The 229,406-nt window shown below is 65.5% G+C and carries 213 protein-coding genes, 7 tRNA genes and 1 pseudogene (2 of these 221 only partly in view); 142 read left to right on the top strand and 79 right to left on the bottom strand.

The window, feature by feature from the left end; genetic code table 11:
- The 8 genes from AC3WS4_RS14675 to AC3WS4_RS14640 all read left to right on the top strand — a co-directional run.
- Positions 1-552: the 3' portion of an isoaspartyl peptidase/L-asparaginase family protein gene (locus AC3WS4_RS14675; protein WP_492739517.1), read on the top strand. The gene continues 432 nt to the left of window position 1, outside the view; only the last 552 of its 984 coding nucleotides appear in the window; its start codon lies beyond the left edge, outside the window; the stop codon is at positions 550-552.
- 511 nt (positions 553-1,063) lie between these two features.
- The gene (locus tag AC3WS4_RS14670) at positions 1,064-3,976 is read left to right on the top strand and encodes a TonB-dependent receptor plug domain-containing protein (RefSeq protein ID WP_492739778.1); all 2,913 of its coding nucleotides are present in this window, start codon (positions 1,064-1,066) and stop codon (positions 3,974-3,976) included.
- Positions 3,976-4,917 carry an alpha/beta hydrolase family protein gene (locus AC3WS4_RS14665; RefSeq protein WP_492739518.1) on the top strand — a complete coding sequence of 314 codons (942 nt, stop codon included), beginning with the start codon at positions 3,976-3,978 and terminating at the stop codon, positions 4,915-4,917. Before AC3WS4_RS14670 ends, AC3WS4_RS14665 begins: the two co-directional genes overlap by 1 nt.
- A 162-nt stretch (positions 4,918-5,079) precedes the next feature.
- Positions 5,080-6,384 carry a dicarboxylate/amino acid:cation symporter gene (locus tag AC3WS4_RS14660; protein ID WP_492739519.1) on the top strand — a complete coding sequence of 435 codons (1,305 nt, stop codon included), beginning with the start codon at positions 5,080-5,082 and terminating at the stop codon, positions 6,382-6,384.
- 33 nt (positions 6,385-6,417) lie between these two features.
- Positions 6,418-7,695 (top strand): M20/M25/M40 family metallo-hydrolase, encoded by a 1,278-nt coding sequence (locus AC3WS4_RS14655; RefSeq protein WP_492739520.1) that lies wholly within the window; start codon positions 6,418-6,420, stop codon positions 7,693-7,695.
- Positions 7,695-9,125 (top strand): CapA family protein, encoded by a 1,431-nt coding sequence (locus tag AC3WS4_RS14650; RefSeq protein WP_492739521.1) that lies wholly within the window; start codon positions 7,695-7,697, stop codon positions 9,123-9,125. The genes AC3WS4_RS14655 and AC3WS4_RS14650 overlap by 1 nt, the downstream gene beginning before the upstream one ends.
- Before the next feature lie 34 nt (positions 9,126-9,159).
- Entirely contained in the window at positions 9,160-10,290 is a 1,131-nt protein-coding gene (locus AC3WS4_RS14645; protein ID WP_492739522.1) for an alanine racemase, read from the top strand.
- 9 nt (positions 10,291-10,299) lie between these two features.
- Entirely contained in the window at positions 10,300-11,298 is a 999-nt protein-coding gene (locus tag AC3WS4_RS14640; protein ID WP_492739523.1) for a threonine ammonia-lyase, read from the top strand.
- A gap of 185 nt (positions 11,299-11,483) precedes the next feature.
- On the opposite strand, the gene AC3WS4_RS14635 is transcribed toward AC3WS4_RS14640, so the two are convergent.
- The 5 genes from AC3WS4_RS14635 to AC3WS4_RS14615 are packed head-to-tail and all read right to left on the bottom strand — an operon-like array spanning position 11,484 to position 18,369.
- Positions 11,484-12,917, bottom strand: coding sequence for an aldehyde dehydrogenase family protein (locus AC3WS4_RS14635; RefSeq protein ID WP_492739524.1), 1,434 nt, complete (start codon positions 12,915-12,917; stop codon positions 11,484-11,486).
- 12 nt (positions 12,918-12,929) lie between these two features.
- The gene (locus AC3WS4_RS14630) at positions 12,930-14,042 is read right to left on the bottom strand and encodes an NAD(P)-dependent alcohol dehydrogenase (protein ID WP_492739525.1); all 1,113 of its coding nucleotides are present in this window, start codon (positions 14,040-14,042) and stop codon (positions 12,930-12,932) included.
- Between the two features lie 12 nt (positions 14,043-14,054).
- Positions 14,055-14,939, bottom strand: a complete 885-nt coding sequence (locus tag AC3WS4_RS14625) for a helix-turn-helix domain-containing protein (RefSeq protein ID WP_492739526.1) — start codon at positions 14,937-14,939, stop codon at positions 14,055-14,057.
- Positions 14,936-16,147, bottom strand: a complete 1,212-nt coding sequence (locus AC3WS4_RS14620) for a cytochrome P450 (protein ID WP_492739527.1) — start codon at positions 16,145-16,147, stop codon at positions 14,936-14,938. Before AC3WS4_RS14620 ends, AC3WS4_RS14625 begins: the two co-directional genes overlap by 4 nt.
- Before the next feature lie 2 nt (positions 16,148-16,149).
- Complete coding sequence (locus AC3WS4_RS14615) at positions 16,150-18,369, bottom strand: TonB-dependent receptor (protein ID WP_492739528.1); 2,220 nt, start codon at positions 18,367-18,369, stop codon at positions 16,150-16,152.
- A 317-nt stretch (positions 18,370-18,686) separates the two neighbouring features.
- Between AC3WS4_RS14615 and AC3WS4_RS14610 the strand changes: the two genes are divergently transcribed.
- The 4 genes from AC3WS4_RS14610 (at position 18,687) to AC3WS4_RS14595 (ending at position 25,297) form a co-directional block, all read left to right on the top strand.
- Positions 18,687-22,181, top strand: coding sequence for an autotransporter domain-containing protein (locus AC3WS4_RS14610; protein ID WP_492739529.1), 3,495 nt, complete (start codon positions 18,687-18,689; stop codon positions 22,179-22,181).
- An 80-nt stretch (positions 22,182-22,261) separates the two neighbouring features.
- The gene (locus tag AC3WS4_RS14605; RefSeq protein WP_492742854.1) at positions 22,262-23,323 is read left to right on the top strand and encodes a helix-turn-helix transcriptional regulator; all 1,062 of its coding nucleotides are present in this window, start codon (positions 22,262-22,264) and stop codon (positions 23,321-23,323) included.
- 135 nt (positions 23,324-23,458) lie between these two features.
- On the top strand, positions 23,459-24,772 hold the full coding sequence (locus AC3WS4_RS14600) for a tetratricopeptide repeat protein (RefSeq protein ID WP_492739531.1): 1,314 nt from the start codon (positions 23,459-23,461) through the stop codon (positions 24,770-24,772).
- Between the two features lie 51 nt (positions 24,773-24,823).
- Positions 24,824-25,297, top strand: coding sequence for a hypothetical protein (locus tag AC3WS4_RS14595; RefSeq protein WP_492742852.1), 474 nt, complete (start codon positions 24,824-24,826; stop codon positions 25,295-25,297).
- A gap of 3 nt (positions 25,298-25,300) precedes the next feature.
- On the opposite strand, the gene hutC is transcribed toward AC3WS4_RS14595, so the two are convergent.
- Together hutC and AC3WS4_RS14585 are read right to left on the bottom strand one after the other, a co-directional pair.
- Positions 25,301-25,960: a histidine utilization transcriptional repressor HutC gene (hutC, locus tag AC3WS4_RS14590; protein ID WP_492739533.1), complete on the bottom strand. Its 660-nt coding sequence runs from the start codon at positions 25,958-25,960 to the stop codon at positions 25,301-25,303.
- On the bottom strand, positions 25,957-27,306 hold the full coding sequence (locus tag AC3WS4_RS14585) for a formimidoylglutamate deiminase (protein ID WP_492739534.1): 1,350 nt from the start codon (positions 27,304-27,306) through the stop codon (positions 25,957-25,959). Before AC3WS4_RS14585 ends, hutC begins: the two co-directional genes overlap by 4 nt.
- A 66-nt stretch (positions 27,307-27,372) precedes the next feature.
- Between AC3WS4_RS14585 and hutI the strand changes: the two genes are divergently transcribed.
- From hutI to AC3WS4_RS14545, 8 genes are all read left to right on the top strand, one after another.
- A complete protein-coding gene (hutI, locus tag AC3WS4_RS14580; RefSeq protein ID WP_492739535.1) occupies positions 27,373-28,560 on the top strand; it encodes an imidazolonepropionase in 1,188 nt (395 codons plus the stop codon).
- A complete protein-coding gene (gene hutH, locus AC3WS4_RS14575; protein ID WP_492739536.1) occupies positions 28,551-30,071 on the top strand; it encodes a histidine ammonia-lyase in 1,521 nt (506 codons plus the stop codon). Before hutI ends, hutH begins: the two co-directional genes overlap by 10 nt.
- Entirely contained in the window at positions 30,068-30,871 is an 804-nt protein-coding gene (gene hutG / locus AC3WS4_RS14570) for an N-formylglutamate deformylase (protein WP_492739537.1), read from the top strand. Before hutH ends, hutG begins: the two co-directional genes overlap by 4 nt.
- Positions 30,868-32,529 (top strand): urocanate hydratase, encoded by a 1,662-nt coding sequence (gene hutU, locus AC3WS4_RS14565; protein ID WP_492739538.1) that lies wholly within the window; start codon positions 30,868-30,870, stop codon positions 32,527-32,529. Before hutG ends, hutU begins: the two co-directional genes overlap by 4 nt.
- Positions 32,530-32,636: 107 nt before the next feature.
- Positions 32,637-33,278 carry a PepSY-associated TM helix domain-containing protein gene (locus tag AC3WS4_RS14560; protein WP_492739539.1) on the top strand — a complete coding sequence of 214 codons (642 nt, stop codon included), beginning with the start codon at positions 32,637-32,639 and terminating at the stop codon, positions 33,276-33,278.
- Between the two features lie 11 nt (positions 33,279-33,289).
- On the top strand, positions 33,290-33,814 hold the full coding sequence (locus AC3WS4_RS14555; RefSeq protein ID WP_187139805.1) for a DUF2271 domain-containing protein: 525 nt from the start codon (positions 33,290-33,292) through the stop codon (positions 33,812-33,814).
- Between the two features lie 20 nt (positions 33,815-33,834).
- Positions 33,835-34,674 (top strand): DUF4198 domain-containing protein, encoded by an 840-nt coding sequence (locus AC3WS4_RS14550; protein WP_492739540.1) that lies wholly within the window; start codon positions 33,835-33,837, stop codon positions 34,672-34,674.
- A 92-nt stretch (positions 34,675-34,766) separates the two neighbouring features.
- Complete coding sequence (locus tag AC3WS4_RS14545) at positions 34,767-35,630, top strand: FAD:protein FMN transferase (RefSeq protein ID WP_492739541.1); 864 nt, start codon at positions 34,767-34,769, stop codon at positions 35,628-35,630.
- On the opposite strand, the gene AC3WS4_RS14540 is transcribed toward AC3WS4_RS14545, so the two are convergent.
- From AC3WS4_RS14540 to AC3WS4_RS14520, 5 genes are all read right to left on the bottom strand, one after another.
- The gene (locus tag AC3WS4_RS14540; protein WP_492739542.1) at positions 35,627-36,310 is read right to left on the bottom strand and encodes a Fe2+-dependent dioxygenase; all 684 of its coding nucleotides are present in this window, start codon (positions 36,308-36,310) and stop codon (positions 35,627-35,629) included. The genes AC3WS4_RS14545 and AC3WS4_RS14540 overlap by 4 nt on opposite strands.
- A gap of 70 nt (positions 36,311-36,380) precedes the next feature.
- A complete protein-coding gene (locus tag AC3WS4_RS14535; protein WP_492739543.1) occupies positions 36,381-37,145 on the bottom strand; it encodes a tetratricopeptide repeat protein in 765 nt (254 codons plus the stop codon).
- A 9-nt stretch (positions 37,146-37,154) separates the two neighbouring features.
- Positions 37,155-39,578 (bottom strand): TonB-dependent receptor, encoded by a 2,424-nt coding sequence (locus tag AC3WS4_RS14530; protein ID WP_492742850.1) that lies wholly within the window; start codon positions 39,576-39,578, stop codon positions 37,155-37,157.
- Between the two features lie 191 nt (positions 39,579-39,769).
- On the bottom strand, positions 39,770-40,516 hold the full coding sequence (locus AC3WS4_RS14525) for an energy transducer TonB (protein WP_492739545.1): 747 nt from the start codon (positions 40,514-40,516) through the stop codon (positions 39,770-39,772).
- 19 nt (positions 40,517-40,535) lie between these two features.
- Positions 40,536-41,405, bottom strand: a complete 870-nt coding sequence (locus tag AC3WS4_RS14520) for an alpha/beta fold hydrolase (protein ID WP_492739546.1) — start codon at positions 41,403-41,405, stop codon at positions 40,536-40,538.
- Positions 41,406-41,502: 97 nt separating this feature from the next.
- Between AC3WS4_RS14520 and AC3WS4_RS14515 the strand changes: the two genes are divergently transcribed.
- Positions 41,503-42,294: an SDR family oxidoreductase gene (locus tag AC3WS4_RS14515; RefSeq protein ID WP_056351238.1), complete on the top strand. Its 792-nt coding sequence runs from the start codon at positions 41,503-41,505 to the stop codon at positions 42,292-42,294.
- A gap of 60 nt (positions 42,295-42,354) precedes the next feature.
- Here the strand turns inward: AC3WS4_RS14515 and AC3WS4_RS14510 are convergent.
- Positions 42,355-42,429: transfer RNA gene (locus tag AC3WS4_RS14510), tRNA-Val, on the bottom strand.
- A 71-nt stretch (positions 42,430-42,500) separates the two neighbouring features.
- The gene (cpdR, locus tag AC3WS4_RS14505) at positions 42,501-42,878 is read right to left on the bottom strand and encodes a cell cycle two-component system response regulator CpdR (RefSeq protein ID WP_056351240.1); all 378 of its coding nucleotides are present in this window, start codon (positions 42,876-42,878) and stop codon (positions 42,501-42,503) included.
- Positions 42,879-43,016: 138 nt separating this feature from the next.
- Between cpdR and AC3WS4_RS14500 the strand changes: the two genes are divergently transcribed.
- The gene (locus AC3WS4_RS14500) at positions 43,017-43,895 is read left to right on the top strand and encodes an N-formylglutamate amidohydrolase (protein ID WP_492739779.1); all 879 of its coding nucleotides are present in this window, start codon (positions 43,017-43,019) and stop codon (positions 43,893-43,895) included.
- A gap of 183 nt (positions 43,896-44,078) precedes the next feature.
- On the opposite strand, the gene AC3WS4_RS14495 is transcribed toward AC3WS4_RS14500, so the two are convergent.
- Positions 44,079-44,155, bottom strand: a tRNA-Pro gene (locus tag AC3WS4_RS14495).
- A 109-nt stretch (positions 44,156-44,264) separates the two neighbouring features.
- Positions 44,265-44,693 (bottom strand): JAB domain-containing protein, encoded by a 429-nt coding sequence (locus AC3WS4_RS14490; protein WP_492739547.1) that lies wholly within the window; start codon positions 44,691-44,693, stop codon positions 44,265-44,267.
- Between the two features lie 103 nt (positions 44,694-44,796).
- Here AC3WS4_RS14490 and thyA point away from each other — a divergent pair, with 103 nt between their 5' ends.
- The 4 genes from thyA (at position 44,797) to AC3WS4_RS14470 (ending at position 49,470) form a co-directional block, all read left to right on the top strand.
- The gene (gene thyA, locus AC3WS4_RS14485) at positions 44,797-45,756 is read left to right on the top strand and encodes a thymidylate synthase (protein ID WP_492739548.1); all 960 of its coding nucleotides are present in this window, start codon (positions 44,797-44,799) and stop codon (positions 45,754-45,756) included.
- Between the two features lie 93 nt (positions 45,757-45,849).
- Positions 45,850-47,145: a thiamine pyrophosphate-dependent enzyme gene (locus AC3WS4_RS14480; RefSeq protein WP_056351246.1), complete on the top strand. Its 1,296-nt coding sequence runs from the start codon at positions 45,850-45,852 to the stop codon at positions 47,143-47,145.
- A 32-nt stretch (positions 47,146-47,177) separates the two neighbouring features.
- On the top strand, positions 47,178-48,182 hold the full coding sequence (locus AC3WS4_RS14475; RefSeq protein WP_492742849.1) for an alpha-ketoacid dehydrogenase subunit beta: 1,005 nt from the start codon (positions 47,178-47,180) through the stop codon (positions 48,180-48,182).
- Between the two features lie 4 nt (positions 48,183-48,186).
- Complete coding sequence (locus AC3WS4_RS14470) at positions 48,187-49,470, top strand: dihydrolipoamide acetyltransferase family protein (RefSeq protein ID WP_492739550.1); 1,284 nt, start codon at positions 48,187-48,189, stop codon at positions 49,468-49,470.
- 102 nt (positions 49,471-49,572) lie between these two features.
- Here the strand turns inward: AC3WS4_RS14470 and AC3WS4_RS14465 are convergent, their stop codons facing one another.
- From AC3WS4_RS14465 to AC3WS4_RS14450, 4 genes are all read right to left on the bottom strand, one after another.
- Complete coding sequence (locus tag AC3WS4_RS14465) at positions 49,573-54,672, bottom strand: hypothetical protein (protein ID WP_492739551.1); 5,100 nt, start codon at positions 54,670-54,672, stop codon at positions 49,573-49,575.
- Between the two features lie 70 nt (positions 54,673-54,742).
- Positions 54,743-55,798, bottom strand: a complete 1,056-nt coding sequence (locus AC3WS4_RS14460; RefSeq protein WP_492739552.1) for a hypothetical protein — start codon at positions 55,796-55,798, stop codon at positions 54,743-54,745.
- 74 nt (positions 55,799-55,872) lie between these two features.
- A complete protein-coding gene (locus AC3WS4_RS14455; protein WP_492739553.1) occupies positions 55,873-56,337 on the bottom strand; it encodes a hypothetical protein in 465 nt (154 codons plus the stop codon).
- 11 nt (positions 56,338-56,348) lie between these two features.
- Positions 56,349-57,353, bottom strand: coding sequence for a DUF11 domain-containing protein (locus AC3WS4_RS14450; protein ID WP_056351257.1), 1,005 nt, complete (start codon positions 57,351-57,353; stop codon positions 56,349-56,351).
- 237 nt (positions 57,354-57,590) lie between these two features.
- Between AC3WS4_RS14450 and AC3WS4_RS14445 the strand changes: the two genes are divergently transcribed.
- Positions 57,591-58,748, top strand: coding sequence for an AI-2E family transporter (locus tag AC3WS4_RS14445; protein WP_056352283.1), 1,158 nt, complete (start codon positions 57,591-57,593; stop codon positions 58,746-58,748).
- Between the two features lie 43 nt (positions 58,749-58,791).
- Positions 58,792-58,868, top strand: a tRNA-Asp gene (locus AC3WS4_RS14440).
- Positions 58,869-58,976: 108 nt separating this feature from the next.
- On the opposite strand, the pseudogene AC3WS4_RS14435 reads toward AC3WS4_RS14440, so the two are convergent.
- From AC3WS4_RS14435 to AC3WS4_RS14420, 4 genes and pseudogenes are all read right to left on the bottom strand, one after another.
- Positions 58,977-59,195: pseudogene (locus tag AC3WS4_RS14435) on the bottom strand (DUF2842 domain-containing protein); the annotation flags it as partial.
- Positions 59,192-59,785 carry a 5-formyltetrahydrofolate cyclo-ligase gene (locus AC3WS4_RS14430; RefSeq protein WP_492739555.1) on the bottom strand — a complete coding sequence of 198 codons (594 nt, stop codon included), beginning with the start codon at positions 59,783-59,785 and terminating at the stop codon, positions 59,192-59,194. The pseudogene AC3WS4_RS14435 and the gene AC3WS4_RS14430, both read right to left, overlap by 4 nt.
- A 220-nt stretch (positions 59,786-60,005) precedes the next feature.
- Entirely contained in the window at positions 60,006-60,494 is a 489-nt protein-coding gene (locus AC3WS4_RS14425; protein WP_492739556.1) for a cell division protein ZapA, read from the bottom strand.
- Positions 60,487-60,702 (bottom strand): hypothetical protein, encoded by a 216-nt coding sequence (locus AC3WS4_RS14420; protein WP_056351262.1) that lies wholly within the window; start codon positions 60,700-60,702, stop codon positions 60,487-60,489. The genes AC3WS4_RS14425 and AC3WS4_RS14420 overlap by 8 nt, the downstream gene beginning before the upstream one ends.
- 137 nt (positions 60,703-60,839) lie before the next feature.
- On the opposite strand from AC3WS4_RS14420, the gene tkt reads away from it, so the two are divergent.
- From tkt to AC3WS4_RS14395, 5 genes are all read left to right on the top strand, one after another.
- Positions 60,840-62,807 (top strand): transketolase, encoded by a 1,968-nt coding sequence (gene tkt / locus AC3WS4_RS14415; RefSeq protein WP_492739557.1) that lies wholly within the window; start codon positions 60,840-60,842, stop codon positions 62,805-62,807.
- 36 nt (positions 62,808-62,843) lie between these two features.
- The gene (gap, locus tag AC3WS4_RS14410) at positions 62,844-63,851 is read left to right on the top strand and encodes a type I glyceraldehyde-3-phosphate dehydrogenase (protein WP_056351266.1); all 1,008 of its coding nucleotides are present in this window, start codon (positions 62,844-62,846) and stop codon (positions 63,849-63,851) included.
- A gap of 17 nt (positions 63,852-63,868) precedes the next feature.
- Positions 63,869-65,065 (top strand): phosphoglycerate kinase, encoded by a 1,197-nt coding sequence (locus tag AC3WS4_RS14405; RefSeq protein ID WP_492739558.1) that lies wholly within the window; start codon positions 63,869-63,871, stop codon positions 65,063-65,065.
- Between the two features lie 100 nt (positions 65,066-65,165).
- The gene (locus AC3WS4_RS14400) at positions 65,166-66,035 is read left to right on the top strand and encodes a fructose bisphosphate aldolase (RefSeq protein ID WP_492739781.1); all 870 of its coding nucleotides are present in this window, start codon (positions 65,166-65,168) and stop codon (positions 66,033-66,035) included.
- A 4-nt stretch (positions 66,036-66,039) separates the two neighbouring features.
- A complete protein-coding gene (locus tag AC3WS4_RS14395) occupies positions 66,040-66,696 on the top strand; it encodes an O-methyltransferase (RefSeq protein ID WP_492739784.1) in 657 nt (218 codons plus the stop codon).
- Positions 66,697-66,809: 113 nt separating this feature from the next.
- Here AC3WS4_RS14395 and AC3WS4_RS14390 read toward each other — a convergent pair whose 3' ends face one another.
- On the bottom strand, positions 66,810-67,202 hold the full coding sequence (locus tag AC3WS4_RS14390) for a hypothetical protein (RefSeq protein ID WP_262407995.1): 393 nt from the start codon (positions 67,200-67,202) through the stop codon (positions 66,810-66,812).
- A gap of 35 nt (positions 67,203-67,237) precedes the next feature.
- Here AC3WS4_RS14390 and thiE point away from each other — a divergent pair, with 35 nt between their 5' ends.
- Together thiE and AC3WS4_RS14380 are read left to right on the top strand one after the other, a co-directional pair.
- Positions 67,238-67,873: a thiamine phosphate synthase gene (gene thiE, locus AC3WS4_RS14385; RefSeq protein WP_492739559.1), complete on the top strand. Its 636-nt coding sequence runs from the start codon at positions 67,238-67,240 to the stop codon at positions 67,871-67,873.
- A complete protein-coding gene (locus AC3WS4_RS14380; protein ID WP_492742847.1) occupies positions 67,870-68,394 on the top strand; it encodes a M23 family metallopeptidase in 525 nt (174 codons plus the stop codon). The genes thiE and AC3WS4_RS14380 overlap by 4 nt, the downstream gene beginning before the upstream one ends.
- Before the next feature lie 4 nt (positions 68,395-68,398).
- Here the strand turns inward: AC3WS4_RS14380 and AC3WS4_RS14375 are convergent, their stop codons facing one another.
- Positions 68,399-68,575: a hypothetical protein gene (locus tag AC3WS4_RS14375; protein WP_492739561.1), complete on the bottom strand. Its 177-nt coding sequence runs from the start codon at positions 68,573-68,575 to the stop codon at positions 68,399-68,401.
- A 157-nt stretch (positions 68,576-68,732) separates the two neighbouring features.
- Here AC3WS4_RS14375 and AC3WS4_RS14370 point away from each other — a divergent pair, with 157 nt between their 5' ends.
- The 3 genes from AC3WS4_RS14370 (at position 68,733) to AC3WS4_RS14360 (ending at position 72,321) form a co-directional block, all read left to right on the top strand.
- Positions 68,733-70,706: an OPT family oligopeptide transporter gene (locus AC3WS4_RS14370; protein WP_492739562.1), complete on the top strand. Its 1,974-nt coding sequence runs from the start codon at positions 68,733-68,735 to the stop codon at positions 70,704-70,706.
- Between the two features lie 112 nt (positions 70,707-70,818).
- Positions 70,819-71,382: an elongation factor P gene (efp, locus tag AC3WS4_RS14365; protein ID WP_056351280.1), complete on the top strand. Its 564-nt coding sequence runs from the start codon at positions 70,819-70,821 to the stop codon at positions 71,380-71,382.
- A gap of 120 nt (positions 71,383-71,502) precedes the next feature.
- Positions 71,503-72,321, top strand: coding sequence for an inositol monophosphatase family protein (locus tag AC3WS4_RS14360; protein ID WP_056351281.1), 819 nt, complete (start codon positions 71,503-71,505; stop codon positions 72,319-72,321).
- Positions 72,322-72,337: 16 nt separating this feature from the next.
- Here the strand turns inward: AC3WS4_RS14360 and AC3WS4_RS14355 are convergent, their stop codons facing one another.
- Both AC3WS4_RS14355 and AC3WS4_RS14350 read right to left on the bottom strand, forming a co-directional pair.
- Positions 72,338-73,324, bottom strand: a complete 987-nt coding sequence (locus tag AC3WS4_RS14355) for an acyl-CoA thioester hydrolase/BAAT C-terminal domain-containing protein (RefSeq protein WP_492739563.1) — start codon at positions 73,322-73,324, stop codon at positions 72,338-72,340.
- Between the two features lie 145 nt (positions 73,325-73,469).
- Positions 73,470-73,949 (bottom strand): YbjN domain-containing protein, encoded by a 480-nt coding sequence (locus AC3WS4_RS14350; protein WP_492739564.1) that lies wholly within the window; start codon positions 73,947-73,949, stop codon positions 73,470-73,472.
- A 211-nt stretch (positions 73,950-74,160) separates the two neighbouring features.
- On the opposite strand from AC3WS4_RS14350, the gene AC3WS4_RS14345 reads away from it, so the two are divergent.
- From AC3WS4_RS14345 to AC3WS4_RS14230, 24 genes are read left to right on the top strand one after another with little or no spacing between them, the layout of a single operon-like run.
- Positions 74,161-74,535 carry an NADH-quinone oxidoreductase subunit A gene (locus tag AC3WS4_RS14345; RefSeq protein ID WP_056351288.1) on the top strand — a complete coding sequence of 125 codons (375 nt, stop codon included), beginning with the start codon at positions 74,161-74,163 and terminating at the stop codon, positions 74,533-74,535.
- Positions 74,532-75,086, top strand: a complete 555-nt coding sequence (locus AC3WS4_RS14340) for a NuoB/complex I 20 kDa subunit family protein (RefSeq protein WP_156377814.1) — start codon at positions 74,532-74,534, stop codon at positions 75,084-75,086. The genes AC3WS4_RS14345 and AC3WS4_RS14340 overlap by 4 nt, the downstream gene beginning before the upstream one ends.
- Positions 75,086-76,000, top strand: a complete 915-nt coding sequence (locus AC3WS4_RS14335) for an NADH-quinone oxidoreductase subunit C (RefSeq protein ID WP_492739565.1) — start codon at positions 75,086-75,088, stop codon at positions 75,998-76,000. Before AC3WS4_RS14340 ends, AC3WS4_RS14335 begins: the two co-directional genes overlap by 1 nt.
- A gap of 35 nt (positions 76,001-76,035) precedes the next feature.
- Positions 76,036-77,253 carry an NADH-quinone oxidoreductase subunit D gene (locus tag AC3WS4_RS14330; RefSeq protein WP_492739786.1) on the top strand — a complete coding sequence of 406 codons (1,218 nt, stop codon included), beginning with the start codon at positions 76,036-76,038 and terminating at the stop codon, positions 77,251-77,253.
- A gap of 23 nt (positions 77,254-77,276) precedes the next feature.
- Positions 77,277-77,582 (top strand): nuclear transport factor 2 family protein, encoded by a 306-nt coding sequence (locus tag AC3WS4_RS14325; protein ID WP_056352291.1) that lies wholly within the window; start codon positions 77,277-77,279, stop codon positions 77,580-77,582.
- On the top strand, positions 77,582-78,250 hold the full coding sequence (locus AC3WS4_RS14320; RefSeq protein ID WP_492739566.1) for a complex I 24 kDa subunit family protein: 669 nt from the start codon (positions 77,582-77,584) through the stop codon (positions 78,248-78,250). Before AC3WS4_RS14325 ends, AC3WS4_RS14320 begins: the two co-directional genes overlap by 1 nt.
- Positions 78,250-78,426, top strand: a complete 177-nt coding sequence (locus AC3WS4_RS14315) for a hypothetical protein (RefSeq protein ID WP_492739567.1) — start codon at positions 78,250-78,252, stop codon at positions 78,424-78,426. The genes AC3WS4_RS14320 and AC3WS4_RS14315 overlap by 1 nt, the downstream gene beginning before the upstream one ends.
- Entirely contained in the window at positions 78,426-79,715 is a 1,290-nt protein-coding gene (gene nuoF, locus AC3WS4_RS14310) for an NADH-quinone oxidoreductase subunit NuoF (RefSeq protein ID WP_187140210.1), read from the top strand. Before AC3WS4_RS14315 ends, nuoF begins: the two co-directional genes overlap by 1 nt.
- A complete protein-coding gene (locus tag AC3WS4_RS14305) occupies positions 79,712-80,416 on the top strand; it encodes a hypothetical protein (RefSeq protein ID WP_492739568.1) in 705 nt (234 codons plus the stop codon). The genes nuoF and AC3WS4_RS14305 overlap by 4 nt, the downstream gene beginning before the upstream one ends.
- Positions 80,413-81,063 (top strand): hypothetical protein, encoded by a 651-nt coding sequence (locus AC3WS4_RS14300; protein WP_492739569.1) that lies wholly within the window; start codon positions 80,413-80,415, stop codon positions 81,061-81,063. Before AC3WS4_RS14305 ends, AC3WS4_RS14300 begins: the two co-directional genes overlap by 4 nt.
- 3 nt (positions 81,064-81,066) lie before the next feature.
- Positions 81,067-83,079, top strand: a complete 2,013-nt coding sequence (gene nuoG, locus AC3WS4_RS14295) for an NADH-quinone oxidoreductase subunit NuoG (RefSeq protein WP_492739570.1) — start codon at positions 81,067-81,069, stop codon at positions 83,077-83,079.
- Positions 83,076-83,213 (top strand): hypothetical protein, encoded by a 138-nt coding sequence (locus AC3WS4_RS14290; RefSeq protein ID WP_431591200.1) that lies wholly within the window; start codon positions 83,076-83,078, stop codon positions 83,211-83,213. The genes nuoG and AC3WS4_RS14290 overlap by 4 nt, the downstream gene beginning before the upstream one ends.
- A 53-nt stretch (positions 83,214-83,266) precedes the next feature.
- A complete protein-coding gene (nuoH, locus tag AC3WS4_RS14285) occupies positions 83,267-84,307 on the top strand; it encodes an NADH-quinone oxidoreductase subunit NuoH (RefSeq protein WP_492739788.1) in 1,041 nt (346 codons plus the stop codon).
- Entirely contained in the window at positions 84,304-84,834 is a 531-nt protein-coding gene (locus AC3WS4_RS14280) for a hypothetical protein (protein ID WP_492739571.1), read from the top strand. The genes nuoH and AC3WS4_RS14280 overlap by 4 nt, the downstream gene beginning before the upstream one ends.
- A complete protein-coding gene (gene nuoI / locus AC3WS4_RS14275; protein ID WP_492739572.1) occupies positions 84,831-85,316 on the top strand; it encodes an NADH-quinone oxidoreductase subunit NuoI in 486 nt (161 codons plus the stop codon). The genes AC3WS4_RS14280 and nuoI overlap by 4 nt, the downstream gene beginning before the upstream one ends.
- Positions 85,317-85,328: 12 nt before the next feature.
- Positions 85,329-85,940, top strand: coding sequence for an NADH-quinone oxidoreductase subunit J (locus tag AC3WS4_RS14270; RefSeq protein ID WP_492739573.1), 612 nt, complete (start codon positions 85,329-85,331; stop codon positions 85,938-85,940).
- Positions 85,937-86,242 (top strand): NADH-quinone oxidoreductase subunit NuoK, encoded by a 306-nt coding sequence (nuoK, locus tag AC3WS4_RS14265; RefSeq protein ID WP_053554267.1) that lies wholly within the window; start codon positions 85,937-85,939, stop codon positions 86,240-86,242. The genes AC3WS4_RS14270 and nuoK overlap by 4 nt, the downstream gene beginning before the upstream one ends.
- Before the next feature lie 4 nt (positions 86,243-86,246).
- On the top strand, positions 86,247-88,292 hold the full coding sequence (gene nuoL / locus AC3WS4_RS14260; protein WP_492739574.1) for an NADH-quinone oxidoreductase subunit L: 2,046 nt from the start codon (positions 86,247-86,249) through the stop codon (positions 88,290-88,292).
- Positions 88,289-89,851 (top strand): NADH-quinone oxidoreductase subunit M, encoded by a 1,563-nt coding sequence (locus AC3WS4_RS14255; protein WP_492739575.1) that lies wholly within the window; start codon positions 88,289-88,291, stop codon positions 89,849-89,851. The genes nuoL and AC3WS4_RS14255 overlap by 4 nt, the downstream gene beginning before the upstream one ends.
- Positions 89,848-91,278, top strand: coding sequence for an NADH-quinone oxidoreductase subunit NuoN (nuoN, locus tag AC3WS4_RS14250; RefSeq protein ID WP_056351314.1), 1,431 nt, complete (start codon positions 89,848-89,850; stop codon positions 91,276-91,278). Before AC3WS4_RS14255 ends, nuoN begins: the two co-directional genes overlap by 4 nt.
- The gene (locus tag AC3WS4_RS14245) at positions 91,200-92,003 is read left to right on the top strand and encodes a biotin--[acetyl-CoA-carboxylase] ligase (RefSeq protein WP_492739576.1); all 804 of its coding nucleotides are present in this window, start codon (positions 91,200-91,202) and stop codon (positions 92,001-92,003) included. Before nuoN ends, AC3WS4_RS14245 begins: the two co-directional genes overlap by 79 nt.
- A 2-nt stretch (positions 92,004-92,005) precedes the next feature.
- Entirely contained in the window at positions 92,006-92,788 is a 783-nt protein-coding gene (locus tag AC3WS4_RS14240; RefSeq protein WP_056351317.1) for a type III pantothenate kinase, read from the top strand.
- On the top strand, positions 92,785-94,419 hold the full coding sequence (locus AC3WS4_RS14235; protein WP_492739577.1) for a ribonuclease J: 1,635 nt from the start codon (positions 92,785-92,787) through the stop codon (positions 94,417-94,419). Before AC3WS4_RS14240 ends, AC3WS4_RS14235 begins: the two co-directional genes overlap by 4 nt.
- An 11-nt stretch (positions 94,420-94,430) precedes the next feature.
- On the top strand, positions 94,431-94,691 hold the full coding sequence (locus AC3WS4_RS14230) for a DUF1467 family protein (protein WP_187140200.1): 261 nt from the start codon (positions 94,431-94,433) through the stop codon (positions 94,689-94,691).
- A 95-nt stretch (positions 94,692-94,786) separates the two neighbouring features.
- Here the strand turns inward: AC3WS4_RS14230 and AC3WS4_RS14225 are convergent, their stop codons facing one another.
- Positions 94,787-97,120 (bottom strand): hypothetical protein, encoded by a 2,334-nt coding sequence (locus tag AC3WS4_RS14225; protein ID WP_492742845.1) that lies wholly within the window; start codon positions 97,118-97,120, stop codon positions 94,787-94,789.
- A gap of 95 nt (positions 97,121-97,215) precedes the next feature.
- Between AC3WS4_RS14225 and AC3WS4_RS14220 the strand changes: the two genes are divergently transcribed.
- Together AC3WS4_RS14220 and AC3WS4_RS14215 are read left to right on the top strand one after the other, a co-directional pair.
- The gene (locus AC3WS4_RS14220; protein WP_056351331.1) at positions 97,216-97,512 is read left to right on the top strand and encodes a hypothetical protein; all 297 of its coding nucleotides are present in this window, start codon (positions 97,216-97,218) and stop codon (positions 97,510-97,512) included.
- A 168-nt stretch (positions 97,513-97,680) separates the two neighbouring features.
- Positions 97,681-99,003, top strand: a complete 1,323-nt coding sequence (locus AC3WS4_RS14215; protein ID WP_187140198.1) for a tetratricopeptide repeat protein — start codon at positions 97,681-97,683, stop codon at positions 99,001-99,003.
- A gap of 75 nt (positions 99,004-99,078) precedes the next feature.
- On the opposite strand, the gene AC3WS4_RS14210 is transcribed toward AC3WS4_RS14215, so the two are convergent.
- On the bottom strand, positions 99,079-99,552 hold the full coding sequence (locus tag AC3WS4_RS14210; protein ID WP_056351336.1) for an Lrp/AsnC family transcriptional regulator: 474 nt from the start codon (positions 99,550-99,552) through the stop codon (positions 99,079-99,081).
- 167 nt (positions 99,553-99,719) lie between these two features.
- Between AC3WS4_RS14210 and AC3WS4_RS14205 the strand changes: the two genes are divergently transcribed.
- From AC3WS4_RS14205 to AC3WS4_RS14140, 14 genes are all read left to right on the top strand, one after another.
- Positions 99,720-101,393 carry a histidine kinase dimerization/phospho-acceptor domain-containing protein gene (locus tag AC3WS4_RS14205; RefSeq protein WP_492739579.1) on the top strand — a complete coding sequence of 558 codons (1,674 nt, stop codon included), beginning with the start codon at positions 99,720-99,722 and terminating at the stop codon, positions 101,391-101,393.
- A gap of 119 nt (positions 101,394-101,512) precedes the next feature.
- Positions 101,513-102,430, top strand: a complete 918-nt coding sequence (locus AC3WS4_RS14200; protein WP_492742844.1) for a polysaccharide deacetylase family protein — start codon at positions 101,513-101,515, stop codon at positions 102,428-102,430.
- A 67-nt stretch (positions 102,431-102,497) separates the two neighbouring features.
- A tRNA-Ile gene (locus AC3WS4_RS14195) sits at positions 102,498-102,572 on the top strand.
- 34 nt (positions 102,573-102,606) lie between these two features.
- Positions 102,607-102,840: a hypothetical protein gene (locus AC3WS4_RS14190; protein WP_492739581.1), complete on the top strand. Its 234-nt coding sequence runs from the start codon at positions 102,607-102,609 to the stop codon at positions 102,838-102,840.
- A gap of 68 nt (positions 102,841-102,908) precedes the next feature.
- Entirely contained in the window at positions 102,909-104,384 is a 1,476-nt protein-coding gene (locus tag AC3WS4_RS14185) for a M20 family peptidase (protein ID WP_492739582.1), read from the top strand.
- A gap of 61 nt (positions 104,385-104,445) precedes the next feature.
- Positions 104,446-104,522: transfer RNA gene (locus AC3WS4_RS14180), tRNA-Pro, on the top strand.
- Between the two features lie 807 nt (positions 104,523-105,329).
- Positions 105,330-105,917 (top strand): hypothetical protein, encoded by a 588-nt coding sequence (locus AC3WS4_RS14175; RefSeq protein ID WP_492739583.1) that lies wholly within the window; start codon positions 105,330-105,332, stop codon positions 105,915-105,917.
- Positions 105,918-106,014: 97 nt separating this feature from the next.
- Positions 106,015-106,641 (top strand): hypothetical protein, encoded by a 627-nt coding sequence (locus tag AC3WS4_RS14170; RefSeq protein WP_492739584.1) that lies wholly within the window; start codon positions 106,015-106,017, stop codon positions 106,639-106,641.
- Positions 106,642-106,732: 91 nt separating this feature from the next.
- Complete coding sequence (locus AC3WS4_RS14165) at positions 106,733-107,263, top strand: hypothetical protein (RefSeq protein ID WP_492739585.1); 531 nt, start codon at positions 106,733-106,735, stop codon at positions 107,261-107,263.
- Positions 107,264-107,289: 26 nt separating this feature from the next.
- Positions 107,290-107,862: a hypothetical protein gene (locus tag AC3WS4_RS14160; protein WP_492739586.1), complete on the top strand. Its 573-nt coding sequence runs from the start codon at positions 107,290-107,292 to the stop codon at positions 107,860-107,862.
- Between the two features lie 49 nt (positions 107,863-107,911).
- Positions 107,912-108,511, top strand: coding sequence for a hypothetical protein (locus tag AC3WS4_RS14155; RefSeq protein ID WP_056351356.1), 600 nt, complete (start codon positions 107,912-107,914; stop codon positions 108,509-108,511).
- Between the two features lie 200 nt (positions 108,512-108,711).
- Positions 108,712-109,398 carry a fimbrial biogenesis chaperone gene (locus AC3WS4_RS14150; protein WP_492739587.1) on the top strand — a complete coding sequence of 229 codons (687 nt, stop codon included), beginning with the start codon at positions 108,712-108,714 and terminating at the stop codon, positions 109,396-109,398.
- Between the two features lie 241 nt (positions 109,399-109,639).
- Positions 109,640-112,096, top strand: coding sequence for a fimbria/pilus outer membrane usher protein (locus AC3WS4_RS14145; protein WP_492739588.1), 2,457 nt, complete (start codon positions 109,640-109,642; stop codon positions 112,094-112,096).
- Between the two features lie 5 nt (positions 112,097-112,101).
- Entirely contained in the window at positions 112,102-113,016 is a 915-nt protein-coding gene (locus tag AC3WS4_RS14140; protein ID WP_492739589.1) for a hypothetical protein, read from the top strand.
- 22 nt (positions 113,017-113,038) lie between these two features.
- Here AC3WS4_RS14140 and AC3WS4_RS14135 read toward each other — a convergent pair whose 3' ends face one another.
- On the bottom strand, positions 113,039-113,461 hold the full coding sequence (locus AC3WS4_RS14135; RefSeq protein ID WP_492739590.1) for a hypothetical protein: 423 nt from the start codon (positions 113,459-113,461) through the stop codon (positions 113,039-113,041).
- Positions 113,462-113,855: 394 nt separating this feature from the next.
- Between AC3WS4_RS14135 and AC3WS4_RS14130 the strand changes: the two genes are divergently transcribed.
- Positions 113,856-115,490: a tetratricopeptide repeat protein gene (locus tag AC3WS4_RS14130; RefSeq protein ID WP_492739591.1), complete on the top strand. Its 1,635-nt coding sequence runs from the start codon at positions 113,856-113,858 to the stop codon at positions 115,488-115,490.
- A gap of 260 nt (positions 115,491-115,750) precedes the next feature.
- On the top strand, positions 115,751-117,508 hold the full coding sequence (locus AC3WS4_RS14125; RefSeq protein ID WP_492739592.1) for a hypothetical protein: 1,758 nt from the start codon (positions 115,751-115,753) through the stop codon (positions 117,506-117,508).
- A gap of 79 nt (positions 117,509-117,587) precedes the next feature.
- Here AC3WS4_RS14125 and AC3WS4_RS14120 read toward each other — a convergent pair whose 3' ends face one another.
- Both AC3WS4_RS14120 and AC3WS4_RS14115 read right to left on the bottom strand, forming a co-directional pair.
- Positions 117,588-117,839, bottom strand: a complete 252-nt coding sequence (locus AC3WS4_RS14120; RefSeq protein ID WP_492742842.1) for a hypothetical protein — start codon at positions 117,837-117,839, stop codon at positions 117,588-117,590.
- A gap of 204 nt (positions 117,840-118,043) precedes the next feature.
- The gene (locus AC3WS4_RS14115; RefSeq protein ID WP_492739593.1) at positions 118,044-119,456 is read right to left on the bottom strand and encodes a M28 family peptidase; all 1,413 of its coding nucleotides are present in this window, start codon (positions 119,454-119,456) and stop codon (positions 118,044-118,046) included.
- Positions 119,457-119,586: 130 nt separating this feature from the next.
- On the opposite strand from AC3WS4_RS14115, the gene ettA reads away from it, so the two are divergent.
- Both ettA and AC3WS4_RS14105 read left to right on the top strand, forming a co-directional pair.
- The gene (ettA, locus tag AC3WS4_RS14110) at positions 119,587-121,266 is read left to right on the top strand and encodes an energy-dependent translational throttle protein EttA (RefSeq protein ID WP_056351379.1); all 1,680 of its coding nucleotides are present in this window, start codon (positions 119,587-119,589) and stop codon (positions 121,264-121,266) included.
- Positions 121,267-121,343: 77 nt separating this feature from the next.
- Positions 121,344-121,721, top strand: a complete 378-nt coding sequence (locus tag AC3WS4_RS14105) for a PaaI family thioesterase (RefSeq protein WP_492742840.1) — start codon at positions 121,344-121,346, stop codon at positions 121,719-121,721.
- Positions 121,722-121,818: 97 nt separating this feature from the next.
- On the opposite strand, the gene AC3WS4_RS14100 is transcribed toward AC3WS4_RS14105, so the two are convergent.
- The 4 genes from AC3WS4_RS14100 to AC3WS4_RS14085 all read right to left on the bottom strand — a co-directional run bounded on the left by AC3WS4_RS14100 (position 121,819) and on the right by AC3WS4_RS14085 (position 125,286).
- The gene (locus tag AC3WS4_RS14100; RefSeq protein ID WP_492739594.1) at positions 121,819-122,523 is read right to left on the bottom strand and encodes a DUF899 family protein; all 705 of its coding nucleotides are present in this window, start codon (positions 122,521-122,523) and stop codon (positions 121,819-121,821) included.
- 132 nt (positions 122,524-122,655) lie between these two features.
- Positions 122,656-123,987: a chloride channel protein gene (locus AC3WS4_RS14095; protein ID WP_492739595.1), complete on the bottom strand. Its 1,332-nt coding sequence runs from the start codon at positions 123,985-123,987 to the stop codon at positions 122,656-122,658.
- 70 nt (positions 123,988-124,057) lie between these two features.
- Complete coding sequence (locus AC3WS4_RS14090; protein WP_492739596.1) at positions 124,058-124,633, bottom strand: hypothetical protein; 576 nt, start codon at positions 124,631-124,633, stop codon at positions 124,058-124,060.
- A 14-nt stretch (positions 124,634-124,647) separates the two neighbouring features.
- On the bottom strand, positions 124,648-125,286 hold the full coding sequence (locus tag AC3WS4_RS14085; protein ID WP_492739597.1) for a carbonic anhydrase: 639 nt from the start codon (positions 125,284-125,286) through the stop codon (positions 124,648-124,650).
- A gap of 62 nt (positions 125,287-125,348) precedes the next feature.
- On the opposite strand from AC3WS4_RS14085, the gene lipA reads away from it, so the two are divergent.
- The 3 genes from lipA to AC3WS4_RS14070 all read left to right on the top strand — a co-directional run bounded on the left by lipA (position 125,349) and on the right by AC3WS4_RS14070 (position 128,105).
- The gene (gene lipA, locus AC3WS4_RS14080; RefSeq protein ID WP_492739598.1) at positions 125,349-126,278 is read left to right on the top strand and encodes a lipoyl synthase; all 930 of its coding nucleotides are present in this window, start codon (positions 125,349-125,351) and stop codon (positions 126,276-126,278) included.
- 8 nt (positions 126,279-126,286) lie between these two features.
- Positions 126,287-126,727: a type II toxin-antitoxin system RatA family toxin gene (locus AC3WS4_RS14075; RefSeq protein WP_492739599.1), complete on the top strand. Its 441-nt coding sequence runs from the start codon at positions 126,287-126,289 to the stop codon at positions 126,725-126,727.
- A 160-nt stretch (positions 126,728-126,887) separates the two neighbouring features.
- Positions 126,888-128,105, top strand: coding sequence for an adenylate/guanylate cyclase domain-containing protein (locus tag AC3WS4_RS14070; RefSeq protein WP_492739600.1), 1,218 nt, complete (start codon positions 126,888-126,890; stop codon positions 128,103-128,105).
- 80 nt (positions 128,106-128,185) lie between these two features.
- On the opposite strand, the gene AC3WS4_RS14065 is transcribed toward AC3WS4_RS14070, so the two are convergent.
- Genes AC3WS4_RS14065 through AC3WS4_RS14055 form a run of 3 tightly spaced genes read right to left on the bottom strand, consistent with a single transcriptional unit; the run spans position 128,186 to position 130,563 of the window.
- Positions 128,186-128,752 carry a CinA family protein gene (locus AC3WS4_RS14065; protein WP_492739601.1) on the bottom strand — a complete coding sequence of 189 codons (567 nt, stop codon included), beginning with the start codon at positions 128,750-128,752 and terminating at the stop codon, positions 128,186-128,188.
- A gap of 52 nt (positions 128,753-128,804) precedes the next feature.
- Complete coding sequence (locus AC3WS4_RS14060; RefSeq protein WP_492739602.1) at positions 128,805-129,344, bottom strand: hypothetical protein; 540 nt, start codon at positions 129,342-129,344, stop codon at positions 128,805-128,807.
- Positions 129,345-129,375: 31 nt separating this feature from the next.
- Positions 129,376-130,563, bottom strand: coding sequence for a bifunctional 2-C-methyl-D-erythritol 4-phosphate cytidylyltransferase/2-C-methyl-D-erythritol 2,4-cyclodiphosphate synthase (locus AC3WS4_RS14055; protein WP_492739603.1), 1,188 nt, complete (start codon positions 130,561-130,563; stop codon positions 129,376-129,378).
- Between the two features lie 94 nt (positions 130,564-130,657).
- On the opposite strand from AC3WS4_RS14055, the gene dusB reads away from it, so the two are divergent.
- From dusB to hflX, 10 genes are all read left to right on the top strand, one after another.
- Positions 130,658-131,656, top strand: coding sequence for a tRNA dihydrouridine synthase DusB (gene dusB, locus AC3WS4_RS14050; protein WP_492739604.1), 999 nt, complete (start codon positions 130,658-130,660; stop codon positions 131,654-131,656).
- Complete coding sequence (locus AC3WS4_RS14045) at positions 131,653-132,744, top strand: two-component system sensor histidine kinase NtrB (protein WP_492739605.1); 1,092 nt, start codon at positions 131,653-131,655, stop codon at positions 132,742-132,744. Before dusB ends, AC3WS4_RS14045 begins: the two co-directional genes overlap by 4 nt.
- Positions 132,741-134,159, top strand: a complete 1,419-nt coding sequence (locus AC3WS4_RS14040) for a sigma 54-interacting transcriptional regulator (protein ID WP_492739606.1) — start codon at positions 132,741-132,743, stop codon at positions 134,157-134,159. The genes AC3WS4_RS14045 and AC3WS4_RS14040 overlap by 4 nt, the downstream gene beginning before the upstream one ends.
- A 69-nt stretch (positions 134,160-134,228) precedes the next feature.
- Positions 134,229-134,651, top strand: a complete 423-nt coding sequence (gene arr, locus AC3WS4_RS14035) for an NAD(+)--rifampin ADP-ribosyltransferase (RefSeq protein WP_492739607.1) — start codon at positions 134,229-134,231, stop codon at positions 134,649-134,651.
- 142 nt (positions 134,652-134,793) lie between these two features.
- Positions 134,794-135,225 (top strand): GFA family protein, encoded by a 432-nt coding sequence (locus tag AC3WS4_RS14030; protein ID WP_492739608.1) that lies wholly within the window; start codon positions 134,794-134,796, stop codon positions 135,223-135,225.
- Positions 135,226-135,290: 65 nt separating this feature from the next.
- Positions 135,291-135,791: a hypothetical protein gene (locus AC3WS4_RS14025; protein ID WP_492739609.1), complete on the top strand. Its 501-nt coding sequence runs from the start codon at positions 135,291-135,293 to the stop codon at positions 135,789-135,791.
- Between the two features lie 227 nt (positions 135,792-136,018).
- Positions 136,019-138,310: a sensor histidine kinase gene (locus AC3WS4_RS14020; RefSeq protein WP_492739610.1), complete on the top strand. Its 2,292-nt coding sequence runs from the start codon at positions 136,019-136,021 to the stop codon at positions 138,308-138,310.
- Positions 138,300-139,679, top strand: coding sequence for a nitrogen assimilation response regulator NtrX (gene ntrX / locus AC3WS4_RS14015; RefSeq protein ID WP_187140160.1), 1,380 nt, complete (start codon positions 138,300-138,302; stop codon positions 139,677-139,679). The genes AC3WS4_RS14020 and ntrX overlap by 11 nt, the downstream gene beginning before the upstream one ends.
- 122 nt (positions 139,680-139,801) lie before the next feature.
- Entirely contained in the window at positions 139,802-140,293 is a 492-nt protein-coding gene (gene hfq / locus AC3WS4_RS14010) for an RNA chaperone Hfq (protein ID WP_056351428.1), read from the top strand.
- Between the two features lie 8 nt (positions 140,294-140,301).
- Positions 140,302-141,648, top strand: a complete 1,347-nt coding sequence (gene hflX / locus AC3WS4_RS14005; RefSeq protein WP_492739611.1) for a GTPase HflX — start codon at positions 140,302-140,304, stop codon at positions 141,646-141,648.
- Here hflX and mazG read toward each other — a convergent pair.
- The 11 genes from mazG to AC3WS4_RS13950 form a co-directional block, all read right to left on the bottom strand.
- On the bottom strand, positions 141,626-142,351 hold the full coding sequence (gene mazG / locus AC3WS4_RS14000) for a nucleoside triphosphate pyrophosphohydrolase (protein ID WP_492742837.1): 726 nt from the start codon (positions 142,349-142,351) through the stop codon (positions 141,626-141,628). The two genes, hflX and mazG, sit on opposite strands and share 23 nt — an antisense overlap.
- 113 nt (positions 142,352-142,464) lie before the next feature.
- A complete protein-coding gene (locus AC3WS4_RS13995; RefSeq protein WP_492739613.1) occupies positions 142,465-142,950 on the bottom strand; it encodes a protein-tyrosine phosphatase family protein in 486 nt (161 codons plus the stop codon).
- Positions 142,951-142,975: 25 nt separating this feature from the next.
- On the bottom strand, positions 142,976-143,149 hold the full coding sequence (locus AC3WS4_RS13990) for a hypothetical protein (RefSeq protein WP_492739798.1): 174 nt from the start codon (positions 143,147-143,149) through the stop codon (positions 142,976-142,978).
- Positions 143,146-143,910: an MBL fold metallo-hydrolase gene (locus AC3WS4_RS13985; RefSeq protein WP_187140157.1), complete on the bottom strand. Its 765-nt coding sequence runs from the start codon at positions 143,908-143,910 to the stop codon at positions 143,146-143,148. The genes AC3WS4_RS13990 and AC3WS4_RS13985 overlap by 4 nt, the downstream gene beginning before the upstream one ends.
- A gap of 27 nt (positions 143,911-143,937) precedes the next feature.
- Entirely contained in the window at positions 143,938-144,714 is a 777-nt protein-coding gene (locus tag AC3WS4_RS13980) for a TatD family hydrolase (protein ID WP_492739614.1), read from the bottom strand.
- Positions 144,714-146,309: a methionine--tRNA ligase gene (metG, locus tag AC3WS4_RS13975; RefSeq protein ID WP_492739615.1), complete on the bottom strand. Its 1,596-nt coding sequence runs from the start codon at positions 146,307-146,309 to the stop codon at positions 144,714-144,716. The genes AC3WS4_RS13980 and metG overlap by 1 nt, the downstream gene beginning before the upstream one ends.
- 53 nt (positions 146,310-146,362) lie before the next feature.
- Positions 146,363-147,346 carry a DNA polymerase III subunit delta' gene (locus tag AC3WS4_RS13970; protein ID WP_492739616.1) on the bottom strand — a complete coding sequence of 328 codons (984 nt, stop codon included), beginning with the start codon at positions 147,344-147,346 and terminating at the stop codon, positions 146,363-146,365.
- Positions 147,337-147,960 carry a dTMP kinase gene (tmk, locus tag AC3WS4_RS13965; RefSeq protein WP_492739617.1) on the bottom strand — a complete coding sequence of 208 codons (624 nt, stop codon included), beginning with the start codon at positions 147,958-147,960 and terminating at the stop codon, positions 147,337-147,339. The genes AC3WS4_RS13970 and tmk overlap by 10 nt, the downstream gene beginning before the upstream one ends.
- Positions 147,957-149,159, bottom strand: a complete 1,203-nt coding sequence (locus AC3WS4_RS13960) for a D-alanyl-D-alanine carboxypeptidase family protein (protein WP_492739618.1) — start codon at positions 149,157-149,159, stop codon at positions 147,957-147,959. Before AC3WS4_RS13960 ends, tmk begins: the two co-directional genes overlap by 4 nt.
- Before the next feature lie 51 nt (positions 149,160-149,210).
- Entirely contained in the window at positions 149,211-150,194 is a 984-nt protein-coding gene (locus tag AC3WS4_RS13955) for a septal ring lytic transglycosylase RlpA family protein (protein WP_492739619.1), read from the bottom strand.
- Positions 150,178-151,242, bottom strand: a complete 1,065-nt coding sequence (locus tag AC3WS4_RS13950; protein WP_492739620.1) for a lytic murein transglycosylase — start codon at positions 151,240-151,242, stop codon at positions 150,178-150,180. Before AC3WS4_RS13950 ends, AC3WS4_RS13955 begins: the two co-directional genes overlap by 17 nt.
- Positions 151,243-151,522: 280 nt before the next feature.
- On the opposite strand from AC3WS4_RS13950, the gene AC3WS4_RS13945 reads away from it, so the two are divergent.
- A tRNA-Ser gene (locus tag AC3WS4_RS13945) sits at positions 151,523-151,609 on the top strand.
- Positions 151,610-151,636: 27 nt separating this feature from the next.
- Here the strand turns inward: AC3WS4_RS13945 and AC3WS4_RS13940 are convergent.
- The 17 genes from AC3WS4_RS13940 to gmd form a co-directional block, all read right to left on the bottom strand.
- A complete protein-coding gene (locus tag AC3WS4_RS13940; protein ID WP_492739621.1) occupies positions 151,637-151,999 on the bottom strand; it encodes a hypothetical protein in 363 nt (120 codons plus the stop codon).
- The gene (locus AC3WS4_RS13935) at positions 151,996-152,646 is read right to left on the bottom strand and encodes an HNH endonuclease (RefSeq protein WP_492739622.1); all 651 of its coding nucleotides are present in this window, start codon (positions 152,644-152,646) and stop codon (positions 151,996-151,998) included. The genes AC3WS4_RS13940 and AC3WS4_RS13935 overlap by 4 nt, the downstream gene beginning before the upstream one ends.
- 296 nt (positions 152,647-152,942) lie before the next feature.
- Positions 152,943-153,926: a CDF family Co(II)/Ni(II) efflux transporter DmeF gene (gene dmeF, locus AC3WS4_RS13930; protein WP_492739623.1), complete on the bottom strand. Its 984-nt coding sequence runs from the start codon at positions 153,924-153,926 to the stop codon at positions 152,943-152,945.
- 10 nt (positions 153,927-153,936) lie between these two features.
- Entirely contained in the window at positions 153,937-154,212 is a 276-nt protein-coding gene (locus AC3WS4_RS13925) for a metal/formaldehyde-sensitive transcriptional repressor (protein WP_056351476.1), read from the bottom strand.
- 49 nt (positions 154,213-154,261) lie between these two features.
- The gene (locus AC3WS4_RS13920) at positions 154,262-154,591 is read right to left on the bottom strand and encodes an SMR family transporter (protein ID WP_492739624.1); all 330 of its coding nucleotides are present in this window, start codon (positions 154,589-154,591) and stop codon (positions 154,262-154,264) included.
- A 22-nt stretch (positions 154,592-154,613) separates the two neighbouring features.
- On the bottom strand, positions 154,614-155,186 hold the full coding sequence (locus tag AC3WS4_RS13915) for a TMEM165/GDT1 family protein (RefSeq protein ID WP_492739625.1): 573 nt from the start codon (positions 155,184-155,186) through the stop codon (positions 154,614-154,616).
- 176 nt (positions 155,187-155,362) lie between these two features.
- The gene (locus tag AC3WS4_RS13910) at positions 155,363-155,593 is read right to left on the bottom strand and encodes a hypothetical protein (protein WP_056351484.1); all 231 of its coding nucleotides are present in this window, start codon (positions 155,591-155,593) and stop codon (positions 155,363-155,365) included.
- Positions 155,593-159,822, bottom strand: coding sequence for a translocation/assembly module TamB domain-containing protein (locus tag AC3WS4_RS13905; RefSeq protein ID WP_492739626.1), 4,230 nt, complete (start codon positions 159,820-159,822; stop codon positions 155,593-155,595). Before AC3WS4_RS13905 ends, AC3WS4_RS13910 begins: the two co-directional genes overlap by 1 nt.
- Entirely contained in the window at positions 159,822-162,197 is a 2,376-nt protein-coding gene (locus AC3WS4_RS13900; protein WP_492739627.1) for an autotransporter assembly complex protein TamA, read from the bottom strand. Before AC3WS4_RS13900 ends, AC3WS4_RS13905 begins: the two co-directional genes overlap by 1 nt.
- 200 nt (positions 162,198-162,397) lie before the next feature.
- Positions 162,398-163,561: a glycosyltransferase gene (locus AC3WS4_RS13895; RefSeq protein ID WP_492739628.1), complete on the bottom strand. Its 1,164-nt coding sequence runs from the start codon at positions 163,559-163,561 to the stop codon at positions 162,398-162,400.
- Positions 163,558-164,475 (bottom strand): NAD-dependent epimerase/dehydratase family protein, encoded by a 918-nt coding sequence (locus AC3WS4_RS13890; RefSeq protein WP_492739629.1) that lies wholly within the window; start codon positions 164,473-164,475, stop codon positions 163,558-163,560. The genes AC3WS4_RS13895 and AC3WS4_RS13890 overlap by 4 nt, the downstream gene beginning before the upstream one ends.
- Entirely contained in the window at positions 164,468-164,917 is a 450-nt protein-coding gene (locus AC3WS4_RS13885; RefSeq protein WP_492739630.1) for a dTDP-4-dehydrorhamnose 3,5-epimerase family protein, read from the bottom strand. Before AC3WS4_RS13885 ends, AC3WS4_RS13890 begins: the two co-directional genes overlap by 8 nt.
- Before the next feature lie 20 nt (positions 164,918-164,937).
- Positions 164,938-166,050 carry a CDP-glucose 4,6-dehydratase gene (gene rfbG / locus AC3WS4_RS13880; protein WP_492739631.1) on the bottom strand — a complete coding sequence of 371 codons (1,113 nt, stop codon included), beginning with the start codon at positions 166,048-166,050 and terminating at the stop codon, positions 164,938-164,940.
- Between the two features lie 8 nt (positions 166,051-166,058).
- Complete coding sequence (gene rfbF, locus AC3WS4_RS13875) at positions 166,059-166,844, bottom strand: glucose-1-phosphate cytidylyltransferase (RefSeq protein WP_492739632.1); 786 nt, start codon at positions 166,842-166,844, stop codon at positions 166,059-166,061.
- Positions 166,845-166,965: 121 nt separating this feature from the next.
- Complete coding sequence (locus AC3WS4_RS13870) at positions 166,966-168,429, bottom strand: protein adenylyltransferase SelO (RefSeq protein WP_492739633.1); 1,464 nt, start codon at positions 168,427-168,429, stop codon at positions 166,966-166,968.
- A gap of 59 nt (positions 168,430-168,488) precedes the next feature.
- A complete protein-coding gene (gene fcl, locus AC3WS4_RS13865) occupies positions 168,489-169,430 on the bottom strand; it encodes a GDP-L-fucose synthase (protein ID WP_492739634.1) in 942 nt (313 codons plus the stop codon).
- Positions 169,423-170,466 (bottom strand): GDP-mannose 4,6-dehydratase, encoded by a 1,044-nt coding sequence (gene gmd / locus AC3WS4_RS13860; protein WP_443028063.1) that lies wholly within the window; start codon positions 170,464-170,466, stop codon positions 169,423-169,425. Before gmd ends, fcl begins: the two co-directional genes overlap by 8 nt.
- Before the next feature lie 226 nt (positions 170,467-170,692).
- Between gmd and AC3WS4_RS13855 the strand changes: the two genes are divergently transcribed.
- From AC3WS4_RS13855 to AC3WS4_RS13705, 31 genes are all read left to right on the top strand, one after another.
- Complete coding sequence (locus AC3WS4_RS13855) at positions 170,693-171,688, top strand: SDR family NAD(P)-dependent oxidoreductase (RefSeq protein ID WP_187140136.1); 996 nt, start codon at positions 170,693-170,695, stop codon at positions 171,686-171,688.
- A gap of 55 nt (positions 171,689-171,743) precedes the next feature.
- On the top strand, positions 171,744-173,012 hold the full coding sequence (locus AC3WS4_RS13850; RefSeq protein WP_492739635.1) for a nucleotide sugar dehydrogenase: 1,269 nt from the start codon (positions 171,744-171,746) through the stop codon (positions 173,010-173,012).
- Positions 173,013-173,083: 71 nt separating this feature from the next.
- Positions 173,084-174,490 (top strand): O-antigen ligase family protein, encoded by a 1,407-nt coding sequence (locus AC3WS4_RS13845; protein WP_492739636.1) that lies wholly within the window; start codon positions 173,084-173,086, stop codon positions 174,488-174,490.
- A 97-nt stretch (positions 174,491-174,587) separates the two neighbouring features.
- Positions 174,588-175,298: a polysaccharide biosynthesis/export family protein gene (locus AC3WS4_RS13840; protein ID WP_056351531.1), complete on the top strand. Its 711-nt coding sequence runs from the start codon at positions 174,588-174,590 to the stop codon at positions 175,296-175,298.
- A 26-nt stretch (positions 175,299-175,324) separates the two neighbouring features.
- The gene (locus tag AC3WS4_RS13835) at positions 175,325-177,547 is read left to right on the top strand and encodes a GumC family protein (RefSeq protein WP_056351533.1); all 2,223 of its coding nucleotides are present in this window, start codon (positions 175,325-175,327) and stop codon (positions 177,545-177,547) included.
- The gene (locus tag AC3WS4_RS13830) at positions 177,540-178,799 is read left to right on the top strand and encodes a tetratricopeptide repeat protein (protein WP_187669026.1); all 1,260 of its coding nucleotides are present in this window, start codon (positions 177,540-177,542) and stop codon (positions 178,797-178,799) included. The genes AC3WS4_RS13835 and AC3WS4_RS13830 overlap by 8 nt, the downstream gene beginning before the upstream one ends.
- A gap of 31 nt (positions 178,800-178,830) precedes the next feature.
- On the top strand, positions 178,831-179,691 hold the full coding sequence (locus AC3WS4_RS13825) for an FkbM family methyltransferase (protein WP_492739637.1): 861 nt from the start codon (positions 178,831-178,833) through the stop codon (positions 179,689-179,691).
- Positions 179,692-179,711: 20 nt separating this feature from the next.
- Complete coding sequence (locus AC3WS4_RS13820; RefSeq protein WP_492739638.1) at positions 179,712-180,845, top strand: glycosyltransferase; 1,134 nt, start codon at positions 179,712-179,714, stop codon at positions 180,843-180,845.
- Complete coding sequence (locus AC3WS4_RS13815) at positions 180,842-181,858, top strand: CgeB family protein (RefSeq protein ID WP_492739639.1); 1,017 nt, start codon at positions 180,842-180,844, stop codon at positions 181,856-181,858. Before AC3WS4_RS13820 ends, AC3WS4_RS13815 begins: the two co-directional genes overlap by 4 nt.
- Positions 181,855-182,907, top strand: coding sequence for a glycosyltransferase family 4 protein (locus AC3WS4_RS13810; RefSeq protein WP_492739640.1), 1,053 nt, complete (start codon positions 181,855-181,857; stop codon positions 182,905-182,907). Before AC3WS4_RS13815 ends, AC3WS4_RS13810 begins: the two co-directional genes overlap by 4 nt.
- A complete protein-coding gene (locus tag AC3WS4_RS13805) occupies positions 182,908-183,846 on the top strand; it encodes an acyltransferase family protein (protein WP_492739641.1) in 939 nt (312 codons plus the stop codon).
- Between the two features lie 67 nt (positions 183,847-183,913).
- Positions 183,914-185,317 carry a hypothetical protein gene (locus AC3WS4_RS13800; protein ID WP_056351557.1) on the top strand — a complete coding sequence of 468 codons (1,404 nt, stop codon included), beginning with the start codon at positions 183,914-183,916 and terminating at the stop codon, positions 185,315-185,317.
- Positions 185,314-186,408 carry a glycosyltransferase gene (locus tag AC3WS4_RS13795; protein WP_492739642.1) on the top strand — a complete coding sequence of 365 codons (1,095 nt, stop codon included), beginning with the start codon at positions 185,314-185,316 and terminating at the stop codon, positions 186,406-186,408. The genes AC3WS4_RS13800 and AC3WS4_RS13795 overlap by 4 nt, the downstream gene beginning before the upstream one ends.
- 14 nt (positions 186,409-186,422) lie before the next feature.
- The gene (locus AC3WS4_RS13790; RefSeq protein ID WP_492739643.1) at positions 186,423-187,196 is read left to right on the top strand and encodes a glycosyltransferase family 2 protein; all 774 of its coding nucleotides are present in this window, start codon (positions 186,423-186,425) and stop codon (positions 187,194-187,196) included.
- Complete coding sequence (locus tag AC3WS4_RS13785; protein WP_492739644.1) at positions 187,196-188,140, top strand: NAD-dependent epimerase/dehydratase family protein; 945 nt, start codon at positions 187,196-187,198, stop codon at positions 188,138-188,140. The genes AC3WS4_RS13790 and AC3WS4_RS13785 overlap by 1 nt, the downstream gene beginning before the upstream one ends.
- Positions 188,137-189,120, top strand: coding sequence for an MraY family glycosyltransferase (locus AC3WS4_RS13780; protein WP_492739645.1), 984 nt, complete (start codon positions 188,137-188,139; stop codon positions 189,118-189,120). Before AC3WS4_RS13785 ends, AC3WS4_RS13780 begins: the two co-directional genes overlap by 4 nt.
- Positions 189,121-189,201: 81 nt before the next feature.
- Positions 189,202-190,263 (top strand): Gfo/Idh/MocA family protein, encoded by a 1,062-nt coding sequence (locus AC3WS4_RS13775; RefSeq protein ID WP_492739646.1) that lies wholly within the window; start codon positions 189,202-189,204, stop codon positions 190,261-190,263.
- Entirely contained in the window at positions 190,263-190,826 is a 564-nt protein-coding gene (locus AC3WS4_RS13770) for an acyltransferase (RefSeq protein WP_492739647.1), read from the top strand. The genes AC3WS4_RS13775 and AC3WS4_RS13770 overlap by 1 nt, the downstream gene beginning before the upstream one ends.
- Positions 190,823-191,938, top strand: coding sequence for a DegT/DnrJ/EryC1/StrS family aminotransferase (locus AC3WS4_RS13765; RefSeq protein ID WP_492739648.1), 1,116 nt, complete (start codon positions 190,823-190,825; stop codon positions 191,936-191,938). Before AC3WS4_RS13770 ends, AC3WS4_RS13765 begins: the two co-directional genes overlap by 4 nt.
- Positions 191,939-191,946: 8 nt before the next feature.
- Entirely contained in the window at positions 191,947-192,639 is a 693-nt protein-coding gene (locus AC3WS4_RS13760; protein ID WP_492739649.1) for an acyltransferase, read from the top strand.
- Complete coding sequence (locus AC3WS4_RS13755) at positions 192,636-193,220, top strand: acyltransferase (protein WP_492739650.1); 585 nt, start codon at positions 192,636-192,638, stop codon at positions 193,218-193,220. Before AC3WS4_RS13760 ends, AC3WS4_RS13755 begins: the two co-directional genes overlap by 4 nt.
- A 5-nt stretch (positions 193,221-193,225) precedes the next feature.
- Positions 193,226-195,055, top strand: a complete 1,830-nt coding sequence (asnB, locus tag AC3WS4_RS13750; protein WP_492742833.1) for an asparagine synthase (glutamine-hydrolyzing) — start codon at positions 193,226-193,228, stop codon at positions 195,053-195,055.
- On the top strand, positions 195,052-195,663 hold the full coding sequence (gene hisH, locus AC3WS4_RS13745; protein WP_492739652.1) for an imidazole glycerol phosphate synthase subunit HisH: 612 nt from the start codon (positions 195,052-195,054) through the stop codon (positions 195,661-195,663). Before asnB ends, hisH begins: the two co-directional genes overlap by 4 nt.
- A 118-nt stretch (positions 195,664-195,781) precedes the next feature.
- Positions 195,782-197,092 (top strand): lipopolysaccharide biosynthesis protein, encoded by a 1,311-nt coding sequence (locus AC3WS4_RS13740; RefSeq protein ID WP_162248629.1) that lies wholly within the window; start codon positions 195,782-195,784, stop codon positions 197,090-197,092.
- Between the two features lie 82 nt (positions 197,093-197,174).
- Positions 197,175-197,885 (top strand): acyltransferase, encoded by a 711-nt coding sequence (locus AC3WS4_RS13735; protein ID WP_056351597.1) that lies wholly within the window; start codon positions 197,175-197,177, stop codon positions 197,883-197,885.
- A gap of 4 nt (positions 197,886-197,889) precedes the next feature.
- On the top strand, positions 197,890-199,017 hold the full coding sequence (locus AC3WS4_RS13730; RefSeq protein ID WP_492739653.1) for a glycosyltransferase family protein: 1,128 nt from the start codon (positions 197,890-197,892) through the stop codon (positions 199,015-199,017).
- A 4-nt stretch (positions 199,018-199,021) separates the two neighbouring features.
- A complete protein-coding gene (locus tag AC3WS4_RS13725) occupies positions 199,022-199,843 on the top strand; it encodes a sulfotransferase family protein (protein WP_492739654.1) in 822 nt (273 codons plus the stop codon).
- Between the two features lie 10 nt (positions 199,844-199,853).
- Positions 199,854-200,633, top strand: a complete 780-nt coding sequence (locus AC3WS4_RS13720) for a HisA/HisF-related TIM barrel protein (protein ID WP_492739655.1) — start codon at positions 199,854-199,856, stop codon at positions 200,631-200,633.
- The gene (locus tag AC3WS4_RS13715; RefSeq protein WP_492739656.1) at positions 200,630-201,787 is read left to right on the top strand and encodes an N-acetyl sugar amidotransferase; all 1,158 of its coding nucleotides are present in this window, start codon (positions 200,630-200,632) and stop codon (positions 201,785-201,787) included. The genes AC3WS4_RS13720 and AC3WS4_RS13715 overlap by 4 nt, the downstream gene beginning before the upstream one ends.
- A complete protein-coding gene (locus AC3WS4_RS13710; RefSeq protein ID WP_187140116.1) occupies positions 201,787-202,914 on the top strand; it encodes a glycosyltransferase family protein in 1,128 nt (375 codons plus the stop codon). Before AC3WS4_RS13715 ends, AC3WS4_RS13710 begins: the two co-directional genes overlap by 1 nt.
- Before the next feature lie 13 nt (positions 202,915-202,927).
- The gene (locus tag AC3WS4_RS13705) at positions 202,928-203,794 is read left to right on the top strand and encodes an FkbM family methyltransferase (RefSeq protein ID WP_492739657.1); all 867 of its coding nucleotides are present in this window, start codon (positions 202,928-202,930) and stop codon (positions 203,792-203,794) included.
- 7 nt (positions 203,795-203,801) lie between these two features.
- Here the strand turns inward: AC3WS4_RS13705 and AC3WS4_RS13700 are convergent, their stop codons facing one another.
- The 3 genes from AC3WS4_RS13700 to AC3WS4_RS13690 all read right to left on the bottom strand — a co-directional run bounded on the left by AC3WS4_RS13700 (position 203,802) and on the right by AC3WS4_RS13690 (position 207,496).
- Positions 203,802-204,587: a class I SAM-dependent methyltransferase gene (locus AC3WS4_RS13700; RefSeq protein WP_492739658.1), complete on the bottom strand. Its 786-nt coding sequence runs from the start codon at positions 204,585-204,587 to the stop codon at positions 203,802-203,804.
- A 75-nt stretch (positions 204,588-204,662) separates the two neighbouring features.
- Positions 204,663-206,627 carry a polysaccharide biosynthesis protein gene (locus tag AC3WS4_RS13695; RefSeq protein ID WP_492739659.1) on the bottom strand — a complete coding sequence of 655 codons (1,965 nt, stop codon included), beginning with the start codon at positions 206,625-206,627 and terminating at the stop codon, positions 204,663-204,665.
- A complete protein-coding gene (locus tag AC3WS4_RS13690; RefSeq protein ID WP_492739660.1) occupies positions 206,624-207,496 on the bottom strand; it encodes a metallophosphoesterase in 873 nt (290 codons plus the stop codon). Before AC3WS4_RS13690 ends, AC3WS4_RS13695 begins: the two co-directional genes overlap by 4 nt.
- 133 nt (positions 207,497-207,629) lie before the next feature.
- Between AC3WS4_RS13690 and wecB the strand changes: the two genes are divergently transcribed.
- From wecB to AC3WS4_RS13635, 11 genes are all read left to right on the top strand, one after another.
- Positions 207,630-208,745, top strand: coding sequence for a non-hydrolyzing UDP-N-acetylglucosamine 2-epimerase (wecB, locus tag AC3WS4_RS13685; RefSeq protein ID WP_492739661.1), 1,116 nt, complete (start codon positions 207,630-207,632; stop codon positions 208,743-208,745).
- Complete coding sequence (gene wecC / locus AC3WS4_RS13680; RefSeq protein ID WP_492739662.1) at positions 208,735-210,030, top strand: UDP-N-acetyl-D-mannosamine dehydrogenase; 1,296 nt, start codon at positions 208,735-208,737, stop codon at positions 210,028-210,030. Before wecB ends, wecC begins: the two co-directional genes overlap by 11 nt.
- A gap of 191 nt (positions 210,031-210,221) precedes the next feature.
- On the top strand, positions 210,222-210,788 hold the full coding sequence (gene hslV / locus AC3WS4_RS13675) for an ATP-dependent protease subunit HslV (protein WP_492739663.1): 567 nt from the start codon (positions 210,222-210,224) through the stop codon (positions 210,786-210,788).
- A 17-nt stretch (positions 210,789-210,805) separates the two neighbouring features.
- Positions 210,806-211,900, top strand: coding sequence for an FAD-dependent oxidoreductase (locus tag AC3WS4_RS13670; RefSeq protein ID WP_492742831.1), 1,095 nt, complete (start codon positions 210,806-210,808; stop codon positions 211,898-211,900).
- Positions 211,901-211,961: 61 nt separating this feature from the next.
- The gene (gene hslU / locus AC3WS4_RS13665; protein ID WP_492739665.1) at positions 211,962-213,263 is read left to right on the top strand and encodes an ATP-dependent protease ATPase subunit HslU; all 1,302 of its coding nucleotides are present in this window, start codon (positions 211,962-211,964) and stop codon (positions 213,261-213,263) included.
- A gap of 142 nt (positions 213,264-213,405) precedes the next feature.
- The gene (locus AC3WS4_RS13660; protein ID WP_056351634.1) at positions 213,406-214,260 is read left to right on the top strand and encodes a helix-turn-helix domain-containing protein; all 855 of its coding nucleotides are present in this window, start codon (positions 213,406-213,408) and stop codon (positions 214,258-214,260) included.
- A gap of 123 nt (positions 214,261-214,383) precedes the next feature.
- Positions 214,384-215,343, top strand: a complete 960-nt coding sequence (locus AC3WS4_RS13655) for a tetratricopeptide repeat protein (protein ID WP_492739666.1) — start codon at positions 214,384-214,386, stop codon at positions 215,341-215,343.
- A complete protein-coding gene (gene tilS / locus AC3WS4_RS13650; RefSeq protein WP_492742830.1) occupies positions 215,309-216,295 on the top strand; it encodes a tRNA lysidine(34) synthetase TilS in 987 nt (328 codons plus the stop codon). The genes AC3WS4_RS13655 and tilS overlap by 35 nt, the downstream gene beginning before the upstream one ends.
- 86 nt (positions 216,296-216,381) lie before the next feature.
- The gene (gene ftsH / locus AC3WS4_RS13645; RefSeq protein WP_056351640.1) at positions 216,382-218,325 is read left to right on the top strand and encodes an ATP-dependent zinc metalloprotease FtsH; all 1,944 of its coding nucleotides are present in this window, start codon (positions 216,382-216,384) and stop codon (positions 218,323-218,325) included.
- A 24-nt stretch (positions 218,326-218,349) separates the two neighbouring features.
- A complete protein-coding gene (locus AC3WS4_RS13640; RefSeq protein ID WP_492739669.1) occupies positions 218,350-218,841 on the top strand; it encodes a hypothetical protein in 492 nt (163 codons plus the stop codon).
- A 9-nt stretch (positions 218,842-218,850) separates the two neighbouring features.
- Positions 218,851-219,456, top strand: a complete 606-nt coding sequence (locus tag AC3WS4_RS13635) for a DUF3800 domain-containing protein (RefSeq protein WP_492739670.1) — start codon at positions 218,851-218,853, stop codon at positions 219,454-219,456.
- 5 nt (positions 219,457-219,461) lie between these two features.
- On the opposite strand, the gene AC3WS4_RS13630 is transcribed toward AC3WS4_RS13635, so the two are convergent.
- On the bottom strand, positions 219,462-220,031 hold the full coding sequence (locus AC3WS4_RS13630) for a hypothetical protein (protein ID WP_492739672.1): 570 nt from the start codon (positions 220,029-220,031) through the stop codon (positions 219,462-219,464).
- Between the two features lie 128 nt (positions 220,032-220,159).
- Positions 220,160-220,504 carry a DNA-directed RNA polymerase subunit omega gene (gene rpoZ, locus AC3WS4_RS13625; protein WP_056351653.1) on the bottom strand — a complete coding sequence of 115 codons (345 nt, stop codon included), beginning with the start codon at positions 220,502-220,504 and terminating at the stop codon, positions 220,160-220,162.
- 134 nt (positions 220,505-220,638) lie between these two features.
- Here rpoZ and AC3WS4_RS13620 point away from each other — a divergent pair, with 134 nt between their 5' ends.
- Positions 220,639-221,835, top strand: coding sequence for a phospholipase D-like domain-containing protein (locus tag AC3WS4_RS13620; RefSeq protein ID WP_492739673.1), 1,197 nt, complete (start codon positions 220,639-220,641; stop codon positions 221,833-221,835).
- A gap of 3 nt (positions 221,836-221,838) precedes the next feature.
- Here the strand turns inward: AC3WS4_RS13620 and AC3WS4_RS13615 are convergent, their stop codons facing one another.
- On the bottom strand, positions 221,839-222,477 hold the full coding sequence (locus AC3WS4_RS13615; protein WP_156377828.1) for a class I SAM-dependent methyltransferase: 639 nt from the start codon (positions 222,475-222,477) through the stop codon (positions 221,839-221,841).
- A 169-nt stretch (positions 222,478-222,646) separates the two neighbouring features.
- On the opposite strand from AC3WS4_RS13615, the gene AC3WS4_RS13610 reads away from it, so the two are divergent.
- A complete protein-coding gene (locus AC3WS4_RS13610) occupies positions 222,647-223,960 on the top strand; it encodes an MFS transporter (protein WP_492739675.1) in 1,314 nt (437 codons plus the stop codon).
- 33 nt (positions 223,961-223,993) lie between these two features.
- Here the strand turns inward: AC3WS4_RS13610 and AC3WS4_RS13605 are convergent, their stop codons facing one another.
- Positions 223,994-226,315 carry a CDC48 family AAA ATPase gene (locus AC3WS4_RS13605; RefSeq protein ID WP_492739677.1) on the bottom strand — a complete coding sequence of 774 codons (2,322 nt, stop codon included), beginning with the start codon at positions 226,313-226,315 and terminating at the stop codon, positions 223,994-223,996.
- A 160-nt stretch (positions 226,316-226,475) separates the two neighbouring features.
- Here AC3WS4_RS13605 and AC3WS4_RS13600 point away from each other — a divergent pair, with 160 nt between their 5' ends.
- A complete protein-coding gene (locus AC3WS4_RS13600; RefSeq protein ID WP_056351661.1) occupies positions 226,476-227,354 on the top strand; it encodes a LysR substrate-binding domain-containing protein in 879 nt (292 codons plus the stop codon).
- Between the two features lie 4 nt (positions 227,355-227,358).
- Here AC3WS4_RS13600 and AC3WS4_RS13595 read toward each other — a convergent pair whose 3' ends face one another.
- Both AC3WS4_RS13595 and AC3WS4_RS13590 read right to left on the bottom strand, forming a co-directional pair.
- The gene (locus AC3WS4_RS13595; RefSeq protein WP_187141396.1) at positions 227,359-228,441 is read right to left on the bottom strand and encodes an AI-2E family transporter; all 1,083 of its coding nucleotides are present in this window, start codon (positions 228,439-228,441) and stop codon (positions 227,359-227,361) included.
- A gap of 93 nt (positions 228,442-228,534) precedes the next feature.
- Positions 228,535-228,609, bottom strand: a tRNA-Thr gene (locus AC3WS4_RS13590).
- Positions 228,610-228,726: 117 nt separating this feature from the next.
- On the opposite strand from AC3WS4_RS13590, the gene AC3WS4_RS13585 reads away from it, so the two are divergent.
- Positions 228,727-228,855 (top strand): hypothetical protein, encoded by a 129-nt coding sequence (locus AC3WS4_RS13585; RefSeq protein WP_492739679.1) that lies wholly within the window; start codon positions 228,727-228,729, stop codon positions 228,853-228,855.
- Here AC3WS4_RS13585 and AC3WS4_RS13580 read toward each other — a convergent pair.
- Both AC3WS4_RS13580 and AC3WS4_RS13575 read right to left on the bottom strand, forming a co-directional pair.
- Positions 228,845-229,159: a DUF1905 domain-containing protein gene (locus tag AC3WS4_RS13580; protein ID WP_492739680.1), complete on the bottom strand. Its 315-nt coding sequence runs from the start codon at positions 229,157-229,159 to the stop codon at positions 228,845-228,847. The two genes, AC3WS4_RS13585 and AC3WS4_RS13580, sit on opposite strands and share 11 nt — an antisense overlap.
- A 5-nt stretch (positions 229,160-229,164) precedes the next feature.
- A protein-coding gene (locus tag AC3WS4_RS13575) for a peptidylprolyl isomerase (protein WP_492739681.1) crosses the window boundary here: on the bottom strand, positions 229,165-229,406 show its end. The gene runs 691 nt beyond the window's last position; 242 of the gene's 933 nt are visible here — the last part of the coding sequence; its start codon lies off the right edge, out of view; its stop codon occupies positions 229,165-229,167.

Raw genomic sequence — 229,406 nt, 5'->3', positions numbered from 1 at the left:
GAAGGAGCCGACCGTTTCTCGATCGAGCAGGGATTGCCGCAAGTCGATCCTTCCTGGTTCGCGACCCCCGAGCGTCGTAAGCAGCTCGAACGGATGAAGGCTGACAAATTGAGCTGGTACGACGTCGACCTGAAATTCGGAACCGTCGGCGCCGTCGCGATCGATGCCGACGGCAATGTCGCGGCGGCGACGTCGACGGGCGGACGAACCGGAAAGCGCTGGGGACGCATCGGCGACGCTCCGGTGATCGGCGCCGGAACCTATGCCGACAACCGCGCTTGTGCGGTCTCCGCAACGGGGGCGGGCGAATATTTCATCCGCGTCGGCGCGGCGCACGAGATTTGCGCGCGTGTCCGCATGAAAGGCGAGACGCCAAAACAAGCCGCGGATGCCGTCATGGCCGAGATCGGGCAATTGGGCGGCACCGGCGGGGTGATCGTCACCGGACCCGGCGGAGCGGCGGACTGGTCTTTCAACACGCCCGGCATGTCGCGCGGCAGCGCCAGCAGTACGGGCGAACGCAAGGTGGCCCTCTACGGCGACGAGGACTGAACGCTTCCAGGCGCGGACAGTCGCCTGGAAGCCTGTGTCATCGAACGAAATAGCTGGCATTGCGCCAAGATATTTGCTGGCGGCGGAGCGTGGATATGCTCTTGCCGACGGACGGCGTCGGCGACCTATTACCTATTCCCCTCAGGCATATACCGACGTGGTCAAGCGGCTGCCGATCATCTGTGCATGGCACCGGGCATTGCCGTCATTCCGCCGAATCGGGAGAGAAATCCTGGGTCGCTGCCGGCGTCTGACTCAAAATCCATAGAAAATTTCTATAGGTAGGGGAAGCCTTGATATTGGCCTTGTTTCCCTTCGCCGGTTCAACTGTCCTCCTCGGTCGGGCTGGTCTGCCTGATCGACCGAGGCTGCTTTATGCTGCGACGGCTGTCGGTCGGCTAATGCCCGCCGGACCCGCTGATACGCACCAAAAGCCGGAAGGAGAAGCGACGAGCGGCTTTGCGCCCCGGTCTTCTTCTTCCTGTTCAAGGAGGAACGCCACTTGTTGGTCGTGAAAAAAAAGGGGGTCGAGATGGTGAGTTTCAGGAAATCTTTTGCGGTCGCGTTGCTGACGATGGTGTCGAGCACCGCGATGGCGCAGGATCTGACGTCGGGCACAGCGGCCGAAGGCGAGGCCGTGGCCGACGGTGAAAGCATCGTCGTCACCGGCACGCGCATCAAGCAGGATGGTTTTTCGGCGACGGTGCCGATCAATATTTTGGGTGCGGAAGAACTGGAAGCATCGGGCAAGACCGACCTTGGGCAGATCCTTGCCGAAATGCCGGGCGTCAACCTCGTCGACACCACCGTCGGGCAGCCGAACGGGACCATCCAGAACGCCGGCACCAGCACGGTCGCGTTGCGCGGCCTGTCGAGTTCGCGCACGCTGACGCTGATCAACGGCCGCCGCACGGTCGCCAATGCCGCGAACCGCAGCGTGGTCAGCCTGAACACCATTCCCGTCGATTTCGTCGAGCGCGTGGATGTCATCACCGGCGCCGCATCGGCGGTCTATGGATCGGACGCGATCGCGGGCGTCGTCAACGTCATCACTGAATCCAAGCTCGAAGGCCTGCGTCTGCGCGGTCGCATCGGGTCTGCACTGACCGGCGGCGGCGGGGCTGAGGAGGCGATGGTCGCTGCCACTTTCGGCGCCAAATTCGCCGACGGCCGCGGCTATTTCGCGATCAGCGGCAGCTGGGACGACGATGGCGGCCTGCTCGCGCGCGACCGCCTTGCCCGCGCGACCAAGAACTGGACTTTCGCTTCGGGCACCAACACGATCAGCGACCCCGCGCTGAGCACCGATACGCCGGGCGGACGCTTTCGCGGCGGCGCCTTTTTCTATGACGACGCTGGCACGCTGCGCACGGGATTTGTGACCAATCGCGACGGCTATAACGATCGCTTCGATGACACGCTGCGCCTGCCGCGCACCGTGATGGCGCTGGCCGGCAAAGCGAGTTTCGAAGTGTCGGAGGCGTTTGTCCCCTATGTCGAGGTGCAATTCTCCGACCTCGACACCTTCTACACCCGCGCGCCCTATGGCTATCGCGATTCGAGCACGGTGTTCCTTCGCGACGAGATCGGCGTTCCGCTTCCGGGCCTGCCGACCTTCGCGATCGGGCGCATCTCGCGCGACAATCCCTTCGTTCCGACCGAAATCCGCGCCGGGGCTCCGGCCAGCGGCATCGATTGGCGGCGGCGCTTCGACGAACTGGGCAATCGCGACACGATCAGCGATCGCGACACGCTGCGCGTCTGGGGTGGCGTCCGCGGCAAGCTGGGCGGCGACTGGACCTATGACGCAACCTATTCCTATGGCACCTTCGATCAGGTCCAGACGCGACTGAACAACATCAACCTGCAGAATCTGAAATATGCGCTCGATGCCGAGCGTCTGGCGAGCGGCGTGATCCAGTGTCGCGATGCCACCGCGCGCGCTGCCGGCTGCGTTCCGATCAACATCTTCGGCGTCGGGACGATCACGCCGGAGGCGGCGAATTACATCCGCCATGATTCGACATTCTACACCAAGCTGCGTCAGGACGTGTTCCAGGCCTTTGCCACCGGTTCGATCTTCGAGCTTCCGGCGGGCAAGGTGCAGCTTGCGCTCGGCGGTGAATATCGCCGTGAAAAGGGCACGTCGGGCAGCGATGCGCAGACGCTTGCGGTCATCTCGAACGTCGCGGCGGTTCCGAGCTTCAGCGGCAGCTTCAACGTCAAGGAAGCCTTTGCCGAACTTTCGGTCCCGCTGCTCAGCGGCAAGCCGTTCTTCGAGGAACTGAAGGTCGATTTCGCGGGCCGCGTGTCCGACTATAGCCAGAAGAACGTCGGCACGGTGTACAGCTATCATGCAGGCGCCGACTGGATGCCCGTGGAAGGGCTGCGTTTCCGTACCCAATATGGCACGGCGCAGCGCGCGCCCAGCCTTCCCGAACTTTATTCGCCGCCGCGCGACGACACCGACACGGTGGTCGACATCTGTTCGGGCATCACGGCAACGACCGCCGGCACGGTTGCCGGCAATTGCCGCCTGAACCCGGGTATCGCGGCAACGATCGCCTCGAACGGCGTGTTCACCCAGTCCTCCACCTCGATCCAGTCGCCCAATATGGGCAGCCTGGCTCTGCGTGAGGAAAAAGGCACGACCTTCACGCTGGGCACGGTGATCTCGCCGCGCGCGCTGCCGGGGCTCAACCTGTCGGTCGATTATTACAACATCAAGGTGACCAACGCGATCTCGGCGCTGGATAACGAGATTTTGCTGCGTCAGTGCTATTCGGACGCGACGAATTTCGCCGGCAACGAGTTCTGCCAGTCGGTGATCCGCGGGGCCGACGGCCAGATCCTGCAGATCAACCAGGTGCCGCAGAACCTCGATCGCATCTCGACCTCGGGCATCGATACGTCGTTCGCCTATCGGCTGCCGCTGGAAGGGGTCGGTGTCGCCGGCGACCTGCGTTTCGATTTCAACTGGACGCATGTGATCAAGAAGGAAACCCAGTATCAGGGGATCAACGGCACCGAAATTTCCAATACCAGGGGGCAGATTTCGTCGCCGACCGACGTTGTCCGCGCCCGGATCGGGTACACGAACAAGCTGTGGAACATCGACTGGCGCGTGCGTTACATCGGGCCGATGGTGTCGTCGAACGATCGTGTGGCGGCGGCCGAAGCGGCCGGGTTCGCCAATCCGCTGTACCTCTATTATGGCGCTTATTGGCGGCACGACATCGGGGCGAGCATCCGGCCCGAATTCGGTGGTGGCAAGTGGCGCCTGTCGGTGGGCATCACCAACCTGTTCGACAAGACCGGGCCGAATGTGCCCGAAGGTGCGACGCCCTTTGACGACAATGGCTATATCCTCGACTATGGTGTTGTCGGACGCTCGGGCTTCGCGTCGATCGAGGTGAAGTTCTGATGCGCTGGCGGAAGGCGTCGGCGCGGGCCATCGGTCTGGCGATGCTGGTCCTGGCCGTGGCGGGAGGGACCATCGGCTCCACCGCCCTGGCCCGGGCGGCGGCCCCCGCCAAGGCGGCGAAGGACAAGGCGCCGGCCTTGCCGGACCTCAAACCCGGTGCGGGGAGCTTCCTTTTTTCCGGCTGGGCCGGAAAACCGCTCCGCGTTCATTATTACAGGCCCGACAAGGTGACCGAGACAACGCGCATCCTGTTCGTCATCCATGGTGCCGGGCGCAATGCCGACGGTTACCGCGACGCGTGGATCCCCTACGCCAATGAGGGGCAGTATATCGTCCTGACTCCCGAATATTCGAAGGAGGATTTTCCGACTTCGCTGACCTATAATGTCGGGCACATCGTCGACGAGGCCGGCAATCCGCGGCCGCGCGAACAATGGTCGTTCGCGTCGATCGAACCGATGTTCGATGCTGTTCGCAAGGCGACGGGCACCAAGGTGCCGCGATATGCGATCTATGGCCACTCGGCTGGGGGGCAGTTCGTGCATCGTTTCGTCGAACTGTGGCCCGACGCCCGCTACAGCCGGGCGGTCGCCGCTAACGCCGGCTGGTACACGATGCCCGATCTGGCGATCCAATATCCCTATGGTCTGAAGGGTGCACTCACCGACGCCGCCGGGTTGAAAGCGACACTGGAAAAACCGCTGACGATCCTGCTTGGCACAGCGGACACCGACCCCAATCATCACCAGCTTTCGCGGACGCCTGAAGCGATGACGCAGGGCGTCCACCGGCTGGCGCGCGGCGAATTCTTCCATGCCTATGGCCGCAAGGTGGCGCATGAACTGGGCGCCAAATTCGCATGGAAGCTCGATTACGCGCCGAACATTGCACATAGCAATACGGGCATGAGCCAATACGCGCAGAAGCTGGTCTGGGAATAACCCTACCCAACAGGGTGGTCGAGTACAGGTGGTCGTGGCGTCCCTATTGCGGGCCGGTCGCGTCCGGCCGCCTGCTGCCCGCACAATGCGGTTGCGTCCGAACCTTGCGCCGCCCCGCATCCGGTAAAGCGGTAAACTTCACTCCCGTCATGGAGAATCGACGTGGCAAAGCGCCTGACGCTTTACATCTTTATCGGCCTCGCGCTCGGTTTGCTGGTCGGCTGGGCGATCAACGCCGCAATGGCGGACGGCACCGTGGCGACGCAGGAGCGGCTTGCGACGATCGCTGGCCATTTCTCTGTCGTCAGCACGTTGTTCCTGCGGTTGATCAAGATGATCATCGCACCGCTGGTATTCGCCACTCTGGTGTCGGGGATCATCCATATGGCCGATACCTCGGCGCTCGGGCGGATCGGAGGGCGGGCGCTGGCCTGGTTCATCGGCGCGAGTTTCATTTCGCTCCTGCTCGGCCTAGTGCTTGTCAACATCTTCAAGCCGGGCGTCGGCCTCGAACTCGATTTGCCTACCGCGACCGGATCGACCAGCCTCGCCACCGCTGATTTCAGCATCGCCAAATTCGTCACCCATCTGGTGCCGACATCGATGTTCGACGCGATGGCGAACAACGAGATATTGCAGATTGTCGTCCTGTCGCTGTTCGTCGGCGTCGGTATTACCAGCCTTGGCAGCGGCGGCCAACGGCTTGCGGGGCTGGTCGAGGAAATGGTCGCGGTGATGCTCAAGATCACCGAATATGTCATGCGCGTCGCTCCGATCGCCGTCTTCGCGGCGGTTGCCGCCGCGGTGATCGAGCGCGGCTTCGGCATCGTCGTGACCTTCGGTTACTTCATTGGTGTCTTCTATCTGGGGCTGGCCCTCCTGTGGGTTGTCCTTCTTTCCGCCGCATGGATATTGCTGCGCGCAAACCCGATCGTGCTGCTGCGCAACATTCGTGAGCCAATTCTGCTCGCCTTTTCGACCGCTTCGTCGGAAGCCGCCTTTCCGCGCACGCTCGAAGCCCTCGACAGGGGCGGCGTGCCGCGGCGGATTTCCAGCTTCGTGTTGCCGCTCGGCTATTCGTTCAATCTCGACGGGTCGATGATGTACATGGCCTTTGCGATCATGTTCATCGCCCAGGCCTATGGCGTCGAGATGGATTTGTGGCAGCAGTTCACGGTGCTGCTGATCCTGATGGTGACATCAAAGGGTGTGGCGGGTGTGCCGCGCGCCAGTCTGGTCGTCGTGGCGGCGACATTGTCGTTCGTGAACCTGCCCGAAGCCGGATTGTTGCTCATCCTCGCGATCGATCATTTTCTCGACATGGGCCGCACCGCGACCAATGTCGTCGGCAACGCGGTGGCCTGCACCGCGGTCGCGCGCTGGGAGGGCGTCCTCGGCGTTGAAGAGGAACCCGAACCGGCCGCATTGGCGCTTGAAATCGAGACCACCCCGGTCTCCAAAGTCTGAATGGCTTTTCCCCAATTCGCGAAAGGAATTTTTATGCGTAACATGGTGTTGCTGACCCTGGGCGCGGCCCTGATGGCAGCCTCCCCCGCGCAGGCCGCCCCCAAGGCGAAGCCCGAGGCCGTGCTGAAGACCAAGGGGTATGAATCAGCGATCAAGATCCTCGACCGCGACCATGACCGGATGATCGAAGAGATCATCAAGCTTACGGAAATTCCGGCGCCGCCGTTCAAGGAGGCCGCGCGCGCCGCCGCCTATGCCGAAATGCTGAAGGACGCGGGACTCCAGGACGTCGAGATCGACGAAGAGGGCAATGCGATGGGCGTCTATCGCGGCACCGGTCCCGCCGGCGGCCCGGCGGTGATGATCGCCGCGCATCTCGACACCGTCTTTCCCGAGGGCACGCCGATCAAGGTTCGCCGCGACGGGACGCGCCTCTATGCCCCCGGCATCGGCGACGACACGCGCAGCCTGGCCGTGCTGCTCGCCTATGCGCGCGCGATGAAGGAGGCGGGCATCAAGGTGAAGCAGGACATCGTCTTCGTCGGCAATGTCGGCGAGGAAGGGCCGGGCGACCTGCGCGGCGTCCGCTACCTGCTGACCAAGGGCAAGTATAAGGACCGGGTGAAGGCCTTCTTCTCGATGGACGGGACCGATGCGTCGCGGATCGTCAACGGCGGTGTCGGATCGCGGCGCTATCGCATCACCTACAAGGGGCCGGGCGGGCACAGCTATGGCGCGTTCGGACTGGTCAACCCGATGGCGGCGATGAGCCAGACGGTGGTCGACTTCTACAAGATCCCCGTTCCGGCCAAGCCCAAGACCACCTATGCCGCCAGCGTCACCGGCGGCGGCACCTCGGTCAATTCGATCCCGAACGAAGTGTTCATGGAATTCGATATGCGGTCGGAAAACCCCGCTGAACTCGCCAAGCTCGAACAGGCGTTCCTCGCCGTCGTCAAGAACAGCGTCGACGGCGAGAATGCAGCTCGGTCGGTCAAGGAAGGACCGGTTACCGCCGACGTCAAGCTGATCGGCGACCGTCCGGCGGGCGAGACCGCCGCGACGCAGCAGATCGTCCGCAATGCGGATGCGATCATCCGCGCCAAGGGGCTGGAACCGCGACCCTCCTTCTCCTCGACCGACTCGAACATTCCGATGAGCCTCGGCATCCCGGCGGTGACGATCGGGTCGGGCGGACAGGGCGGCCGTGCGCACTCGCTCGATGAATGGATCGACGTCGAAAAGACCAAGAGCCTGCACGGCGCCACCGTCGGTCTCGGCATCCTGCTCGCCACCGCAGGCGTCCAATAATGGGCACCCGGCCGCGCTACCTCCGCGCCTCGCGGATCGCCGGGACGGTCGCGGCCGGGTTCGCTCTCGCGCTCGCGCTGACGCTGTCGGCGCAGGAAAAGCTCGAAACGGCGCCGGTGCCGACAGTGCCGATCGCCGACGGCTTCACCATCGCGGGTGCGGGAGACCTCATCTACCTGCGCCCGATGCTGCCGACGATCGAAGCGCGGAGCCCCGATCTGCTGCGCCTGCTGCGCGGTGCCGACGTCACCTTCGGTAATTTCGAGACGAGCGTCATCGACCTGACCGATACCAAGGCGGTGCCGCAGGCGGAATCGGGCGGCACCTGGATGCACGCCGATCCCGGCGTTCCCGCCGATGTGCGCGCCATGGGCTTTACCATCGTCAGCCATGCCAACAATCATGCCACCGACTGGGGCGTCGAGGGGATGGACGAGACGGGGCGCCATCTGACCGCGGCAAAGCTGGTCTGGGGCGGAACCGGCAAGACGATGGCGGCAGCGCGCGCACCGCGCTACCTGGACACTGCCAAGGGCCGTGTCGCGATCGTCTCGGCCACTTCGACCTTCACGCCGATCTCGGTCGCCGCCAATCCGGTCGGCAGCGTTCCCGGCAGACCCGGGGTCAACAGCCTGCGCACGCGCCGCTCGACGGTCGTGTCGGCCGGCGAACTGGAGATGCTGGCGGGCCTCGCCGCGCGCTCCGAACTGCGCAGTGACGGGCGCAAGGACGACGGCGTCATGTTGATGGGCAGCCACTACAAGGCCGGTCCGCCACGGGAGGGGAAGCTGGCCTTCAGTTATCGCGTCAACCAGCGCGATGTCGACGAGAATCTGCTGTCGGTCCGGCAGGCGAAACAGAACGGCAATTTCGTCATCTTCTCGGTCCATAATCACGAACCGTCGAACGCTTCGCAGGAACCGGCGGATTTCGCGATCCAGCTTGCGCATGATGTGATCGACGCGGGCGCCGACGTCTATATGGGCCACGGCCCGCATCAGCTTCGCGGCATCGAAATCTACAAAGGGCGGCCGATATTCTATTCGCTCGGTAACTTTGCGATGATGAACAATTCGCTCGACGAAATTCCCGACGACATGTTCCAACAATATGGCGTCGCGCCCGGCGCGGCGACGGTTCCCGAATTGTTGCAAGCCCGCAACACGCGATCTTTCTCGGACCCCAATCTGTATGAATCGGTGATCGCGACCAGCCGCTACGTCGGCGGGCAGGTCGTCGAAATCAGGCTTTACCCGATCGATCTGGGCGTCGACGTGCGCGGCGCGGGCAAGGGCGTTCCTGCAATGGCATCGCCCGCGCGGGCACAGGCGATCCTCGAGCGGCTACAGCGGTTGTCGGCGCCGTTCGGAACGACGATCAGCATCGAAAAAAATGTCGGAATCATCCGGCCGGTCGAGGGGCGCCGATAGCCATCGACGGCGACACATTCAGGTGCAGGATATCATGACACTTCAGGACTTGCAGACACCCTGCCTCCTTCTCGACGAAGCGAAGCTGCGGCGCAATGTTGCCGGGATGCAGGACCATCTCGCGCGGCTGGGGGTGGCCTTCCGTCCGCATCTGAAGACCGCCAAATCGCGCGACGTCGCGCAGGTCGCGATGACGTCATCGACGGGACCCGCGATGGTCTCGACGCTGCGCGAGGCCGAATATTTCGCCGAAGGCGGCGTGACGGACATGATCTATGGCGTCGGGATCGTGCCTGCCAAGCTTGGGCGTGTCACGGCGATCCGCGGCAGGGGAGTGGATCTGGCGGTCATTCTGGACAGCATCGACCAGGCGGAGGCTGTCGTCCACCATGCGCGCGCCAGCGGAGACCGGATTCCCGCGCTGATCGAGATCGACGGCGACGGCCACCGATCGGGCGTTGCGCCCGGCGACGCCGCGACGCTCGTCGAAATCGGGCGCGTGCTGGCGGATGGCGCCGAATTGCGCGGCGTTCTCATCCATGCGGGCGGCAGCTATGCGCTCGATGACCCCGATGCGCTCGCGGCCGCGGCCGAAGCCGAGCGCTTCGCGGCGGTCTCCGCCGCCGATATCTTGCGCGCTGCCGGCCTGCCTTGCCCGGTCGTCAGTGTCGGCTCGACGCCGACCGCGCGTTTCGCCCGCGATCTCGCTGGTGTGACCGATGTGCGGGCCGGCGTGTTCATGTTCGGCGATCTTTATCAGGCCGGCGTCGGCTCGGTCGGCATCGACGACATCGCTTTGTCGGTGCTCTGCAGCGTGATCGGACATCAACCTGCGAAGGGCCGGATTCTCGTCGATGCTGGTTGGATGGCGATGTCGCGCGACCGCGGGACGTCAGGCCAGGCTATCGACCAGGGCTATGGTCTGGTGTGCGACGTGGCCGGGGTCGTCTTTGACGACCTGATCATGATCGACGCCAATCAGGAGCATGGCGTCATCGCCCTGCGTCCGGGATCGACGGCCGTATTGCCCGACCTTCCGGTCGGTGCGCAGCTCCGCATCCTGCCGAACCATGCATGCGCGACCGGGGCGCAATATGATCGCTATCATGTGCTGGACGGCGACGGTCAGGTGACCGCGATCTGGCCCCGGATCAACGGCTGGTAGGAACAGGATATGACCGATCGCCAGCTTGCTATTTCCGCCGCAGATGTCCGCGCGGCGGCTCTGCTGATCGCGGGCAAGGTGGTGCGCACGCCCTTGCTGGAATTTCCGTCGCTGAACGAGCGCGCCGGACGCCGTGTCCTCGTGAAGTTCGAGGGCGCGCAATATGCCGGCTCGTTCAAGTTTCGCGGGGCCTATAATCGTTTGGCGCGTTTGACCGGGGAAGAACGAGCGGCCGGCGTTGTCGCCTGGTCTTCGGGCAACCATGCCCAGGGCGTGGCTGCGGCCGCCCGGCTTCTGGGAATAGGGGCCTCGATCGTGATGCCGTCGGATGCTCCGGCCATCAAGGTCAGGAACACCAGAGCCTTCGGCGCCGAGATCATCTTCTATGACCGTGCCACCGAATCCCGGGAGGATATCGCCACAGCGCTCTCGGACGAACGTGGGGCCGTTCTGGTGCCGTCTTACGACGATCCGTTCGTCATGGCGGGGCAGGGCACGATCGGCCTCGAACTGGTCGAGCAGTCGCGGCAGGCCGGAGCGGAACTGTCACAGGTGCTCGTCGCCTGTGGTGGCGGCGGGCTGGTGGCGGGGATCGCCACGGCCATGAAGGACGCGCTGCCCGATCTCCAGATGTTCAGTGTCGAGCCTTGCGCCTTCGACGACACGGCACGATCGCTCGACAGCGGGCGCCGCGAAACGGTGGCGACGGGAGCTGCATCGATCTGCGACGCGTTGCTCGCTCCGACGCCGGGCCGCCTGACATTCCCGGTCAATCGCCGCCTGCTTTCTGGCGGGCTCAGCGTGAGCGATGACGAGGTGAAGGCGACGATGCGCTACGGCTTCGAGGAATTGAAGCTCGTCATGGAACCAGGCGGGGCGGTTGCGCTTGCGGCACTGCTGCACGGCCGCGCGCCGATGTCCGACTTGCCGGTTGCGGTCGTTGTGTCGGGATCCAATGTCGATCCCGCGCTTTATGCCCATATCCTGGATGAGGGGGCCGGGGCATGAACTCCATGGCGCACCCCCGTGGTGGTAAGCAGCGGCGGGAGGTCTGCGAAATTCTATTTCGGGTGCAGGAAGTCGCAATCATGAGGCTGCGGCCAAGACTGCCCAAACGGGCTGTCGCGAACGAAGGTGCCTGCTGACGCGAGCATGGGATACTCCGTGCGCTGCTTCGACGCCTTGATTTGTGCTTATGCCGGAACGCTGCGGGATTTTCGCCGGACGATCGTCTGGGCGTTGGTATATTCCAGCAGGCCCTCCAGCCCGCCCTCGACGCCGACCCCCGACTGTTTCATGCCGCCGAACGCCGCGGTCGGCGACAGATGCTGGGTCTCGTTGACCCACACGGTACCGCTGGCGATGCGCTCGGCGATGGCGAACGCCTTGTCCTCGTCATGGCCCCATACCGATCCGCCGAGGCCGTAATCACTCGCATTGGCGCGCGCGACGACATCATCATAATCGTCGAATTTGATCAGCGGCAGCACCGGGCCGAACTGCTCTTCCTGGACGATGCGGCTGTCCTCCGGCGGATTGTCGAGGATGGTGACTGGGATGAAATAGCCGGGCACCTCGGCCGCCTCGCCGCCAACAAGAAATGTATAGCCCTTGTCCTTCGCGTCCGCGATCAGGTCGAGCACGCGGCGGTATTGCGGTTCGTTGTTGATCGGGCCGATCTGGGTGCCCTGTTCGGACCCGTCGCCGACCTTCACCGTCTTCGCATAGGCGACGAGCGCGTCGCGGAGCGGTTCGTAGATATCCTTGTGCACATACATGCGCTTGGTCGCGATGCAGATCTGGCCATTGTTACGGAACGCCGCCCAGAACAACTCCTCGGCGACCTTTTCGACGTCGATGTCGGGCATGACGATCGCGGCGTCGTTGCCGCCGAGTTCGAGCGTCACGCGCTTGAGCGTCGGCGCGGCCGATTCCATCACACGGCGGCCGGTCGCGGTCGAACCGGTGAAGCTGATCTTGTCGAAGCCGGGATGGCTCGTCATCCACGGGCCGAGCGCGTCGCCGCCGGTGACGATGTTGAGGACGCCGGGCGGCAGCAGGTCCTTGACCAGTTCGCCGAATTTCAGCGTCGCGAGCGGGGTGAAGGGCGAGGGCTTGAGGACCATCACATTGCCCGCGAGCAACGCCGGTCCGACCTTGAACATTGCGAGGATCATCGGGAAATTCCACGGCGCGATCGCGCCGACGACGCCGAGCGGGACGTGGCGGGTCTCGCTGTAGCGCTCGTCGCTGTCTTCGTTGACCGTCACCGGCAGGTCGAGCGCCGTCGCGCCCATCAACCAGTAACCGGCACCCATGATTTCGCCTTCGGCCTCGGCATGCGGCTTGCCCTGTTCGGCGGTGAGCAGGCGCTTGAAGGCGTCGATGTTCGCGAGCACCGCCTGTCCCATCGCGTTGAGCGCTGCCTTGCGTTCGGCGATCGGCGTCGCGGCCCAGCCGGGGAAGGCGGCGCGCGCGGCATCGATGGCGCGGTCGAGGTCGCCCTGGCTCGCATCGGGGGCGCTGCCGATCACCTGTTCGGTCGCGGGGTTGATGACGTCGAAGCGGGCGCTGCCGGCTTCGAGCTTGCCACCGATCAGCATCGCATAGTCGCGGTCGAAATCCATATCGGGTCTCCTTCAGGGAATCAGCACGACCTTGATGCACTCGCCGCGCGCTTGCGCCGCGAGCGCCTCGTTGATCTCGGCCAACGGGAAGGTCTTGATCAGTCGGTCGAAGGGAAAGCGCCCCGCTGCATGATGCGCGATCAGTTCGGGGATGAAGGTCTGCGGGTCGCTGTCGCCCTCGATGATTCCGATTATGCGGTGGCCGGGGGTCATCAGCGCGGCGATATTGACGCTGATCGCGGCGTCGGGCTTCGACGGCACCCCGACCAGACCGATCGCGCCATGGCTGCCGAGCGCGGCGAGGCCGGCTTCGATGACGGGGACGACGCCGCTGGTGTCGAAGGCGAAGTCGAGCCCGGCGGGGACGATCGCGCGCAAGGCTTCGGCATGGTCGCCCGCTTCGGTCGGGTCGATGACATGCGTTGCGCCAAGATCCTGCGCGATGGCGCGCCGTGCCGCGATCGGCTCGACGAGGATGATCGTAGAACAGCCCTGGATCACCGCCCCCATCACCGCGGCAAGGCCGACCGGGCCGCCACCGAAGATCGCGATGCTCGATCCCGCGGGGCAGGCGAGCGAGTTCATCACCCCGCCGGCGCCGGTCTGGAAACCGCAGCCGAGCGGCCCGAGCAGTTCGAGTGCGACCTTCGACGTATCAACCTTCACGACGTTGCGCGCGCGGGTGACGGTAAGCGCCGAGAAGGACGACTGGCCGAAGAAGTGTGAGGTCACACGCTCGTCGTCTTTGGAATAAGCGGTCGATCCGTCGTCGAGGCGCATGCCGGCATAGTTCAGCGGCACGAAGCTCTGGCAATAGCTCGGCAGATGTTCGTCGCAGCGCGGGCAGGCGCCGCAGCTCGAAAAGCCGACGACAACCTCGTCGCCGACGGCAAGGCCCTCGACGCCTTCGCCGATCGCCTCGATCACGCCCGCGCCTTCATGGCCGAGGACGCCGGGCAATGCGAAGGGCGCGAACTGGTCGCGGAAGATCAGGTCGGTGTGACACAGGCCGACGCCCGCAATGCGGACGCGGACCTCGCCCGCGCGGGGCGCTTCGACCTCGATGGCTTCGATCGAGAAGGGGCCGCCGGGTTCGCGCACCACGGCCGCTTGCGCCTGTGTCATCATCGTCTCCGTCTAGTCGAGTCGCCGCGCTTCCTGCTGGCGATAGTCGCTGGGCGCCATGCCGAACCAGGCGCGAAAGGCGCGGCTGAAATGGCTCTGGCTGGTGAACCCGGTCGCCTCCGACAGGGCGGCGAGGCTGAGGTCGGTCTGGACGAGCATCTGTTGCGCACGATCGAGCCGTGCCTTCATCACATATTGGTGCGGCGAGATGCCCGTCGCCTTCTTGAACAACCGGCAGAAGTGCGACGGCGTGACCCCGGCGACGGCCGCCATCGCCTCAAGGCTATGCTCCTCGGCCGGGTTGGCGAGCACCGCGTTCATGATCTTGTGGAGCCGATAGGCCGAGAAATCGGACACCGGAATCTCGGTCGGGTTGCCGTGTGCGGGCGGGCCCGAGAGGATGTGAGCCTTGAGCGCATTCACCATCGCCGCGACATAGGCGGTGCGCTCGTCCGCCTGCGGTGCATAAAGTTCGGAAAGGATCTGGCGCGTCAGCGCGACCCCGAGCGGGTCGGCGAAGGCAAAGCGCAGCTTGTTGAACTGGTCGGCATAGGGTTGCCCGGCGAGGACATCGGACGACATCGAAAGCGTCACGACGTCAAGTTCGCCGTCGACCAGCCAGCCGGTCGGCATGCCCGCTGGAACGATCGTCGCGCAGCCGGGGATTGAACTCGAGGTCGTCCAGCCGTCGCGGTCCCATGTCTTGACCTGCGGCTTGCCCGCGACATGCACGGTAAAGATCGGCTGGGGCAGTGCGGGCAGGGTGTAGCTGCCGACAAACTGGCGCCAGCGACAGAGCGACCAGCCATCGCCGATCGACCCCATCTCCACGTCTGGCGCGCGGCCGAGAACGTCGCAGATGATGTCCTTATTGTCCCAGACGTTCTCGTGTTTCACGCTGTCAGCCTGACCTCGAGCCGCTTGAAGCCGTTGATGAAGTTCGATCGCACCCGGCTCGGCTCTCCGATGATCTCTATCCGCCGAACATGGCGCGCCATCGTGGCAAAGGCGAGTCGCAATTGCATCTCGGCCAGCCGCGAGCCGACACAGACGTGCGTGCCCGCGCCGAACGCGAGATGCTGGCGGATCGGGCGTGTGATGTCGAAGGCGTCTGGATCGACGAAGATCGACGGATCGCGATTGCCGCTGGGGTAGAAGACGACGACCTTTTCGCCCTTGCGGATCGCCTGCCCGCCAAGCTCGGTATCGCGCGTCGCGGTGCGGCGCATGTGGATGACCGGGCTCGCGTAGCGGACCATTTCCTTGACCGCATTCGGCAGCAACGCGGGGTCGGCGCGGATCGCATCCCACTGATCGGGGTTGTTGGCAAAGGCGATCAGGCTGTGGTTGATCGAATTGCGCGTCGTTTCGTTGCCGCCGACGAGCGCGAGGATCAGGTTGCCGACGAAGTCGCCGAGCGGGACGGGTTCGCCGTGGATTTCGGTATTGGCCAGCAGCGATGCGATGTCGGGGCCGGGGTTGGCGCGGCGTTCGTCGAACAAGGCGGTGGCGAACCGGATAAACTCGCCCATCACCGCCTGCATGGCTTCGGGCGACTGGCGGAAATCGGGGTCGTCCTCGCCGACGAAGGCGTCGGTCCAGCGGTGGAGGTCGTGCCAGGTCTCGGCGGGCACCCCGAGCAACTCGGCGAGGGTAAGCAGCGGCAGCGGCACGGTGAGGAGCGGCAATATGTCGACGGCCTCATCCAGCGGTACCTCGGCGAACAATCGCTCGACCCGTTCGGCGATCCGCGCCTCGATCCCTTCGAGCCGCCCCGGCGACAGCGCGGGCATCACGAACTTGCGATACTGCGTGTGCGTCGGCGGGTCGCGCGAGATGAAGGGGATGCCGATCGCGGATTCCCCGGCGCCGGTCAGCCCGACCTCATTCTCGTTGAAGATGCGGTGCCCGCCATTCTCGTGCGCTGAAGAAAAGAGATCGGCTTGCCGCGACACTGTGACGATATCGTCGAACCCCAGCACCGCCCAGAACCCAGCACCGTCGCTTTCGGGGTTCCAGTGGACCGAGCCCGCTTCGCGCAGCGCCGCGAGCTCGGCATAGGGCATGCCGCCGACGTAAAGATCGGGGTCCTTGAGATCGGTCATCGTCAGAAGCTGTAGCGGAGGCTGACGCCGTAAGTGCGCGGCGCGCTCGGCACGAGGAAGTTATACGGGAAGCCCGCGCCGCGCAGGTCGAGGCCATAGCCATAGGTCTTGCGTTCGAAGATGTTGTTCGCAAACGCGCGGATCGTCAGCGCGTCGTTGCTCCAGCTGAGCGATGCATTGACCTTGGCATTGGCGCCTTGCTGGAGTTCACTGTTCACCTGCGGCGTGCCGGGCGCGTCGATTTCGTTGAACGGCGAGAAATATTGCCGGCTCGAATAGGCGATATTCGGCGCGAAGGTGATCGTGCCGCCCGCGACCTCGACGACGTCCCATTCGACGCCGAGCTGCGCGGTGAGCTTGGGCGCGAAGGGCAACTCATTGCCCGACAGGTCCGCACCCTGCAGCGTCAGTTCCTTATATTTCGAGTGCAGCCAGCCGAGCGACGCATCGACGCGGAAGCCATCGACCGGACGCAGCGTCGTTTCGACCTCGAAGCCATAGACCTCCGACGACGGCGCGTTGACGAGGAAGGAGACCGGGCCGGCGCGCGTGTCCTGCAGCTGCTGGTTCGAATAATCATAATAGAAGGCCGAGGCGGCGTAGGTCAGCAGGCGGCCGCCGGCGCGGCCCTTGATCCCGATTTCATAAGCGTTGACGCGCTCGGGCTCGATATAGCCGATCCCCGCGGACGAGGTGTAGCCGCCGCCATTGACCGCACCCGCGCGATAGCCGCGGTTATAGCTCGCATAGACCAGCGGGCCGTCGTCGAAGCTGTAGCTGAGCGCGATACGGCCGGTCAGCGCATTGTTCGTGTCGGCGAGCGCGAAGCGCGCATCGGGATCATAGGCGCAAGTGCCCGCGACGCCGGCGCAAGGGACGGTCGTCGCGATCAGGGTCTGCGGATCGTCGACCCCGCCGACGAACAGATAGGCGAAGGCGTCGTCGTAGCGCGACTTGTCCTTGGTATAGCGCGCGCCGACCGTCAGCACGAGGCGGTCGGCGAGGTCGATGTCGGCCTGCCCGAACACCGCATAGCTTTTGCGCACCTGCCGATAATGCTGGAAGAAGCCGCCCGCCGGGGGCAGCGGCAGGTTGAACGTGTTGTCGGTGATATTGCGGTCCCAGCCGTAAAAGAGTCCGCCGACGAAATTGATCCCGTCGCCTTCATAGTTGGCGCGCAGTTCCTGGCTGAACTGGCGGTAACGCGAGCGCCAGTTGATATCGAGGATGTCGAGCGGCGATCCGTCGGCCGCTTGCTGCAGATCCTGCTTGCCGCCGTCGTAGCTGGTAATCGAGGTCAGGCTTAGCGTGTCGCTGAGTTCGAGCGCGATATTGGCCGAGAAGCCCCAGGCGTCGGTGTTGTTGTCGCCGATGCGGTTCTCGTTGGTCTGGAAGAAGCCGAGCCCGGCGCGGAAGGGCTGGAGTCCATGGACGGCGGCCTGCGTGCCGCGGTCGCGGCCGGCATAGGCGCGCAGCACGATGTCCAGCGTCTCGGTGGGTTTGACGCGAAGCGATGCGCGACCCTGCAGCGTGTCGACCGAGGCGGCATCGCGCCCGCCGGGGAAGACATTACGGATCTGCCCGTCGCCCTTGGCGTAGTTCACCGCGAGCCGCAGTCCGGCGACATCCTCGGCCAGCGTCGCCTCGGCGGCGCCCTGTGCGGTGAAGGTGTCGAAATTGGCGTAGCCGACCTGCAGATAACCGTTGGTGCCCGACAGGTCGGGCTTTTTGGTGATGAAGTTGATCGCGCCGCCGGTGGTATTGCGCCCGAACAGAGTCCCCTGTGGTCCGCGCAGCACCTCGATGCGGTCGAGGTCGAACAGGCCCATGCCGTGGCTGGTGCGCGGCGCCAGATAGACGTCGTTGAGATAGACGCCGACCGGCGAGGCCTGGTTGCTGTTATATTCGTTCGCGACCCCGATTCCGCGCAGCGAGAAGTTGGGCTGGGTGTTGCCATAAGGGCTGTTGATCTGAAGATTGGGAACGGCGCTGCCGAGCTGCGCCGAATTGGTGATGCCGCGGTCGGCGAGCGTGTCGCCGCCAAGCGCGGTGACCGCGAGCGGCACGTCGAGCAAAGATTGTTCGCGGCGCTGCGCGGTGACGACGATATCGCCGTCGCTCGTCGTCTCTTCGGCGGGCGGCGCGTCCTGCGCCATTGCGAATGTCGATGTCGAAACCGCGAGCGCCGCCATCAAAGTGCGCGTCAGTGCGATGCGTGCCATTGTCCTTACTCCCTTGTGCATTGGGGCTATTGTGAGCCTCCATTGCGATCAGGATTAGGCCACCGGGCCGGCCTTGGCTTTAGCGCGACTTGCAACTGGTTTTGACATTTCTTGCGCTGGGCGGCGAGGCGCTCGCAGCGTTCTGGCGCGATCGCGGGTCGGTGACGGCGGCGTCGCAACAAGTCTCCGCGCGTTGCAACAAGTTGCAACTTGGTCCTCGGCGACGCGACGCGGCAGAGGATTTCCCGATCGGACGGGATTTCACATGAACCCCAAGACCGGTCAGTCCTGACTTTCAGCCTTGGGGTTTCCGTCCGATGACCATCACCAATTTCTCCGCCGTTCGCCGGCGCACCCAGATGCGCGCCGCGCTCCTGTCCGCCACCGCGGGCTTCGCGGCGTTGAACGCGTCGCCCGCATGGGCCGAATGCGTCGTCCAGCCGGGCGGCACCGCGGTCTGTTCGGGTGAGAATACCAACGAGCAGAGCGTCGGAAACGGCGGGACGATTACCGTTACCACCGCGCCCGGTTTTGAGATCGACAGCCCTGGCAACGGCCTCGTCATTTCCGGTCCTGGATCGCTCACTTATAACGATGCCAATGCCTCGACCATCATCGGCCGCGGACGCGACGGGATTGCGGTCGGCAATGGCGGCGGCGCCTCGCGCATCGAAATCCGCACCGCGGGCGACGTGACTGGCGGCGGACGCGCGGGGATCATCACCAACAACGCGGGCACCGGCGGGGTGCTGGTCGAGGCGACGGGCACGGTGACGGGTGCGACCACCGGCATCACCGTCGTCGCGCTGCCCGGCAGCAATGGCGACATCGACGTCCTCTCGAACAATGCCGCAGGCGGCAACTCGGGCATCGGGGTCGAGAACCGGGGCGGCAGCGGCGCGATCCGCATCACCTCGACGGGCACGGCGAGCGCGACCGGCAGCGAGGGCTTCGCGATCGTCGGCTTTCACAGTGTGCAGGGCGCGGGCAGCGACGTCGTCATCGAGGCAAACAATGTCGGCGGTGTCGGCGGTGGTATCAACGTCAACAATTTCGGCACCGGCTCGACGAGCATCACGGTCAACGGCACGCTCGACGTGACCGGTCGGCAGGGTATCACGCTCGGCAATAGCGCTTCGGCGAAGGATATCGTCGTCACCACGCGCGGCGCCGTGACTTCGGGCGCGACCGCCATCGCGATCAGCAATCAGGGGAGCGGACGTACTATCGTGACCGCTGAGGGCCGGTTGCTGAGCAACAATGTTCGGCCGCAGGACGCCGAGGTCAGCGGCAACGGCATGAACATCACCACCGGCGGAGGCGCCGGCGATGTGATCGCAAATGTGGCGGGAGTAGAGGGTCGCGCGGGCATATTGATCCGCAACGGCGGGATTGGCTCGACGTCGCTGACCGCAACCGGGCTGGTACGCGGGCGTGAGGGACGCGGCGTGGAAATCACCGCCGCGGCGTCGGCGGGCGACATCGTGGTCCAGCTTGCCGCGGTCGAGGGGGCGACCGACGGCATCTTCATCAACCCGCCGGGCGATGGCGACGTCGACCTGACGGTGACCGGGCCGGTGGTTGCCGGACGCGACGGGGTGCGCATCGAACGGCCGACGGGAACCACCGGCGACACGCGCGTCGTGGTGGGTGATGTCACCGGCGCGCAAAGCGGCGTCGTCTTGCTGACGCAGGGGACCGGTACAACCAGCCTCGTGTCGACCGGCACGCTGACCGGCGCCGCTGGCGACGGTCTGTTCGTCAGCGGCTCGGGGCCGATCATGCTCGACGTCAACAATGCCTCGGGCGACGAATTTGGCGTGTCGATCCTGACGGGTGGCACGGGCGGGGGTGGCGGTGACGGCGGCGGGAGTCTGGACCTGCTGCGCGCCGCCGACAGCCGTATCGCGGCGATAAATGCGGACGCGGGCGACGGCACGACGCTGATCACCCGCGGCACGGTCGAGGGCGGCATTGCCGCGATCGATGCGGTCACCGAAAGCGGGCTGGCGTTCGGCCTGACCAACGATGGGACGATCCGCAACCGCTCTGGCGCTTCAAGTGACCTCGCGATCCAGGCGGCGGGCGGGCCGGTCGATATCCTCAACAACGGCACCCTGCTCGGCACGATCCGGCTTGACGCCGGGATCGTCGCGCCCGAACCCGAGCCCGAGCCGGAACCCGAGGATCCCGGTGAGCAAACCCGTGGCCGTTCGGCGCGCGGCGCCTTCGTCATCGCCGAAGTGCCCGATATCGAGGCGAGCCATCGCTTCACCAACGCCGGCAGCTGGAACAGCATCGGCGGGATCAATGTCTTTGGCGGCGTCGACGATGTGCTCGTCAATGTCGCCGGCGGGCGCCTGATCGGCGGCACCGCGGCGGCGACCGCCGAGACGACGACCTATTCGGGTCTCGAAACGCTGACCAACCAGGGCATCATCACCATGGTCGATGGCGGCATCGGCGATGTCGTCCGGACCGGCGGCGACGCGAGCTTCGCGGCGGGATCTCTGCTCGCGGTCGATGCCGGCGGTAGCGGATCGGACCGCTTTATCGCGGACGGCGCCACGACCATCGCGGCGGGCGCGCGGCTTCAGGTCAGCAACCCGCAGCCGGCGGTGCTCGGCACGCGATACACGGTGCTTGAATCGGCGGGCGGGGTGACCGGCAGCTTCACCTTCGCTGACCAGTTGCTCTCGAACTTCCTCGGCTATCGCCAGGGCCGCACCGCGACGACGATCTTTGTCGAACTCGCCAAGCTGCGCGCTTTCGCGGCGGCGGTTATCACGCCGAACCAGATCGCGGTCGGCACCGCGCTCGACGGGCAGGCGGCGACCGATCCGCTGGCCGCGGCGGCGCTGTTGCTGCCCAGCGATGCGGCGGCGCAGGCGGCGTTCGACGGCCTGTCCGGCGAAATCCACCCGAGCGTCCGCACCGCGATGATCGAGGAAAGCCGCCTGCCGCGTAACGCGGTGCTCGAGCGGCTCGACGGCCGGAACGGCGGGGCCGTCTGGGGGCAGCTGTTCGGCAATTGGGGCGACAGCGACGGCGCCAACGGCACTGCCGACCTCGACCGCGAGACGATCGGCGGCGTGCTTGGCGCGGATTTCGCTATCGGCGACAGCGCGATGATCGGTGTAGCGGGATCCTATCTCGAAACCGACGTCGATGCCCGTGCGCGCAGCAGCAGCGCCAAGCTCAAGAGCTGGCACGTGCTGGGCTATGCCGGGGTGCAGTTCGGCGGCGCGGCGCTCAAGGTCGGCGGCGGCTATGCCTCGGCCAGCATCGACACCGACCGCGCCGTCGCTTTCCCCGGCATCGGCCAGCGCCTTGTCGCCGGTTATGACGGTTCGGTCGTCCACGGCTTTGCCGACCTCGGCTATCGCCTGCCGCTCGGCGGCGGCCATGTTGAACCCTTTGCCCAGATCGTCGCGGTTCGCGCCGATACCGATGCTTTCGCCGAAACCGGCGGGAGCGCGGCGGTTGCGGGCGCCAAGAGTGACGAGAATGCGACCCTCTCGACGCTTGGCGCCCGCTTCTCGACCGCGACGTCGGGGGTCTTCTCGGTCGGCGGTACGGTAGGATGGCAGCATGGGTTCGGCGACCTGACCCCGGCGACCTCGATGCGTTTCGCGACCGGACCCGGCTTCACGGTCATCGGCACGCCGCGCTCGCGCGATGCTGGCGTCGCGACGATCGACGCGCGGCTTCGCCTGAGTGAGGGGGCGCTGATCACCGTCAGCTATGACGGTGTGATCGGGTCGGCAGGGCAGGATCACAGCATCAAGGCTGGGCTGCGGATCGCCTTCTGACTCCGGCCCGGTCCCCGTCTGGCGGCGGGGACCGGGTTTGGATTGCGCGAGTCCTTGTGACGCGCCATAGCCAAACCACCGTGTTTCCAGTCGAATCCATCTATGATGCCGCCACCGACGAGCGGATGTTTCCCGATCTGCTGCGGCGGATCGGTGATCATTTTGGCGCGCAGGCGGGGTTCCTCGGCTGGATGGGCGGCACCCGCACCGCGGGTTTCCAGGCCGAATATGGCAACGACCCCGCTTTCCTGAAAAGCTATGTCGAAACCTATGCGGCGCTCGATATCCTGCGCCCGGCGTTGATGGAGACGCCCGAGGGGGAACCGCGACCCGCTTATCCGCTGCTGCAATCGGCCGAGGTACGCGAGAGCCGCTTCTACCGCGAATATATCGCGCCGCAGCACATCGTCGACAATCTCGCGGTCAATCTGATCAAGCGCGACGACATGTTCGCGACGATCGCGATCCTGCGGACCGGCGATGTCGCGCCCTTTTCGGTAGAGGACGTGGCCACCATGCGTGGGCTGGTGCCGCATCTGCGCCGCGCGGTGATCCTGTCGAGCCACCGCATCCGTCAGGCCGACCTGATGGCGGCGTATCGCGAGGCGGCACAGGGTGCGCGCGATGGATTGGTGTTGCTCGGTGACGACGGACAGATTCTCGACCTCGGACCCGAAATCGAACGGATGACCGGCTTCGCGTCGATCGAGGCGGCGCGCCGGTCGGCGTTCGCACGGGCGCTCGCGCGCGCTGCTGACGCAGGAACGCCCATCCTGCGCGAATTCGACTTCGGCAACCGCAAGCTTCGGCTGCTACTCGCTTCGCAGCCACTCTCGCGCAACCGCTACGGCGACGTCAGCGAAGGCGGCGGCGCCGCGCATGCGGTCAGCGTGACCGAAGTCGATCGCCGCTGGGGCTTTGCTTATGGCGCGATGGCGGAGGCGCACGGGCTGACCGGCGGCGAGGCGAGGGTGCTCGAAGATGTGCTGACCAACGGCGAGATGATCGGAACGGCGCAGCGGCTGGGCGTCGCGCGCGCCACCGCACGCAGCCATCTCCACAAAATCTATGCCAAGACGGGCACCTCGGGTTTTCCCGACCTCTGCCTGTTCGCGCACCGCTTCATCGTCGCCGCGCGCTGACATCTAAACAGATGGTGGATGCCGGCCCCGGCCGCGCATGATAGCCCCGCCCGATCCTTGGCGTCCGCCAGCGCAGGAAGGGATGGGTGGCATCATGATCTCGTTCGGGGCGCTCCCGTGCAGCGCGGCCCACCGATGACGGCGGGTAGCAAGGTCTTGCCCGATCGCATCGACGGCTGGAAATCGATCGGAGCGCATTTCGGGCGCGACCGGACGACCGCGATCCGCTGGGCACGCGAACGCGATCTGCCGGTCCATCGTATCCCGGGCGGCAAGACCGCGACCGTCTATGCGCTCCGCCAAGAGCTCGATCTGTGGGCCCAGGGAGGAACAAGCGAGCCCGCGCTTGCGGCGCCGCCTCGCCGCCGCTGGAAAGCGATCGCGGCCGCGCTGGTCGGACTCGGCGTCATCGGCGGGGGTTGGTTCGCGGTGCCGTGGGTCGTGCCGTCGGCGCCTGCGGAAACCAGGACGGCGCTCGCGCTGCCCGGCGATCCGGCGGTCGCCGATTTGTTCCTGAAAGGCCGCGACCTGCTCGCCGATCGCGAGGCGGCGGCGATCGAAAAGGCGATCGACCTGCTGCGCGACGTGACGCGCCGCGACCCCGGCTATGGCCCGGGCTACGCCGCGCTGGCAGAGGCGCTGTTGCTGTCGCGCGAATTCGGCACGCGCAGCGACCGGCAGGCCTTCCCCGAAGCCCGAGCCGCGGCGGGCGACGCGCTGCGTCTGTCGCCGTCGCAGGCGTCGGCGCATCGCGTCAACGGCTTCATCGCTTATTGGCGCGACCGCGATTTCCCCGCCGCGCGCCGCTATTTCGAAAAAGCGATCGCGCTCGCGCCTGGCGACGCCGGCGGCCATTTCTGGTTCGGTAACATTCTCGCCGATCATGGCGAGAGTGCCGAGGCGCTGACCCATTTGCGGCAGGCGCAGACGATGATGCCCGGATCGGTGCCGATTCAGACCGACCTCGCCTGGGCCTTGTGGTCGGCGGGTGAGCGCGACGAGGCCGTGGCGACGCTCAACGACCTTGCACGCCGTCACCCCGATTTTGCGGTGATCCACGATTGCCTCGCCGTGATCCATCTCGCCGACGGCGATTATCCCGCCTATGTCCGGGCGCAGGCGCAGGTCGCCGAGCTTCGCCAGAACGACACGCTGCGCTTGCGCACGACGGCGCTTTCGCAGGCCTTGAGCGCCGGGTCAGGCAGCGCGCAAAAATTGCTGCTCGAATATGCCCAAGCCGATTTGGCGAGCGGCGAAAGCCGGACCGCGGCATGGACCGCCTTCGTGGCATCGGCCGCCCGCGACCGCGCCAGCCTGCTCGCCGTTCTTCGCGCGGCCGAGGCGCGGCACGAAAAATGGGGCGATGCCGGCCTGATCCGTGCGATGCGGAGCAAATGGGCAGGGGACGCGCAGGTCGAAACCCTTCTGATCCGGCTGGGCGCCGGATAATTTTCTTGGCCTCGGCTTCGCCGCGCGCTTAGCTTCGGTCGGTCGGGGCAGATGGTCCTGCGGGCAAGCGGGGCGACGATGCGCTATTTTCTCGATACCGAGTTCAACGGCTTTTGCGGCGAGCTGATTTCGATCGCGCTTGTGCCCGAGGATGCTGGCCTGCCGCCTTTCTATGAGGCGATCTCGGTCGAGGATCCGACCCCTTGGGTGCGCGATAATGCGCTTCCCGTGCTCGAAACCCGCCCGCGCAGCCGCAAGGAGGTGACCGACCTGTTCGCCGCCTATCTGATGGACGATCCGGCGCCGCTGCTCGTCGCCGACTGGCCCGAGGATATCGCGCTCGCGGCGCGGCTGCTCATTACCGGGCCGGGCTATATGAAGCCGGTGCGCAGCCTGCGCTTCGAGCTTGTCGATCCCGACATCATCGGGCCGATGGTTCCGAGCGCGGTGCCGCACAATGCCTATTATGACGCGGTCGCGTTGCGGACGACGATGCTGGCGTGGGAAGCGCGGATGGCGGGCTAACGCTCAGCCGAGGCTGGGTTCGAAATGGGCGACCATGTCGAACATATCGCCACGAAACACCTGCCGCACCGTCGTGACCGCGGCATCGCCGCGCCAGGTGCTGCGTTCGAGGATCAGGCAGGCGGTGTGTTCGGCGATGCCCAGCGCGCGTGCCTCTTCGGCTGAGGCCCCCGCCGCCTGGATGCGATGCCGCGCCGAGGTCCAGGGGATATGCGCGAGCAACCAGGTTCCGGGCGCCACATCGTCGAAGCTTTCGGTTGCCGCGTCGGGCACCGTCTCGATTGCGATCGAGCGGGTTTCGAACGCGAGGGCCGTGTCGCCTTCATGATGCAGACCCTCGATCAGAAGCTCCGAACCCATTCTCTTCCGCGATAGAAGCTGCCAGCGATAGACATGGCCGCGCGCTTCGATCAGTTGTGCGAGGTCGGGGACTTCGAGCACCGCCGAATGGACATGCTGGTCGGCGACGAACGAGCCCGCCTTGCGCCGCCGTTCGATCAGGCCTGCACGGTGCAGGGCCGCCATCGCCTTGCTGACCGTGGCGCGCGAACAGCCGTGCAGCGCCGCGAGATCATGCTCGGACAGCAGGCGGTCGCCGGGGCGCAGTGCTCCCGAGCGGATATCGCCCTCGATCGCGGCGCGGATGCGGGCGTCGAAACTCATGCGAGCAGCGCGGCGACCACGCCGCGATAGCGCGCGGCGATCGCGTTGCGGGCGACATGGCGCCCACCCTCGACCCATTTTTGTCCGGCGCGCCAGACGCAGTCGATCATGTTGCCGCGCGCCGCGAAGACCCAGCGATCGAGGATCGTCCGAGCATCGGCGCCCGCGAAGACCGGATCGGCGGCGGCGAGGGTGAAGAGATCGGCGGGCTGTCCGGCGGCGAGGCCGGTGCCCGATCCCGTCGCACGGGCGCCACCCGCGAGCGCTTCGCCGAACAGACGCTCGCCGATCGACGGCACCGCCTCGTTGCCGAGCATCGCGCGGCGGCGGTCGCGGAGCCGCTGGCTATATTCGAGCGCGCGAAGTTCGCCCGCCGCGTCGATCAATATGTTGGAGTCGGTGCCGATGCCGATATGCCCGCCCGCCGCCAGATAGCGGGTCGCGGGAAAAATGCCGTCGCCGAGGTTCGCCTCGGTCACCGGACACAGGCCCGCCACCGCACCGCTCGCCGCGAGGCGGTCGCATTCGTCGTCGGTCAGATGCGTGGCGTGAACGAGGCACCAGCGCGCATCGACATCGGCATGGTTGAGCAGCCATTCGACGGGGCGCTGGCCGCTCCATGCGATCGACGCTTCGACCTCGCGCAGCTGTTCGGCGGCGTGGATATGGATTGGGCCGTCGTCGGCGAGCGGCAGGATCGCCGCCAATTCTTCGGCGGTCACCGCGCGCAGCGAATGCGGCGCGATGCCGAACCCGGCATCGGCGGGTAGCTTGGCGCGGCTCGCTTCGACGAGCGTGGCGAAATTGTCGACATCGGACAGAAACCGTCGCTGGCCCGGCGCGGGCGGGGCGCCGCCGAAATCACCATGGGCATAGAAGACGGGGAGGAGGGTGAGGCCGATACCGCTCTCGTCCGCCGCCGCAACCACCGCGCCCGCGGTTTCGGCAGGGTCGGCGTAGCGTCGCCCGTCCGCATCGTTGTGGAGGTAATGGAACTCGGCGACGCGGGTGAAACCGCTTTCCATCATCTCGACAAAGGCCAGCGCGTTGATCGCCGCGATGCTGTCGGGGGTGAGCCGGTCGAGAAAGCGGTACATGATCTCGCGCCAGCTCCAGAAATCATCGTCGGGCGCCCCGCGAAATTCGGAGAGGCCGGCCATGCCGCGCTGGAAGCCATGGCAGTGGAGGTTGGCGAGGCCGGGGAGGGCGACGGCGTGGCGTTCGTCACCGGGCTGCGCCGCGACGCCGGTCGCGACGGCGACGATGCGTCCCGCATCGACCGCGATGCGCACGTCCGGCGCCCAGCCATCGGGCAGCAGAGCCTGTTCGAACCAGAGTGATGTCATCGCCATGCTCCCTCATGTTGGATTATTATGTCTAGACATAATGGCGATGGCGAGCAAGAATGAACTATGGATCGACTCTGGACCAATGCCCGAATCGCGACGCTGACCGGCGACGGTCTGGGGCTGATCGAGCGGGGCGCGATTGCTGTCCGCGACGGACGGATCGCCTGGGTCGGCGACGCCGGGGATGCGCCTAACGCGGTGGACATCGTCGATTGCGAAGGGCGGCTGATCACTCCGGGGCTGATCGATTGTCACACGCACCTGGTCCACGGCGGCAGCCGCGCCAATGAATGGGCGATGCGCCTCGAAGGCGCGACCTACGAGGAAATCGCGCGCGCGGGCGGCGGCATCGTATCGACGATGCGCGCGACGCGGGCGATGGACGGGGCGGCGCTGGTCGAGAGCGCCCTGCCGCGGCTCGACGCACTGATCGCCGAGGGGGTGACGACGATCGAGATCAAGTCGGGCTATGGCCTCACCCTCGACGATGAGATCAAGATGCTGCGCGCGGCGCGGGCGCTGAGCAAGGTGCGGGACGTCCGAGTCGCCGCGACCTTGCTCGCGGCGCACGCGGTGCCGCCTGAGTATAAGGGCAACGCGGACGCCTATGTCGACCTGGTCTGCGAGCAGATCATTCCGGGATCGGTCGGACTGGCCGATGCGGTCGATGGCTTCTGCGAAGGTATCGGCTTTTCGCCCGAGCAGATCGCGCGTGTATTCGACGCCGCGCAAGCCGCAGGCCTGCCGGTCAAACTCCATGCCGAACAATTGTCGCACCTCGCGGGCGCCAGCCTCGCCGCCTCCTATCGCGCGCTTTCGGCCGATCATCTTGAGCATATCGACGAAGCCGATATTGCGGCGATGGCCGGTGCGGGAACCGTCGCAGTGCTGTTGCCCGGCGCCTATTATTTCATGCGCGAGACCCGGAAACCACCGGTCGCTGGGCTGCGCGACGCTGGGGTGCCGATCGCGCTCGCCACCGACTGCAACCCCGGCACCTCGCCGACGACCTCGCTGTTGCTGATGCTCAACATGGGCGCCACCTTGTTCGGCCTGTCGGTTGGCGAATGTCTGCGCGCGGTGACAATCAACGCCGCCAGGGCGCTCGGCTTGCAACGCGAAATCGGCACGCTCGAATCCGGCAAGGCCGCCGACCTCGCGATCTGGAATATCACCGAACCCGCCGAGCTCGTTTACCGCATCGGCTTCAACCCGCTTCACGCACGTATCAAGGACGGACAATGCAACTGAACCCCGGATCGGTCAGCTTCGCTGAATGGCGCGAGGTCTATCAGGGCGGACCCGTTCGCCTGTCGCCCGATTGCCGTCCTGCCATCGCCGAAAGCGCCGCCTCGGTCGAACGCATCCTCGCGCGCGGCGAAGCCGTTTATGGGATCAACACCGGTTTCGGCAAACTCGCGGCCGTCCGCATCGAGAGCGCCGACCTCGAAACGCTCCAGCGCAATATCGTGCTCAGTCACGCCGCCGGTGTCGGCGCGCCGATGCCGGTGCCGATCGCGCGGTTGATGATGGCGCTCAAGCTTGCCAGCCTCGCGCGCGGCGCGTCGGGTGTGCGTCCGGCAACGATCGCGATGCTCGAGGCGATGCTTGAAAAGGACCTGATCCCGGTCGTCCCCGCGCAGGGCTCGGTCGGCGCCTCGGGCGACCTGGCGCCGCTGTCGCATATGGCGGCGGCGATGATCGGAGAGGGCGAAATCTTCGTTGATGGCGCACGCGTTCCGGCCGCTGTGGCGCTCGCCGATGTCGGACTCGATCCGCTGGTCCTCGGTCCCAAGGAAGGCCTTGCGCTCCTCAACGGCACGCAATTCTCGACCGCCTATGCGCTGGCGGGATTGTTCGAGGCCGAGCGACTGTACCGCAGCGCGCTCGTCACCGGAATCCTCTCGACCGAGGCCGCCAAGGGATCGGACACGCCCTTCGATCCACGCATCCACGCGCTGCGCGGGCATCGCGGGCAGATCGAGACCGCCGAGGCGCTCGCCGCGCTGATGGAGGGTTCCGAAATCCGCGCGAGCCATATCCACGGCGACGTTCGTGTGCAGGACCCCTATTGCCTGCGTTGCCAGCCGCAGGTGATGGGCGCGGTGCTCGACCTGTTGCGGCAGGCGGCGACGACCTTGCTCATCGAAGCGAACGGCGTATCGGACAATCCGCTCATCTTCCCCGATACCGACGAAGCGCTGTCGGGCGGCAATTTTCACGCCGAACCTGTCGCCTTCGCCGCCGACATGATCGCGCTGGCGCTGTGCGAGATCGGCAGCCTGTCCGAACGGCGCACCGCGATGCTTGTCGATCCCGCACTTTCGGGGCTGCCCGCCTTCCTCGTCGCGAGGCCCGGTCTCAATTCGGGCTTCATGATCCCGCAGGTCACCGCGGCGGCTTTGGTGTCCGAGAACAAGCAGCGCGCCTATCCGGCAAGTGTCGATTCGATCCCGACCTCGGCGAACCAGGAGGATCATGTGTCGATGGCGGCGCACGGTGCGCGGCGGCTGATCGAGATGGCGGCGAATGTCGACGCGGTGCTGGCGATCGAATTGCTTGCGGCGGGGCAGGGGTGCGATTTCCACGGCGGCCTGAAATCGAGCGTCGCCGTCGAGCGCGTTCGCGCCGCGCTGCGCGCCGAAGTGCCGACGCTCGACGAAGATCGCCATATGGCGCCTGACATCGCGTCGGCGCAGGAGATGGTCCGCACCGGCAAGCTCGTCGATCTCGTCGGGGACCTGCCCGGCCTCGTCGTATGAGATGGCTGCGCGTCGAGCGCGGCGACGCGCCGCTCGTGATCGCCTTCCCGCACGGCGGCACCGATCTCGCGGGCTTCGACGACCAGTTCGTTTCGCCTTGGCACGCGCAGATCGACACCGACTGGTGGATTGCCGATCTCTACGCCTTCGCCGCCGACCTCGGCGCGACCCTGATCGCGACCGATGTTTCCCGCAGCGTGATCGACATGAACCGCGATCCGTCGGGCGCGTCGCTCTATCCGGGGCAGGCGACCACCGAGCTGTGCCCGACGACCACCTTTGACGGCGAGCCGCTCTACCGCTTCGGTCAACCGGACGAAGCCGAGATCATGCAGCGGCTCAACCTCTATCACCGCCCCTATCATGAGACGCTGGCCGCCGAACTCGAGCGGTTGAGAGCGGCGCATGGCCGGGTCGTCCTCTACGACGCGCATTCGATCCGCAGCCATGTCCCGCGCCTGTTCGACGGCGAGCTGCCGCAGTTCAACATCGGCACCAACGGCGGCGCGGCTTGCGCCCCCGAACTCGAGACCGTCGTCGCCAATATCTGCGCCGCGAGCGGCCACAGCCATGTCGTCAACGGGCGCTTCAAGGGCGGCTGGACGACGCGCCACTATGGCCGACCGGACGACGGCGTGCATGCGATCCAGATGGAGCTGGCGCAGCGCGGCTATATGGCCGAGCCCGATGCAATCACGCCCGTCAACTGGCCATCACCGCTCGACCCCGGCCCCGCGATCCGGCCCGTGCTGGAGCAAGTGATCGCCGCAACCCTCGATTTTGCGAAAGGACGTTCATGACCCGTCTCGACAACAGCCGCGTGATCCGCCCGGCGACCGGCCCCGAGATCAGCGCCAAGAGCTGGCTCACCGAGGCGCCGCTGCGCATGCTGATGAACAATCTCCATCCCGATGTCGCCGAGGCACCGCACGAGCTCGTCGTCTATGGCGGTATCGGCCGCGCCGCGCGCGACTGGGAAAGCTATGACCGGATCGTCGAGGCATTGCGTCGCCTGAACGACGACGAGACGCTGCTTATCCAGTCGGGCAAGCCCGTCGGCGTGTTTCGCACCCACGAAAATGCCCCGCGTGTGCTGCTCGCCAATTCGAACCTCGTCCCCGAATGGGCGAATTGGGAGCATTTCCACGAGCTCGATAAAAAGGGCCTGATGATGTACGGCCAGATGACCGCCGGCAGCTGGATCTACATCGGCAGCCAGGGCATCGTGCAGGGCACCTACGAAACCTTCGTCGAGATGGGCCGCCAGCATTATGGCGGCAGTCTCGAGGGCCGCTGGCTGCTCACCGCCGGGCTTGGCGGCATGGGCGGCGCGCAGCCGCTCGCTGCAGTGATGGCGGGCGCGTCCTGCCTCGCGATCGAATGCCAGCCGAGCCGCATCGAGATGCGCCTGCGCACCGGCTATCTCGACAAGCAGGCGGCGAGCATCGACGAGGCGATCGCGATGATCGAGGCAGCCCATGCCGAGGGCAAGCCGGTCTCGGTGGGCCTGCTCGGCAACGCCGCTGAAATCCTGCCCGAAATGGTCCGCCGCGACATCCGCCCCGACCTGCTCACCGACCAGACCTCGGCGCACGATCCGGTCAACGGCTATCTGCCCGCCGGCTGGAGCCTCGACGAATGGTTCGCCAAGCGCGAGAGCGATCCCGCTTCGGTTGCGAAGGCGGCCAAGGCCTCGATGGCGGTGCATGTGCAAGCGATGCTCGACCTGCAGGCGGCGGGCGTGCCGACAACCGACTATGGCAACAACATCCGCCAGGTGGCGAAGGACGAGGGGGTGGAGAATGCCTTCGACTTTCCGGGCTTCGTCCCCGCCTATGTCCGGCCGCTTTTCTGCCGCGGCATCGGTCCGTTCCGCTGGGTGGCGCTGTCGGGCGATCCGGAGGATATCTACAAGACCGACGCCAAGGTGAAGGAACTGCTTCCCGACAATACCCACCTCCACAACTGGCTCGACATGGCGCGCGAGAAGATTCAGTTTCAGGGTTTGCCGGCGCGCATCTGCTGGGTTGGCCTGGGCGACCGCCACCGGCTCGGCCTCGCGTTCAACGAAATGGTCGCGTCGGGCGAACTCAAGGCGCCGGTCGTGATCGGCCGCGATCATCTCGATTCGGGATCGGTCGCCAGCCCGAACCGCGAGACCGAGGCGATGAAGGATGGCTCAGACGCCGTGTCCGACTGGCCCCTGCTCAACGCGCTCCTGAACACCGCGAGCGGCGCGACCTGGGTGTCGCTGCACCATGGCGGCGGGGTCGGCATGGGCTATTCGCAGCACAGCGGCATGGTGATCGTCGCCGACGGAACACCCGAAGCGGCGAAGCGACTGGAGCGCGTGCTGTGGAACGACCCCGGTACCGGCGTCATGCGCCATGCCGACGCGGGCTACGACATCGCGATCGACTGCGCGCGCGAGAAGGGACTGGATCTGCCAAGCCTGTGACGGGACTTTGTAACAAAGCATGACGCGCCCGATATGCGGGATTATTTGTTGTAATTGAGAATCGTTCTCGATAGTGGCGGCGCAACGCCTCCTTTCAGAACGATTTCATGCACGCACCCTCTCCCTCGCGCCCGGCCACCAAGAAGAGCCGCAAGACCTTCTGGTTGAAGCAGCTGCATATGTGGCATTGGATGAGCTCGGCGATCAGCCTGATCGGGCTGGTATTGTTCGCGGTCACCGGTTTCACGCTGAACCATGCCGCCGACATCGAGGGGTCGCCCGTTGTCACCGAAAAGACAGCGCAGATTCCGCCGACGCTGCTCGCGCAATTGGCCCAGACCGACCCCGCCGATGCCAAGGGACCGCTCCCCAAGCCCGTCGCCGCATGGGTCGAGGCGAATTTCCCGGTCAAGGCCGGCGAGGCCGAATGGGCGCCCGAGAACGTCTATCTGCCCGCACCGCGGCCTGGTGGAGACGCCTGGGTCGACATCGATCGGGCGACCGGCGAAGTCACCGGAGAGGTCACCGACCGCGGCTGGATTTCCTATCTCAACGATCTTCACAAGGGCCGCAATTCGGGCGGCGAGTGGAGCCTGTTCATCGATATCTTCGCTTTCGCCTGCCTGGTCTTCGGGATCACCGGCCTGTTCCTGCTGTGGCTTCATTCGGCCAAGCGCAAGAGCACCTGGCCGCTCGTCGGCGCCGGGCTCGCGATCCCGGCCGCCATCGCCATCGTCTTCATTCACTAGGGAGTTTGTCCATGCAGCCAGCCACGCGTACGATCCTGATCGGGGGAACGCTGAGCGCCGCACTCGCCGTGCCGGTGCTCGCCGCCGCGCCCGCGACGATGGACGTCACTATTACCATTCCGCAGCTCAAGGTTGCCGAATATCACAAGCCCTATGTCGCCTTCTGGGTCGAGAAAGCAGGCGCCCCGGCGAAGACCGTCGCGGTCTGGTACGACCATGACATGAAGGCGAACGAAGGCACCAAATGGCTGCGCGACGTGCGCCAGTGGTGGCGTGCCTCGGGCCGCTCGATGACATTTCCAGCCAACGGCATTACCGGCGCGACGCGTGCGCCGGGCACTCACAAGATCAGCTTCAGCCGCGCCCAGCTCGGCGCGCTCGCGGCGGGCGAATATGTGCTCGTCGTTGAGGCGGCACGCGAAGTCGGCGGCCGCGAATTGCTGCGTATTCCCTTCACCTGGCCGGGCAAGGCCGGGGCCGGCGGACGCGCCGCGGGCAAGACCGAACTGGGGACCGTTTCGGTCGCCTTCCGCTGACATATCGAAAGGGCAGGACGATGAAAAAGCAGCTTTGGGGTTTTGCGGCGGGCGCCATGCTCGCGGCGATGATCGCGGTTCCGGCAAGCGCGCACCGCCAGTGGATGATGCCGTCGTCGACGGTGCTGTCAGGCGACGACGTTTGGGTGACGGTCGACGCCGCGGTGTCGAACGATCTTTTCTATTTCGAGCATCAGCCGATGCGCCTCGACGCATTGAAGGCCTGGGCGCCCGACGGCAGCGAAGCGACGATCGAGAACAAGGCCACCGGCCGCTATCGCAGCACTTTCGATGTCCACCTGACGCAAAAGGGCACCTGGCGGATCGCCTCGGTCGTCGACGGCGTGATGGGCAGCTATGACCTGAACGGCAAGACCGAGCGCCTGCCGCGCGGCACGACGACCGCCAACCTCGCCGAAAGGAGCCCTGCGGGCGCGACCAATGTGCGCACCGCCGAATCGAACAACCGCAACGAAATCTTCGTGACGGTCGGCGAGCCGACGACGACGCTGTTCAAGCCGACCGGCAAGGGCATCGAGCTGGTTCCTGTGACACATCCGAACGACCTGATCGCGGGCGAAGCCTTTACCTTTCAGTTCCTGCTCGACGGCAAGCCGACCGCCGACCTGCCGGTCACCGTCATCCCGGGCGGCATCCGCTATCGCGACCAGCTCGGCCAGATCGACACCAGGACGGGTGCCGATGGCAAGGTCGAGCTGACACTCCCCGAAGCCGGCATGTACTGGGTGAATGTCACCACGCCGCAGGTCGAGGGTGAGGGCGAAGGTCCGCCGCCCGCCGATGCGCCGCCGCGCCGCCGCGCGAGCTATGTCACGACGCTGGAAGTGCTGGCGCCCTGACCGATCGCATCCTGATCCCCCGCGCGCTCACGCCCGCCGCTTTTGCCGGGCGCGACGCCGGGGCGATCGTCGAAACCTTCGCCGGCGAGACGATGGGGACCAGCTGGTCCCTGCAAGCCGTGGCGCCGCCCGCCGGGACGGGTGGGGGTGTCCAGGCCGCGCTCGACCGCGTCGTGGCGCAGATGAGCCAATGGCAAGCGGGTTCCGACCTTTCGCGCTTCAACCGCGCGCCGCCGGGTGAATGGCACAGCATTCCGGCCGAATTCGCCGAGGTCGTGGCCGCAGGCATCGACATCGGAATCGCTAGCGAGGGCGCTTTCAGTCTCGCGATGGGTGAACTCAGCGAGGCTTGGGGCTTCGGTGCCGCCGGACCCGTCGACACGCTTCCCGACATCATGGCGCCGCGCGACGGGGGTATCGATCTCGACCGTGATACACGGCGCATCCGTCGTAGCGAAGGCGCGCTGCTCGACCTGTCGGGCATCGCCAAGGGCTATGGCGTAGACCTTGCCGCCGATTGGTTGCTCGCCAACGGGGTACGCCATTTCCTGATCGAGGTTGGGGGAGAGTTGCGCGGCGAGGGGATTCGCCCCGACGGCCAGCCCTGGTGGGTCGATGTCGAACTGCCGCCGTCATGGGCCGGCGCGGGATGGCGCATCGCGCTCCACGACCTGTCGATCGCGACCTCGGGCGACTATCGCCGCGGGCTCGCGGTCGATGGCCAGCATTATTCGCACAGCTTCGACCCACGCACCGGTCGTCCGATCGCCAATGGTGTGCGGTCGGTGACGGTCGTGCATCGCCGTTGCATGATGGCCGACGGCTGGGCGACGGCGCTGACCGTGCTCGGTGCCGATGCGGCGATCGCGCTCGCCGACGAAAAGGAACTCGCCGCCTGTGTGCTGGCGAACGGGCGCGAATATGTATCGCGCGTGTGGGCCGCGATGCTCGACTAGCTGTCGGCCCAGCGCCGCAGCAGATTGTGATAAAGTCCGGTCAGTTCGATCACCGACCGGTCGGCTCCGCCCAACTGTCCGGTCAGCCGCTGTACCGATTGATCGAGATCCCACAGCATCCGCCGCGCCCCGGCGTCGCGCACCATCGACTGGAGCCAGAAGAAGGACGCCACGCGGGTGCCGCGCGTGACGGGCGTGACATGGTGCAGGCTCGACGACGGATAGACGACCGCGTGGCCGGCCGGCAGCTTGACCTGCTGTGAACCGAAAACATCCTCGATGGTGAGGACACCACCGTCATAAGCGTCAGGATCTTCGAGGAAGAGCGTCACCGACAGGTCGCTGCGCAAACGGAAGTCGGACCCGCGCTGGATGCGGATCGCATTGTCGACATGGGTGCCGAATGTCTGACCCTCGCCATAACGATTGAACAGCGGCGGATAGACTTTGAGCGGCAGCGCGGCTGAAAAGAACAAGGGGGAATTGCCCAGCGCCTTCAGGATGATCGCTGCGGCTTCGCGGGCCGCCGGACTGCCTTCTGCGAGCTGTTCGTTCTTCTTTGCCAGTGCCGATTGAGGGCCGGAGGTTGCATTTCCGTCGATCCAGTCCGCCGCATCGATGATCGCGCGGACGGCGGCGACGCCCTCGGCATCGAGAAGATTGGGGACGGAAATCATCATGGCCGGGTCCCTGAATCGCGTGGCGCGGGATAAGATGGATAAACGCTGCTGCCACAGCGGGGGTGGACAATCAAATCGTCGCGTCGCCGCCGGACTGGTTGCGGTTCAGTGCGGCGATGCCTTCCGATCGCAACCGTTCATCGCCCGATGCGGATAGCCATGCCTCCGCCTTGGTGATGAAGGCCGGTGTCGCGTTTTCTCCTACGCGCGCCAGCCACAGCAGTGCCTCATCGACGTCCCCGGCGCAGGCCAACATCCGGGCGTGATTGAACCGCCCGCGAAAATCCCCGCCTTCGGCCGCACGGCGATAATGATAGGCGGCGACCGCCATGTCGCGGTCGACGACCCAGCCATCCTCATAAAAGCTGCCGACGAAGTTGATCGCCTTGGCGTTGCCCATCGCCGCCGCCTTCCGGAACAGCGCCAGCGCAGCCGGCTTGTCCTCGGCCACGCCCTGACCCAGCGCGAGCAGGGTGGCGTAATTATACAGGCCCCAGTCCAGCCCCTTGTCGGCGGCGATCCTGAACCATTCGGCGGCGCGCGCCTTGTCGATCGCAACGCCCCAGCCAAGGTCGTAACAACGGCCGATCATGTTGATCGCCATCGCATGGCCCTGTTCGGCGGCCTTGTGGAACCAGCCGATCGCCGCGCGCTGATCCTGCGCGATGCCACTGCCGTCGAGCAGCATCTGGCCGTAGAGCGCCTGTGCGTCGGCGAAACCGGCCTCGGCGGCCAGCTTTATGACGGCGGGCCGCTCGACATTGTCGGGGGAAAGCAGCGCGGACAGTTCGTCCGCACTCATCGCTTTCAGCCTTTCAATGTCGAGCGTCGTCATCGGATCGGCTTAGTATTTGAAGTTCAGCGTCGCAATCGCCGAACGGCCCGGAGCGATGCTGGCATAGTGCGCCGTATATGCCTGGTTGAAATAGATCTTGTTGGTCAGGTTGTTGACGTTCACCGACAGGTCCAGCTGATCGTTGATCTTGTAGCCGACCCGCGCATCGAAGCGCCAGTAGCCGGGAATCGTGCGATAGACGACCTTGGTCGCCGGGTTCACGGTCACGACGCCCGCCGCATTTTGTGTCGCCGAACGATTGTCCGAATATCCGCCGAAGACGCGGCTGGTGTAGAAGGCGCCGCCACCGATCGTCAGGCCTTTGGTGGGTTCGACATTGCTCCAGATGGTGAAGCTGTGCTTTGCGGTCTGCGGGAACTGCTTGCCGTTGTTGACCGAAGGAACCAGCACGGTCTTTGCAGCCTGTCCGGGAACGGCTGCGGCCGTCAACGCGGTAAAGCCGCCATCGACAATCTCCGCATCCAGATAGGAATAGCCGCCGAAGGCGGTCCAGCCCGGAATGATCGTGCCGTTGAAGCCGAGTTCGATACCCTTGATCTTGCGTTCGCCGATGAACTGGACGGTGTTGTTTTCACCGGTCACGCGGGCATTTTGGGTTTCCGTCTGGAAGGCTGCGGCCGTGAGTGATAGCCGCGAGCCGAACAGGTCGGCCTTGGCCCCGAATTCATAGGATTTCGTCTTCTCGACCTTGAGCGAGTTCAGCAGATCGACGGCCGCCTGGGTGTTCGTGGTCCCAAGGCTGTTCCCTTCCTGACCTTCGCCCAGCAAGCTGTTCGGCGGGGTCGCCGATGTCGCATAGGAGGCATAGAGGCTCACGTTCGCGACGGGCTTGTAGATTACGCCCGCCTGGTAGTTGACGATGTCGTCCTTGCGGCTGAGCGAGAAGGTGCTCGTTGCCGTGGCGGCCTGGCCCGGCGTCACTTTCGATTTGAAGCTGTCGAACCGAAGGCCGAGGTTCACGATCAGCGCGTCGCCGATCGCCATCGAGTCGAAGGCATAGACCGACTTGGTGGTGCCGTCGTTACGGGTTTCCTGGATCGGCAGCGTCTTCGTGATCGGCCCGATATCGGTGTACAGGCCGTTGGCATAATTCACCCACGGATCATTGGGATTCGGGTTGAAAAGACTGGTGCAGTTGAACGTCGCGACCTGCACATTGTTGCAAGCTGCGGCGTTTACCGGCGGATTCGCGACCGGAGTCGCGAAATTGCGGGTCGTCACGTTGAAGCTGCCGCGGCGCGCCTTTTCCCACGACAGTTCGAGGCCGGTGGCAAAGCTGTGCTCGATCCCGCCCGTGCTGAACTTGCCGTAGAGGTCGGTCTGGTTGGTCAGGCTGTCGGTATAGCCATAGCGCGAGTTGGCACGGCGCCACACATAGCCGCCGCCGGCGGTGATGTTCGCGGGCGTCGATGCTGCGGCGTTGCCGAACACATTGCCCTGCTGATCGTCGGGCTGCGTGTAGATATAGGCCTGTGTATTGTGGTTGTAGCGCGACGTGTTGCGGAACTTGATGCCGTTGCCGAAATCATGATCGAAACGCAGCGTCAGCTGGTCGGTCTTGCTCTCGCGGAAATCGCGGTTGATCAGTCCGTAGAAGGTGTCGCGCGCGACGGTGCCCGTGGTGCCGTCGCGCGTCGTGCCGGTACCGATCAGCGGTTCGGAAAAGACGACGTCGCCAAGCGGCGCGTTGCCGATGGTGTAGAAATACGGAATGCCGCTGTCGGGAAGCTCGTCGGTATCGAGGTGGTAATAGGAGGCCGTCAGCTTCGTCGGACCTTCGACGCCGATCGTGATCGACGGGGCAACACCCCAGCGCTTCTGGAAGATCGCGTCGCGACCGGCGACATCCTGATCGTGCCACATGCCGTTGATGCGGACCGCGACATTGCTGCCGATGACATAGTTCACGTCGCCGGTCACGCGCTTGTAATTGTCGGTGCCGACCGTGACCGAACCGCCGACGAAATTCTCGTTGCGCGGCATTTTCGACACGATGTTCAGCGAACCGCCGGCGCTGCCGCGCCCGCCCAGCGTCGAGTCCGAACCCCGCACGACCTGAATCTGTTCGACCGCGAATACTTCGCGGCTCTGCGCGCCGATGTCGCGCACGCCGTCGAGATAGGTGCTGCCCTGGCTGTCAAAACCGCGGATGAAGGGGCGGTCGCCGATCGGGTTTCCACCCTCTGCAGCGCCGAAGGTGATGCCGGGAACGGTGCGCAATGCCTCGACCAGCGTGGCCGAGCCGGTTTCCTTGATGACCTGCTTGTCGACTACGACGACCGAGCGCGGGGTGTCGAGCAAGGGAGCGACCGCCTTGGGCGTATCGACCTGCACCTGCTGGCCGTTGACGATGATCGTGTCGCGGTCCTGTTCGCCGTCGGCTGACGAATCGTCGGCCAGATTGGCTGCCATGGCCGGCGCGGTGGCGATGAAGCCGACGCACGACAGTGCGAGAAGCCTCGGGAGAGCCGCTGAATTGTTGGACATTGGAATATTTCCCCTTCGTTGCGAGGGGTCCGCTATTGAGAGTCGTTCGCACTGTCAATCCATATTGATAATCATTCTCATATTCGTTGCGGCTTCTGTTACAATCGGCGCGACGATCAGCGGCCTTCGAGCCACCAGCGCTGGCGCCAGCCATATTCGCTGGCGATCGCATCGCCGCGGGCGTTGGTTGCCGGCCGGAAGCGGAAGCGTTCCTCGATCAGGCCGCACGTGGTCGCGTCGAGCGACGCGTCGCCGCTCGATCGCGTGACGCGGCAACGGGTGACGCGACCACTTGGCTCGATGGTGAAGCGCACCTCGACCTCGCCGCCGATTTTGGCGCGGCGCGCCGCTTTTGGATAATCGCGGTCGGCGATCGTTCCGCTGCGCCACACCGGACGCGTGCCGCCGCCGGTGCCGCTGCCCGATCCGCCCGCGCCGAAGCCGTCGCCGCGCCCACCGGCGCCGCTACCCGGCCCCGCGGCCGGCGCCGCCCCCGCCGACGAGTCGCTGCCGACCCCGGCCTTGGGCGCCGCTGCGACCGGAGGCGGCTTGACGGGCGGGACGATCGGCTTGGGCGCTTCGAGAGGCGCTGGCCTGGCTCGCCGGTTGGCGGCCGAAGCCTCACCGGCGGGCGCGTTCGACGGCTTGCTGTCGGGAACCGCCTGCGTTTCCGGCGGGGGAACGGGCAGGGCGAAGGCGTGGATCGCCTCGCTCGCCCGGCGCACCACGGCCAGATCGAGTCCGCTGACCAGCCCGATTCCGACGGCGAGCGCCACGGCCAGCGCAGCGCCGCCTGCGATGGCGCGTTGCCGCGCCGGCAATTGCCCCGAATAGGTCATTTCGACGCCCAACCGCGCGCCCATGCGCGCAACCGGCGTCGGTTTAGAGGAAAGTGTCTAGCGTGGACATGAACCGGTCGAACTGGTCGTGGTGCAGCCAGTGGCCGGCGTTTTCGAATTCGATGACCTGCGCGGTCTTGAAATATTGGATGCGCCCGTCCTTTTCGGGGTTCGAGGCCCAGCTGTCGGCACCGTAGAGAAGCAGCGTCGGGCAGGTTATATTCGCCCACAGCTTGTGCAACTCCTCCTGCGGCATGTCGAAGATCGTCCAGATGTTCAGATAATTGTCGAACTTCCAGCTCCAACTGCCGTCCTCGTTGCGGCTCGCGCCCTGGATCGTCAGGTGGCGCGCCTGTTCCTCGGTCAGATAGGCATTTTCGGCCATCATCCGCGCCAGCGCCTCGTCGAGCGTGGCATAGCGCTTGGGCTGGCGCCCCGCCGCCTGGCGCTTGTCGGCGATCCACTGGCGCATCCGTTCGTCGAACGGGGTCTTGGTGCGCTCCTCCTGCACCGCCGGGGAGGGGCCGAGGCCTTCGATCGACACGAGCTTCCTGACTTTGTCGGGATAGAGTCCGGTGTAGCGTGTCGAGATATTGCCGCCCATCGAATGCGACACGATCGTCACCGGTGCGAGGTCGAGCTGGTGGATCAGTTGCGCGAGGTCGTAGACGAAGGCCCCCATCTCGTAGTTGCCGTCGGGTGACCAGGCGCTGTCGCCATGGCCGCGCAGGTCGGGCGCGATGACGTGGTAGCGGTCGCACAATTTCTCGGCGACCCAGTCCCAGCTGCGGCAATGGTCGCGCCCGCCATGGACCAGCAAAAGCGGGGGCGCATCCTGATTGCCCCAATCGGCATAATGCAGCTTCAGCCGCTGCGAGATGAAGCTGTTCGAAGTGGGGCCGCTTGCCATCATTTGATCCTTGCTGTCTTGTCGGGTTTCAAAAGGCCACCGATTCCATTCCGTCAACCCCATGCGGGCGGAATGCGTTCAGGACAGGGAGAGGACGACTATGAGCAGTTTCCGCGATAATCTGTTGGCGGGCAAGACGGCGTTCGTCGCCGGCGGCACCAGCGGCATCAACCTGGGTATCGCCAAACGCTTTGCCCAACTCGGCGCCAAGGTCGCGGTCGCAGGCCGCGACCCCGACAAGGCACAGCGCGCGGCCGGTGAAATCGGCCATGACGCGATCGGCCTGTCGGGCGACGTGCGCGACTATGCGGCGATTCGCGGCGTGATGGAGACCGTCGCCGACAAATTCGGGCCGATGGACATCGTCATTTCGGGCGCAGCGGGCAATTTCCTCGCGCCGGTGCTCGGGATGTCGGCGAACGCCTTCCGTACCGTCGTCGATATCGACCTCAACGGCACCTTCAACGTGTTCCGCGGTTGCCACGATCTGCTCAACCGTCCCGGCGCGTCGCTGATCGCGATCACCGCGGGACAGGCGATCAACGCGTCGGCGCTGCAGGCGCACGCGTGCGCGGCGAAGGCGGGGATCAATCAGCTGATCCGCGTTCTCGCGCTCGAATGGGGCCCCGAGGTGCGGGTGAACGGCATCTCGCCGGGACCGATCGCGGGGACTGAGGGCATGGCGCGGCTCGCGCCCGACGCGGCGTCGCGCCAGTCGCATTTCGACCGCATCGCGATGAAGCGCTGGGGCGAGGTCGAGGAGGTCGCCGAATCGGCGGTGTTCCTGTGCAGCCCGGCTGCGGGCTATATCACCGGGACGATCCTCGACTGCGACGGGGGCAGCCAGATCGGCGACGCGTCGCGCGGCGACCTGGCGCGTGGCATGGCGTAAACCGCGACGAAACTGGAAAGTAAAAACGCCGCCAACCCATTGGGGTGGCGGCGTTTTTAATGGTGGGCGTGGCAAGGATTGAACTTGCGACCCCTGCGATGTCAACACAGTGCTCTACCACTGAGCTACACGCCCATCCCTTGGGGTGACGCGCCCCCTAATAGGCCCCGCACCGCTTGGCAAGCCCTTCGGTGCTGCACGCGTCCTTATTGTTGGTTCGAACGGTCGGCGCGGCCGAACAGATTGTCGACCTCGCGCACCAGATCCTTGAGGTGAAACGGCTTCGACAGCAGCTTCGCCTGCGGCACATTTTCCTCGGCGCGCAGCGAAACCGCGGCGAAACCGGTGATGAACATGACCTGCGTTTGCGGCGCGACCTTCGCGGCGTGCTGCGCGAGTTCGATTCCGTCCATTTCGGGCATGACGATGTCCGACAGGAGCAGGTCGAAGGTGCCCGAATCGATATAGGGAACCGCCTCGGTCCCCCGATCGACCGCGGTGACGTGATAACCGGCGCTGGTCAGCGCCCGCGCGAGATATTCGCGCATTACATCGTCATCTTCGGCCAGCAATATGCGAATCATGCGGATAACAGCCCCCAGGTCCCACGGCGGCGCCTTCACGCGGCGGCACCGTTATATCGAAACCGTCCCATAGCGCCACAAACTTAACAAATTCAGGCGGCGCTGGATTCTCCGCCGGATTTTTGCCACCCCGTGCCGATGACGCGCCGTTTCCTTTCGACCAACGCCGTTTCGGTCACGCGTCCGGACACCGCAGCCACGCCGATCGTGGTGTCGGTGGCGCATGCGGGGCGCATCTATCCGCCCGAACTGCTCGCCGCGGCGCGCGCGACGCGGCTCGAACTCGAACGGCTCGAGGACGGCTGGTCCGACCTGATCGCCGCGCGCGCCGGCGAGGCCGGCGCGTCCGTGGTGCAAGCGTTGTGGGCGCGTGCGGTGGCCGATTGCAATCGCGCTGAAGGACAGATGGCGCCGGGCGAAGTCGCCCCCGCGCTGCGCCCGCAATATTCGGCACCGGGCCGCAAGGAGCGCGCGGGGCTGGGCGTCGTGCCGACGCGGCTCGCCGATGTCGGGCCTTTATGGAAAAAGCCGATCGACCGGGCGGCGCTCGCGTGGCGGCTCGATTCGCTGCATCGCCCCTTTCACGAGGCGCTCGCCGACGCGCTGGAGGGCGCGCGCCGGCGCCATGACCACGCGATATTGATCGACCTGCACAGCATGCCGTCGATCCCGGTGGGGCAGGCGGGGCACGGCGCGCGGATCGTCATCGGCGACCGATTCGGCGATACGGCCGACGGTTGGCTGGTCGATACGGTGGTAACGGCCGCCGAGCGGCTGGGCGTTCCGGTGTCGCGCAACCAGCCCTATGCCGGCGGACATATCATTCGCAGCCACGGCCGTCCCGATCGCGGCGTACACGCCGTGCAGATCGAGATCGACCGCAGCCTCTATCTGCGCCGCGACCGGTCGCCCGACGCCGACAAGCTGGGTCCGTTAAGCGACTGGTTTTACGGGTTGTTGGGCGATGTGGCGCGGGCCTGGCCGGGCGCCGTGGCACTGCCCCAAGCTGCCGAATAACGACTGCCCAATAAAAAACCACCTCGTACCGGAGTACGAGGTGGCCAGGGTCCAGGGAGGACGCGCCCGCACCTTTCGGTGGGACACTGCGCCGCGATGGAAAGGGGGAAAACCACAGCGGCGTAACACCAATCTAGGGTGTCTGCCGTCAGGTTACAAGGGGGTGATGATTGCAAAAGAAACTGGTCGGGGAGAGAGGATTCGAACCTCCGGCCCCTGCCTCCCGAAGACAGTGCTCTACCAGGCTGAGCTACTCCCCGACCGATCTTTGCGGACGGCCTGGGGCCGCCGCGAAGGCAGAGCGGTCCCCTAGACGTGCATCTTGCGAACTTCAAGCGCCAATCGGCATAGTCGCCACGATTGCGGCAACTAGAGCAATCCGGCACGCCAAAAGCTGAAATGTCCATCGGCGGTAAAGATCATATGGTCCGACAGGGTGACGCCGAGCAGCGTCAGGAAACGCGCGGATTCGCGCGTCGCGGCGAGGTCGGCGTCGCTCGGGCGCGCGATTCCCGACGGATGGTTGTGCGCCATCACGATCTGCGCGGGTTTCGCATCGAGCGCAGCACGCCAGACCTGCGGCGGCACGATACAGCGCCCGGCACGGTCGCTTTCGGCGCGTTCGAGGCACAGCAACCGGTCGAACGCGTCGAATCCGGCGATCAGCAATATTTCGCTGTCGACCGGAAAGCAGGGGCGCAGCAGCAGCCGCGGCAACTCTTCTTCGTCGTCGCGCGGCACAAAGCCGGGCGACGCCGGCTGCGCGCCCGGCGCCTCGATGGTTTCATATCGTGTCATGACGCGCCTTCATGCGCCACCGCCGGGCAAAGCCCAAGGCAGGATTGGCCCGCAATGGAGGATCGGGGGCGAGTCTTGCCGCCTCGTCGCATGAAGCCTAGCAATGACGAGAAGCCGGGAGCGAATCTTGCCTGAGTCCATCCATTATGAACTGCAATATCTCGACCTGATGCGCCGCATCTGGGTCGAGGGCGACGAGCGCGTCGACCGCACCGGCGTCGGCACCCGCTCGCTGTTCGGCGAGACGATGCGTTTCTCGCTTGCGGACGATGCGATCCCGCTGCTGACGACGAAGCGCGTCTATTGGAAAACCGCACTGCGCGAGCTTTTGTGGTTCCTCACCGGCGACACCAATATCCGGTCGCTGGTGACGCAGGGGGTGAAAATCTGGACCGATTGGCCGCTTGAAAAATATCGCAAGGCGACCGGCGACGACATCAACGCCGCCGATTTCGAGGCGCGGATCATCGCGGACGACGACTTCGCCGCGCAATGGGGCGACCTCGGCCCGGTCTATGGCCACCAGTGGGTCAACTGGCCGCGCTACGAGTCGGCGGGTGAGGGGCTGTTCCGCCGTTCGGAGCAGGGGCACAACCAGATCGCGGCGCTCATCGAATCGCTCCGGACCAATCCGGGGTCGCGGCGCCATATCTTCACCGGCTGGAACGTCGCCGATCTCGACCGCATGGCGCTGCCGCCGTGCCATATGACCTATCAGTTTCACGTCCGCAGCGATGGCGGGCTATCGTGCCTGCTCTTCCAGCGCTCGTGCGACCTCGGCCTCGGTTTCGCGTTCAACGTCTTCGAAGCCGCATTGCTGACGCGCATGGTCGCCGAGCAGGCGGGGCTGCACGCGCACGAACTGGTGTGGACCGGGGGCGACGTGCATTTGTATCTCAATCACGCCGACCTGGTCGAACAGCAGATGTCGCGCATTCCCGGCGGGGCGCCGACACTGCGCATCCTTCGCCGGCCTCCGAGCATTTTTGACTATAAATTCGAGGATTTCGCGGTCGAAGCCTATGCCCCGCAAGCGCATATTTCAGCGCCGGTGGCGGTCTGACGCCGGCGTTGCAATCCTGTGGAGACGGTAATAATATGTCGCCACGTTGAAATATAACTAGGTGCGTCGATTCGCGCCAAAAGGGAAGAAGATATGCCCGAGACGCCTCGGATGCCGGCGAGCAACCTGCCGCCGCTGTCGCTCCATATCCCCGAGCCGCGCTATCGTCCGGGCGACACCCCCGACTTCGGCGATATCGCGGTGCCCTCCGTCGATGCGACCCCGCGCCCCAGCGAAGACACCAAGCCCGATGCGATGCGCGAGCTGTGCTACGGCCTCGTCCGCGTGCTCGATTTCGACGGGGTGGCGAAGGGGCCGTGGGATCCGAAGATCGCGCCCGAGCGCCTCCGCGCGATGCTGCGCACCATGATGCTTGTGCGCGCCTTCGACGATCGCATGTTCCGCGCCCAGCGCCAGGGCAAGACCAGCTTCTACATGAAATGTACCGGCGAAGAGGCGACCTCGGTCGCCTCGACCATGGCGCTCGACCGGTCGGACATGTGCTTCCCCAGCTATCGCCAGCAGGGCATATTGATCACGCGCGACTATCCGCTGATCCAGATGATGAACCAGATCTACTCGAACCGCGGCGACCATCTGATGGGCCGCCAGCTGCCGATCATGTATTCCGCACCCGAGCACGGTTTCTTCAGCGTCTCGGGCAATTTGGCGACCCAATATCCGCAGGCGGTGGGCTGGGCGATGGCCTCGGCATCGAAGGGCGACAGCCGGATCGCGACCGTGTGGTGCGGCGAAGGTTCATCGGCCGAGGGCGATTTCCACTCGGCGTTGACTTTTGCGACCGTCTACAACGCGCCGGTGATCTTCAACGTCGTCAACAACCAGTGGGCGATTTCGAGCTTCTCGGGCTTCGCTGGCGGCGAGCGCACGACCTTTGCCGCGCGTGCGGTTGGTTATGGCATTGCCGGGCTGCGCATCGACGGCAATGACCCGCTCGCGGTTTACGCCGCAACGCAATGGGCGGCGGATCGCGCACGCACCAACAATGGCCCGACCTTGATCGAGCATTTCACCTATCGCAGCGAAGGCCACAGCACTTCCGACGACCCGAGCGCCTATCGCCCGTCCGATGAGCCGACGATCTGGCCGTTCGGCGACCCGATCGCGCGGCTGAAGCAGCATCTGATCATTCTCGGCGAATGGGATGAAGACCGTCACGCGGCGCAGCGCACCGAACTCGACGATCTGGTCAAGACGACCCAGAAGCAATCGGAAAAGCTCGGTATTCTTGGCCACGGGATGCATCAGCCGTTCGAGACCATGTTCGAGGACGTGTTTGAGGAGATGCCCTGGCACCTCAAGGAACAATGCGATCAGATGCTCGCCGAGCAAGAGGCCAAATTCGGCCCCAATTGGAAGCCCGAATGATGGCCCCCGAGACTCAAGCGACCACCAAGACCATGAACATGATCGAGGCGATCAACAGCGCCATGGACGTCATGCTCGAACGCGACCCCAACACCGTCGTGATGGGCGAGGACGTCGGCTATTTCGGCGGCGTGTTCCGCGCCACCGCGGGCCTGCAGAAAAAGCATGGCAAGACCCGCGTCTTCGACACCCCGATCAACGAATGCGGCATCATCGGGGTCGCGGTCGGCATGGGCGCCTATGGCCTGCGCCCGGTCCCCGAAATCCAGTTCGCCGATTACATCTATCCGGGGCTCGACCAGTTGGTGAGCGAGGCCGCACGGCTGCGCTATCGCTCGGCGGCCGACTTCATCTGCCCGATGACGGTGCGCACCCCCTTCGGCGGCGGCATCTTCGGTGGTCAGACCCACAGCCAGTCGCCCGAGAGCATCATGACGCATATCTGCGGCGTGAAGACGGTCATCCCGTCGAACCCCTATGATGCCAAGGGCCTGCTGATCGCGGCGATCGAGGATAACGACCCCGTCGTTTTTCTCGAACCCAAGCGCATCTATAACGGCCCGTTCAGTGGCTATTACGACCGCCCGGTCGAGCCTTGGTCGAAGCATGAAGCGAGCGCGGTTCCCGAGGGTCATTACCGCATCGAACTCGGCAAGGCCGCGACGGTTCGCGCCGGCGAAGCGCTGACCATCCTCGTCTATGGCACGATGGTCCATGTCACCAAGACGATCGTCGAGGAGATGGGCGTCGACGCCGAGATCATCGACCTGCGCACGCTGCTGCCGCTCGATATCGGGGCGATCGAGGCGTCGGTGCAAAAGACCGGCCGCTGCCTGATCATCCACGAAGCGACGCGCACCTCGGGCTTCGGTGCCGAGCTCGCTGCGCTCGTCCAGGAACGCTGCTTCTACCATCTCGAGGCGCCGGTCGAACGCGTCACCGGCTTCGACACGCCCTATCCGCACAGCCTCGAATGGGCCTATTTCCCCGGCCCGGTGCGCATCGCGACCGCGCTCACCAAGATTTTGAAGGACTGACGTCATGGCCCGCTATTCATTCCGTCTGCCCGACATCGGCGAAGGCATCGCCGAGGCCGAAATCGTTGCCTGGCACGTCAAGATCGGCGAGCGCGTCGAGGAAGATGCGCAGCTTGCCGACATGATGACCGACAAGGCGACCGTCGAAATGGAATCGCCCGTGTCGGGCGTCGTCGTCGAACTGGCGGGCGAGGTCGGCGACCTGATCCCGATCGGCTCGACCCTCGCGGTGATCGAGACCGACGGCGATGGAGATGGCGAGATCGAAGCGCCGCCCGCCGACACGCCGGTCGAGAAAGAAATCGTCGCGGAAACGCCGGGTGCCGAGGAAGCGTCGGTCGCCGAAGTCGCTGCGCCGGTTCCCGCTGCGACGCCTGCGCCGGCTCCTGCACCTGTGTTGGCCCCGGTAGCCGCGCCCGCACACGATCGTCAGGTCCTCGCGTCTCCCGCTGTCCGCGCGCGCGCCAAGGATCTTGGCGTCGATCTCGGCCAGATCCACGCCGAGGGCGACCGCATCCGCCATGCCGACCTCGACGCCTTCCTCCGCTACAGCGGCGGGCAGGGCTATCATGCCCCCGGCGCGAGCCGCGCGCGCGCCGACGAGCCGATCAAGGTCATCGGCATGCGCCGCAAGATCGCCGAGAATATGGCGGCGTCGAAACGCGCGATCCCGCACTTCACTTATGTCGAGGAAATGGACGTCACGGCGCTGGAGGATATGCGCGCCGACCTCAACGCCAATCGCGGCGGCCGTCCCAAGCTGACAATGCTGCCCTTCCTGATCGTCGCAATCTGCCGCACCATCCCGCAATTCCCGATCATCAATGCGCGCTACGACGACGAGGGCGGCGTGGTGACGCGTTATGGCGCGGTGCACCTCGGCATGGCGACGCAGACCGACGCCGGACTGATGGTCCCGGTGATCCGCGACGCGCAGGACAAGAATGTCTGGCAACTCGCGAGTGAAATCAGGCGCTTGGCCGAAGCGGCGCGCACCGGCAAGGCGAAGGTCGAGGAACTGACCGGCGGCACGCTGACCGTCACCTCGCTCGGCCCGCTCGGTGGTATCGCGACGACCCCGGTGATCAACCGGCCGGAGGTCGCGATCATCGGCCCGAACAAGATCGTCGAGCGGCCCGTGTTCGACGGCGACGAGATTCGCCGCGCGAAGCTGATGAATCTGTCGATCAGCTGCGACCACCGCGTCGTCGATGGCTGGGATGCCGCGAGCTATGTCCAGGCGCTCAAGAAGCTGGTCGAGACGCCGGTTCTGCTGTTCGCGGACTGAGACACCTCGTCATTGCGAGCGAAGCGAAGCAATCCAGAGCGGTTTACGCCACTCTGGATTGCTTCGCTTCGCTCGCAATGACGGAGCTATTTGTTCGGCCGGTTACAACCCCAGCCCCTGAAAGCTCGTCTGGTCGAACTTCAGCTTGAAGGTCACATAGGCCCCCGATCGCGAATAGCGGCTGTCCTCGAAATCGCGGTCGTGGAAGCCCGAGAAGTTGTAACCCAATGTGATATTGGCGTTCTTCATCGGCGCCAGCGTGACCGTCGGCCCGCCTGCCCAGCTCACCGTGTCGCCGCCGGTGCCGACACGCACGGTGCCCGACGCGCCGACATCGATATGTTCGCCGAGGTTGAAGCGGAAATCGGCGCCGAGCAGGTTCGACCAGCCCTTGACGTCGTCCGCGCCGAACTTGTCGAAATTATAGCGCGTGCCCCAGAAGAAGCCGAACTCGCCGCGCTCATACCACATCCGGTCGTCTCTGCGGCGGCCGTCCAGATCGCGATTGCCCATCGGGGTCCAGTTCACCGACAGGCTGTTGAGTGCGCGGCGGCTCGTCGCGTCGCCGTCGATGGTCAGCGCGCCGCCGCCGATCGGGCCGGGCTGGCCGGCGATGGCATCGCGGACCTTGTCCGAACGAAATTCGCTTTTGTTGAGCCATGACACGCGCGATTCGGCGGGGCGGTGCGCCCAGCTCATCTCGAAGCTCATGACCTCGGTGGTCGGCACGGTGCCGACACCGCTCGCCTTGGCGTAAGTGAAGAGCGCGCCGAGCGCACGGCCTTCGCCGAGCTGGCGGAGGCCGCCGAGCGTCAACCCGTAACGGTTCGCAAGCTCGCCATCGCGATATTCGGCGCGCCCGGTCAGCGTCCAGCGCTCGGTACGATACGTCGCGCCGGTGCTGATTGCGAGGAAGTCCTCGGTCAGCGTACCGTTTCCGCCCAGGAAACCGCCCGAGGCGACCGGCTGGTCGACGTTGAGCACGTCGCCGGCGCGGATGCCGCCGAGCGTGCGATTGCCATCGACCGAAATATCGACCGTCAGCTTCTTGCCGAGCTGGAGCGATTGCGAGAGGCCATAGGCCGCGAAGCTGCGCGGGCCATATTCGCCGATTTCCTGCTGGTTCGCGGTCGCGAGCAAGCGGGCACCAGCCCAGGGCGCCAGATCGAAACCAAGCCGCGCGGTGCGCGCCTTGATCGTGTCGCCGTCGGCGATCTCGTAGCTGCCGACGAGGTTGACGTCACGGGTCACCGCGAAACGCGCGCCGAGGCGGTGGCGGGTCGGGAAATCGACGCTCGCATCCTTGCCCCCGAGCGCGAACTCGGTCTGGGCGTCTAGTTCGAGGCGCTTTTCGAACAGGCGCTGGGTCGCGCCGAACTGGACGATGTTCGACGTGTTGCGCGTGCCGTCCGACAGCCGGTCGTCCGCGTGCGTGACACCGGCGCGCGCGACGGTGGTGCCATTGTCATATTCGACCAGCGCGCGCGCGGCGCGGCGGCGCGACCCGATGTCGAGATAATCTTCCTGCCAGGCGCTGCCGGTAACCGACAGCGTACGCGTGGCGCGCAACCGGGCGTCGACGCCGAACTTGCGCGTGCCGTCCTCGCCGCGGTTGAGCTGGCCGGCGCCGAAGCCGGTTTCGCGTTCGCGGACATAGGCGAGCACATCCATCGTGCTGCTGTGATGCTCGGCCTCGATCAGCCAGGCGGTGGCGCGCCCGGCAGCGGCGACCGCGCTGCCGGCCTTGGCCGAGGCATCGCTGACCGCCAGCTCGGCACGGATTTCGGTGTCGATGTTCGGGCGATAGCGCGCATCGACACCGCCAAGGTTGGTCTTGGCGTTGCTGTCTTCGTCGTGGATGAAGGTTGCGCCGACGCGCAGCTTCTCATCGTTCGACTGATAGCTGACGCGGCCACCGGCGTTGAGCACACGCTCGCCGATGCCGTCGACTTCATATTCGGCGACGATGAACTGCGGGTCGAGCCCCGACGAGCGGCTGAGCACCGGCTCGCGGAAGCGCAATGTGCCGGCGAAATAATCGATGTCGTAATCGATATGCCGCGTCAGGCTGCGCTTATCGATAATCCGCTCGCTGTGCAGCCGGTCGCGCGTCTCGATCACGATCCGTTCGCTGTTCGGCAGGATATCCTTGGCGCCCAGCTGATACGGACCGGTCAGGCCGTTGCCCTGGATCTCGTCGCGGCGGAAGCGGTACGGCGTATCGGCGGCGAACGCGGTCGCCGCGACATTCTTGCCGCGATATTCGGCTTTTCCGCCGTTCAGCGCGCGCTGGTAGCGGGCGAGCTGCGGTTCCGAAATGCCGGTCTCGAAATCGCCGAACATCGCATAGAATTGCGGGCGTTCGAGCCGCAGATAGAGCTTGCGCACCGAGGCGGCGTCGTAGCGCGTCTCGTTGCGGTCGGCGTAGATGGTATAATAGGCGCGCGGGTCGATCACGCCGCCGAAGAGCGCGTCGTCCTTGTCCTTGTCGCTGTCATAAGCCAGCGTCATCAGCCACTTACCGCGCACCCGGCCCTTGGCATAGAGCGCGAGGCGCGCGTCGCCGTTGAGGTCGTCGAGCGTCTCGGCGACCGGTTCCATGCGATCGTCGAGCGTGTTGTAGCCGATCGTGCCCGCGGCGAAGCCGACGACGGTCCACGGGCGGTTACCCGGATCGAGCCAGGTTTCGATCGTCTGATTGCGGGTGACCTTGTCGTCGCGAAACGCGAAGTCGATCGTCAGCGTGCCCGACGCGGTCGTCGGTTCGAGCTCGATATAGGCGATGCCGTCGTCGCCATCGATCTTCCACACTGGACGCGCGCGTTCGAGCCCCGAGAGCTGGCGCGCCCGCTGCGCATCGGCTTCGACCGCGGGGTAATAGGGGGCGGGAACGCTGAAATCGCCGGTCAGGCCGCTGCGAATGGGCTTGCCGTCGCGGTCGGTCAAGCGAACCGCGAGCATCGGGCGCGTCACGCCGTCGGCGACCAGCACCGATTTTTCGCGGATCAGCGCCGCACGCATGGGGGTGATCGAATAATGGACGCGGCGTTCGAGCGTTTCGACGGTCACTCCGTTCGCGTCCTTGACCGTCGCGACAAGACTGTTTTCGCCTTCGCGGATTTCGATGCCGCGCCACAGGCTGACCGCGACCTGGCCGTCGGCGGACTTGCTCGTGCCTTCGAAGCTCAGCGGATCGACCGGCTTGCCGTTGATCGTCAGTGCGACGCTCTGGCCCGGCGGATGCTTGATCGCGGCACGCACGGCCTTGGAGCGCGGATTATGGTCGGGGGCGGGGAACAGCCAGCCGATGCCGGGGGCCTGACCGGTCAGCCAGTCGCGATTGGCGCCCGCGGCTTCGGGATCGCTGAGCACCACGGGCGCCTCGACAGCCTGAAAGTTGGGCGCAGCGCGAGGGGCGCTGGCGATGGCGCGGAAATCGGCGCGCTTCAGCGAACCGCCGCGGCCCTGCACAAAGCGCGAGATCGCGCTGCCCGCGCTTGCCGTCGAGCGCGCGCAATCGACGGGTTCGCGGTCGAGCGGCAGCGTCGACGGGTCGATTTGCACGACATGCAGGCCCGGGCGCACGCCCTCGAAATGATAGCGGCCGTCCTGGTCGGTGACGGCATAGCTCCCGTCCTGCAGCATCACGCGCACGCCGCCGATTCCCTCGGCCTTGCCGGGGGTCACGCCGCAGCCGCCGTCGGTGATCCGCCCGATGATCGTCATCCGGTCGCCGAGTTGGTCGCGCTTGATCGACACCGTCGCCTCGGACACATTGCTCGTCGCCCCGCGATTGTCGGTCGCGGTGGCGCGGTTGAGCGCATTTCCGGGCTGTGCCGAGACGATGACTTCGGCCAGATAGGTGATCAGTACCCGCTGAGCCGGCGCAAGCGCGGGCAGGGTGATGCTGAACTCACGACCGTTTCGGGCCACGACGGGATCGATACGCGCACCATCGGCGCGCACCGTGTCGAGGCGCAGGCGCATCCCCTTGGGCAGCGCGTCGCGCACCGTCACCACACCGGTGGCGCGTCGCGCGTCGCGGTTCGACACTTCGATCCGGTACTGGATCACGTCGCCGGGCACCGCGACCTGCGTCGAGGTGGTCTTGCGCAGGATCAGTTCGCCGCCGGGCTGGTCGACCGGGATATCGATGCGCACCGGTGCCGGATCGCTGAGCGTGAACGCCGCGCCGTAGCTCCCGGTCGTGATCGTATAGGGCAAACCGTCGTCGGGACGTCGGAAACCGGCCAGAGCGGAGGGATCGGCGGTCGATGGCGCAGTGAAGGGGGCCGGTGGCTCGACGATCAGGCGATAAGTACCGGGCGCGACAAAGGGGAAGCGATAGTCCCCGGGCGGGAAATTATAGACGGTGCCGCCGCTGTCGGTGACGCTCTGGCCGGTGATGACGCTCGACGGATAGCTCGACACGCCGTCGTCGCCGAACACGCGCGCTGGCTGGCCGGTCGCGGCGTCGACGATCGTCACGCGGCTGCCCGCGACCGGGGCGCCGTCGCCGCTGTCGAAGACGATGCCGAACGGATCGACGAGGAAGCTGATCTCGGCGGTCGCGACCAGGTCGGCCTGAACGGCGTCGCTGACGCGCATGGTAACGGTCGAGCCCGGCGCGACCGACAGGCGGCAGTCGCCCGCGACCAGCGCCGGCGGAATGCTGATCGTGTTAATGATGCCGACGAATTCGCCGCTGTTTACGGCGGTTTCGGACAAGGTGATGCGCTCGCGATCGCCATTTTCAAGCTCAAGCGTCACATCGAGCGTGTCGCGCGCATTGGGATCCCTGTTGGCGGCGGCCAACGTCACGCCGACCACGAGCACTTCACCGGCGTGAAAACGTCCGGTCGGCTGGAGCGAGGCGGGATCGGTCGGCAAGGCGGCGAAGGCGCCGGCGGGCTCGATCAGGCTGGTTCCGCTATTGCCCTGGCAGCGGGTCGGGACGACCGGCGCGGACACCGAACCGAGGTTGTTGGTCAGACGATAGGTGCGGATCGTCGGCCGCTCAGGCGGGCGCGGTGTCACCGTCACATCGACGCGGTTCGACAGCGCCTGGCTGGTCCGGCCGCTCGCGGTCCATTCGGCCGACGCGGTATTGGAAATCGTCTGGGCGCGTCCCGTCGCCGCGGGCAGCGTCACTGCCGCGACCAGCGCGGTCGCAAATGCCAGGCATTTCGGGAAAAGGGTCATGGGCGCTCAGGCAAGGGGGGAGCGCCGCCGGAACCAGTCCGGCGTCGCTGCCCTCATCCTTGTTCCGCGATCAGTTGACGGTTGCGCGGAAGACCAGCGTGCGCGTCGCGCCCGCCGCCACCGTGGCGATCGTCCCCGACACGACGGGCGCGGCATAGCTGCCCCCCGCCGCACCATCGGCGTTGCAGGTGCCGCTGGTGACCGTCCCGTTGAGCAGGATCGTGCTGGCGGTAAAGGTCAACTGCGTCGGCACGCTATCGCTGATCGACACCGCCGTTGCGTCGGCGCTGCCCGTATTGGCCACCGCGATGCAATATTCGACCGTCGCGCCCGGGATCAGTTTGGGGTTCGAGGTCAGGTTGAACGGGTCGGAGATCACGCGGCTGGTCTTGGTGACCGTCAGCGTCGCCGTCTGTACCGTATAATCGTCGTCGTCGCTGTGCGACGCGTCGCGATTGGCGTCGTTGACGCCGATGCCGTCGGCAAAGACCGTATCCTTGGCCGCCGTATTGGCCCCCGCCGTCTGGCTGACCGCCGCACCCTGCGTACCGACAACACCGCCTTCACGGGCCGTGGCGCGCAGTTGCACACCCGCAACCGAGCCGTTGGCGAGACCGGTGGGGATGTCCGCGAGCACAAAGAGACGCGTGATCGCATCAGCGGCCAGTTCGTCGACATAGGTGACAAGGGCGTCGCCCGCGTCCCAACTGCCGACCGTTCCGGTCGTCGGATTGTCGCGATAAATCCGGATATTGCTCGCGTTGAAGCTGTCGGTGCCGCCATGCGCCGCCGTGCCGCCGGTGATCTGGGTGGCCGCGAGCAGGAAGTCGAGCCCTTCGTTCGACTGGTTGGTCAACTGGAAGGTCGTGATCGCGTTGGTCTGCCCCGGAACGACGTTGGTCGTCACGGTGCCGACTTCTTCGACGAGCAGGTTGATTTTGCGGTCGACCACGAAAGTGTCCGACGCGCTTTGCTGAACCTGGCTCACACCACCGACCTGGAAATCGACGGTGGCGGTATTCGTGATCGAGGCACCAGCGGTCGTGCCGGCGGCGAACGCCGGCGCGGAGGCGAAAGTTGCAATCGCCGCCAGACCCAAGGTGCCCATATTCGTCAGCTTGGTCATCAGCTGAACTCCTGGGCTTTGGTTGGTTGCCTTTCCCCACCGCCGGCAACCTTCAGGCGGCTTATTTCAAACGCTTATTTGACAACTCCACGGAACATCAGCTTGCCCGTTCCGCCCGCCGGGATCGGCTTCTGGAACGCCCAGCGGATGTGCGTGACGTCGCCCGGCTGCGCCGCACGCACCGTCCCGTCGGCCTGCCGCACGGTCATTTCGGGAAGCAGACCCCACGTCTTGCCTCCGTCGATCGAAACGAACGGCCGCGTGTCGCCGGCGTCGGCGAAACGGACCGCCGCGGGCAGCGGGTTGGTGATCACGAACTTGTCCGCCGGCTGCGCGCTCGCGTTGCGATAGTTGAGCACGAACACCAGGCGGTCGCCGGGAACGACGACCTTCGGCTCTTCGAGCAGCACGCGCTGCTTGCCGGTGGCGTCGGTCGAGACGCGTTCGACGAACACATTGTTGTCGAGCGCGACCTGATTGGCCGCCAAAGCCTGGCCGGGCAGGATTACCGCGGCGAACGCTAGGAAAAACAGGCGCATGTTCTGCTCCATCAATCGATCTTGGTTCGGAAGGTGACAGTACGGGTCTGGCCGCCGGCCACCGTGCCGAGCGCGACATTGACCCGCGTGCCATTGTAATCGCCGGCGTCGGCATCGGCCGCGTCGGTCAGTCCGGTACCGCCGAGGGTAATCGAACTCGCGATATAGCTGGTGTCGGCGGGAATATTGTCGGTGATGGCGAGGCCGTTCACCGCGCCGCTCCCGGCGACCGTCGCGACGATGGTATAGGTGATCGTTGCGCCAGGAACCGGCTCGCTGCCGCCGAACGGATCGACGATGACCGCCGATTTGACGAGCGAAACCGTCGCAGCCGAGACGACATAGGCGCCCTGGTCCTGGCCGTCGGCACCGGTCGAGCCGACGACGGCGTCGCCGCCGCCGTCGCCTTGGCCGGCGAAGCTGGTGCCGGGCGCGCCGGTGCCCGTCTTCGCCGCGGCAACCAGGCTTACCGTGCCGCGATTGCCGTCGCTGACGCCGCCGGGCGTGGTCGAAAGCACGAAGATCGTGACGCTTTTGTCGGGATCGAGCGTCGGGTCGTTGGCGCCAGGCGTATAAAGCGTGTCGGTGTTGGCATCGAAGACGCCGTCGCCGTTATCGATGTAGATTTGCGTGACCGTCGGGTCGTAATCATCGCCGCCGCCATTGGCGATCGTCGAAAGCGCGAAGCTTTCTTCGCCATTGCCGTTGTTGGTGACCGAAAAGGTGAGCAATTGCGCGGTCGCGCCGGGCGTCGTCGGGACGTCGGCGGGGTCGCTCGAATCGACCGTGACGTCGAGCAGTTCGTCGACGCGCAGGTCGACCTTGTTCGAATCGATCGTCTGGGTGCCGCCGCCGGCGTCATAGCTGGCGCTGGCGGTGTTGCTGATCGTCGAACCCGCGCGGGTGCCGGCGGCCTGGGCCTGCATCGGCAGGGCGAGCGCAATGGCAAGCGCGAGAATAGAAATGGCAGGGATGCGATACTGATGCAGCGCGCCCCCCACAGGCGCATTCACCATGATCTTTGACTCCGATTGGCTGGTCCGTGACCCCTCAATCGGCGAAAAAGGAAAATTTCTGGTTAAGCCCCCGTTAGAAAGTGCGATTCTGGCCCAGAGTTGGACAGAAGTCCGTTTGGGCGGGCCGATGCGAGCCGTCTGGCGCCGGTCGTGAAGCTGGCGTAGGAAGGACGGGTTAACAGGGAGATATGGCGCGTGGCCGAGGATCGGGGGGATAAGGATGCACGCCCGCCGCGCATCAATCCGCTGCAACAGATCGAGATCGACGATTTTCGCCGCGATCGCCTGCTCGCGGCGCTGACGCTGATCATTGGCGCGGCGTTCTGCCTCGCTTTTCCCTTCGCGCTCAAGGCGGGGGCCGAATTCTTCCTGCCGCTGACCGCCGCGATCGTCATCGCGATCGCGTTGGTGCCGTTGCTCGAATGGCTCGAGCGGCGCGGGGTGCCGTCGGCGCTCGCGTCGTTCCTCGCACTTTCAAGCTTCCTGATGCTGGTCAATGCGGCGCTGGCGATCATCGTCGTCCCCGCGACCGGCTGGTTTGCGCGGCTTCCCGAATCGATCCCGCGCATCCAGAGCAATCTCGCGCCGCTGATCGATTTCTATTCGACGCTGCAGAAATTCGTCGACCGCACCTTGATGTCGGTGGCGAGCGGGACCGAGGCTACGGCGCAGGCGGTCGCGGCGCAGGCACCGTCGTCGGTCGTCGACTATTTCATCACCTCGGCCCCGACCGCGGCGATCCAGCTGTTCTTCGCGGTGCTGGTGATCTTTTTCTTCCTCGCCGGCTGGACCCGGTTGCGAAAGGGCACGATTCGGCGGCGCGGCAGCTTCGACGGCGCGATGCAGACCGCGCGGGTGATCCAGAATGTCGTCGATGCGACCGCCGACTATCTGGCGACGATCACGATGATCAACGCGATCCTCGGGCTGCTGGTGTCGCTGTTGCTCTGGGCGCTCGGCATGCCGTCGCCCTTCATGTGGGGCGGCATCGTGTCCTTGTGCAATTTCGTGCCCTATCTGGGGCCGATCGTCGCCGCGACCCTGCTCGGGCTCGGCGGGTTGATGACCTTCGACGCGGTGGGTATCGCGCTGCTGCCGGCGCTGATCTTCATCGGCGTGCATACGATCGAGGCGAATCTGATCACCCCGCTGGTGCTCGGGCGGCGGCTGACGATCAATCCTTTGCTGATTCTGGTGTCCTTGAGCTTCTGGGGCTGGGTGTGGGGCGCGCCGGGCGCGCTGCTCGCGGTGCCCTTGCTGCTCATCCTCCAGACCGTGCTGCAGTCGACCGGAACGCCCGATCTGGCCGGTTTCCTGTTCGAGCGCGGCACGCTCACTACGGTCGACGACATGCACGACCGATTAAATCGCACCCACCCCGAAAGCGACGGTTGACAGGCAAGAGCGCGGCGCATATTGGCGCTGCTCCCAAGCACACGCGGGTGTAGCTCAGTTGGTTAGAGTGCCGGCCTGTCACGCCGGAGGTCGCGGGTTCGAGCCCCGTCACTCGCGCCATTCCTTCCATTTTCGGACGGAATGGCCACCGCGTCTTGGGAAGCTTTCCGAAGCGAAGACTGTGGATTGGGGGGGGGGTGTCAGCCCCCCCCCCCCCCCCCCCCCCCCCCACCGCCCCAATTCCATCCAGCGCAGCAGCCGCTTCAGCGGCAGGATCCATATCCAGGCGATCCCTGCGGTCAGGTAGAACAAGGCCTGGACCAGCACCGGCCAATCCCCGACCCAGGGCGACAGGCTGGCGACCAGTCCGGCCCAGACGATGATCAGCACCATGATCAGGAACATGCCGGCGGGTTTGCGCCAGCTGGGCTGCGGCTGAGGGGTCACAAACGGTCTCCGGTCACGATAAATTCCTGTTCGGTCAGCACGGCGTCGAGCGCCATGTCGGTGGATTCGATCGGCGTCGCGTCGATTTCCTGCACCGACCAGCCGACGCCGATGCGCAAGGCGTCGGGATGCGCGGCGAGCCAGCGGTCGTAGTGGCCGCCGCCCTGGCCGATGCGGCCACCGCTGCGGTCGAATCCGACCAGCGGGCAGAAGATCAGGGCCGGCGTCGCCGAATCGCTGCTGTTCGCGGGTTGGCGTGTTCCCCAAGGCCCCTTCGCAAGCGGGTCGGCGGGGCGCCAGCGGCGAAAGGTCATCATCTCCACCCGGCCGGCGTGATGGGGAAGGGCGATCCCGTGGGCCTCGGCCTTGTCCGCGAGCATCGGCAGGATATCGGGCTCGTCGCCCCAAGCCGCATAGGCGCCGGTCACGGCATGCGCGGCCACCAGCGCCTCCAGCGGCGCCGGCAGCGCCCGAAAGGCGGCAAAGCGTGTGAACTCGTCGAGATTGGCGACGAAATGGCGCCGCCGAAAGCGCAGTTTCTCGCGCAAATGCTGCTTTTGGCTCGGCAGGTCGGCGGACGTGTCGGCCATCGCCTTCTCTCTGCCTTCATCAAGTGGTTGGCGGGACCACCGTGGGTCGTTTGCTGGAAGATCCTCTGACGCCAGTAACGTCAGGTGGGGACCATATACGTCGGACCAGGGTCCGGGCAGGGACAGCCCCCTAGGATGATGTATCGCCTCAGGGATTTTCGCAAAAGCTCGTGCCGGGCAGTACCCGCCACCCCCTATGTAGGGGGGCGGCCGTGCTTCCTCAAGGGATTTGCTCGACTTTCGTCGCCAGCGCCTCGATGCGGTCGGCAATCTGGCCAAGCGCGCGTCCGTGCGCGGGCGCTGCCGGCGCGGGGACGACGGGCGCGCCCTGACGCAGCTTTTCGAGTTCATCGAGCGCCGCTTGCTCGCCGTCCGCGGCTTTTTTCGCTTCGGCGAGCGCTGCCGACTCGCGCGAGATTGCGGCGCGCAGCTCGTCGCGTGCTGCCGTTTCGCGGCTCTCGGCGAGCGCGATCGCGGCGCGCAGCGAATCGAGCTGCGGTTCGGCACTGCCCGCCTTGGTCTGCGCGTCCTGCGTCTCGTCGGCGAGCATCAGCGCCGCGAACAGCAATTGGCGCACTTCGGTGCCGCCCTGGATGCCGCGCGCCTTGGCATCGACGATGCTCGCAAGCTGGATCAGCTGGGCCTCCTGCCCGTCGGCGCAATGCACGTCATACGGGCGTCCGGCGATGGTGAGTTTGACGTCAGCCACGGTCGGCCTCCGCGATCAGCCGGTCGAGTTCGCCGATCACCGCCGCGACTTCGGCCTTGAGCGCCGACTGTTCGGCAGGGGGCAAGGGGGTTGCCGAAACGGCGGGGGCGGCGGCCGGGCGGGCGGCGCGATCGGTCAGCGCCTTTTCCATCCGGCTGAGCGCCCGCTCGATACGGCCGATGGCGAGACTGGCTTCGTCGAGTTCCATGATGCATGGCGTAGCAGCGCAATATTGCGCCCTCAAGCGCGCATTTCTTGCCCACAGCGGTTGACTCTGCGGCATCCCCCCGCAAAGGGCTGTCCCCACCGAATCCCGCCAACTGCCTATCCTTTTCCGGGGGACTTATGACACTGCCCGAACGTCAGCTCGCCAACGCGATCCGCGCGCTTGCGATGGACGCCGTCCAGGCCGCGAACAGCGGCCATCCGGGGATGCCGATGGGCATGGCCGATGTCGCCACGGTCCTGTATTCGGATTATCTGCGCTTCGACCCGACCGATCCGCACTGGCCCGACCGCGACCGATTCGTCCTGTCGGCGGGGCATGGTTCGATGCTCGCCTATGCCACGCTGCACCTTGCGGGCTATGCGCGCCCGACGATCGAGGACATCCGCAATTTTCGCCAGCTGAGCAGCCCGTGTGCCGGTCATCCGGAGAATTTCGAGCTCGAAGGCGTCGAGACGACCACCGGTCCGCTGGGGCAGGGACTCGCCACCGCGGTCGGCATGGCGATCGCCGAACGCCACCTCAACAGCCTCTATGGCGACGACCTCGTCGATCACCGCACCTGGGTGATCGCCGGCGACGGCTGCCTGATGGAGGGCATCAACCACGAAGCGATCGGGCTGGCCGGCCACCTCGGCCTCGGCCGCATGACCGTATTGTGGGACGACAACAAGATCACCATCGACGGGTCGACCGACCTGTCGACCAGCGAGGATATCGCCGCGCGCTACGCCGCGACCGGCTGGCATGTCGAAAGCTGCGACGGCCATGATCCCGCCGACATCCGCCGCGCGATCGACGCCGCGCTCGCCGATCCGCGCCCGTCGCTGATCGCGTGCCGCACGATCATCGGCTTCGGTGCGCCGAACAAGCAGGGCACGTCGGCGACTCACGGCGCGCCGCTCGGCGCCGACGAAATCGCCGCCGCGCGCGAGACGCTCGGTTGGACCGCCGCTCCGTTCGAAATTCCCGCCGATGTCGCGGAAGCCTGGTCGGCCTTCGGCGAAGTCGGCAAGAAGCGTCATTCGTTGTGGAAGCTTCGCCTCGCAAATGACGAAAAGAAGGATGAATTTTCGGAACGCATCGCGGGCAACGTGACCCCCGGCGCGGCGTTCGACGCCTATCTGAACGGCCTCGTCGCCGAACCGCCGAAGGTGGCGACGCGCAAGGCGTCGGAAAACACGCTTGGCGCGCTCACTGCCGATATTGCCGCGATGATCGGCGGCAGCGCCGACCTTACCGGTTCGAACAACACCAAAACTTCGTCGACCAAGCCACTGACAAAGGAGGATTATTCGGGTCGCTATATCTACTATGGCATCCGCGAATTCGGCATGGCCGCCGCGATGAACGGCATGGCGCTGCACGGCGGCGTCATCCCTTATGGCGGCACCTTCCTGGTGTTCGCCGACTATTGCCGCGCCGCGATCCGCCTGTCGGCGCTGCAGCAGCAGCGAGTCGTCTATGTGATGACGCACGACAGCATCGGGCTCGGCGAGGACGGCCCGACGCACCAGCCGATCGAGCATCTCCAATCGCTGCGCGCGATGCCGAACCTGCTCGTGATGCGCCCCGCCGATGCGGTCGAGACCGCCGAATGCTGGGCGCTTGCGCTGGCGCAGACGGATCGGCCGTCGCTGCTCGCGCTGACCCGCCAGAACCTGCCGCCGCTGCGTCATGACGTCACAGAAAATCTTTGCGCTAAAGGCGGTTACCGTCTTCGCGCAGCTTCGGCTGCGCGCAAGGTCGTACTCGTCGCAACCGGGTCCGAAGTGTCGCTGGCGATGGACATCGCCGACAAGCTCGAAGCCGCCGGCCATGGCGCCGACGTCGTCTCGATGGTCTCGACCGAATTGTTCGATGAACAGGACGGTGCCTATCAGGACGCGATCCTGCCGCGCGACGCGCTGATCGTCTCGATCGAGGCGGGCACGACCTTTGGCTGGGAACGCTACACCGGCCGCGACGGCTTGCGGTTCGGCATCGACAGCTTCGGCGCCTCGGCACCGATCGACGATCTCTACGCGCATTTCGGCCTGACGGTCGATGCGATCACCCCGCAAATTCTGGCAAAGCTCGGCAATTAAGGACCGGGTCGCCCCACGCAGAAAGGACTTTTCGACATGGCAGTGAAGGTTGCAATCAACGGTTTCGGACGCATCGGCCGCAATGTGGCGCGCGCGATTCTGGAACGGACCGACCATGATCTCGAACTGGTGTCGATCAACGACCTCGGCGATGCCAAGGCCAACGCCCGCCTGCTCCGCCATGACTCGGTCCACGGCGCCTTCAACGGCACCGTCGAAGTCGACGGCAACGACCTGATCATCAACGGCAAGCGCATCCAGGTGACCGCCGAACGCGACCCCGCCGCGCTGCCGCATGCCGCCAACGGCATCGACATCGTGATGGAATGTACCGGTTTCTTCACCAACAAGGCCGGCGGCCAGAAGCATCTCGATGCCGGCGCCAAGCGCGTGCTGATCTCGGCCCCCGCCAAGGAAGTCGATCTGACCGTCGTTTATGGCGTCAACGACGACAAGATCACCGCCGACCACCTGATCATCTCCAACGCGTCGTGCACGACCAACTGCCTCGCGCCCTTCGCCAAGGTGCTGCACGAGGCGATCGGAATCGAGCGTGGCCTGATGACGACGATCCACGCTTACACCAACGACCAGAAGATCCTCGACCAGATCCACGACGACCCGCGCCGCGCCCGCGCCGCCGCGATGTCGATGATCCCGACCTCGACCGGTGCCGCCGTGGCCGTCGGCCTCGTCCTGCCCGAACTCAAGGGCAAGCTCGACGGCTCGTCGATCCGCGTCCCGACCCCGAATGTGTCGGTCGTCGACCTGACCTTCACGCCGCTGCGCGAGACGACCAAGGAAGAAGTCAACGCGGTGCTCAAGGCCGCGGCCGAAGGCCCTCTCAAGGGCGTGCTCGGTTACACCGAGGAGCCGCTGGTCTCGATCGACTTCAACCACAATGCCGACAGCTCGACGATCGACAGCCTCGAAACCGCGGTCATCGACGGCAAGCTGGTGCGCGTGCTCAGCTGGTACGACAATGAATGGGGCTTCTCGAACCGCATGATCGACACCGCGGGCGTGATCGCCAAGTTCCTCTGAACCGAAGGGAAAAAGCGATGGCCGCGTTCAAGACCCTCGACGACATCGGCGACGTCACCGGCAAGAAGGTGCTGGTGCGCGTCGACCTCAATGTCCCGATGATCGACGGCGCGGTCGGCGACCGGACGCGGATCGAGGCGGCGATGCCGACGATCCGCGAACTGTCGGACAAGGGCGCGATCGTGCTGTTACTTGCCCATTTCGGGCGGCCGAAGGGCGCGAAGAACCCGACGCAATCGCTGAGCCTCGTCATGGGCGGACTCGAGGATGTGCTCGGCCATTCGGTGATGTTCATCCCCGAATGCGTCGGCGAAGGCGCCAAGGCGGGCGTCGCGGTGCTCGCCGCGGGCGACGTCGCGGTGATGGAGAATACGCGCTTCAACCCCGGCGAAGAAGCCAACGACCCGGCCTTTGCCGATGCGCTCGCCGAAGTCGGCGACCTCTATGTCAATGATGCCTTTTCGGCGGCGCACCGCGCGCATGGCTCGACCGAGGGCATCGCGCACCGGCTGCCCTCCTATGCCGGCCGTGCGATGGAGGTCGAACTCAACGCGCTCGACGCCGCGCTCGGCAATCCGGCGCATCCGGTCGCGGCGGTCGTCGGCGGCGCCAAAGTGTCGTCGAAGATCGACGTGCTGCGCAATCTCGTCGGTCAGGTCGATCATCTGATCATCGGCGGCGGCATGGCGAACACCTTCCTCGCCGCGCGCGGGGTCGATGTCGGCAAATCGCTGTGCGAACATGATCTGGTCGAGACCGCCAACGCGATCTTTGACGCCGCCGACAAGGCGGGCTGCACGATCCATCTTCCTTATGATGTCGTGGTGGCGAAGCAGTTCGCCCCCAATCCGCCGACGCGCACGGTCAACGTTCACGAGGTCGCCGCCGACGAGATGATTCTCGACATCGGTCCCGCCGCAACCGAGGCGCTCGCCGACGTGCTGAAGAATTGCCGCACTTTGGTGTGGAACGGCCCGCTCGGCGCGTTCGAAACCCCGCCGTTCGACACCGCGACCGTCGCGCTCGCGAAAACCGCCGCGGCGTTGACCCGCGGGGGCACGCTGATTTCGGTCGCGGGCGGCGGCGACACCGTCGCGGCGCTCAACCATGCCGGCGCGGCCGCCGACTTCACCTTCGTCTCGACCGCCGGCGGCGCCTTCCTCGAATGGATGGAAGGCAAGCCGCTGCCCGGGGTCGACGCGCTCAAAGCCTGATTTCGCGCGCGCATTTGCATCCCGCCAGCGGGGTGGCTATGCGCGCCATCGCATACCTATGCAAAGCCACGGAGATGTTATGACCACCGCCAATGCCGCCATGCTGGACCAGATCAAATCGGGGCAGGGCTTTATCGCCGCGCTCGACCAGAGCGGCGGTTCGACGCCCAAGGCGCTGAAGGGCTATGGCATCGAGGGTGATGCGTTCTCGAACGACGAGGAAATGTTCGGGCTGATCCACGACATGCGCAGCCGCATCGTCACCGCGCCCTGCTTCAACGGCGAGAAAGTGATCGGCGCCATCCTGTTCGAACGCACGATGGACGGTGATGCGGGCGGTAAGCCCGTCCCGGCGCTGCTCTGGGAGCGCGGCGTGGTGCCGTTCCTGAAGGTCGACAAGGGGCTCGAAGACGAAGCCGACGGCGTCCAGCTGATGAAGGCCAACCCCGGTCTCGACGAGTTGTGCGCGCGTGCCGTCGCCAAGGGCGTGTTCGGCACCAAGATGCGCAGCGTCGTCAACCTCGCCAATGAAGCGGGCGTCAAGGCGATCGTCGAACAGCAGTTCGCCGAAGCCGCGCGTATCGCCGCCCACGGCCTCGTCCCGATCATCGAGCCCGAAGTGAACATCAAGAGCGCCGAGCGCGATGCCGCCGACCGCCTGCTGCTCGCCGCGACGCTCGCCGCGCTCGACGCCTGGGACGGCGAACCGGTGATGCTCAAACTGTCGCTGCCGACCGAAGCCGGGCTGTTTCAGCCGCTGGTCGACCATCCCAAGGTGCTCCGCGTCGTCGCGCTGTCGGGCGGCTTCGCGCGTCCCGAAGCCTGTGTCGAACTGGCGAAGAACCCCGGCATCATCGCGAGCTTCAGCCGCGCGCTGCTGGAAGACCTGCGCCACCAGATGAGCGATGATGACTTCAACGCGTCGCTGGGCGGTGCGATCGACGAAATTCACGCGGCCTCGGTGGCCTGATGTGATGGGAGAGAGGTGGCAAGCCGTCGACGATTATATCGCCGACAAATTGCTCGGCGCCGACGACGCGCTTGCCGCCACCCTCTCCAACAATGAAAAACAGGGCTTGCCGCCGATCGACGTGTCGGCGGCGCAGGGCAAGATGCTGTTCCTGCTCGCCCAGATCGCCGGCGCGAACCGCATCCTCGAAGTCGGCACGCTCGGCGGTTATTCGACGATCTGGCTGGCGCGCGCGCTGCCCGATGACGGACGGCTGGTGACGCTCGAACTCGAACCGCATCATGCCCGGGTCGCGCGCGCAAATCTGGAGCACGCCGGGGTATCGGACAAGGTCGATATCCGGATCGGCTCCGCCGCCGACAGCCTCGGCGCGATGGCGACGGGCGACCCGTTCGATTTCGTCTTCATCGACGCCGACAAGCAGAGCAACGCGCACTATGTCGCCGAAGCGATCCGGCTGGGGCGCAGCGGCACGACGATCGTCGTCGACAATGTCGTGCGCGAGGGCGGGGTGCTGGAGGCGGACAGCGACGACGAACGCATCGTCGGGACGCGGGCCTTGTTCGATATGCTGAGCGCCGACCCGCGCCTCGACGCGACCGCGGTGCAGACGGTCGGCGCGAAGAAATGGGACGGCTTCGTGCTGGCGCGGGTGCGCTAAATCCCTCCCGTCATTGCGAGCGAAGCGAAGCAATCTCCAGCCATCGACCTCGCATAAAGTCGATGTCTTGAGATTGCCGCGTCGCCTTCGGCTCCTCGCAATGACGAGGTGGGTTAAATCCCGCCGTCGAACCGGAAACTGAACCGGTAATCCTCGGGCTTCAGCGTCACGTCGGTCCTTTTCTCGGGCCGCACCGACTCCAGCCGGATCGCGCCGTCCGCCAGCGGGGTCGATTCGCCGAGCGTCACCTCGAACGGTTGCTTTTCGCCGTTGCCGCGCCACCAGACCATCTTCACCCGCACCCGGCCTGCCCAGACGCAGCGCGCGTTCATCGGGCAGCGGCTGTCTTCCAGTATCTCGACCGGCTGGACGATCGGGCCGTCGACCATCGCGCGCTGGCCGAGCGCGACGTCGCTTCCGTCGGCGAGCGGGGTGGCGGCGCCGGTCGCGGCGCAGGCCGAAAGCGAAAGGGCGCCGAGGGTAGCGAGACAGGCTGTTTTCATCATTTGCCCGCACCTAAGCGCGTCGCTATGAACCCGCCATGACCCAAGTGACCCGCACCCCGTGCCAGCTTTATCTCATCTCGCCGCTCGACGTCGGTGGCGATTTTCCTGCCCGGCTTGAGGAGGCGCTGGCCGCCGCGCCGGTCGCGGCGTTCCAGTTTCGCGTCAAGGGCGTCGAGCAGCATGAAGCGGCGCGGCTAGCGGAACCGCTGCAGGCGATCTGCGCCGCGCACGACACCGCCTTCATCGTCAACGACGATGTCGCGCTCGCCAAACGGCTCGGCGCCGACGGGCTGCATCTGGGGCAGGACGATGGCGATCCCCGCGAGGCGCGCCGCATCCTCGGTGCCGATGCGCAGATCGGCGTGACCTGTCACGGCAGTCGCCACCTCGCGATGGAAGCGGGCGATGCCGGCGCGGATTATGTCGCGTTCGGCGCGTTCCATCCGACGACGACCAAGGCGGTCGAGCATATGGCCGACCCCGAAATCCTGACCTGGTGGCAAAGCATGTTCGAACTGCCGTGCGTCGCGATCGGCGGCATCACCCCCGACAATGCCCGGGCATTGATCGACGCCGGCGCCGATTTCATCGCGGTGTCGGGGGCGGTCTGGTCGCACCCCGAGGGCGCGGCGGCGGCGGTGAAACAGTTCGACGCGTTACTGGCGGGGTGAAAAGCGCGGCGGTCCGCGCTGCGATTGCGATGCTCGCATTGGGCGTCGCAGGGGCAGCGAGCGGACGCGGCGCACCGGACATCGCCATCATCATTCCGGTCGAGGGGATCAGGCCCTCCGAACTGGTCGACAGCTGGACCAGCGCGCGCGCCGGCGGGCGCGCGCACCATGCGATCGACATTCCGGCACCCGTCGGCACGCCGGTGCTGGCCGCGATGGACGGGCGGATCGAGAAGCTCTTTACCTCCGACCGCGGCGGCCTCACCATCTATCAGCGCTCCGATGACGGTCGATTGATGCTCTATTACGCGCATCTGCAGGGCTATCGCCGCGGCCTCGCCGAAGGGGACAGGGTCAAACAGGGGCAGGTGATCGCGACCGTCGGGGCGAGCGGCAATGCCGACCCGGCCTTTCCGCACCTGCATTTGCAGATGCTGACCACCGTGCCGGGTAGCGCCTGGACCGCGGGCGAGCCGATCAATCCCTATCCGCTGCTCACCGGACGGCGCGGCCGCCGTTGACGGGTCAGCCGGCGGGGTAGTCGGGGCCGGGCTTCTTGCCGGGGCCGTCGTCGCGGTTGCGGGGCGGGGCGCCATCCTTTCGCCAGCCGAACAGGCCGGCACAGGGGGTGGGGCGCCGGGGAAGGGCGTTGCCGCCGCGGCGGGGGCGGCGCATATCGTCGGAGAGGTTGCAGGTCATCATGGGGGCGCTTCTGCCAGCGCCGGGCGCATTCCTATTGGATCGTTGCGTCAAAAGGATTTCGGTCCGTCGCATTTGGCGCTTCTGTCCAATAGCGCCCGCGCCTTTTCGCTTGCGCATCGCGCGGCACGTCGCAACACAGCGGGCGGGGAGACCGAGTATGACCGAAGCCACCACGCCAACCACCAGGGCGAAAGCCGGCGTCCGCGAATTGACGTTGCGCGCCGTTCTGCTCGGCGGCGTCCTGACGTTGATGTTCACCGCCGCGAACGTCTATCTGGGGCTGAAGGTCGGGCTGACCTTTGCGACCTCGATTCCCGCCGCGGTGATTTCGATGGCGCTGCTGCGCTTCATGACCGGCGCGACGATCCTCGAGAATAATATCGTCCAGACGATCGCGAGCGCCGCGGGCACGCTCGCCGCGATCATCTTCGTGCTGCCCGGCCTCGTCATGGTCGGCTACTGGCAGGGCTTCCCGCTGCTCGAAACCACCGCGATCACGATGCTCGGCGGCCTGTTGGGCGTGCTCTTCTCGGTACCGCTGCGCCGCGCGCTCGTCGTCGATTCGGACCTGCCCTATCCCGAAGGGCGCGCCGCCGCCGAAGTGCTGCAGGTCGGCGCCGCGAGCGCCGAGGGCGCGGCGGAGAATAAGGCGGGCCTGTCGGCCTTGCTTTGGAACAGCCTCGTCGCCGCAGGCTTCACCCTGCTCACCCAGATGAAGGTCGCGGCGGGCGAAGTGTCGAAATGGTTCTCGGTCGGCGCGGGCGCGACCGGTATCGCCGGCGGCCTCGGCTTCGCGCTGTTCGGCGTCGGCCATCTCGTCGGCCTGTCGGTCGGTCTGGCGCAGCTTGTCGGGCTGGTCACCGGCTGGTGGATATTGCTGCCGATCCTGACGCAGGGCGTCGCCGGCCCCGATGCCGAGACGATCGCGAACACGGTGTTCCGCGCCGATGTGCGTTTTTTTGGCGCCGGGGTGATCGCGGTCGCGGCACTCTGGACGCTGCTCAAGATCGCGCGCCCGGTGATCGGCGGCATCCGCTCGGCGATGGCGGCGAGCAAGGCGCGTCACGCGGGCACGGTGCTGGCGGTCGGCGAGCAGGATATTCCGATCGGCTGGGTGTTCGGCGGGTCGCTGCTGGTGCTGATCCCGATCGCCTGGCTGCTCTGGTCGATCCTCGCAAGCGGGCCGCTGGCGGGGTCGGCGGTGATTCTCGTCGCGGGCGCGCTCGTCTTCATCGTCGTGATCGGGCTGATGATCGCGTCGGTCACCGGCTATATGGCCGGCCTGATCGGGGCGTCGAACTCGCCGGTGTCGGGCATCGGCATCCTCGCGATCATCGCCTCGTCGTTGTTGCTCGTCGGGCTGCTCGGGCGCGGCGGCGGCGAAGAGGCGAGCGCGGCGATGGTCGCCTATGCGCTGATCGTCACCGGCGCGGTGTTCGGCATCGCGACAATCTCGAACGACAATCTCCAGGACCTCAAGACCGGCCAGCTCGTCGGCGCGACGCCGTGGAAGCAGCAGGTCGCGCTGATGATCGGCGTGTTCTTCGGTTCGCTTGTGGTGCCGCCGGTGCTCAACGTGCTCAACGAGACGCTCGGCTTCGTCGGCGTTCCCGGCGCGGGTCCGAATGCGCTCGCCGCGCCGCAGGCCGGGCTGATCTCGTCGCTGGCCAAGGGCGTGCTCGGCGGTGATCTCAACTGGACGATGCTCGGCTATGGCGCGCTCACGGGCGTCGGCTTCATCCTCGTCGACGAACTGCTCGGCCGCGCGGGCAAGCTGCGGCTGCCGCCGCTCGCCATCGGCATCGGTATCTACCTGCCGATGGCGGTGATCCTGCCCGTCGTCATCGGCGCTGTTGGGGGCTGGTTCTATGATCGCTGGGCCGAACGCCGCGCCAACGCCGCCTTCGCGCACCGCATGGGCGTGCTGACCGCGACCGGAATGATCGTCGGAGAGAGCTTGTTCGGGGTCTTTTATGCGGGCCTCGTCTACGCGACCGACAGCGATGCGCCGCTCGCGGTGGTCGGCGACGGCTTCCATGTGCCGTCGATCTTCATCGGCCTAGGCCTGTTCGTCGCGCTGATCTCGCTCAGCTATGCGCGGACGCGCAAGGCGGTCGAGACCACGGCCTGAACGAACGCGCGCTTGCCCTTCGCCGCCTTCGCGGCTAAGGGCGCGCTCCTGTATCCGGTGCGTCGCGGCGCGTCGGCGGCTCTTTCCATCCTTGAACCAGCGAGTGTGCGCGATGAAAATCACCGGCGTTGAAATCCGTCCCGGCAATATTATCGAATATGAAAAGGGGATCTGGAAGGTCACCAAGATCCAGCACACCCAGCCGGGCAAGGGCGGCGCCTATATGCAGGTCGAAGCCAAGAATCTGATCGACGGCCGCAAACTCAACAACCGTTTCCGCAGCGCCGACACGGTCGAAAAGGTCCGCCTCGACACCAAGGATTTCCAGTTCCTCTATGCCGAAGGCGACGATCTGGTGTTCATGGACAAGGACACGTTCGAACAGATCACGATCGCCAAGGACGTCGTTGGCGAAGCGCATGAATTCCTGCAGGACGGCATGGATGTCGTGCTCGAGCTTTGGGAAGAGCGCCCGATCTCGGTCGAACTGCCCGAACATATCGAAGCGACGATCGTCGAGGCCGACGCGGTGGTGAAGGGGCAGACCGCCTCGTCGTCGTACAAGCCCGCGATCCTCGACAATGGCGTGCGCGTGATGGTGCCGCCGCACATCACCAGCGGCACCCGCATCGTCGTGCATGTGTACGATCGCGAATATGTCCGCCGCGCGGACTGATTAAGTTCCCCTCCCGCTTGCGGGAGGGGTCGGGGGAGGGCCTGTTCGGGGAGCAGGCTTTTGTCCCGAATACATTCCCTCCCCCGACCCCTCCCGCAAGCGGGAGGGGGGAGATTCGAAATGGCCGTATCGGGCATCATCACCGTCATGGAACGCGCCGCGCGCAAGGCGGGCACCAAGCTGCGCCGCGACTTCGGCGAGATCGAGCATCTGCAGGTCTCGCAAAAGGGGCCCGCAGACTTCGTTTCGAAGGCCGACCAAGCCGCCGAGCGTACGCTCTATGACGAACTCGGCCGCGATCGTCCGGGTTGGGGCTTCGTGCTCGAAGAGGGCGGCGTGATCGAGGGCGACCCTGGCAAGCCGCGCTTCATCATCGATCCGCTCGACGGCACCTCGAACTTCCTCCACGCGATCCCGCATTTCGCGATCTCGATCGCGGTCCAGGAACCCAAACTCGGCGGCGGCTGGGGCGATATCACCTCGTGCCTCATCTACCACCCGGTGACCGACGAAAGCTATTGGGCCGAGCGCGGGCGCGGCGCCTGGCTGCATGACCGCCGCCTGCGCGTGTCGTCGCGCCGCCATCTCAACGAATGCCTGATCGCCACCGGCATCCCCTTCATGGGCCATGGCAATATGGCGCAGTGGAGCCGCGTGTTCGGCGCGGTCGCGCCCGAAGTCGCCGGCATCCGCCGCTTCGGCGCCGCCAGCCTCGACCTCGCGTGGGTCGCGGCGGGCCGTTATGATGGTTTCTGGGAAAGCGACCTCAAGATCTGGGACGTCGCCGCCGGCATATTGCTGGTGCGCGAAGCCGGCGGGTTCGTCAGCGATTTCCGCGGCGGCGACCGCGCGATCGAACGCAGCGAATTCATCGCCGGCAGCGCCGCGGTGCATTCTAAGCTGCAGAAACTGGTCGCGGGCGCGCTGCGCAACGCCTGATTTCTCGCGTTACGATTCAGGGACGCAGCGCGTCCCTGAGAAACCCCACGACCTGCGGCCAGGCATCGCCGCGCGCCTTGGCGTTGGCATCAGGACTGCCGCCGCCGCGCGGATCGTCGCGGGCTTCGGTCGACCCGCCCGCCAGGTCATGCCCGGCATCGGGATAGAGCAGCGCGGTGGTCTTCAACCCTGCCGCGTCGCGCGTCGCGACGATGTTACGCGCCATCCGGCCCGAATTCCACAGCCGGTCCTTGTCGCCCGCGATCAGCATCAGCTTGCCGCGATAGGCGTCGACCGGAATGCGCGCGGCGGTTTCGCGATCGCCATGGTCGGCGCGGCCATTCTCGTGGATCGCGCGCAAATCGGCCTTGTCGCCGGCCATCAGCCCTTCGACAAAACCGCGATAGGGCATGAAGGGCAGGGGCTTGTCATCGAAGGCGAAGGACGATCGCGTGCCCTCGGCCTCGACCATCTCTAGCCCCCAGCCCTCCCACACCAGATCGGACGGCGCATAAGCGACGACGCCGGCGATCCATGGATAGCGGCTTGCGGCGATCAGCGCGAATTCGGACCCTTTCGATCCGGCGAACAGGCCGAACCGGCTGGTGTCGACGCCCGGCAGCGTCGCGAGTTGCGCCTTCAGCCCGGCGATCTGGTCGACCCGAATGTCGATGAAGCTGCCCGGCAGGTCGGCATATTCGGGCGGCGGTCCAAAGCTGCCCCAGTTCGGCGAATAATAGGGCAGGCTGACCGCGGCATAGCCAAGCCGGGCGAGGATCGGTCCGAAACGCTTTCCGGCCCCGTCACCGCCCTCGGCGCCGGCGAGGATGACGACGACCGGCCGCTGCTGGGGCCCGGCAAGCCGGTAGAGCCTGGCATGCGGAAAACCCGCAATCGCCGTTTCCTCGATGGCCGCCGTTGCCGATTGTGGGGCCTCTTCGGCGCAGGCGATGGCCGGGCTGGCCAGTGCCAATATCGTTCCAACAAATGTCGCCCGCAGCATCGTCGTCCTTTCCTGGGATTTCGATCTGCTGTTTTAGTTTGATAATACAGCAAGGCAAGGGCGTTGCGCGGACGATTCCCCATTTCTTCCTGCGGCGGTCGCCGGGCGCGACGTCCGTCGAGACATCGCGCCCGACGCTCCATCGCTATTTTTCGAAGACGAACGCCTGATAGGCGTCCATCAGCGCCGCCCAGGTGCTGAAGCTATCGCTCAGATTTTCGCGCGGAAGGCCCGCGAAGTCGAGGTCGACGTCCATTTCGAGCACCGGGTCGCCGCTATCGTCGCGATAGGCGCGCGCGAAGCGTTTCTCGCTGTTCCATTTGTTGAGCCGCTCAAGCGTCGTGCTCTTGGCGTCGTTGAAACCCATATAATATTGCAGCGTCTTGCAGTCCTTGCCCCCGTCGCAGTTCATGAACAGGACGAGGAACTTCAGGCCGTCGCGGCTGCTTTCGATATAAGGATTCTCACCCGGCTTGGTGACCAGCGTCGCAGGCCAGCCTTGCGACTCGACGATCGCCTTGATCGCCTGCGGATCCTTCGCGTTGACCAGTTGGGCCTGCGCGGGCGCCGCCGCGAACATTGCCGCCGCCACGACCAACCCGCCCGCTATCGAAAATTTACCCATGTTCTTCCCTCATTCCATACCATCCGCGATACGCGCGGCCGACCGACCCGACGGCGGCGTAACATGCCTCGCCAGGGGACAATATGCTTTTGGTCACATGGGCATGATTTTCCTGTCCGCAGCGCTTGCGAGTGGCGCTTTGCTGGCCTAAAGCGCCCGCAACAAAGGGTGACCAACACCCCAACAGACAACAGATGAACTGCGAGCTCCCATGGTCGACCTGACGCAATATCTGCCGATCCTGATTTTCCTGTTCGTGGCTGTCGGCCTGTCGGCCGCATTCGTGTTCCTGCCGATGGGCGTTTCCCGCCTGACCGGTGCGCACCAGCCCGATCCGGCGAAGCTGACCGAATATGAATGCGGCTTTCCCGCGTTCGAGGACGCGCGCAGCCAGTTCGACGTGCGCTTTTATCTCGTCGCCATTCTTTTCATCATCTTCGATCTCGAAGCGGCCTTCCTCTTTCCCTGGGCGGTGAGCCTCGAGGAAATCGGCTGGGCCGGCTGGGCGACGATGATGATTTTCCTCGCCGAACTCGCACTCGGCCTTGTTTATGCATGGAAGAAAGGGGCGCTGGATTGGGAATGAGCAATTCGAGCATCCTGATGCCCGGCCAGATGCCGGTGGCGCCCGGAACGAATCCCGATGCGGGCTTTTTCGACGACCTCAACAACGAGGTCGGCGACAAGGGCTTCCTCGTCACTTCGACCGAGGATCTGTTCAACTGGGCGCGCACCGGCTCGCTGTGGTGGATGACCTTCGGCCTCGCGTGCTGCGCGGTCGAGATGATCCACGTCAACATGCCGCGTTACGACATGGAACGCTTCGGCGCCGCGCCGCGCGCCTCGCCGCGCCAGTCGGACGTGATGATCGTCGCGGGCACGCTGTGCAACAAGATGGCGCCCGCGCTGCGCCGCGTGTACGACCAGATGTCGAACCCGAAATATGTCATCTCGATGGGCAGCTGCGCCAATGGCGGCGGCTATTATCACTATAGCTATTCGGTGGTGCGCGGCTGCGACCGCATCGTGCCCGTCGACATCTATGTCCCCGGTTGCCCGCCGACCGCCGAAGCCTTGCTCTATGGCGTGATGCAATTGCAGCGGAAGATCCGCCGCACCGGAACGATCGAACGCTGATGGGTCATCCTGCTCCTTTGGTCGCCCCGCAGTCGGGCCTTGCTGCTGCGCTCAAGGCGCTGCTCGGCAAGGATTTGCTCGCGCATGATTTTGCCGCCGACGAGGACAGCATCACGGTGGATCGCGACGCGATCGCCGCGGTGATGATCGCGCTGCGCGACAATCTCGACTATCAGCAGATGATGGAGATCGCCGGGGTCGACTATCCCGACCGGCCTGAGCGCTTCGAGGTCGTCTATCACCTGCTCAGCGTCACGAAGAACCACCGCCTGCGCGTCCGCGTCTCGACCGACGAGGCGACGCCGGTGCCGACGATCGTTCCCGTCTGGCCGAACGCCGGCTGGCTCGAGCGCGAAGTGTTCGACATGTATGGCGTGCTGTTCGCGGGCAACCCCGACCTGCGCCGCATCCTGACCGACTATGGGTTCCAGGGCCATCCCCAGCGCAAGGACTTCCCGCTGACCGGTTATACCGAGCTGCGCTACAGCGAAGAGGACAAGCGCGTCGTCTATGAACCCGTGCGGCTCGCGCAGGATTTCCGCAATTTCGACTTCATGTCGCCGTGGGAAGGCGCCGACTATGTGCTGCCCGGCGACGAAAAGGCCGGCGGCACGGGCGAGGCGCCCGGCAAGGGCGCGCCGACGCCGATGACCGCGAAAGAGGTCAAGGCGGCCGACGACAAGGCGAAGGCCTCGCCGCCGCCGACTCCCAAAACCACCGAAACCCCGGCGCAGACCGGCGCCGGCGCGAAGGCCAATCTGAAGGCTGCGAAAACCAGCCGCGACGGCGCGAGCGCGAAGGCGGCGACCAGGCCCGCCAAGACGCCCGCGACGACCAAGGCGGAAAAGGCCCCGGCCAAGCCGCGCGCGCCGCGCAAGCCCAAAGCTGCCAAAACGGACGGAGGTGACGCATGACCGACTCTCCCTATGTGAAGCACCACGGCGGCGACATGTTCGAAGGCTATCCGGTCGATACCGCGAACACCGCGGGCGACCAGGTCGTGACCAACTACACGATCAACTTCGGGCCGCAGCATCCCGCGGCGCACGGGGTGTTGCGTCTCGTGCTCGAACTCGATGGCGAGATCATCGAGCGCGTCGATCCGCATGTCGGACTGCTCCACCGCGGCACCGAGAAGCTGATCGAGTATAAGACCTATCTCCAGGCGCTGCCTTATTTCGACCGGCTCGACTATTGCTCGCCGCTCGCGATGGAGCATAGCTATGTGCTCGCGATCGAGAAATTGCTCGACCTCGAAGTCCCGGCGCGCGCGCAATATCTGCGCGTTTTGTTCGCCGAGCTGACGCGCATCTGCAATCACATGCTCAACATCGGCAGCCACGTCATGGACGTCGGCGCGATGACCCCGAACCTGTGGGTGTTCGAGCTGCGCGAGGATTGCCTGAACTTCTTCGAACGCGCGTCGGGCGCGCGCATGCATTCGGCGTGGTTCCGCCCCGGCGGCGTGCATCAGGATGTCCCCGAAAAGCTGCTCGTCGACATCGGCGAGTGGGTCGAAAAGCGGCTGCCCGAATTGTTCGGCGACGCGATGAGCCTCGTCATCGACAACCGCATCTTCAAGCAGCGCAACGTCGATATCGCGACGGTGTCGAAGGAAGACGCGCTCGCCTGGGGCTTCTCGGGCCCGATGATCCGCGGCAGCGGCATCGCCTGGGATCTGCGCAAGTCGCAGCCCTATGACGCCTATGCCGCGATGGATTTCGACATCCCCGTCGGCACCCGCGGCGACTGCTACGACCGCTTCATGGTCCGCGTCGAGGAAGTCTATCAGTCGGCGAAGATCATCAAGCAGTGCCTGCGCGACATGCCGACCGGCCCGATCGCCAGCCTCGACCGCAAGGTCGTGCCGCCGAAGCGCGGCGAGATGAAGCAGTCGATGGAATCGCTGATCCATCACTTCAAGCTCTACACCGAGGGCTTCCACGTCCCCGCGGGCGAAGTTTATGTCGCGACCGAAAGCCCGAAGGGCGAATTTGGGGTCTATCTGGTCAGCGACGGCAGCAACAAGCCGTACCGCTGCAAGATCCGCCCGACGGCGTTCTCGCACCTGCAGGCGATGGATATGATGTCGAAGGGCCATATGCTCGCCGACACCACCGCGATCATCGGCGCGATCGACGTCGTGTTCGGGGAGTGCGACCGGTGAGCAAGCTGGACATCGCCGAGACGATGATCGCGCATTACAATGCGCAAGATGCCGACGCCTATGTCGCGCTGATGACCGACGACGCGGCCGAGGCCGGCTATCGCGGCGCGGTCGTTCGCGACGGCAGGGAAGGCGTGCGCGACGGGCTGAAGGCGATGTTCGCCGAATTTCCGCAGAACCGCGCCGAAATCCTCTCGGGCTACACGCTGGGCGATTTCGTCGTCCTGCACGAAAAGGTCGCTCGCTCGCCGGAGGCCGACCCGTTCGAGGTCATGTCCATCTATAGTTTCGAAGGCGACAAGGTGTCGCGTGTGGAGTTTGTCCGCTAATGGCCGACGCCCCCCAAATCCCCGATGAGGCCGAAGTTCGCGCGCGCTGGGGCGCGTTCGTCTGGACCGCCGAAAATGCCGACAAGGCGAAGGGCATCATCGCGCGCTACCCCGCGGGGCGCCAGCGCTCGGCGGTGATGCCTTTGCTCGATCTCGCGCAGCGCCAGGTCGGCGCCGAGACGCAGACGCAGGGCTGGCTGCCCGTGCCGGTGATCGAATATGTCGCGAGCCAGCTCGATATGCCCTTCATGCGCGCCTATGAGGTCGCGACCTTCTACACCATGTACAATATGGCGCCGGTCGGTCGCTATCATGTCCAGGTGTGCGGGACGACGCCGTGCCTGCTGCGCGGGTCGGACGATGTGATGGCGGCATGCAAGAACCGCGGCATGGTCAAGGGCAAGACCACCCCCGACGGCCTGTTCACGCTGACCGAGGTCGAGTGCATGGGCACCTGCACCAACGCGCCGATGGTCCAGATCAACGACGATAATTACGAAGACCTCGATTTCGACCGCACCGCCGCGATCCTCGATGCGCTGGCGGCGGGCGAGACGCCGAAGGCGGGAACCCAGCTCGCCGATCGCCACACCAGCGAGCCGCAGGGCGGCCCGACGACGCTGGTCGAGATGGTCAAGGCCAACCACGACTATCGGAAGGCCTGGTAATGAACGTCCAGAAACTCATCCAGCTGATCGTCCTGCTGGTCTTCGTGATCGTGGCGTGCGTGCTGCTCTCGCTGGCGGCCAAGGTGGCGATCAATCTGGCGCAGATCGCGATCGTCGTCGCGGTCATCCTCGTCATCTATTTCCTCGCCGAACGGCTTTTCGGAAAGCGCCGCTAATGCTCGCCGACAAGGATCGCATCTTCACCAACATCTACGGTTTTCAGCCGTGGAACCTCAAATCCGCGCAGATGCGCGGCGACTGGGACAAGACCAAGGACCTGATGAAGCGCGGCCAGGACGCGATCATCGAGGAGATCAAGGCGTCGGGGCTGCGCGGCCGCGGCGGCGCGGGCTTCCCGACCGGTCTGAAATGGTCGTTCATGCCGAAGGAGCCGCGCGCCGATCGCCCGAGCTTCCTCGTCATCAACGCCGACGAATCCGAGCCGGGTTCGTGCAAGGACCGCGAGATCATCCGCCACGATCCGCACAAGCTGATCGAAGGCGCGCTGATCGCGGGTTTCGCGATGCGCGCGCGCGCCGCCTATATCTACATCCGCGGCGAGTTCATCCGCGAGGCCGAGACGCTCTTCGCCGCGGTGCAGGAGGCGTATGATGCCGGCCTGCTCGGCAAGAACGCCGCCAAGTCGGGTTATGATTTCGACGTTTTTGTCCACCGCGGCGCCGGCGCGTACATCTGCGGCGAAGAAACCGCGATGATCGAAAGCCTTGAGGGCAAGAAGGGCCAGCCGCGCCTGAAACCGCCGTTCCCGGCGGGCGCGGGTCTCTATGGCTGTCCGACGACGGTCAACAATGTCGAAAGCATCGCGGTCGTCCCGACGATCCTGCGGCGCGGCGCGTCATGGTTCTCCTCCTTCGGGCGCGAGAACAACAAGGGCACCAAGCTCTTCCAGATTTCGGGCCATGTCGAGCGCCCGTGCGTCGTCGAGGAAGAGATGAGCATTCCCTTCCGCGAACTGATCGACAAGCATTGCGGCGGCATTCGCGGCGGCTGGGACAATCTGCTCGCGGTCATCCCCGGCGGTTCGTCGGTGCCGCTGGTTCCGGCGGCCGAGATCATGGACTGCCCGATGGATTTCGACGGGCTGAAGGCCGTCGGATCGGGCCTCGGCACCGCCGCCGCCATCGTGATGGACAAGTCGACCGACGTCGTCCAGGCGATCAGCCGCATCAGCTATTTCTACAAGCATGAAAGCTGCGGCCAGTGCACGCCGTGCCGCGAAGGCACCGGCTGGATGTGGCGCGTGATGGAACGGCTGCGCACCGGCGACGCCGACATCAGCGAAATCGACACGCTGTTCGACGTCACCAAGCAGGTCGAAGGCCATACCATCTGCGCGCTCGGCGACGCCGCGGCGTGGCCGATCCAGGGCCTGATCAAGCATTTCCGCCCCGAACTCGAACGCCGCATCCGCGACAATGGCGGTGCGTTGGAGGCCGCCGAGTGAAATTCGCCGCGCCGATCCTTGCCCTTGCGGTGATGGCCGCAGCGACTGTGCCGACCGACGCGTCGGCGCAGCGTACCGGCACGCGTATCGGCAAGACCGCGACCAAATATGATACGAGCGAAACCATCGCGCTTGTCACCGCTTGCATGGCGGAGCGGCGCAACCAGATCTCGCGCGAGATACTCGATACATTGCCCGGGACAGAGGCTGAGCATCGCGTGATGCTGCGCAGCGAGGGGCCGCTCGGTACCTGCATGGACGACGAACGGTTCGTGCTCGACGGGAAGAAGCTTGAATTCACCGGGCGTGCGCTGCGGCCCTCGCTCGGCGTGGCGATGGCGCGCCGGCAGATCGCGGACAGCAACGGGGCGGCATCGGTGCGGGCGAGCGAGAAGCCCTGGTTCGCTGCCGCGCTCGACGCGCTGCCCGACGACGCGTCGCTCGATGCGCCGCTGCTCGCGCTGTTCGAGATGGGCGATTGCCTGGTCAACCGCGAGAGCGCGGGCGCGATCGAACTGGTCCTGTCCGAACCGGGCAAGGGCGGGCAGGGGCCGGCGATGCGCAAGCTTATCCCTCATCTGTCGCATTGCGTCGTCGCGGGCCAGGAAATCGAGATCACGCCCGAAGTGCTGCGCTACGCGGTCGCCGAGCCGATCTTCCATCGGTCTCAACCGGTTGTCGAAGTGGGAGCTACGCAATGATCGCGCTTGCATTCGCCCTTCTTGCCGCAGCGCAGGCGCCCGAACGGGCGCCGCAAGTCGATAATACGCCGACGCCCTGGCCCGATCCTGAACGCGAGCGCGACGGGGCGATCTTCAAGGCCGATCCCGAAGCGCGGTCGACGATGGCGCGTTTTGCCGCGTGCGTGATCGAGAAGAGCCCCGAGAAGGTCGGCCAAACGCTGAACCGCGATTTCCGGACCACCGAATATCGCAATGGTCTTCGCAATCTGGCGCGCGATAATGAAGGCTGCGCGCGCAATGCCGGCCTTCGTGGCCGTTTGCGCATGGACGATCTGGCCTTTGCCGCAGCGCTGGCCGAAGTCATGATCGAACGCGACGCGGCCCCGCTCAACGGCCGCCTTGCAAAGGCTGCTGCCGGCAAGGAAGCGCCGACCTATGCGCCGTCGGACAAGGTCGCGATGTGCGTCGCGCGTTCGACCCCGGACGAGGTGGCGGCGCTGTTTGCGTCCGAACCCGGATCCGCCGACGAGGACAAGGCCGCCGGAAAATTGATGCCCGTCGTCAAACTTTGCGGTCAGGGTGCACCGGTCGAGGCCAGCGTGACCGGCCTCCGCTCGATCATTGCCACCGCAAGCTTCCGCCTGCTGGCGGCCCAGGAAAGCTGATTCATGCCTAAAGTAACCGTAGATGGCACCGAAATCGACGTCCCGCAGGGCGCGACCGTCCTGCAGGCGTGCGAGCTGGCGGGGAAGGAAATCCCGCGCTTTTGCTATCACGAACGCCTGTCGATCGCCGGCAATTGCCGCATGTGCCTCGTCGAGGTCGCGCCCGGTCCGCCGAAGCCGCAGGCCAGCTGCGCGCTGCCCGCTGCCGAGGGGCAAGTGATCAAGACCGACAGCCCGATGGTCAAGAAGGCGCGCGAGGGGGTGATGGAGTTCCTGCTCATCAACCACCCGCTCGACTGCCCGATCTGCGATCAGGGCGGCGAATGCGATTTGCAGGACCAGTCGGTCGCCTATGGCCGCGGCGCGACGCGCTATGACGAGAACAAGCGCGCGGTCACCGAAAAATATATGGGCCCGATCGTCAAGACGGTGATGACCCGCTGCATCCAGTGCACGCGTTGCGTCCGTTTTGCCGAGGAAGTCGCGGGGGTCGAAGATATCGGCGCGATCTATCGCGGCGAGAATATGCAGATCACCAGCTACCTCGAAAATGCGGTGCAGAGCGAGCTGTCGGGCAATGTCGTCGACCTGTGCCCGGTCGGCGCACTGACGTCGAAGCCCTATGCGTTCGAGGCGCGTCCTTGGGAGCTGACCAAGACGCTCGGCATCGACATGATGGACGCGGTCGGCACCAATGTCCGCATCGACGCCCGCGGGCGCCAGGTGCTGCGCGTGCTGCCGCGGGTCAACGACGATGTGAACGAGGAATGGGCGAACGACAAGACGCGCCACCATGTCGACGGCCTCGTCCGTCGCCGCCTCGATCAGCCTTATGTTCGGGTGAATGGCGCGCTCCAGCCCGCAAGCTGGGCCGAGGCGTTCGCGGCGATCAAGGCGGTCAACGCCGGATCGTCGGTCGCCGCCATCGCGGGCGACCTCGCCGATTGCGAGACGATGTTCGCGGCGAAATCGCTGGTCAATGCGCTCGGCGGCACCCTGCTCGAAGGGCGCCAGACCGGGCTCGATTACGACGTTACCAGCCTGTCGGCGGTCAATTTCAACACCACGATCGCCGAGGCGGAGAACGCCGACGTGATCCTGCTCGTCGGCACGAACCTGCGCTGGGAAGCGCCGCTGATCAACACCCGCGTCCGCAAGGCGGTGTGGAAAAAGGGCGCCAAGGTCTTCGCGATCGGCCCCGAAACCGATCTCACCTACAAGACCGAATGGCTCGGCGACGACGCCTCGCTGGTCGCGAAGCTGCCGAAGCCTGTCACCGACGCGCTGAAGGGCGCCGAACGGCCGATGCTGATCTTCGGCGGCGGCGCGCTCTCGGTGCCCGGCGTTCACGGCGCCGGCCTCGCGCTCGCCAAGGCGGTGGATGCGGTCAAGGACGGCTGGAACGGCTTCAACGTCGTGCATTTCTCGGCCGCGCGCATGGGCGCGCTGATGCTCGGCTACGGCCTGCCCGGCGGAATCAAGGACGTGATCGCGGCGAAGCCGAAGCTCGCCTTCTTCCTCGGCGCCGACGAAGTCGATTTCACCGCCTTCGCCGATACGCTGAAAGTCTATGTCGGCCATCATGGCGATAAGGGCGCGCACGCCGCCGATATCATCCTGCCCGCCGCGGCATGGACCGAAAAGGACTTCACCACGGTCAACACCGAGGGCCGGGTCCAGCGCAGCGACAAGGCGGTGTTCGCCCCCGGCGACGCGCGCGAGGACTGGAGCATTTTCAGGGCTTTGGCTGACGCGCTCGGCGTCAACATCGGCTTCGACAGCTTCGCCGAATGCCGCGCCGCGATGATCGCCGCGGTGCCCGCGCTGGGCGTCGAGGGGCTTGCCGACTATGGCTGGACGGTTCCCAAGCTGCCGGCCAAGCCCGAGGCCCGCGCGATCCCGTCGCCGGTCAAGGATTTCTATCTCACCAACGCCATCTGCCGCGCGTCGCCGACGATGCAGCGCTGCTCGGAAGAGCTGGTCCATGGCGTCACTTTTGTGGAGGCCGCGGAATGACCCCGGTGCATATCATCGCCAGCACCTTGCTCGTCGGCATGGGCTACGCCGTCTGGCGCGGTTTCAACGCGCCCAAGAGTGAAAAGCCTGGCCCGCACAACGGCTGGCGCAATCAGGACGGCGCGAAGAAATGACCGAATATTTCCAGCGAATGATGCTCTACGTCCCGTTCAAGGGATGGGTCGACATGGGGATGTCGGCCGAAGCCGCTTGGGCGCTGGCGACGATCGCGGGCATCCTGCTCATCGCGCTGCCGCTGATGCTCAGTGTCGCGATGATCATCTATGCCGACCGCAAGATCTGGGCGGCGATCGCGCTGCGTCGCGGCCCGAACGTTGTCGGCCCCTTCGGCCTGCTTCAGTCGTTCGCCGACGGCCTGAAAGTCTTCCTGCAGGAAACGATCATCCCGACCGGTGCGAACCGCGGGCTGTTCCTGATCGCGCCGATCATCACCTTCACGGTGGCGCTGATGGCGTGGGCGGTGATCCCGTTCAATGCGGGCGCGGTGCTCGCCGACATCAACGTCGGGCTGCTCTACATCCTCGCGATCTCGTCGCTCGGCGTCTATGGCGTGATCCTGTCGGGCTGGGCGTCGAACTCGAAATATCCTTTCTTTTCCGCGATGCGCGCATCGGCGCAGATGATCTCCTACGAAGTCTCGATCGGGTTTATCCTGATCGGGGTCGTGCTCTATGCCGACAGCTTCAACCTGAACGAGATCATCAAGGCGCAGGGCGCTGACAAATATGCGCTGTTCGGCTTTTTCCAGGGTTTCGGTTTCCAGCCGCTGCTCTTCCCGCTCGCGGTGATGTTCCTGATCTCGTCGCTCGCCGAAACCGCGCGCGCGCCGTTCGACCTCACCGAAGCGGAATCGGAGCTCGTCGCGGGCTATCAGACCGAATATTCGTCGATGGCCTTCGCGCTCTTCTGGCTCGGCGAATATGCCAACGTCTTGCTGATGTGCACCCTCAACGCGGTGCTGTTCTGGGGCGGCTGGCTGCCGCCGCTCAACATCGACCTGATCCCCTGGTTCGACATTCCGGGCTGGGTGTGGCTGTTCGGCAAGATCCTGTTCTTCTTCTTCGTGTTCAGCTGGGTGAAGGCGACCGTCCCACGCTACCGCTACGACCAGCTGATGCGGCTGGGCTGGAAGGTCTTCCTGCCGATCTCGCTGATCTGGATCTTCCTGATTTCGGGCTGGCTCATGCTGACGAGGTATGGGGCGTGAAGCGCGTCAGCGCCCTCTCCTTGACGCTGGTTCTGGCGGTGTCGAGCAATCAGGCCCTTGCTCAGAACGGGCCGGTCACGCTCGACAATGCCGCCATAGCGCTGTGCAAAATGGCGAAGGAAAGCGACGAGTCCGCAGAACTGGATCTCGTGCTTCAATTTCACCCGAAAACAGACGAGCGCCTTACAGAAGGCGAAATTCGATTTGTCGATCCCAATGCAATTTTGGGCGACCTTTATCCGCAGGCCACGCTCGTCAGCCCGTCCCGAATGGTTGTTATGTTTACTAAAACCAAAAAATTGCCGGTGAAGAGCGACAATGATCTGGTGACGCTATCATTCGGGAATACGGACGATAATTCCATGAATTACAACGCATCTTTATACACGGTGGGATCAGGCACCGGCGAAGATCGCTATCAATATTCTGGCACATGCACCATCGGCAAGCCTCGGGATTCCTCCAACAAAGAGTTCGCTCGTTTGCAAAATCAGCTCGCGCCGTCGTCGCCGGAGACCGTTCAATGAACATCGGCCATCTCGTCAAAAGCTTCACGCTGTGGGAATTCGTCAAGGCCCATTGGCTGACCTTGAAATATTTCTTCAAGCCCAAGGCGACGATCAACTATCCGTTCGAGAAGAACCCGCTGAGCCCGCGCTTCCGCGGCGAGCATGCGCTGCGCCGTTATCCGAATGGCGAGGAACGCTGCATCGCGTGCAAGCTGTGCGAAGCGGTGTGCCCGGCGCAGGCGATCACGATCGAGGCCGAACCGCGCGACGACGGATCGCGCCGCACGACGCGCTACGACATCGACATGACCAAGTGCATCTATTGCGGCTTTTGCCAGGAAGCATGCCCGGTCGATGCGGTGGTCGAGGGGCCGAACTTCGAATTCGCGACCGAAACGCGCGAGGAACTGCTCTATGACAAGGCCAAGCTGCTCGCCAATGGCGACAAATGGGAACGGGCGATCGCGGCGAATCTTGCCGCCGACGCGCCCTACCGGTAAGGGCGCGCGCACATGATCCAGCTCTTCGCCTTCTATCTGTTCGCCACGCTCGTCATCGCGTCCGCCGCGATGGTGATTTTCGCGCGCAATCCGGTCCACAGCGTGATGTGGCTGATCCTCGCCTTCTTCAACGCGGCGGGACTGATGCTGCTCGCGGGGGCCGAGTTCATCGCGATGCTGCTTGTCATCGTCTATGTCGGCGCGGTCGCGGTGCTGTTCCTGTTCGTCGTGATGATGCTCGACATCGATTTCGCCGAATTGCGCGCGGGTTTCGTGCGCTATCTGCCGCTCGGCGCGCTCGTCGCGATCATCCTCGCCGCCGAACTGATCTTCGCGGTCGGCGCGTGGAGCGCGGGCGGGATCGATCTCGCGGCGCGCGCCGCGCCCGCGGTCGCCGACAAGAGCAATATCCAGCAGATCGGCGAACTGCTCTACACGAAGTATATCTTCCTGTTCGAGGCGGCGGGCATCGTGCTGCTGGTGGCGATGATCGGCGCGATCGTGCTGACCCACCGCCAGCGCGGCGGCGCGCGCACCCAGAATATTTCGTCGCAGAACCAGCGCCGTCCCGAGGATGCCACGCGCCTCGTCGACCCGGGCGTCGGGCAGGGGGTTGAGCTGTGATCTCGGTTGGCCATTATCTCGCGGTCAGTGCCGTGCTGTTCACGCTCGGCGTGCTCGGCATCTTCATCAACCGCAAAAATATCATCGTCATCCTGATGGCGATCGAGCTGATCCTGCTCGCGGTGAACATCAACCTCGTCGCGTTCAGCGCCGCGCTCGGCGATCTCGTCGGACAGGTGTTCGCGATGTTCGTGCTGACCGTCGCCGCCGGCGAGGCCGCGATCGGGCTCGCCATTCTCGTGATCTATTTCCGCGGCCGCGGCACCATTGCGGTCGATGACGCCAACCGGATGAAGGGGTAAGCCGGTGATTCAGGCGATCGTATTCCTGCCGCTGCTCGCGGCGCTTGTCGCAGGCCTCGGCCAGCGCGCCATCGGCCCGTTCGCGGCCAAGCTGATCACCACGGGTGCGCTGTTCGCCAGCTGCGCCTTGAGCTGGCCGATCTTCCTGTCCTTCGTGTGGGGCAATGGCACGGCCGAGGTTGTCACCGTGCTGCACTGGGTCAGTTCGGGCGCGCTCCAGTTCAACTGGGAATTGCGCGTCGACACGCTGACCGCGGTGATGCTCGTCGTCATCACGACGGTCTCGGCGCTCGTCCACCTCTATAGCTGGGGCTATATGGAGGAGGATCCGGACCAGCCGCGCTTCTTCGCCTATCTCTCGCTCTTCACCTTCGCGATGCTGATGCTGGTGACCGCGAACAACCTTGTCCAGATGTTCTTCGGCTGGGAAGGTGTCGGTCTCGCTTCCTATCTGCTCATCGGTTTCTGGTACAAGAAGCCCAGCGCCAATGCCGCGGCGATCAAGGCGTTCGTCGTCAACCGCGTCGGCGACCTCGGCTTCATGCTCGGCATTTTCGGCACCTTCCTGGTGTTCGGCACCGTTTCGATCCCCGACATCCTCAATGCCGCGCCGGGCATGGCGGGCAGCAGCATCACCTTCCTCGGCATGCGCCTCGACACGATGACGATCCTCTGCCTGCTGCTGTTCATCGGCGCGATGGGCAAGTCGGCGCAGCTTGGCCTCCACACCTGGCTGCCCGACGCGATGGAAGGGCCGACCCCGGTGTCGGCGCTGATCCACGCCGCGACGATGGTCACCGCGGGCGTCTTCATGGTCTGCCGCCTGTCACCGATGTTCGAGACCGCGCCGGTGGCGCAGGGCGTCGTGATGTTCGTCGGCGCCGCGACCTGCTTCTTCGCCGCGACCGTCGCGACGACGCAATGGGACATCAAGCGCGTCATCGCTTATTCGACCTGTTCGCAGCTCGGTTACATGTTCTTCGCCGCGGGCGCGGGCGCATATGGCGCCGCGATGTTCCACCTGTTCACCCACGCCTTCTTCAAGGCTTTGCTGTTCCTTGGCGCCGGTTCGGTGATCCACGCGATGCACCATGAACAGGATATGCGTTATTACGGCAATCTGCGGAAACAGATCCCGATCACCTATTGGGCGATGATGCTCGGCACGCTGGCGATCACCGGCGTCGGCATCGCGGGCGTCGCGGGTTTTGCCGGCTTCTATTCGAAGGACGGCATTCTCGAGGCGGCATTCGCGAGCGGCGGCGGCGGCGTGGTGGCTTTCTGGGTCGGCATCTTCGTGGCGTTCCTCACCAGCTTCTATTCGTGGCGCCTCGTCTTCCTGACCTTCTATGGCAAGGCGCGCTGGGAGCAGAGCGAGCATATCCAGCATGCGGTTCATGACGCGCATGGCCATGACGATCATGCGCATGGCGCCCACGACGATCATCACCATCACGATGCGCACAGCGACGGCACCGCGGGTTATCACCCGCACGAAAGCCCGATCACGATGCTGATCCCGCTCATCCTGCTGTCGATCGGCGCCGTGTTCGCCGGCATCGCCTTCCACCACCAGTTCATCTATCCCGAAGAAGGCACCGCCTTCTGGCAGGGCAGCATGCTGGCGTTCGACGCGCATCTGATGCACGCCGCGCACGAAGTGCCTCTGTGGGTGAAATGGACGCCGTTCACGGTGATGGCGATCGGGCTATTCCTCGCGTGGAACAGCTATATCCGCAACACCAGTCTGCCCGCGCGCTTCGTCGCGCAGTTCGGGCTGCTGCACAATTTCCTCTACCGCAAATGGTATTTCGACGAGCTGTACGACATCGTCTTCGTCAAGCCCGCGTTCGCGATCGGCCGCTTCTTCTGGAAGCGCGGCGATGAACAGACCATCGACCGTTTCGGTCCCGATGGTGCGGCGGCGCTCGTCCAGGGCGGCACGCGGCTCGCGGTGCGGCTGCAATCGGGTTATGTTTATGGATATGCGTTCGTGATGCTGCTCGGCCTTGTCGGTCTGGCCAGCTGGGCCATGGTGAAGTTCCTGTGAGCGGCTTTCCCATTCTTTCGCTGCTGCTCGCGGTTCCCGCGGTCGCCGCCATCGCTTGCCTCTTCGTCGGCGATCAACAGGCACGCTGGGTCGCGCTCGGTGCGACGCTGGTCAACCTCGCGCTCGGCGTCCTGCTATGGGCGCAGTTCGACATCGGCGGTGCCCAGTGGCAGTTCACCGAAAGCGCCGACCTGTTCGGTCAGGCTTTCGCGTGGAAGCTCGGTATCGATGGCCTCGCGCTGATGCTCATCCTGCTCAGCACCTTCCTGATGCCCTTGTGCATTCTCGCCAGCTGGGAAGCGATCACCAAGCGCGTCGGCCTCTACATGGCGATGTTCCTGATCATGGAAGTCGTCATGATCGGCGTCTTCTGTGCGCAGGACCTGCTGCTCTTCTACATCTTCTTCGAAGCCGGCCTGATCCCGATGTATTTCATCATCGGCATCTGGGGCGGCGCGAACCGCAAATATGCGGCGTTCAAATTCTTCCTCTACACGCTGCTCGGATCGGTGCTGATGCTGATCGCGATGATCGCGATGATCGCGGAAGCGGGAACGAGCGACATCCCGACGCTGATGAACTACAACTTCCCGGTCGAAATGCAGACCTGGCTGTGGCTCGCCTTCTTCGCCAGCCTCGCGGTCAAGATGCCGATGTGGCCCGTCCACACCTGGCTTCCCGACGCGCACGTCCAGGCGCCGACTGCGGGTTCGATGATCCTCGCCGGCGTGCTGCTCAAGATGGGCGGTTACGGTTTCATCCGCTTCATGATGCCGATGTTCCCCGACGCCTCGGCGCAGCTGATGTGGATCGTCTTCGCGCTGTCGATGGTCGCGGTCGTCTACACCAGCCTTGTCGCGCTGGTGCAAAGCGACATGAAGAAGCTGATCGCTTATTCGTCGGTCGCCCACATGGCGATCGTCACCGCCGGCCTGTTCGCCTTCAACCAGCAGGGCATCGAGGGCGCGATGATCGTCATGCTCAGCCATGGCGTCGTCTCGGCCGCGCTCTTCTTCTGTGTCGGGGTGATCTATGACCGGCTCCACACGCGCGAGATCGACCGTTACGGCGGGCTCGCGGTGAACATGCCGGCCTATGCGCTGTTCTTCATGCTGTTCACCATGGCGTCGATCGGCCTGCCGGGCACCAGCGGTTTCGTCGGCGAATTCCTCAGCATCGCGGGCATCTATGAATCGTCGAGCTGGGTCGCGTTCGTCTGCACCACCGGCATCATCCTCGGCGCCGCGTACATGCTCTATCTCTACCGCCGTATCGTGTTCGGCGAACTCACCAAGGACGATGTGAAGGCGATGCCCGATCTCAATCCCCGCGAATGGGCGATCATGGTGCCGCTGGCCGCCGTGGCGCTGTGGATGGGCGTCTATCCCGAAAGCTTCCTCGCGCCGATGCGCGGCGATGTGACCACCGTGGTCGCGCGCCTTGCTCCCGCCAAGCCCGCGGGCGACGCGCACTGGACGGTTGGCAAGCCCAAGGCGGCGGCTGCCGAACATGGGGCCGCACCCGCCGGCGAAGCGCATCATGCGGGAGGCGTCCAATGACCGCCGATCTCATGCTCGTCTGGCCCGAACTGATCCTGACGATCGGCGGGCTGATAACGCTGATGCTCGGCACCTTCCTCGGCGATCGCCAGGTGGGGCTGTACCAGCTCGCCGCGCTGCTGACGCTCGCCGCCGCGACGGTCGCGGTGGTCGCGCTGTTCGGGGTCAACGCCTCGGTCTTCTCGGGCACGCTGTCGGTCGATGCGTTCGGCGGGTTCGCCAAGCTGATCATCTATGGCGCCAGCGCCGTGTCGATCCTCATCGCGCCGCGTTTCTTCGCGGGCGGTATGCGCGCCGAATATCCGGTGCTGATCCTGTTCGCCGCGCTCGGCATGGGGATCATGGCCTCGTCGCGCGACCTGATGACGCTCTATGTCGGGCTCGAACTCAACAGCCTCGCCGCCTATGTGCTCGCCAGCTTCATGCGCAACGACGAGCGGTCGAGCGAGGCCGGGCTCAAATATTTCGTCCTCGGCGCGCTCGCGTCGGGCATGCTGCTCTATGGCATCTCCTTGCTCTACGGATTCAGCGGCACCACCGATTTCGCCGGCATCGCCACCGCGATGGGCGGTCAGCTCAACGCCGGGCTGATCTTCGGCATCGTCTTCGTGCTCGCGGGCCTCGCGTTCAAGATCAGCGCCGTGCCGTTCCATATGTGGACCCCCGACGTCTATGAAGGCGCGCCGACCCCGGTCACCGCCTTCTTTGCCAGCGCGCCGAAAGTGGCGGCGATGGCACTGATGACGCGCGTCGTCATCGACGCGATGGGCCCCGCGGTCGGTGCCTGGCAACAGATCGTCATCTTCCTCGCGCTCGCCTCGATCATCCTCGGCGCGGTCGGCGCGATCGGGCAGAAGAATATCAAGCGCCTGCTTGCCTATTCGTCGATCAACAATGTCGGCTTCATGCTGATCGGTCTCGCCGCGGGAACGCAGGCTGGGGTTGAGGGCGTGCTGACCTATTTGGTGGTTTACGTGGTGACCACGCTCGGTGCCTTCCTCGTCGTGCTGCAGCTGCGCGATACGGACGGCAATGCCGTCGAGAGCATCCCCGCGATGGCTGGCCTCGCCAGCAAGCGCGGCTGGCTTGCCGCCGCGATGTCGGTGTTCCTGCTCAGCCTCGCTGGCATCCCGCCGCTGTTCGGCTTCTGGCCCAAATTGCTGGTGTTCCAGGCCGCGGTGAACGCCAACCTCGTGCCGCTCGCGGTCGCCGGCATCGTCGCGTCCGTTATTGGCGCATATTATTACATCATGGTCATCAAGACGATGGTGTTCGACGATCCCTCCGACACCGAATTCGCGGCCCCCGCGGCGCCGGTCGAACGGGTGCTGATGACGGTCAGCGCGCTGTGGCTGTCGGTGATCGGCTATCTCTTCATTCCGCTGCTGGCCATCGCATCGGCCAGCGCCGCATCGGTGCTGTTCTGATTCCGCCGATAGAGCGGATCGCCGAGACAGGTTCGACCAACGCCGACCTGCTGGCGCGGCTGGCCAGCGGCGAGCATGTGGGCGAGGGGCATTGGCTCGTCGCCGACCGCCAGACCGCGGGTCGCGGCCGCCTGGGGCGTGGGTGGAACGACGGGCAGGGCAATTTCATGGGCTCGACCGTGGTCCATCTGACCGCCGGCGATCCGTCGCCCGCGACGTTGGCGCTCGTTGCCGGGGTGGCGCTGGCAAAGGCCGTCGCGGCGCTCGCACCCGGTCTTGGCGCACAGCTCAAATGGCCGAACGACCTGCTGGTCGACGGCGCCAAATGCGCGGGCATATTGATGGAGCGCACCGGCAACAGCATCGTGATCGGCATCGGTGTCAACCTCGTCGCTGCGCCCGAACTGCCCGATCGCCCGACCGCGACGCTCAGCGACAAGGGCGCCAGCCTCGATCGCGACCGCTTCGCCGATGCGCTCGCGATCGCGATGACCGACGCGCTGTGGACCTGGCGACAGGAAGGCATCGGTCGCATCATTGCCGCTTGGCTGCCGCAGGCGCATCGCGTCGGCACCCCGCTGCGCGTGTCCGAACAGGGGATCGACGGTGTTTTCGACGGCCTGGCTCCCGACGGTGCGCTGCGCTTGCGCCGCGACGGCGGCGAGACCATGTTGGTCCATGCCGGCGACATCGAACTGCGCCGACCGCTCGAAGAGGGGAAATAGCCGTGCTGCTCGCGATCGATGTCGGCAACACCAACGCCAAATTCGCGCTGTTCCGGGGAACCGAGCTGCTTGCGCGCTGGCGCATCGCGACCGACGATCGCCGCACCGCCGACGAATATATGGTCTGGCTCGACCAGTTGCTGCGTATCGAGGGGCACGACCGCAGCCAAGTCGATGCCGTGATCATCTCGACAGTCGTCCCGCGCGCGCTGCACAATCTGCAGCTGCTTGCGCATAAATATTTCGGCGTCGACGCGCTCGTCGCGGGCCGCGAGCCGGTGACCTGGGGCATCGCGCTCAAGGTCGACGAGCCGCGCTCGGTCGGTGCCGACCGCGCGGTCAACGCGATTTCGGCGCAGGCGCTCGAGCCGGGCAAGGACAAGCTGGTCATCAGCTTCGGCACCGCGACGACGCTCGACCATATCGGTCCCGACGGCGCCTATCTCGGCGGCATCATCGCGCCGGGCGTCAATCTGTCGCTCGAAGCGCTGGTCGCTGCCGCTGCCAAACTCCCGCGCATCGCGATCGAGGCGCCCGCCAGCCCGAGCGTCATCGGCCGCACCACCGAAAGCCAGATGCTGATCGGCGTCTATTGGGGCTATGTCTCGATGATGGAGGGTCTGATCGCCCGCCTGAAGGCCGAAATCGGCAAACCGCTCACCGTGATCGCCACCGGCGGCCTCGCAACCCTGTTCGACGAGCAGGCACATCTGTTCGACCGCATCGACCCCGACCTCACTCTCAATGGATTAATGCATTTGTACAATCAACGGAACGCGGCATGACCAAACCCGGCAAGGAACTGCTTTTCCTCGCGCTCGGCGGCTCGGGCGAGATCGGCATGAACGCCAATCTCTACGGCTGCGACGGCAAATGGATCATGCTCGATCTCGGCGTGACCTTCGGCACCCATGATTATCCGGGCATCGACATCATCATGCCCGACCTCGAATTTATCGAGGACCGCAAGAAGGACCTGCTCGGCATCGTCCTGACCCACGGGCACGAGGACCATATCGGCGCCTTGCCCTATCTCGCCGCCGACCTCGGCGTGCCGCTCTATGCCAACCGCTTCACCGCGGGGCTGATCGCGGGCAAGCTGATCGAGGAAGGGCTGGAAAAGCAGGTCAAGGTCCATGTCGTCGACATCGACGCCCAATTCCAGCTCGGCCCCTTCGGGATCCGCTTCGTGCCGCTCGCCCACTCGATCCTCGAGATGAGCGCGGCGGTTATCGACACGCCCTATGGCCGCGTCTTTCACACCGGCGACTGGAAACTCGACGACGACCCGGTGCTGGGCAAGCCGTCGTCGGCGGCCGCGCTCACCAGGCTCGGCGACGAGGGCATCGACGTGCTCGTCGGCGATTCGACCAACGCCTTCAATCCCGAGGCGTCGGGCAGCGAAGGCGGGCTGTTCGACGGCCTGCAAGCCGCGGTCGGCGCGGCGAAGGGCCGGGTGATCGTCACCACCTTCGCTTCCAACGCCGCGCGGCTCAAGACGCTGGGCGAAGTCGCCAAGGCGACGGGGCGCACCCTGTGCGTCGCGGGCCGCTCGCTCGACCGCATCCTCGGCGTCGCGCGCTCGGTCGGCTATCTCAAGGATTTCCCGCCGACGGTCGATTTCGACGAGGCGATGCGCCTGCCGCGAAACAAGGTGATGGTGATCGCCACCGGCGGGCAGGGCGAGCCGCGCGCCGCGCTCGCGCGCATGGCGTCCGACAGCCATCAGATCAAGCTCGAGGCCGGCGACACCGTCGTCTTCTCGTCGAAGCAGATCCCGGGCAACGAAGTCGCGATCGGGCGGATCATGAACCAGCTCGCCGCCAAGGACGTGCTGACCGTGACCGAGAAGCAGGCGCATATCCATGTCAGCGGCCATCCGGGACAACCCGAACTCGCCGCGCTCTATGGCTGGCTCCGCCCGAAGCTCGTGGTGCCCGTGCATGGCGAGATCCGCCACATGCACGAACAGGCGCGCTTTGCGCTCGAACGCGGCGTGCCCGACGCGCTGATCCAGGAAAATGGCGACCTTGTCCGCCTGGCGCCCGGTCCGGCGAAGATCGTCGAGCGCGTTCACTCGGGCCGCCTGATCCTCGACGGCGATGTCATCCTGCCCGCCGACGGAGAGACGATCAACGAACGGCGCAAGCTGTCGGTCAACGGCCATATCACTGTCGCGGCGATCTTCACCAAGGGCAAGTTCACCGAAAGCGCGGTCAGCTATCGCGGCGTCCCGGTCGAGGACGATCGCGAGGCGTTCGTGGACGAGATGCGCGAGGCCGCCGCAATGGCGGCGCGCGCGCCCTCCAAGGATCGCGACAAGCAGCGCGAGGCGATCCGCCTCGGCGTCCGCCGCATCGCGACCGACTGGACCGGCAAGAAACCGGTGGTCGACGTCATGCTGGTCGACCTGTAAGGAGCGGCACCATGAAATGGACTTCCGCGCTCGCGATCTTCACTTTGTTCTGGGTGTTCAGCGCCTTTTTCGTGCTGCCCTTCCACGGCCGCCGGGCCGAGGACGAGGCCGCGCCGCTGATCGCGGGGCAGGATCGCGGCGCCCCCGCGACCTTCCGCCCGAAGCGCGTCCTCGCCCAGATGACGATCGCGGCGGCGGTGTGCTTCGCCATCTATTATGTGGCCTATGTGAACGGCTGGGCCGACCCCAATGTGCTGAGCGGGCGGGCCTGACTTAAACCGTCACCCCGGCGAAGGCCGGGGTCTCGCCGGTGGTTCATTGAGCATAGGGTGAGATCCCGGCCTTCGCCGGAATGACGGGGCTTAAACTAGCCCCGCAACCGGTCGATCGCCTGCGCCAGCGCGACATAGAGCTTCCCGATATCCGACGACAGCAGGGTCACGCTGATCGCCGACCCGTCGCGCGCGCCCATCAGCAGCCGCAGCATCGCCTCGAAATCGTGGATGAACTGGTTCACCGAGGCGTGGAAGGCGTCGTCATTCTGATAGACGCGCAGGATTTCCTTCGCCTCGCTATTCTCGACCAGCTTGACCGCGCGCCGCGCGAACACCCCGCGGTCGCCCTTGAGATAGGCGTCCCATGCGGTGTCGCTGACTTCGCTGGACAGGATCTTGGTGACGTCGATCGCGGTCGATTTCAGCGATTCGGTGAGCAGGCCGACCTGCTTCGCCAGCGAATCGCGGTCCGACGCCGCGATCGCCTGTTCGGCCTCGGCGGCGCGCGCCTCGACATTGGCGCTGGTGTCCATGATCGTGATCAGCTGGCGCATCAGCCGGTCGGTGGCGTTGTTCGCCGCCGCGACCGCGCGTTCGGATGCTTCGCCGATCGCGTCGAGCTGGCTCATGATTTCGGTGCGGAACGCCGCGTCGATCGCCTCGGTGGCGGTCGACTGCATCGCCTCGCGCGCGCCCGCGACGAGCGCTTCGAGCGTCTGCTGCGCCTGGCTCGCGGCCGACTCGGCGGTCTCGCGCACCGCGCCCAGCGTCGCGATCATCCTGGCGCCGCCCTGTTCGGCGAACTGGTCGGCCCCGTCGCGCAGCCTGGCGAGCGCGGCGTCGGCCTCGGCGAGCGACGCGTTGATCCGTTCGACCAGCGCCTGCTGGCTTTCCGCATGACCCGTCATCTGGGTTTCGTTCGACGCGAGCGTCGCCTGCACCGCGTTGACATGCGACAGCGTCGATTGCGCGACAAGTTCGGAGGCTTCGAGCATCGGGCGCAGGTCGCCGAGCGTCGTGCGTGTCACCTTGCCGTGCGACGCGATGCGTTCGAGCGCGTGCGGCAGCGATTCGTCGAGTTCGCGCGTCACCGCGTCGAGCGCGAGCAGCAGCGATTCGGCGTGGGTGATCAACTGGTGCGCGGTGCCGTTGCCGGCCTCGGCCTGTTGCATGAACGCCGCGAGCTGCGACTTGGTGTCGTCGATGGCGCGTCCGATCACGCCGGCGCTCGCCGAAACGCTGACGTCGAGGAACTCCAGCCGATCGCCGATTTCGGCGACATGCCCGGTGACCTGCGCGGCCAATTGCTCGCTCGCCTCGCCATGCGCCGCCAGGCGTGCGCCGATAGCGTCGCTCGCATCGCGTGCGACCGCGAGCCGATCGTCGAGCTGACCGGCGGAGGTCGCGACGCCGTCGCGGAACTGCTGCCAGGTCTCGCCCAGCCGCGCGCCCATCGCATCGACGGTCGAGGTCAGTTCGTGGTGCAGCGCGGTCGCGACCTGCGTGATCTGTGCCAGCGTCGTTTCATGCGCGCCGGTCACCTGCGCCGATACGGCGAGCAGGTCGGTTTCGGCCTGCCGGGTCCGCGCTTCGAGCGATCCGATCGCGTCGTTCAGCGTCGCCGCTGACGTTTCGCCGGTCTGCGCGGCCTTGACCGCTTCCTCGGCGAGCGCGGCGAGCTTGGCCTCGAGGCTCGCGCCCTGCTGGTGCGCGACGAGGCCCGCCTCACGGAAATTGCCCGCGAGCCGCTGCGCGACATCGTCGATGCGCGGCAGGCCCGCGAGCAGGCCATCCATCCGCTGCATCGCGACATCGCTCGACCGTGCGAGCTGGTCGTGAGCGTTGGCGATCACCGAGGCATTGGTCGCGAGCTTGTCGCTGCTTTCGGTCAGCCGTGCGACGGTATCAAGTCCAAGCTGCTGGACGGTCGTCGCCTGTTGGGCGAGCTGGCGCTGCGCATCGGCCAGATGGAGTCCGAGCGAGTGCATCGACTGGTTGAGCGCCGCATTCTCGTCGCGCAGCGCGGTCGCGACGCGGGCGAAACGTGCCTGTTCGGATCGGCTCGACCGCAACAGTGCCATCCACAGCACCGCGAGCAAGGTCAGCGGCATCGCGATGGTGGCGACCAGCGCCGGCCATTCGGCCATCGCCGGCGCGCGCGCGAAGCTGTCGGTTGCCGCCGCAGCGGCGAAAACGGTCCAGACGAGCCCGAGCAGGATCAGCAGGGCAGGCGCGATGCGGTCGCGCCAGGCCGACGGACTTGCCGTCGCGTCCTCGACGTCCGCTTCGCCGGCGAGCGCCGACATGTCGAGCCAGTCGCGTTCGGCGGACGCGGGCGCCTCTGCCTCGGGCACGGCCGCGCCCGCTGCCACCGGCTCCGCCGCCTGGCTGTCCGCATCCGGATTTGCCGCGGATTCCCGCCACAAACCGACGATTTTTTTATCCCCCGTCATAGTCGCATCTTAGCAGCAAATGCCCGCCATGAAACGGAAACTTAACCATGGACTGTCAAGGCTGTGGAATGTCGTTCGATAGCGGCCCTCTTGATCGGTATCTGAACGCGGCGGTCGGCGACGATCCCGCGATGACGCTCGACCTGCGCAACGCGTTCACCGGCAGCGCGCGCGACCTCAGCGACCTGATGCGCCGCGCCCGCTGCGACGCCAACTGGAACGTCGCGGCGCTTCGCCTGAAGGGGCTCGCCGCCACCTTCGGCATCATCCCGCTGATCCAGCTCGCCGAAGCCGCGATGGCCGGCGCCCCCGGCGATCCGGCGGTCCTGCGCGAAATCAACCAGGCGATCGACGCGATCGCCTGAGCCTTATCGACGAACGGGGTTCAATCGCCGTTCAGCCGCCCCCGGTCATTGCAAAATCAACCGGGCCTGTCTTGCCATGGCAACGTCGGAGGTTTAGCCGCGTTTAGAGCGCGGTCGAACCTGCGCGTGCCTATGCGCGCGGCGGCCGAATCGAAGGAGAGATTTCAGATGTTCACCCGTTTCCGCTCGATGCCCGCGACGGCCATGGCCGCTGTGCTGGGCTGCGCGCTGATGGCGATGTCGGCCACCCCCGCAGCGGCGCAGGACAAGCCCAAGAAGGAAAAGAAGAAGGGCAAGGAAGAAGAAGCCAAGAAGGGCACGACCATCGCAGCGAGCAAGGCGTTCGGCCCCTCGGTCAAGAAGATGATAGATGCATATAATGCGAAGGATGCCGCGGCGCTTCAGGCGGCGCTAGCCGAGGGTGAGGGCACTGCGTCGACCACCGAGGACAGATACTGGATCGCTAACTACACGCTCCAACTCGGCATCCTCAACAAGGACAAGGTGCTGCAGGGCAAGGGACTCGACGGGATGCTGGCGTCGGGCATCACGCCCCCCGAAAGCGTTGCGACCTATAATTTCTTCTCGGGGCAGTTCGCCTATCAGGACAAGGATTATGCGAAGGCGATCCAGCGGCTCGAGGCCGCCAAGGCCGCCGGCTCCAAGGAACCCGCGATAGACCTGTTCATGGTCGACAGCCTTTTGCAGACCAATCAACTCGACAAGGCGGTTGAGTTGGCGAAAACCTCGATCGAGGCCACGCGCGCCGCCGGCCAGCGGCCGTCGGACGAGCTCTATGTCCGCCCGATCCAGAAGCTGCAGGCGGCGAAGCGCAACGATGAGGTCGTCGACATGATGACGTTGCGCCTGCGCGACTACAACCAGCCCGAAGTGTGGCGCCAGACGCTGTTCATCCTGTTGCAGCAGTCGGGCGACAACAAGGAAATCGGACTCGACACGCTGCGCCTGATGCGCGCGACGGGGGCGATGCTCCAGCGCCCCGAATATCTGGAATATGCGGCGCTCGCGACCGAAGCCGCGCTGCCGGGCGAAGCCGTCGCGGTCATCAAATATGGCAAGGACCGCAAGGTTATCCAGGCGACCGACGCCAAGCTCGACGAAGTCCTCAAGACCCAGAGCGAACGCATCGGCGACGAGGAATCGACGCTGACCGCTTATGCCGCGAAACCCTCGACGCTTTCGGTCGCCAAGACCGCGGGCGCGACCGGCGATGCGATGGTCGGCTACGGTCGCTATGCCGATTCGATCCCGCTGTACAAGGCGGCCCTCGCGGCGGGCGGCGACAAGGAATTGTGGACCTATCGCATGGGCGTTGCGCAGGCGCTGGCCGGCGACGCCGCCGGCGCCAAGGCGAGCTTTGCATCGGTGGTCGGCCCGCGCAAGCGTCTCGCCCAGCTGTGGACGGTGAAGATCGACACCCCGGCGGCGGCTCCTGCGGCGGCAGCTCCGGCTCCGGCGCCGACCAACTAAGGGGCGCCGTACCCAAACGAAAAGGGCGCCATCCCGGCGGGTGGCGCCCTTTTTCATGTCCGGTTCGAAACCCCGTCAGGGTTCGACGGGGATCCCGGCGAGTTGCTTCGCGGTGCGGATCGTGAGCGAGGTCTTGACGCTCGTTACATTGGGCGCCGAGGTCAGATGGGCGGTCAGGAACGACTGGAAGCTCTGCAGGTCGCGTGCGACGACCTTGAGCAGGAAGTCGATCTCGCCGTTGAGCATATAGCATTCGCGCACCTCGGCGAGCGCGCCGACATAGTCCTCGAATGCCTTCAAATCGGATTCGGCCTGGCTGCGCAGGCTGACCATCGCGAACACCGTGATGCCATAGCCGAGCTTGGCGGCGTCGAGGTCGGCATGATAGCTGCGGATCACCCCCGATTCCTCGAGCGCGCGCACGCGGCGCAGGCATGGCGGGGCGGTCAATCCGACCAGTTGGGCGAGTTCGACATTGGTCATCCGCCCGTCCTTCTGCAGTTCGTGCAGGATTTGCAGGTCGATCTGATCGAATTTCTGGCTCGCCATATTGTAACTTCCGCTTCCCTCTGGAGGCGCTGACCATAATAATATTTCAGGCGATTGCAATTGTCCCACAATGCGACGCGGTTGGTTAAGGCGCTTTCATGACCGGATGATTCACGCTAGCCGGTAAATATCTGCTAACCAACCAACGGGGTGGGGGCCCGCACCGCGTGACAGCCGACACGATGATCGCGACCATATTGCGTCAGGCGCCGGCCGACCGGCGAACCTGTGTCGCGGCCTGGCGTCAACTCTCCGATATTCTCGCGCAGCGCGGCAATCAACTGGCCGATGACGATATTCGCCGCTCGCTCCACGCGCTCGCGGTCTTGCGCCCGCAAATTCCCGAAAATGTCCGCCGTGACTGCGCCAGGTCGATCGCGCGCCACAGCCGGTTCGCGCCGATCGTCGCGCTCTACGCCAACGACGTGCCCGCGGTGTCGCTCGCGATGTTGCGCGACGCGCAACTGGCCGAGGCCGACTGGCTCGCGCTGTTGCCCGCGACCGGCCCGATGGCGCGCTCGTTCCTCGCCGCGCGCAGCGATCTGCCGCAAGGCGTCAACCGCGCGCTCGCCAGCCTCGGCGCCGCCTCGGTCGCGCTGCCGCAGCCCGACCCGATCGCGGAACCGGAGGCCGCAACGGCCGAGTCCGCGCCCGAACCCCAACCCCAACCGGCTTCGGCGCCGGCGCCCGACACCGAACCGAGCCAGATCAGCGAACTCGTCCGCCGCATCGACAAATATCAGGCGGGCCGCGGCCAGCCGTCCACCGCGTCGCGCGCCGCGCCCGTCGCCCGCGAATCCTTCCTCTTCGAAACCGGTTCCGACGGCGTCATCCACTGGGTCGAGGGTGTCCCGCGCGGCGCCGCGATCGGGCTGTCGATCGCCGAGGCGGCGTTCGGCGGCGAACCCGGCACCGACGGCGTCGCGGCGGGGGCGTTCCGCCAGCGCGCCGAAATGATCAACGCGCGCATGATCCTCGAAGGCGCCGAGGCCGACGCCGGCGAATGGCGTTTCTCGGCTTTGCCCTGGTTCGACCACGTCAGCGGCCAGTTCCGCGGCTATCGCGGCAGCGCGCGGCGCCCGCATCGCAACGAAATTCCCTACGGCCTGCCCGCCGAGGACAATGCCGGCGATTCGATCCGCCAGCTGATCCATGAACTGCGCAGCCCGTTGAACGCGATCTCGGGCTTCGCGCAGATCATCTCGGGCCAGATGTTCGGCCCCGTCAGCGGCGCCTATCGCGCCATGGCCGACACGATCGTCGCCGACGCTGCGGCGGTGCAGGCGATCATCGACGATCTTCAGACGGCGACCCAGCCCGCCCCGACGACGGTGGCCCCCGCCAGCGGACACAGCGACATCGAGGCGATCACCGCGCAGGTCGAACGCGAGCTCGCGCCATTGTTCGCCGAACATGGCGTCGGGGTCAGTATCTCGCGCGTCGGCGGGCCGTTCCACGCCGCGGTCGAGGATATCAGCGCGCGGCGGATGATCGGGCGGCTGATCACCGCGCTGGTCGATGTGTTCGAATCGAACGCGACGCTCGTCGGGCAATTGGTCACCGATCCGGCGAAAACGGACGAACTTCAGCTCCGGCTCGTTCGCCCGGTCGCGATCCGTTTCACCCCCGCCCGCGACCTGCTCGATCCCAGCTACAGCCCCGAGGGCGACGCGCCGGGCGCGGCGATTCTCAGCCTCGGTTTCTCGCTGCGGCTCGTCGACAGCCTCGCCCGCGCGGCGGGCGGTCGTCTCGATATCGGGCATAACGCCTTGACCTTGCACCTTCCCTCCGCCACCCCGGCGTCTGCCCTGGATCCGATGGTCCAGCAGCATGAAGACTGATCGGGGCAGGGCACCTCGTGCAGGGGAAGAGCTCGGTGGAACGAGCGGATAATCTGTTGAAGCCACCCGCGGCGTCGGATCTGGTCCGCTTGCGACCGGACGAAAGCCCGCGCTTCTGGGTGACCATCGATACCGAAGAGGATTTCGACTGGTCGGCGCCGTTCGCGCGCACCGGTTATCGGCTCGATTCGGTCCCCGCGCTCACCGATTGTCAGGCCTTTTTCGAAAGCGCCGGGGTCGCGCCCATCTATCTCGTCGACTGGCCGATCGTCGCCGACGACCGCGCCGTCGCGATCCTCGGCGCCGCGCGCGCGGCGGGGCGGTGCGAGGTCGGTGCCCAGCTCCACCCGTGGGTCACGCCGCCGCACGACGAAGTGGTCAGCGCCTACAACAGCTACACCGGCAACCTCCCGCCCGACCTGCAACGCGCCAAGATGACCGCATTGCGCGACGCGATCGCGGCGCGTTTCGGCGCCGCGCCGACGGTGTACCGCGCCGGTCGCTATGGCATCGGCCCTGAGAGCGCGGCAATGCTCGCGGACCTTGGCTTCCGCTGCGACACGTCGGTGCGCTCGGGCTTCGATTATCGCCCCGGCCACGGCCCCGATTATCGCGCGATGCCGCTCCATCCCTGGTGGGTCGAGACCGACGGACCGCGCCTGCTCGAAATGCCGGTGACGACGCTGTTCGGCGGCCTGCTCGGTCCGGTCGGGCGCTGGCTCTATCACCGGACATCGTCGAATACCCACGCCGCGTTCGCGCGGCTCGGCCTCGCCGAACGGATCGCGCTGACGCCTGAGGGCATTCCCGCCGCCAAGGCGTGCGCGGCGATCGATCTCGCGGTCGCGGCGCGGCTGCCGGTGCTTAACTTCTCCTTCCATTCGCCGTCGCTGCAACCGGGCAACACGCCCTATGTCCGCACCGATGCTGACCTTGCGGCCTTCTATCGCTGGTGGGACGTGGTGCTTGGCCATCTCGCAAAACGGGGGGTCGAACCGACCACCGCGGCCGCGATTCTCGATATGGCGCAACGTTAGACACCGACGCCCTGATCGCGCTTGCCAAGCCTCGCCGCGCTCCGCTATCGCCACGCCATCCCCTCGGGGGCCTGTAGCTCAATGGTAGAGCCGGCCGCTCATAACGGCTAGGTTGCGGGTTCGAGTCCTGCCGGGCCCACCATTTTCTATTGTCGGGGAGAGGTGGGAGTTCGGCCATGGGAACGCGCGGCGGCAAGGTCGCTTTCGCTCTGACGCCGATCATCACCTTTGCCCTTTTTCCGTTGACGATGGACCTGTTTCTCGGCCCCTGCTTTTTCGAAGAAGGCTGCGGTCCGCATGAGACCGTGGGGGTGGCCGGAGCGCTGCTGGCTGCGCTGGGGCTCGCCGTCGCCCCGGCTTTGGCGATCCGTGCGATCGTCAACCGGCTCAGTCCGTCCCAGCCGGGCTAGCCCACCGTATTTCCCTTGCAACATGCAACCCATGTCGTTCTTTTGTTGGCGACAAGGGGAGAGAATTGATGGCGAAGAAGCGGACGATCCTGCTGGGCGGACTGGCCATCGTGGCGGTCATCGCCGGAATCGTCACGGTCCGCACCGCGACCTTCGAGCCGGCGAACATCGCCGATGGCAGCGACGTGCGGCTTGCCGCGGTTCCCGCTTATGATCTGGACGCCGCGGTCGCGCATCTGAGCGCTGCGGCCCGGTTCCTGACCATCTCGCACCAAGACCCGGCCGACAACCAGATCGCCGAATGGGATAAGCTCCATGCGTGGCTCGCGGCGACCTATCCCGCGACCCACGGCGCGATGACACGGACGATCCTGCCCAACCGGACGCTCGTCTATCACTGGCCGGGCAGCGACCCCGCGCTCGCGCCGATCATCGCCATGGCGCATCAGGACGTCGTGCCCGTGACCGCGGGGACCGAAAAGGACTGGAAATACCCGCCCTTTGCCGGGACGATCGCCGAGCAGGCGGTGTGGGGCCGGGGCACCGTCGACGACAAGGGCTCGCTGATCGGGCTGTTCGAGGCGACCGAGGCGCTGGCGAGGGCGGGCTTCAGGCCGAAACGCGGCATCTATCTCGTTTCGGGCCACGACGAAGAAGCCGGTGGCACCGGCGCGATCGCGGCGGCGGCGAAGCTCAAGGCAGAGGGGGTGAAGGCGATCTTCACCCTCGACGAAGGCAGCCTCATACTCACCGACACCCCGGTCATCGATGGTCCCGCGATCATGATCGGCATCGCCGAAAAAGGCTATGCGACGCTGCGCGTCACCGCCAACGCGCCCGGCGGCCACAGTTCGATGCCGCCCGCCGAAACCGGCGTCGAAACGCTCGCGAAGGCGGTGCTCGGGATTACCGGCGATCCCTTTCCGATCGAGTTGCGCGGTCCCGGCGCGGCGATGATCGGGGCACTGGCGGCAAAGAAGGGCGGCACGACCAGGATGGCGGTCGCCAACCCCTGGCTGTTCGCGCCGCTGCTGAAGCGCCAGCTCGGCGCGACGCCCTCGACCGCCGCGGCCTTTCACACCACCATCGCCCCGACGATGCTGGAAGGGAGCCCCAAGGAAAATGTCCTGCCGCAATCAGCCAATGCGCTGATCAACTATCGCATCGCGCCGTGGAACAGCTCGGCGGACGTCATGGCGCGCGCGCGGGCGGCGGTCGGCGATGCCAAGGTCGATCTCGCCTGGGTCAAGCCGCCGCGCGAACCCTCGCGCGTGTCGTCGACCAGTTCGCCGGGCTGGAAATGGATCGCTGCCGCCGCGCGCGCCGACGCACCGCAAGCCGTGCTCACCCCGACGCTCGTCGTCGCCGGCACCGACAGCCGCAGCATGGAAGGGGTGTCGCAGGATGTGTACCGGTTCATGCCGATGCATTTTTCGCTGAAGGAAACGGCGATGATCCACGGCACCAACGAACATATGGCGATCGACAGCTTCCAGCGCATGATCGATTTCTACGCCCGGCTTATCGCGACGTCGGCGGGTTAGGGGGCGGACGGGCCGGCCGGGATAGACATCCCGCGCCAGCCTGTTAAAGGCGCGACGGCGTCGGGGAGTGGCGCAGCCCGGTAGCGCGCTTGCTTTGGGAGCAAGATGTCGCAGGTTCGAATCCTGTCTCCCCGACCATTTCCACTTTTGACGTGTTTCCCGGCGCTTGGCGTCGGCCCGCCATGGTCCGGAGACGCGGCGGCATGGCTTCGCGCACGACCCGCGCGCGACACAACTTCCCGTAGCGAGCCAACCCACCAGCATATCCGGACGTTCCCTATCCATAAGGCATAGCGCACAAATTCCCCGGTGAAGCGATTCCTGCTGTCCCGTCGCGCTTGCGACTCGGGGCGACTCGGAGGGGCGTCGGTCGAATGACCGGGGTCAAAATCGGCATCGCGGCGCTCGAAAGAACCCGAACTTTGTTGGGTCCGTTTTGGCAAAGCGCGGTAACGCGTTGATCCACTGGTTAATGTCCTGAACTGAGACAGAAGCGGCCCTCCAGTATTCACGATAGTCGGACGTTTTTTTCACGATGTCGGGACGACCGCCCCGCAGTTAGTTGACACAAGATTAAGGATTGGTTCTGCGAGGGGGAGCCAGGCGGAAACTGTCGCACCGCTTTGGACGACTAATGGGGCATTGATCGCCACGGCGATCGGGGGGCCACCGGCCGAGTAACGGCCACGCAAACTAACCATAGAGCTTTTGTCGACGGGCTTCGGCCTGTTCGGCGGAGTTGCGGCTGCGTCCTTGCGGGCAAAGCCCAATCTCGGGGCCGTCGGCCCCGCCGCAGGTTCGTGTCCAATCCCGGCGCGAGCAGGTGGATGCGTGGCGAGCGATCGCGGCGCAACAAGGGGCCGGTTTCCATCCTGTGGGGAGGGGGACGGTCTTCCGGGAAAGCTACGCCGGCCCGCCGGGTCGGTTCAACATGTGGAGATAGTCATGAAGACCCTTTTTGCTGCTGTTTCGGCCATTGGCCTGCTTGCTTCGACTCCCGCTTTTGCCGCCGACACCCAGGTCAATGTGACCGCCACCGTCACCGGCGCATGCGGCCTTGGCGATCACAAGTCGGGTGCTACGTCGGCTCCGGGTTGGACGCAGGGCGACATCAATCTTGGCGCGATCACCGGCGCGGACGGCAAGCTCAACGTTGCTCCCGTCACCAACCGCAGCTTCGGCAACGTGTGGTGCAACGCTCCTGCCGATGTGACGATCGAAGTCGCTTCGCTGGCGCTCGATGGTGATCGTGCGTCTGCGGCGCCCGCCGACTCGTCGTCGTTCGCTAACAAGTTCGACCTGAAAATTACCGGCAATCTTGGCGGCAACGCGTTCAACAACGGCGCCGGTGACCTGGCCGTCCAGTCGACCGGTGGTGGTACCGGGTCGTTGGACATCGCCACGACCGGCGCGTTTGAAACCGGTCTTGGCCAGTATTCGAGCTTCAATCTTCAGGTGCTGAACCCGGGCAATCTGCGTCCGGTCGCCGGCTCCTACTCGGGCTATGTCAAGCTGACCGCTACCGTCAGCTGATCGTAAAGATCCACCCATCCTCCATCGCGCCTCTCGGCGTCGATTGGGGGGTGGGGCGGATCGATCGTCGGATCGCATCCAGCGGAATCGGATTGTCATGCGCGGATTGACCATCACCTTGCACCGGGCCTCTGCCCTGCTGCTCCTGCTCGGCGGGATTGGCGGGGCGGCGACCGCTTCGGCGGGCGAACTCGGTGTGGCGGCGCTGGGCACCGGCTATACGTCATCCGATGCGCCGCTGGGTGCGCCGACCGAATTGCGGATCGACCTGCGGGGCGAAGTCAGCGCCCGGTGCCGCATGGCATCGCCGCCGATGCTCGCCGCGGACCGGCTGGACTTCAATCGCCAGGGCGATGCCAAGGCGCATTTCGGTCTCGATTGCAACGCGCCGTTTCAACTGCGCGTGCGGTCCGGGGAAGGCGGGTTCGTCGCCGAGCATGGTCTCGAAGGCGTGGCCCGGCGCATCCCTTATGAAATTTCGGTCAATGTGGACACCGACTCCGGGGCGAATGCCCTGGGCTGGTGCCGCGCCGACCAATTGTCCGATCAGCAAGGTTCGGGTTGTGCCTTCGGGGGCGGAGAGGGGTGGTCGTCGGGTGACGCCACCGCGATCAACCGGTCGGGCACGATGAGCCTGCGCTGGAACGGTCCCGGTGCGACCGACGACCCGGCCCTTGGCCGGTATCGCGACACCATCATCGTCGAATTGGCGGTGCGGGCATGACCATGAATTTTTCACCGGTCGGTGAGATCATGACGGCATCGCCAGCCGCCGAACAGCACGTCCGCCTCGCGGATGAGTATAGGAGAAGATCGTGAAAACCACCCTGCTTCGCGCATTGGTGCTGGGCGCCACGGTGTATGCGGTTCCCGCCATGGCGCAGGACAGCGACACCTTTACCGTCAAATCGCAAGTCGCGCCTTTTTGCTCCGAATTGTCGATCAGTTCGGCCCCGATGAACCTCGGAAGCCTGACTGGGGTGACGGGACAGATCGTCAGCGACTTCAGCGGTACGGACGAGCGCGAACTCGCGGCGAGCTTCTATTGCAATGCGCCGGCCAAGGTCACGATCACGGCGGAGCCGTTGTTGCACGATACGGTGACGTTCGTCGCCGACTCGGCGTCGTTCACCAATCGCGTCGATTACACGGCGACGCTGGTCTGGGACGATGTGACCGGCAACGTCAACAGCACCGCGGCGTCGGGGCAGGAAATCTCCGCTCCCGAGGCGAATATCGGTCCGATGACCTTGCTGTTGTCGGACCCGACGGTCGCCAACAATCTTCGTCCCGTCGCGGGTGGCTATAATGGTCAGGTTCGCCTCACCATTTCGCTCACCCAGTGATGCTGATCTTGTCCAGGAGTGACGATATGTTCCATCGCCTCAAATTGGTGACCGTCGGGGTCGCAGCGCTTGCTGTATCCGGCGGCGCCCATGCGAATGAAGTTTCCTCGCAGGTCAATATCGGCGCGACCGTGGTCGGCGCCTGCAGCCTGGGATCGCCCAACATCACCGAGATCGACCTCGGCGATTTGTCGGGACCTGACGGCCTGCTCGCTGCGCCCCTCAAGGCGTCGACGACGGTCGGGACTGCGGTGATCGCCGACGCCTGGTGCAACACCTCGCACCGGCTGACGATCGAGGGGCAACCGATGACGCTCGAGACCGCGAAGCCCTATGCCCAGCCCGCTTACATGACCCGCCACATCACTTTTGATGCGAAGCTCGTCGGATGGGCGGCTCCCGTCGGCTTTCGGCCGCGCAGTGGAAGCGACCAGGCATTCCTGGAATGGCCCGAAGCGCGCGCTGCGCCGGCGTCGGGGTTGCGGCTCAACATCTCGAAACTTGAGACGCTGACTGCGGCGCGGGCCGAGCAGCCCAACCTGATGCTCGAAGCCGGCACCTATCGTGGTCGCGTCACCGTCACTTTGGCGACGAACTGAGATGTCGGGTCGTCCTCACCTTTCCGCATGCCATGGGGGAACCTCCGTCATGAAATCCATTTTGATCCTTGGCGTCGCTGCACTGGCGACGCTTGCCACACCGGCGGCGGCGCAGGACAGCGCTTCGGTCGATGTCATCGGCACCGCCGAAGCCTTCTGCAGCCTGCCGAGCACCTGGCAGTTCGCGTCTTCGACGAACAATGTCAGCGCGTCGCAGTTCAGCGGCAACACCTGGACGATCCCGTCCGCGCTGGTGGCGGACAGCGCCGGCAACGCGGTCCAGTCGACCGCAGAGGTCGCGATCCGCGTCCGCGGTCAGGCGGCGTGCAACACCACGCACACGATCACGGTGACCAGCTCGAACGGCGGACTGGCTCACGATGCCTCGTCGGGCAGCCCGCCAGCGGGCTTCGTGCGGATGCGCCGGATGACCTACAACGCCAATTGGCGGGACCAGAGCTGGGGCGTTCTGAACTTCGTGCCGTCGGCGCCCGGCGATAGCCGGACCTACGATCACGGTTCGCGCGTTCCGCCCGGCGTGCGCGACTTCGACGTCCGCATGGGCTTGCTGCGCGATCCCACCAACGCCCCGATGCTTGCTGGCACCTACACCGATCAGCTGACCATCACCATTTCCGTGGCGGGGTGACGGCATCCAGCCATGTCAGTGGCACGATTGATACCGAAGTGATTTGGGGGGCAGGCGTCGTGGTTTCGACGCCTGCCAAATTTCGTGTTGCCGGCAAGGCGGCACTTTTTGGGGGCAAGATGCTTAAGTTGAAGTCGTTGTTCGTTGCCGCCGCATTCGCGGCCATTCTCGGTTTGTTTTCCGCCGCCGCTCAGGCGGCGATGACGGTTCAACCGGTCATCCTCGACTTGCAGATGTCCGGGCGTCAGATGGGCGGGCAAATCCGCGTGGAAAACACGGGCACCACCCCGCTTCCGGTCGAAATCCGGTTGGTCGAGGCGGACTTGCTGCCCGACACCGTCAAGGCATCCGATCGCCTGACCGACGACCTCGTCGCCTTTCCCGCGCAGGCCATCATCCCGCCCGGCGCGACCCAGTCTTTCCGCATCCAATATGTCGGCGACCCCGAGGTCGATCGCAGCCGCCATTATTATGCGGAGGTATCGCAGTTGCCGGTCGAAGTCCCCGGCGGCCAGTCGACGATCCAGGTGCTCTATAATTTCCAGGCGATGATCAACGTCTCTTCGATCGTCGCGGGCGAGCCCAAGCTGACGATCGAAAACGCGGAAATCGTGCGTCCGGTCCCGGACGCTCCGGCGCGGATCGCCTTTACCGTGCATAATGCCGGAAAGAATTACGGCTATATCAGCAGCGGATCGCTCACCCTGATTCAGCGCGATGCCGGCGGCAAAGAGCTCTTCCGCCGGTCGCTCAACAGCAGCGACGTGCAGCAGATGATTGGTTTCGGCCTTGTCGGCCCCGAAACCAGCCGCAAGTTCGTGGCGCCGATCGATCTTGAAAACCCGGAAGGCACTGCGGAAGTGCTGACGTCCGGCCGGTCGCGTTGATTCCATCGTGCGGGGGCGCGTTCGGCGATCTTATCGATGGGGGGCATGTCCCCTGGCCGTTGCCGCGGCACTGGCTTTCACGCTTCCGGTCGATGCGGCGGAGGTGCGGGACGGTTCGCGTGCGGCGCTGAATCCGGATCCGCGTTCGGCCCCGATCGTTCCTTGGGACCATGGCCGGACCATTTTTCCGCCGTCGACGCGATCGTGCGAGCCGCTGTCGCTGACGACCTGTGTCCCGCGGATGCCTGTCGTGCGCGCGGGCGAGGAAGCGTCGTTGCCGCCGCCACCCGCGACCAAGGGCGCGTCGCTACCCCTCGGCTCGATCTCGGCCGCGGCGATGCAGGCGACCGACGAAGTCCGCCTGAACAGCACCGGGCGGACCATGACGATCGTCGTTCCGGTCAAGGACGGCCCCAATTATATCGGTGACGTCGAAGCCCAGATCACCTCCGACGACGCGATCCTGATTTCGGTCGACCGGCTTGTCGAATTGCTTGCCCCGCGGCTCGACACGGCCCGGCTCAGCGAATTGCGGGCAACGCCGTCGGACCAGGGCTTTGCGCCGCTTTCGCTGTTCGAGCAACGCGGCGTCCCGCTCCTGTTCGACAAACGAACCCTCGAACTGACGCTCAGCATCGCGACCGCCGACCGGGCGTTGCGCACGATCGGCCTCAGCGACCTCGATCCCGCCAAGATCGGCGAGTTTGCGGTGCCGGAGAAATTCTCCGCCTATGTCAATATTCGCGGATCGCTGGATTATGTCCACAAGGGCGGCCAGACCGGCCTCGGCGATCCCTTCCTGTTGTTCGACAGCGCGACGCGCATCGGCAAGTTCGTCGTCGAGTCCGAAGGCGAATATAACGGCCAGCGAAGCAGTTTCCGCCGGACCGGATCGCGGGTCGTCTACGACGATTCCGACCGTCTTGCGCGGTGGACCGCGGGCGACCTGCTTTCGGAAAGCCGGGGCTTTCAGGGCGCCGTCGACATCGCCGGTATCGGCATCGCGCGCAGCTATGCCTTGCTCGACCCGCAACGCAACGTCGCGCCGCGCGGCGGCCGCACCTTTTCGCTCGAACGCGATGCGACGGTCGAGGCGATCGTCAATGGCCGCACGGTGCGGACGCTCCGCTTGCAGCCGGGCACCTATAATGTCAGCGATTTCCCCTTCGCGCAGGGTGGCAACGACGTCGAACTGGTGATCGTCGACGACACCGGGCGCCGCGACGTGATCGCCTTCACGACCTTCATCGAACGCAGCCAGCTCGCGCAGGGATTGTCCGAATATAATCTCAACATCGGCGTGCTCACCGCCCGGACCGACGGACTCGATTACAGCAACGATCTCGCGGTCTCCGGCTTCTACCGCCGCGGTCTCAGCGACAATCTGACCCTCGGCGGCAATTTCCAATATGCCAATAAGGCGTATCTCGTCGGCGGTGAAGCGGTGCTGGGCACCGACTGGGGCACGATCGGCGGCGACGTTGCCTACAGCTATATCCCGTCGACCGGCGCGGGATGGGCGGCCAATTTCTCGATCGAGCGCGTGACCCAGGCCGCCAACGGCGGCTCCTCGCTCATCGCGACCTTTGAAACGCGAAGCCGGCGGTTCGGCGCCGTGGGGCAATTGACCGCCGACAACCCCTACAGCTTCAACGCCACGGTCAGCTTCAACCGCTCGCTCGGCCGCGCGTCGTTCCTGGGGGCGCAGGCCCGCTATTCCAAAGGGCGCGGCGCCTTTGCCGACGAACGCTCCATTCGCCTGAGCGCGGGGCACCGGATCGACCTGTCGACCAACGTCGTCATCGACGGCGAATGGAGCCGCGGCGCGCGCGGCGACGACAAGAGCGTCCGGGTTTCGCTGGTCCGGCGTTTCGGCGCCCGCACCTCGGCGCGCGCCGAATATGACAGCCGCGACGACCGCGTCCGGCTGGGGATGCAGAGTTCCGGCGGCTATGGCGTCGGGGCGTGGAGCGGCGTCGCCAATGTCGACGTCGCGTCCGACACCTACAGCGTCAACGCGAGCGGCAATTATGTCGCGAACCGCGCCGATATCGGCCTTGCCCACACCGCGGCCTATTCGCAGCAGAGCAACAGCATCGTCGATCAGCGCACGTCGCTGCGCGTCGCGTCGTCGATTGCGTTCGCCGGCGGATCCTTCGCGGTCGGGCGTCCGATCAGCGACAGCTTCGCCATCATGCGCCCGTATAAGGGCGGCAAGGGCCTGTCGATCGAGGTCGAGCCGTCGCAGGGCAGCTATCAGGCGCGCTCGGGGACGTTCGGCCCCGCGCTCTATGGGCAGGTCGGTTCCTATTCGCCGCGCACGCTGACCTATGATGTCCCCAATGCGACGGCCGGCCTCGACCTCGGGACCGGATCGATCCGCATGTATGCGCCCTACAGGTCGGGATATGTCGTCGCCGTGGGATCGGATTACAATGTGATGGCGATCGGCCGACTGACCCTCGGCGGCGAACCGCTGGCGCTCAAGGTCGGACAGGCGATCGAAATCGGCGGAGAGCAGCGCCGGGTCGAACTGTTCACCAACCGGCAGGGCCGGTTTGGAATCAGCGGGCTGCGGCCCGGTCGCTGGCGGATCGAAATGAACGATAGCCCGCCGATCATATATGAACTGGATATACCGGAAACCGATTCCGGCATCGTGCGCATCGGCGATGTCAATCCAGCGGATGAAAGGTGAACGGCGTGAAAAACTTCGCGATGGCCCTTGCGGTCGCTCTTCCTCTGGCCGCATTCGGCACCACCGCCGCCGCGCAATGCGTGACGGTCGATCCGGTGATCATAGCCGACGTCCGCGTCGATCCGCTCGACGCGACGGGCGCGGCGCAGGTCATGCAGCCGGTCACGATGATGTTTCGCCGGGTCGGGGTCGGCAACGCGCCGATCACCGTGGCGTACCAGATCGTCGACGAAGATTCGTCGGTCCGGTCGCGCGTCGGCGTGACGGGCGGGCCGCAGCTGGAATGGCGGAGCGACGATTCGGGCCGCAATATCGGCGCGACCCGCAACGAAGCCTATGCGCTGTTGCGGTCGGGATCGGTCACGCTCGGCGCCGACGACAACAGCCAGCAGGCGACGCTGCGGCTGTTCCTGACCAACCTGCGCGAAGATCTGCCGGCGGGTGTCTATCGCGAACAGTACACGATCCGCTATTGGTGCGCCGACCGCGATAGCTCGATACCCGAGGAAATCCCCGGCATCGTGACTGTCACGGTCCAGGTGCCCAATGTATTGAGCGCGAATGTCGCGGGCGCATCGACCCAGGGCGAAATCGATTTTCTCGATTTTTCGACGCTGACGCGGTCGCTGTCGGTCTCGGTCCGCAGCACCGGACGCTTTGCCGTCACCGCACGCAGCGTCAACGGCAGCGTGATGCTGCGCGAAGGCGCCGCCGGCACCGACAAGGCCGACCGGATTCCCTATGTGGTGCGTTTTGGCGGTCGCGCGCTGGCGCTCGATACCGGGGCGGGCTTCACCAATCCGCGCGCCGGGCTCGCCGGCCAGCAGATTCCGCTCGAGGTCGTCGTCGACGACGTGTCGTCGAAACGCGCCGGAGCCTATAGTGATACGCTGATCCTGACGCTCGCCCCGGTGACCTGATGACAGTCACCCGCTCAACGCGTCAATATTTGACTTCCATCCGCAGGCCGAGGCGGTTGATCGTTGCCGGATCGTCGCCGAGGTCGAGCGCCAGTTGGCGGAAATGAAAGCCCGCATGGTCGGAATCGGACAGTACCGTTTCACCGGTCGCCGAAAGCGGGATCCGATCGGAATCGCTGATGACCGCCGCCTCGGGCATGTCGACCGGATGCTGGAGGATGACGCGATAGCCGCGCGGCGAGTTGCACAGCTCCTGCGACATGCCAAGGTTGACGACACCATCGTTCGACACGCCGCCCAGCGTCGGCAGCAACTCGACGTTGCAATACACCGGAACATGCGCGCGCAGGTAAATAGTCTTGCTGACGCTCCCCACAGTCGGGGTCGACGAAAGCGCGACGACGGCAAGCATCGTGGCCCCGGCAATTCGATTCTTTCGCAACATTGGCGTTCTCAACTCCTGTTCGACACCGGGGGTCTAATGCGAAATAGTTAAGAAGGGATTGGAAGCAGGCCGATCGGGCCGGGGCGACAGGGTGTTGCGCGACGGCGGATGGCGATTCGGGTTGGCAGAAATCGTCATGACCGCCGCCATTCTGCGTCGTCGGGGCCATCGCCGATGGAATTCGTTGCCGAAGGTGGGGCAGGGCGCGATGCGGCGAATTCGCGCGGCACCACCCCAAATTAATTTAGGGTCATTCGAAAATAAAACTTACTTTTTGCAAAAACATACAAAAATAATATAGAATTAATCATGGGGCTTGGGTGTGGTGGGAAGTAAATTTTTCCGGTTGGACCTGATCGGATCGTTTCGATTGGCGCGACCAGATGGGGCGCGCGTGCCGATTGCCGCGAAACGATCGCGCATCCTGCTCGCGATGCTGGCGACGTCCCGTTCGGGCGAGCGCTCGCGCCGCTGGTTGCAGGAGCGCATCTGGGGCAGCCGCGAGCGCGCCAACTCGCAAGCCAGCCTTCGCCGCGAGCTTTCGAACCTGCGATCGCTGGTCAATTCCGGCGATCATCCCTTGTTGATCATCGGTTACGAAACCGTCGCGCTCGATCTGACGCAGATCCTCGTCGACGTCCGCGACCCCGCCCGGGTCGCTGAATCGCGCGACGAATTTCTCGAAGGGATCGACATCGCCTGGGAAGAAGGATTCGAGGACTGGCTCCGTGAGGAACGGCAGGCCATCGACTCGGCGCGTGAGGCCGCCGGCGACCTCTTTGTCGGCGATCGGCCCTCCGCGTTGTCCGACGACGATGGCCTGCAGGCCGATGGACGCCCCGCGATCAGCATCCTGGTCCATGATCATGACCTCCCCGAAGGCCAGGCCGCGGTCGTCGAGGAGCTGGTCGGTCATCTGGCCGAGAGCATCGCGGGCCTGCGCTGGTTGCCCCTTGTCGGAGCGCCGGCGGCGAACCAGCGCCTGTCCGGGCGGGGCAGCCTGGTTCGCGCGGCCAGAACGCAGGGGGTGGCGTATCTTTTGAGCTGCCAACCGGGGCCGGGCGAGGCGATTTTGATCAGTTTGTGCGAGGCGGCTTCGGGCCGCGTGATCTGGTCGAGCCGTCACAATCTCAACCAGAACGGGCCGGGCGGCGACATCAAGCGCGTCGCGATCGATGCCATCGCCGCGGTTTCGTCGCGCATCGAGGCCGATCAGGCGGAACGGTTGCAGGATCGCCCGATCGAGGATCTCAATCCCGATGAACTTTTGTGGCGCGCCCGCTGGCACAAGCGCCGCCTCACGCGTGCCGATGCGGAACTGACCGCCGATCTGCTGGACCTCGCGGCGACGGCGCGACCGGGAACGGTGGACCTCATAATCGAGCAGGCCGAAGCGGAGGCCTCTCGGATCTGGGCGACCGCATCGGTGCCGGGATCTTTCGGCGATCTCCGCGCTCGGGTCGCGCTCGCGCGCGACATCGATCCCTATGACGCGCGGGCGTGGCTACTGCTGGGGGTCATCGACATGTGGCAGGGCCAGCATGACAGTGCCGCGGCCCTGATGCACGAGGCGATTGCGCTGAATCCCAGCTTTTCGCCCGCCTACGCCCAGTTGGGCACTTGCTATATCTTGTCCGGCGAACCCGAGGACGGAATCCGAACGATCCATACGGCCTTGCGCCTTACCCCCCAGGACAACAAGAATTTTCATCGCTTCGGGCAACTGGCGCTCGCCAATATCATGCTCGAAAACTACGACGAAGCGGTCAACAGCGCGAACTTCGCACTGGCCCGGCGCCCGGGATATTCGTTCGGCCATGTCTATGGGGCCGCGGCGCTTTGGATGAACGGCGATCACGAAGAGGCCGAACGTGCCGCGGCAAAGCTGTTGAGCAGCAGGCCGGACTATGACCTCGAATTGTTGAAGGCTATTCCGTTCAAGGACCGGATCTGGAACGACAGACTTTACGGCGCGATGTCGCAGTTGTTCGATCGATGCCGTTCGCCGGAACGCGCGACGGGGAACTGACGTCCCGGCCTGACGACGGCCTGTTCGGGCTTGGAGACCCGCTACAGGAGATGCTGTCGGCCCACGGGGACAAGCGCCGCGATTGACTCCGCCACCAAATGCGGCATCCTCTTGTCGTCCGGGCGCGCTTTGTCGCGCCGAGTCCAACAAACATTCCGGGTCGCCCCTAGAGGTTGAAGATGGGACGGCAGGCGATGGCCTGTCTGGACGCCGGTCGGCCATGCCAGACGCTGTTGCCTCGAATATGGGGATTCAGCAGCATGAGCATTTCGCAGGATATGGCCTGGTTCAAGGGCAATTTCGGTACGCGCGTCCTGGAGGCGGTCCGCGGCACGCCGTTCACGCTCGATCTGATCGCGGCGATCGCCTATCAGGAAACGGGCAAGGAAATCTGGGGTCCACTGTCGCGGCGTGGCCTGCCGGTCGAGCAGATATTGAAACTCTGCACCGGCGACACGCTCGATTTCCCCAAGCGCGAAAGCGCCTGGCCGAAAAATCGCGCCGAACTGGAGGCGCATCCCAAGGGCGCGCAGATGTTCGCGATCGCCAGATCCGCTCTGGCCGCGATGGCGGCCAAAATCTCTGCGTACCAGCCGGTTCTCACCAACCAGAATAAATTCTGCCATGGTTACGGTATCTTCCAGTACGACATTCAATTTTTCCGCAACGTCGATCCCGACTATTTCCTCAACCGCGATTATGAGGTCTTCGAAAAGTCGCTCGGCAAATGCCTCTCCGAATTGAAGGCGAAAAAGACGAAGATCGGACTCGACGGTCGGCCGGTGCTGACCGACGCCGAGCTATGTGCGGTCGCGATCGCCTATAACACCGGCGGCTATAATTCGACGAAAGGGCTGAAGCAGGGGCACTCGGTGACGCTCGCCGACGGCAGCAAGAAATATTACGGCCAGTTCATCGCCGAATATATCAAGGCGGCGCGTGCGGTCGTCTTTTCGCCGCCGGTCATCACGCCGCCGACACCGGTGCCGCCGCCGTCCCCCGTCACCGCGACGGGCAAGACCTACCGCGTCGAAACCCTGTCCGACCCGCTGGCGCTGCGTCGGACCGCCGCGAAGCCGGGCGCCGGGCAGCCCGACAATCGTTTCGCCGCTCTGCCGCGTCATTCGCTGGTCCGCGCGATCAGCGACGTGCCGGTGAACGGCTTCCTCGAAGTCGAGGCGAGCATCCAGGGCGCATTGAAGCGTGGTTTCGCCTCGGCGTCGTTGTTGAAGGCCGTCGTGACTCCCGTGGTGGCACCGCCGCCGCCTGCGACACCGCCCGTCGCGGCGCCGGTGGCGCTTCCCTCGCGTCCGGCGACCGCATCGGGTTCGGTGCTTCCCGAGGTTCACCTCAAGCGGAAGGTGGGGGCGGTCACGAAACGCACCGACCTGCCCAATCAGGGCGGCGCCTATCCGCTAAGCGAGGCGAACATGCCGACGCGGGGCACCGGGTCGGCGGCCGCGCGCTGCGTCAATATCGCCGCGATCATCGCCTATCTCGACAGCGAGAATCCGGCGCATCTGCGCTACAAGCCGGCCGGACCGACCTATTGCAACCTTTATGCCCATGATTTCTGCACCCTCGCCGGCGCCTATTTGCCGCGGGTGTGGTGGACGTCGAAGGCGATCGAACGGCTGCGCACCGGCGAAAAGGTCGAGCCCGCCTATCTCGCGACGGTCGACGAGATGCGGGCCAACGCGCTCTACCGCTGGCTCACCGACTATGGCTCCGACTATGGCTGGCGCCAGACGGGCACCCTCACCAAGCTGCAGGATGTCGCCAATGCGGGCGGGCTCGGTATCATCTGCGGCCGCAACACGGTCGAGGGCAAGTCGGGGCATATCGTGATGGTGGTGCCTGAAACCGCCACGCAAAAGGCCAAGCGCAATGCCGCGGGCGAGGTTACCTCGCCGCTGCAGAGTCAGGCGGGACGCGTCAACTTCCGCTACGGGACGTCGCGTCCCGACTGGTGGCTCGGCGCCGATTTCGCGGCGAGCGGCTTTTGGGTGCACGATTAGCGCGCGGCGTCTCGCGCATCCTTCGCGCCCAACGAAAAAAGGCGGCCTTCCCTAAGGAAGACCGCCTCTTTCGGTTCAGTCATGCCCCGAGGGGCTGTGACTTACTTCTTGGCTTCTTCAGCCGGAGCAGCAGCCTTGGCGTCCGCAGCCGGGGCAGCGGCGGCGTCAGCAGCCGGAGCAGCAGCAGCGTCAGCAGCCGGAGCAGCGGCAGCAGCTTCGGCGCCAGCAGCAGCAGCGTCGGCACCGGCAGCAGCGGCGTCGGCACCAGCTTCAGCGGTCGCGTCTGCGGCCGGAGCTTCGGTGGTGGCGGGCTCTTCAGCAGCCTTTTCACCGCAAGCGGCGAGGGCGAACATGCTGGCAGCAACGGCGATAGCAGCAAACTTCTTCATGATGTGTGGCTCCCTAAAATGCCTTTACGCGATGGGGAACTTTCCCGTCCCGCGAGCGGCGGGATTTAGCCGTTCCGTACCAATCGTCAACAAAAATAATTGAGTTGAAACCGGCGCGGCGGAAATCCTACTGTTTTAGTTGAGTATCAAGGCAGTTCGGCGTCACTGCTGTCCGCGAGAATCGCCAGAGTCGTCGTCCACGCCACGACATTCTGCCGCAGTTGCGCCGGGTCGATCTTGTCGAGCGTGTCGTCGGGGGTGTGGTGCAGGTCGAAATATCGGGTCCCGTCCTGCTGCAGGTCGATCGTCGGCACGCCCGCCTTGACCAGCGCGCCGATATCGGCGCCGCCGCCCGCCGGATCCTTGCCGCGTACGATGCCCAAACCCGCCAGTTCGGCGGCGATCCGGTCCTCGACTCCCTTGGCGCTGGCCGGCAGCTTGAAATCGACGCGCCAGACACGGTCGGCGCCGAAATCGGATTCGAGCGCGACGGCGTGCTTCTGGGTGCCATGCTTGTCGAAATAGGCCTTGCCGCCGAACACCCCGACCTCCTCGGCGCCTGCCCACAATATGCGGATCGTGCGGCGCGGCTGGCCTGCACTCATCACATGCTTCGCGGCGGCGGCGATGATGCCGCAGCCCGCCGCATCGTCGATCGCCCCGGTGCCGAGGTCCCAGCTGTCGAGATGGCAGGCGATAATGACGGGCGAGGCGGCGGGATCGCTGCCCGGTACTTCTGCGATGACGTTGCCCGAATGCTGCTCGCCGACCTGCTTCGGGGTCAGCAGCAGTTTCATCCGCACCGCCTCTGGGGTGTAGCCCATCTCATTCTCATTGGTGCGCATCGCTTGCGCGCGCTTCCACTGGCGCACCAGCTGGTCGGCGTCGGGGTTCGACAGCGCCCCGGCGGGGATCGGCTTCACACCGGCCTCGAAATTGGTGCCGCCGGTGTGCGGGGTGCGATGATTGTCGGTGCCGATCGAACGGATAACCACCGCGATCGCCCCCTTTTTCGACGCGGCATTGGCACCGATGAAGCGGCCGCGGCCGTATTGGCCGTAACCGCTGCCATCCTGCGCGCGCTCCATCTGATGGTCGATGAAGACGATCTTGCCCTTCACCTGGCTATCGGGCGCGGCTGCGAGGGCGTCGTAGCTCGGGAAATAGGCGATATCGCCCTCGACCCCCTTCGGCCCCGTCGAGGCGCTGTTGCCGAGCGCGGTGATCGCCAGCTTCTGCGGTTGGAATGGTCCGATCAGCGAAGCCTCCTCGTCGCCGCGCACCCAGGTCGGCATCAGAAACTGTTCCTCACGGACATTTGCAAAGCCCATCGCCTGCAACCGCGCGACCGCCCAGCGCCGCGCCGCCGATTCGGCCTCGGTGCCCGCCAGCCGCGGCCCGATCTCCGTCGTCAGGTCCTCGGTGATCGACCAGGCAAGGTCGTCGCCGCGCTCGGCGAGTTGCGCCGCCGTGGGGGGCGGGGGTGGCGGGATGGCGGCGGCACCCCCGGCGAGGAGCGCGGCGGACGCAAGGGCGAGAATGCGAAGGCTGTTTGTCATGGCGTCGTCCTAGCTCCGCGCCGCCATCGGCGGCAAGCGTCGATTGCCAAGCGGGCGCCCATTCGCTAACCGGCGCGCAACATCTCTCCCGGTCGCCCGCGCGGCCGCGCCACATACCGGAGCATATCCCATGGCCGCTCAATATAGTTTCGTGATGAAGGGTCTGAACAAGACCTATCCCGGCGCGCAAAAGCCGACGCTCAAGGACCTGAGCCTGCAATTCTATCCCGACGCCAAGATCGGCATCGTCGGCCCGAACGGCACCGGTAAATCGACGCTGATGAAGATCATGGCCGGCATCGACACCGAATTCACCGGCGAAGCCTGGGCCGGCGATGGCATCACTGTCGGCTATCTGGCGCAGGAGCCGCAGCTCGACCCGACCAAGACGGTCAAGGAAAATGTCATGGACGGCGTCCGCGGCGTCGCCGACATGATGGACCGCTTCAACGAGATCAGCACGCTGCTCGGCGATCCGCCCGCCGACGCCGATTTCGACGCGTTGATGGAGGAAATGGGGACGCTGCAGGAAAAGATCGACGCGGTCGACGGCTGGACGCTCGACAACCAGCTCGAAATCGCGATGGAAGCGCTCCGCTGCCCGCCGGGCGACGCAAGCGTCGAAAACCTCTCGGGCGGTGAAAAGCGCCGCATCGCGCTCACCCGCCTGCTGCTCGAAAAACCCTCGATCCTGCTGCTCGACGAACCGACCAACCATCTCGACGCCGAAAGCGTCGCCTGGCTCGAAAAGCATCTCGTCGACTATCCGGGCAACGTCATCCTCGTCACCCACGATCGCTACTTCCTCGACAATGTCGTCAACTGGATCCTCGAACTCGATCGCGGCCGCTATTTCGTCTACGAGGGCAACTACTCCACCTACCTCGAAAAGAAGGGCAAGCGCCTCGAGCAGGAAGCGCGCGAGGATCAGGGCCGCCAGAAGGCGATCAAGGACGAGCTAGAGTGGATCCGCCAGTCGCCCAAAGCCCGCCAGGCCAAATCGAAGGCGCGTATCAAAAGCTTCGACCAGCTCGTCGAGGCGCAGGAAAAGCGCATCCCCGGCAAGGCGCAGATCGTCATTCAGGTGCCGCAGCGCCTCGGCGGCAAGGTGATCGAGGTCGAGAATATCTCGAAGGCCTATGGCGACAAATTGCTCTTCGAAGACCTGTCCTTCTCGCTGCCGCCCGGCGGCATCGTCGGCGTCATCGGCCCGAACGGCGCGGGCAAGTCGACGCTGTTCAAGCTGATCACCGGGCAGGAAACGCCCGACAATGGCAAGGTAACGATCGGCGACACCGTCCATCTGGGCTTCGTCGACCAGAGCCGTGACGACCTGAAACCCGACAACAATGTCTGGCAGGAAATCTCGGGCGGCGCCGAAATGATGAACATCGGCAAGCACGAGATGCAGACGCGCGCTTATGTCGGCGCCTTCAACTTCAAGGGCGTCGACCAGCAGAAAAAGGTCGGCCAGCTCTCGGGCGGTGAACGCAACCGCGTCCATATGGCCAAGATGCTGAAACAGGGCGGCAACGTGCTGCTGCTCGACGAACCGACCAACGATCTCGACACCGAAACCCTCGCCGCGCTCGAAGAAGCGCTCGAGAATTTCGCCGGTTGCGCCGTGGTCATCAGCCACGACCGCTTCTTCCTCGATCGCCTCGCGACCCATATCCTCGCGTTCGAGGGCGACAGCCATGTCGAATGGTTCGAAGGCAATTTCGAATCCTATGAAGAAGACAAGATCCGCCGCCTCGGCGACGACGCGACGCGTCCGCACGCGACGTCGTACAAGAAGCTGACGCGCTGACCGGTATGAGCGGGGAGGGGGAGCAGCCTATTTCATCGAGCGCGATCCGTTTGGATGCCGACGCGCTCAACGCCTTCATGGCACAGGCCTTCCCGCATTCGGCGCCGGGATCGCGCGGCCATGTCGTCTCGGCCGCGCCCGGCCATATCCAGGCGCGGATGGACCCGAATGACAAGGCGCTGCGCCCCGGCGGGCTGATCTCGGGCCCAACCCAGATGGGGTTCGCCGACATGGCCGCCTATGCGCTCGTCCTCGCGCATATCGGCCCGGTCGCGATGGCGGTGACGAGCGGGCTCAACTACCAGTTCCTGCGCCCGTGCCGCCCGGGCCCGCTGTTCGCCGACGCGTATATGCTGCGGCTGGGCAAGCGGCTCGCGGTGATGGACGTGCGGATCTGGACCGACGATGCCGACAAGCCGGTCGGGCAGGCGAATGTGACCTACGCGATTCCCTAAATATCGTCATTGCGAGCGAAGCGAAGCAATCCAGAGCGGCTTTTCACCACCCTGGATTGCCGCGTCGCTTCGCTCCTCGCAATGACGAGCGTGTGTTTCAATATTCCAGCGCCGGATACCAGTCGGTCCCGCGTCCGTGCGGGGTCAAATCCAGCACATTCCACAGCGACGCGATATCGGGCGCGTCGCGCGGGTCCTGTCCCGGATCGGCCATGTCGCGGGTCATCTCGCTCTTCCAGAACAGCCGCACGCCTGCGCCATTCTTCTTATAGACCACCAGCGCCGGGTTTTCCGTCCCGTCCTTGTTCAGCAAATGATAGTCGCGCGCATAATCGTCGCCGACGGTCTGGATAAAGTCGAGCGCCTGCCAGCCGCGTTCCTGCGCGAACGCCTTCTGCCGCTCGACCGGGCTGCGTCCCACGATCTTCAGCGCGACGCGCTGCTTGATGTCGGCCGCGTTGCCGTTCACCGACCCCAGCCAGTTGGTGCACATCGGGCAGGGGCGTTCGCGGTCGGGACCGTACATCCAGAAATAGGTCACCAGCGTGTCATGCTCGCCGAACAGCTCGGCGAGCCCGAGGTCGGCGCCATTGGCGTCCTTGAAGCGGTAATCCGGCCCGATCAGCGGTCCGGGCGGCAGCGCGCGCCGTTGCTCTGCGACGCGCGTTATCTTGCGGCGAAGGTCGATTTCCTCGGCCAGCAGCGATTTGCGGGCCTTTGCATAATCATCGTCCTCGCCGGGAAAGGGGCGCCGCCGCGACGCGAGCGCCGGTGCGGCCAATAAATGTTGGCGAAGGGCCATAGTGTCTCCCTGTTTGCGACTTTCGTCGCTCTGCCAGTCGGCCGGGAAAGCGCAAAATCGGCTGCCCGCAGTTGCGGGTCGCCTCGACCGGGAAACGCCCGATATCGACGACGAGTTGCGAGCCGGTGCCGATCAGCCTTCGGCGGGGGTGGTTTTGGCGGGCATCATCTGTTTCGCCAGTCCGTGATAGAGCCGTGTCGGACAGATTTGCGCGCTGGTCCAGTCGGCGATCAATGCGGTCGCGAACAATGGCAGGATAACGCCGCGCGCCGCCGTCGCCTCGATCAAGATAATCACTGCGGTCAACGGCGCACGCACGACCCCGACGAAATAGGCGACCATGCCCATCATCACCACCGCGCCTGCGGGGCTGTCGGGAAAGATCGGGGTAAGCAAATTGCCGAACCCGCCGCCGACCGCGAGCGATGGCGCAAAGATACCGCCCGGTGCGCCGCTCAAGGTCGAAGCGAGTGCTGCGGCAAGCTTTGCCGGAAAGAACCACAATTTGCCTTGCTGACCTTCAACCAGCAACTTGGTGACATCGTACCCCGTACCCCAGGTCGCACCATGGGTGATGATCCCTATGATTGCGACCACCAACCCGCACGCGGTCGCGAACAATATCGGGCGCCCGGCGACGCGCTTCGCCCAGCCGGCGGTGCGATTGCTGGCCGCGAGCACCACACGCGCGAACAACCCGCCAGCCAGCCCGCCACCGATCCCCGCAATCGGCGCGATCAGCAACACGTCGCGTACCGGCAAAGTCTCGCGCATCACGCCGAAATAGACATAATCGCCCGCCACCGCGAGGCTGACGAGTCCGGAGATCATCACCGCGCCCATCGTCAACACCGCCACACGCTGTTCATAGGCCGCCGCCAGTTCCTCGATCGCAAAGGCGATTCCAGCTAGCGGCGTATTGAACGCCGCCGCGACGCCGGCCGCGCCGCCTGCGATATAAACCCCCGACGTAATCCTCACTTTCAATATCCGATGTACCGCGACCATGATCGCCGCGCTGACCTGCACCGTCGGGCCTTCGCGCCCGACCGAACCGCCAGCCGCCAGCGTCGTCAGTGTCAGGGCCAGCTTAGCGAAGGCCGTGCGCAGCGAGACCAGCGGCCCCCTCGCTTCCGCCTCGGGCCTTCGCCCGGCTGCAATGATCTGGGGGATGCCCGACCCGCGCGCGTCTGGAAAATAGCGCTGTGTCGTCCACACCACCAACGCAAACGCCATGGGGGTGACAATCAACGGCAGCCACCAGGCCAGGTGCGATATCGCAAAGATCAGGCGCTGCACCTTGTCGCCCGCTGCCGCAAAGGCGAGCGCGACCAGCCCGAGCAGCACCGCGCCACCGACCGTCGCGATCCGGCGTCGGATATCGACAACCTCTGTCCGCGCCCGTCGGTTGAGGCGCAGTCGCCACACGCGACTCCAGCGCTGCAATCTATGCGTGAGCGACATGCGCGGCGCTGTGGACCGACAGGCCGATGGGCGCAACCCTTGCCCGGATTTCGATTGACCCTGGCGCCGGTCAGATCGGCGGCACTTCCCACAGGATCAGCTTGGTCGCGTTCACATTCTCGCGCGCCTGCGTCGCGTCGAGCCGGGTCAGCTTCACGCCGCCCTTCAGCGCCCCCATTTCGATCATCGCGTCGATCACGACCACGCCGCCCGCGCCGACATCGACTTCGATCTCGGCGGGCCGCGCCAGCTTCGCCTTGGCGGTCGCGACGTGGATCACATATTGGCCCGGTTCGACATCGGCCATCAGCATCTGGCCCGACTTGATCTGCCCCTGCGCGCTGCCCATCGTCACATTCATCCCCTGCAGCGCGGCGACGAAGCCGCGGCGGGTGACATAGATGCGTGCCTTGCCGTCGGGCGCGCGCATCTGCCGGGCGTCGGCAAGCGCCGCCGGATCGGCCTTGGCGCCGCTCTTGTTGCTCGACAGCGCCCAGATGCAGAAGACCACCACCCCGATCAGGAACAGTGGAGCGAGGATGAGCATCGTGCCTTCGCCGACCAGGCTGCCGATCGACGGCCCCATCAGCGCTCCGACAATGGCTGCCACGAAAATGATCGTCAGCCACATCGCATTCTTGCTCATGTCCGTCTCCCCTGTCAGGCGGGTGCAAAATCTCCCGTCGCGTCGTCCATCACGTGCAGCACCCCGTCGCTGATCGCGAAAAAGGCGCCGCGCAGTTTCAGGCTTCCGCGCTTTTCCTTCTCCTCGATACAGGGGAAAGTGCGCAGATTGGCTATGCTCACGCGCACAGCCGCCATTTCCATCGCGCGGCCCGCCTCGCGATTGTCGAAATCGGGATAGTCGGCGCGAACCGCCGCACTCGCATCGTCGAGCATCGCGATCCAGTCGGCGATGAAACCGCCGCGCCCCGGCTCGGCGCCGTCCATCGTCCGGTGCAGCGATGCATGACAGCCACCGCACAGGCCGTGACCCATGACGACGATTTCCTCGACCTTCAGGAACTGTACCGCGAATTCGAGCGCGGCGGAGACGCCGTGACGTCCGGGCGTCGTCTCGAACGGCGGCACCAGCGCCGCGACGTTGCGCACGACGAAGATTTCGCCCGGGTTGGTGTCGAAAATCTGCGACGGTTCGGACCGGCTGTCGGAACAGGCGATCACCATCACCTTGGGCGATTGGCCCTCGGCCAGTTGTTCCCAGCGTTCGCGCTGTTCCTGCCAACCGCCGTTACGGAAACGCCGGTAGCCATCGATCATATCTGCAAAGCGAGTCATGCGCGCGCCTTAGCACAACAAGTGAGGTTGAGAAGAGCGGCGCGCGCGACTATGTGGGCGGCATGACCGCTCCCGTGCCCCAGCCCGCCCCGCAGCGCCAACGCAAGCCCGACTGGATTCGCGTCAAGGCGCCGACCAGCCCCGGCTATGCCGAAACGCGCAAGCTGATGCGCGAGCTCAACCTGCACACCGTGTGCGAGGAAGCGGCGTGCCCGAACATCGGCGAATGCTGGACCAAGAAGCATGCGACGGTGATGATCCTCGGCGACACCTGCACCCGCGCCTGCGCCTTTTGCAACGTCAAGACCGGCATGCCGCGCGCGGTCGATCCGTTCGAGCCCGAACATACCGCGATCGCCGCGGCGAAGATGGGCCTGTCGCACATCGTCATCACCTCGGTCGATCGTGACGATTTGCCCGACGGCGGCGCGAGCCAGTTCGTCAAGGTGATCGAAGCGCTGCGCCGCGAAACCCCGACGACGACGATCGAGATCCTGACCCCCGATTTCCGCAACAAGCCCGAAAGCGCGATCGCGGCGATCGTCGACGCGCGCCCCGACGTCTATAACCATAATCTCGAAACCGTCCCGCGCCTCTATCCGACGATCCGCCCCGGCGCGCGCTATTATGCCTCGCTGCGCCTGCTCGAAAGCGTCAAGCGCCGCGATCCGTCGATCTTCACCAAGTCGGGGATCATGATGGGGCTCGGCGAGGAACGGATGGAGGTCCATCAGGTGATGGACGACATGCGCAGCGCCGACATCGATTTCATGACGATGGGCCAATATCTGCAACCGACCCCGCGCCACGCCAAGGTCATCGACTTCGTTACCCCGCAGGCCTTCGACGCCTATGCGCAGATCGCCCGCGCCAAGGGCTTCCTGCAGGTCGCGGCGTCGCCGCTGACCCGCTCGTCCTACCACGCCGGCGACGATTTCGAGGTCATGCGCGCGGCGCGCGAGGCCAAGCTCGCCCGCGCCGCGGCGGACTGACCACCGACTTGCCGAGGCATCAGGAAAGCCGCGTCCTGCCGTACAGCGCCGAACAGATGTTCGCGCTGGTCGCGGATATCGAACATTATCCCGACTTCCTGCCCTGGGTCGTCGCGCTGCGTATCCGCAGCGATAGCGAGCAGGAGGCGGTCGCCGACATGATCGTCGGCTTCAAGGGGCTGCGCGAGAGCTTCTCGTGCCGCGTCCACAAGGAGCGGCCGACCAGGGTTTCGGTCAGCTATATCGACGGCCCGATGCGCCACCTCACCAACGAATGGCATTTCACCGCGCTCGAAGAGGGCGGCTGCCGCGTCGACTTCATGGTCGACTTCGCCTTCCGCAACCGCATGTTCGAGGCGCTGGCCGGCCAGATGTTCGACAAGGCGCTGCGCAAGATGATCGCGGCGTTCGAGACGCGGGCAGGGGAGTTGTACGGGGTAGCGGCTTAATTCGTGCAATCTGCCGTCAACTCGAGTCAATCTTTCGGTCGCCTAGAGGCAGGCAATGCGACTATTGAAATATTAACCAAAACTCTGCACATAAACGCAAGCTTGGGCGCCCGTTCCGAGAATATCTCTTCCATGACATTGATATGTGTGGAGGCATCGGATGCAGATTTTTGATGTAGTCGATTTTCAAGCGGCGGAGCGCCAAAAACATCGCCAAATTGCTCGCACCATTTGCTTCATCGGTATCGGGATTTTGGCGCTGTACGTTATTACGGCACCTAGCGTAGGCAGTGCGGCCTCTTCATCAATCATCTACTCAAGCGCCCTGATGATGGTGACGCTAGCCGCATTCGCGGTCGTGATAAACTCGAACGCCTATCTTAAATATTGGTGGCTAGATGCGCCCTTCATGACGTTGATTTTTTGCGCGCAACTCAACGTAAACCGATCTTTCTTCGGACTCGCGGAATCGTGGGGAACCACGCCATTTTCTTTAGTACTTTACAATGCGACCGTGTTTTTAACTGCGCTTGTAGTGGGAATCAGCGGGTCATTTGCTTCCTTTTCTCTAGCGGCCGTCTCAATCGTGCTTATCTGCGCGATCTATGTCGCGCAGTTTGCTCCGAGTCCCATCGCATATGGTGTGCAACTCGCACCGCTTCTTACCGCCCTTTCACTAGGAGGATGGGCAAACTACTCAATCTTGCAGAAGTCAAAAACGGCTTGGATTGCGACGGCGGCTCTTGAGGCGCAAAAAGCTCAAACCGAGCGACTCCTTTATAACGTCCTGCCGGAGGAGGTCGCAGAAAGGTTACGCAAAGGGGATACTGTTGCAGACGCGTTCAGCGAAGTATCAGTGATTTTCATCGACTTGGTAGGATTTTCGCAATTGTCTCGCACCCTTGCTCCCCGACATTTAGTGGAAGTTTTGAATTCATTCTTTCTGCTCGCTGATCGCTGCGCTGATCGGCTCGGCGTGGAAAAGGTCAAGACCATTGGCGACGCCTATCTCGCTGTTGCCGGCGCGACGACAGCCAGCGCTAATTGCGCGAAGGACGCGATCCAATTCGCAGTCGAAGTGCTCGATGAAATGCGGAATGAGCCGCCTTTGGTAGGCACGGACCTTAAACTGCGGATTGGCATTCACACAGGTTCGGTTGTTGGCGGGGTCATCGGGTCGTCTCGAATGGCTTATGATTATTGGGGCGATACAGTGAATTTGGCGAGCCGCATTCAAGCTGCCGCCGATCCCAGCTCAATCTTAGTTTCCGAATCCACCTATTATCGGGCGCAAAGCGATTTCGATTTTGGGTCACCGCGGCTGGAAACGCTGAAAGGTATCGGCGAGACTAAAGTCTATCCCTTGCTTTCAGGATGATCGATCTCGCCGAAAAGCACACAATCAGTGGGCTCATATTTGATTCCGGGATGCGCTTCAGCCTCCCGATGCCCGTCCTCTCAACTCGCCGGCAGCGCAATATCCTCCGACGGCCCCAGCGTATCCTTCTCGGGCAACAGCAGGTCGAGCGCGAACAAGGTCGCCGCGTGGCGGATCCCCGCACGGTCGCCGCCTTCGAACTGCACCCGCTGGGTGAAATAATCGTCGGGGTCCTGCCCGCGCAGCCCGCGCGCGAAGACGACCAGGCCCACCGGCTTCTTTTCCGACCCGCCGCCGGGACCGGCGATCCCGGTGATCGCGACCGCGACATCGGCATCGCTGTTCGCCAGCGCGCCCGCGACCATCGCCCAGGCGGTCGCCAGCGACACCTCGCCGAACGTCTCCAATATCTCGCTGCTCACGTCGAGCTGCGCCTGTTTCGCCGCGCCCGAATACGTGATGAAGCCCGCCGAAAACACATCGGAGCTGCCCGCGATGTCGGTCAGCGCCGCGCACACCATGCCGCCGGTGCAGCTCTCGGCGACCGCGACCCTGCGCCCGGCGGCGCGGTTGTCGGTCAGCACGCGCGTCGCCAGTTCGCCGCGTGCGGCCTCGCGACTGCTGGGGACGGCCGATGTATCAGTCATGGGAAAACCTTTGTGGCGCCCGGCTTGCCGGGCGGTTCGGGGCGATATTCGCCTAATTGGCGTTGTACAGGGCGCGCGGACAGCTTGCCACGCCTTTGCCACCGCGCGACACGGCTGCAAACGTCGCTGCGACGAACGCCACCATCTGGTCGGCACTCAGCGGCGCCAGCGTTTCGCTGATGTCGTTGACGTCGGCGCATTCGCCCGGCTTGAGTTCGATGCCGAGCGTTTCAACGAAGCCGGTGTCGATCGTTGCCCGCAATTCATCGTCGGACATGTCGAGCATCGCTGCCCCATCCTCCGGATTCTTGCCGCTTCCGATCTTGATGAAGCCCGCCCGGGCCAGCGGCCAGACCGCATCGGCGTTGCCGCGCAGTTCGGCGACGCGGGTGTCCAATCCGGTCAGCAAATAGCTGCCCGCGGGAAGGTGCGGGCGGCATGTCTCGACGACGCCGTCGATCACCTGCGGCAGGAAATAGGCGACAAGGCCGCTCATTTCGGCCGGCGTGAGACAGGGCTTCGTCGCCGCCTGCGCCGATGGCCCCGCCAACACCGCCGCGCCCGCTGCAACGCTCAAAACAATCCGCTTCATGAATCCCCCATCGTCTTTCGCTTTTCCGACCTTAGGCCCGGTCATCGGGAAGCGACAGTGTCGCGACGGCCTGCGCGGCGATCCCTTCGCGGCGGCCGGTAAAGCCCAGCCGCTCGGTCGTTGTCGCCTTCACGCTGACCCGCAGCGGCGAAACCGCAAGGATATCGGCGATACGCTCGCGGATCGCCTGGCGGTGCGGCCCGATCTTCGGCGCCTCGGCGATGATCGTCAGGTCGACATGCGCGATGCGTCCGCCGCGCGCCGCGACCCGGGTGGCGGCGAAGGACAGGAAACGGTGCGAGGCCGCGCCGCGCCATTGCGGATCGCTCGGCGGGAAATGGTCGCCGATATCGCCGTCGCCAAGCGCGCCGAGGATCGCGTCGGTCAGCGCATGAAGCGCGACATCGGCGTCACTATGGCCTTCAAGTCCATGACTATGCGCGATTTCTATGCCGCCGATCCACAACGGCTTGTCGGCAACCAGCCGGTGAACATCATAGCCCATGCCGACCGCGTTTTGCATCATTCTGCCCGTCTCCAGCAATCCCGACAATATCGCCATATCGTCGGCATATGTCAGTTTGTGGAGCCGCGCATCGCCCGCGACCGCCGCCACCGGCACCCCGATCCGCCGCACCAGCTGGGCATCGTCGGTCGCCGCGGCGCCGTCCGACGCTTCATGCGCGCGGCGTAATGTCCCGAGCCGGAACGCCTGCGGCGTCTGCACCCGCGCCAGCGCGCCGCGATCGACGACATCGCCCGCAACCCCATCGGCCTGCGCGACCAGCGTATCGGGCACCGGCAGGGTCGGGATCGCCCCTTCGGCGCCGTCGGCGAGCGCGGCGAGCAGCCGGTCGATCACCGCGGCGTTGACGCCGGGCCGCGCCGCGTCATGCACCAGCACCGCTGCATCGTCCGGGAAGCCCGCCAGCGCCGCCAGCGCATTCGCCACCGACTGTTGCCGCTCGTCGCCCGGAGCCGCGGAAATCCAGCCTTCCGGCAGCGCGCCCGCCGACGCCATGACGTCATCATTGCCTACCAGCACCCCGCCCGACAGCCCGCCATGCGCGGCAAAGGCGTCGAGGCTCCAGCGCAGCACCGGCTTGCCGCCGAGCAGCGCGAGTTGCTTGGGCTGGTCATAGCCTGCGCGCGCACCAATCCCGCCCGCCAGCAGCACGGCGACGACGGCAGGGGCGGGGGAAGGGGCGGACTCGCTCATCACCGAGCCGGTTAGCGCAGCCGTCGCTTGCGGGAAAGCCGCTTAACGTGTAGGGGCGCTGCTCAATTTTTAGGCAAATTCGAAGGCTTCCCCCATGGCGGCGCTGCGCCCCATCCAGATCGGCCCCATCACCATCGCGGATCCCGTGATCCTCGCGCCGATGACGGGCGTCTCCGACCTGCCGTTCCGCAAGCTCGTCCGCTATTATGGCTCGGGGCTCAACGTCACCGAGATGATCGCCAGCCAGGCGGCGATCCGCGAGACGCGTCAATCTGTGCAAAAGGCCGCCTGGGACCCGATCGAAGAGCCGGTGTCGATGCAACTCGTCGGCTGCACTCCCTATGAAATGGGCGAGGCGGCGAAGCTCAACGAGGATCGCGGCGCCGCGATCATCGACATCAACATGGGCTGCCCGGTCCGCAAGGTGACCAACGGCGATGCCGGCTCGGCGCTGATGCGCGACCTCAAGCTCGCCGCCGCGCTGATCGAGGCCTGCGTCAAGGCGGTGTCCGTGCCGGTGACGGTCAAGATGCGCATGGGCTGGTGCCACGACAGCCTCAACGCCCCCGAACTCGCCCATATCGCCGAGGATATCGGCGCCAAGCTCGTCACCGTCCACGGCCGCACCCGCAACCAGATGTACCGCGGCGAGGCCGACTGGGGCTTTGTGCGCAGCGTCAAGGACGCGGTGGCGATCCCGGTGATCGTCAATGGCGACATCTGCTCGGCCGACGACGCGCGCACCGCGCTCGCGCAGAGCGGCGCCGATGGCGTCATGATCGGCCGCGGCGCCTATGGACGCCCCTGGCTGCTCGGTCAGGTGATGGCGGCGCTGCGCGGCGAGGCCGAGCGCCCCGACCCCGGCCTCGACGAACAATATGACGTCATTACATCGCATTACCGTGCGATGATCGACCATTATGGCGAAATGACCGGGGTCAATATGGCGCGCAAGCACCTCGGCTGGTACGTCAAGGGGCTGCACGGATCGGCCGAGTTTCGCAACAAGGTCAACCAGATCCCCGACAGCAAGGGTGTGCTCGACGCGCTCGAAGGCTTTTACGGACCGCATCTGACCAGGGCGGCTGCGTGAGCGCGCTCACGTCGAGCATCCCGACGTTCGACCATGACGAGCTGATCCAGTCGCATCCCGTCGCCACCTTGCTGATCGACCGCAACGGCGTCATCCTTTTCGTCAACGCCGCCGCCGAGCAGCTCTGCAACACCGGGCGCGCCGCGATGGTCGGGCATGTCGTCTATGACGTCATCGGCATGGACCGCAATTACCGCCAGCGAATGAGCGACCCGGCTTATTCGGCGCTTTTCGCCCATGGCGCCGAGATCAGCGTCGGCGGGCGCAAGTCGATCGCGGTCGACATGCAGATGGTGCCCTATGGCCACGCCGGCCACCGCATCCTCGCGCTCGTCGCGTCGCAGCGCGAGGCCGAACTGATGGGCGGGTCGATCGGCCGCTCGGGCCGCGCCGCCGGCGCCGCCGCGTCGATGCTCGCGCATGAGATCAAGAACCCGCTCGCCGGCATCCGCGGTGCGGCGCAATTGCTCGCGCGCGGCGCCGACGCGGGCAAGACGCGCTTCACCTCGCTGATCGTCGCCGAGGTCGATCGCATCGCGACGCTGATCGACCAGATGGAGCATTTCTCGCGCGGCCAGCCGATCGCCTGCGAGCCGCTCAACCTCTACCAGCCGATCCACCAGGCGATGGAGGCGGTGCGCGCGCGCCAGCTCCCCGGCATCCGCTTTGCCGAGGATTTCGACCCCTCGCTGCCGCTCGTCCTCGGCAACCATGACGCCATGGTGCAGATATTGCTCAACCTGCTCACCAACGCCTGCGAGGTGCTGGGCGCGCGCGACGACGGCACGGTGCGCATCGCGACGGCGTACCGCCACGGCCTCTCGATCGACAATGGCGACGGCCGCGGCCGCATCGCGCTGCCGATCGAGGTCGCGGTCAGCGACAATGGTCCGGGCGTCCCTGCCGAGATTCGCGGCGACCTGTTCGATCCCTTCGTCACCACCAAGCGCGAAGGCCGCGGTCTCGGCCTCGCTCTCGTGGCAAAGCTCGCGCGCGACATGGGCGGCACCGTCCAGCATATGCGCGACGGCGAATGGACCCGTTTCCGCGTCCACCTCCCCGCAGCGCAAAAGGGCCAGACGGCATGAACGGCAAGACGATCCTGCTCGTCGAGGACGATCCGACGATCGCGCTGATCATCCGCGAAACGCTTGCCGAGGAATGCGGCGTCTTCGCCGCGGTCACCACCGTCGCCGAACGCAATGCCTGGCTCGCCGCAAACGCGCCCGACCTCGTCATCACCGATGTCGTGCTGCCCGACGGCGACGGCATCGACTCGCTGCCCGGCGCCGGGCTCGACGCGCAAGTGCCCGTGATCATCCTGTCGGCGCAGAACACCCTCGATACGGCGGTGCGCGCGACCGGCATCGGCAGCTACGACTATCTGCCCAAGCCCTTCGACCTCGAGGACCTGACGACCAGCGTCCGCGCCGCGCTGGCCCGCCGCCGCGCCGAACCCGCCGCCGCCGTCGAGGCCGGTCCCGCCGACAGTCACGGCCTCGTCGGCCGCGCTCCGGCGATGCAGGCGGTCTACCGCACCATCGCACGCCTCGCCTCGAACGACCTCGCCGTCCTGATCCTCGGTGAATCGGGCACGGGGAAAGAGGTTGTCGCGCGCGCCGTCCACGCCACCGGCCTGCGCCGCGCCGGGCCGTTCGTCGCGATCAACATGGCGGCGATCCCGCGCGAACTGATCGAGGCCGAACTGTTCGGCCACGAAAAGGGCGCCTTCACCGGCGCGCACAGCCGCAACGCGGGGCGCTTCGAACAGGCAGCGGGCGGCACCTTGTTCCTCGACGAAATCGGCGACATGCCGATCGAGGCGCAGACGCGGCTGCTGCGCGTCCTCCAGAGCAACGAATATTCGACCGTCGGCGGCAGCCAGGCCTTGCGTGCCGACGTCCGCGTCGTCGCCGCGACCCACCGCGACATGCGCACCCTCGTCGCCGACGGCCGCTTTCGCGAGGATCTCTTCTACCGGCTCAACGTCATCCCGGTAACACTGCCTCCCTTGCGCGATCGCCGCAGCGACATCGCCGCGCTGATCCGCCACTTCGTCGAGGCCGGCCGCGCGTCGGGCCTTCCCGACCGCCAGTTCGCGCCCGCCGCGATGCAATTGCTCGAACGCTATGACTGGCCGGGCAACGTCCGCGAACTCGGCAACGTCGTCCAGCGCCTCGCGGTGCTGTCGCGCGACACCGTCGTTTCGGTCCGCGATGTCGAGGCGGTGCTCCACGAAAGCGGCGAGGGCCATCCGATCCTCGCCCCCGCCGACGCGATCGGCCGCGCCGTCGACGACTGGGCGCGCGAGGAACTCGCCGCCGCCGAACAGGACGGCACGATCCACGAACGGCTTCAGGCGATCGTCGAGGCCGCGCTGCTGCGCCGCGTGCTGCGCGACGTGCGCGGCAACCAGCTCGAGGCCGCCCGCCGCCTCGGCATCAACCGCAACACCCTGCGCAAGCGGCTGGGGCAGCTCGACATCGACCCGACGCGCGTGTGAAGCGGTCCCCGCGCCGGCCTCGCTTGGCTCACTGACCAAAAGCGGTCTCACAAGATAAGGACGATGACGATGGCCGAAGTGCTGGACGAGGGCCCCTTCTTTCACGGCACAATCGCGGATTTGCGCGTGGGTGATGTCCTGACCGCCGGATACCGGTCGAACTATCACCCGGAGGTGGTGATGAACCACATCTACTTCACGGCCATTGTGGACGGGGCCGGGCTTGCCGCTGAAATCGCGGCGGACCTCGCCGAAGGCGCTGCCGTCCCCCGCGTTTATGCCGTAGAGCCGACCGGGATATTCGAGAACGACCCGAACGTGACCGACAAGAAATTTCCCGGCAATCCCACCCGGTCGTATCGCAGCAGCGCACCGCTCAAGGTCATCGGTGAAATCACAGAATGGACCAGATTGACGCCCGAAGCCCTGCAGCTGTGGAGAGAACGGCTGACCGCACTGCGCTCCGACGAGCGAGCCGAAATCATCAACTGACGCACGGCGACACGCATCTTGCGTGCCGTTCGGTCGGATCGCGGCAAGCGATAGGACGCGGGCGACCGATTGCGGACAGGCCAATTGCAGACAGGCCAGGCTTTGATAGTATGCCTTGATCCAGAATATTTGGGAGGTAGCGATGCCCGGACCAATCAAAGGCTCATGCCTTTGCGGCGAAATAGGCTTCGTCGTCGATGGCAAATTCGGACCGGCCGGGCAATGCCACTGTTCGAAATGCCGCAAGGTGTCGGGAACCGATGGCAATGCCGTTTTCTATGCCGCGAAAGCCAGCTTCCGCTGGGTGAAAGGCGCGGACAATATCGCGACCTACCATGTCCCCGGTGAGCAGGGGTGGCAATCCAGCTTCTGCAAGACGTGCGGAAGTCCGACCCCGCACACCGATCGGGAAGGAAAGCTATATTTCGTCCCGGCGGGCTTGCTCGACGACGACCCGGGATTTCGTGGTTATGCCGCCCATATATTCGTCGGTTCGAAGGCGCCTTGGGTGTGCATAACCGACGGGGCGCCGCAATTCGCGGCAGGATTCCCCTCGGACAAGGCCGGTAGCTGACCTCGCGAAAAAGCCACCCGTCGCCGACCCTCCGCGGGCGCCGGAATGGCCTCTCACGACCGGTTGTGGACGTTGCCCTGTCGTGGCAGAAGAAAGTTGTGTTCTCGTTCTTGTTGTCTTTGGCGGTTACCGCTCAAACTCCGGGGTATGATATTTTCGAGCCCGGTAGGACCGCCATTATCTTTTCGACCATTGAGCATTCTGAGTGGTGCCCCGCTGGCAACGTGCGAATAGACTTGGTCACTGGCGAATTTGCGCTCACCCCGAGAGCGCCGCGGGAGGTCTGCCAAAATGCGGGTTTAGAAAGGTCTTCTAAGAGCGGGCGCCTAGATACGGCACGGCTTGAAGAAGTTAGGCGAGCGTATCTGAACGCGCAGTCTGCGGGGTTGGATATCTGCATCGACGATTTCATTCCTGAATCAATCATTGTTAGCAATGGCGGCACGCCCATTCTTGCCCTGACCAGCGGAGCCTATACGTTGGCCGCTCCCGAAAAGTTACAATGCTGGAGCGATGAAGCTAATAAGCTGGATCGCACCTTGAACGAAATTTTCGGCGCTTCTTAGGGCATAAACCCAGATAATCTTGATGACGGCTTTCCACCCCTAAGCGGTCCTTGGTATCCGAATCCGGTCACCCCGATCCGCGCCACCCGACACGACCCCCATTTCCCGGTTCCGGTATCGAGCATCCGGCAAAACAACGTCCAACAGAACCGATTTATGCGCCAAACCGTGGTCCCCGCGCACATTGTGTGTTTTCTATGCAACAGGTTTGTCGTAACGAGGCAACAATGGCGAACGGCGTTACGGTAACCGGCGAAGCGCAACCCGAAGGGCAGGGGACCCGTTCGCGCATCTGGACCTTTGCCGCGCCCGAATATTACACGCTGGCGCTCATCCTCAGCGTCGGCATCGCCACCTATATCTTTGTCACCGGCGACGCGCAGAGCGAACGGTTGCTCACGCCGGGGCTGGTCGCCGTGATCATGGTCGTCAACCTCGTTCCCGCGATGGCGCTGATCGTGCTCATCGGCAGCCGCGTGGCGCGCGCGCGCGCGATGCGCTCGATGGCGGGGGGCAGCGGGCGTCTCCACGTTCGGCTCGTCGCGCTCTTTTCGCTGATCGCCGCGGCACCGACGATGCTCGTCGTGATCTTCGCCTCGCTGCTGTTCCAGTTCGGGGTCGATTTCTGGTTTTCCGACCGCTCGCGCGGCATGTTCGAAAATGCCGCCGGCCTCGCGGAGGGCTATTATCAGGAGAACCAGCGCGAGGTCGGGGCGAACACGATCGCCATGGCAACCGACCTTGGCAAGCTCCTGTCGCAACTCCCGATCGACGACCCCAAGTTCGCCGATTATTATTTCCAGCAGGTTGTCGTCAGAAATCTCAATGAATCGGCGGTGATCGAGATCGGTGCTGACGGCGTTGCCCGAACCGCGGCAGCGGTCGACCCCGATGATCGTGCCGCGGAAAACCGGCTTCAGCCCGCGATGATCAAGCGTCTTGATGCCGGCGAGGAGGTCGTCGTTGTTCGCCAGCCCGATCGGATCGAGGCGGCGACGCGGCTTCCCGGCAAACCCAATGCCTATGTCTATGCGTCGCGCGATTCCAATGTGCCGGGTTTCCAGCAATCGGTCCGCGCCGGTACCGTGCTCGCCGACTATAATGCGCTGTTCGAGCGTTCGCAGCTGCTCCAGCTCCAGTTCAACGGCGCGCTCTATCTCGGCGCGCTGCTCCTGCTCGCGCTCGCCGTGATCGCGGCGATCGTCGTCGCCGACCGCATCGTTCGCCCGCTCGGCACGCTCGTCGGGGCGACGCGCACCGCCGCCGGCGGCGATCTGTCGGTGCGGGTGACGCCGACCGCGCACGACGACGAGATTTCGGTCCTCGCCCATGCCTTCAACCGCATGACCGAACAGATTCAGGGGCAGACCGGCGCGCTGCTCAGCGCCAACGAGCAGATCGAGGCGCGCCGAAGCTTCATCGAAGCGGTGCTCAGCGGCGTGTCCTCTGCGGTCGTCTCGGTCGACGCCGGCCACCATATCCTGCTCGCCAACGCCGCCGCCGAGCGGTTGATCGGGACCCCCGCCGACCAGCTCACCGGACGCCCGCTCGAACAGGTCGCGCCCGAACTCGCGCGCCTGATCACCGGCGACGAGCGCGAGGCGGTGGTCCAGCTCGCGCGCCGCGAGGGCGAGCCCGCGACACTTGCCGCCAAGGCGGTCGCTCAGGGCGACGGCTTCGTGCTCAGCTTCGAGGATATCACCCAGCAATTGCTCGACCAGCGCCGCGCCGCCTGGTCCGACGTCGCGCGCCGCATCGCGCACGAGATCAAGAATCCGCTCACCCCGATCCAGCTCGCCGCCGAACGCCTCCAGCGCCGCTTCGGCGACAAGGTCGAGGGCGATCAGGCGACCTTCCGCAAGCTCACCGACACCGTGATCCGCCAGGTTCACGATATGCGGCGCATGGTCGACGAATTCTCCAGCTTCGCGCGCATGCCCAAGCCGACCTTCGGGGTCGAGGATATCCGCGACATATTGAAACAGGCGGTGTTCCTGTTCGAGGTCGCCAAGCCCGACATCGCTTTCAGCGTGTCGGTCCCGAACGATATCGAACCGTTGGTGTGCGACCGCCGCTTGTTGTCGCAGGCGCTGACGAATATCGTCAAGAACGCGGTAGAAGCCATTGAAGAAAGTGTAAAAAATCTCGAATCTTCACCGATCGGCCACATTCGCGCGATCCTCGATATGGGCAATGATCGTGAAGTTGTGATCCGCATCGCCGACGACGGCATCGGCCTCCCCGAAGCCCGCGACACGATCGCCGAACCCTATATGACGACCCGCCAGGGCGGCACCGGACTCGGCCTCGCGATCGTCAAGAAAATCGTCGAGCAGCATTATGGCGAACTCGATTTTGCCGACAATCCGGCAGGAAAGGGGACGTGCGTGACACTCACGCTTCATCCCGACCGCCTCCGCCCGCTCGCAGGGCGCGGCGCCGACACGACAACAGGGCAGGCCGAATCGGTCCCGGGCCGTTCCCGGAACCGGCAGGATAGAGAAGATCATGGCGCTTGATATTTTGATCGTCGACGACGAGCGCGACATCTGCGACCTCGTCGCCGGCGTCATGGAAGACGAAGGCTATGAGGCGCGCACCGCGTCCGACAGCGACGCCGCGCTCGAGGCGATCCGCCAGCGGCGCCCGTCGCTCGCGCTGATCGACGTGTGGCTGCAGGGTTCGCGGCTCGACGGGCTTGGACTGGTCGAGGCGATCAAGGCGTTCGATCCGACGCTGCCGATCATCGTCATTTCGGGCCATGGCGGGCTAGACACTGCCGTCGCCGCGATCCGCCGCGGCGCCTTCGACTTCATCGAAAAGCCGTTCGAGGCCGAACGCCTGCTTCACCTCGTCGCGCGTGCGACCGAAAACGAGCGGCTGAAGTTCGAATATGAGCGGCTGCGCGAACGTGCCGGTCCCGCCGACGAACTCACCGGCACCAGCGCCGCGATCAACAATGTCCGTGCGACGCTGAAACGGGTCGCCGGCACCGGCAGCCGCGTGCTGATCACCGGCGCGGCGGGCGTTGGCAAGGAGGTCGCGGCGCGCGTCCTCCACGGCTGGAGCGGCCGCCACACCGCGCCGTTCCGCGTCATTTCGTCGGCGCGCATGGACCCCGAAACGGTCGAGGCCGAGCTGTTCGGGTCCGAAAGCGACGACGGCGCGATCCGCGTCGGCCTGCTCGAACAGGCGCATGGCGGTACCGTCTTCCTCGACGAGGTCGCCGACATGCCGTTGACCACGCAGGGCAAGATATTGCGCGTGCTGACCGATCAGAGCTTCACCCGCGTTGGCGGGCGGACGATGATCCGCGTCGACGTCCGGATCATTTCGGGATCGGCGCGCGACCTGATGACCGAAATCGCCGAGGGGCGTTTCCGTGAGGATCTCTATTACCGGCTCAACGTCGTGCCGGTGCACATCCCGTCGTTGCGCGAGCGGCGCGACGACATCGCGGCGCTGTGCGAACATTTTGTCGGCCGCTATGCCGCCGATCGCCGTGCGCCGCCCGCGGAAATCAGCACCGAGGCGATGGCGGCGCTCCAGGCGCATGATTGGCCCGGCAACGTCCGCGAGCTGCGCAACGTCATCGAGCGCGTGATGATCCTCGCGCCGAGCGACCGGCTCGGGCGGATTGACGCCGATATGTTGCCCGCCGAACTGGTGCGGGGCGGCACCGACATATTGCCCAACGCCGAATCGATCACCGCGATCCCGCTCAAGGAAGCGCGCGAGAATTTCGAGCGCGAATATCTGCGGATCCAGATCAATCGTTTCTCGGGCAATATTTCGCGTACCGCGACCTTCATCGGCATGGAACGCTCGGCATTGCACCGGAAGCTGAAGCTTCTGGGTTTGACCGACAATTCGGACGGCGAGGCCTGAGATCGATCGGCTTTGCGCTAGACCTGCGCGACGCTTTGCCGCATATTGGGCACGCCGCGACGAAAGCGGCGGTCCAGTCAGGGCCATCAAGCGGTTTTACCCGCCAAGAACAGGAGGCCAATGTGTCCGATAAAAACCAGAATCTCCAGGATCTCTTCCTCAACGCTCTCCGCCGCAGCAAGACACCGGTGACGATGTTCCTCGTCAAGGGTGTCAAATTGCAGGGCATCATCACCTGGTTCGACAATTTTTCGTTGCTTCTGCGCCGCGATGGCCAGTCGCAGCTTGTCTACAAGCATGCGATTTCGACCGTCATGCCCTCGCACGACTTCGACCTGTCGCTGCTCGGCGATAATCTGCGTGACGCCCCCGCCAGCAAGGGCAAGGCCTTGCAGGATGTGTTCCTGAACGCGGTGCGCAAATCCGACGAATCGGTGACGATGTTCCTCGTCAACGGCGTGATGCTGCAGGGCGATATCGTCGCGTTCGATCTGTTCTGCATGCTGCTCGAACGTGAGCGGCAGGTGCAACTGGTATATAAGCATGCGATTTCGACCGTGCAGCCCAACGGGCCGATCAATCTCACCGACAGCGAGCCCGAAGGCGACGCCTGATCGATCCGATGTCCGACAATGACGATGAGGTAACGCGCGGCGCCACGGCGGTGCTGATCGTGCCCGAATGGCATAACCAGCGCCTGTCGCGCGATCTCGACGCGCGTGCGGAGGAGGCGAAGGGCCTGGCACTCGCGATCGGGCTGGAGGTCGTGGCGGTTTATCCGTTGCGGCTGCGGCAGACGCGCGCGGCGACGTTGATCGGGGTGGGGCAGATCGATGCGATCAAGGCCGAAGTTGGCGAAGGTGCCGCGCAGCTTGTCATTGTCGACGCGGTGCTTACCGCAATCCAGCAGCGCAACCTGGAGACCGCGTTCGGGACCAAGGTCATTGATCGCACGGGATTAATTCTCGAAATCTTCGGCGAGCGCGCGGCGACGGCCGAGGGGCGGCTGCAGGTCGAGCTGGCGCATCTCGACTATCAGGCGGGGCGGTTGGTGCGCAGCTGGACCCACCTCGAGCGCCAGCGCGGCGGCTTCGGCTTCCTCGGCGGTCCGGGCGAAACGCAGATCGAGGCCGACCGGCGGATGATCCGCAACCGCATGGCGCGTATCCGCCGCAGCCTGGAGGATGCAAAGCGCACGCGGCAGTTGCAGCGCGCCAAGCGCCAGCGCGCGCCCTGGCCGGTGGTCGCGCTCGTAGGCTATACAAACGCCGGAAAATCAACATTTTTCAATCGCTTGACGGGAAGTGACGTCATGGCGGAAGATATGCTGTTCGCGACGCTCGACCCGACGATGCGCGAAATTCGGCTGCCCGGCATCGACAAGGCGATCTTGTCCGACACCGTCGGTTTCGTGTCCGACCTGCCAACCGAACTGGTCGCGGCGTTCCGCGCGACGCTGGAGGAAGTGACGACCGCCGACCTGATCGTCCATGTCCGCGACATCGCGCATCCCGACAGCGAGGCGCAATATGCCGATGTTGTCGCCATCCTCAATTCGCTGGGCGTCAACGGCCCGCAGGACGGTGGGGAAGGGGGCGCCGATGCGCCCGCGGTCATTCCGCAGATCGAGATATGGAACAAGATCGACACCGCCGATTCCGATGAGCGCGCGGCGATCGAAGAGATGGCGGCGCGGCGGAGTGACGTCGCGGTCATATCGGCGGTCAGCGGCGAGGGCGTCGAAGCGGCCCGGACGCTCATGGCGTCGCAATTGACCGCGCTGCACAGGGTCGAACGCATTTTCATCGGCTACGACCATGGCGAAGCGGCGGCGTGGCTTCACGCGCGCGGCGAAGTGCTGGGCGACGAGCCGCAGGACGACGGTCATGTGTTGACGGTACGGCTCGATCCCGCCGACAAGGCGCGGTTCGAACGGCTGTGGCCGGCTAGGACCGCTCCGACGCCTTGACCGCCTGCCAATGCGCTTCCTGCGCGTCGAGCGACAGGCCGGCCAGCGTTCCACCCGCGCGGTCTTCCATGGCGGCAAAGCGTCTTGCGAATTTCATGTTGGCGTCACGCAGGGCACTCTCGGCATCGACCCCGAGTTTGCCGGCATAGTTGACGACCGCGAAGAGCAGGTCGCCGACCTCTTCATGGCGTTCCTGTTCGTTGGTCGCCGCGGCCACTTCGGCGAGTTCCTCGGCGATCTTGTCGCGCGGGCCGTCGACGTCGGGCCAGTCGAACCCGACGCGCGCGGCGCGCGACTGGAGCTTTTCGGCGCGGAGCAGCGCCGGCAGCGACAGCGCAACGCCGTCGAGCGCGCCCTTGGGACCGTCGGCGGCGCGTTCGTTCGCCTTGATCGCTTCCCATTGCAGCCGCACATCGGACGTCGTGGCGTCACCGAAGATATGCGGATGGCGGCGCTCCATCTTGTCGGAGATCGCGGTCGCGACATCGTCGAAGGTGAACAGGCCATCGTCGGCCGCGATCTGGCTGTGAAAGACGACCTGAAGCAGCAGGTCGCCAAGCTCGTCACAGATCGCCATAGGATCGCCGCCGGCGATCGCGTCGGCAACCTCATAGGCTTCCTCGATCGTATAGGGCGCGATGGTCGAGAAGTCCTGCGCCAGATCCCATTCGCAGCCACCGTCAGGGTCGCGCAAGCGGGCCATGACGCCAAGCAGGCGGGCGATGGGGGATGCGGGGGATTCGGTCGTGTCTTGGAACATCCATTTATCCGATAATATATATTATGTTAAATTGGTCGAGAGAAGCGAAGGGAGCACTATCGGATTCTTTCACCGAGCGCCCGGATCCAGTCCCGCTGTTCGTCGGTATCCGGAACCTTTACCCCGCGCGCGGTCGCGATGGCGTCCAGCGCATCGTCGGCCGACTGCCCGGCACCGATCATGATTGCTGCCGCCAGAACCGACGAGCGGCCGATGCCGGCCCGGCAATGGATTGTGACCGGCTTGCCGCGTGCCGCCATGTCGTTCGCGAAACGCCCGAATGCGGCCGCATCATCAGGCAATCCGCGATCCGGGATCGGCCACGACAGAAACTCGATGCCATTGTGGTTGCACAGCGCAGGTTCCCGCGCGAGGTCCAGATCGTCGATCTCTTCGCGTTCAAGCAGACTGACGACGATCCCGACGCCTGAACGGGCCCAATGTGCGATCTCATCTTCGAGCCATTCGCCGGATCGAGGCCGCGCCATGATAGCGATGCGCATGTCGCCGGGGTTTTCGATCCAGTAGATCGTGGAAAGCATCAGCGCATTGGTTCCTTCGCCGGAGTCACGTCACGGCCTGCCATGTCCGGATCACGAGGAAAATCAGTCCGAAGATCGCGATCCAGGCCAGTGCCATCTTGACCCAGTCCTTCATCGGCAATTGGCGCGCGACGAGTGCGCTGACCACCAGCGCCAGCGAACCGATGCCCCAGATCAGATTGACGCCCATGTCGGTCACAACTGCACCTCCAGCCCGTCATAGCCCGGCTCGACGCCCGGCGGCAGTTCGCCGGCAAGGTCGTCGTAATCCATCGTATTGTCCATATGGGTGATGATCGCGCGCGGATTTCCCACCTTTTCCAGCGCCGCGAGCGACATGGCCAGATGCGGATGCGTCGGGTGCGGATAGCGGCGCAGCGCGTCGATCACGAACAGATCGACACCCTGGAAAAAATCGACCATTTCGTCGGTAAATTTCGAGAAATCAGTCGCATAGCCGATCTTGTGGACACCATCGCTGAAGATGAGTCCGCTGGCCTTGATCGGGCCGTGCGGCATTTCGATCGCCGACACCTCAAGGGGGCCGATCGATTGATGGTCGAGCAGGTCGATCGGATCGACCAACGCCGGATAGCCGGCGTTCCCCGCAAAGGCGTAGGTAAAGCGCCATTTGAGCGTGTCGAGCACATGGTTGCGGGCGTAAGCCGGCACCTGCGAGCCGCGCAGATGCATGATCTGGCGCAGGTCGTCGAGGCCATGGCAGTGGTCGGCGTGCTCGTGGGTCCAGATGATGCCGTCGACCGCCCCCACCTCGGCATCGAGCAGTTGCAGCCGCATGTCGGGGCTGGTGTCGACGAGCAGACGGAAACCGCCCAAGGAGATCAGGATCGACGAGCGACTGCGCAGGTTGCGCGGGTTGTCGGGATCGCACTGCCCCCAATCATTGCCGATCCGCGGCACCCCCGACGAGGTACCGCAACCCAGGATGCGAACTTTCATAGTGCGGCCTTCATGCCAGACGTGACGTCATGGCGCCGCCTTGTTGAACAAATGGTAGAAATTGGCGCTTGTTGCGGCGCCCAGGACCGCCCTGTCCTCGCCGCGCAGATCGGCGAGATAGGCGAGGGTGTCGGCGACGAAAGCCGGTTCGCCGGTCTTGCCGCGGTGCGGGACGGGGGCAAGGAAGGGGGAATCGGTTTCGATCAGCAGCCGGTCCTGTGGCAGCCACCGCGCGGTCGTCTGAAGATCGGCGGCGTTCTTGAAGGTCACGATGCCCGAGATCGAGATATAGAGGCCGAGCGCCAGGGCCTGCCTTGCAAAATCGTCGCTGGCGGTGAAACAGTGGATCACGCCGGGGAATGTCGTCCTGCCCATCTCCTCGCCGAGCAGCGCGAGCGTATCTTCCTCGGCATCGCGGGTGTGGACGATGATCGGCAGGCCGGTCGCCTGCGACGCGTGGATGTGGCGGCGGAAACTGTCCTGCTGCCGCTGCCGGTCGCTCTTGTCGTAATAATAATCGAGCCCCGTTTCGCCGATGCCGATGACGCGCGGGTGCGCGGCGCGCTCGACGAGCTTCGCGGTGTCGACGTCGGGATGATGGTCGGCGTCGTGCGGATGGATGCCGACGCTGGCCCAGACATCGTCGTTCGCCTCGGCAGCGGCGAGCACATCGTCCCATTCGCTTTCACGCGTCGCGATGTTGAGCATCGCGGTGACGCCGCGTGTCCGAGCGCGCGCCAGCACCTCGCCCTGCTGCTCGGCGAGTCCCTTGTAGTTGAGGTGGCAGTGCGAATCGACGAGCATCAGGCCTCCCCTTCCCCCCCATTCTCGTCGGCACCCTCGGGCAGTTCGAGGCGGGGGAAGATGGGGACGGGCTGGCCGACGGTGAAGCCGATCGCAACCAGCTTCGCAAGCCATTCGGCGTCATCGAGCGCCGCAAAGTCGCGCGCATCGGCGGCAATGCCCATCTGGTCGAGCAGGGTGTCGGCGGCGGTCGGCACGACCGGGCGGATCGCGATCGCCAGCGCGCGGACCGCGCGGAACAGCGTCATCAAGACCGCGCGCATCCGTTCGGGATCGGTCTTGCGCAGCGCCCAGGGCGCCTGGGTGTCGACATATTGGTTGCAGGCGAACACGGCGCGCAGCCAATCCTCGATGCCCACCGAAAAAGCGAGCTGGTCGAATTCCGCCGGCAAGCGCTCGGTCGCCATCGCGTGGAGGTCAGCGAGCAGGTCGTCATCCTCCGGCGCCGGCGTGTAATCGGCCGACAGTTCGCCGCCCAAATTCTTGAAAATCATCGACAAGCTGCGCTGTGCCAGATTGCCGAAGCTGTTCGCGAGATCGGCGTTGGCGGCGCGCACGATCGCCTCGGCCGAATAGGTGCCGTCCTGGCCGAAGCTGACTTCGCGCAGCAGATAATAGCGCAGCGGGTCGACGCCGAAGGTGTCGGCGAGGGTCATCGGGTCGACGACGTTGCCGAGCGATTTCGACATCTTTTCGCCGCGGTTGAGCAGGAAGCCGTGTCCGAACACCTGTTTGGGCAAAGGCAGATTGGCGCTCATCAGGAAGGCCGGCCAGTAAACCGTATGAAAACGAACGATATCCTTGCCGATCATATGGATGTCGGCGGGCCAGTATTTGCCCCATTCGCCGTCGGTATCGGGATAGCCGAGCGCCGACATATAGGTGGTCAGCGCATCGACCCAGACATACATGACATGGCCGGGCGATCCCGGTACCGGCACTCCCCAGTCGAAGCTGGTGCGCGAGACGCTGAGATCCTTGAGGCCGCCCTCGACGAAGCGCAGCACTTCGTTGCGGCGGCTTTCGGGGCGGATGAAATCGGGGTTCGCCTCATAGAGCGCGAGCAATTTGTCCTGATAGGCCGAGAGGCGGAAGAACCAGCTTTCCTCGACGGTCCATTCGACCGCGGTACCCTGTGGCGAGAGCTTGGCCTCCCCTTCCCCCACGATCAGTTCGCTTTCGTCGTAAAAGGCCTCGTCGCGGACCGAATACCAGCCCTCATAGCGGTCGAGATAGAGATCGCCATTGGCCTCCATCGCGCGCCACAGGGCCTGCGATGCGGCGTGATGCGCGGGGTCGGAGGTGCGCATGAAATGGTCGAAACTGATATTCAGTTTGGCATACATCTCACGGAAATATCCCGACATTTCGTCGGCGAGTTCGATCGTCGGGCGACCCTGGTCGCGCGCCGTCTGAAACATTTTGAGGCCATGTTCGTCGGTGCCGGTGGTCAGCCGCACGTCGCGGCCGCGGGCGCGCTGGAACCGCGCCATCACGTCGGTCGCGATCGCTTCATAGGCGTGGCCGATATGCGGGCGGCCATTGGGGTAGCTGATCGCGGTGGTGATGTAGAAAGGGGTGTTGGTTTCGGACATGGCCGCGCCTTAGCCGGTGCGGGGCAGAAGGGGAAGTGGCCCCTTCCGCCGCGTCAGCGCGCCGGCACGCCGCGCGGCGCCAGTTCGGCGAGGCAATTGCCGATCTCGAACCCGACCATCGCGCCGTCGTATGACCCGCGGATCGCATCGCGAACGGTGCGTTGCACCCTGTCCCATTGCGCGAGCACCGGCGCGATCTCGGCAACCGGGCGCTCGCGTGCGATGCGCGCGAGCAGGCCGGGGACGATGTCGATCACCAGTTCGAGTTTGGCGCGATTGGCTGTGCCGCCGACCTCGCGCGCGAGCGCTTCGCGCAGGCGATTGCCGGGGTCGCCCGAGGTGGCAATGGCGAGCAGCTTCTTTTCCATCGCGCCGACGTCGCTGTCGATCAGCGCGAGCGCCTTGCCGGGGACGCCGCCCGACGCGGCGACGGTGGCGCGAAGCTCGACCATATCGGCCATGGGGCGCAGTTCGTGCAGCCACGCCGTCATGACGTCATGATCAACCGGTTGAAAACGCACCGTTCTGCACCGTGACCGGATCGTCGGGAGCAGGCGCCCCGGCGAGTGGCTGATCAGGATGAAGACGGTCTGCGCCGGCGGTTCCTCGAGCGTCTTGAGCAAGGCGTTGGACGCGGCAGGCTCCAGATCGTCGATCGCGTCGACGATGATGACGCGCCAGTCGCCGAGCGACAGCGAGAAGTGAAGACGCGCCTTTAGCTCGCGCACCTGGTCGATCGTGATGTTGCGCGCGAGGTCCTTGCCCTTGTCCTTCACCTGTCGGTTGAGGTGGAGAATCTCGGGATGGTTGCCCGCGGCGACGAGGCGGTCGGCGGCGGTATCGCCGGGGTCGTCGAGCGGGATCGCGGCGCTCGCCCCGCCCTTGTCATGGGTGACGAGGAAGCGCGCGGCGCGCGCGGCGAAGGCGGCCTTGCCCATGCCCTGCGGCCCGGCGAGGAGCCAGGCGTGATGGAGCCGCCCGGCGGCCCAGGATTCGAGGAAGGTGTTTTCGGCGTCCTGATGCCCGATCAGAGCCATGGTTCGAGGTCCACGAGGATGGCTGACGTCACGGCGTCGGCTGAACCCTCGGCGGCGACAACGCGCCAGCGACCCGGTTCGGCGGCGGCGATGGCGGTGAAGCGCGCGGCGAGGCGCGCCTGATAATCGGCGGACTTGCTGCCCATGCGGTCGGCGCCGGCGGCGTCACGGACCGAGAGGCGCCTCGCGGCCTCGTCGGCGTCGACGGTGAGCAGGAAGCTGCGGTCGGGAAGCAGGCCTTCGGAGCCGATACGATGGAGGGTGAGGATGTCGGCATCGGTCACCCCCCCGCCGGCGCCCTGATAGGCGCGCGACGAGTCGACGAAGCGGTCGCAGAGCACCCAGGCGCCGCGTGCCAGCGCCGGGCGAATGGTGCGCGCGACATGGTCGGCGCGCGCGGCGGCGAAGAGCAAGGCCTCGCTGCGCGCGTCCCAGCGGTCGTCGCTGCCGGTCATCAGCAGGGTGCGGATCGCCTCGGCGCCGGGGCTGCCGCCGGGTTCGCGGGTGGTCACGACATCAACCCCGCGTTTCGTGAGCGCGGCCGCGAGGGCGCGGATCTGGGTCGACTTGCCGACCCCCTCGCCGCCCTCGAGCGTGATGAAGCGGCCGCTCACAGTCCGGTGAGCCGGTAGAAGCCGGTGCGCGCGCGGTCGAGCCAGCCGCCCTCCCCCACATCGGTCGCGGCGAGTAGCGGCGTGATTTGCGGCGGCAGGCCGTCGGGGGTAACGATAAGGTCGGCGACACGGGTGCCGCGCGCGATCGGCGCGGCGAGCGGGCTCTGGCTGCGCACGGTCGCGCGATAGCCGCCCCGATAGCCCGCGGGCACGGTCATGCGGACCGGGATGGCGGCTTCGGCTGCGAGCATGGGCTTTGCCCCCTGCCCGACATCGATCTGGCCGACCTTGGCACCAGCAGGGACGATCTCACGCCCCTCCCAGGCGTCGAAGCCCCAGGCCATCAACCGTTCGGCCTCGTCGCGGCGCGCCTTTTCGCTGCTCATCCCCGCGACGACCATGATCAGGCGGCGCCCGTCGCGCTTCGCCGAGCCGAGGAAGCAATAGCCGGCGTCGGCGGTGTGGCCGGTCTTGAGCCCGTCGGCCCCCGCGAACCGTCCGAGGATCGGGTTGCGGTTGGGCTGGACGATCGGCTTGCCATCGGGCGATTTGCCGTGCCGGAGGCTGGAAATTGAGAAATAGCGCGCATATCCCGCAGGATGGTCGCGGATCAGCCGGTCGGCGAGCATGATCAGGTCGGCCGCCGAGACCTTGGTGACGCCGCCGTCGGGCCAGCCGCTGGGAGTACCGAAGCGGCTCGACTTCATATCAATCTTTTTCGCTACCTCGTTCATTCTCTTGACGAAAGCATCCTCGCTGCCGTCGATGCCGACCGCGAGCGCGGTCGCGGCGTCATTGCCCGAGACGGTGATGAGCCCCTTGAGCAGTTCGTCGACGCTCACCTTCTCGCGGGCGCGGAGGAACATCGTCGAGCCGCCGCGGCGGGCGTTCCATTGTTTCCAGGTCGAGTCGTCGACGGTGAAGACCGTGTCGCGCGACAGCTTGCCCGCCTTGATCAGGTCGAGGACGACATAGGCGGTCATCACCTTGGCCATCGAGGCGGGGGCGAAGCGTTTGTCGGCGCCGCGCGAAAACAGGATCGCGCCCGAATCGAGATCCTTGAGCATCACGATCGGCGCCTGGGTGACATAGAGCGGACGGCTGACCGCTGCCGGCGCCTTTTGGGCGGGTGCCTTTTTCGCGGGCGGATTGGCGGCGGGCGCTGCGGCGGGGACAAGCAGCAGCGCGAACGCCGCCAAGGCCGCGCCCCCTGCCCTTGTTTTACTGTGCCGATATCCCGTCATCGGGCGTCAGCGGTCGCGCTGGACCTGCGCGTCGCGGAACCCCTTGGCCTTGGCCTTGCCGGCGGCGCTTACCGCCTCGGCCTCGCTGGCGAAGGGCCCCATGCGCACGCGCCAGAGGTTGCCCGCCTTGGTCACCGTGCCACCGACCGATTTCGCGGCAGCATTGGCCCGGCTCTGGCTGCTGAAGGCGGCGACCTGCACGGCATAGCTGCCGCTGGCGGCGGGTGCGGGCTTGGCAGCGGGCGGCGGCGTCGCCGGTTTCGCGGCGGCGGGCCTGGTTGCCGCGGGCTTGGCGCCCGGACCTTCGACGATGAAACGGTCGCCGCCCGGCGCGGGGGCCGAGGGGGTGGGTTTGCTCGCGGTCGCGGCGGCCATGCCGGCAGGCGCCGGCCTGTCCTTGAGCTTGTTGCGGAGCAGGACGAGCAACGTGTCGGGGGTGGCAAGCCGTTCGCCGACGGCGCCGCCGCTGCGCAGTTGCGCCTTTTCGGCCATCGGCGGATTGGTGCGGCGGACGCGCACGGCCGCGACGCCGCCGGTGAGGCCGAGCTGCTGCGCGGCGCCGCGCGACAGGTCGATCAACCGGTCATTGGCCATCGGCCCGCGGTCGTTGACGCGCACGACGATGGTGCGTCCGGTATCGAGTGCGGTCACCTCGACATAACTCGGCAACGGCAGCGTCTTGTGCGCCGCGCTGATCCCGTCGGGGTTGAAGGGCTCGCCGATCGCGGTCGGCGACCCCGCGAGTTCCTCGCCATACCAGCTCGCATAGCCGACATCGTCGTAATCGGCGATGTCGGACGGGGTGTAGGTGGTGCCGGCGACCGTGAAGGGCGCGCCGAGCTTGGGCGTGCCGTCGACCAGCGCGCTGCCGCCGGGCGCAGGCGCGGGCCCGGCCACGGAGCCGCCATCGCGCTTGCCATCGACACTTCCGCAACCCGCCAGCAGCAATGTCGCCGCCAGCATGACCCCCCTATTACCGATCGATTTCATCCGCCAGCAACCCCACAGACAGTGCGTAAAAATTGGAACAATTGTAATCGAGTATCGCACGATAATTGCCGGTCAGCAAATAAGCGGTGCGCCCCGGCCCGTCGGGTTCGAGCAAGGTCGCCTGGACGCGGCCGTCGGGCCAATTGCCGCCCGCCAGCTGGAAGCCATCGGCGCGCCATTCGGCGACAGAGCGCCAGCGGCTGTGACGCGCGAAAACGCGCGGGCAGCGGGTGGGTTCGAGCTTGCTGGCGACGCGCGTCCGGTTGAAACCGGCGGGAACGCTGACCGCGACGCCCCAGGGTTGCCCGGCGCGCCAGCCGGCGCGGCGCAGATAGGCGCCGATCGATTCGATCGCGTCGGCCTCGCTTGACCAGATATTCGCCTTGCCGTCGCCGTCGCCGTCCTCGGCGACCTGCAAATAGACCGAGGGCAGGAATTGCGGATAGCCGAAGGCGCCGGCCCAACTGCCCTTGAGCACCTGACGCGGGACGCCGCGTTCGACCATTTCGAGCGTCGCGAGGAATTCGGGTTCGAACAGGCTGCGGCGGCGCCCTTCATAAGCGAGGGTCGCCAGCGCCTCGGGCAGGTCGAAATTGCCGGTGACCTGGCCGTAAGCGGTTTCATGGCCGTAGATCGCGATCATGATGCTGGTCGGCACCCCGGTGCGCTGCTCGATGCGCGACAGCAAGGGCAGCAGCCGATCGTGGACGCGGCGTCCGCCGCCGATGCGCGCGGCGTCGACATGCTTGGCCTTGTACGGCGCGAAAGCGGGGATCGGGGTGTCGTTGCTGGGCGGCGCGCCGAGATTGTCGCGGTCGAGTGCGACGACCCGCGCGTTATAGCGCAGCCCCGCGGTGACGCGGTCGAAGGTCGCGCGCGACACACCCCGCGCCTGCGCCTTGGGCCACAGCGACTGGATATAGGTGTCGAAGCCGGGGTCGCCGCTCTGGGCGTGGAGCGGCGCCGAGGCGGTGAGCATCCACGCCGACACGAACGCCGCGAACAGCGAGAAAAAGCGTGTGATTCCGAAACTTGCAGTGCGCATCATGTCCCACCCCATAAGCAAGGTCTGACACAGATGCACGCTGAATGACCAGCCTGCGACCCGATGAAGCGAGTCATAAGCGCGGCGGACGGAGAACCGCCGGCTCGCCGCGCCGCCGGACAAGGTTTCGCTTGCCGCAAGCCGCGCGCGCGCTATGGCGCGGGCGGAGGACAGGTGGCCGAGTGGTTTAAGGCAGCGGTCTTGAGCCGGAGGCGGGCTTGCCCGCCGGAGACGACGCCGCTAGGCGACAATACCGCCGTGCCGCGATAAGCGGTGTCCGGATGGAAGTGTGGCCGAGTGGTTTAAGGCAGCGGTCTTGAAAACCGCCGTGGGTGCAAGCTCACCGTGGGTTCGAATCCCACCGCTTCCGCCGACCATAGGCTTATGACCGCAGAAATTATTCTACTTCGCTTTCGGCTCGACCGATGCAGGGCTGGATTTTTCGCCAAGCCTTGTTCCGGCCCCAAAACTTTAAGCGGAGATCACGTCCATCGCGATGCATCTCCAGAACGGTCGCGTCACCGAAGTCTGAGCTTTCCCAAACAAGCATGACATCATCTGGGCGATCAGGTTGGCGGTAAACCCAAGGCTTGCCGATATTGTCGGTATCAATAACACATCGTTCGACGTCAAAGATGTTCAATTCAACAGACGCAACGAATTCTGGCTCCTTCTTGCGTACTCCGCCGATATCATCGGCAATCGCCGCTGTCGGAACGCAGGCAACGAAAACAATGCAAACCCACTTCAATTTGTTCATTTAGCCCCCTCATTAATTTCGGCGTGCACAATGCGATGGCAGTTTGCGCATAGGCACTTCAAATCACCCAACCTTGTAATATGATTTTCCGCCATTTTTCCGACTTCTACGCGGTCATGATGAACTTCGATTACCGCAGCGCCGATCGGCAGACCGTATTCTTGGCCTGGATCTAGATTGCAGCGTTCACAAAACAACTTCCCGTGCTCTCTTATGAACTCTGCTTTCTTTTTTTTGCTGAGACCCCGCCCACGTTCTCGTTGAAGGTGCACGCGTAAGCGCCATGAACCCTCCCGAAACTCAGGATCGACTGTCTCAGTTTCTTCCGCTCGGCTTTTGGTGTCGCTATTTGACAAACTCCAAAAGCGAATGACGCGATTGCCCCAAATGTCGGGCGCAGGCCGATAATCCAAACGTCCTAAATCACCCTTACGTGACAGCGCGCTCAGTTCTTGAGCCATTCGGGAGAAAGCCGTGTAGTGACTACCAGCACCTTTTCCACCTGCCCCATATAAGTCATCTAGATCTTTCCATAGACGTGGATACTGCTCCCGAAACTTCTGAATAAAATCGAACGTTGAAAACGCAAAATCAGGGAAAGATTTCGTCACCGCAGAAACAGCCAGCTTCATCTCTCGCTCGTCCATGCGCTTCCCCCTCCCACTTCATACGCTTGCATCGTGACAAGATGACCTTGTCGGTCGACCCCCGGATTTTGTAGAACGTAACGTATGAAAACTCCGCATCAAATCGAAATTGATGGCTTGTTCCTTGCCGCATTGGTCGCGAAAATTGGCGGGCGAAGCACGAAATTCTTTACGTAGAGCGACACCTTTTGTGGGGCGGCTGCGGGTTTATTCGCCAGCTTGGTCTCCGTGCAGGGCGGCGGTCGAGAGTCGCGGCGCTGCTATCCGGGCGGCAAACCTGTCGGCCTGCGCAGGCCTCAGCGCGCCTCGACGGTCAGATGCGCGATTTCGGGAATGGATTTGAGGCGCTGGCGGATACTCCCACAATCGCCGCCCTCGACTGAAACGATCGCCGCATGCGCCGCCGGGCCGACGCGCCAGACGTGAAGGTCGGCGAGACGGATGTCGCCCTCGGTTTCAAGGGTCCGGCGGATCTCCTCCTCGAGCGCGGGTTCGCTGCTGTCGAGCAGGACCGACGCGGTGTCGCGGATCAGCGACCAGGCCCAGATGGCGATGACGACGGCGCCGACGATCCCGATGACGGGGTCGAGCCAGATCCAGCCGAGGTACCGCCCGCCGAGCAACGCCGCGATCGCCATCACCGAGGTCAGCGCATCGGCGAGGACATGGAGATAGGCCGAGCGCATATTGTTGTCGCTGTGCCGCGCAGGCTTGGCATGGTCGTGGTGGTCGTGATCGTGGCCGTGACCATGGTGGTCATGGTCGTCGTGCTCATGATTGTGGTGCGCATGGCCGTGACTGTGTCCCGGCCCATGGCTGTGACCGCCGCCGAGCAGCACCGCGCAGACGATGTTCACCATCAGGCCGATGGTGGCGACGATTGTGGCGTCGAGGAAGTCGACCGGGCGCGGATCAAGCAGGCGTTGCGCCGATTCAAAGGCGATACCGAGCGCGACGATCCCCAGGATCAGTGCCGAGGCGAAGCCCGCGAGGTCGCCGACCTTGCCGGTGCCGAAGCTGTAGCGCGGGTTGCGGGCATGTTTGCGCGCATAAGCATATGCGATGGCGGCAATGCCGAGCGCGCCGGCGTGGGTCGCCATATGAAAGCCGTCGGCGAGCAGCGCCATCGAGTTGTAGGCGATCCCCGCGACGATTTCGGCGACCATCATCACCGCGGTGATCGCGACCACCCACAGCGTGCGGCGGCCGTTTTCGTCGTGGCCGGGGCCGAGGAAGACATGGTCGTGGGTGAGGTCGTCGACCTGGCTATCGAAAGACATTGTGCCGCCCCTATTTGCCGTAGCGCCGGATGACCGTCAGCAGCTCGTCCGCCGCTTCGCTGCGCTCCGCGTCGGTGAGCCCCGGACGCGCGAGATGTTCGCGGACATGGTCCTCGACCAGTTCGTCGGCGAGCCCGAGGACCGCCCCGCGAACTCCCGCGACATGGTGCAGCACCGCCGAACAACTGGCGTCGTCGATGATCGCCTTTTCGATCGCGGCGACTTGTCCGGCGATCCGGCGGACGCGAGCAAGGAGTTGATCCTTGTTAGGTTTCAGATGCGACATGGGATAGCCCCCTACCCTATATTGCCTGTCATGAACAGCCGCAGACGCATCAATGCGCGCTGACTTTCGAGAAGATGTTCATCACCGCGACGCCGCTGATGATCAACCCCATACCGACGATCGCCGGCGCATCGAGCTTCTGGCCCTGAAATGCCCATGCGACCGCGGCGATCAGCACGATGCCCGCCCCCGACCAGATCGCATAGGCGATGCCGGTCGGGATGGTGCGCAGGGTCAGCGAGAGGAAATAGAAGGCGATGGCATAACCGGCGACGGTGACGACCGAGGGCAGCAATTTGGTGAAGCCCGCCGACCATTTGAGGCACGAGGTCGCGATGACCTCCGCCACGATCGCCAGCGCCAGATAGAGATAGTTCATCGCCTTCTCCTTCCCTGCGGCGTCAGCCCAACAGGCCGGCCGCCTGTATCAGCACCCAGATGCCGATGACGAGGAAAAGTACGGCGGCGACCTTGCGCACCGTGTCGAGATTGACGCGCTTGAGCAGTTCGTGGCCGAGGAAGATCGCCGGGACATTGGCGATCATCATGCCGAGGGTGGTGCCGGTCGTGACGAGCAGCACGCTGTGATATTGGGCGCCGAGCGCGATCGTCGCGACCTGCGTCTTGTCGCCCATTTCGACGAGGAAGAAGGCGACGAGTGTGGTCAGGAAGGCGCCGAAGCGCGGCTTGGGGGCTTCATCGTCGTCGAGCTTGTCGGGGACGAGGGTCCATGCCGCCATCGCGATGAAGCTGAGGCCGATGGCATAGCGGAAGACCGGGCTGTCAAGAAACGACGCCGCGGACGCGCCGAGCAGCGCGGCGAGCGCGTGGTTGGCGAGGGTGGCGAAGAGAATGCCGAAGATGATCGGCACCGGCTTGTTGAAGCGCGTCGCGAGCAGGATCGCGAGCAATTGCGTCTTGTCGCCGATTTCGGCGAGCGCGACGACGGCGGTCGAGGTGAAGAGGGCTTCCATGGATAGACTCCGGGGCCGGGCGGCGTTGCGATTCCAACGGACATCGATACCCGCCGCCCGGCCCGGACGTGGGGTCGATGCCATTGGTCTCGCCCAAACGCTTTCGCGTTTCCACCGCACCACGGCCTCTCGACCGAGTATGTTGACACGATGGCCCGTCCCGAACGGACGGCTGGCTACTCCCCAGATGACGGGGCGGGGTTAGACGGCGACGCTTCGGGAGGCAAGGCTTTTGGTTCCGCCTCCCCCGCATCCTTCGCCGCCTTGTCCGCCGCCGCGATGTCGGCGTCCATTGCCTTGGCGCGCGCGTCGATTTCCTTTGCCGCCTTGTCGAAGCGATCCTCGAACTTCGGCTCCTCCTTGCAGGCGGCGAGGAGCAGGGGCAGCAGGAGGAGCGCGGCGCGCATCAATAATCCTTGCGGTAGCGGACGCTGAAATTGGTCTGGCCCGATCCGCCGGCCTGGCTGAGGATCGACAGCGCCGGGGTCAGGCTGATTTCGAGCTGGGTCGCGGTGTAGCCGCGGCCGTCGGTGATCACCTCGATATAGATATCGTTCGTGATGTGCTGGCCCGCCGCGAGCGCGGTGCCGCGCCCCTGCGTATCGTCGGGGCTGAGGACGCGGAGGCGATCGATGCCGGTCGCCGATTGCAGCGCGCCGAGCGGGCTGAGGCCGCCGCTGCCGCGCAGGCTGTTGAGCGAGGCGGCAAGCTGGACCGCCTGCAGCGGCGACAGCGCGGTGATCGAATCGCCGAACAGGATGCGCGAGACGATCTCGTCCTGCGGCAGGCCGGGGACGCTGGAGAAGGCGATCTGCGGGTTCTGGGCGCGGCCCGACACGTTGACCGTGACGGTGACCTCGTCGAACGTGTCGCTCGCGATCAGGCGGATCGACGGATCATAGGCATCGCCGGTCGGGAAGGTCACCCGGCCCTCTTCGAGGTCGAACGAGCGGCCCGCGAAACCGAGCGTCCCGCGTACCAGTTCGATCTCGCCGGTGACGCGCGGCGCTTCCGTCGTGCCCTTCAGCGTGACGTCGGCCATCCATTCGGATTCGAGACCCATGCCGCTGACATAGATTTCGTCGCCGGCGCGCAGGCGGACGTCGAGGCGGATCAGGTCGAACAGGCTGCCGCCCACCGCGGCCATGCCGTCGCCGCTGATCCGCTGGCGCCCGGCGGGGGGCTTGCGGCGGACGCCGGTCAGCACCGGCACACTCGCGGCGCCCTGGCGGACGATCTTGTAGCGCGTTTCGGGAAGGCGGAGGTCGCCCGAGAGCAGCGCGGTCTGTCCTGCGACCTTTTCGAGCGTGAGGTTGCCGGTGGCGCGCGCCGCCAGATTGTCGCTGCGCGCAAGGCGGGCGTTGTCGAGCACGGCATCGATCTTCATCGGATAGCCGCTCGCCGCCGCAAGGCTGACATAGCCCGACGCCTTGACGATGCCGTCGCCGGCGGTCGCGGTCATCTGTTCGATTTCGAGGCGGTCGCCCGAGAAGCGGCCGTTGACGACCATGTTGGTCAGCCGCGTGCCATAGGTCAGATTCTCATAGGTCAGCGCATTGCCGCGCACGACCCCGTTCAGGCAAGGAGCCATCAGGCGGCAGCTGAAGTCAGCGGCGACGCCGATCGGCCCGGCGATACGCTGGTCGCCCGACCCGACGAAAGAGAAGAGCGTGTCAGCGGGGCCGTTGTAGCGGATGCCGCCGCTGAGCGGCGCGGCCTGCAGCCGCGTCATCCAGGTGCCTGCGCCGGGGGGCAGCGGGCGGAGCGAGGCCTGGAGGCGTCCGATGACGCTGCCGCGCTTGCGCATCACCGCGCTGGCCTCGCCGCCGTCGGCGAGCAGCTTGCCGGCGAAATTGACGTCGACCGGCTGGCTGACCGTCGCGGCGGTGGTGCGGGTGAAGCCGGTGATCGTCAGGCGTGCGTCGGCGCGCGGGAAGCTGTCGGCGCTGGCCTGTTCGAAATCGAGGCTGCCCGTCGCGCGGCCGCCGAGGCCGAGGTCGGGGTAGACGGCGTTGAGCATCGCGAGATTGACCCGGTCGAGCCGGCTCTGGACCATGATGCCGTCGCCAAACCGCCCCGCGAGCCGCGCGCTGCTGCCGCGGCCGAAATCGATGTTGGTCGGCAGTAGTTCATACCCATCCTTGCCGGGGATGATGCGCGCCGGGCTGGTGGTGCGGAAATTGATGCCGGTGGCGCGCCCCTGCACCGAGGCGCGCCACAGCTTCGGCTGGAGATCGGCGTTGGCGGCGACGCGGAAAGGCACGCCGCTCGTCCCCTCGACCAGAGCCTGCGCCTTGCCGGTGCCGTTCTGGTAATCGATCTTGACTCGGCCTACGGCGATATCGAATTCGCGAATGCGCGTCTGGGCGATCTGGATGTCGGCGATGATGCGCGGCTGGTCGTAGAGGATGACATCGGCATCGACGATCGCCGAGCCGATCGCGAGTTGGGCCGGCCCGGGCAGCACGACATTGTTGGCGCGCACGTTGATGGCTGCGGCCTGATACTGGCCGGTGGCGCTGAGGCGGACGAGGCCGCCCAGCCCCTGACCCGAGGCGTCGAGCTGGCCGACGAAGGGCCCGGCTGCGCTCTGCACGAGTTGCCCCTTGAAGCCGATGCCCGACAGGTCGCCGCGTTCGATATCGATCGTCAGCGGCCCCTTGGCGGTGAGCAGCACGACGTCGGCAGCGAGCGGGCCATAGTCGGTGTCGCCGGTCGCGGCGAGGCGGTAGCCGCCGGTTGCGCCGGTGATCCGCGCGACGAGGTTCTGGAGTCCGATGCCGAGGCCGGGGCGATCGGCGGTGAGCGTCGCGCGCGGATCGGTGATCGTGCCCGCGAGTTGCAGGCCGAGCGGGCCATATTCGGTCGACGACGCGCGGGCGGTCAGGTTGATCTGGCCGTTCGGGCTATAGCTCCCCTGCCCGCTGGTCACGCGCATCAAGGGTGCGTTGAGGCGCAGGTTGGCGAAGCGGATGATCCCGTCGGTGCCGTAGCGCACGTCGCTCGACGCCACGGCGTTGCCGCCGAGGACATTGCGGACGCCCGAGTTGAAGAGCTGGGTCGAGCGCGCGCGAACGCGGCCGACGATTTCGAACCCGCCGTTGGCTGCGGTCTTGAGGTCGGCGTCGGTGTCGATGTCGAAGATGCCGACGCTTTCGATGCGATAATCGTCGATGCGCCCATCGATCGCGCCGGTGTAGAAACCGCGGTTGAGGTCGGCGATCAGGATCGCCTTGGCGTCGATGCGGCTCGACCGCAGGCGCATATTGTCGCTCAACAGACGGCCGTCCTTATACGCGAGGTCGCCGTTGAGGCTCACCTGCACCAACGTGCCGCCGGCGACGGTGTCGAGGCCGCGGATGCGGCTGGCGCGGCCCGCGACGGGGATGAAGATCTGGTCGGGATCGACGCGCGCCTTGCCCGACAGTGTCAGCGCCTCGATGACGATGTCGTTGACCGCGAGGCTGGTCGCATTCGCCTGATATTCGACCGTCGGCAGGCGGAATTCGCCGTCGAGCCGGGCTTGCGCGCGCAGCCCGCTGCCGCGCACATAAGGGGCGATAGCGCCGGGCTTGAGCAGCACGAAGGCGACCTGCAACCCGTCGTAACGGCTGGTGCCTAGGTCGATACCGCCGCTGAGTCCGACGCGCGCGGCGTCGGACGAAATGCGGCCGTCGAGACCGACCTTGCGCTCGGCCAGCCGGGCCGTGAGGTCGATCGCGATTTCGGTGCCGAGCATGTCGGCGACGGGGCCGGCGGCGAGCAGGCGCGACGGCCGGGCCGTGCCCTTGACCGCGAACACCCCGTCGCGCGCGGCAAGGCCGAGGCGCGCGAGCGGCTGGCTGCCGAGGTTGCCGGTCAGCGTGCCGTTCCAGACCTTCCAGTCACCCTTACCCGAGAGTTTCGCGGTCAGCGGCTCCTTGAATCCACCCATCGCCGCGAGCACACCGCCCTGCGGCGCGTTGATGTCCATGTCGATCGACAGCCGGTTCGTCTCGGGCACGGCGTCGAGGATCAGCGCAAGCTTGTCGCCCTTCGCCTTGCCCCCGACCGTTTCGGCGTTGGCGGTGACCTGTGCGCGGCGGTCGGCGATCGCAACCTTGCCGGTGATGCGCGCTTCCTGCCGTTCGCCCGCGACGGCGGGTTCGAAGATGAAGCGGTCGACCTGCACTTTCGCGACATCGATATCGAGGTCGGGCAGCAAGGGTTCGCCGGTATCGGGAACCGGCTTGAACGCGGGTATCCGTGCCAGCGTCATCGTCAGCGCGGTCGCCGAGCGGATGTCGACATGGTTCGACAGGTACGCAAAGGGTCGCCAGTCGACCTTCACCTCAGGCGAGCGCAGGAAGACGCCTTTGGTATCAGACAAGGTGAGTTCACGGATCGACATCGCGCCATAGAGCGAGCCGTCGAGCCGGCCGATGCCGATCTTCATCCCGTTTTCGAATTCATATTTTTCGATCTGGGTGACGACGAAACGCCGCCCCGCATCGCTGTTAAGCCCGACGAGGAAGAGGCCGATCAGCGCGATCAAGCTGACGATCGTGATGCCGACGCCGCGCGCGATACGGCGCGGCCAGGACGGTTTTGCCTTTGGCGGCGGCGGGCTGTCGTCGAAGGCGGCGTCGTCGGCCATCAGAAAGCCTGCCCGATCGAGACATAGACGCTGACCCGGCCTTCACCCGGCTGGCGATCGATCGGGGTCGCGATGTCGAGGCGCATCGGGCCGAAATTGGTGTAGAACCGCCCGCCGATGCCGACGCCGTAGCGCAGGTTCGAAAAATCCGGGGTCGAGCCGCGATAGACCTGCCCCGCGTCGACGAAGCCCACGATCCCGTAATTGCCGAAGCGATAGCGTGCCTCGACCGCGACCTCGTTGACGCTGCGCCCCCCGATCGGGTCGTTGTTCGGGTCTTTCGGCCCCAGTTCCTGATAACCGAAGCCGCGCACCGAACCGCCACCGCCGGCATAGAAGCGCCGCGACGGCGCCAGATTCTCGCGCGAGGCGCCGAGGATCGAGCCCACTCGCACGCGCCCCGCGAGCACGACGCTGTCGGTCACCGGATAGTAGCCGCTCGCATCGATCCGGACGCGGGCATAGGGCGAGAAGCTGCCGCTGAGCGAGCCTTCGGGCTGGATCAGGGTGGTGACGCGGAACCCCTTGCTCGGGTTGAGCAGATTGTCGCTGCGATCGATCCCGAGCTGGCCGGTCAGGCCCGCGATATAATAGAGGCTGCGGTCGCGCGCGCCGAGGAGGAAACTATAGTCGTCTTCACTCGTGGCGATCAGATCGAGGCCATAGGCATAGGTAATCTTTTTCTGCCAGATCGGCGTCGATTCGCGGCTGACGCGGAAGCCGACGCGCCCGGTCAGCGCCTCGAAGGCGTTATAGTTGCTGCGCGACACTTCGGTTACCAGTTCGAAGGTGCGGTCGCGGCGCCCGGCGTTCGAGCGGCGGAAGGTGGCGGCGACCGCCTGTTCGCGCGTGCCGGCCAGACCCCGGATGATCAGCGCGCCTTCGGGCGGGAAGAGGTTGCGGTGAGTCCAGCCCGCCTCGATCCGAATGCCCTGCCCGGTGCCATAGCCCGCACTGGCGGCGAGGGTGCGCGGCGGCCCGGCTTCCTGCGTCACCAGCATCGTGACGAACTCGGTGTCGTCGCCCGCGCTTTCACCGGTCTTTTGCGGTTCGACCGACACGGTCGAGAACAGCCCGGTCGCGACGAGCGCCTGGCGGAGGTCGTCGGCCCTGCGGCTGTCATAAAGGTCGCCGCGCTTGAACCGCGCCAGCAGTTCGACATGTTCGACATCGAATGCGAGCTTGCCGGTGGTTTCGAACCCGCCGAAGCGCGCGCGGGGCCCGATTTCGACGGGCAAGGTGTAAACCCCGTCACCGGTCGCTCCATCGAGCAGGATGTCGCGTTGCCCGACGACCGCGAAGGGATAGCCCTCCTCGGGCAGTTTGAGCGCGATCGCCGCCTCGGCCCCCTGGACGCGTTGCGCGACGATCGGTTCGCCGATCGCCAGCGGGAAATTATCCTTGATCAGCGTTGGCGGCACCGTCGGCGCGGCGTTGATGACGATGTCGGAGAGGGTGTAGCGCTGCCCCGGCACGACATCGATAATCGCGACCAGCGACCGCGGACGCCCGGACTGACCCTGCGTGGTTGTGCCGGCGGGGCCATCCGCAGTTCGGTTTCCGCGATCAGTGCCGTCATTGTCGCTGCCGCCGCTGCGGTCGATCCGCGTTTCGACCTGGGCGTCATAATAGCCCTCCGAGGCGAGGATACGCCGCATCAGGTCGGCATCGGCGGTCAGGCGGGCGCGGACCATCGACGCATTGGCGGCTTCGCCATCGCCATCGTAGAGCGCCGACAGGTCGCCGAACAGGTCGGCGAGGTCGGCGTCGGTGCCGTCGTCGGCGGGCGCAAGGCCGTTGACCTGAACCGTGTAAGCGATCTTGACCGTTTCGTCGGCGGATTCGGGTTCGGCGAATTCGACCGGTTCGACGTTGAAGCTTTCGAGCGAGGGCAGCGGCGCGGCGAGTTCGGTGTCGCTGATCGGCGCGTCGCCGATCGCCTCGACCGCATCGCCGTCGGCCAGCGCCGGAGTGGGGGCGGGTTCGGAGCCGGGCGGCGCTTCATCTTGTGACGCGGCCTTTGCGGCCTGGCGGCGTTCGAATTCGGCGATCGATTCGAGCGGGACACCGAGTTCGGGGTCGTCCTCGGCCGAAATCGGCGGGATCGCGCGATCGAACTCGTCATCCTCGATGATCGGGTCGACCACCGGGAAGACCGCGTCGGGCGGCGGCGGGGTGGGCTTGGCCAGCGGGGTTTCGGGCGCGGAATCGCTGCCAGCCGTTTCGGTGACGGGCGGCGGTGACGGGGCTTCCTGCGCGTGCGCGGTCGTTGCGGCGAGGCAGAGCAAGGATGCCGACAGCGCGAGCGTGGGACGCAGCGACGTCCTCGTCGCGGTCCGGCGGATCAATTCGCGAAATTTTTCAGAATCTTGCATCTGCTGCCCGCTACCAGATGCGCTTCTGTGCGCTGGCACGCGGTCGCGCAACCAGATTCTGGCGGTTTTGCGATGACTTGCCGTGCGATGCAGAACCATGCCCCCTGTCTGCGCGATCGATCGGCACTCCGTCGATCACTGCCGTCGTCGGCTTTCGCAACGTGGCGAACGGCATAGAGTTGCGTAGTCGCGGCTGCGGATCACATTTCCGCGCGCAGGTGGCCGGCCATGATCTCGGCCTGACGGTTCACCGACAGGTTCGCCAGCGCGTAGCTTCGCGCCGCTTCATCGGCATATTGCCCCTTGTCGAGCAGATCGCCGAGCAGTTTCGCGAGGCCGACAACGTCGCCTTCGTCGAACAAATGCCCCTGCCCGCCCATCACTTCGGGGATCGCGCCCGATCGGCTGCCGACCATGGTGCGACCGCACGCCATCACTTCCTGGATGACGCGGCCGTACTGCTCCTTCCACTTGGGGGTGCTGAGCGACGGCAGGACGACGATGTCGGCCGCGTTCATGTAACGCGCCATGTCTTCGTGCCGCGATTCGAAAAAAGTCACGCGATCGGATAGTCCGAGCCGCTCGATCTGCGCCTGGAGCTGCGCGGTGTAGCCCGAGGCGCCGATGAAATCGTCGATCAGGAACTGCCAGGGGCGGTCACGGATGCGGTCGAGCGCGTCGATCAGGACATGGATGCCCTTTTCGGGGGTCTGGCGCCCGAAATAGGCGATCACCGGCCGGGTGAGACCGAGCTCGGCGCGCACCGCGGCGCGTTCGGCTTCGGGCAAGGGCTGGAACAGGCGCGGGTCGAAACCAATCGGTACCTGCGTCGCGGTGAGGCCCATTTTTTCGATCAGCGCGGTGCCGTCCTGGCTGAGCGTCAGCACGCGATCGACCTTGCGGCGCGCCGAGCGGCGAAGCCACGCCTTGACCAGCGCCGAGGCGATGCCGGCGGGGTTGCGGGTTTCTGCCGCCTTTTTGAGGTCGATGCCGAGGCTTTGCGGCATATTCTCGGCGGTGAGCGACCATAGCCGTGCGTTCGGCGCGACCTGTTTGGCCTGCCGCACCATCATGCTCGCGGGGTCGCTGTCGCAATAGATGTGCGTCGGCTGGAAGGTATCGACGACCGCCTGCAGCCCCTGCAGCTGGTGGGTGCGCTGGTTGGTGCCGGTGAGGTCGAGCAGCGTGAGGTCGTAATTTTCGGGCGGAAAGTCGGGGGTATCGCGCCACTGACCGCCGACGAAATGGCGGCGCGGCACGACGAGATGGACGGGAATGCCGAGCGCGCCGATTTCGCGGAACAGCGCGCGGTTCACCGGCTCGTGGCACGAGAGCGAGATGGCGAGGAGACGCGGGGTGGTCACGCGGCAAAGGTGGCGATGGTGTGGCGGGCCTCGTCAGCGATCGAGGCCGAGGGCGCCCAGCCAAGCGCGCCGAGCCGCGCGATGTCGACCGTGAACGGGCTGCGGAAGGCGTCGGTACCGTCGCCATAGGTGATCGGTACCGGCTGCGGCGCGGCGGCGGCGATGGACTCGGCGAGCGTCTGCATCGTGATCGCGCGTCCGGCGCCGAGGTTGAAGAGATTGTTCCAGCCGCTCGTCGCGCGCAGCAACAGCTCGACCGCCGCGATCGCATCGCCGAACGGCAGGATGTCGCGATAGCTCTGCCCGTCGTTGCGCAGGCTCATCGCACCGGTTTCGGCGACCTGGCGGCAGAGGTCGAGGAAGATCAGCCCCGCCTGTTCGCCGAGATCGCCATGCGCGGGCGCGCCGACCATGTTGGTCGGGCGCAGGATCGCGATGCGCTCGGCGACGTCGCTGGCGGTGAGATCGCCCTCGATCGCGAGGTGCGTCTTGCCATAGGGATGGCCCGGCGCCTTGGGCATGTCCTCGGTGTAGGTCTCGGGGACGGTGCCGCCATAGACGTGGAAGGTCGAGAAATGGACGAGGCGCGTCGTCCTGCCCTCGCGCAGCGCGGCGAGGCACGCGGCGGCGGTGCTGCGGCCCTGTGCCATCGCGGCGTCGGCATCCTTGCCGGCCGCCTGCGCGCCGGGCATCGCGAGGTTGACGACCGCGTCGAAATCGCCGCCCGGCAGGTCCGCGTCGCGGCTGCTGTCGTAGCGAAAAGAGGCGATGCCGTGCTGGGCGAGCCATGCGGCGCGTGCGGGCGTGTCCGAACGCACGGTGACCGCGACGTCCCAGGCGCCGGCCAGCGCCTCGGCCAGCCGCGCCCCGAAATATCCGCTGCCGCCGACGAGCAGCAGCCGGCCATCAGCCATGGCGGACGTCCCAGTTGTACGGGATCTTGTCGGTGAACGGGTCCATCCGGTCGATCTCGTCGGCCGAATGGACGTGGGTGGTGCAGTTCGCGACGATCGCCGGATACTGACCGTAACCCTTGAAGCCGTTCCAGACGAAGGGCGGCACGGTGACGAGGCAATAATTATCCTCGCCCATGAAGATTTCCTGGAGTTCGCCGCGCGTCGGCGAGCCTTCGCGGTCGTCGTAGAGGACGAATTTGATGCGGCCGTGGACGACGGCATAGTTCAGCGTCATTTCGCTGTGGATATGCCAGGCTTTGATCGCGCCGGGCTGGACGCACGAGAAATAGATCTCGCCGAAGCGGTCGAAATGCGGCGCGTCGCTGCGCAGCATGTGCATGATCTTGCCGCGCTCGTCCGCTATTTGCCGCAGCGGTGTAATCAGGACGCCGTCGATCATGCTATTCCCCTTGGGTTGGTTCAGGCCGCCCAGGCGAGCGATTTCGCTCGCGCCTCGGCGACGAAGGTTTCGATATCGTGACGCGTCTGGTCGAGCGCCGGCGCCTGGTCGGCGACCACCGCCTTGTACCAGCCCGCAGTCAGCGCGACGCCGCCGGCGAAGTCCAGCGTCGGCGCCCAGCCGAGCTTGTGATACGCCTTGTCGATCGACAGGCCGAGCAGGCCCGCCTCGTGCACCGCGCCGGCTTCCGCCGCGTTGATCCATTCGCCGGGCCAATGCTTGAGGAATTCGGTGACCAGCCGCTCGACCGAGCCATTGGCTTCGACCCAAGGGCCGAAGTTGAACGCTTCGGTGACGTCCGCCGGCGATTTTACCCGCGCGGTGGTTGCGGCGCCGCCGAGCAGTGCGCCGAGCCAGAGATAGCCGCTCAGCGATTCGAGCACATGCTGCCAGGGCCGCGTCGCCGACGGGTTGCGCAGGCGGATCGCCTCGTCTTTTGCCAAGCTGCGCACGCAATCGGGGACGATGCGGTCGAGCGACCAGTCGCCGCCGCCGATGACGTTGCCGGCACGCACCGTCGCCATCTTCACCGGGCTGTCGGGGGCGGAAAAGAAGCTGCGGCGATAGCTGTGCGCGACGATCTCGGCGGCGCCCTTCGACGCGCTATAGGTGTCGTGGCCGCCCATCGGATCGTCCTCGCGGTAGCCCGACAGGACTTCGCGGTTCTCGTAACATTTGTCCGAGGTGACGCAGACGACCGCCGCCGGATGGCCGGCGCGGCGCAGCGCGTCGAGCAGGTTGACGGTGCCCATGACGTTGGTCGCCATCGTCTCGACCGGATGGTCGTAGGAATAGCGGACGAGCGATTGCGCCGCGAGGTGGAAGACATAGTCGGGCCGGTGCGCCGTCACGACGTCGTACAGCGCATCGGCATCACGGACGTCGCCCAGGATATGCGTCATCCGGTCGGCGAGGCCGAGGCTGTCGAAATGCGACGGGCCGTCGTCGACGCGGTGCGAGAAGCCGACGACATTGGCGCCCAGCGTCAGCAGCCATTCGGCCATCCACGAACCCTTGAAGCCCGTGTGACCGGTGAGCAGAATCGTCTTGCCGCGATAGGCGTCGCCGAACATGCCGCCGCTTACCACTTCTTCCAGGGCGCCTGCCCGTCGGCCCACAGCTCGTTGAGCAGCGAATATTCGCGCGGCGTGTCCATCGGCTGCCAGAAACCATTATGTTCGTACATCATCAACTCGCGGTCGGCGGCAAGGCGTTCCATCGGCTCGCGTTCGAGGATCAGCTCTTCGCGATCGTCGAGATAGTCGTCGACGAAATTGCGGTTGAAGACGAAGAAGCCGCCGTTGATGTGCCCGCCCGACACCTGCGGCTTCTCGTTGAAGCTGGCGACGACGCCGCCCTCGGTCCCGAGTTCGCCGAAGCGGCCCGGGGGATAGACGCCGGTCAGCGTCGCGGTCTTGCCATGGCCCTTGTGGAAATCGACGAGGCCCGAAATGTCGACATCGCCGACACCGTCGCCATAGGTGGCGCAGAACTGATCGACCCCGTCGAGATAGCGCGCGCCGCGGCGGATGCGGGCGCCGGTCATCGCATCCTCGCCGGTCTCGGCGAGCGTGACTTTCCAGTCCTCGGTCTGGTGCTTGTGGAATTGCAGCCGGTCCTCGCCGCGCTTCGACAGGTCGACGGTGACGTCGGACGACTGGTTCGCATAGTTCAGGAAGAAATCGCGGATGATGTCGCCCTTGTAGCCGAGCAGCAGGACGAAGTCGGTGATGCCGTGCGCCGCATAGATTTTCATGATGTGCCACACGATCGGCTTGTCGCCGATCGGCACCATCGGCTTGGGCAGCGTTTCGGACACTTCGCGCAGCCGGGTTCCCCGGCCGCCACAGAGAATCAATGCTTTCATAGGGGTGAGCTCGTTCCGTTCTGATTGTCAGGATGTGGCGGAATCAATTGGGCTATCAAGCGCCCGCTCGGTAGCCGCAAAGCCAAGACGCTGCAACGCGCTTCGAACCTTGATCGCCAATTCATGTGCCGCAGAACGTCACATAAGGGTCATTTTCGGCCGAGCCGGGTTGGGCATAGCCGGCCCAGTCGGCGCGTTCGACATGGGGCGCGCGCACGACTTCGAGCAGCGCTTGGAACGGCGCCAGATCGCCCTGCTCCGCTGCCGTCAGCGCTTCTTCGACCCGGTGGTTGCGCGGGACATAGCGCGGGTTCACCGCATCCATCGCCGCGGCGCGTTCGAGCGGATGGATATCCTCGCGTTCGAGTTCGGCCCACCAGCTGGCAATCCAGGGCGCCATAACCTCGGGTTGCGGGAGCAGGGCTTCGAGTTCGCTCGCATCGCCGCGCAGCAGCATGGCGAGGGCCCGGAAGAAGCCGGTAAAATCGATCGCATGGTTTTCGAGTTCGCCGAAGAGATTGTCGATCAGCTCCGCATCGCCCTCATGCGCGCTGGCAAGGCCAAGCTTGGTTCGCATGCGGGCGAACCAATGGGTGCGAAAGCGGTCGGGGATCGCATCGACGAGTCCCTTGGCCTTCTCGACGTCCGCCGGATCGACGGCGTGGATGGCGGGCAGCAGGGCTTCGGTGAAACGTGCCATGTTCCAGTGGAGGATCTGCGGCTGACGGCCATAGGCGTAACGGCCATTGGCATCGATCGAGCTGAACACCGTGTTGGCGGAAAAGCGGTCCATGAAAGCACAGGGGCCATAATCGATCGTCTCGCCGCTGATCGCGACATTGTCGGTGTTCATCACGCCATGGATAAAGCCGACCCCGAGCCAGTGCGCGACCAGTTCGCATTGCAGGCCGATCACGCGGTCGAGCAGCGCGAGATGCGGGTTGGGGCTTTTCGCGAGGTCGGGAAAATGGCGCCGAATGCTATAGTCGGACAATTGCACGACATGCTCGGCGCCGAAATGCGCGGCGAAGAACTGGAAGGTGCCGACGCGGATATGGCTGCTCGCGATTCGAGTCAGCACCGCGCCGGGGTGGGCGCGTTCACGCTGGACGCGGTCGCCCGTCGCCACCGCCGCCAGGGCGCGCGTGGTCGGCACATGCATCGCCGCCATCGCTTCGGAGACGAGGAATTCGCGCAGCACCGGGCCGATCGCGGCCTTGCCGTCGCCGTTGCGTGAGAAAGGCGTCGGGCCAGATCCCTTGAGCTGGACGTCGAAACGCGCGGCATCGGGGGCGACGATTTCGCCGAGCAGCAACGCGCGGCCATCGCCGAGCTGCGACGAGAAGTGGCCGAACTGATGCCCCGCATAGGCAAAGGCGAGCGGATTGGCGCCGCCGGGCATCGCCTCGCCTGAAAACAGGCGCGCGAGCGTGTCGTCGCCGGTGCCCGCAACGTCGAGGCCGAGCTTTTTCGCCAGTGCATGGTTGAAGACCAGCAGCTTCGGCGCCGAGGGCGGCGCGGCTTCAGCGGGGGCGTAAAAGCCCTCCATGTCGCGGTGGAAACTATTGTCGAAGGCGAAATCCATGGCCCTGCTCCTCGCCTTTCTATGTCGAGCCTGTCGGGCGCGAATGCAAGCGCCGGGCGTCAGCGCCGGTGCGCGAGGAACCAGTCGTAGGTCGAGGCGATCCCGTCGCGCAGCGCGATGCGCGGCGACCAGCCCATGCCGGCGAGCTTGGCGTTCGACATCAGCTTGCGCGGGGTGCCGTCGGGTTTGCCGGTGTCGAGGACGATCTCGACATCGGCGCCGACGACCTGACAGACGAGGCGCGCGAGGTCGATGATCGCGATGTCGGTTCCCGATCCGACGTTGATGTGCCCGGCGTCCGAATAGCGCTTCATCAGGAAGACGCAGGCATCGGCGCAATCGTCAACATGCAGGAATTCGCGCATCGGCGTGCCGCTGCCCCACAAAATCATCGTCTTGGCGCCGCTGGTCTTCGCCTCATGCGCCTTGCGGATCAGCGCGGGCAGCACATGGCTGGAGTTGAGGTCGAAATTGTCGCCGGGGCCATAGAGGTTGGTCGGCATCGCCGAGATATAATCGGCGCCATATTGTCGGCGATAGCTTTGCGCGAGCTTGATGCCGGCGATCTTGGCGATCGCATACCATTCGTTGGTCGGCTCGAGCGGGCCGGTGAGCAACGCCTCCTCGACGATCGGCTGCTCGGCGAACTTCGGATAGATGCACGACGAACCGAGAAAGCAGAGTTTCGCGACGTCGGCGCGGTGCGCCGCATCGACGATATTCGTTTCGATGACGAGATTCTGGTAGAGGAAATCGGCCGGAAAACTGTCGTTGGCCAGGATTCCTCCGACCTTCGCCGCCGCGAGGAAGACCGCGTCGGGCCTTTCGCGCGCGGTCCATGCGCGCACCGCCGCCTGATCGAGCAGGTCGAGCATATCGCGCCCAGCCGTCAGGACCTCGCAATTCTCATCGGCAAGCCGGCGTACCAGCGCGCTGCCGACCATGCCGCGGTGTCCCGCGACCCAGACGCGCTTGCCCGCGAGCGAAAAGGCCTCAGTCATGCGACGGGGTCGTGCCGGCCTTGTATGCCGCGACGTCGGCGGCGACCATTTCGCGGCACAGCTCGCGCACCGAGGTTTCGTGGCGCCAGCCAAGCTTTTGATGCGCCTTCGACGGGTCGCCGATCAGCAGGTCGACCTCGGTCGGGCGGAAATAGCGCGGGTCGACCTCGACGAGGCATTTGCCGCTGGCCTTGCAATAGCCCTTTTCGTCGACGCCCTCGCCCTTCCACTCGAGCGCGATGCCGACATCCTCGAACGCCCATTCGACGAAGTCGCGCACCGGCGTGGTTTCGCCCGTCGCGAGGACATAATCGTCGGGCTCGTCCTGCTGCATCATCATCCACATGCCGCGGACATATTCGCGGGCATGCCCCCAGTCGCGCTTGGCGTCGAGGTTGCCGAGGTACAGCTTGTCCTGCTGGCCGAGGCTGATCGCCGCAGCGGCGCGGGTGATCTTGCGCGTGACGAAGGTCTCTCCGCGCAGCGGGCTTTCATGGTTGAACAGGATGCCGTTCGACGCATGCATGCCATAGGCTTCGCGGTAGTTCACGACGATCCAATAAGCATAGAGCTTCGCCGCCGCGTAGGGGCTGCGCGGATAGAAGGGCGTGGTTTCGCGCTGCGGCACTTCCTGGACGAGGCCATAAAGCTCCGAGGTCGAAGCCTGATAGAAACGGCAGCTCTTTTCCATGCCGAGGATGCGCATCGCCTCGAGCAGCCGCAGCGTGCCGATCGCGTCGCTGTTCGCGGTATATTCGGGGGTCTCGAAACTTACCTGCACATGGCTCTGCGCCGCGAGGTTGTAGATTTCGGTCGGTTTCGTTTCCTGGACGATGCGGATCAGGTTGGTGCTGTCGGTCAGGTCGCCATAATGAAGGTGGAAACGCGAGTTTTCGACGTGCGGGTCCTGATAGATATCCTCGATCCGGCTGGTGTTGAACGAAGATGAGCGGCGCTTGAGGCCGTGGACGACATAGCCCTTGTCGAGCAGCAGCCGCGCGAGATAGGCGCCATCCTGTCCGGTAATTCCGGTCACAAGGGCAATTTTTTCCTGTTCCGCCAAGACTTTATTCCTCGTTCCGGGGAGAGTGTTCGAGCGCGTGTGATCCGCGCTATTCGGCGGTGCATCCCTTTCCGCGCCTTGCCCGCGAAGTCAACCGGGCTGTTGCCCGCAGGGGAACTTCGCCCTTGTTGCCAAAGGCTCACATGTCTATCGCGGCCATGCTGCGGTGCCACAAACCGCATCCGACAGGAGATGATTGTTGACCGTGTTGATTACCGGGGCCGCCGGATTTATCGGTTTCCATCTCGCGCGGCGGTTGATGGGCGAAGGCCGGCCGGTGATCGGCATCGATATCGTCAACGACTATTACGACCCGGAGCTGAAGCGCGCGCGGCTGGCGAAATTGTCGGCGGAATATGGCGATCTCTTCACCTTCCGCCAGGTCGATTTCGCCGACGCGACCGCGCTCGACGAAGCGCTCGCCGACCTGAAATTCGCCGATATCGCGCATCTGGGCGCGCAGGCGGGGGTTCGTTATTCGATCGACAATCCGCGCGCCTATGTCCAGTCGAACCTCGTCGGGCACCTCAACCTGCTCGAAGTCGCGCGGACCCGCGGTGTGCCGATGGTCTATGCCTCCTCCTCGTCGGTCTATGGCGGCAACAAGACCCTGCCCTTCCGCGTCGAAGACCGCGTCGACCATCCGATGTCGCTCTATGCCGCGACCAAGAAGGCCGACGAACTGATGAGCGAGACCTACGCCCATCTCTATCGCATCCCGCTGACCGGCCTGCGCTTCTTCACCGTCTATGGCCCCTGGGGCCGCCCCGACATGGCGATGTGGATCTTCACCAAAGCGATTTTCGAGGGCACGCCGATCCAGGTGTTCAACGCCGGCGCGATGCGCCGCGACTTCACCTATATCGATGATATCGTGTCGGGGGTCGCCGCGTGCATAGCCAATCCGCCGCCCGACGACGGCGAACTCAAGGCCGGCGGCAGCGTCGCGCCGCACCGGCTCTACAATATCGGCAACAACCGGTCCGAAGAGCTGACGCGGATGATTTCGCTGATCGAGGAGGCCTGCGGGCGCGAGGCGATCAAGCAGATGGCGCCGCTGCAACCCGGCGACGTCCCCGAAACCTATGCCGACATCAGCGCGATTTCGGGCGACCTCGGTTACGAGCCGACGACCCCGATCGACGTCGGCATCCCCAATTTCGTCGCCTGGTACCGCGACTATCACGGGCTTTGACGCCTCCCCCACTCCCCCAAGGACCGCTGCAAAAGCGGCAAAGGATCAGAGCGAAATGAAAATCGTCGTCGTCGGGCTGGGCTATGTCGGATTGCCGCTCGCGGTCCAGCTCGCGAAGCATTTCGACACCGTCGGGCTGGACAGCAATGCTGCGCGGATCGCCGAGCTGCGCGATGGTCACGATCGGACGGGCGAGGTCGATGCTGCGGCATTGGCCGCGTGCGGGCTGGCGCTGACCAGCGATGCGGCGGATTGCAGCGGCGCCGACCTCTATATCGTGACCGTGCCGACGCCGATCGATGCCGACAACCGCCCCGACCTGTCGCCGGTGCGCAGCGCGACGCGCACCGTCGCGGCCCTCCTCGACGCGGCGAAAACGCCGACGATCGTCTATGAAAGCACCGTCTATCCCGGGGTGACCGAGGATATTTGCGGGCCGATGATCGAGGAATTGTCGGGGCTGGTGCGCGGGCGCGATTTTTTCCTCGGCTATTCGCCCGAGCGCATCAATCCGGGCGACCGCGAGCATACGGTCGACAAGATCATGAAGGTGCTGGCGGGCGAGAATGACCAGATCACCGAATTGCTCGCAACCGTCTATGGCAAGGTGACGAGCGGCGGGGTGTTCCGCGCCAGGTCGATCCGCGCCGCCGAGGCCGCGAAGGTGATCGAGAACGCCCAGCGCGATATCAACATCGCCTTCATCAACGAAGTGACCAAGATTTTCTCGGCGCTCGACATTTCGGTGTGGGATGTGCTCGACGCGGCGCGGACGAAGTGGAATTTCCTGCCCTTCGAACCCGGCCTGGTCGGCGGCCACTGCATCGGGGTCGACCCCTATTATCTCAGCCACCGCGCGCAGGAATTGGGTATCGACCCGCAGGTCGTGCTGTCGGGCCGCGCGATCAACGACGGCATGGCGCAGTGGATGGCCGACGGCATCCACGCCGCGCTCGGCAAGCCGGGCGCCGACATCCTGATCCTGGGACTGACCTTCAAGGAAAACGTCCCCGACCTGCGCAACAGCAAGGTCATCGACCTGGTGCAGGCGCTGCGCGGACACGGCCACAGCGTCGCGGTCCATGACCCGCACGCCGACCCCGCCGAAGCGCGGCACGAATATGGACTCGACCTGGCATCGATGCCCGGCGAACCCGCTTATGACTGCGTGATCGGCGCGGTGCGGCACGAGGCGTTTCGGACGCTTTCAGCGACCGATCTCGCGGCGATATTGCGTCCCGGCGGGCTTGTCGCCGACATCAAGCGCATGTGGCCGGCGCCTGCCGCCGACGCGGCTTCGACCCACCGCTACTGGTCGATTTAACCATCCGGGGGTGGCGCATGCGGCAATATCTGCCTAAGGCGCGGTCAACGACTGAAAACATGGAAGAATGAATGTCGCGTTCCCGGGAGTCCCTCTTCGATCGTTGGTTTCTGGCGATTTTCCTGATCGCCATCCTGCTGTTCGGCGGGTCGGCCCGTGTCGACAGCGTCGGGCTGGTGATCGTGCGCACGCTGGCGATCGTCGCGATCGCGATTGCCCTTCCCTATTGGGTTGAGGAGCGCGGGCGTGACCGGCTGCAACGCTGCCGTCCGCTGCTGCTGCTGCTCGCCGCCGCCGCGGGATGGATGCTGATCCAGCTCATCCCGCTGCCCGCCGGCCTGTGGTCGGTGCTGCCCGGCCATAGCGAACTCGCGTCGCGGATGACCGCCGCCGGGGTCGAGATCGGCTGGCGCCCGCTGGCGCTGTCGCCGGGCCGCGCGATCCATTCGCTGCTCGACCTGCTGGTCCCGCTGGCGGTCGTGCTGCTCGTCGGGCGCACGTCCGACCAGGACTTGCGGCAATTGCCGCTGCGCCTGCTCGCGTTCCTCGGCGTCGCGGCGGTGTTCGGCGTGCTGCAATTGCTGGGCGGCGAGGGCGCCCCTTATTTCCACCGCATCACCAACACCGGCGCCGCGGTGGGCTTTTTCGCCAACCGCAACCATCATGCGGTGCTGCTCGCGCTCTATTGGCCGCTGCTGCTGTGGTACGTCCATGGCCGCGCCGATCGCGCCGGCAGCCACGCCGCAACCCTGCTCGGCGTGCTCGGCGGGGTGGCGATGATGCTCGCGATCATGGCGACCGGCTCGCGCGCCGGCCTGGCCATCGGCGGCGTCAGCTTCCTCGTCACCAGCATCTTGCTCTACCGGATGCGCAGCGCCGCGGTCGGCACCGAATCGGCGGCAAAGATCGTGCGGCTCACGCTGATCGCGTCGATCGCCGGAACGCTCGCCGGTGCGGCGGCGATGCTGTTGTTCGGGGCTGGTTTCATGGATCGGCTCGACCAGAGCGACGTGGTCGCCGACCTGCGTTTCGCGGTCCTTCCGACGCTCAACGTGATGATCTGGCACTATGCGCCGTTCGGCGGCGGTTTCGGCAGTTTCGAGGCGGCGTACAAGATCGTCGAACCGGTCAACCTCCTGTCGCTGCAATATCTGAACCACGCCCATAACGACTATCTCGAGCTGTTGATCGACGGCGGACTGCCCGCGCTTCTGCTGCTGGTCGGCTGGGGCGTGATCGTCTGGCGCGCGGCGAAGCGCGGTTGGCAGCACGAGCAGTCGGCGCCGACCGACCGCATCGGAATCCTCGTATCGGTGATGATGCTGGCGATTTTCGCGGCGGCCAGCTTGGTCGATTATCCGCTGCGGACGCCCGCGCTCGCCGCGATGGCGACGCTTGCCACGGTGCTCGTCTATCGTCGTCCCGACATCCCCAGCGCGCGCCGCAAGGGGCAAAAGACCTCCGCCGGTTTCCGCTGAGCCGATGCTGCGTTGCGACATAGGTTTGATTTTGCGGTTTCCTTTGCGGGGTGGGCGGGCTAGTCCCCTCAGGACATAAAAAAGGGATGATGTTTCGGTGAACTTTCGTTTGGCTATCGCTAGCCTGACCGCCGCCTGCCTGTTGGCCGGCTGTGGCGGTCGCCCGCAGCTCACGAGCACCCAGACGCTCCAGGTCATGGACGGCAATGCGCTGCCGGCGCCAACCGGGAACGACCTCGTCGGTGAGACGCGTCCCTATCTGATCGGCCCGTTCGACCGGCTCAGCGTCGACGTCTATGGCGTCCCCGACCTCAGCAAGCAGGTGCAGACCGACGCTGCGGGGATGATCCAGTTGCCGCTGGTCGGACAGATCAAGGCATCGAACCAGACGAGCGCCGAACTCGCCGAGGCGATCGAGCAAAAGCTCACGCGCTTCGTCCGCCGTCCCGATGTCAGCGTCAACGTCACCGAATCGGTCAGCCAGGTGCTGACCGTCGAGGGACAGGTGGCGCAGCCGGGCCTGTATCCCGTGGTCGGCAAGATGTCGCTGATCCGCGCCGTCGCGCTCGCCAAGGGGACGACCGAATTCGCCAAGCTCGACGATGTCGTGATCTTTCGCACCGTCGGCGGGCAACGCATGGCCGCGCTCTACAATCTGAAAGCCATCCGGACCGGCGTGTATGACGATCCCGAAGTCTTTGCCAACGACGTCGTCGTGGTCGGCGATTCGCCGGGGCGCCGCCTGTTCAAGGATATCTTGGCGACCACACCGCTGCTGGTCTCTCCGATCGTAGCCCTCATCAAGTAAGATTTGCAGGAAGTTCGACTCGTTCCATGACCGACGCAACCCCCAAATCCCAGCCGTTGCCCGTGCCAGCAAGCCAGACCGCCGAAGGCGATCAGGGGCGGCAGGCCGGCGGCTTCGCGACGGCGATGCCGTGGATCCTGCAATATTGGCGCGTCGCGCTGCGCTGGAAATGGGTGATCATCGGCACGATCATCGCCTGCCTGATCGGCGGCGCGGTCTACACGATGCTCGCCCAGCGCATCTATACCGCGAACGCACGGATCGAGGTTTCGCGTACCGAATCCAAGGTGCTCAACATGAGCGGCGTCGAGCCCGAACGGGGCGGCCGCGTCGAGCAGGAATTCTATCAGACGCAGTATAACTTGCTGCGCGCCCGTTCGCAGGCCGCGCGCGTCGCCAAAAGCCTGAACCTGGCGCGAGACCCGACCTTCCTGGCGGCCTTTGGCGGCAAGGCGCCGCCGTCGTCGCTGCGCGTGATGTCGAAGGCCGAACTCGATGCCGCGACCCGCGGCGTCGCCTCGGTGCTCGGCAGCATGGTCCAGATCAAGCCGGTCATCGGATCGGCGCTGGTCGACATTTCGGTGTCGACTCCCAACCCCGAATTGTCGGCGAAGATCGCCAACAGCTGGGCCGAGAATTTCATCGCCGGCAATCTCGAGCGCCGCTATGATTCCGCGTCCTACGCACGCCGGTTCCTTGAGGATCAGCTGCAGCAGACCAAGGCCAAGATGGAAGAGGCCGAGCGCGAGATGATGAGCTATGCCGAACGGCAGGGCATCCTCACCATCGCGCAGTCGGACAGCAGCGACCCGAAGGCACCGACCGTCGAGCGCTCGATCATGGCCACCGACCTGGTCGCGCTGAACGATGCGCTCAATAAGGCGACGATCGAACGGATCGCCGCCGAGAGCGCGTTGAAGGCCGCAACCGGACAGGCCTCCGCCCTCGCCAGCGGGAGCGCCAGCGTCGCCGGCCTGCGCCAACGCAAGGCGGACCTGCAATCCGAATATGCCAAGCTGATGGTGATATTCCAGCCCGACTACCCGCCGGCGCAGGCGCTCGACCGCCAGATCAAGGAAGTCGACCGGGCGATCAACGCCGAGCAGAACCAGGTCGGCGGATCGAACGTCGCGACCGCGCGCGCCGCCTATACGGCCGCAGCCGCCCGCGAAGAGGAACTGCGCTCGCGCGTGTCGGGGACCAAGGTCAATCTGGTCGATGAACGTCGCCGCAGTGTCCAGTACGGCATCCTGCAGCGCGAGGTCGACACCAACCGCGAACTTTATGACGGCCTGCTCCAGCGCTACAAGGAAGTCGGAATCGCCGGCGGCGTCGGCACGAACAATGTCGCGATCGTCGATCGCGCGCTGGTCCCCGGCGTGCCGTCGAGCCCGCGGCTGACGAGCAACATGTTCACCGCGCTGCTGATCGGCCTTGCGCTTGCCGCGCTGCTGACGATCATCCTCGCCCAGATCGACACCACGGTCCGCGACCCCGCCGAAGCACAGGAAGTCACCGACCTCCCGCTGCTCGGCGTCATTCCGGATACCGACAACGAACTGGCCATCGAAGAAGTGCGCGACCGCAAGTCGTCGCAGTCCGAAGCCTATCTGTCGGTCCAGACCGCGCTGCGCTTCTCGACGACCACCGGCGTCCCGCGCTCGCTCATGTGCACCTCGACGCGCAAGGGCGAAGGCAAGTCGACCTCTTCCTATGCGCTGGCGCTATCGCTCCATCGCATCGGACGCAGCGCGATCATCGTCGATTGCGATCTGCGCTCGCCGTCGGTCCACCGCCTCGCGGGTGTCGCCAATGGCGCGGGAACGAGCAACTTCCTGTCGGGCAACAACGACATCATGGCGATGATCCATCACGACGAACAGGATGGCCTGCCCTTCATCACCGCCGGCCCGATGCCGCCGAATGCCGCCGAACTGCTGTCGAGCGATCGCATCGCCGACCTGGTCGCGGCACTGGGCCAGCATTTCCAGCACGTCGTGCTCGACGCGCCGCCGGTCCTCGGCCTTGCCGACTCGCCGTTGCTGGCGAGCAAGGTCGAAGGCGTCGTCTATTGCGTCGAGGCCGAAGGCGCCCGAACCAATGCGATCCGTTATTCGCTCGCACGCCTGCGCGCCGCCGGAGCGACGTTGCTCGGTGTCGTGCTGACCAAGTTCGACGAAAAGCGGGCCTATTACGGCTATGGTTATGAATATGGGTACGGCTATGCCGACACGCAGCCGGGTGAATAGGGTCGCAGTCGGGGGCAGGAAAATCGGTGGATCGGGCGCGCGTCATGTCTCGCGCCTGCCGGGCCGGGGTGTCCTCCTCTATGGCGCCGCGGTGCTGGTGGTCTGGCTGCTGGTCACGACGTTCACCGCGTCATCGGTCATGGCGGTCTACAGCCCGGCGCGCGCGCTGACGCTCAATCCGTTCAATGCCACCGTCAAGGCGCAGATGGCGAGCGACCTCGTCTATGCCACCGGCGACGCGAGCCAGACCGGCGCGGCGGCAAAGCTGAGCCGCGAGGCGCTCGACGGTAACCCGATGCTGCCCGCGGCCTATCGCATGATCGGCCTCGACAACGCGCGCCATGGCAAGCCGGTGAAACCCGCGATCATGGCCGCGACCTATCTTACGCGGCGCGACTATGTCGCCAATCTGTGGCTGATCGAGGATGCCGTGAAACGCGGCCGCATGGATCAGGCGATGACCGACGTCGACGCCTCGCTGCGCACCTCGCGCCGCGGCCAGGCGCTGCTGTTCCCGATCCTGTCGAAGGCGATAGCCGAACCCGAAATGAAGCCGCAGTTCGTGCGGCTGTTTCGTCCGGCGCCCGACTGGCTGCCCAGCTTCCTGAGCTATTATATCGGGACCAAGCAGAAGGCGGTGCCGCTCGCGCAGGTCATCCTGTCGGTGCGCAAGGATCTGCCGCCCAGTTTTGGCGAACTCGACCGGACGCTGATCAGCATGATGGTCGTCCAGCATGATTTCGACGCCGCGCGCGCCTATGAGCGCCAGATCGCGGGCGCCGGGCCGAAAGCCGACACGTCGATCGTCCATCACGGCCGCTTTCAGGAGGAAGGCCCCTACCCGCCGATCGACTGGCATCTGATCCGCGAATCGGCCTATGGCTCGGACATCGCCAAGGACGCGAAGGGCAACCGGCTCGTCGTCGTGTCCGACGAGGAACGGCCCAATCTGGTCGCGCGCCAGCTCATCCAGTTGACCCCCGGCAGCTATCGTTTCGCCACGCGCGGCAGGCTGGTGACCAGCAACGACGATGCGTCGGCGGTCTGGCAGGTCGCCTGCGCCGAACAGGACAAGTCGGGCGTGTTCGCAAGCATCAAATATGCGCGCGGCGTTGCAGCGGATCCCGTCGACTTCAGCGTCCCGAGCGGCGGTTGCCGCAACTATTGGGTCGGCCTGATCGTCGCGGGCGGTTTCGGTACCTCGGCGCTGCAGGCGGAGTTTCAGCAAGTCGACCTTCAGCCGGTCCGCTGATGGCGGCCTCAACATCGGGAAACGATGCACGATGAGCGGTTTTTCGCCGGCGCGGCTTGTCCGCTATGCGATGGCACACCCGATCGGCGAGCGGCAGCGGCTGCGCACCCTTGCGCGGATCGCGCGATGGCAGCTCAGTGCCCGGCTGCTCGGCGGACCGCGCGTCCATTCGTGGGTCGGCGGCAGCCGGCTCGTCGTCGAACGCGGGATGACCGGTGCGACCGGCAACGTCTATTTCGGGCTGCACGAGTTCGCCGACATGGGCTTCGTGCTCCATATGTTGCGCGCCGACGACCTGTTCGTCGATATCGGCGCCAATATCGGCAGCTTCACGATCCTCGCCGCCAAGGTTGCGGGCGCCCGCGTCATCGCGTTCGAACCCGACACCAACACGGTCGCGACGCTGGCGCGCAACATCGACGCCAATGGAGTCGGCGACCAGGTCGAAGTGCACACGAGCGCGCTCGGCGACCGCGAACAGGAACTGTGGTTCACCAGCGGCATGGACACGATCAACCATGTCGCTGACGCGGATACGCCGGGCGCGGTGCGCGTCCATGGCACGACGCTCGACACGGTGCTGGCGGGGCGCGTGCCCCTGCTCATCAAGATCGACGTCGAGGGCCATGAACCCGCTGTCATCGCGGGCGCGCCGAAGACCCTGGCTTCACCGCAGTTGCAGGCGGTCGAGGTCGAAACGGTGACGCAGGACATCGCCGACCTGCTGGCGGGCCATGGTTTCGTGCAGCGCCACTATGACCCGTTCACCCGGCGACTTTCGTCGACCCCGGTCCACGCCGCGAACAACAGCCTCTATGTCCGCGACGAGGCGCTTGTGGCGCAGCGGCTGCAAAGCGCGCCGCCGGTCGATGTCTACGGAATCGCCGTCTAGGCATCCGGCGATCACACGCGATGAAAATCCTCTATATCCAATATGCGAACCCCGGCGGTTTTCCTGCAGCGATGCGCGCCGGGCGGCTGTGGCGCCGCGACGGGCACGAGGTCCGCTATCTCGGCGTCGGGTTCGGCGAGGACGACCCGCTTGCTGTCGCCGACGATCTTTCGGATGCCTGTGACTGGGTGTATTTCGGGCGCCTGACCCCGCTGCGTTTCGCCGCAAAGGCAGCCTCTCTGGTGCGGCGCTGGAAGCCCGACTGGCTCTATATCGCCGACGCGACCGCGGCGCTGCTCTGCGCACCGGTCCGTGCGTTTCATCGCGGCGGCATCGTCTATCACGAGCATGACTCGCCGGTCGAAGGCGCGTCGGCACGGCTGCGGGCAGAGTGGGCCGGGCGCAAGGCGATGGCGCGCCGCGCCGACGCCGTCGTGCTGCCCAACGCCGACCGAGCGGCGCTGCTGGCGCGCGACGCCGGGCTGCCCGCGGGACGCGCGCCGATCGTCGCCTGGAACACCCCCTGCCGCGCCGAGGTCGGGCCGCCGCGCGTCATCGCCGCCCAAGGCCCGGTGCGCGTCGTTTATGCGGGTTCGATCAACATCCACCGCGTCCCCTTCGCACTGGTCGACGCGCTTGCCGCGGTGCCGAACATCGAACTGACGGTGATCGGATATGAGACCGTGTCGTCGCGCGGCCATTGCGACCGCCTGCGCGCCCATGCCGAAACGCGGGACTGTGCGGATCGGCTGCTGTTCCGCGGCGCGATGCCCTATCACGAACTGCTCGGCGCATTGCAGGGCTATGACGTCACATTCGCGGCGCTGCCGCTCGATGCCTTCGAAGTCAATTTGCGCTACATGGCCGGGGCCTCGAACAAGACCTTCGACGCGATCGGCCAGGGACAGGCGCTCGTCGTCGGGCCGGGCGCCGACTGGCACGCGATGTTCGTCGAGCCGGGTTATGCGGTTGTCTGCGACCCCGCCGACGCGGCATCGATCGCCGAGGCGTTCCGGCAGCTTGGCGCCGACCGCGACGCGGTGCGCGCGATGGGCGAAGCCGCACGCCAGCGGATGATCGCCGAATGGGCCTATGAGGAGCAATTCGCGCCGGTGCTGCGGATCATGACGCGGACCCGCGGGGGCGCATCGTGAAGATTTTGACGCCGGTCAGCGGCAATCCCTGGGCGGTGCCCGATTGCTATTATCGCGGGCTGGTCCATGCCGGGGCCGATGTCGCTGCTTATGACATCGGCGAAGCGCCCGCCTCGCTGGCCGGGCGCATCCTGCTGCGCCTGCGACGGCTGGCAGGATCGGTAGCGGCGAAGACGCTCGAGCGTGCGGTCGCCGCCGAAAAACCCGACGTGCTGATCATCTTCAAGGGCTTCGACTATCCCCCCGCCCTGCTCCGCAAAATCGCAGCGCGCGGTGTCCAGCTGGTCAACTACAACCCCGATCACCCCTTTCGCTTTTTCCTGTCGGGCGCGGGCAACGCCAATGTCCGCGACAGCATCCCGGCGTACCAGCTCTATTTCACCTATAGTGGTCCGATCGGGCGCGAAATGCGCGAGGCCTATCCGGACCTGCCGGTCGCCGTGCTGCCGTTCGGCCATGCGGTCGACGATGCGCTGCACGACGAACTCGCGAGCGAGCCGGAGGTGCTGCGCGGCTGTTTCAACGCCAATCCCGACGAGGATCGCGCGGCGGCGGTCCGGCTGCTCATCGAAAATGGCGTCGCGATGGACCTGTTCGGCTGGGGGTGGGAGAAGTTCCTGACCCCGGGGCCGATGCTCGGCATCTATCCGGTCGAGCGCGGCACCGACATGCTGCGCATCCTGCGGCGTTACCGGTTCCAGCTCAACATGTTCCGCCCGCACAACGAGGGGTCGCATAATCTGCGTAGCTTCGAAGTGCCGGCGGTCGGCGGCATATTGCTGGCGCCCGACAGCCCCGAGCATCGCGACTTCTTTGTGGCCGACCGCGACGCCTTTTATTTCACCACCCCCGCCGAAATGCTGGCGAAGGCCCAGCGGCTGCTGGCGATGCCCGCCGCCGAGGCCGATGAAGTCCGGGCTTCGGCGCGGCGGCGGACGGTCGAAATCGAATCCCATTTCGACGACCGCGCGCGCGCGATGCTGGCCGAAATTCGCCGGGTGATCACGGCATGAAGGTGCTGCTGCTCCTCAACGAAGATTATCAGGCGGCGAGCGGCATCGCGCAATATAATCGCAACGTCGCCGACGCACTGCGCGGGATCGACGACGCCGAGATGCGGATCGTCTGCCGCGGGCGGATGGCGAGCGCCGCCGCCGACAAGGCGGTGTTCGGCGTGCAGGCGCTGTTCCACTGCCTCGTCTGGCGCCCCGACCTGATCTTTGTCGGCCATATCAACCTCGTCCCGCTGGTCATCGGGATCGCGCGGCGTTTCGGCATCCCGGTCGTCCTCCCTGCGCATGGCATCGAAGTGTGGGACAAGCCGGGTCCCTCGCGGCTGCGCGCCACCGAACAGGTGACCGAAATCTGGCCGGTGAGCCGGACGACGCAGGACCGCATGCGCGACTGGATGCCGGGTGTGCCGATGCACATCGTCCACAATTGCGTCGAGCTGTCGGACTTCACCCCCGGCCCCCGGCCTGACTATCTGGTCGATCGTTACGGGCTGGCGGGCAAGAAAGTGGTGATGACGCTGGCGCGCCTGCCCGGATGGGACCGGCACAAGGGCGTCGACGAGATGATCCAGGCGATGGCCGACCTCAAGGAGCGCCAGCCCGATCTGCGCTATCTCGTCGCCGGCGAGGGGCCTGACAAGCAGCGGCTGATCGATCTCGCCGCTGGGCTGGGGGTCGCCGACTCGGTGATCTTCGCCGGTTTCATCGACCGCGCCGAAAAGCTCGATCATTACCGGCTCGCCGATGCTTTCGCGATGCCCAGCCGCGGCGAGGGTTTCGGCATCGTCTTTCTCGAATCGCTGGCGTGCGGGGTGCCGGTGATGGGCAGCACGCTCGACGGCGGGCGCGACGCGCTGCTCGATGGCGAATTGGGGCTGCTGGTCGATCCAGGCGATCGCGCCGCGGTCGCGGCGGGGGTCGAGACGGTGCTGACGGCGAAGGCGCCACCGCGTGCGGCGCTCGACGTCTACAGCTTCGACGCTTTTGCGAAGAGCATCGAGCAAGCGATGCGCGCGCTGATCGCCGGCACGGGCCTCGGACGACCCTAGATGGAGACGGCAACGCCGCCGCCGCGCGCCTTATGGGTCGACCGCGCCAAGGGCTATGGCATCATCCTGGTGGTCGTCGGCCATATCGCGACCGTCGACCGGCTGGTCCACGACATATTCCTGTTTCACATGCCGCTGTTCTTTTTCCTGTCGGGTCTCACCTTTCGGTCCTTCAGCGGCGTCGCCGCGACGCTCGGCAAGGCGCGGGCGCTGCTGCTTCCCTATGTCGCCTTCGCCCTGCTCATCCTGTTTTGCCTGATCGTCGCCAATGCGGCGCTGGGAAGCGGGCTTCCCGTACCCGGCCCGCTTCACTTCCTGCTCGGCGGCACCTTCCTGACCGGTGCGTTCGGGACCTTCTGGTTCCCGACCGCGCTGCTCGTCACCTTGCTGCTGCTGAACCTGCTGCTTCGCCTGCCCTTGTGGGCGCAGGGCGCCGTCCTCGCCGCGACAGCGACCGCTTCCTTCCTGCTCGGCGGTCTCACGCCGTTCAATCCCTATGGTCTGCTGACCGTCGGCATGGCGCTGCCCTTTGCCGCCGCCGGCCATCATGTCGGACTCGATCGGGTCGCAAAACCCGATTGGAAGGCGATCGCCGGGCTGGCGCTGTGCGCCGCCGCCTTCTTCCTCCTCGCCCCCTATGGCGGAAAGGTCGATTTCAAATATCTGGATTATGGCGTCTTTCCGGTCGCAACCCTCGCCGCTGCCGCCGCGATCGGCGCGATCTGCTTCGTTTCCGCTGTCCCCGTCCCCGGCGTCGCGACGATCGGGCGCGCGTCATTGACGATCATGTACACCCATCTCCTGGTGCTGATGCTGCTCAAACCCGCCTTGGAATGGCCGATTATCGTGGTCGTGGCGGTTGCTGTCGGGGTCGCGCTGCATCGGCTGTTCGCGCTGTCTTCGCCGACGCGGCGGCTGTTGCTCGGCATGCGCGCCTGATGCGTACCGCGTCGACATGGTCCGCGGCGCTCGACAGCGCGCGCGTAGCAGGGCATTAGGACCGGGCATGCTTTTCGAAACCGCAGAATCCACGATCCTGTTCTGGCTGTCGGTCGGCGCCGTCACGATGTTCGGCGTGATGGCGCACACGATCCGCTCGAACAAGGGTACGCTCGGCTTTCCGATGGCCATGCTGTTCGCGCTGGCGATCATGCATGTGGCCGCCGGCGTTCACCTGATTCCGGGATATTACCACCAGTACGACCCCTATCTGAACGGCATCGGCTATACCCGCGACACGGTGGCCAAGGGGTTGCAGGTTTCGACCATCGGCTTCGTGATGATGGCGCTGGGCATCTGGTTGATGTCGTATCTGGGCGACAATTATCATGTCGATTTCGACGCGCGCCGCATGCCGGCCCGGTTCCTCCGCGTGGCGCAAAAAAGCGTGCTGGCGATTGGCGTATTCTTCTTTTTCGCCATCACCGTCGTTCCCGCGATCGCGCAGATTCCGACGATCGGCGCCGTCATCGTCAGCGGCAAGAACCTGCTGATCATCGGTATCTGCTTGTCGATCCTGCGCCGCGTCTGGCTGAACGAAGGTCTGACGATGTGGCAGATCGGCGCGATCACCGTCGCCATTCCCATCGCCAACCTGCTCGGCAACGCGATTCTGGCCGACGCGGTCGCGGCGATCATCATCATCGGCTGTTTCTGGCTGACCATTGCGGGCCGTCGTTTCGGCATCGGCCGGGTGATACTCGCGGTCGTCGCCGCCAGCTATATCTTCCTGTTCCTGTCGACCAACTATCTGCTGACCCGCGGTCAGTTTCGCGAAGTGGTGTGGGAACCGACATCGACGCTGTCGGAGCGCGTCGACGGCCTCGTCGACGCGATCGGCCAGTTCGGCTCGCTGTCGAGCAGCGACCAGAAGCAGCTTTACGTTCTCGACTCGCGTCTGAATCAGAGCCTGTTCACCGGCATGGCGGTCGAAAAACTCCAGGCGCAGCCCGACACCTATGAAAATGGCTCGACGCTGCTCGCCGGTCTGTTTGCGTTCGTTCCGCGCGCGATCTGGACGACCAAGCCGGTCCGCGGCGGCTCGGAATTCCTCACCGCGCATACCGGCTATCAGGCAAGCAACGAAACGACGTTCGGCATCGGGCCCTTTTTTGAGTTTTATGCCAATTTCGCGATGTTCGGCGTGATCTTCTTCTCGTTCCTGATGGGCCTGTTCGTCCGCTATCTCGACCTGCGGGCCTACCGCGCGCTCGCCGACGGGCGGATGACCGAGGCGATCCCGCTGATGTCGGGTCTGGTCGCGATGGTCCAGCCGCTGGCGAACATGTCGAGCCTGTTCTCGACCTTCTACGCCTCGCTGGTGATCGGCTTCATCGTGGCGAAGATCCTCGAGCGCTATCTCGATATCCGGCAGTTCGCCGAGAAACAGGGCCGAACCCAGCGGGTATGACGCGGATCCTGCTGACCAATCCCAGTTTCCGGCTCGAACATGGCGGTCCGGCCTATTCGGTCGGACGGCTGGCGGGGGCACTCGCGGCGCTGGGCCATGACGTCACGGTGTGGGCCGCCGACGGCAGCGCCGACCGTGTCGCGACGATGGACCCCAGCGGCAGCGTGACGATCGCCGCCGCCGAACTGGACACGGTCCTGACCGCGCAGCGCTGGGACGTGGTGCACGACAATGGCCTGTGGCTGCCGCATGGCGCGCGGATCGCCGGTCACTGCCGTACCCACGCGATCCCGCGCCTGCTGAGCGTCAGGGGCATGATGCAGCCCTGGGCGTGGAACCACAGGCGCTGGAAGAAGCGGCTGGCCTGGGCGCTGTACCAGAAGCGCGGGGTCGAACAGGCAACGCGGCTGCACGCCACGGCGGACGACGAGGTCGCGCGCATCCGCGACCGTTATCCCGCGCGGCGGCCGCTGCTGATCGCCAACGGTATCGACATTCCCGACCAGCCCCCGCGCGCGCCGATGTCCGATGGCGCGGTCCGCACCGCATTGTTCCTGGGCCGGATCCATCCGGTGAAAGGCTTGACGATGCTGGTCGACGCCTGGGCCGCGGTCAGGCCGGCGGGCTGGCGCCTGCAACTGGTCGGCCCCGACGAGGACGGGTTCCGCGCGCAACTGGAAGCGCAAATCGCCGCCGCAGGCCTTTCGGACACAATTTCGCTTGCAGGCCCCGCGAGTGGTGCCGCGAAAACCGCATTCTATGACGAGGCGTCGCTGTTCCTGCTGCCGAGCTATACCGAGAATTTCGGGATTTCGGCGGCAGAGGCGCTGGCCCACGCCATTCCTGTCATCACGACGACCGGAACGCCCTGGCAGGTTCTGGAAACCGAGGGCTGCGGCTGGTGGGTCGCGCCCGAGACCGCGGCGATCGCCGCCGCCCTCGCCGACGCGACCGCGCGGCCCGACCGCGACCTGATCGCCATGGGTGCGACGGGCCGTTCATGGGTTGCCGATAACCTGCACTGGCCCGCCATTGCCAAGCAGTTTGGCGATGCCTATGCGGACGCGATAGCCAACCCTTCGTTGGTTTAATCGGGGGATTTTCGTTGGTTGTTCCCGGCGTGCGCTTTTCGATCGTCACCGTCTGCTATAATCCCGGCGAGACGATCCTGGCCTGCCTGCGTTCGGTCGCCGAGCAGGGCTATCCGCATATCGAACATATCGTCATCGACGGCGCCTCGCCCGACGGCACCGCCGAACGCATCGCTGCGCTCGACTGGTTCAAGGGCCGGCTGGTGTCCGAACCCGACAAGGGCATTTACGACGCGATGAACAAGGGCGCCGCGCTTGCGACCGGCGATTATCTGGGCTTCCTGAACGCTGACGACTGGCTCGGTGACCCCGATGCGATCGCTAGGCTCGCTGCCGCTGCCGCCGCACATCCGGGCGCCGATGCGGTGCAGGGCGATGTCGTCATCGTCGATCCCGACAAGCCGGGGCGCCAACGCTATTATTCGGGCGCCGGCAACTGGCAGCGACGCCTGCGCTGGGGCCAGATGCCGCCGCATCCCGGTTTCTACATGCGCAGCGACCTGTTCCGCGAAATGGGCGGCTTTGCCACCGATTACCGGATCGCTGCCGATTACGACCTGATGCTCCGCTTCTTCTGCACCGCGGGGCGCCAGGCGGTGCATGTGCCCGCCCCGATCGTCACCATGGCGACCGGCGGCGTATCGAACCAGGGGTTGCAGAGCCGCAAAATCATCAACCGCGAAATCGGCGTCGCCTGCAAGCGCAACGGGGTGAAGACCAATTCGCTGATGATCTGGTCGAAATATCTCACCAAAATCTTCCAATATTGGCCGCGCAAGGCGGTTTGATGCCCGGCGGGACGACCCTTGTCACCGGCGCCAACGGCTTCGTCGGGGCCGAGATCGTGCGCCAATTGCGCGCGCAGGGCCTGGCCGCGCGCGGCGCGGTGCGGACGGTGGCCGGCGCCGATGAGGTCGCGGTCGGCGATATCGGCCCCGATACCGACTGGAGCGCTGCGCTCGCCGGAGTCGATCGGGTGATCCACTGCGCGGCGCGTGTCCATCAGATGGACGACCGCGCCACCGATCCGCTCGCCGCCTTCCGCGCCGTCAACCGCGACGGCACCGCCGCCCTGGCGCGGCAGGCCGCGGCCGCGGGGGCGACGCGACTCGTCTTTCTGAGCTCGATCAAGGTCAATGGCGAGACGACGCGCGGCCGCGCGCCTTTCACCGCCGCCGATGCGGCGTCGCCGCAAGACCCTTATGGCCAGTCCAAATGGGAGGCCGAACAGGACCTCCATGCCATCGCCGCCGAAACGGGTCTCGAAGTGACCATCGTCCGCCCGCCGCTCGTCTATGGCCCCACAGTGCGCGCCAATTTCGCGCGCATGGTGTCGTGGGTGGCGCGCGGGCGCCCCCTGCCCTTCGGCCTTTGCAACAACCGGCGCAGTCTGGTCGCGGTGGCCAATCTCGCCTCGCTCGCGATCGCGGCGAGCCGGCATCCGGCCGCGGCGGGCGCGACGCTGATGGCGAGCGACGCCGAAAGCGTCAGCGTGCGAGAGCTGCTGGCACAGATCGGCATCGCCTTCGGCCGCCCCGCGCGATTGTTGCCGGTGCCCGTTGCGCTGCTGCGGCTGCTCGGCAGTGTCATCGGCCAGCGCGCCGCGATCGACCGCCTGTGCGACCCGCTGCTGGTCGATGGCGCTCCGACGCGGGCATTGCTCGGCTGGCATCCGCCGGTGACGATGGCCGAGGAACTGGCGCGCATGGCGGCAGCGGAGCGGCGCGCATGATCGATACCGGCCTCGCGCTCACCGGCATCTGCCTGATCGCCACGCTTATGCTGCTCAGCCTCTATGTCGGCTGGGCGAAGCAGCGGATGGTCGACACGCCGAACGAGCGCAGCGCGCATGTCGTCGCGACCCCGACCGGCGGCGGGATCGTTTTCCTGTCGGTCTGGGTCGTCATGCTCGCCGCCGGGGCGCTGCTCATCCCCTATCAGGTCATTCCCGCCCTCGCGCTCGGCCCCGCCGTCGTGGCGCTGATGTGGCTCGGCTGGATCGACGACCGCACGCCCCTGCCGACGTCCTTGCGCTTCGCGGTCCAGTTCGGCTCGGCGGGGCTGTTCCTGCTGCTCTGGCCATGGCCCGACACGATCGGCCTCTGGTTCTGGCCGCTGGCGATCGTCGCGCTGCTCTATCTCGTCTATTCGGCGAATATCACCAATTTCATGGACGGCATCGACGGCATCGTCGCGCTGCAGATGCTTGGCTTCGTCGCCGGCACGCTGCTGATCCTGCCACCCACCGTGCTGACCCTGCCGATGCTGTTGCTCGGCGCGGCGGTGCTCGGTTTCTTCCTGTTCAACCGGCCGCCGGCCAAGCTGTTCATGGGCGACAGCGGCAGCGCGCCGCTGGGGCTGATCGTCGCCGCGGTCACGCTGGCGGTCGCCGCATCGAACTGGCGCTTCGGACTCGCGCTGCTCGTGTTGCAGGGGGTGTTCCTGTGCGACAGCGCGGTCACGCTGCTCCGCCGTTTCCTGCGCCGTCAGAATGTGACGCACGCCCACAGCGAGCATGCCTATCAGCACGCCAAGCGCCGCTGGGGGCACGCGCGGGTCAGCTATGGCCTGTTCGCGCTGACGCTGCTGATCCAACTGCCCGTCGCTTATGCGGTGGCGTGGAAACTGCCCTTCTGGATCGCCGGAATCGACCTCGTTCTGCTCGCACTGCTCGCCGCGCTCTTCCGCGCCGGTGCACCGCGCGCCGATTGATCTTTTTGCGCAGCTTGTCCATAGATGCCGACAACCGGCCCGCACCGCGACGGGGGGATGCAACAGGATGAACAAGACCATATGAGTGTTGCAAACGCGCCGATTGCCGGCCGCCGCCAGCGCTATGCGCTGGTTGGATGCGGACGTATTTCAGGACATCATTTTGCGGCGATCAAGGCGCACGCCGACCGGGCGGAGATCGTCGATGTATGCGACGTCGACCCGGTCGCGCTCGCCCGGGCGGTCGAATGCACTGGCGCTCGCGGCCATGCGTCGCTGACCGATATGCTCGCGGCCACCGATGCCGACGCGGTGATCGTCTCTTCGCCGAGCGGCCTCCACCCCGATCAGGTGATCGAGGTCGCCCAATCTGGACGCCATGTCGTGTCCGAAAAGCCGATGGCGACCCGCTGGCGCGACGCGCTGCGGATGGTCGAGGTGTGCGAGGAAGCCGGGGTCCGGCTGTTCATCGTCAAGCAGAACCGGCTCAACGCGACGCTGCAACTGCTCCGCCGCGCGGTCACCGAAGCGCGGTTCGGGCGCATCTACATGATCGCGCTGAATGTGTTCTGGACACGGCCGCAGGATTATTATGACAGCGCGGCCTGGCGCGGGACGTGGGAGTATGACGGCGGCGCGCTGATGAACCAGGCGAGCCATTATGTCGACCTGCTCGACTGGCTCGGCGGCCCGATCGAGAGCCTGCACGCCTATACCGCGACACTCGCGCGCAATATCGAGGTCGAGGACAGCGCCGTGATGAACATCCGCTGGCGTTCAGGCGCGCTCGGGTCGATGAACGTCACCATGCTGACCTATCCCAGGAATCTCGAAGGCTCGATCACGATCCTCGGCGAAAAAGGCAGCGTGAAGGTCGGCGGCGTCGCGCTCAACAAGATCGACCATTGGGAATTCGACACCCCGCACCCCGATGACGACCTCGTCGCGAACGCTTCTTACGACACCGGCTCGGTCTATGGTTTCGGGCATCAGCTTTATTACGACAATGTCATCGGCACGCTGGCGGGCGAATGCGCTCCCACGACCGACGGGCGCGAAGGGCTGCGCAGCATGGAGGTGCTGATCGCTTCCTATCTTTCGGCGCGCGACGGCAAGCGCGTCTCGCTGCCACTGGATTACTGATGGGCGTCAAGATCCACGAAACCGCGATCGTAGATCCCGGCGCCGAGATCGGCGACGGCACCGCGATCTGGCATTGGGTGCATGTCTGCGGCACCGCGCGCATCGGCGCGGGAAGCTCGCTCGGGCAGAATGTCTATGTCGGCAACCATGTGTCGATCGGCAACAATGTCCGCATCCAGAATGGCGTTTCGGTCTATGATGCGGTGACGCTGGAGGACGATGTCTTCTGCGGCCCCGCGATGGTCTTCACCAACGTCTACAACCCGCGCGCCGCGGTGCCGCGCAAGGACGAGTATCGCGAGACGCTGGTCCGCAAGGGTGCGACGCTCGGCGCCAATTGCACCATCGTGTGCGGCGTGACGATCGGCGAATATGGCTTCGTCGGTGCGGGCAGCGTGATCACGCGCGACGTCAAACCCTATGCGCTGATGGTCGGGGTGCCGGCGCGGCGGATCGGCTGGATGTGCGAATGCGGCGTCCGGCTGGAGGACAGCGGCGACGTGACCTGCACCGCCTGCGCCAGCAGCTACCGGATCACCGGCGAAGACTGCGCGCCGCGATGAGCGAGACGATCGAGTTCAACGACCTGAAGGCGCAATATCGCGTGGTGAAGGCGTCGGTCGATGCGCGCATCCAGGCGGTGCTCGACCATGGCCAATATATCATGGGTCCCGAGGTCGCCGAGCTCGAGGAAAAGCTCGCCGCCTATACCGGCGCGAAGCATTGCATAGGGGTCGCGTCGGGGACCGAAGCGCTGCTGATCGCGCTGATGGCACTCGACATCGGGCGCGGCGACGAGGTCATCACCACCTCGGCGACCTTCGTTGCAACGGTCGAAGTGATCGCATTGCTCGGCGCGACCCCCGTGTTCGTCGACATCGACCCCGCGACATCGACCATCGATCCGCAGGCGGTGAAGGCGGCGATCGGCGAGAAGACGCGCGCGATCATCCCCGTCTCGCTCTATGGCCAGTGCGCCGACATGGACGCGATCAACGCCATCGCCGCGCCGCACGGCATAGCGGTGATCGAGGATGGCGCGCAGAGCTTTGGCTCGACCTACAAGGGGCGGCGCAGCGGAAACCAGTCGCTGCTGGGCTGTACCAGTTTTTTTCCGGCCAAGCCGCTCGGCTGCTATGGCGACGGCGGCGCGATCTTCACCGACGACGACGCGCTGGCGCAGGCGTGCCGCGAAATCCGCGTCCACGGTCAGTCGAAGCGTTTCCACCACACCCGCGTCGGGGTCGGCGGGCGGCTCGACACAATCCAGGCGGCGGTGCTGCTCGCGAAGCTCGAAATCTTCGACGAGGAGATCGCGCGGCGCCATGCGCTCGGGGCACGCTATCTTGCGGCCTTTGCCGGCCATAATGCGCTCGAATTGCCGATGATCGGCGAAGATCGCACCAGTGTCTGGGGCTATTTTGCCCTGAAATCGCCCGACCGCGCCGCGATCCTCGATGCGCTCAAGGCGGCGGGCGTGCCGAGCGGGGTGCATTATCCCGAACCGATGCACGTCCAGCCGGCGTATCGGGACAAATGCCGCGTCAGCGGGAGCATGGCCGAAACCGACCGCTGGGCGGCACAAGTCTTCAGCCTGCCGATGCACGCCTATCTGACCGACGATGTCCAGGATCGCGTCATCGCCGCGGTGCTGGCAGGGGCCGGTTCGGTCTAGGGGCGGGCATGAGCCGCCTCCTCAACATGCAGCTGAGTTGGCCGGCGACCCTGCTCGAACGGTTGCGCCGCCTGTTCGAGTCGAACTGGCACCGGCTGAGCGGCCGCCGCTATTTCATCGACACCGCGGGGACGCAGGTCGAAGTGCATTTCCGGATGTGGTTTGCGCAGAAGATCCTGCGCGGCAACGCCGACGCCTATTGGCCGGTGCACCCCTCGACCCGCGTGTCCGGCGCACGCTTCATCGTCATCGGCGCCGAAACCTCGCCGGGATGGAGCACGGGCTGCGAAATCGACGGGCGCGGCGGGCTTTATGTCGGCGATTACACCCAGCTCGCTCCCAATGTCCGGCTGTTGTCGCTGGTCGATGGTGCGGGACCACCCTCGCCGCCGCATGATTTCGCGATCGCCATCGGCCGCCATTGCCTGATCGCGATGAATGCGACGGTGCAGGCCGGCGTCAAGCTCGGCGATTTCACCATCGTCGGCGCGGGCGCGGTGGTGACAGAGAGCTTTCCCGAGGGCCATTGCGTCGTCGCCGGCAATCCCGCGCGCGTCGTCGCGCGCCTCGACCCGGCGCAATGCGAAACCTGGCAGCGCCCGAACGCCTATGTCGGCTACACGCCGCTCGACCGGATCGCCAGCTTGCGCGGCCCGGCGATCGACCCCGTGCTGTTCGACCGCATCTGGGGGGCGTCATGAATCCATCCTGGAAGACCCGTTTCGCGCAGCAGGTCCTCGGGATCAACGGCGCCGCCTATTGGCCGATGCACCCGGCGAGCCAGCTCGATTATCCGAACCGCGTGCTGCTCGGGCGCGGCAGCGCGCCGGGGATCGAGCCTTTTTGTTATGTCAGCGCGAACATGGGGATCGTCGTCGGCCATGGCGTGTCGGTCGGGCGCGGCGTCGGCCTGATCAGCGGCAATCACGACCCGGTGCGGCTGACCGACTATCTCGAAGGCCCGCCGCTGGTGATCGGCGACCATTGCGCGATCGAGGACGGCTGTACGATCCTGCCCGGAGTCGAACTCGCCGATTTCTGCATCGTGACGCGTGGCAGCGTCGTCACCCGCTCGTGCCTCGACCCGCGATCGATCCTGACCGGCAACCCCGCGAAGGCCGTCGGCACGCACGACCGCCCTGCCCCGCCTATCCCCGCCGACGCCCGGCACGGCTATGTCGCTGCGGGTGATTTCGCCGATTTCGCGCGCCGCAACCTGCGCCACCAATATCTCGGCCGTTTCGCCGCCGCCTTTACCTCGCCGCCCGCGGGGGCTAGCTGAACCGCATGTGCGGCTGGGGTCTATTGGCAAATCGCGACGGCCGCCCGGTCGAACGCGGGCGATTGCAGGCGATGGCCGATGCCGTCGCGCACCGTGGCCCCGATTCCCAGGGCATGGTCACCCTCGGCCCGGTCGGGCTGGCGCACCGCCGGCTGGCGGTGATCGACGTCGACGACCGGTCGAACCAGCCGATGCGCGACGGCGACAACTGGCTGTTGTTCAACGGCGCCATCTATAATTTCCCCGAATTGCGCACCGAGCTGGAGGGTTTGGGCCGCCATTTCCATACCCAATCGGATACCGAGGTGCTGCTCCACGCGCTGGACCAGTGGTGGACCGACGCGCTGCCGCGGCTGCGCGGCATGTTCTCCCTCGTCTTCTACGACGCGCGGCGGCAGACGATGCTCCTCGGGCGCGACCGCTTCGGGATCAAGCCGCTCTGCTATCATCTGTCCGATCGCGTGCTGCTCGCCGGGTCGGAGGCGAAACAGTTGCTCGCGACCGGGCTCGTCGACAGCGCCCCCGACCACGACATGCTGCGCCGCTTCCTCGAATATGGGCATCTCAATTTCGACGCGCGGAGCTTCTTTGTCGGGATCAAGGCGCTGCTGCCCGGTCATCTCGCCACCTACGACCTGACCACCCGCGCGTTCGCGACCGCGCGCTGGTACGATCTTGCCGGCGAGGTCGAGCCGCTCACCAACGGCTATGACGAAGCGCGCGAACGGCTCCGGGCGCTGTTTTTCGACGCGGTGCGCACGCACCATGTCGCCAATGTTCCGCTCGGCGCCAGCCTGTCGGGCGGCGTCGACAGCTCGTCGATCGCCGCGGCGAGCGCAAGCGTCGTGGGCGATCCGGGCCGGTTTCCGGTCTTCACCGTCTTCCACGCCGACCGCCGCCACGACGAACGCGGATATGCGGCACAGGTCGCGCAGCGCTTCGGCTATCGCCAGGTCGAGGTTCCGGTCTCGCTGGTCGACTATTACACCCCCGAATGGCTCGAGGCCTTCGCTTGGTCGCAGGACCAGCCGCTGCCGAGCGGTAGCCATTTCAACGAACATGCGCTGTTCCGCGCCGCGCATGAAGCGGGGGTGACGGTGATGCTCGACGGCCAGGGTGCCGACGAATATTTCGGCGGCTATGGCGAATTCTGGCTCGCGGCGCAGCGTGAGGCGGTCGGCGGCGGGCGGTTCGGCGAGGCATGGCAAAATTTTCGCGGGCGGAGCCTGACGACGGGCGATGGCCTGCCGCTGACCTTGCGCAAATATCTTGCCGCCGGGCGGCAATCGGACCGGCTGATTTCGCCGCTGATGGCGGGCATATGGCGCGGCGGCGGCACCGACTCTTACACCCCAGTCGCTCCGCCAACCGGCTACAAGCCGCTGTCGCTCGACGAACTGACCCGGACGAGCATTCCGTACCAGCTCCATTCGCAGGACCGCAACGCGATGCAGTTCGGTATCGAATCGCGCGTTCCCTTTCTCGATCACCGGCTCGTCGAGTTCGTCATGGGGCTGCCGACGCGCTTCCTCGTCGGCAAGGGGTGGCAGAAGCTGATCCTGCGCGATGCGATGGACGATCTGCCCGACACCGTGCGCTGGCGGCGCGACAAGATCGGTTTCTCTTCGCCCGATGCGAGTTTCGGCCGCGACCATCCCGACCGCATGGCGGCGATGATCGACGATGCGCTGCGCGTGCTGGCGCCGCTGCTCGACGTGACGACGCTTCGCGAACGGATCGCCGCTTCGGCGCGCCATAGCCTGCCCTATGATCCGGCGAATTTCCGTCTGATCAGCCTCGCCGCCTGGGTGCGGCGCTTCGCGGTGCCGCTATGATCACCATCGTCGATTATGACGCGGGCAATCCGCGCTCGATCATCAACATGCTGCAATATCTCGGCCACCGCGCCGAACTGACCGGCGATCCCGACGCGATCGCACGCGCCGAGCGGCTGATCCTGCCCGGCGTGGGCAAGTTCGACTGGGGCATGCAGCGCCTGCATGATAAGGGACTCGTCGCGCCGCTGCGCGAGGCGGTCGAACGCCGCGCCGTCCCCATGCTCGGCATCTGCCTCGGCGCCCAATTGCTGACGCGCGGCAGCGAAGAGGGTAAATTGCCGGGGTTCGATTGGGTGCCCGCAAAGACCGTCGCCTTCGACCGTTCGCGGCTCGATGCGCGGCTCAAAGTACCGCATATCGGCTGGGCCGACACCGCCTGGAACGCCGGGCATCGCATGGCGGTCGATACTCCCCACGCCCGCTATTATTACGTTCACAGCTTCCACATCGCCTGCGACGACCCGGCGACCGAGCTGTGCAGCACCGTCCATGGCTATCGCTTCACCGCCGGGGTCGAAAAGGACAATGTCTTCGGGGTCCAGTTCCACCCCGAAAAGAGCCTGTCGTTCGGCATGGCGGTGCTCGATCGTTTTGCGGCGATCTGATCGGCGCGCGGCCATGAATTCGATTGGCGCCGCGCACCCTTTTCTGTAACCGCCGGGGCCGGCCCATGTCGGCACAGGCGGTTCGCCAGGCCCTTCAACGCGATGCGGAGACGATTTGGTGAAGACGATCGCCGACAGGCTGGTGAATATTTCCCGTCTGAACTTCGTTCGCAATTTCGCGACGCTCTCGGGCGGACAGGCGATCGCGACGCTGATCCCGATCCTCACCGCACCGATCCTCGGGCGGCTCTACCTGCCCGCCGACTATGGCGTGCTCGGCACCTATATGGCGTTCGGCGCGGTGCTCGCGACGATAGGAAATCTCCAATATTTCAAGGGCGTGATCGTCGATAAGCAAGAGCATGACGCGATCGCGACGCTCGCGCTGGCGATGCGCATCACGCTTGGCATGTCGGTACTGGCGCTCGCGGTCGTCGCGCTGGTCCGGCTTCTGGAACCGGCGAGCTGGTCGAACAGCGAACTCTGGCCCTGGTTCTGGCTGTTGCCGCTCACCATCCTGATGGCGAGCCAGACCGCCGCGCTGCAGGCCTTCGCCAACCGCCAGAACCGCTATGGCTTCATGAGCCGGCTGCAGATCGTCAGCGTCGTGGTCACGACCGGCCTGTCGATCGGACTGGGGCTGCTGAAATGGGGTGCCGCCGGCCTGATGACTGCCTATTTTGCGGGCCAGATCATCGCCTTTTTCTATGTGATCGCCGGAAATCGCGAGGCTTTCGGGCTGGCGCGCCGGGCGCAATGGGCCGATATGCGCGCCGCGGCGGTGCGCCACCGCGATTTTGCGCAATGGACCACCCCGACGGCGGTCGTCGAACAGGTGGCGATGGCCTTCCCCATCTATGTCCTTGGCCTGCGGGGCGGGATGCTCGACGTCGTCGGCCATTTCAACCGCGCGCGCAGCCTGCTCGCGCTGCCCGTCCAGATGTTCGCAACGGCGATCGGCCAGGTGTTCTTCCGGCGCGGCGCCGAAGAGATCGCGCGGCTCGACAGCGCCACCCATCTTTTTTACCGGCTGGCGATCGGGCTCACCGCGATCGCTGTCCCGATGTTCGGCATCCTCTATCTGATCGCGCCGACGCTGTTCGTCTTCGTGCTCGGCCCCAATTGGCACGAGACCGGAGAGGTCGCGCGCATCCTCGCCCCCGTCATCGGGCTGCAATTCGTGGTTCAGCCGCTGACCAAGATCCTGTGGCTGCACGGCTACCAGCGGCTCGATTTCATCATGTCGGTCAGTTTCGCGGCCTTCACCATCGGCGCCGTGCTGCTCGCGACGCAGATCATCTCCAGTCCGATGAACGTGATCGTCGCTTATGCGATGGCGCAGGGGGTGATGTACGTCGCCTTCCTCGCGGTCGCCTTCTGGATCGCGCACCGCCATCGCCATCTTCGCGCCGAACCGGCGGCGCTGTGATAGACATATCGGAAAGCCTGTCATATGCCTTGGGCGGGCACTTCCTGATATTCTTTCGATTGTTGCACGCGATACCATTGATATGACCGATATTTCTGCCGATCCGGCGACCTGCCTCGCCGACAGGATGGAAATCAGCGCGGCGCTGCGCCTGTCGCGGTTCCTGCCGCGCTACATGGCGCGCCAGTTGATGGGCCGGCAGCATATCGCGCGCCGCGTCCATCGCGACACCGCCGGCTATGCGGTGACCGGCACCCCCGAACATTGGCTCGACCAGTTCGTCTACCAGCGCGCGGCCAAGGCCTATTGGCCCGTCGACCGGTCGAGCAAGGTGGTCAACTGGCGCAATATCAAGGTGGGTATCGACGTCGCGCCTGGGTTCATGCCGAACTGCTATATTCAGGGCATCGGCCTGATCGACATCGGCGACTATGTGTGGATCGCGCCGGGGGTGCATATCATCTCCGCGAACCATGATATCCACGACCACCGGCTCCACCATCCCGACCGGGTCGTCGTCGGCCGTCACAGCTGGCTGGGCGGCGGGGCGAAGATCATGCCGGGCGTCGAACTCGGCCCCTTCACCATCGTCGCCGCCGGCGCGGTCGTCACCCGCTCCTTCCCCGAAGGCTATCAGGTCCTCGCCGGCATCCCGGCCAAGCCGGTGCGTCAGATCGATGCGGCGCAATGTGTCGATTATGCGCGCGACCACCGCTATCATGGCTATATCCCGGAAGCCGATTTTCCCGCCTTCGCGAAGCAGGCGCTGAATCCGGCATTGCAGGGAGGCTGAAGGCGTGGAGGGCTATTTTTCGCAACCGCGAACGATCCTGATCATCTCGCCGCAGGCGTGGAACGCGCCCAATGTGTCGAAGCATCATTATGCCCGCCTGCTCGGCGAATTGGGGCATCGCGTCTTTTTCGTCGAACCGCCCGACCACAGCCGTCGCGACCGGAATGTCGCTATCCTGCCGAGCGACGCGGCGGGCGTGTCGCTCGTCCGTTATCGCCTGCCCTTCCCCTATCGCATCAAGTTTCACGCCCGGCCGCTGTTCAAATGGCTGATGAAGGGCGTCACCCGCCGGGTGGCAAGGACCGTTCCGGGGCCGATCGACCTGGTTTGGGATTTCGACAATGAATATATGTTCAATGATCTCGGCGATTTTTCTGCCGATTTCAGCATCTTCCATCCCGTAGATGACATTGCGCCGCAATTCTCGTCGACAAAGTTCGCGCAGTTGATCCTCGCCAACAACGGCTTTTACATTTCCTCGCTGCCCGCAAGCGGCGCCCGCACCGCCTTGATCCCGCACGGGACGCAGGGCGCATTCCTCGACCTCGCGCGCACGCGCCTCGACGGCACGCAACCGGCGTTTCGCGCGGTGCCGAAGGTCGTCGGCTATGTCGGCAACCTCGACCGCAAGGATATCGACTGGGAGGCGCTTTACGCCGTGATCGGCGCGCACCCCGAACTCGAATTCCGGATGATCGGTCCCTATCGCAGTTCCACCCCGCCCGACCCCAGGATCGAAAAACTGCGGGCCTTCGCCAATGTTACCCTGCTCGGGCGGCTCGAATCGCGCGAAGTCATCGCCCGCTCGGCGGATGTCGACATCTGGTTCGTCGCCTATCGCTACGAAAAGGCGAAGGGCCTGATCTATCCGCACAAGATCAACGAGTTTCTCGCCACCGGGAAGCCGGTCCTCGCCAGCCAATTGTCCTTCACCTTTCCCCCCGGGGCGGTGACCTGTTCGGCCTATGAAGACAATCGCGACATGCCCGAGTTGATGGGCCGGATCGTGGCCGATTATGCCGAGGTCGGGGCGCCGCTCGCGGCCACACGCGCGCGTTTCGCCGCCGAAAACAGCTACTCCGACCATATCGCCACCATCTCGCGTCTGATCGCCGACGTGAAAGCAGGATAGCCCGATGTATCTTCCCAACCTCCTGGTCATCGGCGCGATGAAGTGCGGGACCAGCAGCCTGCACAATTATCTGGCGCGCCATCCGGACATCTTCATGTCGGAAGAAAAGGAGATCAACTTCTTCACCGGTTCGAACAGCAACCAGTCGCTCGACTGGTACAAGGCGCAGTTCCCGGTCGACGCGCCGATCCGCGGCGAATCTTCGCAAAATTATTCGAAGCGCCACAACCCCCTGTTCCCCGGCGCGGCCGAGGCGATCAAGGCGGTGATCCCCGACGTGAAGCTGATCTATGTCGTGCGCGACCCGATCGAGCGGTACCGCTCGCACAAGGTCGAAAATTACCATGGGGAAACGCCCGCCGCGCGCCAATGGTCTGAGGCGAGCGACAATCAGGTGATGACGGGCATGTATGCCTACCAGCTCGAATCCTTCCTCGACCATTTCCCGATGGAGCAGATCAAGGTCGTCGACGCCGACAGCCTGCTCAACCACCGGCACATGACGATGAACATGATCTTTTCCTTCCTCGGACTCGAATGGCTCGAGGATCCCGACAGCTTCTCGTTCAAGACGAACGAGAATTCGTCGAACGGCATTCCGGTGCATTGGCAGAAATCCCTGCCCTATCGCGCCGCGCGCAAGCTGGCGCCGTTCGACTTCGACGCACTGATGAACCGTCCGGCGATCAGCCGCCGGCTCTTTTACGGCCTCAACAAGCCCGATCTGAGCGAGGAAGAGGTCGACCGGCTGAAGGAACGTTATGCAAAGGACGTCGCGCAGCTGCGCGCACTGACCGGCATGGATTTTGCCGGCTGGCAGGTCTGACCGACGCCCCATGCGCCGTATTCGCGTCATCCCCGTGCTGACCATCGACCGCGATGCGCGGCTGGTGAAGACGGTCGGCTTCGGTAAGCGCACCTATATCGGTGACCCGATCAACGCCGTGCGCATCTTCAACACCAAGATGGTCGACGAAATCCTGCTGCTCGACATCGACGCCAGCACCGACGGACGCGGCCCGAATTTCGACGCGATCGGCGACATCGTCGAAGAGGCCTTCCTGCCGATGGGCTATGGCGGCGGTATCCGCAGCGTCGACGACGCGGCGCGGCTGTTTGCGCTCGGGTTGGAAAAGGTCGTACTGTCGACCGAAGCCTTCGCCGATCCCGGGCTGGTGACGGCGATCGCCGAACGTTTCGGCAGCCAGGCGGTCGCGGTGTCGCTCCCCTATGGTCGCAAGCTCATCGGCGGCGAGCAGGTGCTGACCCGCAGCGGCAAGCAGCGCACCGGCCAGGCGCCGGTCGCGGCGGCGCAGGCGATGGCGGCGGCGGGCGCCGGCGAGATCATCGTCTACAGTATCGACCGCGACGGGAAATGGACCGGCTTCGACCTGCCGACGGTCAGCGCGGTCGCGGCGGCGGTCGCCATCCCGGTGGTCGCCTGCGGGGGTGCGGCGGCGCTCGACGATTTCCTGCCCGCGATCCGCGACGGCGGCGCTTCGGCGGTCGCCGCATCGAGCCTGTTCGTCTATCGCGCGCCCAAACAGGGGGTGCTGATTTCCTATCCCGACGAGGCCGATCTGCGCGACCGGCTGTTCGCAAAGCTCGATGCATGACCCTAGCCACGTCGCCCCTGCCCGCAACCTCGGCGCAGGTCTGCACGCGAACGGTGATGGACGGCAGCGATCCCGACATCCGGTTCGACGCCGACGGGGTGTGCAACTACTGGCACGAATATCAGGCTTTCGCCGCGACGCTTCCCGATGCCGCCGCCAAACAGGCGCGGCTCGACACGCTGCTGGCGGCGGTGCGCGCCGACGGCAAGGGCAAGCCCTATGACTGCGTCATCGGCCTGTCGGGCGGGGTCGACAGCAGCTATGTCACCTGGCTCGCGAAGCAATGGGACCTGCGGCCGCTGATCGTCCATTTCGACAATGGCTGGAACAACGAACTCGCGGTCCGCAACATCGAGAATATCTGCAAAAAGCTCGACTTCGAACTCCACACCTTCGTGATGGACTGGGACGAGTTCCGCGACCTGCAGCGCGCTTATTTCAAGGCGTCGGTCGTCGATATCGAGGTGCCGACCGATCACATGATCTCGGGTGCGCTCTACAGGCTCGCGGCGAAGTACAACCTCAAATACATTCTCTCGGGTCTCAACCACGCCACCGAATGGCTGATGCCGCCGTCGTGGAACTATGCGAAGTTCGACCTCGTCAACCTGAAGAGCATCCACCGGACATTCGGCGAGAAGCCGCTCAGGAAACTCCCCGCGCTCGGGGTCTGGCAGCGCGCCTGGTATCAACTGGTGCGCGGCATCCACAGCGAAGCCGTGCTCGACCTCGTCGATTTCGACAAGGCGAAGGCCAAGGATTTGCTGATCCGCGAACTCGACTGGGTCGATTATGGCGGCAAACATTATGAATCGCTCTTCACCCGTTTTTACCAGGGTTACATCCTCCCGCGGAAATTCGGCGTCGACAAACGCAAGGCGCATTTGTCGAACCTGATCCTGTCGGGTCAGGCGACGCGCGACGAAGCATTGCGCGAATTGCAACAACCGACCTATGACGCGGCGATGCAGGAGCGCGACAAGGCCTATGTTCGCAAGAAGCTGGGGTTCAGCGAGGCCGAATTCGAAGAGCTGCTGGTGCGGCCCAACCAGCGGCACGAGATTTACGGCACCGACCGAAAGCAGCGCGAATTCTATTTTCGCGTCATAGGCACGGCCGGCAAGATCCTGCGTACCGTCGGATTGAAGCGCTGATGGCGACGACGCTCGACCTCCTGGCACCGCCGCTGCGGATCCTGCTCATCTCGCCGCAACCCTGGGCAGGGCTGCAGGTGTCGAAGCATCACTATGCCCGTGAGCTCGCGGCGCTGGGGCACACCGTCTATTTCGTCAATCCGCCGAACGGCGGCGACGCCATCCGCCTGTCGCCGAGCGATGTTCCCGGCATCACCCTCGTCGACCATCCGCGCATGCCCGCCTCGCGCACAAAATATCGTGCGCAATGGTTATTCATCTGGGCCGCGCGGCGGCGGGCGAAGGCGATCGCCCGCGCCGTCGGCCCGGTCGACCTGTTGTGGGATTTCGACAATGCGCGGCAATTCGCCGACCATCGCGCCTTTGCCGCACCCTTTTCGATCCTCCATGTCGTCGACATGCTCGATCCCGGCGATACGATGCACCGCCATGCCGATCTGATACTCGGCGTCGACGAGTTGCTGATCGCCGAAATCGCGCCTTCGAAGGCGCCGCGGCATGTCGTCGGCCACGGCCTCTCACCGTTGTTCGCGCGCGCGGCACAGCGCCGCCTCGCCGCGCCGCGGAAACGCGATGCGGATGCTCCGGTCACCGTCGGTTTCATCGGCAACCTTGCGCAGCCGGCAATGGATCGCGAGCGCTTCGCCCGCCTCGTCGCCGAACGGCCCGACTGCCTCTTCCGCTTCATCGGCCCCGTCCAGGGCGGCACCCCCGAAAGCCATGCCTGGGCCGACACGCTGGCGCAGCGGCCGAATGTCGAGCTGGCGGGATTGCTGACCGGCGACGCGCTGATCGCGGCGGCCGAGGATGTCGATGTCTGGCTTCTGCTCTACGACTACGCCCGCGACCGCAATCGCGGGGTCAATTCGCACAAATTGCTCGAATATTTCGCGCTCGGCGGTGAGGTGGTCAGCAGCCCGATCGCGGCGCAGGCCGGTGCCCCTGGCATCTTCATGGCGCCGCGCGAGGCGCCCGGCGAAATCGGCGCCAAGCTCGATGCGGCAATCGCCGCCGTGCGCGAAGGTCGCGACACGGGCTGGCGCAAACGCGTCGAACTGGCGCTCGCCAACAGCTATCGCGCCCATGCCGAGCGCATCGCCGCCCATCTGAAAGCCGTCATGATCTGAAGGACCCGATGACATGAGCATGGAGATCAACGCCAGCAGCCGCTTCGCGAACCGTGTCCTGCGCCGGATCGGGCAATTTTCGCGGCTCAACCGCAATGTTTCCGCCCATGTCGGAGGGGCCCAGGTGGCGGTGCCGGTGTCGGCGGGGCTGATGGCCGAACTGACCGAGCCGTGGATGCTTGCGCTGTTGCGCCGGTTGATGGGCATGACGACCGGCACCTTCGTCGATGTCGGGGTGAATCTCGGCCAGACGCTGATCAAAGTGAAAGCGATCGATCCGGGCCGCCGCTATGTCGGGTTCGAACCCAATCCGGTGTGCGTCCATTATGTCGAGGAATTGCTTGCCGCCAACGGCTGGCCCGATTGCCGCGTCGTGCCCGCCGGGCTCGGGGCGCGAAGCGGGATCGTGACACTTGAACTCTACAACGGCCGCAGCGGCGATTCCTCGGCGTCGATCGTCGAGGGGTTCCGACCCGGCGAAACGATCAGCTTTCGCAAGACCGTCGCCATCCTCGGCGCATCGGACCTGCCCGACGACCTGCTCGCCGCGCCGATCGGGCTGGTCAAGATCGACGTCGAGGGCGCCGAGGCCGACGTGATCGACGCGCTGGCGCCGGTCATCGCGCGCGATCGCCCGCTGATCTCGATGGAAATCCTGCCCTGCTACGACGAAGGCCGCACCGATCGCATCGCGCGGCAGGCCCGCATCGAAGCGCGCTTCGCCGAACTCGACTATCGCATGCTGCGAGTGCTCCACGAAGGGCGCGGCGGCGGTTTCGAACTGGCGCCGATCGAGGCGATCGGCATCCATGGCGACCTTTCGCTCTCCGAATATGTCGTCTGCCCCGCCGAGCGCCTCGCCGAAGTCCTCGCCGGCTGACGCGCGGTCACAGCTTTTTGGGATAGAAGCCCAGCTTGCGCTTGATCCGCCGCTCGAGCAATTCGCGCCGTCCGAGGTTGAGCAGGGTGATCGGGTTGTCGAACATCGCCCGGTCGGACATTTGCGCGGTGGCGAGGCGTGGGTTGGCCGCAAGCATCGCGCGATAGCGCTCGACCGCCGCCGGGCGCGCGACGAATAGTTTATATTGCGTGATCAGAAAGGGTTGCAGCCGATCTTTCATCTCGGTGAGCATATGGATCGCGGCGACCGATACGTCGGGCCAGCCGATCCCGAAAAAATCATGGATGATCATCACGCCGTCGTCGGCCAGAACGGCTTCGGCAAGGCGCATGTCGTGAACGACATTCGCATAGGCATGGCCGCCATCGACGCTGAACAGCCGGACGTCGCCGATGCGCGCGCGCAGGGCCTCGGGCGTCAGCGTCAGTGTGTCGACGGTCCAGATTTCTTCCTCGTCGAGCGTGATGCCGAGTTTGTCGCGATTGTCGAAAAACGCCTTGTCGCGGCCTGTGTGGATGCCGGTGTTCAGGCCGTCATCCTGGAACAAGTCGATCGCGAGTGCGCGTTCGCCGGCCCGGCGGAGCAGCGCCAGAATGAAGTAGAGCTTGCCATGATGGACGCCGATTTCGGCGAGATTGCCCTTGATCCCCGCCTCGACCTGCCAGCGCCCGATCGCGTCGATCGCCGCCCATTCGACATGGCCGAAATAGCCCGCGACGGCCTCGATCTGCCGGTCGATATATTGGTCGAGCGCGTCGAAATTTGCAGGCAAGGGGGAAACTCCATGGAGGGACGCCACGCGCTATCGCACCGGGCCGGTGCGGGCAACAGCGCGTTCGGTGGGGCGTCAGCCGGCCAGCGGCGCCTGAATGTCGGCGCTCGCCTGATTGACCTCTTCGGGCGGCCGAAATTCGGGGACGAGGTCGTGCAGGATATCGAGGCATGCCTCGGCCCGGCCATGGTCCATCGCGTCGCGCAGCAGGTCGAGCTTCGCCGACAGGTCGGCCCATTCGAGCATCGCCTCGCGTGCCTGCATGATGCGGCTGTGGCTCGTCGGCTTGGGATCGTCGCCGATCAGCAGTTCTTCATAGAGTTTTTCGCCCTGGCGCAGCCCGACCTCGGCGATCTCGATATCGCCGTCGGGATGATCTTCGTCACGCACCGTCAGCCCCGACAGGTTGATCATCGTGCGCGCCAGTTCGATGATCCGCACCGGCTTGCCCATGTCGAGCACGAACACCTCGCCGCCCTTCGCCATCGCGCCGGCCTGGATAACGAGCTGCGCGGCTTCGGGGATGGTCATGAAGAACCGCGTGACGTCGCGGTGGGTGACGGTGACCGGGCCGCCAATCCGGATCTGCTCACGGAACAGCGGCACGACCGAGCCGCTCGACCCCAGCACATTGCCGAACCGGACCATCGCGAAGATGGTCTTGCTGCCGCGGCCCGCGAGGCCCTGCAGCACCAGTTCGCACACGCGTTTCGAGGCCCCCATGACGTTGGTCGGGCGCACCGCCTTGTCGGTGCTGATCAGCACGAAGTTCGTGACCCCGACGCGGTCGGCCTCGCTCGCCATGAACAGGGTGCCGCACACATTGTTGCCGATGCCGGCGATCGGGTTCGCCTCGACCAGCGGCACATGCTTATAGGCAGCGGCGTGGAATATCGTGTCGGGTTGCCAGCGCGCGAGCAGGCGCCGCACGGTCGGCTGGTCGGTGACATTGCCCAGTTCCTCGACCAGTTCGGGTTGCTGCCCTTCGGGCAATTCGGCGATCGCCGCCTGGAGTTCCTGGCCGATCGCATAAAGCCCATATTCGGACGATTCGACGAGGATCAGCTTGTCGGGGCGCATCGTCACGATCTGGCGGCAGAGTTCGCTGCCGATCGAGCCGCCGGCACCGCTCACCATCACCGTTTTGCCGACGATCGTGCGGCCGAGCAGCAACTGGTTCGGCGGCACCGGGTCGCGGCCGAGCAAATCCTCGATCTGGACGTCGCGCAGGTCGCTGACCGACACCTGTTCGTCGATGATCTGCCGCATATTGGGCAGCATGCGGACGCGGATCGGCCAGTCTTCGAGCGATTTCATCACCCGGCGTCGCTTCGAGCGGGTGACGTGCGGCAGCGCGAGCAGCACGTCGGTGACGCCGAAGCTATCGACCAGATAAGGCAGTTTCGGGCGCGAATAGATGGGGACGCCATCGATGATCTCGCCCTCGATCTTGCGGTCGTCGTCGATGAAGCCGACCAGCCGCATCCCCGGGTCGCCGCGCAGCGCCATCGCAAGCTGTTGCCCCGCCTCGCCGGCGCCATAGATGAGCACGACCGACTGCTGCTGGATATCGCGGCGCTTGAGCAGATCGACGACGGCGTAGCGCGCGATGATACGCGCGGTGGCGAGGAACAGCAGGAACAGCAAAGGCTGAATGAACGCCAGGGTCCGCGGGATGCCGGCCATCCCGATGATCCCGAAAATGACGATCAGCGGGATCGAATAGAGGAGGACCGAGTAGCCGAGCCCGACCATGGTGCGCCCGCCCGAGAAACGCAGGATCGAACTATAGGTGCCGCGCATCAGGAAGATCGGCAGCCAGCTCGACAGCGCGATGACCGCCGCCAGCCCGACCTCGCGATCGAAGATTTCCCAGCGGCCGAGACGAAGCGAGAAAGCGACCAGAACCGCGGCGACGCAAAGCAGCGCGTCGGCGACGATCAGGATCGCGCGCTTCTCGCTGCGGCCCAGTGCGACCAGCGTTTCGAGCATCGCGAGGATATGCTCCTCGACCACCCCCCAAATTCGCCCCAATATCATGCCGCCACGCTCTCCCCGGTCTTGAGGAAGCGCTGCGCCCGCCCTTCGAGGACGAGCGCGGTGAGCATGCCGCTGCGATAGGCACCCGTATCGATGCCGATACGGTTCGCGCGGCAATCGACGTCGGCGGTGATCGTGTGGCCGTGAACGACCATCACGCCATGATCCCGTTCGTCATCGAGAAACTGCTCGCGGATCCAGCGCAGGTCGTGGACCTGTTGCTGGTCGAGTGGGCGCCCGGGGAAAATCCCTGCATGAACAAAGAGATAGTCGCCAATCTGCACATAATCCACCATCGAGCGGAACAAACGAACATGCGAAGCCGGTATGCCGGCATGGATTTTGGCGACCAATGCCTCTCTATCGCCGAAAATTGTCGAGTCTTCAAGTCCGTAGCTCTGCAGCGCCTGCTCGCCGCCATAGCGGATCCAGCCGGGGAGCTGCGAATGCGCGCCATCGAGGATTTCGAGCAGCGCTTCTTCGTGATTGCCCATCAGCAGATGCAGTTCGTCGATGCCGGAAGGCGTGGTCAACAGCCGTTCGACGACCTGTGCCGATTGCGGGCCGCGATCGATGAGGTCGCCCAGCATCACGAGATGGACGGTATCCGCCGGATCGCGCGCGCTTTCGTCGGCGATCCGCGCGAGCAGCGCGTCGAGCAGGTCGAGCCGGCCATGGACGTCGCCGATGGCATAGACGCGCGTGCCGGACGGCACCTGCGGCCAGTCTTCGGCTACGGGTTCGGGGGCCGCTTTGCGGCTGAAAAGTCTTTTTAACATGGTCTTACCGATTGAAACTGACGCCCTACCCCAAATCGTCGGTCTATGCCGCAGCGCCGTAGCAACGCACGAACCGCGATCGGGATGCATGGCTTCAGGCATTTACCGGCGATCATCGCAATGACAAGGATCACACCCTGACGAGTTTCGCCACGAAGTTAAGCGGATAACAACCAAAATCAATTAGGGACAGCGCCATGAACAGCCGAGGCAAGAGCGAAAAATGAAGGTGATGACGGTGTTCGGGACGCGTCCCGAAGCGATCAAGATGTTCCCTGTGGTGCACGCTTTGCGGCGCCAGCCGGGACTCGACGTCCGTGTCTGCGTCACCGCGCAGCATCGCGAGATGCTCGACCAGGTGCTCGAAATCGCCCGGATCACGCCCGACATCGACCTTGACGTCATGCAGGCGAACCAGACGCTCGACGGGCTGCTGGCGCGGCTCGTCGTCGGTTTGGGCGAGACGTTCGACGCCGAGAAGCCCGACCGCATCCTCGTCCATGGCGACACGCTGACGACGATGGCGGCGACGCTCTCGGCCTATTTCCGCAAGATTCCCGTCGGCCATGTCGAGGCCGGCCTACGCAGCGGCAACATCTATCACCCCTGGCCCGAGGAGGTGAACCGCAAGGTCACCGGTGCGGTCGCCGATCTGCATTTCGCCCCGACCGAAACCGCGGCGGCGGCGCTGCGGGCGGAGAATGTGCCGGCGGCGAGTATCCACATCACCGGCAATACCGTGATCGACGCCTTGCTGGCGACGAAGGCGCGGATCGACGAGGAGCCATCGCTGGCGGGGGGGCTCGATCCCTTGCTCGCGCGGTTCGCGGGCAAGCGCATCGTCGCGGTCACCTCGCACCGGCGCGAGAATTTCGGCGACGGCATGAAAGCGATTGCCGATGCCATCGCCGCGATCGCGGCACGCTCCGACGTCGTGGTGATCTTTCCGGTCCATCCCAACCCGCATGTGCGTGCGGCGATGGAGCCGATCCTTGGTGCCCTCGGCAATGTCGCGCTGATCGATCCGCTCGATTATCCGCATTTCGTCCGCCTGCTCGCGTCGAGCGAACTGGTGCTGACCGATAGCGGCGGGGTGCAGGAAGAAGCGCCCTCGCTCGGCAAGCCGGTACTGGTGATGCGCGAGACGACCGAGCGGCCCGAAGGCATCGAAGCCGGCACCGCGCGGCTCGTAGGTACGAACAAGGACCGCATCGTTTCCGAAATTTTCAGCCTTTTGGACGATGAAGAAGCCTATGCCGCCATGGCGCGCGCCCATAATCCCTTCGGCGACGGCACGGCTGGCACCCAGATTGCGGAGATTGTCGCGCGTGCCCGTTGATATCGAACAGAAAGTCACCGTCGTCGGTTTGGGCTATATCGGCCTGCCGACCGCCGCGCTGATCGCGCGCTCGGGTTGCAAGGTCACCGGCATCGACGTCAGCGCGCATGTCGTCGAGACCGTCAACAACGGCAAGGTGCATATCGAGGAAGTCGATCTCGACGGTCTCGTGCAGGGCGTAGTGTCGCGCGGCGCGCTCGTCGCCTCGACGACGATGGTCGCCGCCGACACCTTCGTCATCGCGGTGCCGACCCCGCACGACGACGAGCATCGCCCCGACATCAGCTACGTCCTCGACGCCGCGCGCGGCATCGCCAAGGTCCTCCAGCCGGGCAACCTCGTGATCCTCGAATCGACCTCGCCGGTCGGCACGACCGAAAAGGTCGCCGAACTGCTCGCCGCCGAGCGCCCCGACCTGAAAGTGCCGGGCCGCTGCACCGGCACCCCCGACATTTTCGTCGCCTATTGTCCCGAGCGCGTCTTGCCCGGCCGCATCCTGATCGAGCTGGTCGACAACGACCGCTGCATCGGCGGCATCACCCCGCGCTGCGCACGCCGCGCGATGACCTTCTACCGCCAGTTCGTGCGCGGTGCCTGCGTCACCACCACCGCCCGCGCCGCCGAAATGGTCAAGCTGGTCGAGAACAGCTACCGCGACGTCAACATCGCCTTCGCCAATGAATTGTCGATGATCGCCGACAAGATGGGGGTCGATGTGTGGGACGTGATCCGCCTCGCCAACCTCCACCCGCGCGTCAACATCTTGCAGCCGGGCCCCGGCGTCGGCGGCCATTGTATCGCGGTCGACCCCTGGTTCCTGGTGCATGGCGCGCCCGACGAAAGCCGGCTGATCCGCACCGCGCGCGAGGTCAACCTGGCCAAGACGTCGCACGTCATCGCCGCGACCGCCGCGCTGGTCGCAAGCCATCCGCAGGCGAAAATCGGCGTGCTCGGTCTCGCTTTCAAACCCAATATCGACGATTTCCGCGAAAGCCCGGCGGTCGAGGTCGCGGCAGCGCTCGCGCGCCAGTTCGGCCAGCGCGTCCAGATCGTCGAACCCTTTGCCAAGGGCCTGCCGATGGAATTCGCCGGCAGCGGCGCCGAACTCGTCGAACTCGACGATGCGCTGGCGGACTGTGACGTCATGATCGTGCTCGTCGACCATGATGTGTTCAAATCGGTCCCGCTTGAGGAACGCAGCGGCAAGATCGTTTATGACACGCGCGGACTGTGGCCCGATCAGGGGTGGCCGACGACGGCGCCCGCACCGCGGGCGGTGGCTTAACGTCAAATCCTCCCTGTCGCGAAGCGATGGGGAGGTGGCAGCGCGTAGCGCTGACGGAGGGGCAATGGCGCGACGTCGCTGCCCCTCCACCGCGCCCTCCGGGCGCGGTCCCCCTCCCCATGGCCTCCGGCCACAGGGAGGATCGCGGCCCTCCCCTTGCACCCCTCGCCCCACTCTCCCATATCCGCCGCATGAACGATCCCCATGCGTATAGTGCCGCGCCCTGGCACGGAACCACCATTCTTTCCGCCCGCAGCGCCGACAAGGTCGTCATCATCGGCGACGGCCAGGTGTCGATGGGCCAGACGGTGATGAAGCCCAACGCGCGCAAGGTACGCCGCCTGCACGACGGCAGCGTCATCGGCGGTTTCGCCGGTGCGACCGCCGACGCCTTCACCCTGTTCGAACGGCTCGAGAGCAAGCTCGAACGCCACAATGGCCAGTTGCTGCGCGCCGCGGTCGAACTCGCCAAGGACTGGCGCACCGACAAATATCTCCGCAACCTCGAAGCGATGATGATCGTCGCCGACAAGGAGGTGACGCTCGTCATCACCGGCAACGGCGACGTGCTCGAACCCAAGGGCGGCATCGCCGCGATCGGCTCGGGCGGAAATTTCGCGCTGTCGGCCGCCCGCGCGCTGGTCGATTACGAAAAGGACCCGGAGGTGCTGGTGCGCAAGGCGATGGAAGTCGCGGCCGACATCTGCGTCTATACCAACGACCAGTTCACGCAGGAAGTCATCGACAGCAAGAGCTGATCGCTTATGGTCGGCGGGTGACCGTGACGCTCCCCCGCCGCCATTTCGTCGCCGCCTCCGCCGCGCTCGCGCTGCCCGGCTGCGCGATGACGACCGCACGCACGCCGGCTCGCGCCGCGCCCTGTCTGACAGCGGTCAAGGCCTCGCCCGACCGCGTGATCCGGACGGCCGCGGGTCTGCGCCCCTATCGCGCGAGCGGCTTCGTCGTGCGCGCCGAGGCGCTGGGCGCCAAGCGGCTCGTCCACAATTATGGCCATGGCGGTGCGGGCATCACGATGAGCTGGGGTAGTTCCAAGCTCGCGGTCGAGATGGGTATCGCTGGCCACAATGGCCCGGTCGCGGTGATTGGCGCCGGGGTCATGGGCCTCTCGACCGCGCGGCTGCTGCAGGAGGCGGGGTTCGCCGTCACCCTCTATGCCAAGGCGCTGCCGCCCGACACGACCTCGAACATCGCGGGCGGACAGTTTCATCCCTTCAGCCTGTACAGGAACGACGCCGTGACGCCCGAATGGCGCCGCCAGTTCGTTGCGGCACTCGATTACAGCTGGCGGCGCTTTCAGATCATGGTCGGCGACGATTATGGCGTGCGCTGGCTGACCACCTATACCGAGGGGACGCAGGAAGAGCCGAGGCTCCCCACTTTCCCGCCCGCCGCGCGTCAGCTTCGCCCCGACGAACATCCCTTCCCCGTCGAACGGCTGTGGCGCTACGACACCATCTATGTCGAGACCGGGCGTTACCTGCGTCAGATGCAGCGCGATTTCGAGAGCGCGGGTGGCCGTGTCGTCGTGCGCGGTTTCGCGATTCCGGCGGAGATCGGCGATCTTCCGGAAGCCCTCGTGTTCAATTGCACCGGGCTCGGCTCGCACGCCCTGTTCGGCGACACCGAACTGATCCCGATCCGCGGCCAGCTCGCGATGCTGATCCCCCAGCCCGAGATAAATTACGCCTTTGCCGGCGAGGCGGGTTATATGTTCCCGCGCCCCGACGGCATTGTCCTCGGCGGCAGCTATGAGCGGGGCAAATGGGAAGCAGAGGTTGAGCCCGAACGCATCGCGCGCATCGTCGCCTCGCATCAGGCGCTTTTCGCCGGCTTTCGCTGCCCCGCTTGAAACCCCGGAACGAACCGCCATCTAGCGATCTCATGATTTTCTGTCTGGAACCATCCCACAAATGAACGAAGCTTTGACCCCGAAGGCGATCGTCGCCGCCCTCGACACGCATATCATCGGCCAGGATGGCGCCAAGCGCGCCGTCGCCGTCGCGATGCGCAACCGCTGGCGCCGCCAGCAGCTCGGCCCCGACCTCCGCGACGAGGTCAGCCCCAAGAATATCCTGATGATCGGCCCCACCGGCTGCGGCAAGACCGAGATCTCGCGCCGCCTGGCCAAGCTCGCCGACGCGCCCTTCATCAAGGTCGAGGCGACGAAATTCACCGAGGTCGGCTATGTCGGCCGCGACGTCGAACAGATCGCCCGTGACCTTGTCGAGGAAGCGGTGCGGCTGGAGAAGGACCGCCGCCGCGAGGCGGTGCGCGCCGCCGCCGAGGAAGCCGCAATGGAGCGGCTGCTCGACGCGCTCACCGGCAAGGGTGCCAGCGAAGCAACGCGCCAGAGTTTCCGCCAGCGCATCCGCGAAGGCCATCTCGACGACAGCGAGGTCGAGATCGAGGTTTCCGACGCGCCGTCGATGCCGTTCGAACTGCCGGGCCAGCCGGGCCAGATGAGCATGATCAACCTGTCCGACATGCTCGGCAAGGCGATGGGTGGTGCGCCCAAGAAGCGCCGCAAGCTGAAGGTCATCGAGGCCGCGACGCGGCTGATCGAGGAGGAGCAGGACAAGCGCCTCGACCAGGACGATGTCGCGCGCATCGCGCTCGCCGATGCCGAGGCGAACGGTATCGTCTTCCTCGACGAGATCGACAAGATCGCGGTCAGCGATGTGCGCGGCGGATCGGTAAGCCGCGAGGGCGTCCAGCGCGACTTGCTGCCGCTGATCGAAGGCACGACCGTCGCGACCAAATATGGCCCGATGAAGACCGACCATATCCTGTTCATCGCCTCGGGCGCCTTCCATGTCGCCAAGCCGAGCGACCTACTCCCCGAACTCCAGGGTCGCTTGCCGATCCGGGTCGAACTCGGCGCCCTGACCGAGAGTGATTTCGTGCGTATCCTGACCGAAACAAAGGCGGGTTTGCCCGAACAGTATAGCGCCCTGATCGCGACCGAGGGCGTGACGCTGAACTTCACCCCCGATGCCATCGCGCGCGTCGCCAAGCTCGCCGCCGACGTCAACGAGAAGGTTGAGAATATCGGCGCGCGGCGATTGCAGACGATCATGGAACGACTGGTCGAGGAAATCAGCTTCACCGCCGAGGACCGCGGCGGAACGGTCATCGACATCGATGCCGCCTATGTCGACAGCCAGCTTTCCGACATCGTCGGCGACACCGACCTCAGCAAATATGTGCTCTGACGGCCTGCCGCGCGGACGGGCGTAATTCCCGTCCTTTTCAGCCGTTCCTTTGCCGAACTTCATTTGACTTTGCCGCGCCGTCAGTGCGATGAACGGCGCGCAAGGTCGACATGGGTTGCAAACGACCGGCACGGAGATTTTGATGGCAGACGAGGAGGCCCCGGAGCAGGGCGAACTGGCGATCACGCGGACGGGTGACCGGCTGCGGTTGGCCCGCGAAGCCGTGGGCCTGTCGCTCGCCGATGTCGCGACGCGGACGCGCATCACCCAGCGCCATCTCGAAGCGATCGAGAAGTCCGAGTTTTCGGGACTGCCGGGCCGCACCTATGTGACAGGATTCGCACGCGCCTATGCCCGTGCCGTTGATCTGCCCGAGGCCGAGATCGGTGCGGCCATTCGCCGCGAACTCGAAGAAGACGCTTATGGTTCGCGCCCGCTTTACGAGGCCTATGAACCGACCGACCCGGCGCGGCTGCCGACCGCCCGGCTCGCCTGGACCCTGGTCATCGTCGCGCTGCTGCTCGGGTCCGCTTATGGGATCTGGCGTTTCCTGTCGGTCGAACCCGACGAGGCGCTGATCGCGGCGCAGAATCAGGCCGCCGACAACTCCGAGGCCCCGGCGACCGCGCCCGGCACCGCGCCGGCGCCGAAAGCCGCCGCGCCGGGCCAGGCCGTCCCTGCCGATGCGCCGGTCGTGCTGACCGGCCTGTCCGAAGTGTGGATCGGCTTCGACGATGCGACCGGCAAGACCGAGAATTGGCGCACCCTCGACGCGGGCGAAACCTATGAGGTGCCGGCGGCCTATGTTCAGCAGTTCACGCTGCGCACCAGCATTCCGCAGGCGCTGAAGGTCACCGTCGGCGGCCGCGACATCGGTGCGGTCGGACCCGCCGATACGCTGGTCAAGAATATCTCGCTCAAGCCCGCCGATCTGGTCGCGCGGGCCGACGGCGCGGGGGCGGCGCAAACCATCCCGCCGGTGGCGACGAAGCGCTGAGCGACGCCCGGTCCGCCGGGCTGAAAGGTCGCCGCGCCGAATTGGGTTTGCGCAAGCGGCCCTTGGCGCGTTATGAGCCAGGTAATGGTTAATCGGGTGTGGGAGCCGAAAAGGCAGATGACGATGCGTAACTATTTTCTGGGAACCGCGGCCGCCGCGCTGCTGGTTTCGCTTCCCGGTGCCGCGCACGCGCAGGACGACACGATCGGCAAGCGCGTCGACCGGCTCGAAAAGGAAATGCGCGCGGTACAGCGCTCGGTGTTTCCGGGCGGCAGCCCCGCCTTTTTCGAAGGCGAGATCGCACCCGACAATGTCGCCGGCGACCGGGTGAAGAGCAGCGCGCCGGTGATCGACCTCACCGCGCGTGTCGACGCGCTCGAAAACCAGCTGCAGACGCTCACCGGGCAGACCGAGCAGAACGCGTTCCAGCTGCGTGAACTCGAAAAACAGTTCACCGCCTACAAGGCCGAGGTGGACAAGCGCTTCGCCGCGCCGCCGCTGACGGTCGAAACGACGCCCGCGAGCCTGCCCGTCACGACGGCGGCCCGGCCGCCCGCGACGACGCCTGCCTCGACGACGAAGCCGGCCACGACCACCGCCGCGCCGGTGAAAAAGCCCGCAGCGACCCCGGCGGCCCCCGCCGCGAGCGCCGCGCGCCTCGCGCTGGTGAAGAAGGTCGAGATTCCGGCGACGGGAAACGAAACCGACGATGCCTATAATTATGGCTACCGGCTGTGGGAGGCGAAGCTCTATCCCGAGGCGCAGACCCAGCTGAAGGACGTCGTCGCCAAATGGCCGCAGCACCGCCTCGCCAGCTTCGCGCAGAATCTGCTCGGCCGCACCTATCTCGACGAAGGCAAGCCGAGCCTCGCCGCGGTCGCCTTCTATAACAATTACAAGGATCGGCCGAGCGGCGCCCGCGCCCCGCACAGCCTGATGTACATGGGGGTCGCACTCGACAAGCTGGGCCGCAAGGCCGACGCCTGCAAGGCTTTCCGCGAGCTCGAGGAAGTCTATGGCGACAAGGCTCCGCAGGATGTGCGTACCGATGCTGCCGCCGCAAAAACAAAAGCCGGCTGCTGAGGCCGACGCCGTCCACCGGCTGGGGCGCCAGCTGGCGTCGCTCGTCGGTCCGGGCTGGCAGCAGCGGAGCTATGGCGTCGCGGTATCGGGCGGGCCGGATTCGATGGCGCTGCTCTGGCTGATGACCAGCCTGCTGCCCGGGCAGGTGCGCGCGGCGACCGTCGATCACGGCCTGCGACAGGGTTCCGACGAGGAAGCCCGCATGGTCGCGGGCTTTTGCGCGCGCGAGCTCATCCCGCATGCCACGCTGACCCCGCCGACCCCGATCAAGGGGTCGCAGCAGGCGGCGGCGCGCACCGAACGCTATCGCTTGCTCGAACAGTGGCGCAAGGACGAGGGGCTCGGCCACATCCTCACCGCGCATCATGCCGACGACCAGCTCGAAACGATCGTGATGCGGCTCAACCGCAGCAGCGGCGTCGGCGGGCTGGCGTCGATCCGCGCCAGGAACGGCGCGATTCTGCGTCCGCTGCTTCATTGGCGGCACGACGAACTGGTCCGCATCGCGCTCGACGAGGACCTTCCCTTCGTCGACGATCCGTCGAACAGCGACAGCCGTTTCGACCGTGCCCGGCTGCGTCATGCCCTCGCCTCGCAGAAGCTGCTCGACGTCGAGGCGGCGTCGCGTTCGGCCGACTGGCTGGCCGAAGCCGACGACGCGATCGACTGGGCGGTCGAACGGCTGATCGCCTCCTGGCCCGACGCCTCCGACATCGCGGTGATCCGCGACGAAGGCTATCCGCCGGAGATTTTCCGCCGGGTCGTCACCCAGCGGCTGCGCGCCAATGACGGCGGCCTTGCGCTACGCGGCGCCTCGCTCGACGGGGTCGTCACGGCGATGAAGAATGGGCGGCGCGCAATGGTGGGGGCGCTGCTGATCGATGCGGTTCCGGGCCTCGCCGGCACGATCTGGCGTATTTCCGCCGCGCCGCGCCGGAAAGCCCGCAAATAACCGCCTTTGGCTCATTGTCATTTAACGCGACTATCCTATCTTGGCAGGGTTGATGCGCGACGTGCGCGATATTTGGAAAGTTTCCGATGCAGGACGACAAGGAACCGCAGGGCAACCCCTGGATGAAGAGCGTGATGATCTGGAGCGGCATCTTGCTCGCCATGCTCCTCGTCGCCTCGATGTTCGGCGGCGCGTCGCAGCCCGCGGGGACCCCGCTGACCTACTCCGAATTCCGCCAGAAGGTTCAGGAGGGCACGGTCAAGGACGTCGTGCTGACGGAGGAGCGCGCCACGGGCACATTGACGAATAACGAACGGTTCAGCGCCAACCTGGTGCCCGATCCCAGCTTGCTCAAGCTGCTCAACGACAACAATGTCAAATATGACGGCAAGCCGACCGAAACCGGCAATATCTGGGTCTATCTGCTGATCCAGTCGCTGCCCTTCCTGCTGATTCTCGGCATCGCCTTCTTCGTCTTCCGTCAGGTGCAGAAGAACAATGGCTCGGGTGCGATGGGATTCGGCAAGTCGCGTGCCAAGATGCTCACCGAGAAACAGGGCAAGGTGACCTTCGACGACGTCGCCGGCATCGACGAGGCGCGCGAGGAGCTCGAGGAAATCGTCGAGTTCCTGAAAGACCCGACCAAATTCTCGAAGCTTGGCGGCCAGATTCCCAAGGGCGCGCTGCTCGTCGGCTCGCCCGGCACCGGCAAGACCCTGCTCGCCCGCGCGATCGCCGGCGAGGCGGGTGTGCCCTTCTTCACCATTTCGGGTTCGGACTTCGTCGAAATGTTCGTCGGCGTCGGCGCCAGCCGTGTCCGCGACATGTTCGAACAGGCCAAGCGCAACGCGCCGTGCATCGTCTTTATCGACGAGATCGACGCCGTCGGCCGCCATCGCGGTGCCGGGCTGGGCAATGGCAATGACGAACGCGAACAGACGCTCAACCAGCTGCTCGTCGAAATGGACGGCTTCGAGGCGAATGAGGGCATCATCATCGTCGCCGCGACCAACCGCCCCGACGTGCTCGACCCCGCGCTGCTGCGTCCGGGCCGCTTCGACCGCCAGGTAGTCGTGCCGCGCCCCGACATCGAGGGTCGCCAGAAGATTCTTGAGGTGCACACGCGCAAGAAACCGCTCGCGCCCGACGTCGATCTGCGCCGCGTCGCGCGCGGTACGCCGGGCTTCTCGGGCGCCGATCTGGCCAACCTCTGCAACGAAGCCGCACTGCTCGCAGCGCGCAAGGGCAAACGCCTGATCGCCAGCGACGAATTCGAGGAAGCCAAGGACAAGGTCATGATGGGCGCCGAGCGGCGTTCGATGGTGATGACCGAGGACGAGAAGAAGTCGACCGCCTATCATGAGGCCGGCCATGCCCTCGTCTCGCTGCACGTCGAAGGCTGCGACCCGCTCCACAAGGTGACGATCATCCCGCGCGGCCGTGCGCTGGGCGTGACCTGGAACCTGCCCGAGCGTGATCGCTATTCGACCAACATGAAGCAGATGAAGGCGCGGCTCGCGCTCTGCTTCGGCGGCCGCATCGCCGAGCAGCTGATCTATGGCAAGGACGAGCTCAACACCGGCGCGTCGAACGATATCCAGCAGGCGACCGACATGGCGCGTTCGATGGTCATGGAATATGGCATGTCCGAAAAGCTCGGCTGGCTGCGCTACCGCGACAACCAGGACGAGGTGTTCCTCGGCCACAGCGTGTCGCGCGCGCAGAATATGTCCGAAGACACCGCGCGGCTGATCGACGCCGAAGTCCGCCGCCTCGTCGAGGAAGGCGAGAATGTCGCGCGCAAGGTGCTCACCGACAATCTCGACGAGCTTCACCTGCTCGCCGCCGCGCTGCTCGAATATGAGACGCTGTCGGGTGAGGAATCGAAGCGCGCGATCAAGGGCGAGGACATCGGCCGCGAGGACGACCAGAGCAAGCACGGCACCCCGGTGTCGGGCCACGCCGGCTCGCTGCCGCAGATCAAGCGCAAACCGCGCCCCTTCGGTGACGTCAATCCGCAGGGTGCATAAGTTCCGGTCGGTGGGGGGTTGGACATGAAGCGCAAGAGATTCCGCCTGCCGCGGTTCGGGCTCGGCGTCGCGGCGATGTTCGCGCTCGCCAGTCCGGTGCAGGCGTTCCAGCGCGTCGAGTTCAGCCAGAATGTCGAGGTCGAGACCGTGACGACCGGCGCCGCGGGCCAGCGCAAGATCAGTTTCTCGGCGCCCGAGACCGTCGTTCCCGGCGACCGGCTGCGCTTCACGCTGCAACTCGACAACCAGACCAGCGAATCCGCCGCCGGCCTCAAATTCGTCAACCCGATCCCGCCCGAGGTGCGCTTCGCCAGCACCGACGATATGGCGGGATTTTCGGTCTCGATCGACGGCGGCAAGACCTATGGGACCCTTGCCGGGCTGACGGTGCCGGTGGCGGGCGCGGCGGCACGTCCGGCGACCGTCGACGACGTCACTCATGTCCAATGGGTCCTGCCCGAACCGCTGGCGGCGGGCGCGGTCAAGAAGGTCACCTTTTTTGGCATCGTCCGCTAGGCTGCGGGCATGACCATTTATTGCGATGAATCGGGTGGGCTCAACGCGGGCGCGATGACCTTCGCCGCGGTGATGCTGACGCCCGAAGCGGCGGCGGACATCCACAAGCGTTTTCGCGGCGTCACCGGGCTGCGCGGCGAGCTGAAAGGCAGCCGCATCTCGGTCGTCGAGCGCGCCTATCTGCTCGAACTGTTCGACCGCGCCGGCGGCCGCGCCTGGGTCGCGGTGGCTGAGCGCGATACGCTTGCGAAAAACGCGGACGGCACCATGCCGAGCGACCTCGCTCTCTATGGCGCATTGCTCAACAGCGCGGTCGGTCACTGGCTGCCGGAGACCGGCGGCGTGTGCACCGACGTCGTCATCGACGACGGGCGCTACGACCCCAAGATCCTGTCGCACGTCCGCGCGGAAATCCAGGCAGGCCTCGGCCAATGGGGCCGCGCCTCGCTCGCCGACAGCAAGCGCAGCGACGGCGTCCAGATCGCCGACGTGATCGCCAACAGCCTGTTCAACATCGCGGTGAAGTCCCCACGCGCGGCGCGGATCGCGCGGATCATTGAGCCGATGCTGGCGTCGAAGGCGATCCGGGTGGCGGAGCAGACTCGAGTTCCCTAAGCGAGCTATGGCAACTCGCCGCCCCGGATGCGTGCCGAAAGCGGCAGCCCATATGCCGACGCGAGTTCAGGATTCTCACGAAGCAATTTATCGAGATCTGCTTGATTCTCCTTTAGGCGCGCAACCTCCAATTCCAGCGCAGCTGCGCGATCTTCGCTCTCACGCCACTGGAACAGATCGCGCTGATCGGGTTCCAAGACTTCCGTGATCATATCGCGTGACACGCCGAGCACGAACAGCGGGACAATGGCCGCAAGGAAAAGCAGTAGGCCGGAGAGCGTGTTCGACCGAAATGCCAGTATCCCCAGAAGGACGGTAGCCAGAGCGGCCCCCCAGAAGCCAATCGTCAGCCAAGCCACCATGAGAGATGGACGGCCCAGCATACGCAGAAGGCGTCGGATTTCCAGAAGTGCGTACAGGCTTGCCATGATCGATACGCCCGTCAGAATCGAGCGTCCCCATGATTGGGGCATACCCGCCTGATAGAGTTCAAACGAAGTTGCCAGCGTTTCGACAAGGCCGACAAACAGGGCAAAAATGCTCGCTACGGCTAGCTTATAGGGGCGATGGGTCATGTCCACCCTCCGGGACATCGAAACTATCTGTAAGTCTGTGCGTCGAGAGAACAGCATGCAACCTTTTTGCCAACAAAAAGGGCCGCGGTTTCCCGCGGCCCTCCTTGGTGATCCGATATGGCTTCGACTTATTCGAAGTCGCTGCCACCGCCCGCGGGGCTGCGCGGCGGCGCGGCAGCGGTGAGGCGCAGGGCTTCGGCCGAGCGGCTGATCGAGCTGATTTCATCGGGCGTATCGTCGTCGTCGACGACAACCTTCTGCAACGATATGGTCAGCGCTTCCGACAGATCCTTCGGGCGCACGGTCTGTTCGGCGATCTCGCGCAGCGCGACGACGGGGTTCTTGTCGCGGTCGCGATCGACGGTCAGCTCCGAACCACCCGAGATTTCGCGGGCGCGGTGCGCCGAGAGCAGAACCAGATCGAAACGGTTGGAAACTTTGTCGACGCAATCTTCGACGGTAACGCGGGCCATGTGTTTTCCTTGATCGAGGAGAGGCCAGCCCGGAGGCATGGCGGCAAGCGCTGCGCGCTAGCAGGCGTCCCGGCGAATGTCAACGAATCCCCTGCCCTTGCCCCCACCGTCGCGGCCGTCCTATGAGCGATGGCATGATCGCCGATCCCGTCCCCGCCAGCGAACTCCAGACGCTGCGCGCCGACGTCGCGGGGCACCGGCTCGAGGTCATCTTTGACGGGGCGGAACGGCTCGAACGGCTGCTGGCGCTGATCAACGGCGCGATCCGCAGCATCGACCTGGTCATGTACATCTTCCGGCACGACGGCGCGGGTACGCGGATTCTCGACGCGATGACGATGGCGGCGAAGCGCGGGGTGCGCGTTCGCGCCGTGATCGACAGCTTCGGCTCGTCGGACACGGCCGACGCCGTCTTCGCCCCGCTGCGCGACGCCGGCGGCGGCGTGACCTTTTTCTCGCGCCACTGGCGTTCGACCTATCTCATCCGCAATCACCAGAAGCTGTTGCTGGTCGACGAGGAGATCGCGGTGACCGGCGGTTTCAACATCGCCGCCCCCTATCTCAGCCGCCGCGACACCCATTGCTGGTTCGACCTTGGCATCGTCGTGCGCGGGCCCTCGGTGGCGCGGATGGTCGACTGGTTCGCCGAGATCCACGATTACACCGTCAACGACGACGGCAAGCTGCTCGCGCTGCGCCGCCTGATCCGCGAATGGCCGGTGGACAGCGAGCCGGTGACCTGGCTCGTCGGCGGCCCGACCCAGCGGCTGTCGCCCTGGGCGCGCGCGGTGCGTACCGACCTGGAGGGCGCCCGCCGGCTCGATATGGTGATGGCCTATTTCTCGCCCGGGCAGGGCATGTTGCGGCGGCTGGGCAGGGTCGCGCGGCGCGGGCGGACGCGCTTCATCATGTCGGCGAAGTCCGACAATCCCGCGACGATCGGCGCCTCGCGCCTGCTCTATGGCTATTTGCTGCGCAAAAGGGCGGCGATCTGGGAATATCAGCCGTGCCGGCTGCATATGAAGCTGATCGTCATCGACGATGTCGTGCACGTCGGCACCGCCAATTTCGACATGCGCAGCCTGTTCGTGAACGTCGAGGTGATGCTGCGTATCGAGGACGCCGGATTCGCGGCACAGATGTGTGATTTCATCACCCGGCAAAAGCCCGACTGCGAGGTCATCACGCGCAAGCGCCACAAGGCGCGCGCGAGCTGGCTGACCCGGCTGCGCTGGACGATGGCCTGGTTCGTCGTCGGGGTGGTCGATTATACGGTGACGCGCCGGCTCAACTTCGGGCTTGGCGAGATCGATCCCGAGACCGAGATCTGATCCTCAGTCCTTCCAGCCCCAGAACAGGAAGCAGGGCGGGACGTTGACCCATTCGAAGGCATTGTCGATGCGCGCGAAATGCGCCGCAAGGAAATCACGCGCACGGGCGCGGAACTGGTAGACGAGGAAGGCGCCGCCGGGGCGCAATGCGCGGTGCGTCGCCGCCGCGATCGCCGGGCCGACGCCGGCGGGCAGGGTCGAGAAAGGCAGGCCCGACAGGACATAGTCGGCATGATCGAAACCATGGGCGCGAATGATCTCTTCGACGTCGGCGGCCGATCCGTGCACCGCGATGAAGCGGCTGTCGCGGATGTCCTTGCGCAGATAGTCGATGAAATCCTCATTGGTGTCGATCGCGATCAGCGTCGCATCGCCCGCCATCCGTTCGAGCACCGGGCGGCAAAAGGTGCCGACGCCGGGACCATATTCGACGAACAATTTGGTGTTCTTCCAGTCCACCGGCTTCAGCATGTGGCGGATCAGCGTCGGCGACGACGGCACGATCGACCCGACCATCACCGGATGCTTGATGAAGCCCTTCACGAACATGCCCCACGGCCCGAAAAAGCGCCGCGCGCGGTCCCTGATCCGTTTGATCAGGGGAACCTTTTGTTCTTGGGCCTGCGCCCGGGGATTGGACATGATGGCTTTCGCGTTGTTGCGGACCCTTGAGGCGTGGCAAAATCGGGCGCGCGGCGCAAGGAAAGAGTGCGCTTGACAATCCCCGCCCACGTTCCGTCGCTGGACAGACGGGACAGGCCGTGTAGGACAATCGGGCCAACGACTTATGCAAAAAGAGGGGGAGCCGGGAATGTCGAATGTCAGCCGTTCGATTCCCCCCGACCGGATGGCGGTGCTGTTCGCGGTGATGCTCGTCGCCGCGGCGGGCAATACCGCGATGCAATCGATCCTGCCCGCGATCGGCGCGAAACTGCATATTCCCGACGTCTGGGTCAGCCTGGCGTTCAGCTGGTCGGCGCTACTGTGGGTGCTCACCGCACCGCATTGGGCGCGCCAGTCGGACAAGCGCGGGCGCAAGGCGCTGATGGCGCTCGGCGTCATCGGTTTCCTGTCGTCGATGGCACTGTGCGGGCTCGTCCTATGGTCGGGACTCATGGGCTGGCTCGCCGCCGGCACCACCTTCATCCTCTTCGCGCTCTTCCGCAGCCTCTATGGCGGCTTCGGCTCGGCCGCGCCGCCGGCGGTCCAGGCCTATGTCGCGGCGCGCACCGACCCGGAAGAGCGCACCCAGGCCCTGTCGCTCGTCTCCTCGTCCTTCGGTCTCGGCACCGTCATCGGCCCGGCGATCGCGCCCTTCTTCATCCTGCCCATCGTCGGGCTGGCGGGGCCGCTGCTGGTGTTCGCGCTGATCGGAACGATCGTGCTGGCGATGCTACGCTGGCGCCTGCCCGATGACATCCCGCGCTTTGCCGCGCGCGGCGCGATCGCGTCCTACCCGCTCTCGGCGGGCCCTTCCGAACCGACCGCCGAAGACGAGAATGAACCCGATCTGCCGCCACAGGAACCCTTGAGCTGGAACGACCGGCGCGTGCGCCCCTGGCTGCTCGCAGGCTTTTTCGGCGGACAGGCGCAGGCGATGATGCTCGGCGTCATCGGCTTCCTGATCCTCGACCGGCTCGAACTGCGCCTTCGCCCCGACGAGGGCGCGGCGATGACCGGGATCGTGCTGATGGCCGGCGCCTTCGCGACCCTGCTTGCCCAATGGGGGCTGATCCCGCTGTTCAGGCTGACCCCGCGCCCCACCGTGCTGTGGGGCGCCACGCTCGCCATCGGCGGCATATTGATGACCGGCCTCGCACAGGATCTGCACGGCATCGTCATCGGTTTCGCCACCGCCTCGCTGGGTTTCGGGCTGTTCCGCCCGGGCTTTACTGCGGGCTCGTCGCTCGCCGTGCCGCGTCGCGACCAGGGCGCCGTCGCGGGCATGACCGCATCGATCAACGGATCGGCCTATATCATTTCGCCCGCGATCGGCGTGCTGCTCTATAACTGGCACCCGATGGTCGCCTACGGCCTGATGGCCGGATTCTGCGGCTGGCTGGTCCTCTGGGGGTGGAAGGCGCTGCGGCAGGACCAGGCCTTCGGTATCGCCCACGAACCCTAGCCCCGAGCCTGTCGGTTCGGGGCTAGGGGGAATTCAGTCGGTGGACTCGTCGTGCTTGCGCTCGCGCACCGGCTTGAGCATGCCGGGCGCGAAAAAACCGATCGGGTCGACGCTCATCGCGTTCTGTTTGATCTCGCCCTGGATTTTTTCATAATCCTTCTCCATCGCCTCGGTGACCGAGGCGCGCGTATCCTTGAGCGCGGTATCGAAGTCCGCCATCGTCACCATATCGCTGTCGATCGACCGCTTGAGCGCGGCGAGGCCGGCGCGGCGCGTCAAATCCTCCAGATCGGCGCCGGTGAAGCGGTCCGATTTCTCGGCGAGCACCGACAGGTCGACATCGTCCGCCAGCGGCATCTTGCCGGTCTGGATTTCCAGGATGCGCTTTCGCCCCTCGGCATTGGGCACCGACACATAGATCAACTCGTCCAGCCGCCCCGGACGGAGCAGCGCCGGGTCGATCAGATTGGGCCGGTTGGTCGCCCCGATCACGACGACCGACTGCATCTCCTCGATCCCGTCCATCTCGGCGAGGATCGTGTTGACGACGCGTTCGGTCACCTGCGGTTCGCCCGACGTGCCGCTGCCGCGTGCGGGCACCAGGCTGTCGAGTTCGTCGATGAAGATGATCGTCGGCGCGACGGCGCGGGCGCGGGCAAACAGCCGCGCGATCTGCTGCTCGCTCTCGCCATACCATTTCGACAAGAGGTCGGACGATTTGATCGAGATGAAATTGGCGTCGGATTCGCGCGCCGCCGCCTTGGCGAGCAGCGTCTTGCCCGTGCCCGGCGGGCCATAGAGCAGGAAGCCCTTGGCCGGACGAATGCCAAGCCGCCGAAACGCCTCGGGGTTCTTCAGCGGCAGTTCGATCCCCTCGATCAGCTTGTCGCGCGCCGCGTCGAGCCCGCCGATGTCGCTCCAGCGCGTCTTGGGCGCCTGCACCATCACCTCGCGCATCGCCGACGGCTGCACGCGTTTCAGCGCATTGTTGAAGTCCTCGCGCGTCACGCGAAGCTCCTCCAGCACCTCGGGCGGTATCGTCCCCTCCTCCAAGTTGAGCTTGGGCATGATCCGCCGCACCGCCTCGATCGCCGCCTCGCGGGTCAGCGCCGCCATATCGGCGCCGACAAAGCCAAAAGTCGTGCGCGCCAGTTCGCCCAGGTCGACGTCCTCGGCCAGCGGCATGCCGCGCGTGTGGATGCCCAAAATCTCGCGCCGCCCGCTTTCGTCGGGGACGCCGATGACGATTTCGCGGTCGAAGCGGCCCGGACGCCGCAGCGCCTCGTCGATCGCGTCGGGACGATTGGTCGCCGCGATCACGACCAGGTTGGTGCGCGGTTCCAGCCCGTCCATTAGCGTCAGCAACTGCGCGACGAGGCGCTTTTCGGCCTCGCCGGTTACTTGTCCGCGTTTCGGCGCGATCGAATCGATTTCGTCGATGAACAGGATCGACGGAGCGGCCTTGGTCGCAGCCTCGAACACGTCGCGCAGCCGCTTTTCGGACTCGCCATAGGCGGACCCCATGATCTCGGGCCCGTTGATCAGGAAGAATTGCGCGTCGCTCTCGTTGGCGACCGCGCGCGCCAGCCGCGTCTTGCCGGTGCCCGGCGGCCCGTGCAGCAGTACCCCGCGCGGCGGATCGACGCCAAGGCGGCGGAACAGTTCGGGGTAACGCAGCGGCAGCTCGACCATCTCGCGCAACTGGTCGATCGTCTCGCCCAGCCCGCCCAGATCGTCATAAGTGACGTCGGTGCGCCGCGCATCCTGCGGCTCCTGATATTCGGGGAGCAGCTCGATCTCGGTATTCTCGTCAATGAAGACGACGCCCTTCGGGGCGGCCGATACGACGATCAGGCGAACTTCGGCGAGCGCATAGGCGGGCGCGTTGAGCATCTGCCGCAATTGCGGCGGCATGTCGCCCGACGGCAAGCGCTGCTGCCCGGCGGTCGCCACCGTATCGCCGGCCACCAGCGGACGGCCGAAAAAGCTGCGCTTCAGCGCGTTCGCCGATCCCTGCAGCCGCAGATTTTCCTGCGCCGGGGCGAACACCACGCGCGTCGCGGGGCGCGTTTCGACGCGGGTCAGCGCCACCATGTCGCCAGCGCCTGCACCGGCATTGGCGCGCTGCAGGCCATCGAGGCGGATCACATCGAGTCCCTCGTCCTCGGCATAGGGCAGCACGACGCGCGACGCGGTGCCGCGCTTGCCGCTGATCTGGACGATATCGCCCTCGGTGACGCCCAGTTCGGCCATCGCCGCGCGCGGAATGCGGGCGATGCCGCCACCGCTTTCTTCGGCGCGGGCGTTCGCCACCTGCAATTTGACCTGTTTTTCTTTTACCGCTGCTTCGGCCAAGGCGTGTCTCCCGCAAAATGGTCAGAACGGCGAAGATAGGACGCCGGTTCCCGTTTTGCGACCCCTTTGGATACACGCCGGCCAAGCGGGACTTATGCCGCAGCGCACAAAAATTGTTGGCATGGGCCGCACTGTCATGTCACTATCATGGACACACGATATGCCACGTCTCCCTCCCCTCAGCAGCATGGAAGCCTTTCTCGAGGTTGCCCGGCACGGAACGGTCAAGGCCGCGGCGAGCGAACTCGGCCTGTCGATGCCCGCGCTGTCGCGGCGCATCCAGACGCTCGAACATGCCGTCGGCCGACCGCTGTTCGATCGCCACCACCACGGGTTGCGGCTGACCGAAGCGGGACGCGCGCTGCAGGACCAATTGTCGCCGATCCTCGACGAATTGCGCGCGGTGGTGGTGCAGGCGAGCAGCCCCGACGCGTCGATGCGGCTGCACCTCAACGTCCTGCCGCTCTTTGCCCAGCAACGCCTGTTCCCGCGCCTGCCCGAACTGCGGCAACAGCATCCCGAACTGCATATCGACATCGACACCATGTCGCACGCCGAGGCGCGGCTGGGCGAAGGGATCGACGCCGCGATCGCGCTCGCCCGCACCATCGACCCCGCGCTCTATGCGGCGCGGCTCGATCAGGACAAGGTGTTCCCGATCGCATCGCGGACGCTGACCGAGACGGGCCGTCCCATCACCGTGCCCGAACAGTTCCAGCGGCTGACCATCCTCGTCCATCGCGAAATGCCCGAAACCTTCACCGAATGGAAAAAGGCGATCGGCATGCCCTATCTCGAGCCCGCCGGGATCGACTATTTCGATTCGGGGCCGCTGATGCTCGAGGCCGCGGCGCAGGGCATCGGTGTCGCCTTCATGCACGGCCATCATCTCGACGACGCGCACGACCCGCGGCTCATCCGCCTGTTCGATTTCGACGTCGACAGCCCGTACAGCTATTGGTTCGTCTGCCGCCCGCGCGCGCTGCGCCAGCCGGCGGTGAAGCTGTTCCACGACTGGCTGCTCGCGGCGAAGATCTGAGCGGTCAGGCCGGGCTGGTGGCGGATTCGCCGCGCATGGTCGTCGCAATGTCCCATACGGCGATGAACATCGCGGCGATCACCGGGCCGATCACGATGCCGTGAAAACCGAAAAGCTGGAGCCCGCCGAGCGTGGTGATCAGCACGACATAATCGGGAATGCGGGTCTCGCGTCCGACCAGCACCGGGCGCAGCACATTGTCGACCATCCCGATGACGAACAGCCCGCACAGCACCAGCACCAGCCCCTGCCAGATTTGCCCGGTGAACAGCAGGTAGAGCGCCATCGGAACCCAGACCAGCCCCGTCCCGACCGCGGGAAGCAGCGAGGCCGCGCCCATCAGCACCCCCCACAACAGCGCCGCCTCGATCCCCAGCGCCCACAGCACGATCCCGCCGATCAGCCCCTGCAGGATCGCGACGACGATGCTGCCCTTGATTGTGGCGCGAACCACGACGACGAAACGACTGGCGAGCAGTTCGAGATGGTCGGTGCGCAGCGGCATCGCACGCCGGATGCTCTGTTGCAGGCTCTCCCCGTCGCGGATCAGGAAATAGGCGAGATAGAGCATCACCATCAGGTTGATCAGCAATCCGAAGAGGCTCTGTCCGATCGACAGCGCCTGCCCCAGGATCGCGCGGACGCCATCGGCCGCTCCGCCGCCCAAAATGCTCTTCGCGGTCGCGATATTGCCCAGGTCGATGCGGTCGACCCACGATGCCAGCCATTCGGGCATGCCGGCGCGGAAGTTGGTCCAGATAAGCGTCGGGTCGATCGCCCCCGAATGGATGCGCTGATAGACGGCGGCGGCTTCGTTGATCAGCGCGACGGCGAGGATGGACGCGGGCAGGATGACCATCGCCAGGATCAGCAGAATGGTCAGCAGCGCGGCGCCGTTGCGCCGCCGGGGCATCTTCGTCAGCAGGCGGCGATAGAGCGGCTCGAACAGGATGGCGGCAATCACCGCCCACAGGATCGCGGCGGCGAACGGCAACAGGACCACCGCAAAGGCGATCGAAATCGCGATCAGGATCGCCAGAAAGGACCAGCGATTGCCGTCCCGCATCCGATCGTCGCTGTCCGCCATACTTCTCCCCGCCGATGCCGCCGGGCGCGGCACGCCCGCGACTCTAGGCCGCGAGGTGCGCCGCCGTAAAGCTGAACGTCGATGTCAGGAAAATGGTGCTGCTGGACAGGATTGAACTGTCGACCTCGTCATTACCAATGACGCGCTCTACCACTGAGCTACAGCAGCAACCGGGCCGCCGCGAACGCGTGTTCGCTGGGCAGGCGCGGCCTATGGCGGGGCCTCTGCCGCCTGTCAAGGCGATAGGCTTGACGCTTTGCCGATTTCGCGGGCATGGACGATGGCGTGAGCAAGCCCCCCTCCCCCGCCGACCTCGAACGCGAACGCCGCCTGGCCGAAGCGCTGCGCGAAAATCTGCGCAAACGAAAGGCGCAGGCGCGCGAAACCCGGACCGAAACCCAGCCTAAAGACTGACGGTCACCGTCACATCGTCGCCCTCGGCGATCCCCTCGGCCTTGCGCACCGCGGCCTTCACCGGAAGGATCCAGCCGCCGCTTTCCTTGTGCGGAAAGACCGAGGTGTTCCAGCGCGTGTCGCCGATCGTCACCGCGACCCGCGCCGACCCGAATCCCCCGCGCTTGTCGAGCCATTGCCCCGACATCGCCGCAACGCGAATGCCGTCGGCGACCTCGCCGTCGATCGTCAGGAAAAACCAGGCGGCGGGCGCCGTCGCCGACTGCCAGCGCCATAAAGGCGTGGTGGTGGTGAAGCTTTCCACGATGGCTATTTCGCCGCGCGAACCGGGACCGGGATATTGCAGATGTCGGCACCACCGGCGGGCTTGATGAAGAACGGATCGCGCCGGTTCGCCCGCGCATCGGCATATTTCGCGAAGCTGGCGCTCTCGGTCGAGAGATATTCGAACTTCGGCTGGTCGGCGGGCGGCAGATCGGTCGCGATCCGGATCGACGCGATCGGCACGCGCTCGGCTTCGGTTTCATAGAAACCAAGTGCCCCCGTCCCGC

This window comes from Sphingopyxis sp. EU05-FHT14B03 (assembly GCF_058790875.1).
This window is presented reverse-complemented; position numbering and strand designations above follow the sequence as displayed.

Excerpts from the sequence above, each read along its gene's own strand:
- ntrX (WP_187140160.1), top strand. The coding sequence starts at position 138,300 with ATGGCGCTTGATATTTTGATCGTCGACGACGAGCGCGACATCTGCGAC.
- AC3WS4_RS14600 (WP_492739531.1), top strand. The coding sequence starts at position 23,459 with ATGACGGCGGGTAGCAAGGTCTTGCCCGATCGCATCGACGGCTGGAAA.
- AC3WS4_RS13795 (WP_492739642.1), top strand. The coding sequence starts at position 185,314 with ATGACGCGGATCCTGCTGACCAATCCCAGTTTCCGGCTCGAACATGGC.
- hutG (WP_492739537.1), top strand. The coding sequence starts at position 30,068 with ATGAGATGGCTGCGCGTCGAGCGCGGCGACGCGCCGCTCGTGATCGCC.
- AC3WS4_RS13725 (WP_492739654.1), top strand. The coding sequence starts at position 199,022 with ATGTATCTTCCCAACCTCCTGGTCATCGGCGCGATGAAGTGCGGGACC.
- AC3WS4_RS14450 (WP_056351257.1), bottom strand. The coding sequence starts at position 57,353 with ATGGTGAATGCGCCTGTGGGGGGCGCGCTGCATCAGTATCGCATCCCT.
- AC3WS4_RS13600 (WP_056351661.1), top strand. The coding sequence starts at position 226,476 with ATGCCACGTCTCCCTCCCCTCAGCAGCATGGAAGCCTTTCTCGAGGTT.
- rfbG (WP_492739631.1), bottom strand. The coding sequence starts at position 166,050 with ATGTTCGGCGACGCCTATCGCGGCAAGACGATTCTGCTCACCGGTCAC.
- AC3WS4_RS14400 (WP_492739781.1), top strand. The coding sequence starts at position 65,166 with ATGCTGGACCAGATCAAATCGGGGCAGGGCTTTATCGCCGCGCTCGAC.
- AC3WS4_RS14330 (WP_492739786.1), top strand. The coding sequence starts at position 76,036 with ATGTTCGAAGGCTATCCGGTCGATACCGCGAACACCGCGGGCGACCAG.
- AC3WS4_RS13690 (WP_492739660.1), bottom strand. The coding sequence starts at position 207,496 with ATGCATCCCGATCGCGGTTCGTGCGTTGCTACGGCGCTGCGGCATAGA.
- AC3WS4_RS14145 (WP_492739588.1), top strand. The coding sequence starts at position 109,640 with ATGCCTGTCGTGCGCGCGGGCGAGGAAGCGTCGTTGCCGCCGCCACCC.
- AC3WS4_RS14355 (WP_492739563.1), bottom strand. The coding sequence starts at position 73,324 with ATGCTGCGGGCGACATTTGTTGGAACGATATTGGCACTGGCCAGCCCG.
- AC3WS4_RS13720 (WP_492739655.1), top strand. The coding sequence starts at position 199,854 with ATGCGCCGTATTCGCGTCATCCCCGTGCTGACCATCGACCGCGATGCG.
- AC3WS4_RS14555 (WP_187139805.1), top strand. The coding sequence starts at position 33,290 with ATGCAGCCAGCCACGCGTACGATCCTGATCGGGGGAACGCTGAGCGCC.
- lipA (WP_492739598.1), top strand. The coding sequence starts at position 125,349 with ATGACCGCTCCCGTGCCCCAGCCCGCCCCGCAGCGCCAACGCAAGCCC.
- gap (WP_056351266.1), top strand. The coding sequence starts at position 62,844 with ATGGCAGTGAAGGTTGCAATCAACGGTTTCGGACGCATCGGCCGCAAT.
- wecB (WP_492739661.1), top strand. The coding sequence starts at position 207,630 with ATGAAGGTGATGACGGTGTTCGGGACGCGTCCCGAAGCGATCAAGATG.
- AC3WS4_RS13890 (WP_492739629.1), bottom strand. The coding sequence starts at position 164,475 with ATGGCTGATGGCCGGCTGCTGCTCGTCGGCGGCAGCGGATATTTCGGG.
- AC3WS4_RS14430 (WP_492739555.1), bottom strand. The coding sequence starts at position 59,785 with ATGGCCGACACGTCCGCCGACCTGCCGAGCCAAAAGCAGCATTTGCGC.
- hutU (WP_492739538.1), top strand. The coding sequence starts at position 30,868 with ATGACCCGTCTCGACAACAGCCGCGTGATCCGCCCGGCGACCGGCCCC.
- AC3WS4_RS13805 (WP_492739641.1), top strand. The coding sequence starts at position 182,908 with ATGGAGACGGCAACGCCGCCGCCGCGCGCCTTATGGGTCGACCGCGCC.
- AC3WS4_RS14370 (WP_492739562.1), top strand. The coding sequence starts at position 68,733 with ATGACCGAAGCCACCACGCCAACCACCAGGGCGAAAGCCGGCGTCCGC.
- AC3WS4_RS13770 (WP_492739647.1), top strand. The coding sequence starts at position 190,263 with ATGGGCGTCAAGATCCACGAAACCGCGATCGTAGATCCCGGCGCCGAG.
- AC3WS4_RS14585 (WP_492739534.1), bottom strand. The coding sequence starts at position 27,306 with ATGACATCACTCTGGTTCGAACAGGCTCTGCTGCCCGATGGCTGGGCG.
- AC3WS4_RS13620 (WP_492739673.1), top strand. The coding sequence starts at position 220,639 with ATGATCGCCGATCCCGTCCCCGCCAGCGAACTCCAGACGCTGCGCGCC.
- AC3WS4_RS14220 (WP_056351331.1), top strand. The coding sequence starts at position 97,216 with ATGTCGTTCGATAGCGGCCCTCTTGATCGGTATCTGAACGCGGCGGTC.
- AC3WS4_RS13765 (WP_492739648.1), top strand. The coding sequence starts at position 190,823 with ATGAGCGAGACGATCGAGTTCAACGACCTGAAGGCGCAATATCGCGTG.
- AC3WS4_RS14545 (WP_492739541.1), top strand. The coding sequence starts at position 34,767 with ATGGGGACCAGCTGGTCCCTGCAAGCCGTGGCGCCGCCCGCCGGGACG.
- AC3WS4_RS13780 (WP_492739645.1), top strand. The coding sequence starts at position 188,137 with ATGATCGATACCGGCCTCGCGCTCACCGGCATCTGCCTGATCGCCACG.
- AC3WS4_RS13800 (WP_056351557.1), top strand. The coding sequence starts at position 183,914 with ATGCTTTTCGAAACCGCAGAATCCACGATCCTGTTCTGGCTGTCGGTC.
- hslU (WP_492739665.1), top strand. The coding sequence starts at position 211,962 with ATGAACGAAGCTTTGACCCCGAAGGCGATCGTCGCCGCCCTCGACACG.
- nuoH (WP_492739788.1), top strand. The coding sequence starts at position 83,267 with ATGGGGATGTCGGCCGAAGCCGCTTGGGCGCTGGCGACGATCGCGGGC.
- AC3WS4_RS14470 (WP_492739550.1), top strand. The coding sequence starts at position 48,187 with ATGGCCCGCTATTCATTCCGTCTGCCCGACATCGGCGAAGGCATCGCC.
- AC3WS4_RS14290 (WP_431591200.1), top strand. The coding sequence starts at position 83,076 with ATGACCCCGGTGCATATCATCGCCAGCACCTTGCTCGTCGGCATGGGC.
- AC3WS4_RS13595 (WP_187141396.1), bottom strand. The coding sequence starts at position 228,441 with ATGGCGGACAGCGACGATCGGATGCGGGACGGCAATCGCTGGTCCTTT.
- fcl (WP_492739634.1), bottom strand. The coding sequence starts at position 169,430 with ATGACTGAGGCCTTTTCGCTCGCGGGCAAGCGCGTCTGGGTCGCGGGA.
- AC3WS4_RS14170 (WP_492739584.1), top strand. The coding sequence starts at position 106,015 with ATGCGCGGATTGACCATCACCTTGCACCGGGCCTCTGCCCTGCTGCTC.
- hslV (WP_492739663.1), top strand. The coding sequence starts at position 210,222 with ATGAACGATCCCCATGCGTATAGTGCCGCGCCCTGGCACGGAACCACC.
- AC3WS4_RS14095 (WP_492739595.1), bottom strand. The coding sequence starts at position 123,987 with ATGTCGCTCACGCATAGATTGCAGCGCTGGAGTCGCGTGTGGCGACTG.
- AC3WS4_RS13935 (WP_492739622.1), bottom strand. The coding sequence starts at position 152,646 with ATGGACGAGCGAGAGATGAAGCTGGCTGTTTCTGCGGTGACGAAATCT.
- AC3WS4_RS14345 (WP_056351288.1), top strand. The coding sequence starts at position 74,161 with ATGGTCGACCTGACGCAATATCTGCCGATCCTGATTTTCCTGTTCGTG.
- AC3WS4_RS13755 (WP_492739650.1), top strand. The coding sequence starts at position 192,636 with ATGAATCCATCCTGGAAGACCCGTTTCGCGCAGCAGGTCCTCGGGATC.
- AC3WS4_RS14030 (WP_492739608.1), top strand. The coding sequence starts at position 134,794 with ATGCCCGGACCAATCAAAGGCTCATGCCTTTGCGGCGAAATAGGCTTC.
- AC3WS4_RS13810 (WP_492739640.1), top strand. The coding sequence starts at position 181,855 with ATGAAGGTGCTGCTGCTCCTCAACGAAGATTATCAGGCGGCGAGCGGC.
- ftsH (WP_056351640.1), top strand. The coding sequence starts at position 216,382 with ATGCAGGACGACAAGGAACCGCAGGGCAACCCCTGGATGAAGAGCGTG.
- AC3WS4_RS13785 (WP_492739644.1), top strand. The coding sequence starts at position 187,196 with ATGCCCGGCGGGACGACCCTTGTCACCGGCGCCAACGGCTTCGTCGGG.
- AC3WS4_RS14475 (WP_492742849.1), top strand. The coding sequence starts at position 47,178 with ATGAACATGATCGAGGCGATCAACAGCGCCATGGACGTCATGCTCGAA.
- AC3WS4_RS14655 (WP_492739520.1), top strand. The coding sequence starts at position 6,418 with ATGCGTAACATGGTGTTGCTGACCCTGGGCGCGGCCCTGATGGCAGCC.
- AC3WS4_RS13995 (WP_492739613.1), bottom strand. The coding sequence starts at position 142,950 with ATGCTTTCCACGATCTACTGGATCGAAAACCCCGGCGACATGCGCATC.
- AC3WS4_RS14550 (WP_492739540.1), top strand. The coding sequence starts at position 33,835 with ATGAAAAAGCAGCTTTGGGGTTTTGCGGCGGGCGCCATGCTCGCGGCG.
- AC3WS4_RS13980 (WP_492739614.1), bottom strand. The coding sequence starts at position 144,714 with ATGCTCGTCGATTCGCACTGCCACCTCAACTACAAGGGACTCGCCGAG.
- AC3WS4_RS14115 (WP_492739593.1), bottom strand. The coding sequence starts at position 119,456 with ATGACAAACAGCCTTCGCATTCTCGCCCTTGCGTCCGCCGCGCTCCTC.
- AC3WS4_RS13845 (WP_492739636.1), top strand. The coding sequence starts at position 173,084 with ATGTCGCGTTCCCGGGAGTCCCTCTTCGATCGTTGGTTTCTGGCGATT.
- AC3WS4_RS14620 (WP_492739527.1), bottom strand. The coding sequence starts at position 16,147 with ATGACCGATCTCAAGGACCCCGATCTTTACGTCGGCGGCATGCCCTAT.
- AC3WS4_RS13630 (WP_492739672.1), bottom strand. The coding sequence starts at position 220,031 with ATGACCCATCGCCCCTATAAGCTAGCCGTAGCGAGCATTTTTGCCCTG.
- nuoF (WP_187140210.1), top strand. The coding sequence starts at position 78,426 with ATGCTCGCCGACAAGGATCGCATCTTCACCAACATCTACGGTTTTCAG.
- AC3WS4_RS13775 (WP_492739646.1), top strand. The coding sequence starts at position 189,202 with ATGAGTGTTGCAAACGCGCCGATTGCCGGCCGCCGCCAGCGCTATGCG.
- AC3WS4_RS14340 (WP_156377814.1), top strand. The coding sequence starts at position 74,532 with ATGAGCAATTCGAGCATCCTGATGCCCGGCCAGATGCCGGTGGCGCCC.
- AC3WS4_RS14055 (WP_492739603.1), bottom strand. The coding sequence starts at position 130,563 with ATGAGCGAGTCCGCCCCTTCCCCCGCCCCTGCCGTCGTCGCCGTGCTG.
- AC3WS4_RS14650 (WP_492739521.1), top strand. The coding sequence starts at position 7,695 with ATGGGCACCCGGCCGCGCTACCTCCGCGCCTCGCGGATCGCCGGGACG.
- AC3WS4_RS13760 (WP_492739649.1), top strand. The coding sequence starts at position 191,947 with ATGAGCCGCCTCCTCAACATGCAGCTGAGTTGGCCGGCGACCCTGCTC.
- rpoZ (WP_056351653.1), bottom strand. The coding sequence starts at position 220,504 with ATGGCCCGCGTTACCGTCGAAGATTGCGTCGACAAAGTTTCCAACCGT.
- hisH (WP_492739652.1), top strand. The coding sequence starts at position 195,052 with ATGATCACCATCGTCGATTATGACGCGGGCAATCCGCGCTCGATCATC.
- hutH (WP_492739536.1), top strand. The coding sequence starts at position 28,551 with ATGCAACTGAACCCCGGATCGGTCAGCTTCGCTGAATGGCGCGAGGTC.
- AC3WS4_RS14465 (WP_492739551.1), bottom strand. The coding sequence starts at position 54,672 with ATGACCCTTTTCCCGAAATGCCTGGCATTTGCGACCGCGCTGGTCGCG.
- AC3WS4_RS14500 (WP_492739779.1), top strand. The coding sequence starts at position 43,017 with ATGACGCGCCGTTTCCTTTCGACCAACGCCGTTTCGGTCACGCGTCCG.
- AC3WS4_RS14085 (WP_492739597.1), bottom strand. The coding sequence starts at position 125,286 with ATGACTCGCTTTGCAGATATGATCGATGGCTACCGGCGTTTCCGTAAC.
- AC3WS4_RS14230 (WP_187140200.1), top strand. The coding sequence starts at position 94,431 with ATGAAATGGACTTCCGCGCTCGCGATCTTCACTTTGTTCTGGGTGTTC.
- AC3WS4_RS14210 (WP_056351336.1), bottom strand. The coding sequence starts at position 99,552 with ATGGCGAGCCAGAAATTCGATCAGATCGACCTGCAAATCCTGCACGAA.
- AC3WS4_RS13950 (WP_492739620.1), bottom strand. The coding sequence starts at position 151,242 with ATGATGCGCACTGCAAGTTTCGGAATCACACGCTTTTTCTCGCTGTTC.
- AC3WS4_RS14315 (WP_492739567.1), top strand. The coding sequence starts at position 78,250 with ATGAACGTCCAGAAACTCATCCAGCTGATCGTCCTGCTGGTCTTCGTG.
- AC3WS4_RS14595 (WP_492742852.1), top strand. The coding sequence starts at position 24,824 with ATGGTCCTGCGGGCAAGCGGGGCGACGATGCGCTATTTTCTCGATACC.
- AC3WS4_RS14070 (WP_492739600.1), top strand. The coding sequence starts at position 126,888 with ATGCAGATTTTTGATGTAGTCGATTTTCAAGCGGCGGAGCGCCAAAAA.
- AC3WS4_RS13705 (WP_492739657.1), top strand. The coding sequence starts at position 202,928 with ATGAGCATGGAGATCAACGCCAGCAGCCGCTTCGCGAACCGTGTCCTG.
- AC3WS4_RS14530 (WP_492742850.1), bottom strand. The coding sequence starts at position 39,578 with ATGGCAGCCAATCTGGCCGACGATTCGTCAGCCGACGGCGAACAGGAC.
- rfbF (WP_492739632.1), bottom strand. The coding sequence starts at position 166,844 with ATGAAAGCATTGATTCTCTGTGGCGGCCGGGGAACCCGGCTGCGCGAA.
- AC3WS4_RS14455 (WP_492739553.1), bottom strand. The coding sequence starts at position 56,337 with ATGCGCCTGTTTTTCCTAGCGTTCGCCGCGGTAATCCTGCCCGGCCAG.
- dmeF (WP_492739623.1), bottom strand. The coding sequence starts at position 153,926 with ATGTCTTTCGATAGCCAGGTCGACGACCTCACCCACGACCATGTCTTC.
- AC3WS4_RS13660 (WP_056351634.1), top strand. The coding sequence starts at position 213,406 with ATGGCAGACGAGGAGGCCCCGGAGCAGGGCGAACTGGCGATCACGCGG.
- AC3WS4_RS14215 (WP_187140198.1), top strand. The coding sequence starts at position 97,681 with ATGTTCACCCGTTTCCGCTCGATGCCCGCGACGGCCATGGCCGCTGTG.
- AC3WS4_RS13985 (WP_187140157.1), bottom strand. The coding sequence starts at position 143,910 with ATGAAAGTTCGCATCCTGGGTTGCGGTACCTCGTCGGGGGTGCCGCGG.
- AC3WS4_RS14610 (WP_492739529.1), top strand. The coding sequence starts at position 18,687 with ATGACCATCACCAATTTCTCCGCCGTTCGCCGGCGCACCCAGATGCGC.
- AC3WS4_RS14375 (WP_492739561.1), bottom strand. The coding sequence starts at position 68,575 with ATGATGACCTGCAACCTCTCCGACGATATGCGCCGCCCCCGCCGCGGC.
- AC3WS4_RS14535 (WP_492739543.1), bottom strand. The coding sequence starts at position 37,145 with ATGACGACGCTCGACATTGAAAGGCTGAAAGCGATGAGTGCGGACGAA.
- AC3WS4_RS14320 (WP_492739566.1), top strand. The coding sequence starts at position 77,582 with ATGGCCGACGCCCCCCAAATCCCCGATGAGGCCGAAGTTCGCGCGCGC.
- AC3WS4_RS14490 (WP_492739547.1), bottom strand. The coding sequence starts at position 44,693 with ATGACACGATATGAAACCATCGAGGCGCCGGGCGCGCAGCCGGCGTCG.
- AC3WS4_RS14420 (WP_056351262.1), bottom strand. The coding sequence starts at position 60,702 with ATGGAACTCGACGAAGCCAGTCTCGCCATCGGCCGTATCGAGCGGGCG.
- AC3WS4_RS14480 (WP_056351246.1), top strand. The coding sequence starts at position 45,850 with ATGCCCGAGACGCCTCGGATGCCGGCGAGCAACCTGCCGCCGCTGTCG.
- nuoI (WP_492739572.1), top strand. The coding sequence starts at position 84,831 with ATGAACATCGGCCATCTCGTCAAAAGCTTCACGCTGTGGGAATTCGTC.
- AC3WS4_RS13640 (WP_492739669.1), top strand. The coding sequence starts at position 218,350 with ATGAAGCGCAAGAGATTCCGCCTGCCGCGGTTCGGGCTCGGCGTCGCG.
- hflX (WP_492739611.1), top strand. The coding sequence starts at position 140,302 with ATGTCCGACAATGACGATGAGGTAACGCGCGGCGCCACGGCGGTGCTG.
- thyA (WP_492739548.1), top strand. The coding sequence starts at position 44,797 with ATGACGAGAAGCCGGGAGCGAATCTTGCCTGAGTCCATCCATTATGAA.
- AC3WS4_RS14155 (WP_056351356.1), top strand. The coding sequence starts at position 107,912 with ATGAAATCCATTTTGATCCTTGGCGTCGCTGCACTGGCGACGCTTGCC.
- AC3WS4_RS14350 (WP_492739564.1), bottom strand. The coding sequence starts at position 73,949 with ATGGGTAAATTTTCGATAGCGGGCGGGTTGGTCGTGGCGGCGGCAATG.
- tkt (WP_492739557.1), top strand. The coding sequence starts at position 60,840 with ATGACACTGCCCGAACGTCAGCTCGCCAACGCGATCCGCGCGCTTGCG.
- thiE (WP_492739559.1), top strand. The coding sequence starts at position 67,238 with ATGACCCAAGTGACCCGCACCCCGTGCCAGCTTTATCTCATCTCGCCG.
- AC3WS4_RS14645 (WP_492739522.1), top strand. The coding sequence starts at position 9,160 with ATGACACTTCAGGACTTGCAGACACCCTGCCTCCTTCTCGACGAAGCG.
- AC3WS4_RS14460 (WP_492739552.1), bottom strand. The coding sequence starts at position 55,798 with ATGACCAAGCTGACGAATATGGGCACCTTGGGTCTGGCGGCGATTGCA.
- hutC (WP_492739533.1), bottom strand. The coding sequence starts at position 25,960 with ATGAGTTTCGACGCCCGCATCCGCGCCGCGATCGAGGGCGATATCCGC.
- metG (WP_492739615.1), bottom strand. The coding sequence starts at position 146,309 with ATGTCCGAAACCAACACCCCTTTCTACATCACCACCGCGATCAGCTAC.
- AC3WS4_RS13820 (WP_492739638.1), top strand. The coding sequence starts at position 179,712 with ATGAAAATCCTCTATATCCAATATGCGAACCCCGGCGGTTTTCCTGCA.
- AC3WS4_RS13910 (WP_056351484.1), bottom strand. The coding sequence starts at position 155,593 with ATGCGCGCCGCGCTCCTCCTGCTGCCCCTGCTCCTCGCCGCCTGCAAG.
- AC3WS4_RS14105 (WP_492742840.1), top strand. The coding sequence starts at position 121,344 with ATGGCACAGGCCTTCCCGCATTCGGCGCCGGGATCGCGCGGCCATGTC.
- AC3WS4_RS14190 (WP_492739581.1), top strand. The coding sequence starts at position 102,607 with ATGGGAACGCGCGGCGGCAAGGTCGCTTTCGCTCTGACGCCGATCATC.
- AC3WS4_RS14100 (WP_492739594.1), bottom strand. The coding sequence starts at position 122,523 with ATGGCCCTTCGCCAACATTTATTGGCCGCACCGGCGCTCGCGTCGCGG.
- AC3WS4_RS14515 (WP_056351238.1), top strand. The coding sequence starts at position 41,503 with ATGAGCAGTTTCCGCGATAATCTGTTGGCGGGCAAGACGGCGTTCGTC.
- AC3WS4_RS14270 (WP_492739573.1), top strand. The coding sequence starts at position 85,329 with ATGATCCAGCTCTTCGCCTTCTATCTGTTCGCCACGCTCGTCATCGCG.
- AC3WS4_RS13970 (WP_492739616.1), bottom strand. The coding sequence starts at position 147,346 with ATGGCTCTGATCGGGCATCAGGACGCCGAAAACACCTTCCTCGAATCC.
- nuoG (WP_492739570.1), top strand. The coding sequence starts at position 81,067 with ATGCCTAAAGTAACCGTAGATGGCACCGAAATCGACGTCCCGCAGGGC.
- AC3WS4_RS13885 (WP_492739630.1), bottom strand. The coding sequence starts at position 164,917 with ATGATCGACGGCGTCCTGATTACACCGCTGCGGCAAATAGCGGACGAG.
- AC3WS4_RS13870 (WP_492739633.1), bottom strand. The coding sequence starts at position 168,429 with ATGGATTTCGCCTTCGACAATAGTTTCCACCGCGACATGGAGGGCTTT.
- nuoN (WP_056351314.1), top strand. The coding sequence starts at position 89,848 with ATGACCGCCGATCTCATGCTCGTCTGGCCCGAACTGATCCTGACGATC.
- AC3WS4_RS14090 (WP_492739596.1), bottom strand. The coding sequence starts at position 124,633 with ATGAGCAAGAATGCGATGTGGCTGACGATCATTTTCGTGGCAGCCATT.
- AC3WS4_RS13735 (WP_056351597.1), top strand. The coding sequence starts at position 197,175 with ATGACCGATATTTCTGCCGATCCGGCGACCTGCCTCGCCGACAGGATG.
- AC3WS4_RS14560 (WP_492739539.1), top strand. The coding sequence starts at position 32,637 with ATGCACGCACCCTCTCCCTCGCGCCCGGCCACCAAGAAGAGCCGCAAG.
- AC3WS4_RS14360 (WP_056351281.1), top strand. The coding sequence starts at position 71,503 with ATGGCCGTATCGGGCATCATCACCGTCATGGAACGCGCCGCGCGCAAG.
- AC3WS4_RS13695 (WP_492739659.1), bottom strand. The coding sequence starts at position 206,627 with ATGATATTGGGGCGAATTTGGGGGGTGGTCGAGGAGCATATCCTCGCG.
- hutI (WP_492739535.1), top strand. The coding sequence starts at position 27,373 with ATGGATCGACTCTGGACCAATGCCCGAATCGCGACGCTGACCGGCGAC.
- AC3WS4_RS14185 (WP_492739582.1), top strand. The coding sequence starts at position 102,909 with ATGGCGAAGAAGCGGACGATCCTGCTGGGCGGACTGGCCATCGTGGCG.
- AC3WS4_RS14040 (WP_492739606.1), top strand. The coding sequence starts at position 132,741 with ATGAACGGCAAGACGATCCTGCTCGTCGAGGACGATCCGACGATCGCG.
- arr (WP_492739607.1), top strand. The coding sequence starts at position 134,229 with ATGGCCGAAGTGCTGGACGAGGGCCCCTTCTTTCACGGCACAATCGCG.
- AC3WS4_RS14390 (WP_262407995.1), bottom strand. The coding sequence starts at position 67,202 with ATGATGAAAACAGCCTGTCTCGCTACCCTCGGCGCCCTTTCGCTTTCG.
- AC3WS4_RS13915 (WP_492739625.1), bottom strand. The coding sequence starts at position 155,186 with ATGGAAGCCCTCTTCACCTCGACCGCCGTCGTCGCGCTCGCCGAAATC.
- AC3WS4_RS14065 (WP_492739601.1), bottom strand. The coding sequence starts at position 128,752 with ATGACTGATACATCGGCCGTCCCCAGCAGTCGCGAGGCCGCACGCGGC.
- AC3WS4_RS14135 (WP_492739590.1), bottom strand. The coding sequence starts at position 113,461 with ATGTTGCGAAAGAATCGAATTGCCGGGGCCACGATGCTTGCCGTCGTC.
- AC3WS4_RS14640 (WP_492739523.1), top strand. The coding sequence starts at position 10,300 with ATGACCGATCGCCAGCTTGCTATTTCCGCCGCAGATGTCCGCGCGGCG.
- AC3WS4_RS14125 (WP_492739592.1), top strand. The coding sequence starts at position 115,751 with ATGAGCATTTCGCAGGATATGGCCTGGTTCAAGGGCAATTTCGGTACG.
- cpdR (WP_056351240.1), bottom strand. The coding sequence starts at position 42,878 with ATGATTCGCATATTGCTGGCCGAAGATGACGATGTAATGCGCGAATAT.
- AC3WS4_RS13715 (WP_492739656.1), top strand. The coding sequence starts at position 200,630 with ATGACCCTAGCCACGTCGCCCCTGCCCGCAACCTCGGCGCAGGTCTGC.
- AC3WS4_RS14235 (WP_492739577.1), top strand. The coding sequence starts at position 92,785 with ATGACCAAACCCGGCAAGGAACTGCTTTTCCTCGCGCTCGGCGGCTCG.
- AC3WS4_RS13905 (WP_492739626.1), bottom strand. The coding sequence starts at position 159,822 with ATGGCCGACGACGCCGCCTTCGACGACAGCCCGCCGCCGCCAAAGGCA.
- AC3WS4_RS14300 (WP_492739569.1), top strand. The coding sequence starts at position 80,413 with ATGATCGCGCTTGCATTCGCCCTTCTTGCCGCAGCGCAGGCGCCCGAA.
- AC3WS4_RS13900 (WP_492739627.1), bottom strand. The coding sequence starts at position 162,197 with ATGCAAGATTCTGAAAAATTTCGCGAATTGATCCGCCGGACCGCGACG.
- AC3WS4_RS14665 (WP_492739518.1), top strand. The coding sequence starts at position 3,976 with ATGCGCTGGCGGAAGGCGTCGGCGCGGGCCATCGGTCTGGCGATGCTG.
- AC3WS4_RS14175 (WP_492739583.1), top strand. The coding sequence starts at position 105,330 with ATGAAGACCCTTTTTGCTGCTGTTTCGGCCATTGGCCTGCTTGCTTCG.
- dusB (WP_492739604.1), top strand. The coding sequence starts at position 130,658 with ATGGCGGCGCTGCGCCCCATCCAGATCGGCCCCATCACCATCGCGGAT.
- AC3WS4_RS14405 (WP_492739558.1), top strand. The coding sequence starts at position 63,869 with ATGGCCGCGTTCAAGACCCTCGACGACATCGGCGACGTCACCGGCAAG.
- mazG (WP_492742837.1), bottom strand. The coding sequence starts at position 142,351 with ATGGCCCGCTTGCGCGACCCTGACGGTGGCTGCGAATGGGATCTGGCG.
- AC3WS4_RS14615 (WP_492739528.1), bottom strand. The coding sequence starts at position 18,369 with ATGGCACGCATCGCACTGACGCGCACTTTGATGGCGGCGCTCGCGGTT.
- ettA (WP_056351379.1), top strand. The coding sequence starts at position 119,587 with ATGGCCGCTCAATATAGTTTCGTGATGAAGGGTCTGAACAAGACCTAT.
- AC3WS4_RS13835 (WP_056351533.1), top strand. The coding sequence starts at position 175,325 with ATGACCGACGCAACCCCCAAATCCCAGCCGTTGCCCGTGCCAGCAAGC.
- AC3WS4_RS13850 (WP_492739635.1), top strand. The coding sequence starts at position 171,744 with ATGAAAATCGTCGTCGTCGGGCTGGGCTATGTCGGATTGCCGCTCGCG.
- AC3WS4_RS14525 (WP_492739545.1), bottom strand. The coding sequence starts at position 40,516 with ATGGGCGCGCGGTTGGGCGTCGAAATGACCTATTCGGGGCAATTGCCG.
- AC3WS4_RS13940 (WP_492739621.1), bottom strand. The coding sequence starts at position 151,999 with ATGAACAAATTGAAGTGGGTTTGCATTGTTTTCGTTGCCTGCGTTCCG.
- AC3WS4_RS14020 (WP_492739610.1), top strand. The coding sequence starts at position 136,019 with ATGGCGAACGGCGTTACGGTAACCGGCGAAGCGCAACCCGAAGGGCAG.
- AC3WS4_RS13635 (WP_492739670.1), top strand. The coding sequence starts at position 218,851 with ATGACCATTTATTGCGATGAATCGGGTGGGCTCAACGCGGGCGCGATG.
- AC3WS4_RS14160 (WP_492739586.1), top strand. The coding sequence starts at position 107,290 with ATGTTCCATCGCCTCAAATTGGTGACCGTCGGGGTCGCAGCGCTTGCT.
- AC3WS4_RS14335 (WP_492739565.1), top strand. The coding sequence starts at position 75,086 with ATGGGTCATCCTGCTCCTTTGGTCGCCCCGCAGTCGGGCCTTGCTGCT.
- AC3WS4_RS13825 (WP_492739637.1), top strand. The coding sequence starts at position 178,831 with ATGAGCGGTTTTTCGCCGGCGCGGCTTGTCCGCTATGCGATGGCACAC.
- AC3WS4_RS14540 (WP_492739542.1), bottom strand. The coding sequence starts at position 36,310 with ATGATGATTTCCGTCCCCAATCTTCTCGATGCCGAGGGCGTCGCCGCC.
- AC3WS4_RS13655 (WP_492739666.1), top strand. The coding sequence starts at position 214,384 with ATGCGTAACTATTTTCTGGGAACCGCGGCCGCCGCGCTGCTGGTTTCG.
- AC3WS4_RS14630 (WP_492739525.1), bottom strand. The coding sequence starts at position 14,042 with ATGACACAGGCGCAAGCGGCCGTGGTGCGCGAACCCGGCGGCCCCTTC.
- asnB (WP_492742833.1), top strand. The coding sequence starts at position 193,226 with ATGTGCGGCTGGGGTCTATTGGCAAATCGCGACGGCCGCCCGGTCGAA.
- AC3WS4_RS14325 (WP_056352291.1), top strand. The coding sequence starts at position 77,277 with ATGATCGCGCATTACAATGCGCAAGATGCCGACGCCTATGTCGCGCTG.
- tilS (WP_492742830.1), top strand. The coding sequence starts at position 215,309 with ATGCTGCCGCCGCAAAAACAAAAGCCGGCTGCTGAGGCCGACGCCGTC.
- AC3WS4_RS13925 (WP_056351476.1), bottom strand. The coding sequence starts at position 154,212 with ATGTCGCATCTGAAACCTAACAAGGATCAACTCCTTGCTCGCGTCCGC.
- AC3WS4_RS14635 (WP_492739524.1), bottom strand. The coding sequence starts at position 12,917 with ATGGATTTCGACCGCGACTATGCGATGCTGATCGGTGGCAAGCTCGAA.
- AC3WS4_RS14395 (WP_492739784.1), top strand. The coding sequence starts at position 66,040 with ATGGGAGAGAGGTGGCAAGCCGTCGACGATTATATCGCCGACAAATTG.
- AC3WS4_RS13615 (WP_156377828.1), bottom strand. The coding sequence starts at position 222,477 with ATGTCCAATCCCCGGGCGCAGGCCCAAGAACAAAAGGTTCCCCTGATC.
- AC3WS4_RS13955 (WP_492739619.1), bottom strand. The coding sequence starts at position 150,194 with ATGAAATCGATCGGTAATAGGGGGGTCATGCTGGCGGCGACATTGCTG.
- AC3WS4_RS13920 (WP_492739624.1), bottom strand. The coding sequence starts at position 154,591 with ATGAACTATCTCTATCTGGCGCTGGCGATCGTGGCGGAGGTCATCGCG.
- AC3WS4_RS13710 (WP_187140116.1), top strand. The coding sequence starts at position 201,787 with ATGGCGACGACGCTCGACCTCCTGGCACCGCCGCTGCGGATCCTGCTC.
- efp (WP_056351280.1), top strand. The coding sequence starts at position 70,819 with ATGAAAATCACCGGCGTTGAAATCCGTCCCGGCAATATTATCGAATAT.
- AC3WS4_RS14150 (WP_492739587.1), top strand. The coding sequence starts at position 108,712 with ATGACGGTTCAACCGGTCATCCTCGACTTGCAGATGTCCGGGCGTCAG.
- AC3WS4_RS14520 (WP_492739546.1), bottom strand. The coding sequence starts at position 41,405 with ATGATGGCAAGCGGCCCCACTTCGAACAGCTTCATCTCGCAGCGGCTG.
- AC3WS4_RS13610 (WP_492739675.1), top strand. The coding sequence starts at position 222,647 with ATGTCGAATGTCAGCCGTTCGATTCCCCCCGACCGGATGGCGGTGCTG.
- AC3WS4_RS14060 (WP_492739602.1), bottom strand. The coding sequence starts at position 129,344 with ATGAAGCGGATTGTTTTGAGCGTTGCAGCGGGCGCGGCGGTGTTGGCG.